A 230,686-nucleotide genomic window follows, 5' to 3' on the forward strand; every position below is an offset into this window, starting at 1 on the left:
ATGAATGATTTTTGGCTAACCTTCATTACTCATCTCGAAAAGGAGTTGCCTCCACAGCAAATTAGTGCTTGGATAAAACCTCTAGTGCCTATTTCACTTGATGAGGGAAATGGAGTATTGCATATTTTGGTTCCAAATAGATTTAAGTTAGATTTAGTAAGAAAGAAATTTACTGATAAAATAGAGATTTTAGCATCTGATTGGTTTAAAAAACCAATCAAGGTTTTGTTTGAGCTACCATCTAATGCAAACAAGTTGAAATATTCACAAAGTATTTCTAATGATTGCGAAAATGCTGATTTTAAACCAACAAATAATTTTTCTTCTGATGATTTCGTAAATAATTCTAATCATTTAGTTAAAAGTGAGTATGTTGTTCCTGTTGAATCTATTAGTCTTTCTTATGAGAGATCAAAGTTAAATTCTGTACTTACATTCGATAATTTTGTTACAGGGAAAGCTAATCAATTGGCTAGAGCTGCTGCTTTGCAAGTTTCAGAAAATCCAGGAGTTTCTTATAATCCATTGTTTTTGTATGGTGGGGTTGGTTTAGGTAAGACTCATCTGATTCATGCTGTTGGAAATTCCATGATTATTTCTAATAGTAATGTAAAAGTTAGGTATGTTCATGCTGATCAATATGTTTCAGATGTTGTTAAAGCTTATCAAAGAAAAGCTTTTGATGAGTTTAAACGTTATTATCACTCTCTTGATTTGTTACTGATAGATGACATTCAATTTTTTTCAGGAAAAAATAGAACACAAGAAGAATTTTTTTATGCTTTTGAAGCTATGGTAGCTCAACATAAACAAATTATTATTACCAGTGATACTTATCCAAAAGAACTTTCTGGTATAGATAGTCGCTTAATATCCAGGTTTGATTCTGGATTAACTGTTGCTATAGAGCCACCAGAACTAGAAATGAGGGTTGCTATTTTATTGAGAAAAGCTGGGTTAGAAGGTTTGCCTATGCCTGAAGAAGTTGCTTTTTTTATAGCTAAGCATCTTCGTAGTAATGTACGTGAGTTGGAAGGAGCATTAAGAAAAGTATTGGCTTATGCCCGTTTCCATGGTCGAGATGTATTAACTGTTGATGTATGTAAGGAGGCTCTTAAAGATTTGTTATCTGTTTCTAATGGTCAAATAACAGTTGAAAATATTCAAAAAACGGTTGCTGATTTTTATAAAATTAAAGTTGCTGATATGTATTCTAAGAGAAGACCTGCAAATATTGCCGTACCTCGTCAGATTGCTATGTATCTTGCTAAAGAATTAACACAGAAAAGTTTGCCTGAGATTGGTGATTTATTTGGAGGTAGGGATCATACAACTGTACTTCATGCTGTTAGAAAAATTTCAGAAGCTCGTATAAAACAAACAGATCTTAATCATACTTTACATGTTCTGGAACAAACTTTGAAAGGTTAAAAATGAAATTTTTACAGGCAAGTAGAGAATCTTTGATAAAAACTTTATCTCGTGTAGTTGGTATAGTTGAAAAACGTAATACTATGCCTATATTGTCTAATATTCTCATAAAAAAAGAAGGTAGTAAGTTATTTTTTATTACTACTGATATAGATGTTCAAATGATGGTTCATGTTGATTTTGGATATTATGGAGATAGTGATATTATGTCAACTACAGTTGGGGCTCGTAAATTTTTAGAAATTTTAAAAGCTCTACCTGAGATGAGTGACGTGATTCTTGAATTGTCTTCAGGAAAAATTAATATACTTTCATTGAAAAGTAGGTTTTCTTTGCAAACATTAGATGCCAATGAATTTCCAATAGTTGCTTGTGATAATAATTGGGATATTAGTTTAGATTTACCTCAGAAGGATTTTAGAAATCTGTTAAATATGGTTTATTTTTCTATGGCTCAACAGGATATTAGATATTATTTAAATGGAATGTTATTAGTTTTTGATAATGGAAAAATTATTGCTGTTGCAACAGATGGACATAGATTATCGTATAGTTGTATTGAAACAGATAATTTCACAGGATATAAGAAAATTATTATTCCAAGAAAGACAGTATTGGAGTTGCAAAGATTATTACAAGATTCTGATGAAAAGATTTTCCTTGAAGTGTCTAATACTCAAATTAGATTTTGTTTTCCTGATACAGAATTTATTTCTAAATTAGTAGAAGGAAAATTTCCTGATTTTACAAAAGTAATACCAGTGGATTATCATAGAAAATTTTATATAGATAGAGATATCTTACAAGGCGCCTTGATGAGAGTTGCTATATTAACTAATGATAAATTTAAAGGAGTTAAATTTAATCTTTCTAAGAATTCTCTTAAGATATCTTCGTCTAATTCTGATCATGAAGAGGCTCATGAAGATTTAGAAATAGATTATGAATATGAGTCATTTGATGTTGGTTTTAATGTAAACTATCTACTTGATATAATTGCTAATGTTAAATCTGATAGTCTAATTTGGTTCGTTAATCCAGATAGCAATTCTTCTGCATTGATAACTGTACCTGATAATAATAATTTCAAATATGTTGTGATGCCAATGCGTATTTAATATGTATGTAATTGTTGTTTGTTAAATTATTTTAAAGATTGATTGTTAAAAGATATATAAATGTCAGAAATAAATAATACTAATTTGTTAGATGATGCCGCAGCATCTTATGGTGCCAGTTCTATTAAAATGTTAAAGGGTCTGGATGCTGTTAGAAAAAGACCAGGAATGTATATTGGTGATACATCTGATGGTAGTGGATTACATCATATGGTTTTTGAAGTTCTAGATAATTCAATAGATGAAGCTCTTGCTGGTTTTTGTAATGAAATAATTGTAACTATACATCCTGATAGTTCCGTTTCTATTTATGATAATGGTAGAGGTATACCAACTGATATACATAAGGATGATGAATATAAACGTAGTGCTGCTGAAATAGTAATGACAGAACTACATGCAGGTGGAAAATTTGATCAAAATTCTTACAAAGTTTCAGGTGGTTTGCATGGAGTTGGTGTTTCTTGTGTTAACGCTTTGTCTAAGTGGTTAAAATTAACCATTTTTAGAGATGGTTCTATATATCAAATAGGATTTGAGAAAGGTGTTTGTACTGAGCCACTTAAGATTGTTGGTTCTACTGATAAAACTGGAACAGAGGTTCATTTTTTAGCTGATTCTGATATTTTTTCTCATGTTGAATTTCATTACGAAACTCTTGTTAGAAGGTTGAGAGAGTTATCTTTTTTAAATAATGGCGTTAAAATCAAACTAGTAGATTTAATTAAAAATAAAAGTGATAATTTTTCTTTTTCTGGAGGAGTTCAAGGATTTGTTGAGTATATAAATAAAAATAAAAGTGTAATACATAGTAATATTTTTAATGCGTTAGGAGAGTCATCTGCTGGAGGTACTCTTGTTAATGTTGAAGTTGCAATGCAATGGAATGATTCTTATACAGAAAATGTTTTATGTTTTACTAATAATATTCCTCAAAGAGATGGTGGTTCTCATTTAACTGCTCTTAAAGCAGCTATGACTAGAGTATTAAATAAATATATCTCAGATAATGATTTTGCCAAAAAAGCTAAAGTTGAAACAGTTGGCGATGATATGAGAGAAGGTTTTGTTTGTGTTTTATCAGTTAAAATTCCAGAACCTAAATTCAGTAGCCAAACGAAAGATAAATTAGTTTCTAGTGAAGTTAGACCTGCAGTTGAGGATGTTATATCTAAGAAATTAGAAACATGGCTTTTAGAAAATCCAAGTGATGCAAAAGCTATTTGTGGGAAAATAATAGAAGCCTCTCGTGCTAGAGATGCAGCTCGTAGAGCTCGCGAGATGACTCGCAGGAAAAGTGTATTAGAAGGAAGTGGTTTACCAGGTAAATTAGCTGATTGTCAAGAAAAGAATCCTGCTTTATGTGAATTATATATTGTAGAAGGAGATTCTGCTGGAGGATCTGCTAAACAAGCTAGAGATAGAAAATTTCAAGCCATCTTACCTTTAAGAGGCAAGGTTTTAAATGTAGAAAAAGCTAGATTTGATAGATTATTAGGAAGTGAACAAATAACAACATTAATAACAGCTTTAGGTACAAGTATAGGTCCTGATTTTAATATAGATAAGCTTAGATATCATAGACTTATTATCATGACTGATGCTGATGTTGATGGGGCTCATATCAGAACATTATTATTGACATTTATTTATAGACAAATGCCTGAATTGCTGGATAGAGGATATATATATATTGCACAACCTCCATTGTATAAGGTTAAAGTAGGTAAAGAAGAACGTTACTTAAAAGATGATGAAGAAGAATCTGTTTTTAAATTAAATTTAGCACTTAAAGATGCTGAGATATTTCCTTATAAAGATTCTGAGCCTATTAATCATGATTCTTTATTAGAATTAGCTAATCGTTATATAAAATCTGAAAAGGTTATTACTCGTTTATCAAATTTCTTTGACGAGTCTGTGTTGATTGCTATTTTAGATGGAGTAGATATATCATTGGATAGCGAAGAAAGTGCAATTTATTCTCTAGAGGCTTTAATTAATAAATTAAATAGCTATCAATTATTAAAAGAAAAAATATCTGTTGATCTTGTTCAGGATGATTCTAGTTATAGTCTCAAAATAACAAGATTATCTTATGGTAATCAAAAAGTATGTATTATAGATAAAGAATTTATTAGAAGTAATGATTATATGATTCTAAAATCAGCTTCTAAACATCTTAATGGTCTTTTAAATGTGAATTCTATTGTTGCACGTGGTGTTGGAGAAAAAAGAAAGGAACAGAATGTTTCAGATTTTAGAGAAGCTATGAAATGGTTACAAAAAGAGGCAGAAGGAGTTATATCTAAACAACGATATAAAGGCTTAGGAGAAATGAATCCTGAACAATTATGGGATACAACTATGAATCCAAAAGTTCGTAGATTACTAAAAGTCCGTATAGAAGATGCTATTGTGGCTGATCAAGTTTTTAGCACTTTAATGGGGGATCAAGTTGCTCCTCGCAGAGAATTTATCGAAAATAATGCTCTATATGCCGGTAATGTAGATGTTTAATTAAAAAAATCTCTATTTACATAATATGTTTTTATTACTTTGAGATATTTGTATTCCTTCTTTTTCTATACATAGGAAGAAATTATTAGTATTATCAGCAAATCCATATACTGGACTCATGCAGTCAGATAAAACTATTATTTTTTTTAAATCATTTGGTTGAAGATATTTTATAAGGTCTTCTATTGTTTTCTTAACACAGTGACTACTAGCTTCTCCAGCAATAATTAGCTTGTCAGAGTTTTTTATAAAAGATAATATTTTATTGTTTTTAATAATTTGATTTTTATTATTTGTTAATTCTACAGCACTATATTGTTCTGTTAATGGATTTAAACCTTTTAGAAAGAATTCTACATTTTTAATATGAGTTTTTTCCCATTTGAGGCATGATTTACTTATATCTTTATGGATATTATGACCCCAACTGCCTATTTGGCAATGAATTGGCCAAACAATTAAACCTTGTTTGTATAGAACTTCTATGTTTTTAATATAATTAAAAGCATATTGTTTAAAATTATGATTTTTAGGAATAATTTTATTTTTTTTTATACTTTCTGAGTTTATTAAAGTAAAAGGTTTAAGTTCTTTCCCATCATATGTTTCCCAAAAGCTTATAAGAGATATATCTATTATATGATGAGTATCTAATGTTATGGCTATATTAGAGATATGTTTTATATTTTTATCTATAAATGCTGATAATCTTTGCATGTCATTATCAGCTCCTTTAATTGGTAGTGCAGGATATTCTTTGATACTATTATTATTTATAGTTGATAAATCACAGAAATCATTTTGAGGATCGATAATTAGTAGATTTATATTCATAATTACACACTAGTTCTTTTTTTCCTTGCGTTTTTCAAATTTAAACTCGATCTTAGAGTCTTTAATTACTAGAAATGCTTTAAATTTTCTATGTGTTCTTAATGATATAAAACCTTCAAGTAGATCTGTACTATGATTATTTAATAATTTTGAGGCTTGATCTTTAGATATTTCTTGTTGGAGAATATATTTATTAATTTTAAAATTGCATTTATTCTCACTGTCTAAAAATTTCTCACATATGTAACTAGTATCACTTTCAAATATAGAATGATTACATTTAGGGCATAATCCTATAGGTGTTTGTTCTGATTTGTCTATAGTAAAATTTTCTTTATTTTGTTGATTGTCAAATTCAAATTCTAATTTATAATCTTGGTTTATTTTTAGAATAGCGGTAAATGGTCTAAAGTTTTTGCTAATAAATCCATCTAATGGTCCAATTTTTTTTGTTTTTATTAGTTCTTCTACTTCTTCTATTTCAAAAGTCCTTCCACTAGGGTATTTGCTTATAGAAAAATCACATTCTGTGCATGTATATCTACGATAGTTTTCTTTAACAATACCTTTGCATTTAGGACAGTTGTTTTTTAAAGTTAAATAGTCCCCAGGAATATTATTGTTTTCGTATTCTTTTGCTTTTTTTACAATATTTTTTGTCATATTTACGATATCAGACATGAAACTAGATCTTTCTAGTTTTCCTTGTTCTATCTTCTTTAATTTATATTCCCATTCTCCAGTTAACTCTGGTGATGTAAGTTCTTTAATACCTAAACCAGATAATAAAGTTATAAGTTGAGAGGCTTTGGATGTAGGGACTAAATCTTTCCCTTCACGACGTATGTAATTTTCTGTTAATAATCCTTCAATTATAGAAGCTCTTGTTGCTGGTGTTCCTAACCCTCTTTCATTTATTGCTTCTTTTAGTTCTTCATCGTCTATAAATTTTCCAGCACTTTCCATAGCTGATAAAAGACTGGCTTCATTGTACCTAGCTGGTGGTTTTGTACTTAATTGATTATTATTAATAGATTCTGTGATAACTTCTTCATTTTGCTTTATAGAAATTAAATTTATATCATCAGATTCTCTTTCTTTCCCATATACAGATAGCCATCCTGGATTTATGAGAATTTTCCCTTCAGTTTTAAATGTATAATTTTTTACTTGTGTTGTTCTAATAGTATTGAGAAATTCAGCTGCAGGATAAAATATAGCTAAGAATCTTTTTAGTATTAAACTATATAATTTATATTCAATATCATTTAGTTTATTAGGAACTTGAGAGGTTACTATTATAGCAAAATGATCAGAAACTTTTTTATTGTCAAAAATTCTTTTATTGGCCTTAACCCAATTGTTATTAACAATGTTTTGAACACAATTAATCAAGTTATTTTCTATAAAATTAGATTTATTTTGTGATATCGATGACATAATGTCTTTTACAATTGATATGTAATCTTCTGGTAAATATTTAGAATCTGTTCTTGGATAAGTTATAGATTTATGTTTTTCATATAATGTTTGAGCTATACTCAGGGTTGTCTTTGCTGAAAAACCAAATTTATTATTAGCATCTCTTTGGAGAGATGTTAAATCATATAAACTTGGTGATAGTTGTGATGAAGGGTTAGATATTTCATTAGCTATGCCTATTTGATTTTTACATTCATTGCAAATAAAATCAGCTTCTATTTTTGACCAAATTCTTGATTCTTTTTTATCTAAGTTTGTTGTATCTTTCTTGAAATTGTTGTCTATCCACTTGGCATTATATACACCTCTATCCGCTTTAAAAGTAGCTAGTATTTCCCAATAGTCTTTTGGTATAAAGTCTTTTATTATTTTTTCACGATTGCTTACTATAGTAAGTGTGGGTGTTTGAACTCTACCAATAGTAGTTTTAAAAAATCCGCCTTCTTTGCTATTAAAAGCTGTCATAGCTCTCGTGCCGTTTATTCCTATTAACCAATCAGCTTCTGCTCTTGATCTTGCAGCATATTCAAGTGGTTTAAGAAGTTCATCTTTCTTTAAATTATTAAAAGCTTCACAAATGGCATTTTTAGTCATTGATTGTAGCCATATACGGTAGATAGGTTTCTTGCTTTTAGCAAATTGTATAATATATTTAAATATCAATTCTCCTTCTCTACCTGCATCACATGCATTTATTATGGAATCAATGTCTTTGCGTTTAATAACTTTGATAAGTTTTTTGAGACGTTCTGACGATTTTTTATCTATTGGAGCAAGGTCAAAAAAATCAGGAATAACTGGTAAATTTACAAAGTTCCATTTGCCTTTTATTGGATCATTGGAAGCTATAAGACTTAATAAATGTCCTGCACTAGATGTTAATATATAATTATCATTTTCGTATATATCATTTTCGCGTTTAAAATTTCCAAGTGCTTTTGAAATATCAAGGGCAACTGAAGGTTTTTCAGCAATAATTAACTGTTTTTTCATATAAATTAAAATTGTAATGTATTTTTTATATTTAGAATTTTTCTTAACTGTATTTAGAATATTATTGTTTTTTAGAAAAACTGTTAATTTTCTAGAAATTTCTGGAATAGAGTTCTATTATGTATATATCAATAATAAAGGTTTAGATCAATACTATTGAATTAACTATAGTCATTTTTTTTTTATCAAGAGTATTTTTGTTGTTTATTATGGTATTTTTACTATTATTAATACATTATAATTTTTAGTTACTTTTTTTAAAACTGTATTAGAAACTTAGATAATCATCAATTAATGTAGTATTAAGAATTTATTTTTATTCTGTATGTATTAATATTTTTTATTAATCTTTTATTTCTCCTGGTAACAATTTTATGAAATTTGATCAATTTGATTGTAGCTCTCTAATGGAAATTACTCATAGACCTGATTTAGTTTTTCTTCAAGGTTCTGGTTCATGGTTAGAGGATAGTAATAAAAAACGTTATTTGGATTTTGTGCAAGGATGGGCTGTGAATGCTTTAGGTCACTCTGCATCAGAAATGATAACAGCTATAGAGAGACAATCTAAATTATTAATTAATCCATCTCCAGCTTTTTATAATTTGCCATCTATAGAATTAGCATCACGTTTGACTAGTAATTCTTGTTTTGATAAAGTTTTTTTTGCTAATAGTGGAGCAGAAGCAAATGAAGGAGCTATAAAATTAGCAAGAAAATGGGGAAAAATTAAGAAGAATGGAGCTTATAAGATAATAACTATGAAAGATAGTTTTCATGGTCGTACTATAGCTACTATGTCTGCATCTGGAAAATTGGGATGGGATACAATTTTTGCTCCTCAGGTAGATGGGTTTTTAAAAGCAGAAATTAATAATATAGATTCTGTAGAGTCTTTGATAGATAATGAAGTTGTTGCTATTATGTTGGAGCCTATACAAGGAGAGGCTGGAGTAATACCAGCAAGTGATGATTTTTTAAAAAATTTAAGACTGCTTGCTAATAAGAATAATTTATTACTCATTGTCGATGAAGTACAAACAGGTATGGGTAGAACTGGAAAGCTTTTTGCTTATCAACATCATAATATTTCACCAGATATTATGACATTAGGAAAAGGAATAGGAGGTGGTCTTCCATTGTCAGCATTATTAGCACGTGAAGATGTATGTGTTTTTTCATATGGTGACCAAGGTGGTACTTATAATGGTAATCCATTATGTACAGCAGTTGGATTGGCTGTTTTTGATACTATAAATGAACCTAATTTTATGAAATCAATTGTCACTAAATCTGAAAGATTGTCAATTGCTTTAAATAAATTATCGAATAAATATAATTTATTAGGAGAAAGAGGTAAAGGTCTATTAAGAGCTTTGATACTTAATAGTGATGATGGTAATAATATTGTTGAAATTGCTAGAAATTTAGAGCCAAATGGTTTGCTTCTTAATTCACCTCGTCCTAACTTATTGAGATTCATGCCTGCATTGAATGTAAAAGAAGAGGAAATTGACTTGCTAATATATAATTTAGACAATATTTTTTCTAAAATATTGAAATAACATTTTTATAGCTCTCTATTAATTTATATTTGAGTTAATAGAGGGTATATTTTTTTCTATACAATATTTTGCAATTAGTTTATTTATTTCTTGTATTGTGGCATTGTATTTGTTACCAGCTAATATTGGTGATGTTAAGTACTTGCCACCAACTATAAAAACAGGAATTGTTGTTAAGTTACATAATTTTACTAGATTATTATATTTTTTAATTTTAGTTTCAATGCTAAAAGAATTATAAATTTTATTAAACTCTTCTATAGGTATCCTATTTCTTATTAACCAATTTTTTATTTCTTTGTTTTTTTTAAAGTAATTTTTATTTTTAGAAAGTTCTATGAATATTTCTATATTCAGATTTGTTTTTCCTAATTCTTCAATTGTAAAATAAATTCTTTGTAAAATTTGAGAGTGATGATTATTAGCAATAGGAATTCTTTTTAATATAATATTATCCTGAATATTCTTTTCCCATTCTTGTAAATAAAGTTCCATATTATTACAGTGAGGGCATATATAAGAAAAAAATTCAATTACTTCTATTATATTTTCTTTTTCTTGTGGAATTTCAAATGTTAATGTTTCATAACTTTTTGCATATACCATGTTTTGAATGAACATAGTAAATATTATATTTAATAGGATTATTTTAGTATGCATATAAAATAATATTTACTATATTCATTATAATTGCAAAACATATTATGTTTGTATGGTTCTTTTATAATTTACAATTATTTAAATTATGATTTTTTAAATAACAGTTGATAGTATATTTACTTTTTGTAAAATATAACATATCAAATATTATGCATGTTAATTTTACAAATGATCACAAAAATATTTTGATATATTTTAATATATGGGCTTTACATCTCTTTTAATGCTGATATTCCTAATAAACTTAAACCATTTTCTAAAACTTGTAATGTTGCGTTTAATAAACGTAACCTTGCTAATTTCAAATCAATTTGTTCAACTATTACATGTTCTGAGTTATACCAAGTATGGCAATCTGCTGCACATTCTCTGAGCCAGAACGCAATATAATGAGGAGCTAATTCTTCAGCAGCTTGTTGTATAATTCCAGGAAATTCTGCAAGTCTTCTCATTAAATTAATTTCAGAAATTTGATTCAAAAGCATAATATTTGAATTTATAATTAATTCTTTGCTAATATTTGCTTTTCTTTGTATAGAATATAGTCTTGCATATGCATATTGTATGTAATAAATAGGATTGTCTTCTCCTTGAGATACAGCCAAATCCAGATCAAAAATAAATTCTGTATCAGCACGTCTTTGTATAAGAAAATAACGGGCCGCATCACATCCAACCCAATTTATTAAGTCACGCATTGTGACATAGGTGCCGGATCTTTTAGAGATCTTTATCTCTTCTCCATTACGTATAATTTTAACCATTTTATGTAAAACATATTCAGGATAGTCTTGTGGTATATCCTTAGACAAAGCTTGTAGACCAGCTCTAACGCGTGCAACAGTTCCATGATGATCACTTCCTTGTATGTTTATAGCTTTATGAAAACCACGATCCCATTTAGTTTTATGATAAGCAACATCTGGTACGAAATATGTGTAACTACCATCTACACTTTTACGCATGACTCTATCTTTATCATCACCAGTATTTAGGGAGGTTGTTTTTAGCCATAAAGCACCATCATGTTCATATGTATATCCACTATTTATTAGATCTTCAACTATTTGATTTACTTTGCCTGATGTGTATAAAGAACTTTCTAAATAATAACTATCAAAAATAAGGTTAAATGATTTTAGGTCTAAATCTTGTTCTTTGCGTATATAAGCAACAGCAAAATTTTTAATATCATCCAAACAATTAATATTACCTGTAGCGTAAATTTTTAAGCCATCAACTGTAATAATAGATTCTTTATTTATAAAAGCTTTAGCAATATCTATTATATACTCACCACGATAAAGATCTGTATCGTTATATTCTGGATCATTTAAATCAATGTTATTAGCTCTTGCTTGTACACTAAGAGCCAAGTTATTAATTTGATTACCAGCATCATTGTAATAAAATTCACTTAGAACATCCCATCCCATTGCTTTATAAATCCTGCAAATAGTATCACCTATTGCTGCTTGTCTGGCATGTCCAACATGTAAAGGTCCTGTAGGATTTGCGGAGACAAATTCTACTAATATTTGCTTGTTCTTTAATTTATTTTGAGAATGACCATATTTATCTTTTGTTTCTTCTATTTCATTTATAACTTCTACAATAGATTTATCATTTAGATAAAAGTTAATAAAACCTGGATTTGCTATTTCTATATTCTTTATTATGTTTTTTATATCTGGATTATTGTTTAATTGATTTACAATATCTTTTGCTAAATCTATAGGTTTTTTGTTTAGAGTTTTTGCAAGACGCATGGCGATATTAGAGGATATATCACCGTACGATTTTATTTTTGGTTTTTCTAAAATTATATCTGTTTTTATATCGTAGTTTAAATTATTGATAGCTGATTTTATAATTTTAGCAAGTTGGTTTTTTTGCTTTGGAAGCATAGTCGTATATCTTAAAACGTTATGATTATTAAAGAATGTAATAATCTATCTGACATTTGATTTTTATATTTACATTAAATATGAGTCTAGATTTTTAATAATTCTAGACTCATATTTAATTATTTTAATTATTGTGCAAATAGTTTTTTAATCATTTTCGGAATGATAATGTCTATTGATTGCACTTAATACAGCTCTGAAGGAGGCGGTTACGATGTCTCGGTCTATTCCTACACCAAATCCAGTTCCTGATGCTCCTATTCTTAATTCAACATAGCAAGCAGCTTTAGTATTTGTATTTGCTCCTATGGAGTGTTCATGATAATTCATTACTCTAGCAGGTATTCCTAATGCTGCTATAAAGGCTGATATAGCACCATTACCTTCACCTTTAACTAGACGTTTTTCATTTTTAAATTCTAGTTCTGCTTCGATTTTAAAATGTTTTTCTTCTATTTCATTAGGATCTCCATCAATACGATGGCGTATTAATTTCCAAGGATCATTTTGATTCAAGAAGTCTTCTTGAAATACGTTATAAACTTCTTCTGCAGTAACCTCTCTACCAGTTCTATCTGTAATTCTTTGTATAGAGCGACTAAATTCAATTTGTAATCGTCTAGGTAACATGAGGCCATATTCTCTTTCAAGTAAATAAGAAACTCCGCCTTTTCCTGATTGACTATTTACTCTTATTACTGCATCATAACTACGTCCTAAATCAGCTGGATCTATAGGTAGATACGGAACTTCCCAAACTTCATCAGATTTTTGTTTAGCCATTCCTTTTTTGATGGCATCTTGGTGGGATCCAGAGAATGCAGTGAAAACTAAATCTCCTGCATATGGATGTCTTGGATGAGTGGACATTTGAGTGCAATGTTCTACACAACGTCTAACTTCATCTATATCAGAAAAATCCAATTGAGGATTCACTCCTTGTGTATATAAATTTAGGGCTAGAGTAAGAAGATCTACGTTCCCTGTACGTTCTCCTTGCCCGAATAAACATCCTTCTACACGATCAGCTCCTGCCATCATAGATAATTCTGCTGCAGCGATTGCAGTTCCTCTATCATTATGAGGGTGTACGCTTATTATAACACTTTCCCTATTGTTTAAGTTTGTGTGCATCCATTCTATCTGATCAGCATATACATTTGGGGTAGATGACTCAATAGTAGCTGGTAAGTTTAATATGAGTTTATCTTCTGGTGTTGGTTGATAAATATCAATGACAGTATTTGCTACATCTAAGGCAAAATCCAGTTCTGTGCTACTAAAAACTTCTATGCTATATTCATAACGCCATTTTGTTTGTGGATATTGAGCAAATAATTCTTTTACTAAAGTTGTACCATTAACAGCTATTTTCTTGACTTCATCCCTACTCATATTGAAAACAATTTTTCTAAAAGATGGAGCACAAGCATTATACAAGTGTACTATTCCAGTTTTAGCACCAGCAACTGCCTCTATGGTTCTACGAATCAAATCTTCACGTGATTGTGTTAATACAGATATAGTTACATCATCAGGAATATAGTCATCTTCTATTAATTTTCTTACGAAGTTGAAATCAGTTTGTGATGCTGATGGGAAACCTACTTCAATTTCTTTAAATCCAATTTTTATTAATTGTTCGAAAAGACTAATTTTTTTCTCAACTGACATTGGTTCAATTAAGGCCTGATTTCCATCTCTTAAATCAGTACTCAACCAAATAGGAGCATGTTTTATATATTTACTAGGCCATGTTCTTTTAGAGTAGTCCTTAGTAAACGGGTGAAATGGTACATATTTATTAGCTGGTTTAGCGAGCATAATATAGAATCCGTAAATTGTTAAATTATTTTTACAAAAAACTACAATAGCTTCACATTATTAATTTTTGAAGCTAGATTTTTATTTAATAAGGTAAAAATGTTTATATCAAAAAATTACTTTTTTATAGTTTCAATTATAAGCAATATTTAATTTTTTAAATACTATAGTTTTATTAAATATACTTATATTAACATGTATAATCCAATGAGAAGCAAATAGATTAGTATTAATTTTATTAATGTTATTTATTTTAGTAAATCTATAGTGGGTATTTTACTTGATATTTTGTTATTTAGAATTATTTTATTATTATCTGAGTTTTTAATATTTATTGTGTTATTTTCGTAGTCCTTCTTTTCTATTAGAGAAACAGTATCTATTTTTTTGATTGGGCTGGTTTTTAAATTAGGGTCACCTAATGTACCGTCTGTTAACGGTTGAGGTGGTTGAGCTATAAATTTTTTACCATTTGCGCTCAAAATAGTACTTTGCGTTTCATGAAAACTATTTTTATTAATATCAGTGGAAATATTATAAGCCATGATATTTCCTATAATTAATGCTGATATTATAGTTATAAGAAAATTAATTAGTAATTTTTTAACAATTAGCATACACATTACTTAGAATGATTTGTTCCTGATATTTTTTCATTATGTTCTCTTATCATATGAAATGATATATCTGGATTTAATTCTTGTGATATTTTTAATTGTGCATTAGATTTTGCTAAAAAAGTAATATTACCTATAGTGTCATAGGCTATATTTGTGTTGTTGGAATTTATAAACTTATTCAGTGTTCTTTCATTATTGGAAGAAATCCATCTGGCTGTTATGTAGTTAGTAGGTAATATATTTACGTCAGCATTATATTCATATTGTAATCTATGAGCTACAACCTCAAATTGAAGTTGTCCAACAGCTCCAAGTATTAAGTTGTTGCTTTTATATAATTGAAAAACTTGTATAGCACCTTCTTCACTCAATTGTTTTAAGCCGGTATTTAGTTGTTTGTTCTTAAGTGGATCTTTTGCTTCAATGGATTTAAATATTTCTGGAGCAAAGCAAGGAAGACCTGTAAATTCTAAGTACTCTCCTTCTGTTAATACATCTCCAATTTGTAACACTCCATGATTTGGAATGCCTATAATATCTCCAGCAAATGCTTCATCTACTAGATCTCTTTTTTGAGACAAAAAGGAAACTACATTATTGGTTTTTATTTCTTTTTGTGTTCTAGATATTTTTAGTTTCATTCCACGTTTAAAATGCCCAGAATGAATTCTAATGAATGCAATCCTATCTCTATGAGCAGGATCCATATTGGCCTGTATCTTAAATACTAGTCCTGTGAATTTTGTTTCATTTGGAAGTATTTGTCTTTGTATAGTCTTTGTAGGTGATGGTGGTGGAAAATAATTAGTTAAGGCATCTAAAATTTCTTGTACTCCAAAATTATTTATAGCTGAGCCAAAAAACACAGGAGTTTGTTCGCCCAATAAAAAACTTTCCTTATTAAAATTTGGGATTGCTTCTTTTATTAAAGTAATATCTTGTTCTATTATCTTAAATAGTTTTTCAAAGGTTTTTTTATTACTATAATCCGATGTGTTTCCTGATAGAACACGTGGTATATTATATCTATCTTCCCCAGATTTAAAAGATAATATTTTATTTGTTCCAAGATCAAAAACACCTTGAAAAGATTTTCCCATACCTATTGGCCATGTAAACGGTATTACATCTATTTCTAAATGTTTTTCTACTTCATGTAATAGGTCTAATGGTTCACGAACTTCTCTATCTAGTTTATTTATAAAAGTTATTATTGGTGTTTTTCTAGCTCTACATACTTCTAAGAGCTTTATAGTTTGAGCTTCTATACCATTAGCTGCATCTATAACCATTAAGGCCGCATCTACAGCTGTAAGAACTCTATAAGTATCTTCAGAAAAATCTTGATGACCTGGAGTATCTAATAAATTAATAATGCAATCATTATATTCTATTTGCATTACAGATGAAGCAACAGATATTCCTCTTTGTTTTTCTATTTCCATCCAATCAGATGAAGCATATTTAGATGCTTTTCTTGATTTTACACTACCTGCAATTTGTATTGCTCCAGCGAAAAGCAATATTTTTTCTGTAAGGGTAGTTTTGCCAGCGTCAGGATGAGATATTATTGCAAATGTTCTTCTTCTTTTAACTTCTTTGTAGATATCCATATGTAGAATTTTTATGTGTTATTAGATAATTTATGATTACATAAAAGGGAAAGTAATGTATGTTTTTGCACATATTTCATATGAAGAATAATATTCTTTAGTAGTCATAGCTAGTAAAGTTAATTATGTAATAAATCAGAATTTTAAAAAGATAATCTACAAGATTGGCTTTAAGGTAGAGCTAAATATTATTAGCAAATATGCACTTATAAGTGATTCATAATTGGCTCCCCGAGCTGGACTCGAACCAGCGACCTGCGGATTAACAGTCCGTCGCTCTACCGACTGAGCTATCAGGGAAAAGTAATCTAATACAACAATATCTAATGATATTTAGATTTATCTTAGATGTCAATATCTTATTTTATAAAAATTCAAGTTTTATGGTGCCGACTAGAGGAGTTGAACCCCCGACCTTCGCATTACAAGTGCGCTGCTCTACCAACTGAGCTAAGTCGGCAATTTTAACTATAAATATTTAAATAATGTTTATTATACATGTTTACTCAACAATAGAAAAAGATTTTTTTTCTTTTTTTATTGTTGAGACTTCTTCACTAATAGTAAATTGCATACCTTCACCTGTTTCTTGCGCGTATATAGAAATAATTCTATCGATAGGAATAAAAATATTTTCTAATACTCCATTAAATCTTGTTTGAAAACTTATTTTTATATTGTCTATTATTAGATTATTTGTAGCTTCATTGCTAATGTTTAATATGATTTTTCCATTTTGGATATGATTGATAGGTACAATAGTGTCTTTGTTCACATCTACAAATATGTATGGAGAATAGTTGTTGTCTACGCACCAATCAAATATTGCTCTAATAAAATATGGTTTGGTAGAAATTTTATTCATATAATATCCTTTATCTGCGCATCAATTTTTCAGCTGGAGACAGAGATTCAATGTAAGCTGATCTAGAAAAAATTCTTTCTGCGTATTTTTGTAAAGGAGCTGCATTTTTAGATAATGATATTCCATAGTATTCTAGACGCCATAGTAAAGGAGCTATAGCAATATCTAGCATGGAAAAATCATCTCCTAGTAAGAATTTGTTTTTTAGGAAAATAGGTGACATTTGTATTAAACGTTCTCTAATGTTTTCTTTTGCTTCGTTAACTTTTTTGTCATTTTCTCCAATAGATTGATTTTCAATAATTTTTACTTGAGAGAATAATTCTTTTTCAAAATTATATAGAAATAAACGAACCCTTGCCCTTGTTAGAGGATCAGCTGGCATAAGTTGAGGATGAGGAAATCTTTCATCTATATATTCATTAATTATATTGGACTCGTATAAAATAAGATTTCTTTCAGATAATATTGGAACTTGACCATGGGGATTCATTGTAAAAATTTCTTTAGTTTTGTTTTTTAAATCAACATTATGAATTTCAAAATCCATCCACTTTTCAAATAGCACAAAACGGCATCTATGCGAAAAAGGGCAGGTTTCTCCAGAGTAAAGTACCATCATATTTTAAATTACCTCATTGTAAGAGCTTTTAATTTGCTTTTAAATTGGATTGTTTATATCTATAAATTCTACATTAATATCAAATTTTTTTTGTATGGCAATACCTAAAGCTTGAATTCCATATTTTTCTGTAGCATGATGTCCAGCACATATAAAAGGAATATCTAATTCTTTAGATATATGGAATATAGGCTCGGAAATTTCTCCTGTTATGTAGATATTAGCACCAGATTCAATAGCTTCTGTAAATTTATTTTGAGCCCCACCAGTGCACCATGCTATTTTATTAATTAGTTTATTAGAGTTTCCTATTAAAAGAGTAGATCGATTTAATTTTTTGCTTATATGAAAGTTTAATTCTTTTGCTTCAATTTCTTTCTTATAAGATCCGAACATGAGTAATGAGTTTTTATCATAACTTTCTTCTATAATATCAAACTCAAGTATCTTGCCTAATTGAATATTATTACCTAATGTTGGATGTATATCTAAAGGCAAATGGTATGAAAATAAATTTAAATCGTTTTCTAAACATATTTTTATTCTATTTTTCATTATTCCTGATATAGATCTACTAGTGTTATTCCAGAATAACCCATGATGAACGATTAGTGCATCAGCTTTTTTTATAATTGCTGCTTTTATTAATTCTTGACAAGCAGTTACACCAACCACTATATTTTTAATTTTGTCCTTGCCTTCTATTTGCAAACCATTAGGGCAACAATCATTAAATTTATTAGACTGTAGTAATTCATCTAACCATTTGTTTAATACGGAAGTTTCTACATATTTCATTTTTTAATTGTATAAGTATATCGTTTTATCTTTTAGAAAATATATATGAAATATAAACTAACAAGTAGTTATCTAGTGTGCAGGTTATTTCTTTATAAAAGATCTGAAAATTATCTCAATTAATTGTTAAGTAAGCACGGCACATGCAAATTTTAATTCTGTAAATAACCTTCAAATATTTCTTTTTACTGTAAGATTATTTGAAAATTTACCTAATATATGAAAATGTAAATGAAAAACTTCTTGTCCACTAGAAATTCCTGCATTACTTACTACTCTAAATCCATCTTTACAATCATTTTGGGTTGCAATTTTTGGTGCTAATAATAACATTTTTCCTAGCCAATATTCATCATCCATTGTTACATCTTGGAGAGATGCAACATGTTTTTTGGGTATTAGCAATATATGCACAGGAGCTAATGGTTTAAGGTCATGAAAAGCAATAAATAATTCATTTTCAAAAACTATATCGGCAGGTAATAATTTATTTGCAATTTTGCAAAATATACATTCATTCATAATATGTTTAGCAATCTTTGTTCTTATATCTATTTTCTTTTTCTTCAATCCCCGATAAACCTTCTCTTCTTTCTAGTTCATGCATAATATCTTCTGGTCTGATGCCATAATATGTTAGAAGTACTAAACAATGGAACCAAAGATCAGCGGTTTCACTAATTATTCTTTCTGTGAGGCCATCTTTAGCAGCCATTACTAATTCAGTAGATTCTTCTCCTATTTTTTTTAATATAGAATCAGGACCTTTGACTAGAAGACTAGTAACATAAGATTTTTCACATTCACTATTTTTAGTAGGTTTGCGTTTTTCTAAAATATTGGATAGTCTAGATAATATGCTAAATTTTTGATTGTCATTATTCATCTGTATATGTCTTTAGGATTTTTTAGTATTGTATTAAGTTCTTCCCAATATATAATATTATCTTTATTATTTTTTTGGTTGTTATTAATATTGTTTAATTTTTTAAAAAAACAACTATTTCTCCCTGTATGGCAGGATATATTACCTAATTGTTCAACTTTTAATAAGATTACATCTTGATCGCAATCTAATCTTATTTCGTGAATTATTTGAATATGCCCTGATTCTTCACCTTTTTTCCAGAGTTTTTGACGAGACCTAGACCAGTAAATAGCATTACCTGATTCAACTGTTAGTTGTAAAGCTTCTTTATTCATCCAGGCAAACATTAAAACAGTATTTTTTTTATAATCTTGTGCTATTACTGGTACTAAACCATCTGAATTAAAATTAACTGTCTCTAGCCATGTTTTAGGTTGATTTACATCATATTCCATAACAATTACCTTACAGGTATACCATTTTTAGCTAAAAAATCTTTACATTCTTTAATAGTATGAGTACCAAAATGAAATATACTAGCTGCCAATACAGCGCTCGCATGTCCATGTATAATACCATCTGCGAGGTGTTGTAGATTTCCTACTCCACCTGAAGCAATCACAGGAATTGGTAGAGCATCAGAAATTGTTTTAGTCAATTCAAGATCAAAACCAGTCTTTGTTCCATCTTTATCCATACTTGTTAGTAAGATTTCTCCAGCTCCATAAGAACACATAAGTTTGGCCCATTTTACAGCATCTAAACCAGTAGAAACCCTTCCTCCTTTTGTAAATACTTCCCATTTATTAGGTTCGTTGTCTTTAGATATTTTGCGTACGTCTATAGCTACTACTATGCATTGAGATCCATAATAAGATGAGGCTTCTTGCACTAATTCTGGGTTGCTAACCGCTGTACTGTTAATGCTGATCTTATCAGCTCCAGCATTCAATAGTCTTTTTATATCAGATAGTTGACGTACACCTCCTCCTACTGTGAGAGGGATAAATACTTGTGATGCAACTTTTTCTATAACAGGCAATATAAGATCTCTATTATCGCTAGATGCTGTGATATCTAGAAAAGTTAGTTCATCAGCTCCTTGTTCATCATACTTTTTGGCTATTTCAATAGGATCACCAGCATCAGATAAATTAACAAAATTTACTCCTTTAACTACACGTCCACCAGCAACATCTAGACAAGGGATTATTCTTTTTGTTAGTGAATTTAGGATGTTCATATTATTTAGTTAAGTTATCAGCTAATTTCTGAGCTTCTTGAAAGTCAAGAGTTCCCTCATATATACTGCGACCAAGGATGGCTCCTTGTATACCTTCATCAAAAACTTTACATAAGTCTTCTATATCTTTTATGGAAGCAATCCCGCCAGAAGCATATACTGGTATTTTGACATTTTGAGCTAGTTGGACAGTTGATTCTATATTTACACCAGAAAGCATTCCATCCCTTCCTATATCTGTATATATAATGGCATTACATCCATAGTCTTCGAATTTTTTGGCTAGGTCAATAGTATTATGACGAGTTATTTTACTCCAGCCGTCTGTAGCTATCTTTCCATCTTTAGCATCTAAGCCAACTATTATATGACCAGGAAAAGCCACACAGGCTTCATTTAAAAAACCAGGGTTTTTGATAGCTGCTGTTCCTATTATCACATAGGAAATTCCAGAATCTAGATAGTATTCTATTGTATTTAAGTCTCTAATACCGCCACCTATTTGAACATCTATTTTTTGATTGCTAGCTTTCAATATAGCTTTAATAGGATCATCATTCTTAGGTTTTCCAGCTACAGCTCCATTAAGGTCTACTAAATGTAGACGTCTAGCTCCGGCATTTATCCATTTTTTTGCAATTATAGAAGGGTCTTCTGAAAAAACAGTAACGTCATCCAAGTTTCCCTGACGTAACCTAACACATTTTCCATCTTTGAGATCGATAGCAGGAATAAGCAACATGATATAATAATAAATTATTGATTAAAAAAATTAAATAACTATCTAATAAAATTAGATGGTTATGGTTTCCAGTTTACAAAATTGCGATATAAAATCAAACCATATTGAGAGCTTTTCTCTGGATGAAATTGTACCGCAAATATATTGTTAGATATTACTGCACTAGGGAATGATAACCCATAATTAGTTTCACCCATAATAATACTAGAATCAGAAGGTTTGATGTAATAACTGTGTACAAAATAAAAATGTGTTTTATCTGGAATATCTTTCCATAAAATATGATTTTTACATTGTTTTACGGTATTCCATCCGATATGTGGAACTTTTAGAAGATTTTTATTTGTATCATTTTCTATATTGGATTTTATTTCTTTTTTTGCAAATAAAGGACCTTTAAATAAATAAACTTTACCTTTAAGAAAATTTAAACATTTTGTGTTACTAGCTTCTTCACTAGATTCAAATAACATTTGTAGTCCGACACATATCCCCATCATTGGCTTACTATTTGCCGATTGTTTAACTGCTTCTATTAAACCAGACTTTTGTAGATTGATCATTGTGTCTGACATGGCACCCTGTCCTGGCAATATTACTCTGTCAGATTCCAAGATATCTTTAGGATTGTTACATATACGTATAGTAGCCTCAGGAGAGGCATATTGTAAAGCACGAGCAACTGAGTGAAGATTACTCATTCCATAATCAACAATAGCAATTTTTGTCACGATATAACTCTTTTAAGGTTGTATTTATAAAACACCTTTCGTTGAAGGTATGATTCCACTCATTCTTTTATCTAAAAAAGTAGCTTCTCTTAATGCTCTACCAAAACCTTTAAAAATTGATTCACATTGATGATGAGCATTAAAACCACGAATATTATCTATATGTAGTGTCATAGAAGCATGGTTTACCAATCCTTGGAAGAATTCTTTTATTAAATCAACATCAAATTTTCCAATATGAGATCTATTAAAATTTACATTGTAATGAAGATAAGGTCTACCAGAAAAATCTATTACTACTCTTGAAAGAGATTCATCTAAAGGAACATAAGAGTGGCCATAACGAGATATACTAACCTTATCACCTAATGCTTGTTTAATAGCCATTCCCAATGTAATACCAACATCTTCAGCTGAGTGATGGTCATCTATATGATGGTCTCCTTTAGCTTTTATATCAATATCTATTAATCCATGTCTAGATATTTGTTCAAGCATATGGTCTAAAAAAGGCATTCCAGTAGTTATAGATTGCTTACCTGTACCATCTATATTAATAGAAATATCTATTTCTGTTTCTTTTGTTTTGCGATTTATTGTAGCTATTCTCATAATATCTATCTTTAGATTGTTTTAAGTACATGAAGTAGTTTGTTATTTTCTTCGCTTGTTCCTATAGATATTCTAAGGCAATTTTCTAATAGTTCATGAGAACCTGATAGGTTTTTTATAAGTATTCCGTTTGCTTTTAATTTTTCATATATTTTTAATGATCCGATTTCTTGATCTACTCTAGTTAAAACAAAATTTCCATGAGAAGGATATACAATAATATTTTCTATTTTTTTTAATTCAGATATTAAAGATTCTTTATTCAGTAAAATTTGTTTAGTTTGTTGGTCTAGAATGTTTTTGTTGTTAATAATTTCTATTAAGAATAATTCTGTTAATACATTAATATTATAAGGCGGTCTAACTTTATCGATCTGATTTATCCATTTTTTATTCCCAGAAAGATAACCAAATCTTAATCCAGCCAAGCCAATCTTAGATACTGTACGTAGAACAAGTATGTTTGGAATTTTTGTTATCATTGGCATCCAGGTATAATTAGTGAAGGCTTGGTATGCTTCATCAATAATTACTAAACCAGGTGCCTTTTCTATAATAGATTGAACTTGTTTATGATCCCATATGTTGCCAGTAGGGTTGTTAGGCATAGCTAAAAAAATTACTTTGGGTTTATGCTTTTCAATTGCATCAAGCATGTCTTGTAAGTTTAGTTGGAAATCCTTAGTCAGAGGAACTCCAATAAATTTAGCATGGTTAAATTTAGCTGCCATCCCAAAATACACAAAAGAAGGAGAGGGTGATATAACAACATCTCCAGGGTCACAGCAACTTTGAATAATCAAATGTATTAATTCATCAGAACCATTTCCAAATAAAACACTAGCTTCATTTGGAATATCAAAATTTTCTTTTATAATTCTCGTTAGTTTTGTTTTATCTGCAGATGGATAGCGATTTAGAGATAGTAAGTTTATTTTATCGTTTATTTTTTTGTATAAATTTTCAGGCAAACTATAAGGAGATTCCATTGCATCTAACTTAATAAAGCCCGATGAATTATTAATCGGATAAGCTGAAATTGACTGTATATCTTTTCTTATTGTTTTATTTACAACATCTAATTGGTTTTTAGATATTACCATGATATTTTTCCATTAACTCTATATTGAGCACTAGCTGCATGCGCTTGCAACCCCTCTCCTAAGGCAAGCTCTGATGCTACTTTTCCTAAATTTATTGCTCCTTGTTGAGATATTTTTATTAAACTAGATCTTTTCTGGAAATCATATACACCAAGTGGAGAAGAGAATCGAGATGTTTGAGATGTTGGTAATACATGGTTAGGTCCAGCGCAATAATCTCCGAGTGATTCGGAAGTATATTTTCCCATGAATATAGCACCAGCATTATTAATAAACTTTAATAATTCATCAGGGTTTTCAGTAGAAATTTCTAAGTGTTCAGGGGCTATAGTATTAGCAATAATACAAGCTTCTTCTAGATCTTTTACTAATATTAAAGCTCCTCTATTATATAAACTTTTTGTAATAATATCTGATCTTGGCATTTTAGGTAGTAATTTCTTTATGGATTCTTCTACTTGCTTTATAAAATTAGCATCAGGTGATAGTAAAATGGATTGTGCTAACTCATCATGTTCTGCTTGAGAGAATAAATCCATTGCAATCCATTCTGCTGGCGTTTTACCATCGCAAATAATAAGAATTTCGCTTGGTCCTGCTACCATATCTATTCCAACAGTACCGAATACTTTTTTCTTTGCATAAGCTACATACGCATTACCAGGGCCAACTATTTTATCTACTTTTGGAATGGTATTTGTTCCATAAGCTAGAGCTCCTACAGCTTGTGCTCCTCCTATGGTGAATATACGATCAACTTTACTCATAAATGCAGCTGCAAGAACTAGTGGATTCATATATCCATCTGGAGTTGGTGAAACCATGATAAGTTCAGATACTCCAGCTACCTTTGCTGGTATTGCATTCATAAGTACTGATGATGGATATGCTGCCTTGCCTCCTGGAACATATAAACCAACTTTATCTATTGGAGTAATTTTTTGCCCTAATATAGTTCCGTCTTTTTCTGTATATTCCCAAGTTCTAGATATTTGATGGTTATGGTATTCTTGTATTCTTTCTGCTGCAATTTCTAAGGATTTTTTTTGCTCTCTTGATATAGAATCAAGAGCTTCTTTCCATTTTGATTTTGGTATTTCTAATTCACTGGCATTTTTAATAGAAATTCTATCAAATTTGTTGGTGTATTGTAATAAAGCTTTGTCACCTATAGTTTGTATATCCAATAAGATTGAAGTGACAATTTTTTCTATAGAATTATCATCTTGAGAGCTAATCTTTAGAAGCTGTGAGAGTTTAAGATTAAAATCTTTTTCACTGGAATTGAGAAAGTTAATTTTGGTCATAGTCATGATAATAAGTTATTATGAACAAGCAAGTCTAGATACTATATTTTAGTTACTAGCTCGGCGAAATGCTTCCATTAAAGGTTTTAATTTATCTCCTCTATTCTTTAACGAGGCTTTATTAACTATTAGTCTTGATGATATTTGCATTATATCTTCTACTGCTACTAATCCATTAGCACTGAGAGTGTCTCCTGTTGAAACAATATCTACAATTGCGTCAGCAAGGCCAATTAATGGAGCTAATTCCATGGAGCCATAAAGTTTAATAATATCTACGTAAACTCCCTTTGCCGCAAAATGATCTCTTGTCATTTTGATATATTTAGTAGCAACTCTTAATCTTGCTCCTTGTTTTACTGCATCTAGATAGTTGAAATCTTTCTTTACTGCTACTGAAAGTTTGCATTTGGCTATATTGAGATCAATTGGTTGATATAAACTACCTGGATGTTTTGCTGAGTGTTCTATTAAAATATCTTTACCTGCTATTCCTAAATCCGCAGATCCGTATTGAACATATGTTGGTACATCAGAGGCTCTTAATATTAGCAGTCTTATATTAGGATCACTAGTTTGTATTATTAATTTCCTTGATTTCTCAGGTTTTTCAGCAACTTGAATGCCAGCTTCTTCTAATAATGGCATTGTTTCTTCAAAAATTCTACCTTTTGATAGAGCAAGAGTAATTTTTATATTTGAAGACTCTTTCATTCTGCAATCCTTTTCGAAATTCTTTTAATATTAGCCCCTAGCATGCTAAGTTTCTTTTCCATTTTCTCATATCCACGATCTAAATGATATATGGATTCAATCCTTGTTTCTCCTTTGGCGGCCAAAGCAGCTATTACTAGACTAGCAGACGCACGCAAATCAGTAGCTTTAACAATTGTCCCTGAAAGGTAATTTACTCCTTTGATTATGGAATTATTCCCATCTATAATAATATTTGCTCCTAGCCTTTTTAGTTCTGGAACATGCATATATCTATTTTCAAATATATTCTCTTTAATAAAAGAAGTTCCATTTGCTATGGTATTTACTGCCATAAATTGAGCTTGCATGTCTGTTGCTAATCCAGGGTATTCAGATGTATTTATATTTACTGGATTTGGTCTTTTATACATGTTACATTTCAACCAATTATTACCAATCTCAATTTGTAAACCAGCTTCATGCAGTTTTTTTAAAGTTGCTGTCATTTCCAATGGATTGACATCTAATAATGTTATAGAACCACTTGTTGCAGCCAATGCACACATGAATGTTCCAGCTTCTATGCGATCTGGCGATATTTTATAATCAGCTCCACCTAGATAATCAACTCCGTCTATCTTTATTCTATTCGTCCCATGTCCATTAATTTTAGCTCCCATTTTTATTAGGAAGTTGGCTAAGTCAACAATTTCTGGTTCACATGCCGCATTATCTAATATGGTTTGTCCTTTTGCTAAGGTTGCCGCCATCATAAGATTTTCAGTGCCAGTTACAGTTATCATGTCTGGTTTTATATATGTTCCTTTTAATCTTTTTGATTTTGCAATGACAAAACCATGTTCTATTTGAATCTCTGCTCCCATAGCTTTTAAGCATTTTATATGTTGATCTATAGGTCTTTGGCCTATAGAACATCCTCCAGGAAGACTAACTTTTGCTTCTCCAAATCTAGTAATTAAAGGACCTAAAACAAGTATTGAAGCTCGCATTGTTTTTACAAGATCATAAGATGCTTCTGTATTATTGATATCGTTAGATTGGATTATTATTTCCTTGGGGTTTTTGGAAACTTTAACTCCGAATTGCTTTAAAAGTTCAATTACTGTTTTAACATCATTTAATTCTGGTACATTCTTTAAAACAATTGTTTCAGGTGTTAATAAACTAGCGCACAAAATAGGCAATGCAGCATTTTTAGCTCCAGAAACATATACTTCTCCGTGCAAGATTGATTGACCTATAACGTGTAATTCTTCATTAGAAACCATTTATGAATACAATAGCCTTTATTAGTTGATTTTATATTATTAGTTCAATTTAATTTTTAATTTTATAGCCAGTTTTTAACAAATGTAAAGTGAAAGTGGATAATATTATTAGAATTGAAGAAGTTACTATTAAACTTTGCCAAGGTGAAACATCAGATTGTGCAAAAAAACCAAAACGAAATCCATCTATTACATAAAATATTGGATTATAGAAAGAAATATTTTGCCAGAATTGAGGTAGTGTATGTATAGAATAAAAAACACCTGATAAGAAAGTAGAGGGCACAATTAAAAAGTTTTGAAATACAGATAATTGGTCAAATTTTTCAGAGCATAAGCCAGCTATAATACCTAATGACCCCATAATTCCACATGCAATTAATGAAAAAATTAATACCCATAATGGTTTAAGAGGGATTAAGGGAAACATAAAGAAAGAAATAAGCCAGACAAAAAAACTAACAGTTAATCCTCTAGTAATTGCTGCTGATATATATGCGAAAAATATTTCTTTATGTGAGATAGGGGCTACTAATATAAATATTATGTTACCTGTCATTCTACTTTGTACTATTGATGATGAAGGATTAGAAAAAGAATTTTGCAGCATGCTCATCATCATAAGACCAGGTATTAAAAAATGCATGTAAGGTATATCGTAATATGATTTTCTATCACTCATTACTTGTGCAAAAACCAGTAAATAGAGTATAGCTGTTATTACAGGCGCTGTAATTGTTTGAAAAAACACTTTGCAGAATCTAAGTTGTTCTTTAAACATTAAAGTTAAGAACCCAGATCTTTGTTGCTCTAAAATTTTTGTTACATTTATTACATAATCTTCTTTCACGCTTCTAACCTTTATTTCTTAGTTATTAAAAATCTTTTTTATTTGTTATTTTTACGAAGGCTTCTTCAAGATTTTGACATCCTATTTTTGATAGGAGATCTTTTGTGTAATCAAGAGCTACTAGCCTCCCTGATTTTAGTACAGCTATTCTTTCGCAAAGATTTTCAGCCTCTTCTAGATAGTGTGTGGTTAGTAATATTGTATGTCCTTTTTTGTTAAGTTTTGATATGAAATTCCACATGCTGTGCCTTAATTCTATATCAACCCCAGCAGTTGGTTCATCTAAAATTATTATTGGTGGTTTATGTACTAATGCCTGTGCAATTAATACTCTTCTTTTCATTCCGCCAGAAAGAGAGCGCATGTTATGTTCTGATTTTTCGGCTAATGATAAGTTGAATAAAATCTCATCTATCCAATCATCATTTTTTCTTAATCCAAAGTATCCTGATTGTAGTTTTAGAGTTTCTCTAACTGTAAAAAATGGATCATATATTAACTCTTGAGGAACAATACCAAGAAGTCTTCTTGTTTTTTTATACTCCTTTATAATATCAAAGCCATAAATCTTAGCATTGCCAGTGGTAGGATAAGTTAATCCTGATAATATTGATATTAGAGTTGTTTTTCCTGCGCCATTAGGTCCAATAAGCCCAAAAAATTCACCAGGTTTAACATGAAGATTTATATTGTTTAATGCCTGATTATCTTCTGTTTTAATAGTATTGTTTTTGTTATTAAAAAAATATCCCAATGCTTTTTTATTTTTACTATATCTCTTAGAGATTCCTTCTAGGATAATTGCACACATATATCAATTTCTTATTAAAAAGTCTATTTAACGAAGATGAGTATTAATAATTATTGTTGTTGAGGTTCTTAATTAATTTTTCTATACCATGTTTATTAATTTCTTGATTAAATTGTCCGCGATAGCTATCTATTAACCATATGCCTTCAATATTAATATCATAAATTTTCCATTTATTATCGTTTAAGTATAGTCTATATCCTATTTGAATTCTTTGTCCATTGGGTTGTTGTATAACAGCATTTACTAACGCATTGTTTAAATTTGTTTGGTTTTTATTTGGTTTAATTAACAGTGTGGAATCAGGAGATATTTTTAGTAAACCTAAGGTGTAAGTTTTAATTAATTTATTACGAAATGCTTTTATTAATTCTATTTTTTGTTCTTGTGTGACTTTTTTCCAGTGGTGACTTGTTGTTAATCTAGTTATTTTTTCAAAATCAACATGTGGGGTCATATATAATTCAATTATTTCATTTAATTTAACCATGTCAATGTTGTTAGGGTTTAAATTGCCCTTCATGGACCTGATGACGTTTTCAGAAACTTTAGATAGGAATTCATGTGGTGATTCTATATTTTGCGCATAGGCACTTGGAAAATAAATTATATTTATGTACAAAAGTGTTAGAAAAACTTTTTTGAGTTTATGAAATAATTGGTTCATATATTATTGTCCTTGATAAATTTAAGAATTTTTATTCATTGTAATCTTCTTCCGGGTATGGTTCATCATTTTGATAATTGCAAATAATTTCTTCCCTTTGTTTAGTGTAGCAGTCTCTAATTAGTATATATGGATCAATTGCAACTTCGTTTATTACGTCTGTTATGTTTAATATACTTGCTCTATAATCGACTATATACAGCGTATTTGTAAAATTATTTATATATAAAAGATTATTTTTAATATGTCCTGTGGGTTCTGGTAGATATTTTAATGACATGGCAGCTAAAGCATCACGAAAATTACTTGGGCCTGCAAAAGGTATAACTAAATAAGGTCCAGATGGCACTCCCCATTTGCCTAATGTAATACCAAAATCATTTGGTATTTTGTATGCGCCATTAATAGAGGCAACATCAAAGCATCCTCCTACTCCCATAGTTGTATTAAACAAGAACCTGCCAATAGTGTTAATCCCATTGATTCCTTGTCCTTGTAAAAAACTATTACAAGCTGATTTTAGATCTTCTACATTTGCAAATACATTATGTACACAGCTTTTAATTGGATTTGGAACTACATAATTATAAGATTTTGCAATTGGTAGTAATATAATCTTATCTACTATATTGTTAAATTTATGAGTTTTTCTGTTTATTGTTTCAAATGGATCTAACACTGTATTTTGTTTCATATTAAAGCTGTTGCATCCAGTAACTAACAAAGATAATATTATCAATGATATTTTGATGCTTGGAAGTTTTGATATAATATTTTTCATATTTTCAGTGCGCTATAAAGTATTCATTTTTTTTTATCATGTCTTTTGTTTCAAATGCTTCTTCTTTTTCTATAAAATAATAGAATAATTTTCCTACTAATGTTTCTAGAGATAATGCATTTTGTGTATATATAATTATTCCATTGTTGTCTAGCATTGTATTTTCTTCGCTTCCAGGTATTAGCGCAATGTATTGCTCTCCTAAGATGCCAGAGGTTAATATTGATGCTGAAGTATCTACAGGTAAAACTATCTTTTTATCAATGCTGATAATAACATCTGCTAGAAAGGTTTTATTATTGAATGAAATTTTTTTTACTCGACCAACAGTAATGCCAGCGCTTTTTACTGGGGAGTTTGTTTTTAATCCTCCAACGTCATCGAAGCTTGCGATTAGATTGTAAGTGGAGTTATAAGACATAAGGTTGAAATTGCTGGCTTGTAATGCAAGAAAAGCAAATGCTAATATTCCTAACATCACAAATGATCCTACTGATAATTCAAGTTTAGAGTTTGTCATAATCATGGAATTAACTAATTTTTGAACATTATAGCAGTTAGTAGGAAATTTATTCCTAATATCGATAAATAACCATTTACTACTGATCTAGTTATCGATTCTGATACGCCTTCTGGAGTTGGCTTTGATTGCCATCCTTCATATAAAGATATTGATATAGAAATTATTCCAAATATTAAACTCTTTAATAAGCTATTTAGTATATCTCCTTTTATATCAATTCCGTGTTGTATTTGAGACCAAAATACTCCTGAGTCTACTCCTGAAAATACTCCTATGTACCACCCACCCATGAGACCAGAAGTGCAAAATATGCTTGACAGCAAAGGCATTGATATTACGCCAGCAAAGAATCTTGGTGTTATTATTCTTCTTACTGGATCTACTGCCATAATTTTCATTGCAATTAGTTGTTCTTCAGCTTTCATGAGACCTATTTCTGCAGTTATCGAAGTACCAGCTCTACCAGCAAAGAGAATAGCAGTTACAACTGGTGATAATTCACGTATTAGAGATAGTGCTATAGTAAGTCCTAAGGCATCTTCTGATTTATATTTGCTCAATGTGTAATATCCTTGTAATCCTAGTATAAATCCTATAAAAACACCAGCAACAACAATTATTAATATAGATTTATTTCCAATAAAGTATATTTGTTGAAGTACTAATTTTGGTCGTTTTAGTATAATAATGATATTGGATATTATCCTATATAAGAAACATGTAAATTTTCCTATATTTAAAATATATTGATAAATCCAATGACCTATTATAAATATGTTGGTCATGTTTAGTTTCCTTGTTTTTTCAACCATTCCTTAAATTCAATTGTTTCTGGATAATGAAACGCTAATGGATTTTTAGAGTTTCCTTGTATGAATTGTTTTACATACAAATTATCTGATTTTGTTAAATCACTAGGTGTTCCAGATGATATTAGATTTTCTTGATCTATTATGTATACCATATCCGCTATTTCAAAAGTCTTTTTTACATCGTGCGTTATAATTATAGAAGCGCATTTAGTTTGAATGGAGAATGTTTTAATAAGTTTGGCTATTATATCTGTTGAAATTGGATCTAACCCAGAAAATGGTTCATCATACAGCATTATTTTAGGATTAAGCATCATTGCTCTTGCCAATGCAACACGTTTTGACATTCCTCCAGAAATTTTCGATATTGGTAAGTGTGCTGCAGCTCTGAGACCAACACTATTAAGTTTTTCTAAGACAATATCCACTAGTTTATTTTTTGGCAGTGTATTGTGTTCAACTACAGGGAATGCTACGTTCTCGAATACATTCAAATCTGAGAATAATGCCCCATGTTGAAATAAAACTCCTAGATTCTTTCTTATAAGTTTATTTTCTTTTTGAGATGTGGAATCCATTTTTTTATTTAGCATAGTAATAGAGCCTTGTTTTGCAGGTAATTGGCCAATTATTGTTTTTAGTAAAGTTGTTTTACCTGCTCCTGATCCTCCCATTATGGCTACTATTTTACCTTTTGATATTTTCATAGAAATATTTTTTAGGATTGTTCTTTCGTCATAACCTATAGCTAAGTTGTCTATAGATAAAATAGTGTCATCTTTATTCATAATCATGATTTTATATTGTTAATAAGAGTTCATTATAATTTATAGTTAATTTAATAACTAAACAAAATTTCTTTGATTATTTGTTATTATGAATATTTTTTAAAATTCAAAAGTAAAGTATAATCTTATTTATATAAACGATAGTATGAAGAAAAACATTGTTTGTTAATAGACAATTGAATATATCTGATAAAGCAACTCGAAGATTGGTAGCGTATATCTTGATTAAGTTAGTAAATATAAATTGCTCCAAGGAGGGGCGTTATGACCATAACTAATAAGTCTTTGGTTTTTACTGAAAAGAAATTACCGTCTTTTAATTTTGATACTTTTAATCTTGGTAACCTAGGTACCATAGAGGCATATATATCAGCAGTTAATAAATTACCTATTATTTCAGCAGAAGAAGAAATAGAGTTGGCTAGAAATTTGAGAGATTCAGGCGATTTATTCTCTGCTAGAAAACTTGTTTTATCGCATTTGCGTTTAGTTGTTTCGATTGCTAGACAGTATTTGGGTTATGGTTTGCCTCATGCAGATTTAATACAAGAGGGTAATATAGGTCTTATGAAGGCCATAAGGAGATTTGACCCAGAACGTGGTGTCAGATTGATGTCTTTTGCTGTTCATTGGATAAAAGCTGAAATACATGAGTTTGTTATAAAAAACTGGCGTTTAGTTAAGATTGCTACAACAAAAGCTCAAAGGAAAATATTTTTTAATTTGCGTAGCATGACTTCCAATAATAATGCGTCACTTAATTCTGATCAAGTAGGAAATATAGCTAAAAATTTGAATGTTCGCCTTGAGGATGTTAGAGAAATGGAAACCAGATTGTCTGGTTATGATATGTCTCTTGATGGGTATCAGGATGATGATGATAAACCTTATCCGATATCTTATTTGTCTGATGATAAACATGGTCCTGAGACCTTATTAGAGCAAAATGCAGATGATTTAATGAAGACAAAAGGTTTACAGGATGCTCTGAATATATTAGATAGTCGTTCTCGTAGAATAGTAGAGTCCAGGTGGTTAAAAGATGATTCAGGACCTACTTTACATGATTTAGCAAAAGAGTTTAATGTTTCTGCTGAAAGAATTAGACAGATAGAATCTGCTGCTATGAAAAAAATGCGAAGTTTTTTATTAAATAGAGTTTGATAATTGTTTTTTGAGTTTTTGCTAGTAGTTTTAATAATTAAAGGTTAGTTCTAATTCATTACTTTGGAATTTTTATGGATATTGGCTTTATTGTATTTGGATTGGCTGGGCTGTTAACCTTGGTTTGCTTTTTATCTCCACTTGCGGTACGTATAAAGATTCCATATTCTGTTTTATTGGCTATAGTAGGTTTCTTATTAGGTGTTGTGGTTCATACCCATAATTGGGCTCCGTTAATAGTTTCTGATTTTTTAGATTCATTGGGATCTTTGAAAATTTCCTCTAACGCTTTTTTAATAGTATTTTTACCTGTTTTGTTATTTGAAACCGCTTTGTCAATGAGTGTGCGTAGGATATTAGAAGATATTGGCCCCATTCTTATGATGGCTATTGTTGCTGTCGTTGTTTGTACAATAGTAGTTGGTTTTACATTAAATTCAATTTCTTCTTATGGGTTGGTGTCTTGTCTTTTACTAGGTTCTATAGTTGCTACAACTGATCCTGTGGCAGTTGTAGGCATATTTAGAGAAGTTGGTGCTCCTAAAAGACTTACTACTTTAGTAGAAGGAGAAAGTTTATTTAATGATGCTGCCTCTATAGCTTTATATTCTGTTTTATTGGTCGTTTTAGCTGATAATTCTGATTTGTCTGTTAATACAGTTGTTATAGATTTTATAGTGCTTTTCATAGGAGGTGGTTTGGCTGGCTACGTAATGGGACGTTTGGCATGTTTTCTTTTCTCATGGTTAAGAGATTTTCCTGCTGCTGAAATAACTCTTACTGTAACATTGGCATATTTATCTTTTTTTATATCAGAACACTATCTTCATGTGTCTGGTGTTGTTGCAACTGTTATTGCTGGTTTAGTTGTAGGTTCTACTGGTCGTACTAGAATGTCATCTAATACTTCTAAGTATTTGTCAAAATTTTGGGGGCAAATAGGTTTTTGGGCAAATTCATTGATTTTTCTTTTTTCTGCTATGTTAATTCCCCGTTTTATGGGTACTTTGAATTTGCAAATGTTGGTTCTTATATTGATTGTGTTTGTTGTTACTTTATTGTCAAGAGCAATAGTAGTTTTCGGCTTGTTACCAATCTTGGGTTTTACTAGATTTGGTACTACTGTCAGCTTACCATATAAAGCTGTTATGTTATGGGGAGGGTTAAGAGGTGCTGTGTCTTTAGCTTTAGCCCTAGCTGTTACAGAGCATACAATGGTACCTGAGGAACTAAGACATTTCATTGCATTAGTTACTACAGGTTTCGTTCTTATGACCTTATTCGTTAATGGAGTAACTCTTAGGCCTTTGATAAAGATTTTAAAACTCAATGAGCTTTCTCCTATAGAGTCAACTATAAGAAATCAGGTTTTAGGGGTTACTTTAGAAGAGTTACAAGAAAGGACAGTTGAGATTGCTGAGGTGGAAAATATTGGACCAGAATCTGTAGAGAGGGTTCAAGCTGTTTTTAGATCTAGTTTGTCTAGATTGCATGATGTTCAGTTAGCACAAATGAATAAAGATGAAAAAATATCAGCTGGACTTGCAATTTTAGCACAACGTGAAGAGGAGATGTTTTTAGACATATTAAAAGCTAAAATTATAGATGAAACAGTTGCTGAGTCTTTATTGTCTAGGGCAGAACATTTAGAAGATGTTATAAGAACAAGTGGTTTGGTAGGTTTTGAATCTAGCATAGAATATGATTTGAGATATTCTATGCTTTTTAGAGTTTCTTTGTGGGTACAGTATGTTTTTGGGTTTCAATATTTTCTTGCGAAGAATCTAGGTTATCGTTTCATAAGTCTTATGGGTAAAAGATCAGTATCTAAGCGTTTAATATCTTTTGCCAAAGAACAGGTTTCTCCAATATTAGGGAAAGAAGCTACTGAAATCATTATAAAAGCTCATGAGAAACGTTTGGCTTTTATAGAAAATTCTTTGCAGGCTATGAATTTGCAGTATCCTTGTTACGCTATGCGTTTGCAGGAAATTTATCTAGGTAGAGCTGCGTTTGAATTAGAACGTATTAGATATAGCGATATGTTAGAAAAATTTTTAATAAGTGGTGAAATTTATGATGATTTGATGGAGAAATCTAAGAATAGATGGCGCCATATTAGTATGAATCCTAGGTTGGATACTGAATTAAGTGCCTCTGAGTTAATAAAGAAAGTTCCTTTCTTTATTGGACTTAGCAATGAATCATTGAAATCGATAAGCAGATTATTAAAACCAATATTAGCTTTACCTGATCAAACTTTTATAACAAAAGAAAAGAATAATGGTGAAATGTATTTTGTGGCTTCTGGGGCTGTTGCTATGCATTTACCAGATAATACTGTTGTTGAGTTAGGAAGTGGAGAGTTTTTTGGTGAATTAAGTTTATTTGGACAAGCTCACTTAATATCTAAAGTAACTTCTCTTGGTTATAGTAAACTTTTACTGTTAAATTCCAAAGATTTGCGAACTTTCTTATCCAAAGATAATGACTTGAGAGAAAAGATAGAGCATGTAGCAAAACAGAGAATTTTAGCATTGCAATCTACTGTTATACCTGATGAAGATTTAGATCCTTCTTAATTATATTAAGTGTATCTGTTATGATTATAAAAGCGGCTTCTTCTGTAAATTCTCCTTTCTGAATTTTTGAGATTATTTTATTTATATTCATTTTATTTATAATTTCCACCTCACCATCATGGTTTATAGGGTGTTTTTGTTCTAATGAGCAACAAAGAGAGAATAGATCTTCAATTTGATAACCTTCCTTTGTTAATTTTTTAATATTTTTTATTTTTTTTATGTTGAATTGATCTATTATATTTAATAGGTCAATTCCGGCTTCTTCGAAACTTTCTCTTATTAATGCTTCCTCTATGCTTTCTTGATAGCTAACTAAACCTCCAACTAATGTATCCCATTTACCTGGATTGATGTATTTATTCATGGATCGTTTAGAAACCCAAATTGAATAATTTGACTCCCAGGCATTTAAATGTACTGACCGTGTTTTTAATCCTAAGAATCTAGCTGTGGAACGTTCTATAAATCCTATTGATTCTTCTTTGTGGAGAAGATCTATGAGTTCATCATGCCATTTTATTTGTACAGTATTTTTTATTAAAATGGCAATGTCATTCATAAGTAAATTTAATCTTTCTTTTGATAAAGAGTCGCCTATATATAGACAGTTGTTTATTATTTTACCTAGTTTATTATCTTGTATTTTATTAGATAAAGATTTTTCTATATAACCATCTGCTCTCATGGATATTTTTAAGGGCATATAATCTTTATGAATTGATTCTTCTAATATATTACTTAGTTCGTAGTGTTTATTTTCTAAATAATGAAGATCAAAAAAAAATTTTTCTTTTAACATAATGTTAATATTGATAAGTTGCTTATTTTTATATGCGTAGTTTATAAAAAATTAATTTTTATTGAAATTGTAATTATAGCTTTATAATTAGTTAAGTATTTTACTTTTATTTAATCAAAAGATTTATTTTATAGTCATATTATTATGCTTAATATTGTTATACTTGCTGCTGGGCTTGGTACAAGGATGAAATCGAATTTCCCTAAAGTTTTACATGCTTTGGCTGGTCGTCCTATGCTGGCTTATGTTATTGATAGTGCCTTAGCATTGAGACCATCATCTATAACTATAGTAGTGGGAAATGAATCAAATCAGATTCGAGATTTTGTAAAAAGATATTCATGTGATGTAAATTTTGTGGTGCAAGTTAATCAATTAGGTACTGGTCATGCAGTTAAACAAGCATTGCCAAATTTATTGGATAGTGGATCTGAGAAAGACTCAACTTTAATATTGTATGGGGATGTTCCTTTAGTCAAAACAATAACTATGGAGTCTCTTCTAGAAGCACGTAAGAATGGTTTAGGTATACTAACTAGTTTTTTAGATAATCCAAATGGTTATGGTCGTATTATAAGAGATCATAACGGTTTTATTAGAAAGATTGTAGAACATAGAGATGCAAATCAGATTGAGCTTAATATAAAAGAAATAAATACAGGTATTATTGCTGTTCCTACTGTTTTGTTAAAAAAATGGATAGTAAATCTTAATAATGATAATAAACAAAAAGAGTATTATCTTACTGATATAGTTGGTATGGCTGTATCTGAAGGTGTTTTTGTTGGTTCAAGCAGACCAAAAGAAAATTGGGAGATTCTAGGTGTTAATAATCATGTACAACAAGCAAATTTAGAAAGAATATGGCAAGAGGAACAAGCCAAATTAATTATGGAGTCAGGTGTTACTTTAGCAGATCCTAAGCGTATAGATATCAGAGGTACGTTAGAATGCGGTAAAGACGTTTTTATAGATGTAGGATGTATTTTTGAAGGAGTTGTTGTTTTAGGAGATAATGTGCGTATAGGTCCTTATTGTATTTTAAAAGATGTTTGTATTGCTCGAGATTCTATTGTAAATGCTTATAGTCATTTATGCGATGCAAATTTAGGTAATAATGTTCAAATAGGTCCATTTTCTAGATTGCGCGATTGTATTGATATTGATTCATATTCTAAGATAGGTAACTTTGTTGAAATAAAGAATAGTAATTTTGGAAAGTTAAGCAAGGCTAATCATCTTACTTATATAGGTGATGCAGATATTGGCTCAAATGTAAATATAGGAGCCGGTACTATTACATGTAATTATGATGGATTAAATAAATTTCGTACTATTATTGAAGATAATGCTTTTATAGGTTCAGATTCGCAATTGATAGCACCAGTTATGGTAGGTAAGGATGCTACAATAGCTGCTGGTACTACTTTAACTAATGATGCTCCAGAAGGGCAATTGACATTATCTAGAGTTCGTCAATATTCTATACCTGATTGGACTAGACCTGGGAGTGGGAATTCTAAAAAAGATTAATTGTTAATAGATTTTTATTTATAGTTTGCAATTTAAAAATTTTATTTTGGTTCTCGTGTATTCAATATGTTTATATTAATAAAGATAGTTCCTATGGAAATGATAGTTTTTTTAGCAAGTATACATAATTATCTATAGTTTAGAATTTTATAACTACAGAATATTTTTTTATTTTGATTGATAACTTATTTTGATAAATTAGATTTAGAACTAGAGGTTTTTATGTGCGGTATTGTATGTGCAGTTTCTAATCGTGATATATCTTCAATATTATTGGAAGGATTGTCACGTTTAGAGTATCGTGGGTATGATTCTTGTGGTATTGCTTTATTTGATAATAAGGAATTAAATAGAATCAGAAGTATGAAAAGAGTTCTTGATTTAAAAAAACAATTAATAGAATATCAATTTACAGGTTGTATAGGATTGGCTCATACTCGTTGGGCTACACACGGAATACCATCATATAATAATGCACACCCTCATTTTTCTAGTAATGAATCTGGGAAACCTCATATTGCGTTAGTTCATAACGGTATAATAGAGAATTATGAAGATTTTCGTGATAGCTTAGAAAATATTGGTTATAGATTTGAGAGCCAAACAGATACAGAAGTATTAGTACATTTGCTGAATCATTTATATACAGGAGATATATTTGATACAGTACAAAATGTTATGAAGTTATTGAAAGGATCTTATGCTATTGCTGTTTTTTGTTCTGATGAGCCTGATAGAATTGTAGGAGCTAGACAAGGAGCTCCATTAGTAGTTGGTGTCGGTGAAGGAGAAAATTATTTATCTTCAGATAGTCTAGCAATATCAGATAAAGTAAAAGAAATAATTTATTTAGAAGATGGTGAAATAGTAGATTTAAGAAGACATTGTATAAATGTTATTAATAAAGATGGTTTTCTGATAGAAAAGTTGAGACATTCAGCTGTTAATTTTGTTTTAACATCAGAACTAGGTAAGTACCGGCATTATATGCAAAAAGAGATTTTTGAACAACCTATGGCCGTTGCTGATACTCTACATGGTTTGGATAGTTTGTCTATGGAAATCTTTGGAAGGGGTTCTAGTAAATTATTTAAAACAATAGATTCTGTTTTAATTGTAGCTTGTGGTACAAGTTATTATGCTGGTATGACAGCAAAATATTGGATAGAATCTTTAGCTAAAATAAGAGTTGATGTTGAAATAGCTAGTGAATATATTTATCGTGATAGTGTGCCAAATGTCAATTCTCTTGTGTTAGCTATTTCACAATCTGGTGAAACAGCTGATACATTATCAGCATTGAAACATGCCAAATCTCTAGGTATGAAGAATACAATGTCTATATGTAATGTTTCTACAAGCTCTATAGTTAGAGAGAGTTTATTAAATTACATAACAAGAGCGGGTATTGAAATTGGAGTTGCTTCAACAAAAGCTTTTATTACCCAGTTAACTGCACTTTTCTTGTTGTCTATATCATTAGCAAATTCACGTGGATTATTAACTAATGATCAGGAAATTATTTTTTTAAAAGATTTACGACATTTACCTTCATCTATAGGTGCTGTGCTTTCTTTAGAGCCTTTTATTATGGAGTGGGCTGAGTATTTTTCTAGTAAGGAAAATGTGTTGTTCTTAGGTCGTGGAAGACATTATCCTATAGCCCTAGAGGGAGCTTTGAAAATGAAAGAAATTAGTTATATTCATGCAGAAGCTTATCCTGCTGGTGAACTTAAACATGGGCCATTAGCTTTAGTTACTGAACATATGCCAGTAGTAGTTGTTGCGCCAAATGATGCTCTTTTGGAAAAAATAAAATCAAACATGCAAGAAGTTAGAGCACGTGGTGGTAATTTATATGTTTTTGCTGATAAATATAGCAAGATTTTAAATGACTCTGGTATTAAAGTCATTCATATGCCTGAATGTTATGGTATTCTTTCTCCTATTTTATACGCTATTCCACTACAACTTCTGTCTTATCATACAGCTCTAATATTAGGTACAGACATAGATAAACCAAGGAATTTAGCTAAGAGTGTGACTGTTGAATAATATTACTCATCGTAATTTAATTGTTTGAATTGCGATGAGTAATATATAATTTTTTATTGCTTAGATAGTAATTCTTTTAATTTTTCTCCAGGATTATTAGATTTCATTAGAGTCTCTCCTATAAGGAAAGCATTTACATTATTTTGTTGCATAAGTTTTATGTCTGATGAGGAATTGATACCACTTTCTGTTACTATAATTTTATCTTTTGGAATATGATTTAGCATACTAATAGTAGTATTTAAACTTACCATAAAGTTTGTTAGATCTCTATTATTGATACCAATAAGCTGTGTTTTTAATTGAAGTGCTATCTCTAACTCTTTTAAATTATGTGATTCAATTAAAACATCCATTCCTAGTTCTATTGCAGTATTTTCTAATTCAAGTAATTGTTTTAGGTTTAGAGCACCTGCTATCAGTAATATACAGTCAGCTCCCATGGCTCTAGATTCAACAACTTGATAATTGTCAATTATAAAATCTTTACGTAATATAGGAATAGAACAGGCAGATTTAGCCTCTTTTAGGTAAACAGGTGATCCTTGGAAAAATTTATTGTCAGTTAATACTGATATGCAAGTAGCTCCATTTGATTCATATATGGAAGCTATTTTTGTTGGATTAAAATTTGTGCTGATAATTCCTTGAGAAGGAGATGCTTTTTTAATTTCTGCAATAATTGCAGGTATTCCTTCCTTTATTGTTTTTTTTATTGATTGAGAGAAGTTACGAATATCGTCGTTAGTAATATTTTTTAATAATTCATTTTCACTGTAATTTTTTTTTGATTCTATAATTTCTTCTTTCTTTGTTTCTATTATTGTTTTAAGAATATTGTTCATTTTATAAATTTCCTAGTATATTTACAAAATTCTTCTAGTTTATCTCTAGCTGAATGATTTTTAATTGTTTCAAATGCCATGGATATACCTTGATGTATGGTTCTAGCTTTATTGCCTGTATATATGGCTAATCCAGCATTTAAAGCAACAATATCTCTAGCAGCCCCTTCTACGTTATTTAATGCTTCTAATATTAAATCTTTTGATTCTGATCTATTAGCAACTTTAATATTTCTATTAGAAGTCATTGGTATACCAAAGTCTTCAGGATGAATTTCGTACTCACTAATTTTTCCATCCTTTAATTCACCAATCATGCTTGCGCTACCTAATGCTGCTTCATCCATTCCTTCTTTGCCGTATACTATTAAAACATGTTTTGCTTTTAGTTTTTTTAGTACTCGTACTTGTATTCCAACTAAGTCAGGATGGAATACTCCCATTAATTGATTAGGTGCTTCTGCTGGATTTGTTAAAGGTCCTAAAATATTAAAGATTGTTCTTACTCCTAGTTCTTTTCTTATTTTGGCTATGTTTTTCATAGCATTTTGATAAATTGGAGCAAACATAAATCCTATACCAGTATTTTCAAGACATTCTGCTACTTGTTCTGAGTTTAGTTCTATATTTACACCTAGTTCTTCTAACACATCAGCACTTCCAGATAGAGATGATGCTCCTCTATTTCCATGCTTAGCTATTTTAACTCCAGCAGCAGCAGCTACAAATATTGAGGCTGTGGAAATGTTAAAAGTGTTACTATTATCACCTCCGGTACCGCATATATCCAAAAGATCATCTTTATAGTTTAATGAAATAGGAATTGAAGATTCTCTTAGAGCTTGTGCAGCAGCAGTAATTTCTTCAATGGTTTCTTTTTTTACGCGGAGTCCTATAAGAATAGCGCTAGTGATTTGTGGTGATAGTTCACCTTTAATAATCATACGCATGATATGTAACATTTCATCGTAAAATATTTCACGGTGTTCTATGCAACGTGTAAGTGTTTCATTAATTGAGATAGTCATATTAGTTATGTTATTTTTTAATTGCAAGAAAGTTTTGTAGTAATTCATATCCATATTCACTTAAAATTGATTCTGGATGAAATTGAACTCCAAATACTTGCAAGTTTTTATGTTTTACTCCCATGATGTCTCCATCAAGAGTAGTTGCCGTTATTTCCAAACATTCTGGAAGTGTTGATGGGTCTATGGTTAAAGAGTTATATCTTATAGCTGTATATGGGGAAGGTATATTTTTAAATATGTTTTTTTGATTGTGTTGTATTTGAACTGTTTTCCCATGCATTATATTTGAGGATCTAATTATTTTACCACCATAAGCTTCTCCTATGGATTGATGTCCTAGGCACACACCAAGTATTGGTATTTTCCCTGCAAATTCTATTATAGTGGAAATTGATATACCAGCTTGAGATGGAGCACATGGACCTGGAGAAATACAAATATGATCTGGTTTTAGATTTGATATCTCTTTTAGAGTTATTTTATCATTTCTAAATACAAGAACCTCTTCTCCTAATTCTCCAAAATATTGGACTAGGTTGTAAGTAAAAGAATCATAATTATCGATTAGTATGAGCATAATTTTCCTATGATTAGAAAGGTTCATCTAGTCCATTTTGAACTTGTTCAGCAGCCCTTAGAACTGCACGAGATTTTGCTTCTGTCTCTGCTAGTTCTAAATTTGGGTCAGAGTCGGCTACTATACCAGCTGATGATTGTACATATAGCATACCATCTTTAATTACTCCAGTACGTATAGCTATTGCCAAGTCCATTTCTCCACTATAACTTAAATAACCAGCAGCTCCACCATAGATACCTCTACATACTGGTTCTAATTCATCAATAACTTCCATGGCTCTTATTCTAGGTGCTCCAGTTAATGTACCTGCTGGGAATGAAGCTTTAAGTACATCCATGTTGCTAATCTCTGATTTTAAATTTCCTTTAACATTAGATACAAGATGCATTACATGAGAATATCTTTCTACTGTCATAGCATCTGTTACTTTTACAGAACCTAATTCAGCTATTTTACCTATGTCACTTCTTGCCAAATCAATTAACATAACGTGTTCTGCAATTTCTTTAGTATCCTTTTTTAGATCTTCTTCTAGTTCTTTATCTTGTATTGGATTTGATCCTCGTTTTCTAGTGCCTGCTAGAGGTCTAATTGTGGCTTGTGATTTTTTAGTTCCGTTACTGTCTTCAATATTTTCTTGGCGTACTAATATTTCAGGTGAAGATCCTACAACTTGGAAATCATCAAAATTCCAGAAATACATGTAAGGTGATGGATTTAATGATCTTAGTGCTCTATACAAAGATAGAGGAGCATCTCGATAAGGTTTTGATATTACTTTCCCTATTACTACTTGCATTAGATCACCGGCGGCGATATATTCTTTTGCTTTTTTAACTGCTTTTAGATAATCTTCTGAAGTAAAATCTCTTTCTTCTGATGTTTGCATGCTGCTGTGACTATAAGGTATTTCTACATTCTTTTTTAGACATGTCTTTAGTTCTGATAGTCTTTTTTGAGCTTTTGAATAACTTTCTGATTTATTTGTATCTGCGTATACTATTAAGTATATACGACCAGCAATATTGTCTACTACAGCAAGCTCATCTACATGTAATAGCATTATATCTGGCGTTCCTTCTTTCATTCCAGATGGAAATGGCTTTGTCATTTTCCCTAAGATTGGTTCTATATGACGTACAGTATCGTATCCAAAATAACCAGCTAAACCTCCACAGAATCTGATCATATTTGTGCGTAAAGCTACTTTAAATCTAGATTGATATTGTTCTATAAAATCAAGAGGATTTCCTGTATAAGTTTCAACTACTTGTCCATTAGTTATTACTTCTGTTTTTGTTCCTTTTGAGCGTATTACTGTTTCTGCTGGTAGAGCAATGAATGAATATCTCCCAGATTGTTCTCCTCCTATAACTGATTCCATAAGACAACTCATTTTTCCTGCTTTAGGACCAGAATGAGCTAGCTTGAGATAAAGAGAGAGTGGTGTATCTAGATCTGCGTATATTTCTGAAATAAGTGGTATTCTATTATACCCCTGTCCAGCTAGTGACTTAAATTCTATTTCTGTCATAATTAATCTCTGAAAAAAAACAATAAAAAACCCGGATATTTTTGATTCCGGGTTTAATAAAACTATAAAAATATAATTCTTTTACGCGCAGTAATATCACCCAGAAAGGAAGAAGCAACGCCAAGAGGCTTCAATATTCTTATTGAGGTTGATGATATGGTGCATATTCTTTATAGTTTCTAATGGTTATATATTTGATACATCGTTTTTAATGAGTCTCATTGTGAGAGTAAATCCACTTAGATGCTTTTGTCAAGTCTTTTATTACTCCATCAGCATTTAATTCCATAATGTTATTTTTATTGTGATAACCATAAGGCATGACTAATACAGCTGCTGTTTTAGCTTTTTTAGCTGCTATTACGTCATTACTAGAATCTCCAATCATTATTGTTTTGTTTGTAGAAATTCCTAACTTGTCGCATGTGAATAATATTTGATCTGGGTATGGTTTATTTCTTTTACATGTATCTCCGCAGGTTATAACTGAGAATAATTTTTCAATGTTAAACTTTTTTAAAATTTGATAAGTTGGTATAAATGGTTTGTTAGTAACTATAGAGAGAGTAAAACCTTTATTTTTTAGATCTTCCAAGCCATCTATGACTTTATCATACAAGACAGTTTGTTTGCCATTAGAGTCAATATAATATTCAGAAAATAGTTTTTTGGCTTTGCTAAATAATATATTATTTTCCCCATTGTAATTGTCTTTATGATCTTCTAAAGATTTTTTTATTAAATTGTTTATTCCTTTACCTATAAAGGTTTTTATTTTTTGCTCTGTTAGTTTTTCTAACCCCAGTTCAATTCTCATATTGTTTACAGAGTCAGAAATATCTGATAGAGAGTTTATTAACGTACCATCTAAATCTAATAAAACAGCAATAATAGACATATAATTTTTTATTTAAGATTATCTGATTTTGTGATTTCAGTGCGCATTGTATCTATTGTTTCTTTGTAATTTATTGATTCGAAGATTGCAGATCCAGATACAAAAGCATTTGCTCCTGCTGATCTAATTTTTGATATATTGTTAACATTTACACCTCCATCTACCTGTAATATAATGGATTTTTTTGTTTTGGTATTGTTTTCCCATATATCAATCTTTCTACGTGCTTCAATTATTTTACTTATAGATATAGGTAAGAATGTTTGTCCACCAAAACCAGGATTTACAGACATTATTAATATAACATCAATTTTATCCATCACGTAATCCAGATAGTGTAATCCAGTTGTAGGATTAAGTGCTATTCCTGCCTTACATTTAGATTCTTTTATTAAGGATATAGTTCTATCTATATGTTTTGATGTTTCTGGATGAAATGTAATAATATCTGCTCCAGATTTGGCAAACTCAGGTATTAAAGAATCAACATTTTCAACCATTAAGTGTACATCAAGAGGAGTTGTAGTAATTGCACGAACAGTTTTACAAATCATTGGCCCTATTGTTAAGTTTGGTACATAATGATTATCCATAACATCAATATGAATCCAATCAGCACCAGCATTTGTTACTTGTTTTATTTCTTCTCCAAGTTTGGCAAAATTGGCTGATAGAATGCTGGGTGTTATTAAAGCTGGTTTATTTATAATCATTAGAATTATTTCCAAAAGTATTATCTACACTTTATGATTATACTAAAATTGCATTAGAATGTATTTAGTTTCATGTTGTTTGCGTGATAAATAGTTTTGTGTTTTATTTAGGTAGTAACATCAAGGCAATAGGAAGTTAATTAATGCATTTTAATTCTATATTTTTTAAGTATTGCTTATATTTTTTTATGAGCGCGTTGATTTTTAATATTTACTTTTTTTCTCAATGTGAAGCATTCAATGTTTTTGATAGTGAAGATAAAAAAAATACAACAATTAATTTTCTACCTGTTTCTTGGGAAAAAATACCCGGTTGGCATGAAGAGAATTTCATAGAGATTTGGAGTGTTTTTTTAAAAAACTGCAAGAATATTAAAAACTTTTCTGGTAACACTGTTAATAATTGTGTTTCTAAAGATAGCTGGAATTTGTTATGTAATGCTGCTTTTGATTTTGAGAATACTTCTGATTCTAACAATAAAGATAAAATAAGGAAATTCTTACACGATCATTTAACTCCATGGTCTGTTGTGGATAAAAATAAGAATATCATTATTGGTAAGATGACTGGATATTATGAACCTTTATTAAAAGGATCTCGCTGTAAACATGGTGATTATCAATGGCCTATATTTGGGATTCCAAATGATTTAATCACTTTGGATTTGGGTTTACTATATCCAGAGTGTAAGACTAAAATAGTTAGGGGTAAAATAATAGGAAATCGTTTTTTGCCATATGACTCTAGAAGTTTATTGGAGAAAAGAATAGATGATTTGCCTGTAATAGCTTGGGTTAATGATCCTATAGATAGGATGCTGTTAGAGATTCAGGGGTCAGGTAGGATTTGCATAGAAGAAGATTATAACAATATTATTCGTGTTAGTTACGCTCTTAGCAATGGTCATCCTTTTGTATCTATACGTAAGTGGTTATTAGATAATGAAGGAGTTCATCCAGAACCGGAGTCTTTACGTCAATGGGCTAAAGACAATCCATTGAAAATTAGAAATATTTTAAATAAAAACCCATCTGTAATTTTCTTTATCGAGGAAAAATCAGATAGAATGACAGGGCCTATTGGGTCTTATGGTGTTAATTTGACACCTCTACGTTCTATTGCTGTAGATAGTAACTATATTCCTTTAGGTACTCCTGTTTTTATTTCGACGAGACACCCTAAGTTTAATACTATGTTATCCAGAGTGTTGTTTGCTCATGATACTGGTTCTCTAGTAAAAGGTATAGATCATATAGATTTATTTTGGGGATTTGGCGATGATGCAGAAAAATATGCACATATCACCAACCACCCATATGAAATATGGATTTTATGGCCTAAAACTGAAGATCATATTTACAATATTATCCAATAGGATAATATCGATTATCTGTGTGTTTCCTCATAATTTCATATAACTTTCTTCAGAATTGCTCTTTTAGCATAAAAATCTCTACTATGAGCTACATAGTTATTTCTTTTGTTTTCATATATTTAATTGTTTTCCATTTTGTTGTTTAAATTTGAATATAGTTAAAATTTTACTTTTATTAGGGATAAAATACTTCCATTCCTATTAAGCAATCACTAAAAGCCATTGGCTTTTCTATTTTAATTTGTAGTGATAACACTTCAGGTAAATTTGTCGTTATCTTATTTATTATTCTATTAATGAGAGTTTCAATTAAATTAATATGCGTGTCTGTGGATTCTTCTATTATTATATTTCTTAATTTCCTATAATCTAATACGCATTCTATATCATCAATATTTGTTGTGTTTACATATTCTAAATTAAATTTAGCATTGATTATTATGATCTGTGATTTGTTGATTTCATAATCAAGTATCCCTATATTTGTATTTATTTTTAGATCTGATATATATATTGTTTTTGTAGCCATAGTTTGTGATTTACACCATTATTTTTTTTATCTTATATTTTGTTTCTAATTTTTTTAAACTTACTGGTAAACATTTTAATTCATTGTGTCGGAAAAAAGTAATGTGTATTACTTCTCCTAGTTTGCATCTTTTAAGTGCTGATTCGATGCATTGATTTGAGTTTATTTTAATATTGTTAATAGCTATTAGCACATCACCAGAATATATGCCAGCTTCATAAGCTGAACCAGCTTCTATAATATTTGTGACTATTATGGTGTTGTTTTCATCGTTTGTTTTAATTCCAAGAGATGGATGAATACTATTTATACATTCCATTTGGAAACCGTGGTAATTTAACCAGTTATTTATAGGCATATCTGTTGTGCCATAGACATAATCAACTATAAATTTATCTATATTTACACCAGTTAATCGCTTAACTATATCAACAATATCATTTTCAAACATGCCTTTAGGTTTGTGTTTATAGAAGTTTTCACCATACTCCTTCCAGAGTAATCTCATTATGTCGTCTAGAGAATACTGTTCTTTGGTTTCTATTCTAATGTATGTGTCCAATCCAAATGCTACAATTGATCCTTTGGTGTAGTAGCTCACAATAGAATTTATTGAATTTTCATTTTGTTTATAATATTTTATCCATGTGTCAAACGAACTATCTGCCAAACTTTGCTTATATCTACCTGGGTATTGCATTAAATTATTAATCTTATTTTCTAATGTCTTAATATAAGTTTTTTCATCTATTAAGTTTGTTCTTAATAGGAATAGATGATCGTAATAAGAAGTAAATCCTTCAAATAACCATAATAACGTGGTTAGTGTTGGTTTCTTTAGGTCGTATTGTATAAATGAAGCTGGTTTTATTCTTTTAACAAGCCATGAATGAAAATATTCATGGCTTATTAAACTTAAGAAATCACAATATTCTGTTGGGGCTTCATCTATTCCTGTAATTGGCAAATAGTCCCATTTTATACTTATAACAGCTGAGGATCTATGTTCTATTCCTCCATAGCTTATCGAACCTATATTTATAAAAAAAGTAAATAAATTATTACTGTCGTTAAATGGACTTTTGTTGGATATTGGATCAAAAAAATTAATTTGAGCCTCACATATTTTTTTTATATCTCTACATATGCGTTTTATATCAATTTTTACTGTTAGTCCTGAGAAAATTAATTTGTGTATTGTCCCGTAGGATGTAAATTCACAGTGATCTAGATTTCCTATTTCTACTGGATGATCTATCAGACTATCATATGACTCAGCTATGTATAAATGTTCATCTGAATTACCATTTTTTTTTATTAAACTAGTATGTACCTCCCAATTTTTTTCTTTACATAATTGAGGTAAATCTACTTTTAAAAGGCACGGTAATTTTTCTAAGTTCTCTACATATAAAAAAACGCTGGATCCATTAAAGAAAGCTCTATTTGAGTCTAGATAAGAGCCTCGCACTGAATCGTCATAGGCATACACAATATACTCTATTGAAATCTCACTGTTCTTATTATCTAAGATCCAAGTATGGTTGTCTTTTTTCTCAAGATTTATTTTTTCTCCTTCAGAGTAGGCAAATATATTTTCTATGTTTCTAGAAAAATCTCTTATTAGGTAACTTCCTGGTATCCAGGTTGGCATTGATATTATAATTGACCCAGAATTATTTTGATTTTGTATCGTTATTGTGATCTTATATTTATGTCCGTTTAAATTAAATGGTGCAATTTTATATAATATAAACTCGTGATGAGGTATTTCTTCTTTATCTGTTAGTATTTGATTCATATAATTGTAAGTGTTGTTTATTAAGTTATTTCATTAAATAAAATATATATTCCAAGAAGAGTTTAATAGTGTATTCTATAGAAGAAGTTTTTCTCTCCCAGTGTATAGTATCTTTAACAACATTTGTTTTGTTTGTTTGTGTTGATAGTAATACAGGATTTTCATCTTTGTTGGGATCTTGTTGTTGTTTGTTACCATTATTATGGTTCTTATTTTATAATAAATTTGTTTGTGTTTTCTTTGGAGGAAAATATTCTAGCTATTGTTTTATAATGGCTCTGTTCCTTAAAAGTGTTTTCTCTGTTTTTTTAGTATGCCTATTTTCTTATCTATTCCATAGATGGTTAGTATGGTATTCTTACCTATTAAGTTTGTTATGTGTTTTGAAATGTTATTTATTACAACCACTATTTAAATATTTATATAAATCTATTAAATAGTTTTTGTTCTTTTATATGATTAAACTTTTTAAAAATAGTAGGATGATAATATGTTATCTGCCGGTGATATATCTCCACAGTCTTCATATATACAACATCATTTAGTTCATATGAACAATATTGGAGAGCCACAAGGTTCTATAGCACAGTTTAATGTTGTAAATTTTGACTCATTATTTTGGTCCATTTTTATGGGATTTATAGCTATTTTTTTTCTTTGGTTAGCGGCAAGGAAAGCAACTTCTGGTGTTCCAGGTAGATTCCAGACTTTTGTAGAAATGGTTTTAGATATAGTTGATCAGCAAGCAAGATCTATATTAGTAGACCCTAAAAGTAGAGAGTTCGTATCTCCATTAGCCTTGACTATTTTTGTTTGGGTAATTTTTATGAATTCTTTAGATTTCTTGCCTGTTGATATGATGTCAAAAATTTTTAGTCTTTTGGGTTTAGGAACTCATGAAGGTGATTGGTTTTATTACCATAGAGTTCTTCCTACGGCAGATTTAAATATTCCTTTAGGAATGTCGTTGGGTGTTCTTATTCTAACTATTTATTATTCTATAAAAGTAAAGAAATTTAGCGGTTTCTTAAAAGATATTTTAATGGCGCCATTTCATGCTCATGGAGTATGGGTTATATTATTAGCGCCAGCAAATTTTGCATTAAATATAGTAGAATATGCAGCTAAAACAATTTCTCTTGGCATGAGATTGTTCGGTAATATGTTTGCTGGTGAGTTGATTTTTATGCTGATAGCTTTGTTAGGTGGTTCATGGACGGGATTTAATGCAATGAGTTATTCTCTTGGTTTTGCTCATGTGTTAGCTGGTTCTTTATGGGCTATTTTTCATATATTAATAGTAGTTTTGCAAGCTTTTATTTTTATGATGTTGACTCTTGTTTATATAGGTCAGGCTCATGAAAGTCACTAGATATTTTTATTAATATTTTTATTGTTTCTAATTATTATATTCAAAGGAGTTATCATGACAAACGCAGCCTTCGTTGCTATTTCTTGTGCTTTTATTATTGGTTTGGGCGCTATTGGTGCTTGTCTTGGTATTGCTATAATGGGTGGTAAATATCTTGAGGCTTCTGCCAGGCAACCAGAATTAATGAATGCATTACAAACAAAAATGTTTTTACTAGCAGGGTTAATAGATGCTGCTTTTCTAATAGGTGTTGGAATTGCTATGTTATTTGCTTTTGCAAATCCTTTTGTTTAGAAAAGTTGTTATAGATAATAATATTTCTATATTTTTGGGGAGATGAAATAACGTGAATTTAAATGCAACGATTTTTTTCCAAATGATTGTCTTTTTTGTTTTGGGATGGGTCACTATGCATTTTGTTTGGCCTAATTTGATTAGTGCTATTGATGAGCGCCGCCAAAAGATAGCAGAAGGATTATCAGCAGCAGAAAAGAGTGTATCGAGTCTTTCTGAAACTAATGAGAAAGTTAAACATATGCTTGATGAAGCTAAAAAAGAATCACAAGTTCGGATTGTAACTGCAGAAAAACAGGTAACTAAATTATTAGAAAAGGCTCGTAGTGATGCTGAGTTAGAAAAATCTAGGATATTATTACAAGCACAATGCGATGTGGACGCTATTTTACGTCATGCTAAAGATGAATTAAGAAATGAAGTTTCTGTTTTATCAATTAAAGGGGCAGAACAGATTCTTATGCGTGAAATTAACATGGCCGAGCATAGAGAAATATTGGATAAACTTGAGGCTCAGCTTTAAACTTTGGATTTTTTTATGGTAGATTGTTCAACGGTAGCAAAGTCTTATGCTGAAGCATTGTTTTTGGTTTCTAAAGATGACTCTTCTTTAGATTTAAATAGTTGGATTGACTTTTTAGAAGAGATTGTGTCTTTGATGTCTGAAGATTGTTTTATTCAACTTATGATGAATCCTGGTTTAGAAATAGTTGTAAAAGTTAATCTGCTTTTTGAGTTTTTGTCTTTGGATATAAATAGCAAGAAATATAATTTCATGTTACTTCTTTTAGAAAAAAACAGATTCTCATTGCTTCCTCTTATATTAGATTCTTTAAAAGAAATTAAGAATAAGAAAGATGGATTTTCAATTGCTAAAGTTTTTACAGCTTTCCCAATTCCTGATGACTTAGCTAATAGAATGCTTATAATTATTGAAAATAAATTTAAGTTGAAATTAAAGATGCAAATTCTAATAGATAAGTCTCTAATTGGAGGGGTTGTGATAATTGTTGGAGATAAAGTGCTTGATATGTCTATGAAGAACAGATTAAAGAAAATGCAAGAAGCGCTTTTAACCATATAAAAAATTAAAATTTAATAAATTCCAGGAGTTGTTATGCAGCTTAATCTCTCAGAAATTAGTGAGTTTCTTAAGAGTCGCATAGAAGGTATGGACACTTCTCATAGTGTTCGCACGTTTGGTACAGTAGTTTCTGTTACAGATGGTATTGCTCGTATTTATGGTTTATCAGATGTAATGCAAGGTGAAATGTTAGAGTTTCCTAATAATATAGTTGGATTAGCTCTTAATCTTGAGCGTGATTCAGTGGGTGCTGTAATATTAGGAGATTATACTAGTATTTCTGAAGGAGATCAGGTTAAAACTACAGGCCGTATTTTAGAAGTTCCAGTTGGTCCTAGTTTAAAGGGAAGGGTAGTTAATGCTTTGGGATACCCTATAGATGGTAATGGCCCTATAAACAATGAAGAAACTGATGTAATAGAGAAGGTTGCTCCAGGAGTTATAGATAGATATACAGTTTCTCAACCTATGCAAACAGGTATTAAATCTATAGATTCTATGGTTCCAGTTGGAAGGGGTCAAAGGGAATTAATTATTGGAGATCGGCAAACTGGTAAAACAAGTGTTGCAATTGATGCCATAATTAATCAGAAGGGTAAGAATGTTACTTGTATTTATGTTGCTATAGGTCAAAAGGCTTCTTCAGTTAACAATGCAGTTCGTAAACTTCAAGAGCATGGTGCTTTGGATTATACAATAGTGGTTGTTGCAACAGCTTCTGATTCAGCTGCTATGCAGTATATAGCGCCTTATTCTGGTTGTACTATGGGAGAGTATTTCCGTGATAGAGGAGAAGATGCTCTTATAGTTTATGATGACCTAACTAAACAAGCATGGGCATATAGGCAAATTTCTTTGCTTTTGAAGCGTCCTCCTGGTAGAGAGGCCTATCCTGGTGATGTGTTTTATTTACATTCCCGTTTACTTGAGAGAGCAGCTAGAGTCAGTGAAGATTATGTAAATAAATTTACTAATGGAGCAATCAAGGGAAGAACTGGATCTTTGACAGCTTTACCTATTATTGAAACTCAAGCTGGAGATGTGTCTGCTTTTGTACCTACAAATGTTATTTCTATAACAGATGGCCAAATATTCTTAGAGACTGATTTATTTAATGCTGGTGTAAGACCTGCAATTAATGCTGGTATTTCTGTTTCTAGGGTTGGTGGGGCAGCTCAGACAAAAATTATAAAAAAGCTATCTGGTGGAATTAGAACTGATTTAGCACAATATCGTGAACTTGCGGCTTTCTCACAGTTTTCATCGGATCTGGATGAAACTACTAGGCGTCAATTAGAAAGAGGTAAGAGGGTTGTTGAATTATTAAAACAACCACAATATCAACCTTTATCTGTTTGTGAACAAGCAATTTCTCTTTTTTGTGTTAACAAGGGTTTTCTAGATGATGTTGATGTTAGTAGGATTATGTCTTTTGAGAATACATTTAGAGAGTTCTTAAAAAATAATTTTTCTTCTTTGATTGTTAATATTGAGAACACTCAAGATTTATCTAAAGAAGATGAAGATGCCTTGGTTTTAGCTATTGATGAATTTAAAAAGAATGTTATTTTTTAGTAATCAGTAGTTTTTTCTGGTTTAGTTGATATCATTTAGATTGGAAGATTTGATGCCTGGAATTAAGGAAATTCGCACTAAAATTAAAAGTGTACAAAATACTCGTAAGATTACTAAGGCCATGGAGATGGTGGCAGCCTCTAAAATGAGAAAAGCCCAAGAGAGAATGCTCATTTTTAGGCCTTATGCTAGTAAATTGTGTATAATTGCTGGTCATTTGATGCAGGCTAACCCTGATTACTCTCATCCATTCTTGCTAGAAAGAAAAGTTAAATCTGTAGGTTTAATTCTAGTTTCTACTGATAAAGGTTTATGTGGTGGTTTAAATACCAATCTGGGTCGTTTGGTTTTATCAAATATTAAGAATTTTAATCAGCAAAATATTAAAATTTATAGTACAGCTTTTGGCCAGAAGGGATTGAATTTGTTAAATCGTATTGGAGTTGAACTTTTATCAGAAGAGGTTCAACTTGGCGATAAACCTGATTTAAACAGATTATTAGGTTCTATTGCTGTACAGATCAATGCTTATATTGAAGGTAAAATTGATGCTTTATATATAGCAACAACTAAATTTGTAAATACAATGAAACAGGTTCCTGTTTTTTTAAAACTGTTACCTTTGCCTACAAATTTAAAGGATCCGTACGAATTAGAATCTGATTTATCATCTGAAAAGTTATTTGATAATAGTAATCTCTATAATTGGGATTATATATACGAACCAGATCCTAAAACTGTAATAGATGAACTTTTAAATCGTTATGTAGAAGGTTTGGTTTATCAAGCAGTTGTAGAGAATATGGCGTCTGAACAATCTGCTAGAATGGTAGCCATGAAGGCGGCTTCTGATAACGCCAAAAGAGTAATAGATGATTTGCAAACTATTTATAATAAAACTCGCCAGGCTGCTATTACTAAGGAGATTTCTGAGATTGTTGGAGGCGCTGCTGCTGTTTGATTGACGAATTTTAAAATGTAAGGAATTGTAATGAACAATGGAGTTGTCGTTCAGTGTGTTGGTGCTGTGGTAGATGTTAAGTTTTCTAAGGAACAGATACCTGGGATATATGAAGCACTGATTTTAGCAGATAAAAGTAATAATTTTGTAGAAGAAAATTTAATTCTAGAAGTACAACAACAGTTGGGAGATGGTGTTGTGCGTACTATTGCTTTAGGATCAAGCGATGGATTAAGTCGTGGTATGAGATTCAATAGAACACATAAACCAATTTCTGTGCCTGTTGGAGATGGTACTTTAGGTCGTATTATGAATGTGCTTGGTAATCCTATTGATCAGGCTGGTCCTATCTTACATGAAGAAAAACGTCCTATTCATAGAGATGCTCCGCTTTTTGAAGATTTATCTTCATCTATTGAGTTGTTGGAAACAGGGATTAAAGTTATTGATTTAGTTTGTCCATTTGCCAAAGGCGGGAAGGTTGGTCTTTTTGGTGGAGCTGGTGTTGGTAAGACAGTTAATATGATGGAGCTTATAAATAATATAGCTAAACAACATAGTGGTTTATCTGTTTTTGCTGGAGTTGGTGAGCGTACTAGAGAGGGTAATGATTTTTATCATGAAATGGATGAATCTAAAGTTTTAGATAAAGTTTCTATGGTATTTGGTCAAATGAATGAACCTCCAGGAAATAGATTAAGGGTTGCGCTAACTGGACTTACTATTGCTGAGAAATTTCGTGATGAAGGCCGTGATATTTTATTTTTTATAGATAATATATATCGTTACACTCTTGCTGGGACAGAAGTATCAGCATTGTTGGGTAGAATGCCTTCAGCAGTTGGTTATCAACCAACACTTGCTGAAGAAATGGGTAAATTACAGGAACGTATTACTTCTACAAAAACAGGATCTATTACGTCTATACAAGCAGTTTATGTTCCAGCTGATGATTTAACTGATCCTTCTCCAGCTACTACATTTCAGCATCTAGATTCTACAGTAGTTCTTTCTAGAGATATTGCCGCATTAGGAATTTATCCAGCTGTTGATCCTCTAGATTCTACTAGTAGACAACTTGATCCTCAGATTGTTGGAGATGAGCATTATTCTGTTGCTAGGAAAGTTCAACAAACGCTTCAAAGATATAAAGAATTAAGAGATATTATAGCTATTCTTGGTATGGATGAGTTGTCTGTTGAGGATAAGATTATTGTTTCTAGAGCTAGAAAGGTGCAACGCTTTTTATCACAACCATTTCATGTTGCTGAAGTATTTACAGGATCTCCTGGTAAGTATGTGTCTTTGTCAGATACTATCAAAGGTTTTAAAATGATAGTAGATGGGGAATGTGATAGTTTACCAGAGCAAGCTTTTTATATGATTGGTTCTATAGAAGAGGCTATCAATAAAGCTGATAAGTTAACTAATAAATAGTTGTGAGTTTCTATGACTAGAGTTATGCAAGTAGATATAGTTAGTGCAGTTGAATCTATCTATTCAGGTAAAGCTAAATTTGTACAGTTGCCTGCTGATTCTGGGGAGATAGGTATTTTACCTGGTCATACTCCGTTGATTTCTAGAGTGTGTCCTGGTGCTCTTAGAATTGTAGATTTAGAAGGTCAGGAACATAATATTTTTGTTGCAGGTGGTATATTAGAAGTTCAGCCTAATGCAGTGACTGTTCTAACTGATACTGCTATTAGAGCATCTAATCTTGATGAGATGAGAGCAGTGGAAGCAAAAAGGAAAGTAGAAGAAACATTGAGAGATAATAAACATACAGTTGATATATTAACTGTAGAGGCTGAATTAAATATGTTGGCTGTTCAAGCTCGTGTTGCTAGAAGATTTGAGAAGAACAAATCATATAAATAATTTCTAATAAGGTTATTTTATATAATGTTAAGGAATGAAGTTTTTATAAATGCATTGCTTAGAAAACCAGTTTCTTATACGCCAGTTTGGTTTATGAGGCAAGCAGGTAGGTATCTTCCAGAGTATAGGAAAATTCGTGCAAAGGCAGGTTCATTCATGAATTTAGTAACAAATCCATATTATGCCTGTGAGATAACGTTACAGCCATTAGAAAGATATCCTCTAGATGCTGCAATATTATTTTCAGATATTCTAACTGTGCCTCATGCTATGGGTTTAGGATTGAATTTTATTGAAGGCAAAGGCCCAGAATTTTCTTTTCCTTTAAATACAGAAATATCTATATCTAAATTGCAAGTTCCTAATATAGAAGAATTAAACTATGTATTTGATGCTGTAAAACTAGTAATAAAAGAACTAGATGGGAAGGTTCCTTTGATAGGATTTTCTGGAAGCCCTTGGACTCTTGCTTGTTATATGGTAGAGGGTAAAAGTAATACTGATTATAAAACTATAAAAACTATGTTGTATTCTAGACCAGATCTACTTAATAGAATTCTAGAGATAAATACTGAGTCTGTTATTAATTATTTGAATGCTCAAATAGATGCTGGTGTGCAGGCTATAATGTTATTTGATAGTTGGGGAGGTATATTGTCTGACGATGCTTTTAAAAGATTTTCGTTGATTTATAATCAGAAAATTTTTAATTCTATAAAGCAAAGACATGATGGAAAAAAAATACCAATTATTCATTTTACAAAAGGTGGTTCGATATGGATAAAAGATATTGCTGATTCTGGTTGTGATGCTATTAGTGTTGACTGGACATTAAATCTGAACAGTGCACGAAAGATAGTTAATGATTCTGTTGCGTTACAGGGTAATATGGATCCAATGGTATTGTTTGGTGATTATGATTCAATATTTAAGGAAGCAAGAAGAATTATTGATTCTTTTGGTATGGTTGGTGATTCTTCTGCTCATATATTTAATCTTGGGCATGGTATAAATAAAGACACACCATTTGAATTAGTTTTAGATCTTGTTAATGAAATACATGATTATAGTCGCAAATATCATGTTTAATTAATGAAACAATTATCATCTATAGCAAAATTTATACTTATACACAGGCATATTTATAATTTATATATTTTCTTTTGAACTAGGTAGAGTTTTTTTTTACCTAGTTCATTGTTTTTCCAGCAAAAAAAAATCATTAACAAAGAAAAATAATTAAATGTTTTTTTATATAGATATTTTTCCTAGAGATATTATTATTTTTTCCACAAAGTTATCCACAGGTTAAATTAGTGTGTTTGGAAGAAATAATCGTTTGATTTCTTTACTTCATTAATGTCACATTTTATCAAACTTAATTTATGCAAAATGACCAAACAGAGTTATTAAAGTCTTATTATTGGTTAAATGTAGCATTTCGTGTTCCTATGGGTGGTTTGTTCGAATATAAGAGTGAATCATTTATAAAATTAGGTTCCAGAGTTATAGTCCCATTTGGGAAAAGAACTATGATAGGTATTGTAGTTGATCATTTAATTTCGCCAACTATTGATCCTAAATATATTAAGAATATATTAGATGTTATAGATGATTTACCTTCATTAAATGAAGATTGGATAAGATTAATAAAATTTACTGCTGATTATTATCAAAGATCTATTGGAGATGTAGTTTATTCTGTTATACCATCACCATTGAGAACTATTTCTTCTTATAATGGTAAAAGATCCAAAGGAGGACCGGTTGTTCGAGCTTATGAAAGTAAATCAGGATTTAGCCCAAAAGAATATATTTACAGTAATCATAATTATGAGCTAGAAGAACAACAAAAAAGAGCTATAGAAATAATTGTTTCTTCATTGGGTGAATTTAAAACAATTTTAGTACATGGAGTTACAGGATCAGGAAAAACAGAGGTTTATTTAAGAAGTGCCTGTCATGTATTATCAATGGGTAAACAGGTCTTGTTTCTTGTCCCTGAAATAAATCTTACTCCTCAATTAGAAAATGCAGTGAGGTCACATTTTGCAAATATAATAAGCCCTGAAGAAATATTAGTAGTTCACAGTGGTATTTCAATGCAAAAGAGAGTACTTTCATGGGCAATGATGCAGCGTTCTCAGGTGAAGGTTGTACTAGGTACTCGAATGTCTATATTTTCTCCATTAAGTAATTTGGGTCTTATTGTTATAGATGAGGAACATGATATATCATATAAGCAACAAAGTAGATTAAGATATTCTGCAAGAGATGTGGCGATATGGAGAGCTAAAGATTTAGGGATTCCTATACTTTTAGGTTCAGCAACTCCTTCGTTAGAAACTTGGAATCATGTAAATAATAAGAAATATTTATTGGTATCTTTAGATAAAAGAATAAAAAACATATGTATGCCATCTATAAAACTAATCAATACAGCAAAGTTACCATATTCTACAGTTTTAACAAAAGAGTTGCAGGAGGCTATAGATCTTAGACTACAAAGAAAAGAACAATCTCTAATATTTATTAATAGAAGAGGTTATGCTCCTGTTTTTCATTGTTATGCATGTGGTTGGGTGAGTAGTTGTTCTAGATGTAGTGTATTTACTGTTTTACATGTTTTAAAGGATAGATCATATAGATTACAGTGTCATCATTGTGGGCTTCATAGTGCAATTCCAAGAACATGCCCTATTTGTGGTAATCAAGATTTAAAAGCAATGGGTTTAGGTACTCAGAGTGTAGAAGAAGAACTGTCTTTAGTTTTTCCACAAGCGAAAATATTAAGAATAGATTCTGATACAGCGAGAGGTTCTAGTGTTAAAGATTTATTATCTGATGTTAATAATGGAGAAATAGATATTTTAATTGGTACACAAATGCTCTCCAAGGGACATAACTTTACTAAAGTTAGTCTTGTGGGAGTAATAAATTCAGATTCTATGATTTTTTCACAAGATTTTCGAGCTTCAGAGCGTTTATTTGCTCAATTAATGCAAGTATCAGGTAGATCTGGCCGTTATAGCAATGGAGAAGTTATAATACAAACATCATTTCCAGATCATTCAGTATATCAGTCATTAGTAAGTAATGATTATATTGGATTTGCTAATAATCTTTTAAAAGAAAGAAAAAAGACTCTTTTGCCACCTTTTTCATTCCAGGCATTATTAACAGCTGAATCTAAGAATATTGAAACTTCAATAAAGTTTTTAGAGGAATCAAAATTTATTATAGAAGGCATTACATCAAAGAATCTTTCTTACAACAACAAAATTATTTGTTATGATCCATTGCCAGCAAGGGTTTTTAGGGTTGCTAATATTGAAAAGGCTCAACTATTAATAGAAGGTCATAGTAGACATATTTTATTATCTCTTTTGCGAAATTGGTTGTCCTTGTCGTCTATTTCTTTTAGAAAAAATAATAAAGTTAACTGGTCTATTGAGATTGATCCATTAGAAATTTAATTATAACAAAGTTGATTTCTTATTTTACGAGCTGCTTCAGGGAGTTCACTGGCTGTCATACCTATTGGACCATTATTATTGTTGGCTAAATATTCTGCTGCTGCTCCATGTAACCAAACTGCTCCTGGTAACGCTTGTTCTATACTTATAGATTGTGTTAGTAAACTACCTATCATACCTGCTAATACATCACCAGTTCCTGCTGATGCAAGTCCTGGATTGCCATTCTTACTTACTAAAATTTTATTCTCTGGACTACAGACTATTGTTCTATATCCTTTTAATATAGTCCATGAATTATATTTTTTGGTTAATTCTATAGCTGCTTGTATTCTATTTGATTGAATTTCTAATGTTGTGCATTTAAGAAGTCTAGCTGCTTCTTTTGGATGAGGAGTTATAATTAAAGTATTAGTAGATTCTTGTAGATTTAAATTATTTTGAGCTATTATATTCAATGCATCTGCATCTAAAACTATAAATTGGTTATTAATTTTATTTATAGCTTTATTTAATATATTTATTGATTGGTGATTTTTTCCCATACCACATCCTATAACCCAAGTGTGTATTCTTGTAATATCATCTACTTTCAATAGGTTATAAGCAGTTCTTAGCATTAATTCTGGTTGCATGAAGTCAATATTAAATGGGGTGGTGTTTTGTGTAAAACCTACTAAAACTTTACCAGCTCCAATTTTAATAGCAGCTCTAGCAGCCAATAATAATGATCCTTCCATGCCATTACTACCTCCAATGATACCTATTGTTCCATAATCTCCTTTGTGAGTATTCAAATTTCTTTTTTTTAATAATTCTGTAAGGTTTCTTATTTCTATATCATTTGTAATCATTTTTTATGGTTTAACTAGAGTAATAATATATAATAAATAAACATCTCTCGCAGCGCATCCGTAGTTTAATGGATAGAATAATAGCCTCCGAAGCTTTTGATACAGGTTCGACTCCTGTCGGATGCGCCACAATATTATTGGTTGATATTATTGATTACTAAATTTGTGTTTCTTTAAGAAACTCTTCGAAACTGCATGTTGAATTCTCTTCTAGAATTCTTTGTAATTCAAGAGATTTTATAGAGTTTAATTTATAGGATTCTAACAAATCATTATCAAGTGTATTGTTTATATTTTCTATATTGTGTTTCTTGCTTATATCAAGAGTATATTCATTGAGGCTCATTGAGTTTGTTTTTAGAGAGTTTATTATAGAATATGAAGGGGTTAGCTCAACATTATTCATTTTTCTGATTTGTTCATTTAAAGATTTATAATGTGGTTTATCATTATCATTTTTATCTAGTAAATTTGCAAAAGGTGTGATTTGTTCAATTATATTAATTCCCCATTCTTTTAATGAAATGGAGCTATTATTGTTTTTTAGAGTAAGACCAGGTTGTCTACCATAAACAGCTACTTTGGAAAAATTTTCATAATAATCATTACAGTCATCATTTGATGTGAAATAAGGACTGTCACTTAAAGCGCAGAATAATAAGAAAGCATCCATAAATAAACAGGTGTTTTTTGTTATTCCTAAGCTAGATGTTTGATCTATATCTAAACACCTAACTTCTATATATTCTATACCTCTTTTCTTGATGGCTTCTATTTGTTTTTCTGAGTTTATAACATTACATTTAGGTCTAATACTGGAGTAATACTCATTTTCTATTTGTAATATGTTAGCATTTAATTGTAGCCATTCTTTGTTTTTAATAATACCTATTTTTTCATATTCTGGCCATGGTGTATTTAAACCCCAATTGATTTTGTCAACAAATGAATCTAGAGTATTATAAGTAATTTTTAGATTTTCCTGAACAGAACTTTGATATCCTAATGAACTCATTCTTAAACTTGTAGCGTAAGGCATATATAGGGTGTCATGGTCCAATGTTTCTAATTTAACATCATGTTTTGATTTGAAAAAGGTTTTTGATATTGCTGGAGATGAGCCAAATAAATATAGAATTATCCAAGAATACCTTATAAAATTCCTAATTAGCCCTAAATATCTTTTTGATTTTATTGACTCTAGTTCTTCTGAGGATTTCCCATATATAAAAGACCAGAGTTCATGTTTTATTGAGAAATTGTAATGTAAGCCAGATATACATTGCATGGTTTTACCATAACGATTAGCTAGACCTTTGCGATATATGTGTTTAAATAGTCCTAAGTTTGAATTTCCATAGTCGGCTATAGGAATATTCTCTTCAGAGGGCATAAAAAGTGGAGGCATTGATTGATGCCATAATATTTCTTTTTCTAGTGAGTCGCATACGAAATAATGTGTATTTCTTAGTTCCTTTAATAAGGATTCTATAGAGTCATGTGTGTCTGTAATTAATTCTAAAAGAGCCTCGGAGTAATCGGTAGTGATTTTTTTATTTGTAAGAGCAGAACCTAGTTTATCAGGATGTTTTTTATTAGATAGTCTGCCATTAAAATCTACTCGTAAAGCTTCTCTTTCTATACCTCTTAGAATTCCTGTTGGTATATCTTTATACTCTTGAATTTTTTCTATATTATTTTTTAACACTTGTGGATTATATATTTTTTTTGAACTATACATTGTTTAGCTTATTTTTTATAGAGATTCTAAATTTATTTTTTATAAAATAATATAAAATAACCTATTGGTTAGGTGAAAATATTTCTCAATAATAGTATTACGTAAATACATGAAAAAAATTTTTATAAAGTTTTTCACCTGTAAATGATACTATATTTTTATCAATTAGAATAATTGTGTGTTTTTTAATTATTGAAAATTTTATTAAATATTAATTAGGTGAATTGCAATTAATATTCTTATATATAAATTCGATAATTATTTAGGAAAAATTATTTGTGTTGGACAATATTATTGTCTTATTAAGATTATCATGTTTATTTGAATAATTTAATTTATAATATGACTATGAATCATGTCAGATATAGTCTTACATATCGGCATATCTTGTTTATTAGAAAGGTTGTTTTTAAAGAGTAAGATATATATTTATTATGGTTTGGTTGTTTTTTTATTTAGTGTTTTTAGGATATTTTTATGTATTTAACAAGTCACAAATCTATTTTGTCGACGTTTGTCATATTTTTAAGTTTGTTAATTCTATTATTTTCTTTTGATGTAAATGCAAGGCGTTTAGGGAATGGTGGTTCTTATGGGAAACAATTCTCGAATATTGGTAAGATGCATAATAATTCTTTAATATCTCCGAGCATGAATAAACAAGATTCTTATAAAAGAACATATTCTAATAAATCTTCTAAAAATAATATTAATAAAAAGAAGAGTAATCAAAGTTTTTTGGGAATGATTTTAACTAGTCTTGGTCTTGCTTATTTGTTGTCACATTTTGGTTTTGTTGGAGTTTTTAATATATTGTTTTTTATGTTTCTTTTGTTAAGTTTATATATTTTTGCTTTTAAAATTGCTAGAAAGTATAGTTATCATGTGTCTAAAAATGATTATAAAGAAACTAATAATTATACTAGAAATAATATTAACAATAAATTTTCTAATATTACAGATGCTGAAATTTTATCTGAGTTTGATAATTCTAAATATAGAAATACTGATATTAATATAAGTAATTTTGATAAAGAAATTTTTTTAGAGAATGCTAAGAAAATATTTATTTATATACAAGAAAATTCAAATCAAAATAATTTTTCTCAATTAAAGGAATATTTAACAGAAGATTTATTGAAAGAACTTTATTCAGAGTTAATTAATACTGATGATGAAATTATAGTTGTAAATCTTTACGCTGATTTGTTGCAGTTATTTGAATCAGATGGTTTGTATATTGCTAGTGTATGTTTTTATGGATTAATAAAGACTAATAATAACTTCTCAGAGTTTGAGGAAGTATGGCATTTCCAAAAATATAATGAGGCAGGTTGGTTGTTATCAGGAATTCAACAGAAAACTTAGGAAGTTTTATACAATAACTTGATGAATTTGTAATATGTGCTTGCAAATTACGTAGCTGTAGAGATGCTTTATTAGTAATAATTTAATTAAAAATATATCAATAATATTTATAGAAGTGATGTAATGGTCCGTAACCATTACCAATGTTTAATCTGTTTGATTCTTCAATAGATTTAGTAAGAAATTCTTTTGCATGTATCGATGCGTTTAATACACTTTCTCCTTTTGCTAATAAGGCTGTTAATGCTGCAGATAATGTACAGCCAGTACCATGAGTGTTATTAGTTATTATTTTATTGCCAAATATTTCTGTCATGTTTATACCATCAAAGATGATATCAACCATTTCATTGCCTGGTAAATGTCCTCCTTTAAGGATTACCCATTTATTTGTATCAGAAGACTTTATTGTCATTTTATTATGTAATTTTTTTACAGTTTGTCTCATCTCCGTTATATTTTCAGCTGGTCTTTCTTTTATAATGGATGCAGCCTCCGGTAAGTTTGGTGTGATTATTGTAGCCATAGGAATTAGGTATTCTATTAGTGTTTCTGTTGATTCATGTTCTAATAAATAATTTCCATGTTTTGAAATCATAACTGTGTCTAGTATTATATGAGAAGGTTTCCATTTTAAGAGACTTTCTCCTACTTCTATAACAATATCCGACTTTCCTAACATTCCTATTTTTACAGCTTTAATTTTAATATCGTTAAATATAGTGTCTATTTGTTTAGCTATGAATCCTTTAGGCATATATTCTATACCGTAGACACCATTAGTATTCTGGGCAGTGACTGCAGTTAATACAGCACAGGCATAAACACCTAAGGAGCTCATGGTTTTCACATCTGCGAGAGTGCCGGCTCCGGCAGATGTATCAAATCCAGCAATACTTAATGCATTAACTATACTAGATATATTATTATTCATGACATTAATTAATTTTTGGATTGTATTAGTCCTTCTTCAGGAGAGCTAGGAGAGCTTGTGTATATTTTTTTAGGCATACGTCTTGCTAAAAATGCTTCTCGTCCAGATTCTACTGCTTTACACATTGCACTTGCCATTAAAATTGGATTGCCTGCACAAGCTATAGCTGTATTCATTAATATTCCATCACATCCTAGTTCCATAGCTATAGAAGCATCTGAAGCTGTGCCTACTCCAGCATCTACTAGTACTGGTATTTTTACGCTGTCTATAATTAGTTGTATATTCCATGGATTTAATATTCCCATGCCAGAACCAATAAGAGAGGCTAGTGGCATTACTGCAACCACTCCTATATCTTCTAAAATACGACATTGTATTGGATCATCAGTACAATAAGCCATTACATCAAAACCATCTTTAACTAAAATTTCTGCGGCTTTAATAGTTTCTGGCATATTAGGGAATAAAGTATTCTTATCTCCTAAAACTTCGAGTTTTATTAAATTATGACCGTTAAGTAATTCTCTTGCTAACCTTAAAGTTCTAATAGCATCTTCTGCATTATAGCAACCAGCTGTATTTGGTAATATTGTGAATTGAGATGGTGAAAGAAAATCTAATAAGTTTGGGGCATTCTTATCCTGACCTATATTAGTTCTTCTTATTGCAACTGTGACAATTTCAGCTTTGCTTGTAACTATTGCTTGTTTGGTTTGCTCAAAATCTTTATATTTCCCTGTTCCCACAAGTAACCTTGAAGAAAAACTTCTTCCTGCTATGTAAAAAGTATCTTTATGAGTCATAATAATTTTCAATTAAATTTGAAGTTTAATAATTAATACATTAATTATACCAATGCTAGTATATATGATATATCATAATCTATATGGTTATGTGGTTTTATTTAATATAATAATCTTTGTGTTATATATTTTCTTAGAATATTATATCATTTGGGGATTTTTATAGTGCTTAAATTGGGTATTACCGGAGGTATAGGGTCAGGGAAGAGTATAGTTTCTAATTATTTAGAAACTCTAGGTGTTTCTGTAATAGACACTGATAAAATCTCTAAAGAATTAACGTCTTCTGATGGTGATGCTATAGAACAAATAAAAATGTCTTTTGGTCTAGACTCTATAAACAAAGATGGATCTTTGAATAGATTATGGATGAGAAATAGAATATTTTTATCGTATACAGAGAGATTAAAACTTGAGGCTATTTTACATCCACTTATTATTGAAAGAGCAACTATAAGAGCTAAGAATTCTTTAGGTCCTTATATCGTCTTTGTGGTTCCTTTACTTGTTGAATCTAAGATGTGGATTGAGAAAGTTGATCGCATATGCATAGTTGATTGTGAGATTAATGATCAAATTTCTAGAGTTAGAGAACGTGATAATATTAGCATCGACTTTATTAAAATTATAATAGATGCTCAGATTTCTAGAGATATAAGATTAAGTTATGCTGATGATATTATATATAATGGCAGAGAAATAACCAGAGATGAGTTATATAAGCAAGTGTTAGTTAAACATGAGAATTGGTGTTTATTGTCTAAGAGATTCGAATAATATTCTATTTCTAACTTAGATTATTTATTTTTTATTTATTGACAAATAGGTTTTTATATATTGTGATTTTTTTCGAATATCCATTTAATGAACATATAAGGGCATATTTGCGCTTGGAGTATTTGCTTGATAGATTCATTTTTTCTATGAATAGCAATGATGTTAGATTACATCAGGTAGCTGTTTCTACATTTTTTGATATTATTGATCTTGTAGAAAGATCTGATGTAAAAGGAGCTATTTTACAAGATTTAGAGAAACAACGTTTATTCCTTCTAAATTTTCGTGAGCGTAGTGGTGTTGATCAGAAATCTCTTGAATTGGCATTGGTGGAAATAAAGAAAATTAGTTCTAATTTAGCAACATCTCCTAAGCCTGGTAATATTTTAAGAGAAAATGAATGGCTTAATAGTGTTAAGAGTAAATTATTGGTTTATGGTTGTGCGGCTCAATCTGATATGCCATCTTATCATTTCTGGCAATATAAGACTGAGAAAGAGAGAAGAGAAGACTTATTTAGATGGTTCTCTTATATTCAACCACTATCAGAATCTTTAAAGATTGCCCTAATCTTATTGAGAGATTCTGGAAGTTTTTTTGATTGTTTGGCTGTAGATGGAGCTTATAAAGAAATGCTGGGTGGCAAGATTTACCAGTTGCTAAGAATAGGTGTGGATTACAAAATAGGTGTGTTTCCTGAGATGAGTGCTAATAAACATATGGTATGGGTAAGATTCTTTTTCCAGGATGAGAATTTTAAAGCAAAATCAGTTATTGATAATGTAAACTTTAGTATGTCTTTATGTAAGTAGGTTATATAAAAAATCTAATTCCGGCTATTCCATGTGCTCCGTTCTGGTAAGCTGTTTCTCTATTTTGTTCTGATTGTCCTCCTAGGGAAAAAACCGGTATTCTGGAATTCATAATTTCATTTTTGAAATTATCCCATCCTATACCTGGATCATTCGGGTGCGATAAGGTTGGCAAGACAGGACCTAAGACAGCAAAATCAGCATTTATATGGGAGTATGCATATTCTAAATCATTAGAATTATGAGCTGATACTCCTATTAGACTGTTTTGTTTAATAAACTTAGGTTTGTGAGAATACTTTTTCATATCTATTGAGCGTAGATGTACACCATTTGCTTCCGCCCACCAAGATTCAGGGTGAACACTATTTATAAGTAATTTTACTTTATGTTGTTTACAAATAGATAATATTTTTCTCATTATTGCTAATAAAGAATCAGAGAATGGTCCTTCATTCCAATTTGGTTCTCTGAATTGTATTAGACTTATTCCATTATTAATGGCTATATTAAGTCTATTTAAAAAATCTTTTACGTGTTCTTTTGAATTTATCGAAGTTATTGCATATGTGTTTGGTATCTTAAAACAGCGTAAGACATGGAAAGTTGTTGGTAATAAGTTATATTTATGTGTGATAGAGTCTATATTTGCCCATGTGATTAGTTGTTTTTCACGTCCATAAGCAGTTCCATCCCACTCTACTACTCTATAGAAAAATAGATCATATTTGATTTTTTGTTTTTGATATGTTTGTTTTATCCAAGGATAGAATTTAGTGACTTTTATTCCTAATTCTTCTTCAAGCTCACGATGCAATGCATCAGAGGTAGTTTCTTGTCCTTCAACTTTTCCTCCTGGCAATCCCCAAAGCACAGGCATTAATTCATTTTTAGGGCGTTGAGCTATTAGCAATTCATTATGATTATTGAGTATAACTCCGATAGATACTTTTATTATTTTATCTGTCATGTTGTGCTATCCAATGTCTTGCAAATTGATGAGCTATCCTGCCAGAACGAGATCCTCTTTCTAAGGCCCATTGTATGGCCTCATTTCGGAATTCATTTCTATTATCGATATTTGTTCCTCTTATTTTATTAATCCAAAAACTTACTATACTTAAATAAGTTTCTTGATTGAAAGGATAAAAAGATATCCAAATTCCAAATCTTTCAGATAAAGAAATTTTTTCTTCTACTCTTTCTCCTGGATGAATATCTCCATTCTCTTCAATGGTTTTTTGCAAATTATCATTAAAATTTTCTGGTATTAAATGTCTTCTATTTGAAGTTGCATATATAAGAATGTTAGTACCTGTTGATGATATTGATCCATCCAGTATGGATTTTAATTCTTTATACCCAGATTCTCCTTCTTCAAAAGACAGATCGTCACAAAAAATAATAAATTTTTCTGGTCTATCTGCGATAATTTCTACTATGCTAAACAAGTCATTTAGATCTGATTTTTCGATTTCTATTAATCTAAGACCATCACTATGATATTTATCTAGCATTGCTTTTACTAAGGAACTTTTTCCTGTTCCTCTAGCCCCAGTCATTAAAACATTGTTAGCTGGTTTTCCTTTGATAAACTGAAAAGTATTATTGTCAATAATATTTTTTTGCCTAGATATATTGTGTAAATCATTTATGTCAATTTTTGAGATATTGTAAATTGGATGTAAATACCCTTGTGTTCCTTGTTTTCTCCACTTGTATGCATGTGCTTTCCAATCATTATCTATTGGTACAGGTGGAAGCCAAGCACTTAATTGATTAAGAACTTTTTCTGTAAGAGAGTATAACTTTATAATATCAAAGGATTCCATTATCATTCTCCTGATTATGATCTATATTCTGCATTAATGGTGACGTATTCATGTGATAAATCACAAGTGTATATGGTTTCATTAATATTACCAGTTCCGATAAAGACTTTGATTCTTATTTCTGTTTGTTGTAAAACATTTTTGCCATCTTCTTCTTTGTAATCAGGATTTATGGCTCCATTTTTAACAATTAGTACTTCATTAAGCCAAATATATAGATCCTCGATTTTTATTTTTGCTTTTGAGTAGCCAATAGCTGCTAATATACGTCCTATGTTAGGATCAGAAGCATAGAATGCTGTTTTTACTAGAGGAGAATGAGCAATTGAGTATGCTACTTTAAGAGCTTCTTCTGTGTTATTAGCCTGTACAATATCTATTGTAATAAATTTTGTTGCTCCTTCTGCGTCTCTAATAATTTTCTGAGATAAATCTAAAGATGCTTTTTTTAGTGCTAACAAGACTTCTTGGTAATGTTTGTCATTTTCACTTGTAATTGCTAAATCTGACGTTCCTGTAGCCATTATTACAAAAGAATCATTTGTAGATGTATCTCCATCTACAGTAATTCTATTGAATGAAGAGTCAGTTATTTCTTTAATCATTCTATTTAATAATGATTGTTCTATTTTAATATCTGTTCCTATAAAAGCTAGCATTGTAGCCATGTTTGGACAGATCATTCCTGCTCCTTTGCTGATTCCAGTAACTGTAACGTTTTTATTTCCTATTATAAATTTTTCAGAAAATATTTTTGGTGTAGTATCTGTTGTCATAATACTATATGCAGCATCCTGCCAGCTGCTATTTCCTAGATTTCTTATGGCGTTAGGTAGAGCTTTTATTAGTTTTTCTATTGGGAGAGGCTCCATTATCACTCCTGTAGAAAAAGGAAGTATTTGCTCAGGATTAATATTTAATAATTTTCCAAGAGCCTCACATGTGTTTCTGGCAGCTTCTATCCCAGTTTTTCCTGTTCCTGCATTTGCATTACCTGTGTTAATTACTAAAGCTCTTATGCGAGGCAAAGATAAATTTAAATTTTCTTCTGATACTTGAACAGGCGCTGCTTTAAATAAATTTCTGGTAAAAGATCCAGAAACCGTTGTGTTTTCAGATATTTTAAATATTGTTAAGTCTTTTTTATTTATTTTTTTTATACCAGCTTCTGCGATTCCTATCTCTATGCCATTTATTGGAAAAATTTCATTTTCACCTGGAACTTTTAAATTAATAGCCATATTACGACACTCCAATATTTAAGATAGAAGAATACAAAATTTATTAATCGTTTTCGTATTCAAATTTATTATGAGAAGACTTCTGCAAAGGTTGTAATTCAATTGACAATATATTTTTTAGTTTTTGTTTATTGCTTTTAAAAAATATTTTTTAACTGTGATAAACGAGATATTAAAAAGATTAATCTTTTTAAAAAAATGGTGGCCTGGGGCGGAATCGAACCACCGACACAAGGATTTTCAGTCCTCTGCTCTACCGACTGAGCTACCGGGCCATATGTTATTATTAATATATTAATAATATATAAAAAAAGAAATATAACAATACCAGTTGTTAATAATTAGTTGATAGTTATTTGCTAATCTTGCAAAATATAAACTTATGAGATTAATTATATATATAAATGTTGTTTTTTAAATACTAAATGTTTCTTAAATGTTACCTGTTCCTATTGTTATCGGCTTAAATTATTTGTCAGCTCCGTTAGAAGTTCGTGAAAGAATGAGTTTGTCTGATGATTTGGTAATCAAAACTTTATCTAATTTATATTCACAGTACGGCAATAAAATCGAGGTTGTTATCTTATCTACATGTAATCGTTCTGACTTATATTGCTACGCTCATCTTAGCATGATGGAAAATTTATTTTTATCGTTTGCTAAATTAAGCAATATTGATCCAGAAACATTTCGTAAGTATTTTTATTTTTATTCTGGTGTTGATTCGATAAGACATATATTTAACGTGTCTAGTGGATTGGATTCCATGGTGTTAGGTGAGTCACAAATTTTAGGGCAAATGAAAAATGCTTTTTGTTTATCTAAGAAAACTGGATGTATTGGTATTTTTTTTCATCGTTTGTTTCAGGATGCTTTTTCTATAGCTAAAGTTATTCGTACTAAAACTGATATAGGGCGAAATTCTGTATCTATTGCATCAACTTGTTTGCGTTTAGTTAAGAATCGTATAGGTAATTTAGAGAATTCTAAAATTTTATTTATAGGCGCTGGTGAGATGATAGATCTTTGTGTAAATCATTTTCTTACAGCAAAACCTAAAAGCGTAACTATAGTAAATAGGACTTTAGAAAGATCTAAAAAATTAGCTGATAAATTCTCTGTAAATGTTATTCCTTTTGAGGATCTACTTGGTGTTTTTACTGATTTTGATGTTGTTATTTCATGTACAGCAAGTCTAGATTATATAATAAGTATTAGTGATCTAAATACAGATCATATAGAAGATATGATTATAATAGATTTGGCTGTTCCTAGAGATATAGATCCCGCAATAGGGAATTTATCAGGAGTTCATTTATATGCTATTGATGATTTATCTGGAATGATAAATGAAGCTGTTAAATCTCGTCTTGATTCAGTTCCGAGGGCTGGGATTATGATAGAAGATAGAATTAAAATTTTTATGACTTGGGCTTATCAAAGAAGATATGCTTCTATGATAACTGCTTTTTTTATGAGAGTAGAAAGTATAAAATTAGACGAAATAGAAAAAGCAAAGAAGATGATAATGCAAAAAGGTATTTGTTCAGAAGATGTTCTGAATATTACAGTTGATAGATTATTAAAAAAACTGAGTCATTCTATTATAGTTGCTTTGAAAAGCACTAGCAAAGAAAATTCTAAACATGTAGATGATTATTTTTATAGAGTTCTAGAAGATCTCAAAAGATAATGGTTGTTTTTATTTTATTAAAGTTGAAGCTATTTTATGAAATTATCAATGCGAAAGCGTTTGGAAGATTTATCTGATCGCTTAAAAGAGATTGATTTGATGCTTGCTGATTCAGCGGTATTTAGTAATATTGAAGAATTCCGTAAATTATCGTGTGAAAGATCTGAAATAGAACCTGTTGTAAAGAAATTTTCTGAGTTCTTATCGGTAGAGTTTGCTATTCTTAATGCACAAGATATTCTTGCTGATCCTGATTTGAAAGATTTGGCTGAGGAGGAAATTAAATTTAACAAAAAGAATTTAGTGGAATTAGAAAATTCATTACAATTGTTGTTGATTCCTAAAGATCCTAATGATGATCGTAGTTTTTTTCTTGAAATCAGAGCTGGTACAGGTGGTGATGAGAGTGCACTATTTTCTTCTGATTTATTGAGAATGTATATTCGTTATGCTGAACAGAAAGGATGGAGAGTTGAATTAATTTCAGAGAGTGTTTCGGATTTTGGCGGATATAAAGAGGTTATTATTAGAATAGACGGACATGGTGCTTATTCTCATTTGAAATTTGAATCTGGTGGTCACAGGGTACAAAGGGTTCCAGATACAGAAACTCAGGGAAGAATTCATACTTCTGCTTGTACAGTAGCTGTAATGTTGGAGGCAGATGCTGTTAATGATGTGTCAATAAATAGTAGTGATATTAGAATTGATACTTTTAGAGCAAGTGGAGCAGGAGGTCAGCATATCAACAAAACAGATTCTGCTGTTAGAATTACACATTTGCCTACTGGGCTTGTAGTAGAGTGTCAGGATGATCGTTCACAGCATAGGAATAAAGATAAAGCAATGAAAGTTTTAGCTGCTAGATTAAAGGATAAAGAGATACGTGAACTGCAAAATAAAGAAGCTGCTGAACGAAAAGGTCTAATTGGCTCTGGAGATAGATCAGAACGTATTAGAACTTATAATTTTCCTCAAAATAGAATAACTGATCATAGAATTAATTTAACTTTATATAAATTATCTCAAATTATGGAAGGTGATATGAGTGAATTAATAGGCTCATTATTATCAGAATACCAAGCTGAACAGTTAGCAAATCTTAATTTATAGATTATGAGTTATGGTCTCTATTGAAGAATTGATTGAGAGTAGTGCTATCCCTAGGATGGAAGTAATGATTTTGCTTGAGCATCTTTTGAAGAAAAGTAGAACGTGGATGATAGCTCATGATTCTTATTTAATATCTAGTAGTGTATTAAATCATTATATGAGATTAGTAAAAAGAAGGTTAGATGGAGAGCCTATAGCCTATTTAACAGGTCAAAAAGAATTTATGGGTTATAACTTCTTTGTAAATAAAGATGTTCTTGTTCCAAGACCAGAAACAGAACTATTAGTAGAACATTCTTTAAATATTATAAAAAAATATAAGAAAATTCCTAGAATAATAGATCTAGGTGTAGGTTGTGGAGCTATAGCAATATCTATTTATTTATATCGACAAGATTCTTATGTTGTTGGTTGTGATATAAGTAATAATGCCTTACTTGTAGCGGAGAAAAATATGAAAGCCTTAAAGGCTTCAATTAATTTGCTACAAAGCAATTGGTTTGATTCCATAAGTAAACAAGAAAAGTTTGATGTGATAGTTGCTAATCCTCCGTATATTGCTAAGTATGATGATCATCTTAAAAAAGGAGGGTTGATTTTTGAGCCTGAGCATGCTCTGACAGATGGTTCAATAGATGGATTAGGAAGTATTCGTATTATAGTAAGAGATTCTATTAACCATATGAGAGAAGGTTCGTCTTTGTGGATTGAACATGGATGGAATCAAGCTCAACAAGTAAGATATATAATGAATAATTATGGTTTTAGAGATATAGTGAGTCTATGTGATTTATCTTCTATTGAAAGAGTTACAGGTGGTTTTATTTAGTTTTTATTAAATTTAAATTGAATGGTACTATATGAAAAATATAAAAGAAGTACTTGATGAGATAATTACTCATAATTCTGTAGTTTTATTTATGAAGGGTTCTATTAATTTCCCTCTTTGTGGTTTCTCTGGTAAGGCTGTAAAGTTATTGCGTAACTGTGGGGTTTCTAATATTTATTGTGTGAATGTTTTAGAGGATGATAGAATTCGTCAAGGGATAAAAGATTACTCTAATTGGCCTACTATTCCACAGTTGTATATTAATAGTGAATTTATAGGTGGAGTGGATATTATGTCAGAATTATACGATAATGGTGAGCTGAAAAACATTCTTAATAGTGTCAAGAATGAAAATCAAGAATAGATATTTATTAGTTAGATAACATAGTTAATAGCATTTAAAGTAGAGATTTTTTATTTTTAAATGTTTTAGTGATTACAATTGTAATCACTAAAACTTAATATTAAGAGGTAAAAACTACTATTTATTAGAAATAAAATTATTGGTATTATTATTTTTTATAAAAAGTTCTCCTGTGGAAATTAAAAAATATGCTCCATGCACTTGGATATCTTTATTTTTTATTCTTTCTTTTATTGATGGGAATGTTAGTAGATTGCTAATACTATGTTCTACTACTGCTAGTTCTAGTTTTTTTGCAGTCTCGTAATTATATACATTCCCTATATTTAGTTTTTCTGAAACAGATGTGATTTGAGACATCCATTTCCCTATAAAATCTACTTGGCTCAAAGGTTTATTGTTTTCGACAAATGATTTTATGCCGCCACATGATTCATGTCCAAGAACTACTATATGTTTTATTCCTAGTGCATTAACCGCAAATTCTATTGCTGCACTAGTACCATGATATGATGAGTTAGTATCGTCCTCATAAGGAGGAACTAAGTTTGCTACATTACGAACAACAAACATTTCTCCAGGTTTTGAGTCAAATATTAACTCAGGTGATACTCTAGAATCACAGCATCCTATTATCATTATTTCTGGATTCTGTCCAGATTCTGCTAGTTCTTTATACCTGCTTTTCTCACTATTGAGTCTACCATTTTTGAAAGATAGATAACCTTGTGATAATCTTTTAGGAAACATATTTATTTTAATATAATTGTTTAATGAAATTAATTCTCTATTTTGCGAATAATCTTGGTTTGTTTTTTTTTGCTTAAAGCATACAATTAAATCTACTAAGTATATTACTACTTAACTAGATTTAATTGTAATTTATTAATAAATTATCAACCAGAATTTCTTAAACCTGCAGATATCCCATTTATTGTTAGGTGTATTGCTCGTTGAATTTGTTCTTTTTCAGCACTTGGCAAATCATTCTGTTTGTCTCTATAACGACGAATTAATTCTATTTGTAAGAAATTCAAAGGATCTATAAAAACAAAACGTTCATGTAAAGCAGCTAACAAATTTGGATTGTCCTCTAATAATTCTCTTTGGGTTATTAGTCTGAGCATATTTATAGTTTTATGATGTTCATTGGTTATTTTGTTAAATATACTTGTTCTTAATTTCTGATTTTTCACAAGTTCTGAGTAAGAAGATGCTATTTTCAGATTTGATTTGGCTAGTACCATTTCAATATTAGACAATAATGTTTTAAAAGCAGGCCACTCTTCTGTCATGGATTTTAATTCATGTAGACGTTCTAATTTAGATTTTTTTGTTATTTTACTACCGTATTCTAGATACTCTTCAATAGCTGAGCCAACCCCATACCAACTTGTAAGCATAAGTCTACATTGTGCCCATGAAAAACTCCATGGAATAGCTCTTAGATCTTCTATATTTTGATTCTTACTGCGAGATGCTGGTCTTGATCCAATATTTAATTCAGCTATTTCATTGATGGGAGTTGATGAGAAAAAATACTCTGCAAAACCAGTATTATCATAGACTAGATCTCGATAAGTTTTTTGTGCGTATTCAGACATGAAAGACATAATATGTCCATATTTCTTTACATATAGGTCTTCTTGAGTGCTTATTTTCCTATCAATACATAAACTAGATTCTAGTGTGGCTGATAATAATAATTCTAAATGCCATTTTCCTATGTCTTCATTATTATATTTGCCTTGAATTACTTCTCCTTGTTCCGTTAATCTAATTTGTCCAGCTACTGTTCCTGGAGGTTGAGATAATATTGCATCAAAGCTAGAACCTCCTCCTCGGCCAACTGAGCCTCCTCTACCATGAAATAGTCTAAGTTTTATATTTCTGGAATTAAATACATTAACTAGATCTCTTTCTGTTTGATATAGAGCCCAATTAGATGTTAGGAATCCACCATCTTTATTGCTGTCAGAATATCCTAACATTACTTCTTGCGTGTTGTGTTGAGTTTCTTTAATTATTGTTCTGACTTCTGGTATATCTAACCAGTCACCCATTATTTTAGAACTGTTTTGTAGATCATTAATAGTTTCGAATAATGGTACTACCATTAATCCATTATCTTGTTTAAGATTATTAGAGAGTGATGGAATTAATCCAGTTTCTTTTTGTAGCAAAAGAATTTCCAGCAAGTCACTTAGACTTTCCGTATGTGAAACTATTGTGTTTTGTATCGTTTTTTCACCAAAATTGGATCTTATTTCTGCTGCTGTTTTTAAAATATTTAATTCTTTGTTTGTTTCTTCACTGTATTGTGTCCAGGGAGATATTAGTGGTCTATTGTTATTTATCTCTTTCTTGAGAATTACTATTTTTATATTTTCGTCTAATTCTGAATATTTATTTTTTCCTTCTAAATATACACCAGCTTTCTGAAAAAGTTCTTCGATAACTCTCTCATGTACATCTGAATTTTGTCTTAGATCTAATGTGGTTAAATGAAACCCAAAAATTTTAATAGATTGTAATAAATTCTTTAGTCTAAGAATGGTTATAGTATTACCATTATTATTATTTAATGATTTGTATATAATAGTTAAATCTTTATATAACTCTTCTGAATTCAAGTATGCATGAGCTGGGAGAGAGTTTCTTCTTGCTAGATTGCGTCCAATGAGTTTTTCTGATGTTGATGCTAATCTTGCATAAATACCTATTAAAGCACGTCTATAAGGTTCGTCTACTAAGTGTGGAGAGGAATCATTGCTTCTGTTAGCAAGAAATAATAATTCGTCATCTACTCTTGTGAGTAATGTGCTAATAGATAGTTCTTTTTTTAAGGAATAAATTTCTTTTAGGTAATGTTCTATTATTATTGTGGATTGTCTTATAACAGCTTGTTTAAGAGTTTTTTCATCTACATATGGATTACCATCCCTATCTCCACCTATCCAACTTCCCATTCTTAGAAAAGGATAGATTGGGTCAGAATAAATAATTTTATTGTATTTAGAATTAATTATATTTGAGAGGTCATTATATAGTTTTGGAATTGCATGTAGGAATGTGCTTTTATAGTATGATAGCGCGTTTTCTATTTCATCTTCTACTGTCAATCTTGAATATCTAAGAATTCTAGTTTGCCATAAAGTTGTTATATATCCAGTTAATTCTGAGTTTTCGTCACTTTGTTGATTATTTATTTGGGGAAAAGATCTATTGGAAAGTTTATGAGCTATTTTCCAATGAGTATCTAAAATACTTCTGCGTTGTATTTCTGTTGGATGGGCAGTTAGAACTGGCATTATACAAGAATCTTCTATTAATGCTACAATTTCAGATGCGCTAACATTATGACTATCTAGTTTTTTTACAGCGTGTTCTAGACTTCCTCTTTTTGGATTGTCAATATCAGATCTATATTTTGTTCTTCTATTTTGATCTAAGTCTTCGGCTATGTTTAATAATTGTAGAAAATATCCAAATGCTCTAGCAACTATATTGGGATCATTACCTTCTAGTTCGTTAATTAATTTTTCTAAAGGTTCATTATCATTTGGTTTGTTTTTTTTTACTTCTGCAGTTACTTTACGTATGTTTTCTACTATATTAGAAATTCTTTTACCTTCACAGTTTTGTATAACTGATTTTAGTATGTTTTCTAGTAGATTTATTTCGAATTGCAATTGTGTTTTTTGCTTCATGTCAGAGTTCATTTTTAACCATTAAATAAATTTAATTAAAATTATGGATTTCTTATTACTGTTATCTTGACATAATAATATTCTATATGAGAATAAATATTTTCAAATATTGGTAAATATTATTTAAACGTATATTTTGTAATAAAAGGTAAATATGATAAATCATAACAATAAGGCACTAGTTCTTTTCTCAGGAGGTCAAGATTCTACAACTTGTTTGGCTTGGGCTTTAGAAACATATGAAAAAGTTGAAACAATTTCTTTTTATTATGGTCAGAGACATGATATAGAACTAACTTCTAGATTAAGTGTTCTTAATTCTATTAGATCTAGTTTCCCTAAATGGGATAAGAAATTAGGTGCAGATCATTTGATAGAAGTTGATTTTATTAAAAATTTTTTTAATACAGCATTAACAAATGATTTAGTTATTGAAAATACCAATGACATGCCTAATACTTTTGTTCCAGGAAGAAATTTATTGTTTTTTACTATTGCTGCTGCTTTTGGATACAAGTCTGATTTTAATGTTATAGTTGGAGGAATGAGTGAAACAGATTTTTCTGGATATCCAGATTGCCGTGATAGTACCATTAAATCACAGCAAGTTACATTAACTTTAGGACTAGAAAAAAATATTATTTTAGAAACACCATTAATGTGGAAAAATAAGTCTCAAGTTTGGGATTTTGCCAAAAATATTGGAGGAGATGCTCTAATAGAAATTATTGTTAAATATACTCATACTTGTTACATTGGTAATCATTATGATTTTCATTCTTGGGGATATGGTTGCGGAGATTGTCCTGCTTGTGTTTTACGTAAAAATGGTTGGGAAAATTGGATTAATGTAGAATAATATACATTGGTTTAGGTTTTCTTATTTATTTTTAATTATTTATATACAATTTATTTTAGAGTTTAAATATATTATGCCACATTATCGTTCTAGAACTTCTACTTATGGTCGAAACATGGCTGGTGCACGTGCTTTGTGGCGCGCTACCGGAATGAAAGATGGTGATTTTGGGAAACCAATTATTGCTGTTGTTAATTCTTTTTCCCAATTTGTTCCTGGTCATGTTCATTTGCGAAATTTAGGTATGCTAGTAGCAAAAGAAATTGAAGCTAATGGCGGTGTTGCTAAAGAATTCAACACTATAGCTATAGATGATGGAATTGCTATGGGTCATGGTGGTATGTTGTATTCTTTACCGTCTAGAGAACTAATAGCTGATTCAGTAGAGTATGTTGTAAATGCTCATTGTGCTGATGCAATGGTCTGTATTTCAAATTGCGATAAAATTACTCCAGGTATGTTAATGGCGTCTATGCGCTTAAACATTCCAACAATTTTTGTTTCTGGTGGTCCTATGGAGGCCGGCAAAATTACTTCTGTTGTCAATAATGTCATAAAGAAAATAGACCTTGTAGATGCTATGATTGTAGCTGGTGATCCTAGCGTTAGCGACGAAATAGTTGCAGAAACAGAAAGAATGGCATGTCAAACATGTGGATCTTGTTCTGGTATGTTTACTGCAAACTCTATGAATTGTCTGACAGAGGTAATTGGGTTGGCTATTCCTGGGAATGGTACTTTATTAGCAACACATTCAAAACGCAAAACTCTTTTTGAATCAGCTGGTCGTCTGATAGTTGAATTATGTAAGCGTTATTATGATCAAGATGATAGTTCTATTTTGCCAAGGAGTATAGCTAACAAGAAGTCTTTTGAGAATGCTATGGCTTTAGATGTTGCTATGGGTGGATCTACGAATACAGTATTACACTTATTAGCAGCTGCCAAAGAAGCTGAGGTGGATTTTACTATGAGTGATATAGATAGAATCTCTCGTCATGTTCCTTGTTTGTGTAAATCTGCTCCAGCTACAGATAAATATCATATAGAAGATGTACACAGAGCTGGTGGTGTTATGGGTATACTTGGTGAATTGGCTCGTGCTAATTTATTAGATTTATCTGTTAAGAATATAAATGGAGCTTCTTTAGGAGATATTATAAAAAAATGGGATTTAGCAGATTCTCCTACGGAAGAGGTTAAAAAATTTTATAAGGCAGCTCCGGGAGGTATTCGTACTACAGAGGCATTTAGTCAAAATAATTATTTTAATGATTTAGATGTTGATCGCATATCGGGATGTATTCGTAATATAGAAAATGCTTATTCTAAAGACGGTGGATTGGCAGTTTTATATGGGAATATAGCTGAAAATGGTTGTATTGTTAAAACAGCTGGAGTTGATGAGTCACAGTTGGTTTTTAGAGGTAAAGCTCGTGTTTTTGAAAGTCAGGAATCTGCTGTTGATGCTATTTTGGGTGATGATATAAGACCTGGAGATTTAGTTGTAATTAGATATGAAGGTCCTAAAGGAGGTCCAGGTATGCAGGAAATGCTATACCCAACTTCATATTTGAAATCAAAGGGTCTTGGGAAAACATGTGCTTTATTTACTGATGGTAGATTTTCTGGTGGATCATCTGGATTGGTTATAGGTCATGCTTCTCCAGAAGCTGCTGAGGGTGGTAATATTGCTTTAATAGAAAACGGAGATAGTATTTCTATAGATATTCCTAACAGAAAGATAGATTTGTTAGTTGATAGCGTAGAGTTGTCTCGTAGGCGTAATTCAATGTTATTGAAGGGTGAAAAAGCATGGAAGCCTTTAAATAGAGAACGTTTTGTTTCTAATGCATTAAAGGCTTATGCCGCTTTAGCAACTTCTGCTGATTGTGGTGCAGTTCGTGATATATCTAAATTAGATAAATCGTAGTTGATAAATAATATTAGTATCGTATATTAAATACGATACTAATATTTTATAAAAATTTTCTTAATTGTTTCTTTATGTCTCCAGTCTTACCTCCTTTTTTGATAGTTCGTTGGCTCTTATTGTTAATAATATTAACAGCTCTTTATTTTATAAAAATTTTTTTAATGCCATCGTTAGCAGCTTTGATTGTGGGTATAGCTAGTTGGCCTATCTACCAACGTGTTTTATATGTATTTTCTGGAAAGAATGCTTTGGCAGCCTCTGTATCATTGTTATTTTTTTTATTGGTTTTGGTGATTCCGATAACATTTGCTTTTGCATATGCAGTTCAAGAAGCGAGTGTTTTTATAAAATGGGCTATTACTGTAAATAGAAATGGTATATCTATTCCATTTTGGATTTCTTCCATGCCAATTTTGGGTGATAAGTTATCAGATTATTGGTGTTTATATTTTGGAGAACCTTATGCTCTAGGTAGAACTGTACAGGTTATTAGTGGAGAGCATTTGGGAAATATATATCGTATGTTAATATCGGCAACTAGTAATTTTTTTCATTCTCTTCTGTCTGTGTTTTTTATGTTAATTACTCTATTTTTTGTTTATAAAGATGGGGTAAATATGCTTGCACAATTAGATATTTTTGGTAATCGTATACTGCCTGATAGTTGGATAAGATTGTCTCGTGTAGTTCCTGCAATGATTAACTCTACTGTAACTGGTATGACTCTTATTGCTATGGGGGAGGGTGTTATATTAGGTTTTGCTTATTGGATTGCTGGGGTTCCTTCTCCAGTTTTGCTTGGCTGTATAACTTGTTTTTTAGCTCTTATCCCAGGTGGGGCTCCTTTTGTTTTTACAATGGTGTCATTGTATTTGTTGTCTTCAGGTAAGGCCTTTGCTGCTTTATGTTTGTTTATATGGGGTACTTTTGAGCTTTTTGTTGTTGATAAGACTATTAGGCCAAGATTAGTAGGTGGTCCAGTTAAATTACCATTTTTACCAACTTTTTTTGGTTTGATAGGAGGATTAAAAACTATGGGTATAATAGGTTTGTTTATAGGGCCTGTTTTAATGGCTATAGTTGTTGCTATGTGGAGAGAATGGATTTTTAGTGCTCAGAACAATGTTGATTCATTTGATATTTAAAAAGTAAAGAGATTATTTAGATAATTTGGTGCCCGGGGCCGGAATCGAACCGGCACGCCTTTCGGCGGGGGATTTTGAGTCCCCTGCGTCTACCAATTTCACCACCTGGGCCTATCTGCAATAATAATTGATATTATACACGCACTTGAAAAATTATGCACTACCTCCATACTAATAATTAAAGGTTATCGATGCAAGTTTTTCATTAACAAAATTAAATTAATTTTGTATTTTCAGCAATTTCTCATAGAGTATTTTATATTTATGAATAAAAGTGATAAATTTTTAGAACCTGAGAAAATGAATTTTCAGGCTGAGGTGAAACAGTTACTTAATTTAATGATTCACTCTCTTTACAGTAATAAAGAAATATTTTTGCGGGAGTTGGTATCTAATGCTTCCGATGCTTGTGATAAATTGAGATTTGAATCTTTAGATGTTCCGGAGTTGTTGTCTAAGGATGAGGATTTTAAAATTACTGTTCTTTATGATAAGGTAGATCATACTATTACCATTTCAGATAATGGAATTGGTATGTCGAGAGATGATGTTATTGATAATTTGGGTACTATAGCTAAATCTGGGACTAAGGATTTCTTTAAAAATTTAAGTGGTGATAAAAAAAAGGATGCTCAATTAATTGGTCAATTTGGGGTTGGGTTTTATTCTGCATTTATTGTTGCTGATTTAGTTAAGGTTATAAGCTTAAAAGCTGGCTTAAAGGAAGATCATGCTATTTGTTGGGAATCAGATGGATTAGGCGAATTTACAATAAGTAGAGGATCTCGTAAGACTCATGGTACTGATATTATTTTATATTTAAAAGAAGATTCATATGAGTTGTTAAATGGTTGGAAATTACGTGAGATTTTGCGTAAATATTCTGATCATGTATCAATCCCTATTTGCATGTATAAAGAAGAGTGGAGCGAAGAAAAGAAAGAGCAGGTTAAAACAACTGAGTTGGAAGTTGTTAATCAATCTAATGCATTATGGACAAGGCCAAAATCCGAAATAACAGATGAACAATATAAAGACTTTTATAAATTATTATTTCATGATTTTAATGATCCTTTAACTTGGACCCATAATAAGATAGAAGGCCGTAATGAGTACACTCAGCTATTTTATATCCCTAAACAAGCCTCATTTGAAATGTGGGATCGGGATAATACTCATGGTATTAAATTATACGTTCGTCGTATATTTATTATGGATGGTTCAGAGCAGTTGTTGCCTAGGTATTTGCGCTTTGTGAGAGGTATCATAGATTCTTCTGATCTGGATTTGAATGTTTCTAGAGAAATCTTACAGGAGAGTAGGGATATACGTGCTATTAAAGATGCATCTGTTAAAAAAATATTAAATTTAATTGAAAGTATATCTAACAATAATAATGAGGACTATAAAACATTCTGGACTGAGTTTGGAGAAATTCTTAAGGAAGGTATTGGAGAGGATTTTAATAATCAAGAAAAAATTGCTAGATTGTTAAGATTTTCTTCTACGCATAATGGAAGTGCTAATCAGGATGTTTCTTTATCTGAATATATATCAAGAATGGCTGAGGGCCAAGAAATTATATATTATATAACTGCTGATTCTTTTAATTCAGCTATAAATAGTCCTCATTTAGAAGTTTTTCGTAAAAAGAAAATAGAAGTTCTATTGCTCTCTGATAGAATAGATGAATGGATGCTATCTCACTTAAAAGAGTTTGAAGGAAAACGTTTAGTTTCTATTGCAAAAGATGACTTTGATATAAGCAAGATTTCTGAAGGGGAAGATATTAAAAATCTAGAACCATCTGAATTTCAAAAAGAAGTAATAAAGAATATTGAAAAAACTTTATCAGATCGTGTTAAAGAGGTAAGAGTTTCCTCTAGATTGGTAGATTCTCCAGCATGTGTGGTAGTTGAGAAAAATGATCTTAGTCCTCATTTAATTCGTATGTTAAAGGCATCAGGTCAAAATCCACCTTCTTCTAAACCTATATTGGAAGTCAATTCTGAACATGAGTTTTTAAAGAAGATTGCTACTATAGATAGTGATAAAAAATTTGAAGAGTGGGCTAATTTATTGTTAGATCAGGCTATTCTTGCTAGTGGTGGAAGTTTGAATGATCCTAGTTCTTTTGTAAAACGTTTAAATAATATTATTCTAGATAAATAAAGTTGATTTAATATAGAGACTGAGTGTCATCTCATTCTCTATATTAATGTATTTTTGTAAACATATGAATAGATTGTATTTGGTATAATAACATGTTAGATAATTTGACTCAGCGTTTATCAAAAATTGTTAGAAAAATTAAAGGAGAAGTTCGTTTAACAGAGGCTAATACTAGTGAAATGTTAAGGGAAATAAGAATAGCTTTATTGGAAGCTGATGTTTCATTTTCTTTAATAAAAGATTTTATTGGTAATATTAAGAAGAAATCTCTTGGATTGGAAGTTGTTGATAGTTTAAATCCAGGTCAGATGTTAGTTAGTGTGGTTCATAAAGAACTGACTAATCTCATAGGTGGTGATTTAGGACAGTATTCTACAGAAATCTCATTGTCTACTACACCTCCAGCATGCATACTTATGGTTGGCTTACAGGGTGTTGGAAAGACAAGCACGGCTGGTAAATTAGCTTATTGGTTGTCGAATGGTAATCATACTAAAGAAGGTAAAAACACAGGTAAGAAAAAGGTTTTATTGGTAAGTACGGATGTATATCGTCCAGCAGCTATAGAACAACTAAATATTATTGCAAATCAAATAAATGTATCTTTTTTTAATTGTGATTTTTCTAAAAAACCATTAGAAATAGCATTGGAATCACTTGAATATGCCCGCAATCATTATTATGATATTGTTATTTTTGATACGGCAGGTCGTTTGGCGGTGGATAATCTTATGATGGATGAGATAGAATCATTACATAAGATTATAAACCCTATAGAAACATTGTTTGTTGTGGATTCTATGCAAGGACAAGATGCTGTGGCTACGGCTAAGATTTTTTCGGAAACAGTTTCTTTAACAGGCATAATTGCAACTAAATTAGATGGTGATGCTAGAGGTGGGGCTGCTTTATCTGTTAGGTATATTACAGGTAAGCCATTAAAGTTTATTACTACGTCTGAGAAAATAAATGGTTTAGAGTCTTTTTATCCTGAACGTATGGCTAAACGTATTCTAGGTATGGGAGATATACTTTCTTTAGTAGAGCATGCACAAAAAAATATTGATATTAATGAAGCTAAAATTGCTTTAAAAAATATAAATTCTAAGAATAAATTTGATTTCAATGATTTTAAGGCACAAATAGTTCAAATGAAAAAAATGGGCGGTATTAGTTCATTAATGGAAAAATTACCAGATAATTTACATTTTTCTAGTAAATCTTTAGGTGTTAATAGTCAAGAAGAATTAATAAAGAAATCGGAATCTATTATTAATTCTATGACTTTGTTAGAAAGAATGAAACCAGAGATAATTAAATCTTCTAGAAAACGTAGAATAGCTAAAGGTTCTGGTGTTACTGTTCAAGAAGTAAATCGATTGCTTGCAAATTTTAATCAAATCCAAAGCTTTATGAAAAAAATTAAAAAGAATGGATTTTCAAAAATGTTTAATTCTTTAAGCGGTTTATTTAAATAGTTCTAGTTTTTATTAACCACCACCAATTGCAGATACTATTTCCATAATATCACCATTCTTTAGAATGGTCTCATGATATTTATTTTTGCTAATTATATTTCCATTTAATTCTATTGCTATTTTTTTATTTTCCATTTTAAGAATTATAATAGCATCATGTATAGTAATATTTTCTTGAATTTCTGTTTCTTTACCATTTATTCTAATATTCATTCTTATATTCCTTATTAAAATAATCTATATTATATTTTGGTTTTTATTAAAGACCAAAAATTTTCTAAGTCTACATTTCCTCCAGTAATTATTACACCAATTCTTTTGTTCTGTAATTGTTCTATAATTTTGAGGCTGGCAGCAAAACCAAGACAACCAGTTGGTTCTGATATAATTTTTAATTCATTAGCTAGGATATACATACAATTTATTAATTCTGAGTCACTAACAGTTAATATGTTTTCTACATATTTTTTAATTATTGCAAAATTACTTTTTCCTAAACATTGAGTTTGAGCGCCATCAGCTATGGTGTTTGGAGTGTCTATTTTAGTCAGAATTCCAGTTTGGAATGATATTTGTCCATCATTGCCAGTTTCTGGTTCTGCTCCATATATCTTGCATTTAGGTAAAATAGAATTCATAACTATAGATGAACCTGCTAATAATCCTCCCCCACCTAGTCCTATAAATATAGCATCCAAATTACTAATTTCTTCAAATAATTCTTTTAATACTGTTCCAGAGCCTGCTATTACATCATTATTATCATATGATGAAATAGGAATCAATTTATTTTGCTTTACAAATTTATTGAGTATTTCTTCTCTATTATCATTATACCTGTTATACAAAATAAAATTACAGTTCTTATGTTGTTTTGCTGTGTTTATTTTAGTTTTTGGTGCATCATTAGGTACAATTATAGTAGCATTAACTCCTAGTATGTCAGATGCTAAAGCTATAGCTTTAGCATGGTTGCCAGAAGAGAAAGTTACAACTCCTATTTTCTTTTGTTTATCATTTAATTTAGCTAATGCATTCAAAGCTCCTCTGAATTTAAATGCATTAGTTCTTTGCATATTCTCACATTTAAAAAAAAAATTAGCGCCAAATTTATTATTAATTTCTTCTGATGTTAGAACTGGTGTTTTGTACACATAGTTAGCAATACGTTTCGATGCTTGTAGAATCTCTTGGAAAGATGGTATTAAAATTTCTTTATCCATATTTGTTCAAACTATTATGTTGAAATATACTACTTATTGTCTTAAAAAGTATTAAAACTTATTAAGTAACACGCATACCTGGAACGGCACCATAATGAGGTTCTAGTAGATAAATTCCTTTTGTTTCAGAATTATCCTTATTACTTGCTGCTAATACCATTCCTTCAGATATTCCGAATCTCATTTTTCTTGGTTTAAGGTTTGCTATGAATATTGTTAATTTTCCTATTAAATCTTTTGGATTGTAAAATTCTTTTATTCCAGAGAAAACTTTCCTTATTTTATCTTCTCCTATATCTAGAGTTAGAAGTAATAATTTCTCAGAATTCTCTACTTCTTCACAATTTACTATTTTTGCTATTCTTAAGTCTATTTTCATAAACTCTTCAATGTCAATTAAATTTGGTTTATCTTGATTAGATTCTTTTTTATCAACTTTAGTAAATAATTTTGAAAGTGTTTCTTCTTCTATTCTTTTCATAAGATGTTTAAATTTGTTAATATTCTGTGGTAGTATTTGAGCATCTTCCCACTCAAAATCTTTATTCATGTTTAGAAAATCATTATTTATGTTTTTTGTAGTAAAAGGTAATATTGGACTTAACATTATAGATAATGCTTTAAATCTAGCTATTGTACTAGAACAAATATTTTGAAGTTTTTTCTTAGATAAATGATCAACGTCTATTGTTTTAGGAAGCTCCCATGGTTTTTCACTATCGAAACATTGGTTTGCATAGTCAGCGTACAACATGATTTTTTTGATTGCTCTGCTATACTCAAGACTTTCTAGAAGTTTTTTAACGATTTCTGTTTGTTCTGTTAATTCTTTTATGAGTTCTTCTTTTTTATCATCGTATTCTAATTTTCCATCAAAGTATTTGGTTAGAAAATTACTGCTGCGGCTAGCTATATTTATATATTTACCTATTAAGTCACTATTTATGCGTCTTGTAAAATCATCTGAGTTGAAGTCTATATCTTCTACCTTAGAGTTCAATTTAGATGCTATATAATATCTTAACCATTCTGGATTTAAACCTAATTCTAAGTATAACATAGGAGATATTCCAGTGCCTCTACTTTTAGACATCTTTTCTCCATTTACAGTAATAAATCCATGAACATTTATTGTATCTGGTGTTTTTCTTCCAGAGAAATGTAGCATTGCTGGCCAAAACAGAGTATGAAAATATACTATATCTTTACCAATAAAATGAATTTGTTCTATATTACTTTCGGGAGATAAGAGTTTTTCGAAATCTATGTTATTGAGATTGCAATAAGCCATCATGGCTGACAAGTAACCTATTGGAGCATCTAACCAGACATAAAAATACTTACCAGGAAAGTCCGGTATTTCAATGCCGAAATAAGGAGTGTCTCTTGAGATATCCCAATCATTTAATTTTGAACTATGTATGTCTGATCCTAACCATTCTTTAATTTTTGCCACGACTTCGTTTTGTAATTTCTTTTTTCCTATTTTATTATTGCTTTTAGTCCAATCTAATAAAAAATTTATACATCTCTTGTCTGATAATTTAAAAAATAGATGTTCTGTCTCTTTTAGAATTGGAGTGGCTTTAGTTATAGAAGAATAAGGATTTATGAGTTCAGTAGGTCTATAGGTTGCGCCACAATGTTCACAAGAATCTCCGTATTGATCCTTAGAGTTACATTTAGGGCATTCTCCTTTGATATAGCGATCTGCTAAGAACATTTGTTTTTTTGGGTCGTAAAATTGATTGATTTTGCGATGTTCTATAAGATCATTTTGTTTGAGTTTTTTATATATTTCAGTAGCTAGTAATGTGTTTTCTTTAGATGCAGTTGAGTGCCAGAAATCGAAAGCAATATGGAATCCTTTGAGATAATGAGGTCTTTCCAATGCAAAACGATTTACTAATTCTTGTGGAGATATTCCTTCTGCTTCTGCTTTTAACATGATTGGAGCACCATGAGCGTCATCGGCACAAATGAAATATACTTTATGTCCAGACATTCTCATTGATCTAACCCATATATCGGCTTGTATATATTCCATGATATGCCCAATATGTAAAGAGCCGTTAGCATATGGAAGTGCAGTTGTAACGAAGAGCGTGCGTTGCATAATTATTGAGACTTTGATAATTTTTAATGTTGTCAATGATTTACTTATTCTATATTAGAATAAGTATATAAATAATATATTATGTTTTCATTTTATATTAGATTATTTTTCTTGTTAAATATTTGTTTATTTGAGTTTGTATTGTTATTGAGTAAGAAGGATATAATAGTTTTTAAGTTAAGATTCATAGGTGTATTATAGATGCATATAACGATAGAGAAAATTAGAGAGATATTATATTCTCTATGTGATAGTAGAAATAGTTTAAAACTACTAAATGAGAACACAGATCTTTTTGTTGAAATTCAAGATAGTGAGTCAATAAAGATTGATATAGAGTTCAATTATTTGATTGATGATGAATTTCAATTGTTTTTTAAAAAAACAGTTTCTAATATTCTAAATAACTATGGGGTTTTTAATATTATTTTTAATATTAAATGTAAGATCATATCTCATTTAGTCACTAATGCTAAATTAGTAAATAATGTTAAGAATATTATTGCTGTTGTTTCTGGCAAGGGTGGAGTTGGTAAAAGCACTGTTTCTGTTAATATTGCACATGCTTTAACTTTATTAGGAGCTAGAGTTGGTATAGTAGATGCAGATATTTATGGGCCTAGTATTCCTATGATGTTAGGTATAAAAGATCATCCAAATAGTCTCAGTGATAATAAAATGGTTCCTTTTGTTAAGGGTAACTTGCAATCTAATTCATTGGGGTTTTTAATTGATTATGATTCTCCTGCTATTTTGAGAGGCCCAATGGTCAGTAAGGTTTTTGAGCAACTAATATATCAAACAAATTGGAGTGATTTGGATTATTTAATTGTGGATATGCCTCCTGGTACTGGTGATATTGCATTAACATTAGCAAAAAATATTCCTGTTGTTGGTGTTCTTATCGTAAGCACTCCTCAAGATATTTCATTGATGGATGTAAGACGTTGTATAAAAATGTATAAGAAAACTGATACCAATATTATTGGTATTGTGGAAAATATGTCTTTTTACAAATGTCCCAATTGTGCCAATATTGACCACATATTTGGGAATAATGGAGGAAAACGTTTATCAGGTCAGTATGATATACCGATATTAGGAGAAATTCCTTTCAGTGATGTTCTTAGAAAACAATCAGATATGGGAGAATTTTTGATATTTCAGGATTCGATAGAAGAGTCAGCTAAAATATTTCTTCAAATTGCTCGTAATATCTCGATGAGAATAGCTAACCTTCCTAAAAGTAGGAAAACTATTTTTCCACCAATTGTTAGAGAGTAATTACACAGTATCAATGAGTCGTTTTTTTATATTCCTAATTTTGCAATTATTAATAACAACTTCAGTTTCTGCTTCTTTTTATCCTGATATTATGGTTGAATCGAAGAATTTATCTAAAGAGACTATAGATTATGTTTCTAATTCTTTAACGTCTATAGCAAAACTAGTTGAATGCCAGGATGGAGGAGAGATTGAAAGATTACGTCGTAGATCTTATGATGCTGTAATTAGCGCATTAGCAGCGAAAGGTTATTTTTCTCCTAAGGTAAATTTAGATATTGGTCATAATAATCAAGGTGTAGAAAAATGGAATATTACGATTGATTCTGGTAAACAAGCAACCGTGTCGAATTTGGAACTAAATTTTTTGGGTCGTATTAGTCATCATGATTATGTTGATCGTGTTAAAAGTGTACGAGATGGTTGGGTTATTCCTTTAGGTCATGTTTTTACCAATAGTGAGTGGAGTGAGGCAAAAAAGAAATTGTTAAACTCTATAGTTTCTAAGGATTTTTTATTTGCGCGAATAATGCATTCGGAAGCTAGAATAGACTTAGAAAAGTCAGAAGTGTTCTTATCTATAACGATCGATAGTGGTCCGCTTGTTCTAATGGGTGATATCCAGACATATGGATTTCATAATATTCCATCAGAATTAGTAAATAACTACATAAAGTATAAGAAGTTTGAGCCATTTGACCAAGATTTATTAAATGACTGGCAACAACATTTACAATCAACTAATCTTTTCAAAGTAGCGTTAGTAACTATTGACACAATAGCGCCTGATTATTTTTTAAAAAAAATAATCAGTGATAGTGATTATTTAGATAAACAAAGTGTATTTAATTCAGATGGTAATTCTAATGTAAATTCAGGATTGGTTGATCTTGTTTTTCAGAATAAATTTGAAGTGATTCTACCTGTTCATGTTTTGGTAGTTGAGTTGCCATTAAAAAAGGTTGTTTCCTCTATTGGTGTGGATGATGGATCTGGAGTAAAACTTGAAAGTGTTTATAAACAAAATGTTATAAGAGGTATGCCGATTATTTTGTCTGCTGGTGTTGGTGTAGATAGAGGGCATCAGAGATTATTTATGGATCTGAACTTACTTCCGAAGATTAATGGGAAAAGAAATTCTTTTGGGGTGATTTGTGACAATTTTGATAATCAAGGCTTAAAAGTTACTCGTTTTGCTCTTGGTTTTACTAGATCAAATTATGGCTATAGTAGTGTTTATAAAAATAATAATAATGTTTATTATGAAACTAATTTTGGGTCTTTATTGGCTTATGATCAGATTCATATTAAGAATGATTCTAAATTTTCTTTACCAACTATTACTAATTCCTTTGAGTTGTCTAGAAATCGCATTGATAATAAATATAATCCTAGGAGTGGAAATATAATAGTGATTGGTCTTGGTGCTGGTTTAGTTTTAGATACTGTTAATCCATATGCGCGTGTTAAGTTTAGATCTCAATATTGGTGGCCATTATCTAATATAGGTGTTATAACCATTAGATCAGAGTTTGGTAAAATTTGGCCTTCTGATAAGAAGATATTAATTCCAGATGACTTTGGATTTCGTGTTGGTGGGGCTAGATCTATAAGGGGTTATTCTTATCAGAGTATTGGTTGTCAACGTGGTTTTGCGACTGTTGGTGCTAGTATGATGACGGTTGCTAGTGTTGAGTATAGTTGTTACTTTACTGAAAGATGGGGTGCTGGTTTTTTTGTTGATGTGGGAGATGCTTTTAATTCTTTAGACCAAATGGATTTAGCCTTGGGTTATGGTATTGGAGCTCGTGTTCGTACTCCAGCTGGTCCGTTATCTTTAGACGTGGCCTATGGTCACAAACATAATGATTTGCGATTGCATTTTTCTTTGGGAATAGCATTTTGACTGAATATCATAAGAGATCTCAAATTTTATTTAGTTGGTTTTTGCCATTATGCTCTATTTCTATAGCTATATTCTGTGGTATGTTATTCTGGGTAGTCTGTTCTAATAATGGTAGTAGATTATTTGTAGATGTTGCTGCTAATAACTTAGGTTATAAGGTTTCGAATATAGAGGGAAATTTTCTTCGTGGTTTGAAGTTAGGTAGATTGGAGTTAAATAATACAGAATCAAAGACACATATTGAAGATATAAAATTTAAATTTGAATTTTCTTCTTTGTTTAGTGGAGTTTTGAATATTTCTGAGTTTTCAATTGGATTAATAGATATATCTTTTTTAAAAAATAATAGGAAATCAACTAATAATTATCTTATTTCAAAATTTAGATTCCCATTTTCTATAAATATAGAACAATTAGAACTAAAAGAAATAGTTGTTAGTGATGTTAGTTCTTTTGTGTCTGATACTGCACACTTCAAAGACATATCTGCTGCTATATCCTATAGTGGGCAAACAATAAGTGCTTTTATTAGAAATTTAGACGTTGTTGCAGATAAAGCTACTATAAGGTTGAATGGTTTTTTAAATATAAGAGATTTATCAAAAGATGTTTTGTTTGATGCAAATTTCACTTTAATTAATAAATATAATTATTCTGTTGCCAAAAATAATAACATATCCGATTTTATAAATCATAATATATTTAATTCTACAATTAATATCAACGCTTCTGGATCATATGATTTAATCTCTATTTATGTAGATGCTCATAATAAAGACTTATCTATTGATGGAAATGTTATTTTTATACCTAAGTCTGCTTTCAAAATTTATAGTGCTGAAATCAATTTAAAACAGTCAGATGATTGCGGGTCAGCTTATTTAAAAATAAGTTCTGATAAGGAGGAAAATAATGAAGATCGCCAAACAATAAAGAGTGTTTTTTTATTAGATAAATTAACTAGTAGTACTTTCTTTAACCAGAATTTCCCAAGTTTTATAATTAGTTTGAAGTCTGATTATCAAGTGGATCTAAAAAAAGATGAAATAATTAATAGTGTTTTTAATCTTAATATTATTGATGATAGTAAGTGGAATAATAATCCTTTGTATGGGTCAATTAATCTTGCATTGAAGCCTTACCCTAAGAAAGAAATTTATTGTGATATTGAACGTATATTAGGTTGTATAAAAAATCTTGATGTTGTCCTAAGTCTTGGTTCTAATAAAGTATCTATTCTAGGCAGCTCTGAAAATAAACTTAATAGCTTAATTATTAAAGCCTTAATGCCAAATATAAATAATTTCTATGATAATTTTAAGGGTGATATTAATTTAGAAATTGATTTAAATGGTAGTTTGTTAGATCATCATGGAGATATATCAGCTTCTTTAAATAGGGTTAAAGTTAATAACTTATATAAATGGGAAAATATAAATTTACAAACATCATTTCATGGAACATATAATAAAAATAAATTTAAAAAAAATTTATGGAATGCTGATATAAAATCTTTAAATATTATTTTGGATAATATTAGTTTTTCTGCTTTATCTTCTTTGAATTTTAATTTCTTGATAAATGATTCTTGTTGGTTTTTCTCCCCATTTAGTTTGGCTATTAAATCAAATAAAAAAGGTGAAATTCTTCTAAATAGTGAGACTTTGTCTGGAAATCATAGAACACTTGAAACGTCAGGTAATTTTAACAGTTTTATGTCAGATGGTTTGATATTTACAGAACTGTTAAAAACTATTGGTTGGGATTGTAGTATTCCTGGAATAGATCGAGATTCTTTTGGAAAGACTGAATTCTTACCTGTTTGTGGGTTTTGGGATGTTGAATATAAAGATATTCTTCAGGGTAATTTAGAGGTCAAGGTTTATGAAAACGATAAACAGAAAGATGTTTTTCCTGTGATTGACTTATGCTTAAATGCAAAGAAAATATCTAGTAATATGATGGATATTAATGGATATTTAAAGATTGAAGACCAGCAAGTTGGTTCTTTTGATGGCGTTTTTTCATTGGGTCTGTTTATTGATAAAAATGGAGTTTTCGTAGAAAGAGAAAAAGTTTTTATAAATATCATGGGTGATATAAAAGACATATCAATTTTAAATTATTTTTTCAAAGATAATATAGAAGTTGGAGGTATGATTAATTGCAAATTAGAAATAAATGGTATTGTCGATACAGATATTAAGGCTAAAGGCTATATTAATGCCACACAATTAAAATTAATTAGAGTTGATGATGGAATTAGATTGGTTAATGGTAGTTTGGAATCACGTATTTTAAATGGTGATTTTATAGTTGATAATTTATTTTTTCCTGCCAACCATAGAATTATGGCATATGATGCTCATGTTAGTGAGAAGATTATTTCGTTGAAAAAACATATCAAAGATGGTTATATTAAGACTGTTGGTAGTTTGAATATTTTTGATAGATCTGGAAAATTTAATGTAGATGTAAAACAATTTCCAATTTTTCAGAGATCAGATCGTTATGCTGTCGTTTCTGGTAAAATAAAATCAGATATTGCTTCTGGGTTCGGTAAGTTTTATATTGATGGGAATTTGGTAGTTGACGCTGGGTGGATAAATTTAGAATCTCTTAATATGGGTTCTAGTTTAGATGATGATGTTTTATTGTGTTCTTTTGGCAAAAGTTCAAATAAAAAGGACAGTTCTAAAACCTTGCAAACTAAGGTTAATTTATTGTGTGATCTTGGTAATAAGTTTTATTTAACTGGCTTAGGTATAGAAACTAGTTTGTTAGGGTCATTAAAATTGTCTATTAATGATGACGCAAGACCTTTTTGCTTAGGTACTCTTAGAGCCAAAGATGGCATCATGGAAATTTATGGCCAGAGATTATGTTTTAATAGAGGTAATATAACTTTCCAGGGAAGTTTAGATAATCCATTAATTGATATTGAAGCAATGAGGTTAGGGAAACAAGTAGAATCAGGTATTAGAGTTTCAGGAACATTGCAACAGCCAATGATAGATTTAGTATCTTATCCTGATGTTAGTGAGGTGGAGAAATTATCGTGGTTGTTATTAGGAAGAGCACCTGATGATGCTATGGATTTAACATTTTTATTATCAATAGGAGGAGCCTTTCTTAGTGGGGGGCAACCTTTTTATCGTTTATTTGGATTAAGTGATTTTAGCATTCGAAGAGGGGTTATAGGAAGATCTGGTAGTATTCTGCCAGATCATACTGTAGCAGGTGGGATTGGTAAAGATGCATATAATGATTTATCAACTCAGTTTTTAGTTGCAAGCAAAGAATTTTCTAATGGGGTTAATCTTAGTTTAGAGCAGTCTTTAGTGGGTAGTGAGACTGTGGCTAGAATTAGCTATGGGTTGTCACGTTGTTGGTCATTTGATATTAAATGTGGATCTGTAAATGGGATAGCTTTTATTTATAGAGAGTTTTTTGAAAATTAATAATAAGTCTGTAGTAAAATAAATATTTTTCATATGTTTTTTTGTATAAAAGTGTTTTGTCTGTTAGTCTTGTTATTGTTAACTAATTTATAACATATAGATGTGTCTTATAGTATGAGTATTAAGAGTGATAAGTGGATTCGTACTGTTTCCAAAGAAGGTATGATTGAACCTTTTGAGCCATATCAAGTTAGTCAGATGGCAGGTCGTCGTATAGTTAGTTATGGAACTAGTAGTTATGGTTATGATGTTCGCTGTGCTAAAGAATTTAAAATATTTACGAATATCAACCATGCTATAGTTGATCCACATAATTTTGATGAAAGATCATTTGTGGATTTTTATGGTGATGTTTGTATTATTCCTCCAAATTCATTCGCGTTAGCTAGAACTGTAGAGTATTTCCGTATTCCTAGAAATATACTAACTATTTGTCTGGGTAAAAGTACCTATGCTAGGTGTGGTATTATCGTTAATGTTACTCCATTGGAACCTGAATGGGAAGGTTATGTCACTTTAGAGTTTTCTAATACAACACCACTTCCTGCTAAAATATACGCTGGAGAAGGTTGTGCCCAAATGATATTTTTAGAAAGCGCGGAGATATGTGAAGTATCATATGCTGACCGTGATGGAAAATATCAAAGACAACAAGGTGTTACTTTACCTAAATCTTAGTTTTATTTTTTAGTTTTAATGTTTTTGTATTTTAATCAATTTATTTTGGGTGTTTGCTAATGAAATTCTTATTTCCAATTTTTATCATAGATGAGGACTATAGGTCTGATAATGTTTCTGGTCTTGGAATTAGAGCATTGGCTGATGCTTTTGAAAAACAAGGAATGCCTGTTATAGGAGTTACTGGTTATAGTGATATAAGCTCTTTTGCACAACAACAAAGTCGTGCAAGCGCTTTCATTTTATCTATAGATGATGAAGAGTTTGATGTAGATTCTCCAGAAGATGTAGCTATAGCGATAAAGAAATTAAGAATTTTTATAGCTGAGGTAAGATTTCGTAATGCTGAAATACCAATTTATTTATATGGAGAAACTAGAACATCAGAACATATTCCAAATGATATTTTACGAGAATTGCATGGTTTTATCCATATGTTTGAGGACACTCCAGAGTTTGTTGCTAGGCATATTATTAGAGAAGCTAATAATTATATAGCTAGTTTAGCTCCTCCATTTTTTAGAGAATTAGTAAAATACGCACAAGATGGATCTTATTCTTGGCATTGTCCAGGTCATTCTGGAGGAGTTGCGTTTTTAAAAAGTCCTGTAGGTCAAATGTTTCACCAATTCTTTGGTGAGAATATGTTACGAGCTGATGTTTGTAATGCTGTTGATGAACTTGGTCAGTTACTCGACCATACTGGGCCGATATCAGAATCAGAAGTTAATGCGGCTCGTATTTTTCATGCTGATCATTGTTATTTTGTTACAAATGGGACATCTACATCTAATAAAATAGTTTGGCATGCTAATGTTGCTGCAGATGATATAGTTTTGGTTGATCGTAATTGTCATAAGTCAATATTACATGCAATCACTATGACAGGAGCTATACCAGTATTTCTTAGACCTACTAGGAATAATTTTGGTATTATTGGTCCAATTCCTTTGAGTGAATTTGATCCTGAGAATATAAATAAGAAAATAGCATTACACCCTCTTACAAAAAATCTTAAAAATAAAAAACCAAGAATTCTTACTTTAACTCAAAGTACTTATGATGGGGTAATATATAACGTTGAAATGATTAAAGAATACTTGGATGGTTATGTTGATACTCTTCATTTTGATGAGGCATGGCTTCCACACGCTTCCTTCCATGATTTTTATAGAAATATGCATGCTATAGGGCAAGAAAGACCTCGTAGTATTGAATCGATAGTTTTTGCTACACATTCTACTCACAAACTTTTAGCAGGTATATCTCAGGCATCTCAAATAATCGTACAGGAATCTCAGAATTGTAAATTTGACAGAAATGCATTTAATGAAGCATATTTAATGCATACTTCTACTTCTCCTCAGTATGCAATAATAGCTTCCTGTGATGTCGCTGCTGCCATGATGGAACCTCCTGGAGGGACTGCTTTGGTGGAAGAGAGCATTAAAGAAGCAATTGATTTTAGAAGAGCAATGCGTAAAGTTGAGTCAGAATATGGTAAAGACGATTGGTGGTTTAAGGTTTGGGGTCCTAATAAGTTAGGTCATGATAAAATAGGTAATAGAGACGATTGGATGTTGGACTCTGATAATCAGTGGCATGGTTTTGGTAATTTAGCAGAAGAATTTAATATGCTTGATCCAATTAAAGTTACTATTATTACTCCTGGGTTAAATATGTCAGGTAGTTTTGATTTGACAGGAATACCTGCTTCTTTGGTTTCAAAATATCTTGCTGAACATGGTGTGGTTGTAGAGAAGACTGGTCTTTATTCTTTTTTTGTTTTGTTTACTATAGGTATTACGAAAGGTCGTTGGAATACATTGTTAACTGCCTTACAGCAATTTAAAGATGATTATGATAGAAATCATCCAATGTGGAGAATTTTGCCTGATTTTTGTAAGACTTATAATAAGTATGAGAAATTGGGTCTTAAAGACTTGTGCAATATGATACATGATTGTTATCGTGATTATGATATTGCTAGATTAACAACAGAAATGTATTTAAGTGAAATGATACCAGTTCTTAAGCCTTCAGATGCTTTTGCAAAAATGGCTCATCGTGAAGTTGAGAAAGTTGAGGTATCTGATTTAGATGGTAGAATTACTGGAGTTCTGCTTACTCCGTATCCTCCTGGTATTCCTTTACTTATTCCTGGAGAGAAATTTAATAAAACAATTGTTAAATACTTAGAGTTTGCGAGAGACTTTAATAAAAATTTTCCAGGTTTCGAGAATTATATCCATGGACTTGGAGTTGAGAATCATAATGGCTGTAAAAGATATTATATAGATTGTTTGAAATAGTTATTTTTTAAAAGCAAAGGCTTGGGGTTTTTTATATAAGTAACAAAATCATAGTCGAGACCATTTTCTTTGGGTTGTTTTTCTCTAGCTTCTTCATGCCAAATACTTGATTTTAGAGCAGGGAAAAACACATCGCCTTTCATTTCTGCATGTATTTCAGTAGCTAAAATTTTGGATGCTATTGGAATAAATTGCAAGTATATTTTTTCTCCACCAATAATAAAAACTTTTTCTGTTTTATTGCATTTATGAATTGAGTCTTTTAATGAATTTGCAATTATGACTCCCTCAGGATATGTATTTTTGCTGTTTGTAAGGATTATATTACTTCTGTTAGGGAGTGGTTTTACAGGTAAAGACTCCCAGGTATTTCTCCCCATTATTATTGGATAATTAGAAGTTTTATGTTTAAAATGCAGTAAATCACTAGGTAATTTCCATGGGATTGAGTTTTTTGCTCCTATTACTCTATTTCTGGAATAAGCAACAATTATAATAATTTCCATATTTTTAGTTAAATAGCTACTGGAGCTTTTATATGTGGATGATATTGATAGTTTTCTATTTCGAAATCTTCATATTTATATTCAAAAATAGAATTAGGTTTTCTTTTTATTTTAAGTGTTGGGAGTTGGAAAGGAGTCCTAGTAAGTTGTAAATTAACTTGATCCAAATGATTGCTATAGATATGACAATCTCCACCTGTCCATATTAGTTCCCCTATTTTAAGATTACATTGCTGTGCTATCATATGTGTTAACAGAGAATAGCTAGCAATATTAAATGGAAGTCCTAGGAATATATCAGCACTACGCTGATATATTTGGCATGATAATGTATTATTAACGACATATAATTGAAACATTATATGGCATGGAGCTAAAGCCATATTATCTATTTCTGGAACATTCCAGGCTGATACAATTAATCTTCTTGAATTGGGGTTTTTGTCAATGTTTTTGATGAGATTATCTATTTGGTCTATAGTTTTTCCATCATGTGTAGGCCAAGATCTCCATTGAACTCCATATATAGGACCTAAATCACCATCTTGATTTGCCCACTCATTCCAGATATTAACGCCATGTTGATTTAACCATTTAATATTATTATTGCCACTTAAAAACCACAGCAGTTCGATAATAATGCTTTTTATGTGGAGTTTTTTTGTTGTTAATAAAGGGAACCCATTAGAGAGATTAAATCTCATTTGATAACCGAAAATAGATCTTGTCCCAGTATTAGTTCTATCTATTTTTATAGATCCTTTTTCTAAAGTATGTCTTAATAGTTCTTTGTATTGATACATATTTTTTTACAATTAGTTAGTATATATATTCTTTATTATAATTATATTTAAATTTAAGATCTTTTATTTAAATAAAGTAATTAATTATATTTAATAGTTAGAAGAATTAATTTTTAGTGAGCAAATCAAAGGATTTTAGCTAAAATCATTACAAATTAGTATTTAACAATATTTTTGAATATTATATATTAAATTAATACAATGTTCATATTTTTGGATAATTAGATTGCTTGACCTTAGTTATCTTTTTGGGTTTGTAAAATTTGAGGAATATCAATCCAAGGCGCTATTTCTAGTAGTTTATTTAGAAATATTTTTTTTATTTTTCAAGATCACATTGGTTGTAGGCTTCAAAACGCATCATTATGCTTGGTGTTGTATTTGAAGATCGTATAAGACCAAATCCATTATTGTAATCCACGCGTAACCCATCTATTTGGGTTATTTGTGTATGTTTTTCATGCGTAAAGTTATTTTTAAATTTTTTGACAATTTTCTTTGCTTCTGATGTGCTAGGTGTATTTATTATAATTTCAGGGGTGGTTATAGAGTTTGGTAAAGATTCTAGTATTTCAGAAGGATTATCAAACTTAGATAAAATTTCTAGCAATTTACATCCTGCATATAATCCGTCATCAAAACCATACCAGGAAGAATCATTGAAAAAAAAATGACCACTAGTTTCGCCAGCTAGAATAGCATTTGTTTGTTTTATTTTGGCTTTTATTAATGAATGTCCGCTTTTCCAAATTATAGGTATTCCACCAGATTCTAAAATAATATTTTTTAGATTTTTAGTTGATTTTATGTCATAAATTATTTTTGATTTGGGGTTATTTTTTAATAAATTTCTAACAAATAGAATCATTAAGCGATCTGGCCATATAATTTCTCCTGATTTCGTTATAACAAACAATCTGTCACCATCACCATCAAATGCCAGGCCTATTTCACAATCGGATTTTTTTAAATAAGATATTATTGTTTTTAAATTATTAGGATCGGATGGATTAGGATAGTGATTAGGGAAAGAGCCATCTATTCTGGGAAATAATGTTTTTAAATTGCAGCCTATTTTTTTTAATAGTTTTACGGCAGTAGGGCCGACAACCCCATTGCCAGTATCTATGACTACTGACATAGATTTAGAGAGTTTTACTGTAGAGTGAATTTTATTAATGTATTTTTTTGTAAAGTCTAAAGTTTGTAATAAACCTCTTTCTTTGAAAATTCTTGTGTTGTTATTTAAAACACCATTTTTGAGATTGCGTATTTCTTTACCGTATAACGGTTTATTATCTATAATAATTTTAAATCCATTGTAATTTGGAGGATTATGACTGCCGGTTACTGCTATGCCTGAGTTGCTAATGTGGTGGTGGGTTGCAAAATATACAATCGGTGTTGGTACTTGCCCAATGTTAATAACGTTAATATTGTTATCCAACAATCCTTTTTGTAGGGCTAACAATAATACTTTACTGCTTATTCTACCATCTCTTCCTAGTATGATAGATTTGATGTTCTTAGAATGTAGAATTATTGCTATTGTAAGTCCTAACCTATAAGAAAAATCTTCGTTTATTATATTTGGGACTATTCCGCGAATGTCGTATTCTTTAAATGCTGATGTAAAAAGTTCTGATTTCTTCACTTAATTATTTTAATATATAATTATTTTTAGGTCTTGTTTGGTAATTTTTAAATATTTTCAAGATAAATTTAATGAGTTTTAAAAAACTTATATTTGTTTTTGGGTTAATAAAGAGAATAATATAATTATGGATTTCCTAAATCATCTAAGAGCTTTGATAGGGTATAATTATGTCTTGACAGATACATCAGCGCAACCTTTTTTGTTAGATTGGCGTGGGAGATATAAAGGATGTGCATTAGCGGTTGTATTTCCTAAAAATGTTCAAGAAATATCAAAAATAGTGTGTTTGTGTATACAATACAATGTATCTGTTGTTCCTCAAGGTGGTAATACAGGATTGTGTGGTGGAAGTATTCCTAATGATGGGTTGGTAAATTCAATTGTATTGTCAACAACCAGACTTAATGCTATTAAAAGCATAGATACAGTTAATGATTCTATAGTGGTAGAGGCTGGATGTACATTAAAAAAATTACAAGATATTGCGCTTCAGAACAATAGATTTTTTCCATTAAGTTTAGCATCAGAAGGTAGTTGTACCATTGGTGGGAATTTGGCGACTAATGCCGGAGGTACTCAGGTTATCAGATACGGTAATATGAGAGATCTTACTCTTGGTATAGAGTTTGTAAATCCACATGGTTTAATAATAAATTCTTTAAAGTCATTAAGAAAAGATAATTCTGGTTATAGTTTACGTGATCTTTATATTGGAAGTGAGGGTACTTTAGGTATTATTACGGCCGCATCATTAAAATTATTCCCTATTGAGAATAGAAAAATAACAGCATTAGTTTCTTTAGATTCTATTGAAGATGCAGTTTGTTTGTTAGAGAGAAGCCGATGTGTATTTGGTTGCGCGTTAGTGGCTTTTGAGTTGATTAGTAATTTTTGTTTAAATTTATCAATAAATTTCATAGGTGTTCATGGTCATACTATAGATAAGGAATTTTCTAAATCACCGTGGTTTATTCTTTTAGAATTATCTGATATTAATGTAAATGATGACGAAGATTTTATCATGAGTAGATTTGAATCTTTTCTAGGAAAATGTATAGATTCTTTTTTAATAAAAGATGCTGTTATTGGGGTAGATAGATCACATAGCAATTCCTTATGGCATATAAGAGAAAGTATACCATTAGCAGAAAAGTCATTAGGTAAGGCTATTAAGCATGATATATCTCTCCCAATATCGTGTATTCCTAAATTTCTTAATGATATTAAAGTCTCATTACATGAGAAATTCTATGGGTTACAAATAGTTGTGTTTGGACATTTGGGAGATGGAAATTTACATTTTAACCTTTTTAAATCTTGTGATCAGACAGAAGAAGAACTTTTGTCTTTGCAAGATATTATTTATGATTTAGTGCATAGTAGAGTAAATGATCTTGGTGGTTCTATAAGTGCTGAGCATGGTATAGGCCAACTGAAAGTTCTTGAAATAATTAAATATAAGAATGAGGGAGAGTTGGATATGATGAAATCAATTAAAAATGCTCTTGATCCTTATAAAATTATGAATCCTGGGAAAATTATTCAATATTAATCTTGGCATAAAGGGCAATAGTAAGTAGATCTATTATTCTGATAGATTTTTATAATGTCATTCTTTTTGCATATTTTGCATTGTTTACCTTCTCGATTATATACATAAGCATATTTTTCTATGTATGATCCTTGTTTGCCGTTGGAGTCAACGAAGTTTTTTATTGAGCTTCCTCCAGATGCAATCGCTTCATTTAGAGTTTCTATAATTATTTGTGCTAATTCTTCGCATTGATTGATTGACAAATATTTGGTTTTTAAGAATGGGTTAATTCTGGATTTAAATAAAATCTCCGATGCGTATATATTTCCTATACCTACTACTATTTTTCCATTTAGTAATGCTTGTTTTATATTAGTATTATTGATTTTAAATTTATTATAAAGATATTCTCCAGTAAAATCATTGGAAAATGGTTCTATTCCTAATTTATTAATTAACGGATGTAATTCTATTGGGCCATTTTCATATGGGTGCCATATAACTGCACCGAAACGTCTAGGATCATTTAATCTTAGAGCAAATTCTTCAAAAATCCACTCTACATGATCATGTTTTTCTAGTGGTTTGTCTAAGTAGCTAAATTGTAATGATCCTGACATTCCAAGATGGATAAATTGAATTCCATGTTCAAAATGAATTAATATATATTTACTTCTTCTGGTGCAGTCTAAAACTATTCTTTCTTTTAGTATTTCGTCTGTATTATTATCTATAGGCCAACGTAGACGATTATTTCTAATGACAATTTTGTTTAGTTTTTTCTGGAATATTCTATTTCTTATTCCTTGTTTAGTAATTTCTACTTCAGGTAGTTCAGGCATTATGATTATTGATCATTCTAAAAACAATTGTTAAATAAATAATAATGTTATCATGTTTGTTCAATTCTAATAATCTTAAATTATTAATTAATGATAGCAATATTTCGTTTTATTTATATATTATTAGTATTCCTGACTACATCTTGTTCATATAATAGTTATTTGGATAGGGATAGAGAAGATTACTTTCTCCGTGAAGGAGTTTTTTCGTGTGTGCAAAGTAATTATAAGGATGATACAACTACTTTAGTAAAAGGAAAGTTTTTATGGTACGAGTGCGCCGATTATTATTCTTTTAGTTTATTTAGTTTTTGGGGAAAGAAAGAATTGCAGTTTTCTGATTTTTTTAAATATAAAGAAATAATTTTATCTGATGGTATTAAGAAAAGTTTTGTAAATATAAGCACAAAAGCTTTATTAGAAAGAGAAATTGGAATTTATATTCCGATTGATCAAATTAGGTTCTGGATTAGAAGATCTTTTAAGGAGCATGATAGCATTGTTTCTAATAGCAAGATAAATGATTTTATTTATTTCGAGTTTGATGGTTGGGTTGTAAAGTTGTCAAATTATGATTGTGTTGGTCCTAAGGTTATATTCTTGGAGAAAACACTAGAAAATTTTAACATAAGAGTTAAGTTAATTGTTAAGAATAATGAATAAAAGAACTATGATGAATCATATGAATGATTTATTTTTAAGAGAGTGTTGTTTTTGTATTGTCTTTTAGTATGTAATCTTGATGTAAGGATAAATCTTTATTCTTTAATATAATGTTATTAATTACTTGCAATGTATTTTTGAGAGTATTGTTAAATTTAACAATACAGAATATTATTGGATGTTTACAATATTTTTTAAACAATGTTAAATTGTTTGTTAATTTTCTTTGAGAATAAATTAAAATATGCTAAAATTAAAAAGCAATTGTGGGTTGCTAAAAATATTTTCAACATGTCAGTAATGATTAATATGTTTGATAAATATAAATTCTAGTTAAGATATCTAACCATGTGTTTTGTTTTTTTGTAGAATATGCTAAATTTGATTATGTTGTTTTGGCAGAAGAGAAAATAGTATTATAATAAAAACAGTGGTAGAAGTTTAAAGTTTTTGGGTTTGCTTTCTATAGAGTAAAAGTCTACCTAAGATTGGATAATCGTCTACTTCAAAAATTGGTTGCTACGTAAATTGATGGGGAGTCGCCAAGTTGGTTAAGGCACCGGATTTTGATTCCGGCATTCGAAGGTTCGAATCCTTCTTCCCCAGCCAAGTAAAATTTATTGGCTGTTAGCTTCTTTCTAAAAACATAAATTTCTACAATTTTATCATGACAAAATACAGTTTCATGGTTTTTACAGGTACTGCTAATAATAAATTAGCTCTGGATGTTGTTAACCATTTAGGATCATCTTTAGGAAATATGACTATAGGCCGTTTTTCAGACGGTGAAGTTATGGTTGAAATAGAAGAGAATGTCAGAGGTAAAGATGTATTTGTTCTTCAACCGACTTGTGCTCCTACTAATGATAATTTAATGGAAATTATGGTTATAGTTGATGCCTTACACAGGGCTTCAGCTGGCCGTATTACTGCTGCTATACCTTATTTTGGGTATGCAAGGCAGGATAGAATATCTAGGTTTGCAAGGGTTGCTATTACAGCTAAAGTAGTAGCTAATATGTTGCAAAGTGTAGGTGTGGATCGAGTTTTAACTATGGATTTACATTCAGAGCAGATACAAGGTTTTTTCGATATACCTGTTGATAATATATATGCAGCTCCTATCTTAATAGAAGATATTAAAAAGAAAGAATTAACAGATATTGTAGTTGTTTCTCCTGATATAGGAGGTGTTGTTCGTGCTAGAGATCTTGCTAAGCATTTAAATGCTGATTTGGCTATTATTGATAAAAGAAGACCTAGTCCAAATGTATCTGAAGTTATGAATATTATTGGAGAGGTTGACTCTAGGCATTGTATACTTGTAGATGATATGGTTGATACTGCAGGCACCTTGTGCAAGGCAGCGTTTGCTCTTAAAGAGCAAGGTGCTAAGTCTGTTTATGCATATTGTACTCATCCAGTTTTGTCTGGTAATGCAGTTGACTCTATAGAATCATCTGTAATTGATGAGTTAGTTGTTACTGATACCATTCCCTTGATTAATGGAATGAAGGATTCTAACAAAATAAGACAATTGTCTTGTGCTTCTCTTTTGGGCAAGACAATGTTGAGAATTTGTAATGCAGAGTCAGTTGGATCGTTATTTTCTTAGTGTATGTTTTATGTAATTTTTTAGTGTTGGTCGCGACATTTAGAATTTTCTAAAATCATATCTTTTTATTTGTATTTATTGGGGGTTTTTTGTGAAATTTAATGCCACATTACGTAGCGTTCATGGCACGAGTGCGAGCCGCCGCCTGCGCCACAATGGATGTATACCAGCTGTTGTTTACGGTGGAAATATAGCACCATTGAATATAGAGCTTGATCACAATGAGATATATCATGCTTTGAGAAAAGAAGAGTTCCATTCTTCTGTATTAGAAATGTATATGTCTGGAACGAATAAAACTGAGCAGGTTATTTTACGTTCTGTGCAGTGGCACCCATATAAACAACAAGTATTACATGTTGATTTTCAACGTGTAAGTGCTAATCAAAATATAAACACTAAGATTCCTTTACACTTCTTAAATGAGGATATATCTCCAGCTGTTAAATTAGAGGGAGCAATAGTAAGTCATATTATTACAGAATTGGAAATTTCTTGTTTGCCTTCTATGTTGCCTCAATTTATAGATATTGATTTATCAAAAATTGAGCTTGGAAAATCTATACATCTTTCGGATATTACTTTGCCTCAGGGTGTTGTCTACAATGGTAGTGATATTGATCCATTGTTAGCCTCAGCTTTAGCAAACAATGATATTTCTGATGGAGAGAATGGATCTAATGTAGAAGAAAAAGCTGAATAAATTAATATATATTTTTATTTTTGTCTTATATAAATGACTTGCTCTTTGGATTTGATAGTTGGTTTAGGTAACCCAGGTTTGGAATATTCTCTTACTCGACATAATGCTGGATTTTGGCTATTAGATAATATGGCTGAAGATTTACAAGTTGAGTTCGTATATGAAAAATATTTTCCAGGCTGGGTTGTAAAATATACTAGAAATAGTAAGAATTTGCTATTTTTCAAACCTGCAACATATATGAATAATTCTGGTGTAGCACTATCTAAATTCATGCATTATTATAAAATATTTCCAGAAAAAACACTCGTTGTTCATGATGAAATGGATATTTTTCCTGGAGATATTAGAATAAAATATAGTGGAGGAACTGCTGGTCATAATGGATTAAAATCTATTCAAAATTCACTTAATAGCAATTCTTTTTGGCGTATTCGCATTGGAGTTGGACATCCTCGTCATATTAATAATAGGCAATCTGTTTCGGATTTTGTGCTAGATAAACCTAGCAAGAGTGATAAGAGTAATATAGATATAGCCATGAAACATTGTTTGAATTTAATGCCCTATATAATGGATGGCAATTTTGCTGTTGCCCAGCAAGTATTAAAGCAAAGTATAAGTAATTCTAGTTCATAGTAAAATATAATATTATATGAATAGTGGAGTTAAATGTTTTTATAAAGAAATAAGAAATTTTATTTGTTTTATTAAAAAACCTTCTTATCCTTTAAAGTTACAAACTAAACTGTATTCTAATCATATAGAAATAGATTGCTGTTTGCAGAATGATTTTAGATTGTTACTTAGTTGGCTTTCTGTTTTATGGCTATTAAATATATTTATTTTAGGACCATGTTCTTATGTAGTAGCAAGTTATATTGAAGCTTATCATAGAATGCAAATTCATTCTATTTCTATTCTTACTGTTGTCATTTGGGCTCCATTAGTAGAAGAAATATTGTTTAGATATTCTCTATTATGTAGTTTTTCTGAGATTATTATAATAATACCGTTTTTCATTTTATTAATATTTAGTGGTCCTAGTTTTTTTAATGTATTTATATTATTTTTACTAATTATTGTTATTATTTATTTAAATGAAAAAAATTCTTTTTCCTATAAATCTGATTTTTTGAATAAATATATATACTTTCCATTCTTATTTTATTTTTCAAGTTTTTTATTTGCTTTTATTCATCTTTTAAATTTTTGTTTCGAGAATACTTCAAATTTTCTTATGGTTCCTTTTTTAGTTTTGCCGCAATTTGTAACAGGTCTTGTATTAGGGTGGATTCGTGTTAGTAGAGGAATTGTTTTCTCGATTATTCTACATTCTTTATTTAATGCTGGTCTTGCTTTATTAATTTGTATGCAAAGCGAAAAAATTTATGTTTAATATATATTATTGGAAATAATTATGGCGTTACGTTGTGGCATAGTAGGTTTACCAAATGTTGGTAAATCAACACTGTTTAATGCTTTAACAAAAGCTGGAATAGCAGCAGAGAACTATCCTTTTTGTACTATAGAGCCCAATATTGGAATAGTAGAAGTTCCAGATGATCGATTGGATATATTAGCAGGAATAGTAAAACCAGAAAGAGTTGTTCACGCAACAGCTGAATTTGTCGATATAGCAGGATTAGTTGCTGGTGCTAGTAGTGGAGAAGGTTTAGGTAATAAATTTTTATCTCATATTAGAGAAACAGATGCTATTATAAATGTTGTTCGTTGTTTTGCAGATTCTAATGTAATTCATTATGAAGGGAAAATAGATCCTATCAATGACATAGAAGTCATTGAAACTGAGTTAATTTTAGCAGATTTAAATACTGCAGAAAAAGCTTTAGCTAAATATACAAAACTTATTTCAAGTGATAAAAGCAATCAAATTGTAGTGAACTTATTACAATCAATATTAAGTCATTTAGATGGGAATAAACCACTAAGATCTCTAGAATTCTCTTTAGAAGAAAAGGATTTGATTAAAAGATTTTCGTTCTTAACATATAAACCAATTATGTACGTGGCTAATGTTGATGATAATGGTTTTGTGAATAATAGTCTTCTAAATAAAGTTGAAGATTATGCAAAAAGAAATAATATTCCTATGGTTGCTATTTGTGCTTCATTAGAGCAGGAAATAGCTGATTTATCAATTGAAGATAAAAAGATTTTTTTACAAGATCTAGGTTTTGAAGAAATAGGTTTAAATAGATTAATTCGTTCAGCATTCTCACTTCTTGGATTGCAGACATATTTTACCGTGGGTGTTAAAGAAGTTCGTGCTTGGACTATCCCTATTGGAGTTACAGCTCCTAAAGCAGCAGCTGTTATACACACAGATTTCGAAAGAGGATTTATAAGGTCTCAAACAATTGCATATAAAGATTTTGTTGATCTTGGTAGTGAATCAAAGGCTAAAGAAGCTGGCAAAATGAGATCAGAAGGGAAAGATTATATTGTGCAAGATGGAGATATTATGAATTTTTTATTTAATGTATAATATGTTTAATTTTTAAATTTTTTTTGAATCCTTCTACTATTGAAGGAGAAACAAATTTACTTATATCGCCACCAAATTGAGCTATTTCTCTGACTATTGTACTAGAAATATACTGAAAATTGTCAGAAGGTGTCATGAAGATTGTTTCTATATTACTCATCAGTTGTTTATTCATTCCTGCCATTTGAAATTCATATTCAAAATCTGAGGCAGCTCTTAGTCCTCTTATTATTATTTGAGCATTTTCTTGTTCTATAAAATCTTTTAATAGTCCATCAAAGCTAGATACATATACATTAGAGTATTTGGATAATACCTCTTTGGCCATATGTGAGCGTTCTTGTAGAGTAAAGAACGGTTGTTTTTTTTTACTTGATGCAATAGCAACTAAAATTTTATCAAATAATTTAGAAGTTCTTTTAATAAGATCCTCATGTCCTTTGGTTATAGGATCAAAGGTTCCTGGATATACAGCAATTATCATATTATATTAATTCATTTTAATCTCAGCACTGGAAAATAAGACAGAACCTATTAGAATTTAAAAGGTTCTGTCTTACTTAATAAGGCATTGTATAAATATGGATTACTTATTTAAGTCTAGAAATCCATACCACCCATACCGCCCATACCACCCATACCGCCCATACCTCCCATACCACTAGGCATAGATGGAGTTGTAGGTTTGTCTTCTACTAATTCAGCTATAGCTGCTTCTGCGGTTAATAAAAGACTTGCTACAGATGCAGCATTTTGTAAGGCTGTTCTTGTAACTTTTGTTGGATCTAATACACCTTGAGCAATAAGGTCAGTATATTCGCCTGTAGCTGCATTATATCCATAGCTGCCTTTGCCATTTAGAACGTTATTAACTACTATGCTTGCTTCTTCTCCAGCATTAGAGACAATAGTACGCAAAGGTTCTTCTACAGCTCTTAGAATTAAGCGAATTCCTGCATTTTGATCTGGTGTATCACCCTTCAAATTAGAAATAGCTTGTTTGGCACGCAATAAAGCAACTCCACCACCAGCAACAACACCTTCTTCAACGGCAGCGCGAGTAGCATGAAGAGCATCTTCAACACGAGCTTTCTTCTCTTTCATTTCTACTTCTGTTGCAGCTCCAACACGAATAACAGCAACCCCTCCAGCTAGTTTGGCTACGCGTTCTTGTAGTTTTTCACGGTCATAATCTGATGTTGATTCTTCTATTTGAACTCTAATTTGTTTTACTCTAGCTTCTATAGATTTGGAATCACCAGCACCATCAATTATTGTAGTGTTTTCTTTTCCTACTTCAATACGTTTAGCTTGTCCTAAATCACTTAGTGTTGCTTTTTCAAGTGTCATGCCTGTTTCTTCAGAAATGACCACACCACCTGTAAGGATAGCTATGTCTTCTAGCATTGCTTTGCGTCGATCACCAAAACCAGGAGCTTTAACAGCAGTAGTTTTGAGTATTCCTCTAATATTATTTACTACCAAGGTAGCTAAAGCTTCACCTTCAACATCTTCAGCTAAAATTAATAAAGGTTTGCTGGACTTAGCAACTTGTTCTAATAGAGGTAATAAATCACGTATGTTACTGATCTTTTTGTCATATATAAGAATATATGGATCATCTAGAGCTGATACTTGTTTCTCAGGATTGTTGATGAAATAAGGTGATAAATAACCTCTGTCAAATTGCATACCTTCTACAACATCTAGCTCATTGGCTAATGATTTTCCATCTTCTACTGTAATAACCCCTTCTTTACCAACTTTATCCATTGCTTTTGCAATGATATCACCTATAGAAGTATCGCTATTAGCAGAAATAGATCCAACTTGAGCAATTTCTTTATTTGTAGTGATTGGTTTTGATTGTTTTTTTAGTTCTTCTACTGCAGCAGCTACCGCTTTATCTATTCCTCTTTTTAAATCAATAGGATTAAATCCAGATGCCACATATTTTAATCCTTCTTGAACTATAGATTGAGCAAGTACAGTAGCTGTAGTTGTTCCATCTCCAGCACTATCAGATGTTTTAGATGCAACATCTTTTACTAATTGTGCACCTATATTTTCTATTTTGTCTTTTAGTTCTATTTCTTTGGCTACTGATACACCATCTTTTGTTACTGTAGGTGCTCCAAATGAACGTTCAATTACTACATTTCTTCCCTTAGGTCCTAATGTTGTTTTTACAGCATTAGCGAGAGTATTTACACCGCGTACAATACGTACGCGAGCGTCATCACCGAATAAAACTTGTTTGGCCGCCATGTTTACGCTTCCTTGGATATAAATTTACAATATATAATCAGTCTTTTAATCAATTAATTTATTTAACTGACTACAGCTAGTATTTCATCTTCACGTATTACCAGTAATTCTTCTCCATCTACTTTGACAGCTTGTCCAGCGTACTTACCAAATAAAACTCTATCTCCAACTTTCAAATCTACTGGTAGAATTTTTCCATCTTCAGTTTTTTTTCCTGGACCTACAGAAAGAACTTCACCTTGATCAGGTTTTTCTGCTGCGCTTTCTGGAATTACTATACCAGAAGCAGTTTTTCTTTCATTGTCCAAGCGTTTGACGATCACACGATCATGCAGAGGACGCAAAGCCATAAGACACTCCTGTTTTTTATTTAGTTAATGATAATGGTATTTCAATTTATAAATACCACCCTTTGTTAAAGATATATATGGACTATATTTTTTTGTTCAAGAGGGTAAGAAAAATATATTTTTTGATAAATATGTTTTTTTATTTAAATAGTTTAAGCAATTATATGATACAATACGAAATCTTGATTTTTTATAGTTAGGGTTGTTAGCTCAGTTGGTAGAGCAGCGGACTCTTAATCCGTAGGTCGAGTGTTCGAGTCACTCACAGCCCACCATCTTTTAAAGGTAATTTTTTGTTTTTGCAAGTATTTTAGATACGCAAAGAATTAATTGCTAATTTTAAACATTGTTTGTTATTTTTATTCTTAAGATTACACTAAAATTAGTGTTCTGGTTTTTTTAGTTTCTTAAAAGATATAAATATTAGGAATATATACCAGAGAATTGTGTTTAATTTTCAAAATTTAATTAAATTAATATTAATTTTGTTTTTATTCCTGGCTAAAGAAAGCTTAGCAATATTACAAAACGATATCTCGTTTCACAATCATTCTTTGAATCACCAACATATTGATTTATCAAATATAATTTATTTAAATAAATTTAATCCCCAACAAAAAGAAGCGACAAGTATTTTTGAGGCTGATTATATAAATATTGATAAAGAAAATATATTGCTTAACTCTAATGCAAAAATCTCTAATTCTGATGCTCTTTTAAAGGGTAATTTGATTAAATATAATAGAAAGAAAGGAGATATTTTTATAGATGGGCAGTCTGTATTTAAGAGTAGAGACAATATAATTTATGGCAAGAATTTACAATATAATATTTATAATTATATTGGTAACGTAAAAGAGGCCAAATGTTTTATTGGAAATAATTTATCTTATGCTGAAGCTGATAATATTGATATATTAAGCAATTCAAAGATAAGATTAAGTAAATTTACTTATACAGGTTGTTTGTGTAGTAATAAATCATGGTATATAAAAGCTAATTCTTTATTGTTGGATTTTGATAAAAATGAAGGGAAAGCCAAAAACAGTTACCTATATTTTTATGGTATTCCTATCATGATATTTCCTTATTTAACATTTCCTGTGAAAAACAAATCAAAGTCAGGTTTTCTTATTCCTACTTGTGGGATAAGTAGCACTAATGGTTTGGATATTGGTTTGCCATACTATATAAATATTGCAAACAATTATGATATGACTATTACTCCTAGAATTTTAAGTAGTGTTGGTGTGTTATTTGAAAATGAGTTTAGGTATCTTCAAAGAGACATGTCTGGATATTTGATAAGTAGTTACTTATATAATAATTCAGATCATAACAGATGGTTTTACAAATGGGAAAATCAGTTATTTATAACAAAGAATATTAGTTTAGATATAAATATCTCAAGAGTTTCTGATAATAGTTATTTTAGAGATTTTACTTCTATATTGTCTCAGAATGAGGCTATATATTTACCAGAGATGTGTAAATTAATGTGGTTTAATAGCGAATTGCGAGGTTTTATACAATATTATAAATACAGAGTTTTGTCTAATAAAGATAGTAATATATCTTTATTTTTTGATAGATCTCCTGAGTTTGTTTTTGAGGGGTCATTGTATAAGAGTAATTATTTTAATGTTGGTGTTTATTCGAATTTTGTAAATCTAATTAGCAAGAAAAAAGATTTTAATAGTTTAAATAGTGCTAAGAGATTACAGCTGTATCCTTTTATATCTTGTCAAATAAATCATCCTGCTTATTATATAAAATCAAAATTAGGTTTACATACATCTAGATATATAGTGAATTATCATGGTTCTAGTAGACATAATATATTGTCTCGTACAATTCCATTATATTCATTAGATAGTAAAGTTTGTTTTAATAAAGATATAACCTTATTTGGTAACAAAGATATCAGGCAATTAATTGAACCAAGATTGTTTTACTTATATGTACCTTATAAATATCAAGATGACATACCATGTTTAGATACTAGTTTATCGTCTTTGTGTATTAATCAGTTGTTTGATGAAAATCTTTATAATGGAGGTTGGGATAGAATAGCAAATGCTAATCATATAGCTTTTTCTTTGTCTACTAGTTTTATAGATAAATTTGTTGGTGTTGAGAAATTTTCCATTTCAGCAGCAAAAAAATTTATTTTTAATACAAGGAAAGTCTATTTATTTAATGAGAAAGTTGATTTAAAAAGAGATTCTGATTTTTTATTATCGATTAAATCCTCATTAAACAACTATATTTTTTTCGAGGGAACAACTAATTATAATTATTGTGATAATAAATGCTCAAACTTATTGATGAGCTTGCGTTATTCTCCAGAAGAATTTAATAATTTATATATATCATATAAACATCAAATTGAATACTCAAATGAATCTGTGAGAAATAGTGAACTAAATAACGATAATATTACCATTGCATTACAATTGCCTTTATATAATTCATTTTATGGCATTGGAAGATTAGATTGTTCTGTCTTATATAAGAAGGATATTAATTCTAATTTGTCTGCTTGCCATCCTAAAATAGTACAATCTATATTAGGTTTTGAGTATAAAAAGGATAATTGTTGGATTGGTAGAATTATTTTCAGAAGACATTCTATTTCTTCTACGAGGGAAAATAATGCTTTGTTTTTTCAAATAGAGTTTAATGGACTAGGATCTTTAGGTATTGATCCTATTGGATTTTTAACAAAAAGCATTCCAGGTTATAATCCTGTAATGATGAGACCTTTAGAAAATCATGAGATGTGTTTATGATGTATAGAGTAAAAGTATTAGATTCTATAAAACAAAATATATTGTTATTTATATTTATGTTAATAACTTTTGATATATTTGCTATTCATAAAGAAAGTAATTTAAATGTATCTTTTTGCAATGGAATAGCTGCTGTTGTTAATGGTGAGATAATTACTATTACAGAATTGGATGCTGAGGAGAATATTTTTAGAAGCGGTTCAAATAAACAGTTAAAAAAAATATCTGAATATGATTTAAGGAGATTGGCGTTACAAAAACTTATTGATAAGATACTAATTAGACAAGAATCCAATAAAAGAAATATATTTGTAAGTGATAATGATATTTATAATGTTGTTCATTCAATAGCTTCTCATAATAATATGACGATAGATAAATTTCGCGTTTTTGTAGAAAAAAATGGCTTATTATGGACATCATACTTAGATAGTTTACGTGATGAGATGTATGATAGCTTTCTTAGAAAGCAAATTTTTGAAGAAAGTAGTCTCGTGAATTATGAAAATAATTGTGTGAAGCAGATATCAAATAATAATATAGAATCAAATAGAAATAAATTAGTTTCTCTTGCTCAAATTTTCATAAGAATTCCAGAAAATGCAACTTCTAGTGAGATTGATGAATTATATAAAAAAGCAAGTATTTTGCACGATGATGCTTCTAAAAATCACAATTTTTCTGAGTTGGCAATTAATTTTTCAGATGGTATAGAAGCATCAAGTGGTGGTTTTCTAGGCAAGAGACTATTAGACAAATGGCCAGATGTATTTGTTGAGAATATTGTTTCTTTGTCTAATGGAGAAATAAGTAAAATCATAAAAAGTAGTAGCGGTTTTCATATTTTAAAGATGTTAGATAGAGAAGTTGATAGTATGTCTTATGTTAGTAATGATAAAAATTTAGTAGATCAATTTCATATAAAACATATTTTAGTAAAAAAATCTTTTGCAATTACCGATGAGGAGGCATTTTTATATTTATCGGCTATTAGGAAGGAAATTATATCGAATTGTATTTGTTTTGAAGATATGGCTCAAAAGTATTCACATGATATTACAGCACCACAAGGTGGTGATATGGGATGGTTGACTTTAAGTGAGATGTTGCCAGAAATTGCAAAGAGTGTTGTTTGTTTAACTGATAATAAAGTCAGTGAAATTATAACTTCCCCTATTGGTTACCATATTATAAAATTATATAGTCGTAGATTATTAGATATCAAAGAAGATCGTCAAGAAATTACAAACAATCAATATTTGTTTGATTTACATGGCAAATATATTTTTGATGTTTGGTTAGAAAGAATAAGATCACAATCATATATACATTCTAATTCTGTATAGGATATTATTTTGGATTTAAAGTGGTAAATATTATGTTATTACATAAAGCAAGAAAACGTTTTGGTCAGAATTTTTTAATAGATAATGTGATAATTGATAAGATATTAGCTTCTTTTAGTCCTCAAGCAGAAGACTTTGTTATAGAAATAGGTCCAGGTTTATCTGCCATAACAAAACCTTTGTCATGTTTGGTTAATAAATTAACTTGCATAGAAATTGATCGTGATTTAGTAAGGGTTTTAAAGAAGAAGTTTGATAATTGTAACGTATGTATAATTGAGGCAGATGCATTAAAATTCGATTTTAATCAATTTAATTGTAAAGCAAGGGTTATAGGCAATCTTCCATATAATATTTCAACACAGTTATTATTTAGGCTTATGGAGTTTGATGAGAAAATAATAGATGGATATTTTATGCTACAAAGGGAAGTGGTAGAAAGAATGATATCGCGACCATCTAGTTCAAATTACGGACGTTTGAGTGTTATGCTACAAGAACGATACAAAATAGAAAAGCTATTTGATATTAGTCCATCTTCTTTCAACCCTGAACCAAAGGTCTTCTCATCTTTTGTTCGTTTGATTCCTTTATCAGTGGATAGAATAAAACCTATTAATTATGATTTATTTAGCAAGGTAGTAAGTCAATCTTTTTCTCAGAAAAGAAAAATTTTAAGTAATTCTTTAGGTGAGTGGTCTAATTATATTCCTTGGGACAAACTAAATATTAGTCCTAAATCTAGAGCTGAGAATATATCAGTACATGAATTTATAGAAATATCTGATATATTATACGAATATGGTTTTTGTTAGAATTTTATTTAATTCTATTTTTTTAAATTAGAAAGATAGTTGCAAGACCTAAAAATATTAGAAACCCTAGTGAGTCAGTAGCAAAGGTTAGAAGAACGGAAGATCCTATTGCAGGATCCTTTTTAAAACGAGCTCTTAAGATAGGTACTAGGACTCCTATTATTGTTCCAATAATGACATTACATATTATTGCTCCCATCATAACTAAAGCAATCATAATAGATTTAGACATTGCCCAGGCAAAAATAGCAGCTACTATACTTCCACAACTTCCTACCAAAGAAGCTACAAGAATCTCTCGTTTTACTAATTGCCATAAATCTCTTTCTGTAATATGTCCTGTTGCTAAGGCTCTTATTACCATAGTCATAGTCTGATTTCCAGAATTACCTCCAATTCCTGCTACTATGGACATTAGAAATGCCAGTATTACCAGTTTGCTTACGGTATCTTCAAATCTTGAAGCTATAAATGAAGATATGGATGCGGTAAATAAATTAACTAATAGCCAAGGAGCACGATTCATTATTGCTGTACTTAAAGGAGAGAACATATCTTCCTCTTGCAGACCAGCTCTAGACAATTCTTGTACTTGTGAGTTTTCTTGTATAACATCTACTACGTCTGCAATTGTTACTCTACCTACTAATCGTCCGCTATCATCTATGACTGGTGCTGAAACAAGATCATAACGTTCAAATGCGCCAGCTGCATCTATATCAGAATCCAATGGATTTAAAGTTAAGAAGTCACTGCTCATAACAGACTTAACTTCTGTTTCAGGTTCTCGTACTAATATTGTTGTTAAAGGGAGGACTCCTTGCATTTTATCTTGTCTATCAACGACAAAGATTTGATCTGTGTGATCTGGCAGTTCTTGTAGTCGGCGCAAATATCTTAAAACAACTTCCAGAGTAATATCTTCTCTTACTTTTACCATTTCAAAATCCATAATAGCTCCTACGCTTTCTTCTGGATAGCCTAGTGCTTCTATGAATTTTAAACGTTCTTCTTCATTTAGTCCTTTTTGTACTTCTGATATAGCATCTGCTGGTAGATCTTGAGCTATATATGCTAATTCATCAGCATCTAGTTTGCTAATAATAGATACAAGATTATCATGTTCCATTATTTCGACAAGAGATTTTCTTACCCAGTTTTCTACTTCTATAATGATATCAGCTTTATAGTCTTCGTTAACAATTGACCATATTTTTTGCCTTTTATCCTTAGGTAGTGATTCTAAAATAAAAGCTATATCTGCTGGATGTAAATCATTTATAAAATTATTTAGATTGTTCTCTATAGTTAGATCATTTATTACATTTTGTTTATTTATTTCATTGTTGGGTGTTTGATTTCGTAAATATTCTTGAATTTTTAGCAAGGCTTTTTGTGCGTCTTCTGGATCAAGTTTATGTATTTCATTATTATTATTTTTCATTTTTTATTCTAAATTAGAAGGAAGGATACGGCTTTTGCCATTAATATCAGTAGCTACAAATGTTAATACAGCTTCAGCTGCTTTAATTAAATCACCATTAAATGGTCTTGTTTCTTTATAAACATCAATAGAAATTGTTATAGATGTTTTACCTGTTTTCATGGTATTAGCAAATATACTAACTAAATCTCCTATTTTTATAGGACTCGTAAATTGTAAAGAATTAATTGCTACTGTTGCTACACGTCCTATTGATATTTTTGTCGCTACTACAGATCCAGCCAGATCTATTTGAGACATAATCCATCCTCCAAATACATCACCATTAACATTAGCATCTGATGGCATTGGCATTAATTTCAAAATTAAGTTATTGCAGTTTATGTTTTCATTATGAATTTTTATCATTTTAATATTTTATCTAATAGTTTTTAGAAAGTTTGAATATTGTATCAATTCATTTTAATTAGGTGTGTTTTTAATGCGTATAGAATATAGACTTACAATATAAATTTTGCAATGATTGTTTGTAGATTTTCAAATATCATATTATTTCCAGATAAAATCCATCCATTAATAGGCCACGGATTCTGTTGTAGAATATCTTCACATTTGCCATTTGATTCTCTTATCAAAATGGTTCCAGCGGCAGTATCCCAAGGTGACAAGTCTAGATCAACGTAACCATCGTACCTTCCACATGCAACCCATGATAAATCTAAAGAAGCAGCTCCCATTTTTCTGATGCTTTTTACTTTTCTTGCAATACCATTTGATATTTTTGTTCGTAACTTTTTATTGATATAATCTTTAGATGGTATTCCTGTAGATATTATAGAGTCGCTTAATTTGTTGTTTTTTGAGCATAGTATTTTAGTGCCGTTTAGGTATGACCCTGAACCTAATAATGATGTAAATAATTCATCACGATTTGGATCGTATACTACTCCTATAACAGGAGTGTCTTTTTCTAGAACAATATTGCTAATAGTTATCCCTTTTCTGACAACTAATGCAATTGAAATGGCATAGTGTGGTATTCCATGTAAAAAATTAGTAGTTCCATCTAATGGGTCTATATACCATGTTGCTATATCATTTACACAGTTTTCTGATTCTTCTGCCACAAAACCAAAAGAATATTTTTTATTGGACTTTAATATTTCTATTATTGTTTTTTCTGATTCAAAATCTGCTTTAGTAACAAAATGATTGTGTGATTTTTTGTTTATTACTAATTTAGATCTATCTAGGTAGTATTTTTTTAAAATAGTTGCTGCGTTTAGCGCAGCTTTAATTGATAGGTTTAATAATTCATGTAGATATGATTCTTGTAGTTTGAATTCTATTTCATTGTTATGTTGAACGGTATACATGATTAATTATGATGTTATTTATGAGGATGTTTAACATTATTAACAATGTTTATTATATATGAAACAGATCTTTATAAGAAAAGTAAAATTTTTAATACTATATGTTATATTTATAGTTCTTATCTTAAATATAAATATGTATTTAACCATGATAAGAAGTAATTAATTGTATTTTTAATTTGTTTGTTATAAATATTATGTTATTTAATCTAAATTAAATTATTATTGATATTAATTAATACATTATGCTAGAATTACATTTCTGATGTTACAAAAGGGGTGTTAGCTCAGCCGGTAGAGCAGTTGACTTTTAATCAATTGGTCGTGGGTTCGATTCCCGCACACCCCACCAATATATAGATATCTTAGTTTGTAATAGATATAATTATTAAAGTTGTAATTGCGATACCAATATAGTTTTTCATTGTAACTCTTTCTCCAAATAATTTAATACCTAATATTAAGCCAAGCAATATAACTCCAAAGTTCATTAATATGAATATTACGGAAGGGTCATTTGGCATTTCTTTATGAGCTTTTATATAATTATATATATTGCAGAAATTTAATGAGCCTATTAATAATCCTGATTTAAGGCTTGATAATGTGATCGTTTTTATATTTTTTGTTAGAGCTAAATAAAATAACAAAGAAATAGCGGATATTAAAAAAGAAACACTTAAAATATTAATAACTAATTCTTTCTTGCTTAATTCTTTTAATAAAATATCCACTGTTCCATATGATAACAATAATATTAAAATCCATATTTTTTCATATTTTAGTGAAAAGAGATTTTTATGTTCATGATTTTTTATATTATGACTCTGTTTGTTGGTTATCATTAAAAGAATAGCAAATGGAGCTAGAAAGATAGCAAACATTTTTGATTTTGTTAATACTTCGTTGTAAACAACAAACGAAATCATTAATGATATAAATATCGAAGAGCGTTGAATAACTTCTGATTTGGCTATTCCTATGATGTAAATAGATTTACTCATGGATATAAAACCGACTGGAAAAAGTATTCCCAACGAAATTAAAATAGCGCTAGATTCTAATAATTTAGTAGAAATATTTTGAGGAAAAAAAAATATACAAGCAAGTAAAGTAGTTATATAACTAAAGAAAAGAGATGGCAGTAGATTCGTATTTTTTTTCGAGATTGTTTTTAGTATTAAGGATACTGATACGCTACATATGATACTAATAATTACATAAACAAAAGCCATGAATAATTCTTATTATGGCGGAGCGGACGGGACTCGAACCCGCGACCCCCGGCGTGACAGGCCGGTATTCTAACCAACTGAACTACCGCTCCTTCCTATTTTAGGAATGGCGTCCCCTAGGGGATTCGAACCCCTGTACCCACCGTGAAAGGGTGGTGTCCTGGGCCTCTAGACGAAGGGGACAAATTTAATTTGGTGGAGATAAGCGGGATCGAACCGCTGACCTCTTGCATGCCATGCAAGCGCTCTCCCAGCTGAGCTATACCCCCTCCATAAATTATGTAATACTAAAACATGCTAAAAACACCATATAATTATGCAATATATTATTCTGATATGCAAGTAAATTAACAATGTTTTTAGTAGTTTTTTAATTTAATTATAGCGATTCACTCTTATCCATAGAGCTCGCCTAGAATCAGCTCTAATTACTTCTAGTGTTAAGTTGTCATAAGTTGCTTTATCACCACATTGTGGAATTTTATTTAACTGACCACCTAACCATCCTCCAACACTATCATATTCGTTATTGGGAAGATTAGTTTTAATGTACTCATTGAAGTGATCGATATCTGTAGCAGCCATTACCATCCATTGGTTATTACTTTCTGGGAATATTGAATTATTATCGATGTTATCAAATTCATCTTCTATATTTCCAACTATTTGTTCTAGAACATCTTCCATTGTAATAAGACCAGAAACACCACCATGCTCATCCAAAACAATTGCTAAATGATTACGTCTTACTCGGAATTCTCTTAGTAAAATATTTAATTTTTTAGATTCTGGTATGAAAATTGCAGACCTAATTAATGAGCGTGTTTCTATTTTTGAATTGGAAACATGCCGTAATAAATCTTTTGCTAATATTATGCCTATAATATTATCTTTTTCTCCTTCAAAAACTGGAAAGCGAGAGTTTGCGCTTTCTAGAATTGTTTCTATCATTTCAGGTATGGGCATTGATATTTCTAACATGTTCATTTTAGAGCGAGTGATCATAACATCACCTGCTGTTTTGTTTGATAAACTTAAGACTCCTTTAAATATTGAGAAAGCATCATGGTCTATAATTCCTTTCTCATGAGCTAATTCTATGGTTTTATTAAGATTATCTAGACTGTCTCTAGTTTTTTTAAATTTAGAGATAATCTTACCTAATATAGATTTTATAGTAGGTTTTAAATCTTGTGAGTTTGGTTTTTTGCTGTAATCGGTATCAGACATTATCCTATAGGACAAGAGTGAGAGGGTTGATCAAAATAAATATTATTTTATAAAAAACTTAATTTGTTAAATGATTATAATATTTAATAAATTTCTTTATAAGGGTTTTCTATTTTCATATTTTTTAATATGGCTATTTCTAGTTGTTCCATTTCTATGGTTTCTGTTTCTGTTTCGTGATCAAAGCCTAATGCATGTAACACTCCATGTATTATTATGTGTGCTGCATGGTTAGAAAATATTTTATTCTGTTCTTGAGCTTCTTTGTGAATAATTGGTAAACAAACAACTAAATCAGCACTGAGATGTTCATTTTCTATTCCATATGGAAAAGTTAGTATGTTAGTTGCATAATTTTTCCCTCTAAATAATTTATTCAGCTCTTTACCTTCTGTTTCATCAACGAATCTAATGGTTAATATAACTTTCTTAAGCTCTTTTGAAATGAAATTTCTAGCAAGTTTAATAGAATGACTAACCCACCTTCTTATTAGCCACCTTGGCAAGTTGTTTTCTAATAGAATATATTGTATGGACAAGGATAGTTTTGGCTCTAAAATTATTTTAGGTATTTGTTTCATAGGCCTCGACAATTTGTGTTATTAAATTATGGCGCATGATATCTTTCTTTCCGAAAGTGGTTATCGAAATACCATCTATTTTATTTAAAATTGATATTGCATGGGTTAACCCACTTTTTTGTTCTTTATGTAAATCTATTTGAGATGGATCTCCTGTAATAACTGCTTTGCTTCCCAATCCAATTCTTGTAAGAAACATTTTCATTTGTTCTTGTGTTGTGTTTTGTGATTCATCTAAGATAACAAATGAGTTATTTAAAGTTCTTCCTCTCATATATGCTAGTGGAGCTATCTCTATAATTCTTTTATCAAATAATTTTTGAACTTTTTCTATTCCCATAAATTCATATAAAGAATCATATAGAGGTCTTAGATAAGGATCAACTTTTTGAGTTAAGTCTCCAGGAAGAAAACCTAATTTCTCACCAGCTTCTACAGCAGGGCGTGTTAAAATTAATCTTTTAACCATATTTTCATTCAGAAGTTTTACAGCACAAGCTACGGCGAGCATTGTTTTCCCAGTGCCAGCTGGTCCAATTCCGAAGTTAATATCATTTTTTAGAATATTATCTAGGTATTTATATTGTTGTTCTGTTCTTGGTCGAACTTTATCTATTAATAAAAAAGAGTTGTTTAGAAACTGGTTGTCATTTATGTTTTCTTTATAATTAGCACTAGAGTTAATTTCTTTTAGTCCTAAATGAATTTCTTCTTCTGTAAGTTCTTGTTTTTTAGCTTGTTTGTAAAATAAACAGAGTGCTTTTTTTGCAATTAGAAAATTTTCTCCCTTTATTTTGAAAGTATTGCCAACTCGTATTATTACAGTGCTCGTATTGTGTGATATTGTTTTAATATTAATATCTAGTGGACCACATAATCTAGATAAAGAATCATTATCAATATTATTAAAAACTATTTGATCAATATTTGTTGAATCGTTTGATGTTTTATTTTGCATATTATAATTAATTAATTATTTTACCTCTTAAAGTATTGCTATTCACTTTAGTGATCTCTATGTTTACAATATCACCTATTTTATTGTTAAAGGAAACAAAATTAACTACTCTGTTATTCTCAGTGCGACCCATTAACTCATTATTATTTAATTTTGATTTTCCTTCTATTAATACTTTTTGAACCGTTCCTAACATAGAATTTGCAATATTTTTTGCTTGTGTATTTATTAAATTTTGTAGTCTTTGTAATCTATTTAGCTTTTCATCATATTGTATTGTATCTTTAATGTTTGCTGCTGGAGTTCCAGGTCTAGGAGAATATATAAAGGAGAAAGAGGTATCAAATTCTATTTCTTCTATTAGTGATAGTGTTTTTTGGAAATCTATTTCAGTTTCTCCTGGGAAACCAACAATAAAATCAGAAGATATTTTCAAACCACTTCTGGCTATTCTTAAATTTCTAATAATTGATTTATATTCGATTGCAGAATATCCTCTTTTCATTGATGATAAAATACGATCACTTCCTGATTGTACTGGCAAATGAAGAAAAGATACTAACTTGGGTAGATTTGTATATGCTTCGTAAATTCTTTTTGTCATTTCTCTTGGATGAGATGTGGTATATCTAATTCTTTCAATTCCTGGTATTTCGTGTATATACTCAATTAACATTGCAAGATCTGCGGTATTAGTAGTATTATTTAGTTGTCCTCTGTATGCATTTACATTTTGTCCTAGTAGAGTTACTTCTTTTACTCCATTGTCAGCAAGATCTGCAACCTCTATTAAAACATCTTCGAATGGTCTAGATATTTCTGTTCCTCTTGTATAAGGAACAACGCAAAAACTACAATATTTACTACATCCTTCCATTATAGATACAAATGCTGTTGGTCCTTCAACAGTGGAAGGAGGCATAGCATCAAATTTTTCTATTTCAGGGAAGCTGATATCAATTTGTGGTTTATTATATTTTATTCTAGAATCAAGCATCTCTGATACCTTGTGTAAGGTTTGTGGTCCAAACACAATATCTACAAATGGTGCTCTTCTTAATATTTCACTACCTTCTTGGCTAGCAACACATCCACCAACACCTATAATAAGCTCTGGTTTATTTTTCTTAAATTCTTTAATTCGTCCTAGATCAGAAAAAACTTTTTCTTGTGCTTTTTCTCTTATTGAACAAGTATTTAATATTATAATATCAGCCTCTTCAACCTTGCTTGTTAGTTCTGCATTTTTGTGTGTTCTTAATATGTCAATAATTTTCTTGGAGTCATATTCATTCATTTGACAACCAAAAGTTTTAATATGAACTTTAGAAATATTAGTAGTTTCTTTTTTGCTATTTGTCATAAAACTATTTGTATTAATGTTTATTAATAGTGAGATTTTTTTTAGATATATTTTTATTGCCTTTAAAATTTAACCACATAGCTAAGGATGCTGATATAAATATCGACGAATAAATACCAAACCATATTCCTATTGTTAAGGCAATGGAAAAATAATGTAAGGAATGTCCACCAAAGAAAAATAATGATAACACCATAAATTGAGTTGATGTATGAGTTATTATTGTTCTAGAAATTGTTTGAGTAATAGATTTATTTATAATATCTTCGACATTATAGTCTGAATCTTTGGAGCAATTTTCTCTAATTCTGTCCATAATAATTACAGATTCGTTAACAGAATATCCAAGAACAGCCAAAATTCCAGCTAAAACAGCAAGAGAAAACTCCCAATGAAAAAAAGCAAAAAAACCTAATATTATTGTCACATCATGTAAATTTGCGATTACTCCGGATACAGCAAGCCGCCATTCAAACCTAAAGCTTAGATAAGTTATTATACCAATGATAACCATTGTTAGGGCAAGCAAACCATCCCTTGCTAGTTTTTCTCCAACTTGTGGTCCTATTATTTCAATTTTATTGATTTGGAAAGATTTTTCATGTTTTTGTAGCCTTGATAGTATCTCATTAATTTGATGTTTTTCAGAATTGTTTTCTAATGTAGGTATTTTAATCATTATTTCTTTCGAAGACCCAAAATATTGAATTTGTAATTTATCGTAATTATCAATATCCGCAAAAGATTCTCTGATTTTATCTAGAGATATTATTTTATTTCCAGTATAGCTTGCTTCTATTACTGATCCGCCTGTAAATTCAGTGGAAAGATTTAGTCCGTTTTTTTGTATAAAGAACAATGCTGTTATAAATGTGATTAAACTTACTAAATTTAACAAAACCGCATGCCTCATAAAAGGTATAGTTTTACTAATGCGAAACAATTCCATTTTAAATTTACCTTAACTGTATATAGTTTTAATATCAAAAAGTTATTTATTTAAGTTTTTTGATTTCTATGTCTATCCTATAGATATTGTTTTTAAGTTTTTTTGTTTCCATAGAAAAATTTTACTAGAAACTTGAAAAACACTACAGATGTAAATATAGAAGAAATTATTCCTATGCAGTGCACTACAGCAAATCCTTTTATAGGTCCTGATCCTAAAGTTAGTAAAGACATACCAACTATTAGGGCTGTTAAATTTGAATCTAATATTGTATTCCAAGCTTTCTTAAATCCATCATTTATTGCTTTTTGAGGTATTGATCCAGATCTTAACTCTTCTCGTATTCGTTCGTTGATTAGCACATTTGCATCTATTGATATTCCAACAGTTAATGCAATAGCTGCTATTCCAGGTAAAGTAATAGTTGCTTGTAATATTGATAGGCAAGCAACTATTAATAGTATATTTAAAGCTAGTCCTATAGCTGAAAACAAACCTAATAGATGGTAGTATATTACCATAAAGATTACTATAGCTATAAAACCACCAGCAATAGATTTTAAGCCTTTGTTAATATTAGTCAAACCTAAACTTGGCCCTATGATCTTTTCTTCTATTACGCTCATTTCTGCTGCTAACATGCCTGATCGTAGTAGTAAAGATATATCAGTAGCTTGTTGGTAATTCATGGATCCAGTAATTTGTATATTACCATTAGGTATTTGACTCCTTATTACTGGAGCTGTAACAATTTCTCCTTTTCCATTCTCAAATAATATTATAGCCAGTCTTTTATTGATATTATCCCTAGTTACGTCTTTGAATATTTTAGATCCCTTATTGTCTAAAATTAAATTTACTGATGCTTGTCCAGTATTATGATCTCTTCCAGGTTGTGCATTTTGTATATTTGAACTATTGAGTATTGGCTGAGAGTAAACAAGAATCTTTTGTTTATTAGAGTCATAGAAATATTCTGTACCTATAGGTATTATTCCTTTTGATATTAGTGATTGACTTATTTTAGAATCATCTACTAGTCGAAATTCTAGCGTTGCTGTTCTGCCTAATATTTCTTTGGCTTTAGTAATATCTTGTAATCCTGGTAGTTGAACCACAATACTATCAGTTCCTTGTTGCTGTATTATAGGTTCAGAAACACCTAGTCCATTAATACGGTTGTGTAATGTAAGTAAGTTTTGTTTTAAAGCATTTGCTTTAATCTCAGAAATTGTTTGGCTATCAAATTTACATTCAAGTTTATTATTTGGTTTTATTTCATTATTGATAATAATTCCATTAACAGATTGGGAAATTGTTTTTATTATTATGTTTATGTCTTTAGTTTGTGATGTTTCTATATATACAGATTTTGCATTACGATAGACATTAACATCTTTGATTCCATTGTGTTTTAGTAAGGTCTTTATGTCCATAACTAAGCCATCATATCTGGAGAGTATCGCTTCGTCCATATGTACTTTAATTAGTAGATGTACTCCTCCTCTTAAGTCTAAACCAAGCACCATTGGTTTGGGAGAGAACATTCCCATATTTCTCATCCATTTAGGTGAGTTTGATGTTATATTAGGCGTTACAATATAGGATTTATGTTGAGAATTTCTATTGAGCGTTTTTTCAATTATATTATTAGCAAGTATTTGATCGTCTGTATTATTCAATCTAATTGTAATAATATTAGCCGGTATTTTTTTTTCTACTGATGCTTTTTTGTAGGGAATATTATGTTTCTTTAGTGTATTCTTAACTCGTTCTAGAATGTTCTCATTTACTAGAACATGTTTTTGGGCAGAGATAATCTGTATGGAAGGAGATACACCATACAGATTCTGGACAGAGTATAAAATACTTATAAGAACTACAACAATAATAAATATATTTTCCCGAGTGGGGTAAAGGTTCATAGAAGAGAGTAGTGTTTTTACTAATTGGTTCATTATAGGGATTTTATAGTACCTTTAGGCATAACTCCAATAACAGAATTTTTTTGAACTATTATTTCAACTGCCTGATTATTTAGAATAGAGACTTCAAGAAATATATAATTGTCTTGTACGTTGTTTATTGTTCCCATTATTCCACCAGATGTGCTTACTTCATCTCCTTTGGCAAGAGAGTTCAATAGCTCTTTATGTTCTTTTTGGCGTTTTACTTGAGGTCTAATCATTAAAAAATATAAAACGACAAACATTATTATTATAGGTAACATACTTATTATTGCATTACCTTCTGATGCATTTGCTTGAGCTAATACAAATGTTGGAAAATTAGTTGTGTACATTTAAAGACTCCTAAGATTTATTAGGTATTTATTCTATCATTTGTTTCTTGTTTTATGTTTTTATAAAGTTTATTTTTTATTTAGTTGTTGTCTATCAATTATAAATTTTGTCTTCCAGGCATTAAACTCATTGTTATTGATAGCATCTCTCATTTCATTCATTATAGTTAGATAAAAGTGTAAGTTGTGTATGGTATTTAATCTTGCTCCATTTATTTCTTTGATTATTTGTAAATGATGCAAGTAAGAACGAGAGAAATTATTGCATGTGTAACATGTACATTCTTCATCTAATGGTAATAAGTCTTTTTTATAAGCAGAGTTTCTAATTTTAATATTGCCGTATCTTGTGAATATCCATCCGTTACGAGCATTGCGAGTTGGCATGACACAATCGAACATGTCTATCCCATTTTCAACACCATTTACTATGTCTTCAGGAGTGCCAACTCCCATTAAATATCTAGGTGAATATTTTGGTAAATTTCGTGCAGTATGTTTTAGGATTCTTATCATATCTTCCTTTGGCTCGCCAACAGAAAGTCCTCCTATAGCATAACCGTTGAATCCTATATTCAATAGTTTATCTATTGATTCATCTCTTAGATCTTCATGCATTCCTCCTTGGACTATTCCAAAGAGCATATTCATGTTTTTTTGATATTGAAATTCATCAAAAGAACGTTTAGCCCATCTTGATGACAACGTCATAGAATTATAAACTTCTTTTTTAGTTATGATAGTATCTGCTATTTTAAATGGAGTGCATTCGTCAAAAGCCATGACTATATCAGAGTTCAATATATTTTGTATTTGCATTGATTTTTCTGGAGTAAGAAACATTTTAGCTCCGTTGATTGGAGATGAGAATGCTACGCCTTCTTCTGTTATTTTACGTTTCTTGCTTAGGCTAAATACTTGGAATCCTCCTGAGTCTGTAAGTATAGGTTTATCCCAATGCATAAAATTATGTAGTCCATTATGGAGTTTTATTATATCTGTCCCAGGTCTTAGCCATAGGTGAAAAGTATTACCTAGGACTATTTGAGCTCCTATATCTTTCAACTCATTTGGCATTATTGATTTAACACTGCCATATGTTCCTACAGGCATAAATACTGGTGTTTTTATTTCTCCATGAAGTAGAGAGATAATAGCAGTTCTGGCATTATTATCAGTGTTTAATATCTTAAAATTCAATTTCCTTTTCCTATTCTATTAAATTTATTTTTCTTGTTCTTTTATTTAGAAGGCTCTATAAACATCGCATCTCCATAACTAAAAAAACGATATTTTTCTTTTATTGCATGTGTATAAGCCTCTTGAATCATTTTTCTTTCTGCCAGAGCTGATACCAAAAGAAGCAGAGTAGATTTTGGCAGATGAAAATTTGTAATTAATGCATCTATTATTCGGAATTTATATCCTGGTTTGATGTATAAATTAGTTTCTTCTTGAGTGGCGTTATGTATAATTCTATTTCGATTATCATAATTATCTTTTATTAAAGATGCAGATTCTAAAGCTCTTGCGCTAGTAGTTCCAACTGCAATGATTCTTTTACCGTCGGCTCTGGTGTTTTTAATTGCATCTATAGTGATTTGTGGAATCATATATCTTTCTGCATGCATTACATGGTCTTCAAAGTTATTTGTTCTTATTGGTTGAAAAGTTCCAGCACCCACATGCAATGTTAGAAATGCTGTTTTCACTCCTTGATTTTTTAAGTCATCTATTATTTCTTGGTCAAAGTGAAGACCTGCTGTAGGAGCAGCAACTGCTCCTAATTCTTTTGCATATATTGTTTGATATCTAAATTCATCATTAGGATTTATGTTTTTTTTTATATATGGAGGTAGAGGGATTGTTCCATATTTATCTAGAACGTTATATATGTCTTCAGAAAAACTCACTTTAAAAAAATTATTTTGACGTTCTTTCACTAATACATATATGTCTTTTGAAACAAATAATTTACTTCCATTTTTTATAGGTTTATTTGATTTAATTTGCACAATTGCTTGATGGCTTTCTAGAATTCTTTCTAACATTATTTCAGATTTTCCACCACTTTCTTTAAAGGATTGCAGCCTTGCCTTTATAACCTTAGTATCATTGAAAATTAGCAAATCTCCAGGTTTTATTAGTTTTTTTATGTCATAAAAAAACAGATCATGTATATTTTTATTTTTATCTATATGTAATAGTCTACTCGAACTTCTTTTATCAGAAGGGTTTTGAGCTATGAGATCATTGGGGATGATATAATCGAAAAATTTAGTTTCTAATTTTTGTGAATACATTTTTATTAAGGAGTATAAAACGGTAACAATAATACATATTTATATGGTTGGCAAATATATACTAGGAATTATTTTTTTGAGTTAGGATGCTTTTTTAAAAATGCATATGATATATCATATCTCTGTGAGATATCTATTATTAAATTAATTATAGATAATATGGAATTGAATTATATTCAGTTTTTCTAATTATATATTTAATATAATCTGAATATTAAAATGTCTCTTTAGGCCAACATTATATATTTCTTAGTTAGGCATCTTATTGTTTCTATTTTGAGATTCTACTTTGATTAAAGTTTATATAAGTATTAATTATTCCATAATAGAGTACTGCTTGCAATTGATGTTATGACAATACCGGCTGTTTCAGTTCTTAGTATTCTAGATCCAGAATTTACTGGATATATGTTAATAGTAGATTCTGCTATTAAACACTCTTCTTGTGACCATCCTCCTTCTGGGCCTATCATTATAGATAGAGAATTTATATTATTTCTAGAAAGTAAAAGTTTTTCTATTTTGATGTTGCTTTTAGTATTACAAAATAAGTGTATGTTATTCAGTGGTGATGCCATATAGGAGTTAAATTCTATTGGTTTTGCTATTTTTGTTATTCTATTGCGTCCACATTGTTCGCTTGCTGATTCGGCGATTTTACTCCAATGGCTCATACGTTTTTCTAATTTTTCATTTGCTATATGTATTATGCTTCTTTTTGTATATAGTGGTATTATCGTTTTTACTCCCAATTCGGATGCTTTTTCAATTATAAAGTCCATTTTGTTGTTCGTCGTCATAGATTGTATAAGTGTGATATCTCCATCTAGTTCTGCTTCTCTAGGATCAAAGGAAGATATTAGAGCAAATGTTTTGTCTTTCTGGAATTCTATTGTTGCTTTGAACTCTCCTGATTCTCCATTGAATAATATTATATTAGAATAATTTCTAAGTCTAAGAACTTGTTTGGCGTGATGTGATATTGCTTTTGGTAGTAATATATGAGTATTAGTCTGTATCTTTTCATTTAAGAAGAAACGTGGTAAATGCATAATTTCGGATTGATTTAGTAATATTATTAAGATCCAACATTATAATCTAATATTGAAATTGTATATCTAAATGGTACAGAATTAATTAAGATTTGTTGATAATAAATATTTGTTGTTAGAGTTATATTCTTATATTAGTGCTAAGTGTTAGAATGATACTTGTTATTATAAATATTTTTAATTAATGGAGTTGAAGAGCTTTCAAATGGGTAATATAACTACATCTAAATTTGTTTTGTCTGATGCCATACGTATTCTTGCTATGGATGCAGTGCAACAGGCTAATTCTGGTCATCCTGGTGCCCCTATGGGCATGGCTGAAATGGCGCAAGCGTTATGGAAGAATAATTTAAAACATAACCCTAATGATCCTAATTGGATTGATAGGGATCGCTTTGTTTTGTCTAATGGACATGGTTCTATGTTAGTATATGCTTTATTGCATTTAACAGGATATGATGTATCCATAGACGATTTAAGAAATTTTCGTCAGCTTCACTCAAAGACTCCTGGTCATCCAGAGGTTGGGATTACTCCAGGAATAGAAACAACAACAGGACCACTTGGTCAAGGATTAGCTAATGCAGTTGGTATGGCTTTGGCAGAATCATTATTAGCAGAAGAGTTTAATAAACCTGATTTTAATATTATAGATCATCATACATATGCAATAGTAGGTGATGGTTGTTTAATGGAAGGTATTTCTCATGAGGTTTGTTCTTTAGCAGGAACATTGAAACTTTCTAAGTTAATAGTTCTATATGATGATAATGGTATTTCTATTGATGGTGATGTAAAGAACTGGTTTAATGATAATACAGCAGAACGTTTTCGTGGATATGGTTGGAATGTTATTGAAGGCGTTAATGGTCATGACGTCTCTGCTGTTGACTCTGCTATAAAATTAGCTCGTTGTCAGTCGCAAAAACCTACAATAATTATTTGTAAAACAGTTATTGGCAAAGGCTCTCCAAATATGGCTGGTACCCATAAGGTGCATGGTTCTCCTTTAGGAAGTGATGAAATTATTGCCTCTAGAGAATTTCTTAATTGGAATTATGAGCCATTTGTTATACCTGAATTTATATATAACGAATGGAGCGCTAGAGAAAATGGTCAGGAGGTGCAAAATATTTGGCAATCTAAATTTGATGCTTATTTAAATAAATATCCAAGCGCAGCATCTGAATTAAAACGTAGAATGCAAGGTAATTTACCAGATGGGTTCGAGAACTTTGCTAAAGATTTAATACAAAAAACAATTAAAAATTCAGAAACAATTGCTACTAGGAAAGCTTCACAAAATACTATTACAGAAATTGCTAAATATTTGCCAGAATTTTTAGGTGGATCGGCTGATTTAACTGGTTCAAATTTTACGGACTGGAAAGGAGTTGTGCCTGTTAGAGCTGGTGTCAATAAGGCTATTAACTTTGGACGTCATATTAATTATGGTGTTAGAGAGTTTGGAATGGCAGCTATTATGAATGGAATTGCTCTACATGGAGGTTATTTGCCTTTTGGTGGTACATTCTTAACATTCTCGGATTATTCTCGTAATGCAATTCGCATGTCTGCTTTAATGAAGCAGAAAGTTGTTCATGTGTTTACTCATGATTCTATAGGACTAGGAGAAGATGGTCCTACTCATCAATCGATAGAACATGCGGCTAGTTTGCGCCTTATACCTAACTTATCTGTCTGGAGGCCTTGTGATACAGTAGAAACTACGGTGGCTTGGTTGTATGCTATTCAAAGACCGGCAAGTGTTGGTATGAAGGTGCAGGATGGTGGTCCTTCAGCTTTATTGCTATCTAGACAGAACTTGCCTTTTGTAGAGCGTGATTCAAGAACAGTTGATTCAATATATAAAGGTGGTTATGTATTGAAAGACTCAAGTAGCTTCTCAGCTATCATTATAGCAACAGGTTCGGAAGTGGCTATTGCTTTAGATGCTCAGCAAATATTACTGGAACAAGGTATTAGAGTAAGAGTGGTTTCTATGCCTAGTGTTGATGTATTTGATAAACAAGATCTTAATTGGAAAGAAAGTGTTTTGCCAAGAAAAATACCAAAAATTGCTATAGAAGCAGGTGTTACAACATGTTGGTATAAATATGTTGGTTTAGATGGTTTGGTACTGGGTATAGATCGTTATGGGGAATCAGCTCCAGCCGGAAAACTATTTAAATTTTTTGGCTTAACAGTAGAAAATGTAATTTCCGCTGTAAAAAAAGTTTTATTATAAAGGAGTCCAATTATGGTGATTAGAGTAGCTATCAATGGTTACGGTAGAATAGGACGTAATATTTTAAGAGCTCATTATGAAGGTGGTAAGAAACATAATATAGAAATTGTAGCTATAAATGACATGGGAGGCATTGAGTCAAGTGCTCATTTAACAAGATTTGATACAGCTCATGGAAAGTTTAATGGTTCTGTTTCTTTGGAAGCAAATAATTTGATAGTTAATGGTGATAGAATAAGGATGTTATCTAGTAGAGATCCGTATGAATTGCCTTGGCGAGATCTTAATGTTGACGTTGTTTTAGAGTGCACTGGGGCTTTTGTTTCAAAAGAGAAATCTATTGCTCATATAAAAAGCGGGGCGAAAAAGGTTATTATATCAGCCCCTGGCGGCAATGATGTTGATGCTACTATTGTTTTTGGTGTTAATCACAATATTTTAAAATCTAGTTATACTGTTATTTCTAATGCATCGTGCACAACAAATTGTTTGGTGCCTTTAGTTAAGCCACTTAACGATTCTATTGGTATCGAGAATGGTTTGATGACAACAGTTCATTCTTATACTAATGATCAAGTTCTTACAGATGTGTCTCATAAGGATTTACGTAGGGCAAGATCCGCAACCATGAGTATGATTCCAACAAAGACAGGAGCTGCAGCGGCAGTTGGGCTAGTTCTTCCGGAATTAAAAGGTAAATTAGATGGTTGTTCTATAAGAGTTCCAACTATTAATGTATCATTAGTTGATCTTTCTTTTATTGCGAGAAGGGAAACTTCTGTAGAAGATGTTAATGAAATTGTTAGAATGGCTTCAGAGACTTACTTAAAAGGGATTCTTGAATTTAGTACTGATTTGTTGGTTTCTAGCGATTATAACCATAATCCAGCATCTAGTATTTTTGATTCTACTTTGACTAAAGTTTCAGGGAAACTTGTTAAAGTGTTTTCCTGGTATGATAACGAGTGGGGATTTTCTAATAGAATGTTAGATACTACGGTTGCGTTAATGCAGGCTAAATAAGTTTTTAAGTTTTAGTGGGTGTATTTGGTTTGTTATAGAACTAGATATGCCCATTTTATATTGTATTCAAGGTTATCAGGAGGATTTTTAGGATGACCACAGTTAAAACTCTGAGAGAGTTATCTAAATCTGGTGCTTTATTAAATAAAAGAGTTTTTATTAGAGCAGATTTAAATGTTCCTTTTGATCAAAATGGAAGAATTTCAGAAGATACTAGAATAAGATCTTCTGTCCCAGGCATAAGAATGGCTTTGGACGGTGGTGCTGCTGTTATGGTTACATCGCATTTAGGTCGTCCTATGGAAGGTCTTTTAACAGAGAAAGATTCATTGGTAAGGGTTTCACAACGTTTGTCAGAAATTCTAGGGATGCAAGTAGAACTTGTTAAAGACTGGGTAAATGGAGTTAAAGTTGCCCCTGGTCAAGTTGTTCTATTGGAAAACTGTCGTGTAAATATTGGAGAAAAAAATAATGATGATAATTTATCACGTAAAATTGCATCCTTGTGTGATATTTATGTAAACGATGCTTTTGGAACTGCACATAGAGCAGAAGCAACTACTTATGGTGTTGCTAAGTTTGCTCCAATAGCTTGTGCTGGTCCATTATTAGAGGCAGAGTTAATAGCTTTAGGGAAAGTTCTTAATAACCCTAAGAAACCGTTGGTGGCTATTGTTGGTGGATCGAAAGTTTCTACAAAGTTATCAATTCTAAAGTTCTTGTCTGAAAAAGTGGATTATTTAATTGTTGGTGGAGGGATAGCTAATACTTTTATGATGGCATCTGGTTTGCCTGTAGGAAAATCTCTTGTGGAGCCTGAACAATTAGAGTGCGCTAAAAATGTTATTGAATCCATGAGATTAAGAGGAGCAGATGTTCCGATCCCAGTGGATGTTATATGTGCTAAATATTTTGGTCAAGATGCTGTGGCTGAATTAAAATCCGCTGATAAAGTTCAGGATGATGATATGATATTCGATGTAGGGCCTGAAACATCTAAGTTGTTTGAAAAAATCTTGCAGCAAGCTGGCACTATTGTTTGGAATGGTCCGGTTGGTGTTTTTGAATTTGATCAGTTTTCTAAAGGTACTGAGTTCTTGTCTAAGATAATATCTGATTCTGGGGCATTTTCTGTGGCTGGGGGAGGTGATACCTTGGCTGCAATATCTAAATTTGGGGTAACTAATAATATAGGATATATTTCAACAGGTGGTGGCGCATTCTTAGAATTTTTAGAAGGAAAAAGATTACCGGCTCTAGCTATATTGGAAGAACGTTATTCTAGTTAGTTTAATTTTTCTATTATTGACATCCCACTTAGAAATAGGACTGCAGAAAGAGAAAGTGCTGCTGGCAGAGTCAAAATCCATGCTAGCAGTATCTGTCTTACTGTATTTTTTTGTAATTCAACTTTATTGGCTACTATAGTTCCTGCTATGCCAGATGATAAAACATGAGTAGTTGAAACTGGTAAATTTAATAGGTTAGCCATTCCTATAGCAAACACGGCAGTTACTTGTGCTGCTGTTCCTTGGGCATATGTCATTCCTTGTGTGCCAATTTTTTCCCCTACTGTCATTACAACTCTTTTCCAGCCTATCATTGTTCCGCATCCAAGAGACATGGCTACTGCTATTACTACCCATAATGGAGCATATTCGATTGTTGCTGTTAAGTCTGCTCTTAGTCTTTCTAGATCTTCTATTTCTGAAGTTGGAAGATTTTGTGTTTTTACAACATTTTTTGCTATATCATCTAGGCACAGTAGATTTCTTCTGGTTTCTGTTCTTTGTTTTGTTGATAGATTCTCGTATTTAGAAAGATTTTTTAGAGTTTTTTCAATTTCATCTATAGTTATTTTCGTCATTCTAGGATCGCAAGTTAACTCAGCGGTGAGGTCTTCTTTCTTAATTTGATTTTCCATGTCTAAATAGTTACTTATATATGTATGATTTCTATGATAATAGTCATTTAAATGTATTGCAGCATTACGCGTTCTATCTATTTGATATGAAGTACTATTTAAATTTAAAACATAATTTGTTGGAACAATGCCTATTAATATTAACATTACGAGACCTATTCCTTTTTGTCCATCGTTAGATCCATGAGCGAAGCTAACACCCATGGCTGAGATTACAAGAGCTAAACGATTCCAGAAAGGAGGGTGTTTTTTTGCTTCTAATGCTCGTCTTTGTTTTGGTGTGTAATGCATGTTGGAGTTAGGTCTTAAACTTTTTAGCATAAAAAACAACCATCCTGCTAATATAAAACCTACTATTGGTGATATCACCATAGACAACCCAACATCTATAGCCTTACTCCAATTAACTCCTTCTTGAATAGATATATTTGTTTCCCATGCATTAGCTAATCCAACTCCTAATATAGATCCAATTAATGTATGAGAACTTGATGCAGGAATTCCAAAGAACCATGTTCCTAAATTCCATATTATGGCAGCTGACACCATGGAAAATATCATTACCAATCCTCTAGAACTATTAACATTAAGTAATAGTTCTACAGGTAGCAAATGCACTATTGAATAAGCAATACCAACCCCCCCAGTCAGAACTCCTAAGAAATTGAATACTCCTGATAGGATAACTGCTAATTTAGGAGGCATTGCTTTTGTGTATATAACTGTGGCTACAGCGTTAGCCGTATCATGAAATCCATTTATAAATTCATAAACAAGCACAAAAGCTAAAGCCATAACTAGGCCAAAGCCTACCCAAATACTTAAACCGGAGAATATACCTAGCATAGAATTAATATTGCAAGATTAATTTTTTAAAGCCTGTTTTAAAGTAAATATACAGGGTTTCATCTTATGAAATAACTCATATTTAAGATGACATGTCAAAGTTTGATAATTTATTAAATTAAGGTCTTATACTGTAAATTCTAATAGAACCATAAGTATGAAACAAATTTAGTTTTTTTAAAAGAATTAAATTAAATATTTGTTTAAATTTAATTTTTATTTATTCTAAATAGTTTTATCATAAAAATGATAGTATTGGTATTATTGTTAGTGTATTTGATAGTATTGATTTTTTTATGTGATGCTATATTTTAATCATGATTTATTGCTAATGTTACATTTAGCTATATAAAAAAAGAAATACTATATATTATTCCTATCTTTTGTGGAGATCTTTATGTCTTTAGTATCTATGCGTCAGTTGCTTGATCATGCAGCTGAGAATAGTTATGCCATTCCAGCTTTTAATGTTAATAACTTAGAGCAAGTACAAGCTATTATGGAAGCTGCTAATGAGACTAATAGTCCAGTTATAATGCAAGCATCAGCTGGAGCAAGAAAATACGCTGGGGAAGTTTTTTTAAAATATCTTATAAAGGCTGCAGTTGAGTCATATCCTCATATTCCTGTTGTTATGCATCAGGATCATGGACAATCTCCTTCTGTTTGTGAAGGAGCTATAAATATGGGTTTTTCTAGTGTAATGATGGATGGATCTCTTAGAGAAGATGGGAAAACTGTTGCTGATTATAATTATAATGTAGATGTTACTAGTAGAGTTGTAAAAATTTCTCATGAACGAGGAGTTAGTGTGGAAGGAGAACTTGGTTGTTTGGGTTCTTTAGAAACATTAGAAGGAGATAAAGAAGATGGCCATGGAGCTGATGGTAAATTAACTGTTGAGCAATTGCTTACTGATCCAGATCAGGCTGTAGATTTTGTAAAAAAAACACATATAGATGCTTTGGCTATTGCAATTGGAACAAGTCATGGTGCATATAAGTTTACAAAACAACCTACTGGAGAGGTATTGTCAATTAATCGTATAAAAGAAATACATGCAAAATTACCTAATACTCACTTGGTTATGCATGGTAGTTCTAGTGTGCCTCAAGAACTTTTGTCTGAAATAAGAGAGTTTGGTGGCAATCTGAAAGAAACTTATGGGGTTCCTGTCAAAGAGATTCAAGAAGCCATAAAGTATGGAGTTCGTAAAGTCAATATTGATACTGATATTAGACTGGCCATGACTGCAGCTATACGGAGATTTTTTGTGGAAAATTCTGATAGATTTGATCCTCGTGAATATTTAAAACAAGCTCGCGCAGCAGCTAAAAGTGTATGTATTAGTAGATACAATCAATTTGGTTCTTCAGGTAATGCAAGTAAAATAAAACCTAATAGTTTAGAAGAAATGGCGGGACTTTATCGACTAGGCAAATTGGTTTAAAGGGTAAAGTTACATTATTCATTAATGGAGTGTTAATATGAGTACATTATTCCAGTCAAACATAAAATCTTTGCCTCTATTATCTAGAGGCAAAGTTAGAGATATTTATGCTGTCGGAGAAGATAAATTATTAATAGTAGTATCTGATAGAATTTCTGCTTTTGATGTTATTTTAGATGATCCAATTCCAGGGAAAGGTCTTGTTCTAAATAAAATGACAGAATTCTGGCTTAATAAATTACATAGCATTGTTTCAAACCATTCTTTGAATATCAAACCTGAAGATGTTGTAAAACCTGAAGAATTTGATCAGATAAAAGATAGAGCCGTTGTTGTAAAACGTTTAAAACCAATAATGATAGAGGCTGTTGCTAGAGGGTATTTAATAGGGTCTGGATGGAATGAATATACAAAGACTGGATCTGTCTGTGGTATAAAATTACCTGGTGGGTTGGAGAAGGCAAGTAAGTTAGAAGAAATAATTTTTACTCCTGCAGCTAAAGCAGAGCAAGGATCTCATGATGAAAATGTAAACTTTGCGTATGTTAAAAGTTTAGTTGGAAATGATCTTGCTGAAAAGATTAGGGATTTAACTATAAAGCTTTATCAAGAAGCATCTAATTTTGCAATTTCTAGAGGTATTATAATTGCTGATACTAAGTTTGAGTTTGGTTTAGATTCAAATGGTATCTTGCACTTAATGGATGAGGTTCTTACTCCTGATTCTTCACGTTTTTGGTCTCTTGATCAGTATGAAGAAGGTAGTAATCCAGCTTCTTTTGATAAGCAATTTGTTAGAGATTGGTTGGAGTTACAAAACTGGAATAAAATTTATCCAGCACCTAAGTTACCTAAGGATGTTATAGAAAAAACATCAGAGAAATATTATGAGGCTTTGGATCGTTTGACTATATAGAATTTATTTTATATTTTACAGGAATATAATTTATGCAAAAATCAGATTCTCCTTTAATTGGTCTTGTTATGGGCTCTTCTAGCGACTGGGAGGTAATGAGACATGCTGCTTCTGTTATAGAAGATTTTAATATTTCTTACGAAAAAAGAGTTATTTCAGCTCATCGCATGCCAAAAGAGATGTTTGAGTATGCAACCTTGGCTTCGGAGCGAGGGTTGAAGGGCATCATAGCTGGAGCTGGTGGTGCAGCCCATTTGCCAGGAATGTTAGCATCGTTAACTGAATTGCCAGTTTTTGGGGTTCCAGTTCCATCAAAGTATTTATCTGGTGAAGATTCTTTATTGTCGATTGTTCAAATGCCAAAAGGAATTCCAGTAGCTACATTTGCAATTGGAGAGGCTGGAGCAACAAATGCTGCTTTGCACTTGATAGCTAATCTTGCTATTTATGATTCTCAGTTATGTAATAAATTAAGGCAGTTTCGCAAGAATCAGAATCATTTGGCTTGTAGTATGACATTACCTCCTATCTAGATTATAGGAATTTAATAAAATATTATTTTAATATGGGATTATGGTATGGTGTTTTTAAATTCCAATTTTTTTGTTAAACCAGGTTCTTGGCTTGGTTTAGTTGGAGGTGGTCAATTAGGTAGAATGTTTTGTCATTCTGCTCAAAATCTAGGTTATAAAGTTGTTGTTCTTGATCCTAGTGATATTAGTCCAGCTGTGTCTGTTGCAGATTTGCATATAAAATCATCCTATGATGATAAAAATGGATTAGAACGTTTGTCTTCTATATGCAAATCAGTAACTATAGAATTTGAGAATATTCCTTTTAGCAGTTTGGAGTTTTTATCAAAAAGGAATGTTCTCACACCAACTGCTAGTTCTGTTGCGATAGCTCAAAATCGTATTTTTGAAAAAAATTTTATAAGTTCTTTGAATGTTGATGTGGCTCCTTATAAAGTTATAGTTAATAAAACAGATTGTGATTTAATAGACCATGATTTTTTCCCTGGTATTTTGAAAGTTGCTAAATTAGGTTACGATGGGAAAGGACAAGTTACAGTACGTGAAAAAAAAGAACTAAAAGATAAGTTTGTTTTTTTGGGAGAGGTTCCGTGTGTTTTAGAAAAATTTCTGTCTTTGGATAGAGAAATTTCAGTTGTTGTTGCAAGAAACCTTGATGGAGATTGTGTCGTTTTCCCTCCAGCTATTAATTTTCACGAATGTGGTATCCTCTCTAGTTCTGTAGTTACTAGATCTAATCATGAAATATATGATAATACTTGTTTTTCAGAGGTCTGCTCAATAGCCAAGAAGATTGCAGAGTCTTTAAATTATTATGGGGTTTTGTGTGTTGAATTTTTTGTTGTTGACAATAATATCATTGTTAATGAAATAGCACCTAGACCACATAATAGTGGACATTATTCTATGGATGCTTGTTTTACTAGCCAATTTGAACAACAAGTTAGAATAATGTCTGGATTGCCATTAGGTAATACTGAATTATTATCTTCATCCATTATGATAAATCTACTGGGAGATGTATGGTTTGGTAGTGATGGTAATTTAATAGAACCAGATTGGAGAAAGTTGTTGTCTATTTCTGGATTAAAACTACATCTTTATGGGAAAGAAGAAGCTAGGAGATCACGTAAGATGGGTCATGTGACGTTATTAGGTAATGATATTTATGACTTAGATGAAAAAGCATATGATTTGAGTTTAATACTTGGGATTAATTATACAAAAATATCAAAAGTTTAATAATTTTTATTTTAGGAATTTTATAATTGAACCTTATAGAGAAGGCGCTATTAAATCTTATAGAAGGCAAGTTGGTTATTTTCCCTACAGAGACTGTTTATGGTCTTGGGGCTGATGCAGAAAACACAGAAGCTGTTAGAAAGGTTTATTTAGTTAAAAATCGCCCTTTAAATCATCCGGTTATAGTTCATATAGCTCATAAAGAAGACCTTTGTCATTGGGCTATAGATATTCCAGATGAGGCGTTTAAATTAGTTGATAAGTTTTGGCCTGGGCCTTTAACTATAATTTTAAGAAAATCACCCAGTGTTTCTGATCTAATAAGTGGATCACAATCTACAGTTGGAATTAGATGTCCATCTCACCCTATTGCTCAAAATTTGTTGAAATCTTTTTCCAAAGTTAAAGGTAATAGAAAAGGAGCTTTGATAGCTCCTTCTGCTAATAAATTTGGAAAGGTTTCTCCAACAGAAGTTGGTCATATTTATAATGAATTTTCTTCTAATATTCTCAAAGATATTGTTGTTCTAGATGGAGGAAGTTCAGAGATAGGTATTGAATCTACAATAATAGACATGTCAGGATTGTCAGAAGGGAAAAGTCCAGTTATTTTAAGGCCTGGACACGTGACATGGCAGGATATATCAAGTGTTATAAAATTAGATTTAGATTCTCAAGGTAATAGTTCTATCATTGTTCCAGGATCATTAAAATCTCATTATGCTACTAATACTCCTTTAGTAATTGTTGATAGTCACTTGATTGAAAATAGAATTTGTAGTTTATTAGGTAACTTAGATAAATTAGCTGTTTTATCGTTTTCAGATAGAAGTTCTATTCTAGAAAAAAATGTTGATTGGTATATTATGCCTAAGGACCCAATAGAATATGCAAGTAAACTTTATGCTACCATGAGGTCTGTTGATATTGGAAATTACTCAAAGATTATTGTTGAGAGATTACCGGTTTCTTATGAATGGATGGCAGTTTCAGATCGTTTGTACAAATCAGCTGCAGCTTTTGGTTTAACTTAACATAAAGTAAATCCCTTATGTGTTCACGTGATGATAGAGATATAAGAAAATTTTCTTCTGAAATTACAAATAGATTTTTGAATTCTATTTGGTTGGAAGAAGGTTTATCTAACAATACTATATCTGCATATAAAAATGATCTTAAATCATTTTCAACTTGGGTTTTAAATAATAAAAATAAAAGTATTATTGATAATATTAATGAAGATGATATTCAGAAATGGTTTATTGAACAACATTCGTCTATTAAAGCATCAACTTCTAATCGTCGGTTGGCAGTTTTAAAACGCTTTTATGTTTGGGCAGCTCGCGAAAAACTTGTATTGTATAATCCTTGTATTTCTATAAGAACAGCTAAGTATTTTAGGCAAATTCCTATTACTCTATCAGAAGATCAAGTAGAAAGACTTATTATGGCTCCAGATGTCAACGATATTAGGGGATTGAGGGATCGTGCAATGTTAGAAGTTCTATATTCTACTGGGTTACGTGTTTCAGAGTTGGTTGGGTTAAAAATAAGAGATCTTAATCTAAATGATGGAGTAGTGCATGTTGTTCTTGGAAAGGGAGCTAAGGATAGATTAGTGCCTTTAGGGGAAGAATGTATGTTTTGGGTTAATAGATACTTGCATGATTCACGTAGTTATATTTTGAAAAATAAAAAAAGTGATTTTTTATTTATTACAAATAGATCTAATTCTATGACTCGTCAAGCTTTTTGGCTTTTGATTAAAAAATATGCTTTTATAGCTAATATTTGTACCCCATTATCTCCTCATGCTATGCGTCACGCTTTTGCTACTCATTTATTAAATAATGGAGCTGATCTTAGAGTAGTGCAATTATTGCTTGGTCATTCTGATATTTCTACTACGCAAATTTATACTCATGTAGCAAATGAAAGGTTGAAAAAATTACATTTAAAACATCACCCTCGTGGTTGATACATGTTTATATTAATTAAAATTATTTAATAGCGAAGAATTGATAGATAAATGGCCTCGCCGAGTGGAATTGAACCACTAACTGACCCTTAGGAGGGGTCTATTATATCCGTTTAACTACGGCGAGAAAGAATCAATCTAACAGCTGAGATTATAATATACCAGGATGTAATAATCTACATATATTATGACAGCATTGTTAGTGATTAATAATCATTGTTTATTGGTTTAAGTATGTATGCAAATTCTCTAAATTTCAAAAATATAAGTATATTAGATGTATGTAATATACCAGTTGGTGATGTTTTAATAATTACCTCTACTAGTCGTCAGACGAATCGAGTAAGAAATTATATTATAGAACAAATTAAGCAAGTTAAGAAAACAAAAGAGTTATATAAAATTCTTCCATTAAATTCTTGGATTACAGAAACTTTTGATAAGTTATTTTTTTATTCTTCTAATTCAGTTCATGAGTGTGTTTTTAATCATGTTTGTGAGCAAATTATTTGGGACAAGGTAATAAAAAGAGAGGAATCTGAGAATTATTTAGTGAATTATGATCAGGCCGCAAGTTTAGCAATGAAGGCCAAGAAGTTGATTATAGATATGAAGTTGAGAATTCCTAATGAATTTACAAATGATGAATATGAGCGATTTTCGTTATGGAAGAAACGTTATTACAAAGAACTTAGAAAATTAAAAGCAATAGATTTTGATGGTGTTTATGATCATGTTTTAGAGGCTTTTAAAAACAACAAAATAGTTTCTCCTAAATACTTAATAGTATTTGGTTTTATCGAATTTTCACCTAGATTAATAGCTCTTCTGAATTCATTCCTAAAAAATAAAACAAGTGTGAGATTATTATCATTGTCATCTAGGACTGTAGATAATAATTATATTAATACTGTTTGTGAATGTAGTAGTTTTCAGCAAGAATGGGAACAGGCCTCTTTATGGATAATAGAACAAATAAGCTATAAACCCAAAGGTGTTTATGCAATTATAGTTCCACAGCTTGAATTAAAGATGCCTCTGGTTCAACGTATGGCAGAGCGTTATTTAAATAAATATTTACTTCCATTTGGTTTTAATATTTCTTCATCTAGATCTTGTCTAGATTGGCCTATTATTGATGCTGCGATATCTTGGTTAAAAGTAGTATCCAGTTTGTCTTTTTATGGTTATTGTGATGTTGTTGTTTTAGGGAAAGCTTTACTTAGTGGTTATGTTGTTGACGATATTCGCTTGTTTGCAAGATATTCTTCTGTTGATTTGGTGTTGAGATCTAAGTATAAGAAACAAATTAAGTTAAAAGAAATATTAGAAGAATTAGGACAATGTAATTTAAGTCAAGATTTATTGGTTTCTGTTTCTAGATTTGGTAGAGAATTGTTGTCTATAGATTGTTGGGTTTCAAGAATTCGTCTTGTTTTAAATGATCTTGCTTTCCCTGGCGAAAGAATGCTTGATAGTTCAGCATATCAATCACTAGAAGCTTTTGAAGAACTATTTGGTGATTTTTTGTTGCTTACTACTGTATTTGGGAAAGTCACATCTGTAGAGGTAGTAAAATTATTCTCAGATTTTGTAAAAAAGATTTTCTTCCAACCTAAAGATAATGTGTTAAGTAGGTTGGAGATATTGGATATAGAAGATTCGTATGGTGGTTCATGGGATGCAGTATGGGTTTTAGGTATGAATGAAGATGTGTTCCCATTTCCTCCTAATCAGAATCCATTCGTACCTTCTTCGATATTAAGATCTAGTAATATTTCTAGATTTACTCCAGAAGGTCAGTTGTTTTTTTCACAGAAGATATATAAATCTATTATAGAAGGTTCAGCTAAAATTATATTTAGCTATTCAGTAATTTTGGATTCTCAAAAATCATCTCTTTCATCCTTAATATCTCAAAATTATTATTTGATGGATGTTGTAAATTATAAAAAAAGAATCAATAAGGTTGATATTGAGTTTATTAATGATGAAAAAGGTCCTGTTTTAGATACTGAAAATATTAATAAAAATACTAGTGTTAATATTTTAGAGCTTCAGTCTCGTAACCCTTTATGGTCTTTTGTTAGATATAGATTAGGAGCTTGTCGATTAAAATCTTATAACGACTCTGATGATTATAACAGTAAGAGGGGAATTTTAATTCATTACACATTAGAAAAATTTTGGAGTTTAGCAAAAGATAAATCTTTTTTAGAAAAAACTTCTTCTGTGGACTTAGATATCTTATTGAATCAATGTATTTCTGAAATATATCAGAATGAATTAATTTTTTATGGTGAGGCATTATGTAAATTAGAGATGGAGAGAACATTTTATTTGTTAAAAAAAATGTTATCTATAGATATTCTCAGAAAAGATTTTGAGGTTATTTCTACAGAGAGTGAGTTTGTTTGGGAATATAAAAAATTATTTTTAAAAATTAGAGTAGATAGAATCGACCTTTTGTCAAATAAGAAAATAGCTGTTATAGACTATAAGACTGGTAAAACAATTTTTAGTCCTGAGAAAGATTGGAATAGAGAGCGACCTGTAAATTTACAGGTTCCTTTTTATTCTTTAGTTTGCAAGTCTTATTTTGATTTAGATATTAGTTCATTAATAATGATTTTTTTAAATTCTAAAGAGATTACAATTAAAGGAATATCTGATGTAGATGTAGGATTAAGCAATATTTATGTAATGCATAAGTTTGATGATAATCAATTATGGAAAAGTTTTATTTTAAACTTGCATAAAAAGATTCTTTTGATTGCTGAAGAGTATGTTAATGGTGAAGCATATAATAAATTTTCCTCTCCAGAAGATTCGATGTTTTGTGATGTTATGCCTTTTTTACGTTTAGGTTTAGATGAATTATAAAAATGTAAATTTATGTATACTAAAAAAAATATATTAATACAAGATGAAGATATTAGAATTGAGGCATTGAATCCTTGTGAGTCTTTTATTGTGCAAGCTCCTGCAGGTTCTGGTAAAACTGAATTATTGATAAATAGATTTTTATCCCTGTTATCAAAATCATCTAAACCAGAGGATGTAGTAGCTATTACATTTACTCGTAAGGCTGCATTTGAAATGAGAGCTCGTGTTTTACAAAAATTACAATTGGTGAAGAATTGTGATGAAATAAAACAAGATGATTTAAGTTGGAACCTATCTGTTGAGGTATTAAAAAGGGATCAAAAATTTGAGTGGAATATTCTAGAATATCCTTCTAGGTTAATAATAAAAACTTTTGATGCATTTTGCTCAAATTTGGTATCAAGTTTGCCTTGGTTATCCAGAATGGGAGGTATGCCAAATATTTCAGATGATATAAATTCTCATTATACTCATGCTGCTAAGTCCACATTGAGTTTAATAGAAAAGTATGATTTCATAAAAAGAACGTTGGTGAATCTAGATCTAGATATGAAGGGATCAATAGATTTAATAGCTGATTTGCTTAGTAAGAGGGATCAATGGCTACCGATCATGCGTCATGGTTTTAATAGGGACAAGTTAGAGGAGACTTTACGATTAACGGTAGAGCAAGACTTATTAAATCTTTTAAATGAAATGCCTTATGATTGGCAAAGTTTTATTAAAGAACCTATAAAAATTGCAGCAAATAATTTGGCTAAAATTAATTCTATTAATGTATTGTCTCCATTGTTAGATTGGGATCATTCTCTTACTAGCAAAGTTGAAGATTTACCTAAATGGAAAGCGATAGCTTCTTTGTTGCTTACATCAAAAAATACTTTACGTAATTCTAAATCTTTTAATAAAAAACTTGGTTTTTACTCTGGAAGTCTACATAAAGAAAAATTAATAAGATGGGTAGAATCGATAAATATTTCTAGTTCTTATTGGGTATCATTGTTAGCTGATATTAAACACGCTCCCAATATTTTTTTTACAGACTCTCAGTGGGATAGGCTTTCTGATCAATTAAATACTTTATGTTTATCAGCAGCAAATTTAATTTTGCGATTTAACGATTATTCCGAAGTGGATTTCATCGAAATAAATCAAAGAGCATTATGTGCGTTGGATAATAATAATGATATTAATGATATTTTGTTTAGGTTAGATTATCAAATTAGTCATATATTAATAGATGAATTCCAGGATACTAGTTTAATACATTTCAACATATTAGAGAAATTAACTTCTTCTTGGATTCCAGGTGATGGAAAGACTATATTCATGGTTGGTGATCCTATGCAATCAATATATAGTTTTAGAAAAGCAGATGTTGGTTTATTTTTGAGTGTTGTTAAAAATGGAATTGGTAATATTAAACCTAAATATCTAAAATTAAAAAATAACTTTCGTTCTCAATCAGGTATAGTTGATTGGGTAAACAATACTTTTGTGAATTTATTTCCTTTAAAAGATAGTTTAGATCTAGGAGGAATATCTTATAGCAAATCTATATCTTGTGTTCCAGGTATTCCTGGTGATGCTGTTGAATTTCATCCTGTATTAAGTGATGGTGGTGATGATGCACTAGCATATACAACTTTAAATATTATTGAAAAAACTTTAGCGTTACATGCAGGTAATAAACATCATATAGCTGTTTTAGTTAGGTCACGTAATCATCTTGGGTCATTAACAGAGTTAATGAAGAAGAAGTCTATTGCTTTTAATGCTGTTGATATAGTCCATTTATGCGATAAACCTGTAGTATCTGATTTAGTCCAGTTAATAAGAGCATTAAGTCATCCAGGAGATAGATTAGCTTGGCTATCAGTCTTAAGATCTCCATTCTGTGGCTTAACTCTAGATAGTATGTATAAGCTTTTTGGTGATGATCATAATACACCTATTCCTTCTTTGCTGTTTGATGTTTTAAATATTTTAGAAGAAAAGAATAATTCAATATATGATAAAACACCATCTTATGCCGAATTAAATCTTAGTCATTCAGAGTTTTTAAGGATATCTCAGGTTGCATTAGTATTATTATCTAATTATGGCCAGTCTAATAATTTTCCTATGGCTACTTTTGTGGAAGATGTATGGCAGAAATTAGGAGGGGCAAATGTTTATCAAGATAAAGATGCTAATAAAGATGCTAATAGCATTTTTGATTTAATTGATGAGCATTTTCCGTATGGTATATTAGATATAGATCAGTTTGAAGATAGAGTTAACAATTTATTCGCTTCATCTAATTCTAATAATATAGATCATTGTGTCGATATTATGACCATGCATAAATCAAAAGGCTTGCAGTTTGACACTGTAATACTTCATGGTTTACATCATTCTTCTAAAAATGATAGAGATCCTTTAATTAGGTTTGAGTCAAATTCAAATGGTGTTTTGTTTGCTCCAATAAATCCCAAATATAGTAACGACTCTGATTTAATTTCAGATTATTTAAAAAATAGAGCCAGAATTCGTAATTCTTATGAAATAGATCGCTTGATGTATGTGGCTTGTACAAGAGCCAAGAAGAAAATACACTTGGTGGCTAGTGTTAAATTGGATGAAAATGGTTTGTGTTCTAATCCTAACTCTGATAGTTTATTGGGTAGATTATGGAGTAATATTAGTACTGATGATTGTAAAAATTTAAATAAAGAGTTAGGTTTTACTAAAAAAAACAGTAATTCTAAACCTTTAAGTAGAATTTCATTGGATGGCTTATCTTTGATTCGTGAATCTACATGTCAAGATAATAGGAATATTATTGAGAATTTTTACGAAAAAAACAAAAGAGAGAAATATAGTTTATTGCATAATTGCGATGCGATTATGGGTACAGTAATGCATTTTTGGTTGCGGCGTATTGCAGAGGAAGGCTTGGATTTATGGAATATAGATTATTTACTAAAATATAATTATATAATAAGAAAACATTTAATAAGATCTGGAATACCAGTTTTTGATGTTGATAAGTATACTAATATTGTTGTGACAGCATTAAGTAATATGCTAATGGATGATAAGGGATTATGGCTTTTATCTAATTACAATAATTCTCGTAGAGAATGGTCGTTAGTAGATGATCATGGCCAAATATTTGTTTTAGATGTCGCTTTAGATCTTGGAGATAGTTGGTTAATTGTAGATTATAAATTATCGAAAATTCATGAGAATGAGGATATCAATAATTTTATTGTTAGAATAAAGGATACATATTCTAGTCAATTAAGAAAATATTGTGATGTTTTATATCATCTTGATAAGAAAAAAACCTATGCTGCAATATACTTGCCTTTGTATAAGATATGGATTGAGTTAGATTAAGTATTTATTTAATGCTTATTTTGTGTATTAAGAACTATATTTTTATAATATAGTTTTAGTTATTTGTTTACTCTGTTAGAATGGAAACTGGGCGGTATTTTTTTTGCATGATGATGTAATGAACCTGGTCAGATTGGGAACAAAGCAGCCATAATTGCAGATATTTCAGTGACAATAATCTTACCGCCTTATATATCAAAGAAATTTATTTAATTTTATAATTGTTCTCTCTTATGAGTTATTTGGCTTTAGCTAGAAAATGGCGTCCTAGGTTTTTTGAAGATGTTATGGGGCAAGATCATGTTGTAAAAGCCTTGGTAAATGCTTTAAATTCTAAGAGATTGCATCATGCTTGGTTGTTTTCTGGACCTAGGGGAGTAGGTAAAACTTCTATAGCTAGAATATTAGCTAAATCATTAAACTGCATAAATGGTATTACATCAAATCCTTGTGGCAAGTGTGATTCTTGTATTGGTATTGATGTTGGTGGAACATTAGATTATCTTGAGTTGGACGCAGCCTCAAATAGAGGTGTTGATGAGATGTCAATCCTTTTGGAACAGGCAAATTATACACCTGTCTCTGGTAGGTTTAAAGTATTTTTAATAGATGAAGTGCATATGTTAACTAACCATGCATTTAATTCTATGTTGAAAACATTAGAAGAGCCTCCAGAGCATGTAAAATTCATATTTGCCACTACTGATCTTCATAAGATTCCTATAACAGTACTCTCACGATGTTTATGTTTTAATTTGAGGAATATTTCAACTAGTTCGATTATTAGTCAATTAGTTAAAATTTTAGAATCAGAAAAAGTTATTTTTGAAACTTCAGCTTTGGATATTATATCAAGATTAGCTAATGGATCTATTAGGGATGCGTTGTCTTTATCTGATCAGGCTATATCTTATGGAAATAATTCAATTACAGAGGTTTCTTTAAGATTAATGCTTGGAATGGTTGATGTTATAAAGGTTGAGAATCTTCTAAGAAGTATTATGAATGACGACGCCAATTCTATAATAAAAATTGCTGATGATATTATTAACTCAGGGTTTTCTTATGAAGAATTTTTGTCTGATTTGGCTGTTTTATTATCTGAAGTAGCTATTTCTCAACAAATAACAGGTTATGAAAATAATGCTTCTCATAATAGTAGAAACATTTCTTTTTTTAAACATGAAATTTCTCAAGATTTATTGAATTTGTTGTATGCTGTCGTTGTAAATAGTTCTCAAGAGCTAGACAGAGCTCCTGATCACTACATTGGTTTTATTATGATTTGTTTGAGATTAGTGTCCTTATTCAAACAAGGAAATATTAGGTCAGATAATATTGTAAATCCTTCTGATAAACAATTAATAGATAATAACAAATCACATTATGACTTCGTAGATTTGAACGATATTAACGAGAGTAATAATTATCTTTGTATAGATCAAAGCTCTGATATAGATTGCAATTCATCAGTTAGTAATGATTTTGTGTTTGGATTTCAAGAATTATCCGTTGATAGATGGGTAACTCTTGTTAATAGGTTAACAGTTTATGGTTTTGCTCTGGAATTAGCGAAGCAAAGTGAATTCATAAAGGTTTTTGAAAACACCATTGTAATTAAAGTGGCTATTTCTACTTTAGCTAGTCAAGATAATATAGAACGTTTGCAAAATGCTTTGTGTGATTATTTTGGAGTTAATGTAAAATTAAATGTATTGGTCGGAGCTGATGTTAATAAGACAGCTTATGAGATATCAAAATCTTCTCTGGCCTATGAAAAAGATAAGTTAATAGAATTGGTAAAGAATGATGTTTTTGTGCAGGATTTAGTTGACGATTTAGATGGTGAAATCATTTCTAGTACAATCTCAAAGTTGGAATGATGTTTTTCAATGGGATTTTGAAGGTTTAATTAAAGGATAGTTTATAGTTATGAAGGGTCAAATTGCAGGTTTAATGCGGCAAGCTCAGCAAGTACAAGAAAATATGAAAAAAGTCCAGGATTCTTTGTCAGAAATAGAGGTTCAAGGATCTTCTGGTGGAGGTTTGGTGGAGGTTTGTATGAGTTGCAAACATGATGTAAAGAAAATAAAAATAGATCCAAGTTTGTTATCTGATGACAAAGATATGTTAGAAGATTTATTGATTGCAGCATTTAATGATGCTTTACGTAAGGCAGATAATTTATCTCAAGAAAAAGTTGCTTCTGTTACATCTGGTTTTCCTATGCCTCCGGGAATGAAATTTCCATTCTAGATTGCTTATTGTTCTTATTGTTTTTGATAGGATATTAATGGACGAATACCATTTTAATGAGCCAGAGCCATTGATTAATTTGATAAAGGCTTTGAAAAGATTACCTGGTATAGGTATTAGATCAGCCAGAAGAATAGCTTATCATTTAATGCAGTATGACTTGGATGGTGCTGGTTTTTTAAGCAAATCATTGTCCGATGCTGTTGCTAGTTTGAGACATTGTGTAAGTTGTAATGGTTTTTCTGAAACTGAGTTGTGTTTTACTTGTGCTAGTGATTTTAGAGACAAGCGTTTATTATGTATCGTGGAGAATCCATCTGATCAGAATAGTGTAGAATCAAGTCATGGTTATAAAGGTCTCTATTATGTACTTATGGGTAGAGTATCTCCACTAGATGGAGTTGGTCCTAAGGAATTAAATTTTCAGAAAATTTTTGATAGAGTGCATGCTGGTAATGTAGAAGAAGTTATTATAGCCACTGGTTTTACAGCAGAGGGGGAGACTACAGCACAGTTTTTGATTGATATGTTTTCTTCCGCTAATATAAAAACCAGTAGGTTGGCTAGAGGTGTTCCTGCTGGTAGTGAGCTAGAGTATATAGATGCAGGTACTATAGCTTGGGCTTTGATAGATCGTAAGATAATTAATTAGATGTTAATGTATGAACAAGTAGTTGCAAATTTCTACTTGTTCATATTTATTTATATATGCTCTTTTATTATGTTTTCTAGTGTGTTCGTATCTTTAATAAATGCTCTAATTCCTTCTGCTAGTTTTTCGCTGGCCATTACATCACTATTTAACATAAATCTAAATTCACTTTCTGTAATGTAATGTTTTTTTAATTCTTTTTTTTCATTATATTTTTTATTTAGTTTTGCTGGTGTATGACCAGGTGTTTTTTCTAATTCTTTTAATAATTCTGGGCTTATTGTTAGTAAATCACATCCTGACAAGGAAATTATTTGATTAATATTCCTAAAACTAGCACCCATGATTTCTGTTTCTATTCCTAATGATTTGTAGTAATTGTAAATTGCAACAACTGATTTAACTCCAGGATCATTCTCTCCTTTTTTGTTTTCTTCATTCCATTCTGCCCCTTCATTTTTTTTATGCCAGTCATATATTCTTCCAACAAATGGTGATATTAGTTTTACATTAGCTTGAGCACATGCCATAGCTTGTGTCAAAGAAAACAATAAAGTTAAATTACAATGGATTCCTTCCATTTCCAGTGTTTTTGCTGCTTGTATTCCTTCCCATGTTGCTGCAATCTTTATTAGCACTCTTTTTCTATCTATCCCACTTGATTCGTATTGGTTTATTAAGAATCTGGCTTTTTCTATTGTTGCTTTTGTGTCGAAAGATAGTCTTGCGTCTACTTCTGTCGAAACTCTTCCAGGTATTATTTTTAAGATTTCTTTACCAAATTCTACGGTTATTTTGTCGGTTATGTCCGATAGTGAGATGTTTTTATTGTTTTTTATTATATTGGTTAATAGATGGTTGTATTCTTTTTGTTGTGCTGCCTTTAATATAAGAGAAGGGTTTGTAGTTGCATCAGTTGGTTTTAAGTTTTTAATGCTTTCAAAACTTCCAGTGTCTGCTACTACTGTTGTATATTTTCTTAGTGATTCAAGTTGGTTCATAACAATAAATTTTTAAAAGTGGTTTTTAGATTGAAATTAGAATAATATATAATAATATTAGATTAGAGTTGTTATTTTTATAAACATAAAGTGAATGTACAATAGTAATAGCTGATTGTCGATACTAAAATACTAAGGTTTATCGTGTTCTCTCAACTTTTTAAAGATAGAAATGAATTATCCCCTGCAATATTAGCTTTGTCTGGTGGGGAGATATTTAAAGGTTTGTCTATAGGTGCTCCTGGATATACTGTAGCAGAAGTCGTATTTAATACTTCAATGACTGGATATCAAGAAATTCTCACTGATCCAAGTTATACTGGTCAGATAGTTACTTTAACCTATCCTCATATAGGTAATACAGGAGTAAACAATGAAGACATAGAGTCAAATAAGATACATGTTTCTGGATTAATTATCCGTAATTGTACAAGTGTATTTTCCAATTTTAGAGCCAAATGTTCTCTACCTACATACTTAAAGGATAATGGTATTGTTGCTATTTCTGATATTGATACTAGGAAACTAACCCGTATTTTGAGAGAATCAGGTTCTCAGGGAGCTTGTATCCTTGTAGGAGATGATTCTAAAAAGGCTATTGAATTAGCTAGAGGTTTTTCTGGAATGTCTGGTCAAGATTTAGCGCAAGTTGTTTCTAGACCTAATGTAGAAACTTGGTCAGAGGGAATTTGGAATTTAGGAGAAGGATTTTCTAAACCTAAGACTTCGAAGTTTCATGTTGTGGCATATGATTTTGGTGTTAAAAGCAACATTTTACGTCTTTTAGTAGATCGTGGTTGTGATGTAACCATAGTTCCAGCAAAAACATCGGCAAACGATGTTATGAAATTAAATCCTGATGGAGTTTTTTTATCAAATGGTCCGGGAGATCCTGAACCATGTGATTATGCAATAACAGCTGTTAAATTCTTTTTGGAAAACAAGATACCACTGTTTGGTATTTGTTTGGGTCATCAGTTGATGGGATTAGCAGTAGGGGCTAGAACAGTTAAGATGAAAACTGGTCATCATGGAGCGAATCATCCTGTTCAAGATTTACAATCTAGAAAGGTATTTATTACTAGTCAAAATCATGGATTTGCTGTGGATGCTGCCTCTCTTCCAGAGAATGCTAGAGTGACTCATGTGTCTTTGTTTGATGGTTCTTTACAAGGTTTTGAGTTAATAGATCGTCCAGCTTTCTGTTTCCAGGGTCATCCTGAAGCTAGTCCAGGGCCAGTAGATATTACTGTTTTATTCGATAAGTTTATTAGCCTAATGTGCTTAAAAAAATAAAGGTTGCAAAATGCCGAAGCGTACAGACCTAAAAAGTATTCTTATTATTGGAGCTGGTCCTATAGTTATAGGCCAAGCTTGTGAGTTTGACTATTCTGGAGCTCAAGCTTGTAAAGCTCTTAAGTCAGAAGGTTTTAGAACTATTTTAGTTAATAGTAATCCAGCCACTATAATGACTGATCCAGAGACTGCAGATGTTACATATATAGAGCCTATAAATTGGCAAGCTGTAGAAAAAATTATAGAAAAAGAAAGACCTGATGCTTTGTTGCCTACAATGGGTGGACAAACCGCATTAAATTGTGCATTGGATTTATCTAGCCATGGTGTTTTGGATAAATATAATGTCGAGTTGATTGGAGCTAATGCAAAAGCCATTGAAAAGGCTGAGGATAGGAATAAGTTTAAGAAGGCTATGACAGATATAGGTTTAGAATCAGCTAAGTCTGGTTTAGCTCATAGCATGAAAGAAGCATGGGAAGTTCAACAAAGTATAGCTGCTAATTCAGAAGTATCTGGTTTTCCTGTAGTTATCCGCCCAAGTTTTACTATGGGTGGTTCTGGTGGTGGTATTGCTTATAATGCGGATGAATTTGAAGAAATTTGTACTAGAGGGTTAGAGGCATCTCCAACAAAAGAGCTTTTGATTGAGGAATCTCTATTGGGTTGGAAAGAGTTTGAAATGGAGGTTATAAGGGACAAAGCAGATAATTGCATTATAATTTGTTCTATAGAAAATTTAGATCCTATGGGAGTCCATACTGGAGACTCTATTACAGTTGCTCCGGCTCAAACATTGACTGATAGAGAATATCAGATTATGCGTAGTGCTTCTATCGCTGTTCTGCGTGAGATAGGAGTTGATACTGGTGGTTCTAATGTGCAGTTTGCTGTAAATCCTGATACAGGACGTATGGTTGTCATAGAGATGAACCCAAGAGTTTCAAGGTCATCTGCATTAGCATCCAAAGCTACTGGGTTTCCTATTGCAAAAGTTGCTGCTTTGTTAGCAGTTGGTTTTACTTTAGACGAATTAAAGAATGATATTACCGGTGGCCTAACTCCTGCTTCATTTGAACCTTCTATTGATTATGTTGTTACAAAGGTACCACGTTTTGCTTTTGAAAAATTTCCTACTGCTGACTCTCGTTTAACAACACAAATGAAATCTGTTGGTGAGGTTATGGCTATAGGTAGAACTTTTCAAGAGTCTTTTCAAAAGGCTCTTAGGGGGTTGGAGGTTGGAGTTGACGGATTAAATCAAAAGACCGTTGACCGTGAAACCTTACAGGTTGAGTTGGGAGAACCTGGGCCTGAAAGAATATGGTATGTGGCAGATGCTTTTGCGCAAGGTTGGTCAGTTGAAGAGGTTCATTCTATTACTAAAATAGATTCTTGGTTCTTGGATCAGATAAAGAATATTGTTGATATTGAATTGTCTCTAGAAACTTATAATTTATCTAATTTGGATCATAGCACATTGCTTGAATTAAAGCGTCGTGGTTTCTCGGATACAAGAATAGGCTTTTTATTGGATGCATCAGAGTCTGAGATAAGAAAGTTGCGCCACCAGTTTGGAATAAGACCTGTGTATAAAAGAGTAGATACTTGTGCGGCAGAGTTTTCAACTCGCACTGCATATATGTATTCTACATATGAAGATGAGTGTGAGTCACATCCATCTGATGATAAGAAGAAAGTTGTTATTTTGGGTGGTGGTCCAAATAGAATTGGCCAGGGAATTGAGTTTGATTATTGTTGTGTTCATGCCTCTTTGGCTTTAAAAGAGGATGGTTATGAAACAATAATGATTAATTGTAATCCAGAGACTGTTTCCACAGATTATGATACATCTGATAGACTGTATTTTGAGCCATTGACATTAGAGAATGTTTTAGAAATAGTTTATAAAGAAAATCCAATTGGTGTAATAGTTCATTACGGAGGTCAAACTCCTTTAAAATTAGCAAAGTCTTTGGAAGCTAATGGTGTTCCTATAATAGGCACAAGTCCAGAATCTATAGACATAGCAGAAGATAGAGAAAGATTTCAGAAGCTTTTAAATAAAATAAATTTACGTCAACCTCCTAATCGTACAGCTAGAACTGAGTCTGAGGCATTAGCTCTTGCTATCGAAATAGGATATCCTTTGGTCGTTCGTCCTAGTTATGTATTAGGCGGTAGAGCTATGGAAATAGTTCATGAGCAGAATGATCTTGAACGATATATGAGAGAAGCTGTTAAGGTAAGTAATGATTCTCCTGTATTGTTGGATAGATTTTTAAATAATGCTACTGAAGTGGATGTTGATTGTATATCAGATGGTATTGATTCATTTATAGGTGGGGTAATGGAGCATATAGAGCAAGCTGGCGTCCATTCTGGTGATTCTGCTTGTAGTTTGCCTCATTATTCTCTATCAGATGAGATAGTTTCTGATATAAAGAATCAAACTAATTTGATAGCAAAATCTTTAAATGTTAAAGGGTTGATGAACATTCAGTTTGCTGTGCAGGATGGAGATGTGTACGTATTAGAGGTAAATCCTAGAGCTTCTCGTACTGTTCCCTATGTTTCAAAATCTACTGGTTTGCAGTTAGCCAAAATTGCAGCAAGAGTTATGGTTGGTCAAAGCTTATCTTCACAAGGGATAAAGAAAGAGATTATTCCTAGTTATTTTTCTGTTAAGGAATCTGTATTTCCTTTTGTTAAATTTCCTGGAGTGGATACAATTCTTGGTCCTGAAATGAAATCAACAGGTGAAGTAATGGGTGTTGGTAGAAGTTTTGGTGAGGCTTTTGTGAAGGCTCAAATGGGAGCTGGAGTTAAATTACCTGAATCTGGATTGGTTTTTATTAGTGTTAAAGAACAAGATAAGAACCTTGCTGTGGAGATTGCTAAGGGATTACATGATTTAGGATTCAAGATTATAGCAACTAGAGGAACAGCAAAGAAAATAAGTGAAGTTGGCCTCCCTGTTCAAATTGTTAATAAGGTTAATGAAGGTCGCCCTCATATAGTTGATATGATTAAGAACGGTGATATTTCTTTGGTTATTAATACAGTTGAAGAGAGAAGAAATGCTATTATTGATTCTCGTACAATAAGAGTTCAGTCACTAGCAAATCGTGTTACTTGTTTTACAACAATTGCTGGAGCTCGTGCTGCTGTAGAAGGAATGCAGTATTTGAGAAAAGGACTTGGATTGCAAGTTTATTCTTTACAGGAGTTACATGCTTCTTTAAAACACTAGTTTTTTATACTTTAGTGTTTGCTGATAGTTTAAATTGCATTTTGAGTTATTTTTTTATTTAGTAAAATTATTAAAAACCCCGATTCTGTTATGAGTCGGGGTTTTGTATTTATAATTGAATCGTGTTTGTAAGTATTTTTATAGGAGGCAAATTATGGCTGTTATTCCACTTACTATTAAGGGAGCAGAATCTTTACGTAAAGAACTACATCAATTAAAGACTGAAGAAAGGCCTTCGGTGATTAATGCTATAGCAGAAGCTCGTTCTCATGGAGACCTTTCTGAAAATGCTGAATATGATGCTGCTAGAGAACGTCAAGGATTTATTGAAAGTAGAATTGCTAATTTGGAAAGTATTCTGTCTAATGCTCAATTGATAGATCCTAAAAGCATACTTTCTGAAGGAAAGGTTGTGTTTGGTGCTACTGTTAATATAGAAGATTTAAATTCTAAAGAAAAATATTCATACCAAATAGTTGGAGATGCTGAGGCTGATATTAAACTAAATCTAATATCTATTTCTAGTCCTATGGCCAGAGCTATGATTGGCAAGGAAGAAGGTGATATTATTGAGGTTAGAGCTCCATCAGGGAATTATGAGTACGAAATTATAGAAATAAGTTATATATAATTTAATACTTTTTTATGAGTTTATTATACGTCTATAGTTACTTAGAAGAATATTTCTGTTGTAGAAAAATTCTTCTAAGTAATATTGTTTGTTTTTTGGTTCTAAATTTCACTATTGTGTTTATATATAACTACGATTTTGCCAATTTGTTGTATTAATTGACAGTTCGTTTTTTCACATATGTTTTTTATGATATCTTGACGTTCTTGCTTTTCTTTAGTATTTATTTTTATTTTTATAAGTTTATGTGCTTTTAGTGCTGTAATAATTTCTTTTAGAACTTGTTCTGTAAAACCTTTGTTTCCTATCATAACTACAGGTTCAAGTTTATGAGCTATGGATTTGCAAATATTTAATTTAGTATAATCAGGATTTGTATGCATATGTTTGGAATTTTATAATAATGGCAAAAGATAAATCAACTAAAATATGGATTAAACATCATATTGAAGATCCTTATGTAAAACTAGCGCATCAAAAAGGATATCGCGCTAGAGCTGCTTTTAAGTTAATAGAACTATTAGACTCCGAAAAAATTAATTTTAAGAATAAGAAAATTGTTATCGATCTTGGTTCATCTCCTGGTAGTTGGTCTCAAGTTATGAGAGAAAGAATGATTTTACCAGATGGAAGCATGAATGGAAAAATTATTGCTTTGGATATGTTACCTATGGAGCCAATTTCAGGGGTAGATTTTATACAAGGAGACTTTAGAGATTATGATACTATAGAAAAATTAAAGAAATATATATCTAATCAGTCGGTAGATATTGTAATTTCTGATATGGCCCCCAACTTAACAGGTATAGCTAGTGCAGATAGCGCTAGAGTACAGCATGTTTGTGAATTAGCAATGGAATTTTCTGTTTCTCATCTGAAAAACAATGGAGTGATGATAGTGAAGGCTTTCCATGGAGCTGGTTTTTCACAAATTGTGTTTTTATATAAGAAATTTTTTAAAAGTGTTGTAGAAATTAAACCTCGAGCTTCTCGAGCTAATTCATCAGAAACTTTTTTAATAGCTAGAGAGCTTAAGCAAAGATTATTAGATTTTTAGTTTTTTAATAACTGAAAATAATGTTAATGTTTGTTCTGAATATTATTATTATTTTGAATGTTGTTATGTTTGATAATATAATGTGGTCTGATTTTACTATCTCTAGTAAAATCAGTTTTTAACTTTTTGTTGTTTTATATTAACCCCTTAAATGGGTTAAATGTATCCAATTTTCATAATTGTAAGCAGGAGCTCGACTTTGAATAGTTCTTTTTCAAAAGTTGCAGTTTGGATAGGGATTGCCCTAGCACTTTTTACTGTGTTTAGACATTTTGATGGACGTAGTAGATTCCAAGATAATTATACCTATACGCATTTTATGGATGATGTTAGATCAGGCCATATAAAGAAAGTAGAGGTTCAGGGAGATGTTTTGCGTGTTTTATCCGATAACGGATATGTTCATTCTTTAGTCTCTCCAGGTGATTTATGGATGGTTTCTGATTTGTTAAAAAACAATGTTCAGGTTGTTGCTAAACCTAGAGAAGAGCCATCTTTTTTAGCTAGTGTTTTTGTTTCATGGTTTCCTATGTTACTTCTAATAGGAGTATGGGTGTTTTTTATGAGACAAATGCAAGGTGGAGGTCGAGGTGGAGCTTTTAGTTTTGGGAAATCAAGAGCTAAGATGTTGGATGATGCCACCAACAAAACTACTTTTGCTGATGTTGCAGGATGTGATGAAGCAAAGGAGGAAGTGCAGGAGTTAGTTGATTTCTTAAAAGATCCTACTAAATTCCAAAAACTTGGAGGAAGAATTCCGAGAGGTATATTGATGGTTGGCTCTCCAGGTACTGGAAAAACTTTATTGGCTAGAGCAATAGCAGGAGAAGCAAAAGTTCCTTTTTTTAGTATTTCTGGTTCTGATTTTGTTGAGATGTTTGTTGGTGTTGGTGCTTCAAGAGTAAGAGACATGTTTGAAAATGCCAAGAAATATTCTCCTTGTATAATTTTTATTGATGAGATTGATGCGGTAGGAAGACAAAGAGGTGCTGGTGTAGGAGGAGGAAATGATGAGCGAGAACAAACTCTTAATCAGATGCTAGTAGAAATGGATGGTTTTGAAGCAGGTCAGGGAGTTGTTGTCATTGCTGCAACTAATAGACCTGATGTTTTGGATCCTGCATTACTTAGACCTGGTCGTTTTGATAGACAGGTTGTTGTTCCTTTGCCTGATATCAAAGGTAGAGAGCAAATATTAAAGGTACATATGGGTAAAGTTCCATTATCTGACGATGTTGATCCTTCTATATTAGCACGTGGCACTCCTGGATTCTCAGGGGCAGATTTATCTAATCTTGTTAATGAATCAGCATTATTTGCCGCAAGAAGAAATGCAAAGAAAGTAGAGATGTTTGATTTTGAGAAAGCAAAAGATAAGATAATGATGGGTGCTGAAAGGCTTTCTATGGTTATGCCAGAAGAAGAGCGACGTAATACAGCCTATCATGAATCTGGTCATGTTGTTGTAGCAAAGATGTTACCTAAAACTGATCCTGTTCATAAAGTTACGATAATACCTAGAGGTTTAGCTTTGGGTGTTACTATGCAACTACCTGATAGAGATCGTTATAGTATGGATAAAGAACGTTTGCTAAATACTATTTCTGTTTTGTTTGGTGGTCGTATTGCTGAAGAAATTTTTATGAATCAAATGACAACTGGGGCTTCTAATGATTTTGAAAAAGCAACTTCTATTGCAAGAGATATAGTTACACGATATGGAATGACTAAAGAATTGGGTCCGATGATATACGCTGATAATGAAAGTGAAGTATTTCTTGGTCGTAGTGTTACTAAAACAATACACGTTTCAGAGGCTACTATGCAGAAGGTTGATAATGAAATAAGAACAATTATTGATGATCAATATAACGTGGCAAGAAATATTATTGAATCTAATCGCGATATTATAGAGAATATGGCTGAGTCTTTATTGAAGCTAGAAACTTTAAACTCTGATCAGATTGATGACATTATTTCTAGAAAGCATTTATCTATTAATGATTAAAAAAGAATTATTTTATTAAAACATCTTTAAATATGATTCATAAAACTCTTCAATGTGGTCGTTTTAATCTTGATTGGTCATCTCCAGTAATTATGGGCATATTAAATCTTACTCCTGATTCATTTTCAGATGGTGGTAGTTATACTTCTATTAGTACAGCATTACATCAGGCAGAGAGAATGATTAATGAAGGTGTTGATGTAATAGATATAGGGGCAGAGTCTACTAGACCATCATCTATATTTGTTCCTGCAGATGAGGAATTAAAAAGATTGTTACCTGTTGTTGAAGTTTTAATGGATTATAATATTCCTATATCTATAGATACATATAAGCCAGAAGTTATGCAAGTTATGTTAGATATGGGGGTTGATTTAATAAATGATGTTCATGGTTTTATGAATCCATGTTCAATGGAGATTGTTTCTTCCTATAATTGTGCTCTTTGTGTTATGCATATGAAAGAACATATAGGCAATACTACACACCCTGATCTTATAGATTCAAAGAGCATTGTTGTTGATGTATGCGATTTTTTTGATAACCAGGTTAATAGGTTAGTAAATAACAATATAAATTCAGATAGATTGATTTTAGATCCTGGGTTCGGTTTTGGTAAAAGTGTAAAACAAAATTATTTTTTAATAAACAAATTGGCAGATATACGGTATAAAAATCTTCCTATTTTAGTAGGACTTTCTAGAAAATCAATGATTGGTAATATTACAGGTAATAATACGTCTAATCGCTTAATTGGGAGTATTGCTGCTATGTTATCTGCTGTGACAAATGGTGCTAATTTTGTAAGGGTTCATGATGTTGCTTCAACTGTTGAGGCCCTTAAGATATGGGCTGCTGTAAATCAGGATTTTTAATTTTATGCGAAGTAAAAATTATTTTGGTACTGATGGTATCAGAGGATTGGTAGGTACATTACCAATTAATATTGATTTTGCATTTAAATTGGGTTTTGCAACTGGAACTGTTTTTATTGAAAGATATGGATATTCAAAAAATAAAACTATCGTTATAGGTAGAGACACTAGAATATCAGGTTGCATGTTGCAGTCTGCAGTTGTTTCAGGTTTGTTGGCTTCAGGTGTAAATGTTTTAAATGCCAGCATAGATCCTATGCCAACTTCTTCTATTGCTTTTTTAGTTAAGGATTTAGATGCTTTAGGGGGAGTTGTTGTGAGTGCTTCTCATAACCCTTATTATTATAATGGTTTCAAATTTTTCGATTCAAGTGGCTTTAAATTATCTGAAGATATTGAGTTAGAGATAGAAGAAAGAATAAATCATAATATTTGTTATGATGGAAGCAATTTTGGTCAGTTTATTTTTGCAAATGATTCTGAAGACAGTTATATAAATTTTTGTAAAAAAACATTTCCTGGGGAATTAACGCTTAGTGGGTTGAAAATTGCATTGGATACAGCGAATGGTGCGGCTTATAAAATAGCTCCTCGCGTTTTTCAGGAATTAGGAGCTGAGATTTATTCTATAGGGATTACACCTAATGGACTCAATATTAATGATGGAGTTGGTTCGTTATCTACTGAATTGTTATTAAAAAGTATAAAAGAGAATAAATGTCATTTAGGTATTGCTCTTGATGGAGATGCAGATCGTATAATTATTATAGATTCTCTTGGTAATCAATTTAATGGTGATGAATTACTTTACATTATCATAAAAGATCATATGTTATTTAATAAAATTGATGGTGTTGTTGGTACTCATATGACTAATTATGGTTTTGAGTTTCAAATGGGAAAATTAGGAATTCCTTTTTGTAGATCTGATGTGGGTGATCGTTTTGTTTCGGAAGAATTACGAAAAAGAGGATGGTTATATGGCGGTGAGAACTCTGGTCATTTGCTTTGTTTAGGTTTTCACTCTACAGGAGATGGAATAGTTGCTGCGTTGCAGGTGTTAGCTGCTATAGTACGTAGCGGGCATGATATATCATATTTATTGAAAGATTTAAATATGTACGTTCAAAAAATTGTGAATATACCTTGGGATAGTTCTTGCAATTGGGATGATAATTCATCTATGAAAGAAGCCTTTTCTTTTGTAAAACAGAAATTATTAGGTAGGGGTCGTGTATTAATAAGAAAATCTGGTACAGAACCAGTAATGCGTTTGATGGTAGAGGCTGAGGATTCTTGTGTTGTGGATCATTATATTAATACTATTATTTCTTCTATATAGTAAATATCTGTCAATCTTATTTTCTTTGATGTCTGTCAATTTAGAGATTACTGTCTGCTGATTAAATTTTTTATAGTGTGTTTATGGTAAAACATTTTTCTAAAGATTCTTTGTTTTTAAATAGAGATCTTTCATTTTTAAGTTTTAATGAGCGTGTTCTTGATATTGCAGAAAAATCCAATATTCCCTTGCTAGAAAGACTAAGATATATTTGTATAGTAAGTTTGAATTTAGATGAGTTTTTTGAAATAAGAGTTGCTAGTTTAAAAGAGCAACGTCGTTTACAGCCAGATTTAGAAAGTAAGGATGGTTTAATATTATTTGAGGATTTTTATAAAATACAAGCATTTACTCATTCTATAGTAAATAGACAGTATGATCTTTTGAACAATTCTATTATTCCAGAATTATTATCTAATCACATTTTTATATCTAATGAGAGCGAATGGGATGAATCTCAATTTGAATGGGCAAGAAGTTTTTTTACTAAAGATGTGATGCCATTGTTAACACCTATTGGTTTGGATCCAGCTCATCCTTTCCCAATGGTTTATAACAAGAGTTTAAATTTTATAGTTTCACTATCAGGGGTTGATGCTTTTGGTAGACAAGCATCTATAGCTGTTGTTCAAACACCAAGAACATTACCTAAATTAATAAGAATGCCATTGGAATTGTCTAAAAATAGATATAGTTATGTTCTCTTAACAACTTTACTTAAAGCTTTTGTCGGTGATTTGTTTCCAGGTTTGGTAATAAAAGGTTGCTATCAATGGCGCGTTACTAGAAATAGTAATTTGTTCGTTGATGAAGAGGAGGTTAGTAATTTAAGATTGGCTTTACAAGGAGAGTTATCTCAGCGTCATTTTGGTGCTGCTGTTAGATTAGAAATAGATGAGTTTATTCCAAATTCTTTAGAGTGTTTTTTACAGAAAGAATTTTCTTTGTCAGACTACGATATCTATAAAGTTAATGGCCCTATTAATTTGTCTAGATTTATGCAAATTTGTGATTCTAAAGAGCTGCATCATTTATCTTTCAAACCATATTATCCCTCGATTCCTACTCCTTTTAGATCATCTAAAGATAAACCATCTATTTTATTTGATTTTTTAAAGAAACAAGATATTTTATTACATCATCCTTATCAGTCATTTCAACCGGTCATTGATTTTTTAACTGCCGCTTCTTTAGATCCGGATGTTGTTGCTATTAAGCAAACTATTTATCGCACTGGAGAAGATTCAGAGCTGATGAAAATTCTTTTATTGGCCGCTAAAAATGGGAAAGAAGTTACGGTTGTTGTGGAGTTAATGGCTCGTTTTGATGAACAGACAAATATTAATTGGGCTTCTAAATTAGAAGAAGTTGGAGCTCATGTCGTATACGGAGTAGTTTCTTATAAAACACACGCTAAGATGGCCTTGGTTTTACGTAGAGAGAAAGGGGTTCTAAAGAGATATGTTCATTTAAGTACAGGCAATTATCATACTCGCACATCAAATTTATATACAGATTTTGGTGTTCTTACTTCAGACTTTTCTTTAAGTGAAGATATTGATAAGATTTTCTCCCAGTTAACTGGGTTGGGCGCTCGTCTTTCTATGAAATCTATGTTGTATTCTCCTTTTACATTACATGAAGCGATGATTTCTATGATTAGAAAAGAGACTGATATATCTTTAAAAGGAAAAAAATCTAGAATAATAGCTAAAATGAATTCCTTATTAGAGCCAGAAATTATTAAAGAGTTATATATTGCTAGTGAATCTGGTGTCCAAATAGATTTAATTGTTAGAGGTGTATGTGCTTTAAGGGCTGGAGTTCCTGGTTTATCTGAAAATATAAGGGTTCGTTCAATTTTAGGAAGGTTTTTAGAGCATTCAAGAGTCTTTTATTTTTATTCAGATGGAGAGGAAAAATTGTTTTTATCATCTGCAGATTGGATGGGTAGGAATTTTTTTAGAAGAGTAGAAATAGCTTTTCCTATAGTAAATGAAAGTATAAAAAAAAGAATTTTTGAAGAAGCATTTACTTATGCTTTAAGAGATAATCAATTTGCCTGGGATCAGTATGATGGGAAATATATAAAACACATTAACGATAATACCGAATTAGATTTCAGTTCTCAGAATTATCTTATGGATATTTTTAAATCATAATTTTTTATAAATTTGACTTTTTATTTTAATATGGTTAATATACTCAAATAGTTAATATATTTTTCGGGGCGTAGCGCAGCCTGGTAGCGCATCTGCTTTGGGAGCAGAGGGTCGTGAGTTCGAATCCCACCGCCCCGACCATTTATTAAAATAAAGATTCAAAATTTTCCCCGTTTTGATCTTTAGTTGATATTATAAGATTTTTTGTTTTTGGCCATTTTATGTTAACTTTTTTATCGTTCCACAAAAGACATTTTTCTAGTTTAGGGTAATAAAACTGAGTTGTTTTATAAAAAATTCTAGCATAGTTAGAAAGAACTAAGAATCCATGAGCAAATCCCTCTGGAACCCATAATTGATAATTGTTCTGAGAGTCTAATATTACACTTGTCCATTTGCCAAAAGTGCTAGATTTTCTTCTTATGTCAATAATAACGTCAAAAATTTTACCATCAATTACTTGAATTAATTTAGATTGAGGTTTGTCTTCTTGGAAATGCATTCCTCTTAATACGTTCTTTCTTGAAAAAGAAATATTATCTTGTACAAAATAGTGCTCTGCTTCTAAAGCAGAATTGAATCTTTGTAAATTAAAACTCTCAAAAAAATAACCTCTATTGTCTATAAACATTTTAGGTTTGATAATTAGAGCATCTGAGATAGGTAATTTCTTAATAATCATTTTTGTCTTGTTGTTTTATTTTTATTTCTTCAATTGTTTCATAAATACATTTATTAATATTTGGAAGAAAACAATGTTTTTGTATTATTTCATTGGCTTTTAAAGCAGAATTTCTAGGTCTTTGTGTTTTGTCATCGTAATTTAAATATTTTATCGGTATTATTTTATTGCATTTTATTTTAATTGTTTTTGATTCATTCTTTATTTTAGTTAAGAAAGATTTAGCTAAGCTATATCTGCTCATTATATTATTTATGCTTATATGATATAAGTGGGCGCCATTTTTTTTATGTTTATATAATTCTAATATTAATTTTGTGCTGATTGAAGCAACTTCATTTGCTGATAATGGTGATCCATATTGATCACTTGTTATTCTTAAAGTTTGTTTGTATTGAGCTTGATCTAAAATTTTAAGTAAAAAATTATTACCTTGTGAGGAAAATAGCCAACTTATTCTGAAAATTAATGAGTTGCAATTTTTTTGAAGAATATATAAATCTGATGCTAATTTTGAATGACCATAAATGTTTAAAGGGTTTGTTGGGTCTGTTTCAGTGTATGGTTGGTTTTTTTTTCCATCAAAAACATAGTCTGTTGAAAATTGAACCAATAATGATTTTGTTAACAAGCTATATTTAACTAAAGTTTTAATTAGAATGTAATTTATTCTAAATGTTAATTCTATATTTTTCTCTGCCTGGTCTACATTGGTGTATGCAGCAGAATTTATTATTATATCTGGCTTTATGGTTAACAGTTTATAGAATACAGATTCTGTATACAAAAGATCTATAGTTTGTCTATCCCAACATATTAAAGATATGTATTTTATTTCTGTTAGTTGTTTATATATTTTTTGTCCGAGTTGACCTTTTTGACCAATAAGTAAAATTTTCATTATTTTAAAACTTTTTTTCTTGTTTTTTATTTAGATACCAATATATAGTTTTTCGCATTCCTGATTCTAAACTTTCTATAGGTATCCATTTAGTATGTTTTATTATTTTATTTGCGTTTATAGAGTATCTTACATCATGCCCAGGTCTATCATGTATAAATTTAATTTGATTTTTGTAATTATCTCCGCATTGTTTGGGTGATAATTCATCAAGAATATCACATATAAATATAGCAAGTTTTATGTTTGTGACCTCATTATTATTTCCAATATTATAGCTTTCCCCAGGAGTTCCGTATTTAATAAGTTCAATGAGAGCATTACAGTGGTCCTTAACATATATCCAATCTCTAATTTGTTCACCATTTCCATATATTGGAATGTATTGATTGTTAATTGCGGAGTTAATAACATTGGGAATGAATTTTTCTACAAATTGATAAGGACCATAGTTATTTGTGCAAATAGTTAATATTGTTGGAAATCCATATGTGGTAAAGAATGCTTGTGCAATATGATTTGCTGATGCTTTGCTTGCAGAATACGGATTGTTTGTTTTATATGGGCTATTTTCTGTAAAGGGAGCGTCTGTTTTTTTTAGAGAGCCATAAATTTCATCTGTTGATATTTGTATAAATTTAAATGATGAACGGCATTGCATGTTCAAGCTGTTCCAATACTCCTTAGAGATATTTATTAAATTAAAAAAAGAAACTACATTATTTTTTATAAATATATTAGGATTTTTTATTGAAGTGTCGACATGTGTTTCAGCTGCAAAGTTAATAATAGTAGTAGGTTTATATATCTTCAATAAATTCTTTACTAGATGCTCATTACCTATGTCTCCTTTTATAAACTCATAATTGTATTTGTTAGTAAATTGAGAGATTTTTTCTATGTTTGCAGCATAATTAAGACTATCTAAGTTTATTACTTTTTCTGTAGATAAGGAAAACCAAGATTCTATAAAATTTGAGCCTATGAAACCAGCTCCTCCAGTTACAAGTATAGTCATTTTATTGATAAATTTGTTTGATATAAAAATTAATTATATAAGAAAATAAATAAATTTTTATTTATTAAAACCTAAAATTAATTTTTAGCACTATCTTTTGAATTTTTATTTTGGTAAAATCTAAGTTGATCTTTTAATAATACTTTAGTAAGTTTAACTTTTATTAAAAACCATAGCGGTAGTAGCTCAGTTGGATAGAGCACGAGCCTTCTAAGCTCGGGGTCGGGGGTTCGAATCCCTCCTACCGCGCCAAGTTTTTTTGAGTTGGTTGTAGTAAATTTGTACTTATATGGTTAATTATCATACATAATGTTTTTGTTATCTCTAGATTAGATGATGTGTGATATACTAACAACTAAAGCATTATGCAAAGGTGGCTGTAGCTCAGTTGGTAGAGTCCCGGATTGTGATTCCGGTTGTCGTGGGTTCGAGCCCCATCAGCCACCCCATTAATTTAGTCTGTAATTTAAAAATTATCTTAAAATTTTTAGTTCATTAAATTATAGTAATCATAATATTTTCAATATATGGATTAAATAAACCGTTATTTTTTTATTTGGTTTTGTCTTTTAACCCATTTGTCTAATTAGAAACATTTTGGAGCCCTTGATTATGGCGTCCCACGTAAATGCTACTTTTGGGGGAAGTATAGTAGCTTTAATTACCCCTATGTCTTCTGATGGTGATTTTGATTATCAAGCTTATCGTGCTTTAATTGATTGGCATATATCAGAAGGAACTGATGCCTTAGTTGTTGTTGGAACAACTGGAGAATCACCTTCTGTATCTCTTGAAGAGCACGCTGAATTAATCAAAGTAGCAGTAGAGCATTCTAATAATCGTATACCTGTAATTGCTGGTGTTGGTGCTAACTCTACTAGTGAAGCTATTTATTTAACAAAACATGCTAAGATGGTTGGTGCTCATGCTGGTTTATCAGTAGTTCCTTACTATAATAAACCTTCTCAAGAAGGTATATATAGGCATTTTAAAAAAATTGTTGAATCAGTTGATTTGCCTATAATACTTTATAATGTTCCAGGAAGAACTGTAGCTGATATTACGAATGAAACAGCTCTTAGGCTTGCAGAAATACCTGGTATAATAGGTATTAAAGATGCTACTGGTGATATTGCAAGAGGTGTTTTACTAATTAGAGAGGCTCCAAAGGGGTTTCAAGTTTTTAGTGGTGATGATCCCACTGCTGCAGCTCTTATAATGTTAGGAGCTCATGGTAATATTTCTGTTACGGCTAATGTTGCTCCTCGTCTTGTTCATGAATTATGTGTTGCTGCTAAGAACGGTAATGTAGATAAAGTTAGAGAATTAAATATGAGATTAGCTTTGCTTAATAAGGCTTTATTTGTTGAAGCTAATCCTATACCAGTAAAATGGGCTTTAAGTGAAATGGGATTAACTTCATTAGGTTATCGCTTGCCTTTAGTCTCTCTTGGTAATCAATACCATGATGTTGTAAGACAGGCAATGAAAGTAGCTGGTGTAATTTAGTTATTTTATTTTTATTGAATAGTTAGTTGCTTATGTGATTAACTATTCTGATTAATTTCTTTTCTTATAAAAGATTTAATTTCTTCTATTTTATTAAGAGCTTCTAATGGCGTCGTGTTGGACGTGTCTATTTTTTGGATCATTTCATAAGTGTTTTTATGAAGATTACTTTCAATAGATTTGATTAATATTAAATCCTCTTCTTTTTTATTTTTTGAGTTTGTGTTTTTTTTACTTAAACTATATAGTTTATCTATAGATTTCTTTATTACTTCTGTTGGGATACCAGCTTTTCTTGCAACTTGTATTCCGTAGCTTTGTTCTGCTGGTCCTTCTCTTAGTTCATGAAGGAATGTTAGTTCGTTGTCTACTTCTAGTGCGCTCATGTGTACATTAATGGAATTTTTATATATATTAGGTATTTGAGTAAGTTCAAAGTAGTGAGTGGCAAATAGTGTTAAAGACTTATTGGTGTTTAATAAATAATCTGCTATCCCCCATGCTAAAGATGTTCCTTCCATTGTAGAAGTTCCTCTTCCTATTTCATCTATTAGAACCAAACTATTTTGATTACCAGCTGAAAGAATGACAGAGGTTTCTGTCATTTCTACCATAAAGGTAGATTTACCACCTGCTATATCATCTGATGCTCCTATGCGAGTAAATATTCTATCTATTTTACCTATAGATGCTCTATTTGCTGGAACAAAACTACCTACTCTAGCTAATAGTGATATTAAGGCTACTTGCCTCATATATGTTGATTTGCCACCCATATTAGGGCCAGTTATAATGAGCATTCTTTGTGTATTTGTTAGAATGCAATCATTAGGTACAAATGATTCTATATTAGCTTCAACTATAGGATGTCTTCCTCCTTTAATTATTATTTCATTTGAATTGCTTATGTATGGTGGATTCCACTTGTATATAAATGCATGTTCTGCCAATGAAGATATTACATCTAATTCAGCCAGGGCTTTAGCACAGGTCATCAATTCTTTTAAATGATCTTGTATTTTAGATAAAATTTGTTCGTATATATATTTTTCTCTTGTTATAGATTTTTCTTTAGATGAAAAAAATTTATTTTCCCATTCTTTTAATTCATTAATAATAAATCGTTCTGTGCTCTTTAATGTTTGAAGACGTTTATAATTATCTGGTACTTTATCACTTTGGCTTTTAGAAATCTCTATATAGAAACCATTTAAGCGACTAAACGAAACTTTTAAATTATTTATTCCAGTTATTTTTCTTTCTCTTGCTTCTAGTTCTTCTAAGTAGGAGTTGTTTTTACTATAAATAGATCTTAATTCATCTAGATCTTGATCAAAACCAACTTCTATTACTCCACCATCTTTTATTGTTAAAGGAGGTTCTGTTACAATTGATTTGTTCAAAAGAGAATATAGTGAAATGTCTAAGTATAAATCTTTTATTATATTTGTGATTTTAGTCGATTCTTGTATGCAAGATAATTGGGATGTTATGTTTGGTAATGTTTCCATAGCATTTTTAATGCATATTAAATCTCTTGGTCTTGCTGATTTCAATGCTATTCTAGATGATATTCTTTCAATATCAGATATTTCTTTCAATAGTTTCCTGATTTCTTTTAAAGAAAGTGTATTTGAGGAAGTATTTTTTTGATCATTATTTTTAGGTAATAAGCTATTTATGGCTTGTTGTCTTAGTATGATTTCTTTATCGTTAATTAGAGGGTTATGCAACCATCTTCTTAGAAGTCTACTTCCCATGGTAGTAGAACATTTATCCAATAAAGAAAAGAGTGTTGGTTCTTTTTCTCCGTAAACGGTTTGTGTTATTTCTAGATTTCTTCTTGTGGATGGGTCTAAAAGAACATATTGTTTGGAATTGTCAACTTGAATTTTTTGAACATGAGTCAAAGCAAAAGACTGTGCTTTATAAGCATATCGTAATAAGGCTCCTGCTGCGCCTATACACACAGATTCTTTTTCTAATCCAAAACTATCTAATGAAAATATACCAAAATGCTCTAATAATTTACTAGTTGCATTCTCATGTTGAAAGTGCCACTTTGGCACCCTAGTGAATACCGCTTTAAAATGCAAATTATTATTATTATAATCATCCGCTATAATGATTTCAGTTGGTGATATTCTATGTAATTCTGATTTTAATTCTTCTGTTCCTTTACATTCTATAACCCTAAAATCTCCACTAGCAAGATTTAGAAAAGAAATTCCTATCTTGTCTTTTTCATGATTTATAGCAATCATTGCACTATCTGATTTTAATGGTAATAAAGAATCTTCTACTACAGTGCCAGGAGTTACTATTCTAACAATTTTTCGTTCTACTAAATTGTTTTTGGAGTTATTGCAATTATCTATTTGTTCACATATTGCAATTGACTCTCCTTGATCTATGAGTTTTCCTAGATATTGTTCTAAAGAATTTACTGGTATACCAGCCATTGGTATTGGTATGCCATTAACAAAACCTCTTTTTGTTAAACTTATATTAAGTAAATGTGATGCTTTTTTAGCATCCTCGTAAAACATTTCATAAAAATCTCCCATTCTAAAAAATAGTAATATATCTCCAGCTTCTTTTTTAAGAGAAACATATTGCTGCATTAGTGGTGTTAAGCCTTCTATTGATTCTGGCATTTTAATGCAAGAGTCTATTTCCATATTATTATTTTTAAAAGTAAAGAGTTTTTAGGTGTAAGAAGAGATAATTATATAATCTTTTGATATTCTATAATTTTTTTAATTTTTATTAATCCATTTAAGATATTCTTTAGACCATGTTTTTATAAAGTTCAATGTATTTTCTTCATTAATAAGTAAAGATGTAGAGTCGAAAATATTATCATGGCATTGTAATAACATTTCAGGTTTTGGCATAACAGTCATTCCTAATGCTGACAGTATGTTTCTAAGATGATATTGCGCTAAAGATGCTCCTAGAGGGCTAGGTGATGCTCCTATTATTGCGGCTGTCTTGTTTTCCCAAGAGTTTGCCCCCCAAGGTCTAGAAGCCCAATCGATTGCATTTTTTAATGCTGAAGGAATTGATCTATTATGTTCGGGAGTTACAAATAGTATGCTATTTGCATTTATAATTTTATTTTTTAATTCTATCACTTCTGTTAGAGGTTCATATTCTAAGTCTTGATTATATATAGGAAGGTTTAATATTGGTATATATTCGAATATTACTTCAGAAAGTATTGATTGTTCTATAGTTTTGGCAAGTTTTAAATTTATTGATTGTTTCCTTATGCTGCCTACAAACACAGCTATTTTTCTTGTCTTGGCTGTCATTCTTCTTCCACCTTTTTAGAATATATGACTAAATTATCATTTGTATAACTAATAATTCTATCATGTCTATTTGCATATATATATTGATTTGCTTTTATGTGTAGAATTTGTTATTTATATAGTTTTAATTCTTGCAGGTTTCATATGTTTGTTATTAAAGATATTTTATTTAATTTATTGTTCTCTGTTCTTATTTTTATTTCTGGTTGGTGGTTATCATCTGTAGTTGGTCGTTGGTTTAGAAGAGCTGTTAGTTTTTCTTCTCATATAGATGTTACAGTAGTTCCTATGTTAAGCTCCTTAATAGTTTGGAGCATTAGAATACTTACATCAATTACAGTTCTTGCTAGATTTGGAGTGCAGACAGCAAGTATAGTGGCAGTACTTGGTGCAGCAGGACTGGCGATTGGACTTGCATTACAGGGAACATTACAAAATATAGCTGCTGGTATCATGTTGTTGTTATTAAGACCAATACGCGTCAGTGAATATATATCTCTAAATTCTGGTGAGGAGGGCACTGTTCAAGAGGTAGGCCTTTTCCTAACTAAGATTATTCAGCCAGATGGAATTCATTTAACTTTACCTAATAGTATGGTATGGAATTCTACTATAAACAACTTTAGTCGTAATAGCGTAAGAAGAGTTGATATACCTGTTTATTTACGTTATGAAGAAGATATTGATTTTGCTATTAGAGTGATTATGGATGTGGTTTTGGCAAATTCTTATTTGTTGCATGATCCTGAGCCATTAGTTAAAGTAGTAGAATATAGGAATTCATCTATTGTTATAAATGTAAGAGTTTGGTCTGATTCATCGAAATATTGGGACTTGAGATGGAGTTTATATAATGAAATATGGAAAGCTTTAAATAAAAATGGATTTAAAGTTCCTTTCCCTATTAAAGAAATAAATTAGTTTTTATTATGTTGTTTTTTTAATGAGATGATTCTCTTGCATATTCCCTGTAAAATATTGACCTCATTTTTTTGCAGGGATGATCGCATAAATATGTTTTTCATTTTTAGCATTAATCTTCTTGGGTTTAGTGGGTTTAGAAAATTTATGTGTATTAAAGATTTCTCAAGATTTTTTAATAAATTAAAAATGTCTTCCGATGTAGCTATCTTTTCGTTTTTTATACTTTTGTAAGATAATGTTTGATGATAATCAGTTTTTTTATAATTTATTATTAAATAACGTAATTCCCATGCTGCTATTTGTATGGCATGAGATAGGTTAATGGACTGGTATTCAATGTTAGTAGGTATGTGGCAAATACAATTACACATTGAAATTTGTTGGTTATTTAATCCATTATTTTCAGATCCTAGGACGAAGGCTATTTTTTGATTTAATTCTGATATTTTTAAATATGATTCTTTTGCTACTTCTCTTATATCATAAGACTTTAATGACAGATTACGGTTATTTCTGGCAGTTAATGCTATTGAGAAAGTAGTATTTTCTAGAGCTTGCTCTAAGCTGGTAAATATTTTTGATTTTATTAAAATATCTTGTGCATTGCTAGCGAGTTTTATTGCTTCAATATTTTCAGTGATTTTATTATTCTTAGGATTTACAATAATTAGATTTGAAAAACCCATATTTTTTAGAGCCCTGGCTGATGAGCCAACATTTCCTGGGTGAGTCGGTTCAACTAGTATAAAATTTACTTTTGAGAATATATCTTCCATTTAGTCTTTTGTTTATGTTTTATTTAGATGAGATTGATGCATTATTACATATATTATATTTTTTTATTGTAATCTCTTTTATCAAATTAAATAATTTTAGAATTAGGATTTATTAACTTAATTATGCAACCAACGTTAAATATTGCAGTTAAAGCTGCTAGAAAAGCTGGAGCAATCATAAATCGTTCCAGCTTGGATTTAGAAAGAAGTAATATTTCTTTTAATCACTTAGGTGAATATGCTTTAGAAACAAGTCGTTTGTCTGAAGAAGCCATATCAGAAATTTTATTAAATGCTTATCCTGATCACTATATTATTGTAAATAAGAATGAAATTTTAATGTCCGATAAAGAATTTAAATGGGTTATTTGTTCTTTAGATGGGTTATCTAATTTTAGTAATGGATTTCCATTTTATTCTATATCAATAAGCCTTATGCAATATAACAATATTATACAATCTGTTGTGTATGATCCTATACGTAATGAGTTGTTTACTGCTAGTAGGGGGGGAGGGACTTTTTTAAACGATAGGCGTATAAGGGTATCTGGCAAACATAAATTAGATAATTCTTTGTTGGCTATAGATAAAATCGAACAAGAATATTTTGATGTGAATTTAAATATAAATAAAATATTAAAGAATTGCATGGATATTCGTAAAATAGGATCAAGTTCTTTAGCTCTTGCATATGTTGCTTGTGGTAGGTTAGATGGGTTCTTAGGTTCTGGTTTAAATATTTCTGAAATATCTTCGGGTAGTTTGTTAATATCTGAATCTGGTGGTTTGGTTGCTGATTATGCTGGAGAGCAGAATTTGTTTGAAACTGGGCAAATGTTAGCAGCAACACCAAAAATATTTGCAGCAATAGTTAGTATATTAAATAAGTAAATTTTTTATTATTAACTAACAAGAAGTTAGAATTAATAATATTTGTAAATGTATATATAAATGTTTCTTTTTCAGGAGATTTAATTGATGGATTGGCTGCTTGATCCAACAGTATGGGTCGGTTTGCTTACTCTTATAGTCCTTGAGATAGTTCTGGGGATAGATAATTTAGTTTTTATCGCAATATTAGTAGAAAAATTGCCGCCTATACAGAGAGATAAGGCACGTGTCATAGGTCTTGGCATGGCCTTATTAATTAGAATTATTTTTCTTTCTTGTATGTCTTGGTTATTAACATTAACAAATCCTTTGTTGCCAAATTATTCATTTTCTGGTCGTGATTTGATTATGTTAATAGGAGGTATAGTCTTGTTGTTTAAGAGCACTATTGAATTACATGAGAGAGTAAATGGTAGTTTGAATCATTTTTCTAGTGAACCAAGAGTTTATGCAAGTTTTTGGGTTATAGTAGCACAGATAGTAGTTTTGGATGCAGTTTTCTCCTTGGATTCTGTCATAACAGCTATTAGCATGGTTGATCATTTGGTTATTATGATGTTGGCAGCTGGTATAGCTACTTGTGTCATGATTATGGCATCAAAGCCATTAACTATTTTTGTTAATAACCATCCTAGTACTGTAGTTTTGTGTTTAGGTTTTTTGTTAATAATAGGTTTTTCCTTATTGGCAGAAAGTTTTGGTTATAAAATCCCTAAAGGATATCTTTATGTTGCAATAGGGTTTTCTATATCTATTGAATCTTTGAATTATTTTTCTAGAAGAAACTTATTGAAATTAGATTCTCACCGACCTATGAGAGAAAGAACAGCTGAAGCTGTATTAAGAATGTTAGGTAAAAGGCTTCATTCTAATGAAGATTTCCAATCTTTAAGTGTTCAAAATGTTAGTACTAAGACATTTGGAATTGAAGAAAGAAATATGGTTAGTGGAGTTCTAACTTTATCAGATAGATCTATTTTATCAATAATGACACCTAGAACAGATATTTCTTGGATTAATATTACTGATTCATCGGAAGAAATTCATAGGCAATTAATAGATGTTCCACATAGTTTCTTTCCTGTTTGTAGAGGTTCTTTAGATGAGGTCATAGGTATTGGGAGAGCTAAAGATCTCATAGCTGATTTAGCTGTAAAAAAAGATTTATCTATGTCTAATTTGAGGGATGCTATTATTGTACATGAATCTACTAGTATTTTAAAAGCAATGGAAACATTGAAGATTTCTAGGGGGCAATTAGTTTTAGTTGCAGATGAGTTTGGAGAAATAGCAGGTTTGGTGACTCCTATAGATGTTTTAGAGGCGATTGCTGGAGAGTTTCCAGATGAAGATGAGTTGCCAGCAATAACACAAGAAAATGATAATATATGGAAAATTGATGGTTCTGCTGATCTTCATCATGTTGAACAAATTCTGGGAATTGAAGGTCTTGTAGATGAGGAGAAAGATTATTCTACTATGGCTGGTTATTTGCTAGATCATTTTGGTGAATTGCCAAACCCAGGTGATATTTGGGAACATGTTTCTTACGGAAATTTTTTCAAGTTTGAAGTTCTAGAGTGTGATGGTCGTAGAATATCTTTGGTGAGAGTTTCAAGAATACCTTCAGATAAAAAAATTGCCAATGTTTGATTATTTATAGGATGTTATGGTGTTGGATTCTTCTTTATATTTTATACAGACGGCTATATTAGGAATTATAGAGGGTATTAGTGAGTTTATGCCAATTTCCAGTACAGCTCATTTGATATTCTTTGGTAATCTTATGGGTTTCACTTCAGAGAAGTCTAGAATATTTGAGGTTTTTATACAATCAGGTGCTGTTTTAGCTTTAGTAATATTTTTCCGCAGAAAATTAAGTAATTTATTTTTTGGTGTTGTTAATTTTGATAAAACGCAGTTGTTGTTATTTCGTAATTTGATTGTTTCTATTTTGCCTTCAATAATTGTAGGATTTTTCTTTGTAAAAACCATTAAACAAATATTTGATTATTATATTATTATTTCTATGTCTTTGATCTTAGGTGGATTTATATTGTTAATTGTTGAGTATAAGTATAATAATTTCAAGGAAAGAAGAAATCTTAATGAGATATCTTTTACACAAGCTTTATTCATAGGTTTATTGCAATGTTTAGCAATGATTCCAGGCGTTTCTAGATCAGGAGCAACAATAGTTGCAGGTATAGTAGTAGGTTTAGATCGTAGAAGTGCAACAGAATTTTCATTTATGATGGCTATTCCTACTATGTTAGGAGCTGCCATATATGATTTGTATTCTAATTTTAAAGTGTTATCTAATAATGATATTTTAGGGATATCGATAGGTTTTTTATGTGCTTTTTTTAGTGCCATTCTAGTTATAGAATGTGTGATGAATTTTATTTCAAATAACACATATAAAATTTTCGCTTTATATCGAATTTTTTTTGGTGGGGTGATGTTTCTTTTGTATTTTAATTGGCACTAATGGCATGTCTTAAATTAAGCATAACTTATGCCATTTTTATCTACAATAATTTTCCCATTTTTTGTATTATTTTTCTCTAAATTCCACTCAGGAAGAACCCATCTTTCGTATATAATTTTATTTATCAAATAATATTCTTTTTTGGGTTTATGGGTATGTCCATGGATGAGAATAGGGGTGTTATTTCTTTTAAAAATATTTGATACCTCTATTGCATCTACATCCATAATATCATTTGTTTTTTCTTTATTGCTGGTTTTGCTATGTTCTCTTAAGTTAGAAGCTAAGATCATACGTTCTTCAATATTCTTTTTTAGAAAACTATTTTGCCATTCTGTGTTGTTTACCATAGATCTCAATTTTTGATATTCTATATCATTTGTGCATAATTCATCTCCATGGGTAATAGTGATTGATTTGAAGTCGTTATGTATGATAGTTTGTGATTTTATTATTTCAATTCCTGTTTCTTCAGAGAAGACATCACCTATTAGGAAATCTCTATTACCTCTAACAAAGAAAACAGGAATTTTTTTTGTTAGGTTTTTGAGAGATGATAGAATATCATTCATCCATTTCGATTCATATTTCAGTATGTCATCTCCAATCCATATTTCAAAAATATCTCCCAATAAAAACAAGGCTTTTGCTGAATTGTAAGCCTCATTAGTAAGATTTATGAATCCTAGCGATGTTAATGGGCTATCGCTATTTAGATGAAAGTCAGAAGCAAACCATAATTGCCCATGTATATTTAAGCTATTCAATTATATCGACGCTTTGTATTACAATGTCTTCTACTGGTACATTTTGATGGAATCCTATGGTGTTTGTTCTAGCGCTTTTAATTTTATTGATTGTATCTTTCCCTGATATAACTTCTCCAAAAACAGCATAACCCCAGCCATTTAATGTAGGGGCAGAGTAGTTTAGGAATTCATTATCAGCAACATTTATAAAAAATTGACTAGTGGCTGAATGAGGATCATTAGTTCTTGCCATTGCTATTGTATAAATATTATTTTTTAAACCGTTATTTGCCTCGTTTTCTATTGGGGCAATAGTAGATGTTTTATTTTTTAATCCTGTTGTTAATCCACCTCCTTGAATCATGAAGCCGTCAATTACTCTATGAAACAAGGTATCTGTATAAAAATCTTCTTTGATGTATGTTAAAAAATTTTTTACAGATATAGGTGCTTTTTCATCGTTTAATGAGATGGTGATATCACCAAGGGTGGTTTTTATGTTTGCTTTGTACATTTTTATTCTTTATAAAAAACTAAATTACTAAAATTAGAAACTTATTCTAACAAATTATAAGTACATTATTTATTTCTTCGCCATTTATTATAACCTATTGCTAATTTCAATTTAATGGTTTTTGCGAAATTTTATTTTAAATATCAATCAAGTTTGGGACGTATGTTCAAATCATATATTCATTGGTGCTTTTTTATAAGTATGATTTTAAATGATGAAAGTAGATATCATAATGCTATCATGTTATTTATTAAGGGTTGATCAATATATGTTTTGCATCAATAATATAATATTAGTTTTTTAGTTTTGATTTTAATTAATGATTTGAAATTACAAAACAATATATGATTAATAAAATTTCATATACATAATACTCGATTATGAGGCTATAATCGTAGAACAGATTTTGGTAATTTTTCTTGATATATATTTCGTAGTACGAATAATTATAATAATTTTCGTTTATCGCTGTTATTATCTCTAAGTTATTTTTGATATAAGATTGTTTTTGTTTTGGAATTGTAAATTATTATGTTGCATATATATAATACGTTGACTCATACAAAAGATAAATTTAAGCCTTTTCATAATGGTTTGGTAAGAATGTATGTTTGTGGAATGACTGTTTATGATTATTGTCATCTTGGTCATGCACGAGTAATGGTGGTTTTTGATGTTATTCAACGTTGGCTACATAATATTGGTTTTAGAGTTGAGTATGTTAGAAATATAACAGACATAGATGATAAAATTATAAATCGTGCATTAGAGATTGGTAAGCCCATAAAAGAAGTTACTAGTTTTTATATAAATGCTATGCATGCCGATGAGAGAGCATTGTGGGTAGTCAGCCCTAACAAAGAACCTAAAGCGACTGATTATGTTTCTCATATGCTTAAATTCATTAATTTATTAGAGAAAAATGGATTGGCTTATAGGTCAGTTGATGGTGATGTTAATTTCTCAGTAAGATCTTTTCCTTCATATGGAAAACTCTCTAGAAGAACTCTAGATGATTTACGTTCAGGAGAGAGAATTACTATATTAAAATCTAAACGTGATCCTCTTGATTTTGTATTATGGAAAAAAGCTAAGGAAAATGAGCCTGAAGATAGCAAATGGGAATCGTCTTATGGTTTGGGTCGACCTGGTTGGCATATAGAGTGTTCAGCAATGAGCCATGCTTTATTAGATCTTCCTGTGGATATACATGGAGGTGGTCCCGATTTGGTATTTCCTCATCATGAGAATGAAATAGCTCAAACTGAAGGTGCATATGGAGAAAGGTTTGCTAATTATTGGATGCATTGTGGTCCTTTAATGGTAAATGACTCTAAAATGTCTAAATCACTTAAAAATTACAGTACTATTAGACAAATCATAGGTAGTGGTGATTTATCAAAGCCTGAATATGAAGTTAATCATAGAGAAGCTGAAATGTTGAGGTTTTTTATTGTTAGAAGTCATTATCGTAGCAAGCAGAATTATATATATGAAAATCTTGTTGATGCTCAAAGTTCTCTGGACAAGTTATATACAGCTATTTCAAATTTTGATTTGAGTGATATGAATGGTGTGAATTGCTTGGATGATGTTGATATTATTGCTTTTTCCAATGCTATGAATGATGATTTTAATACTCCTAAAGCGATATCTATTTTATTTGAGTTGGCATCCAGGACTAATAAAAATCATTGTATAGAAAGTGCAAAAAAAACTAAATATTTATCAAATATTTTAGGTCTTTTATATCAAAATCCATCTAGTTACTTTAAAAATTCAACTAGATATACTAGAGATGTGTTAGATAAGTCGCTTTATTTATCAGATCATGATATTGAAGAATTAGTTAAGCAAAGAATCACAGCTAAAACTAACTGTGATTATAATAAATCAGACCATATTAGAAGTGAATTAAAAAAATCTGGAGTGGAGTTGGAGGATTTAACCGATTCATCTACTAGATGGCGTCGTGTTTGATTATAAAGGAAGAATGGAAGAAGTTTTAAATGACTATTATTAAAAATATTGTTTATCCTGATTATTGGGAAAAAGCAATTTTAGAATTAAAAAAGAAAGATAGAATCTTAAAGAAAATAATTCCTCTTTATAAGGGGAAATATAAACCTTCTGCAAATTCTCCTTTTTTAACTCTTATTCGTTTTGTTTTAGGGCAGCAAGTTTCTGTAAAGTCTGCTGATACTATATGGGGTAGATTGATCCGTCTTCTTGGTGATAATCCAAGTCCTAAGTTGATATTAGATATAGATTCTGAATCTTTGAGAGTGATTGGAATTTCTAAAAGAAAGATTGAGTATTTGAAAGATATAGCAGATCATTTTGTAGCTAAACATATCCAACCTGAAAAATGGGCTGATATGGATGATGAGTCGATTATTTCTGATTTGTCTAGTATTAGAGGTGTTGGTCGTTGGACAGCTGAGATGTTTTTAATATTTAATTTACAAAGACCTGATGTGATGCCGTTAGATGATCTTGGTTTACTAAAGGCTATATCGATACACTATTTTAGTGGAGAGCCTGTTTCTCGTTTTGAGGCGCGAGAAGTTTCTGTAGCATGGCGTCCTTGGAGGACAGTTGCTACATGGTACCTATGGCGTAGTATAGAGTAATATCAACATAACATCACACAAGCAATTATGAGAAATATTTTTTTGGAATTTGAACAGCCAATTGCTGAGCTTGAGAAAAGAATAGAACAGCTTAGGTATGTTCAATCAGACTCTGCGTTAGATATATCAGATGAAATTGATAGATTACAAAAAAAAAGTCAACAACTAACAAAAAAAATTTATTCTAAGTTGACTCCGTGGCAAGTAGCTTTGGTGGCTCGACATCCTCAGAGGCCATATACATTGGATTATATCAGTGAGATTTTCACTGATTTCCATGAACTTCATGGAGATAGGATATATGCTGATGATCAATCTATTATTGGAGGTCTAGCAAGATTTAACGGTATTTCTTGTGTGGTAATTGGACATCAAAAAGGTCGAGATACTAAAGAAAGAACTAAACGTAATTTTGGTATGTCTAAACCAGAAGGTTATAGGAAGGCTTTGCGTATAATGTCTCTAGCTGAGAAATTTAATATTCCAATATTTACGTTTATAGATACTCCAGGAGCTTATCCAGGAGTTGGGGCAGAAGAAAGAGGTCAATCAGAAGCTATTGGGCGTAACTTGTATGTAATGTCTGCATTAAAAGTACCAGTTATTTCTACTATAATAGGTGAGGGTGGCTCTGGAGGAGCACTTGCTATAGCCGTTGGAAATATCGTTTCAATGCTACAGTATGCTACTTATTCTGTTATTTCTCCAGAAGGTTGTGCTTCTATATTATGGCGTAGTCCAGATAAATCACAAGAAGCAGCTGAGGCGTTGGCAATAATTGCTACTCGTTTGAAAGAGTTTGGTTTAATTAATAAAATTGTCGATGAGCCTATAGGTGGAGCTCATCGAGATCCTATTGCCATGGCAAAGATTCTAAAACAATCATTGGCTGAATCTTTTCAAGAATTGAAGAATTTAACTCCTGAGCAATTGGTAAAGCAAAGAATGTCTAATATATTATCATTTGGTTCTTTTCAGTTAATAAAATAATTTCTTATGTATTTTTATGTATGCCACATCTGATTTTTTGTCTACGTTTTTATTAGAATCTTTGTCTAAATTACCGCAATTGCCTAAAATAATAGCTGTTGCAGTTAGCGGTGGTATAGACTCTTCTACATTGGCTATTGTCTCAAAACATGTGGCAGATAAGTTAAATATCGATATGGTTATATTTCATGTTAATCATGGGTTGCAAGAAAAATCAGATTATTGGGCCAATAATGTACATCTTCTGGCAAAAATATTAAATGTAGAGATTTATGAGAAGAAAGTATTTGTAAATTTAAATCAAAGCAAGGGAATGGAAGGTTCAGCTAGAATAGCTAGGTATAGAGCTTTTAAAGAGCTTTCGGAAAGCATGGGCATTAAATATATTTTGTTAGCTCATCATTTGAATGATCAAGCAGAAACTGTACTGTTGCGTTTGTTAAGAGGCTCAGGAGTAAAAGGCATGGTTGGCATGAGGCCTTTATCTAGAGTTGATAGTGTTTTTTATATTCGTCCTTGGTTGAAGGTTGATAAGAAGCTTATAGAGTTAGAGAATAAAAAGTTTTCGTTAGAGAAGTCTTGGTTTCCAGTAGATGACCCTACTAACAAAGATCCTTTGTTTTCAAGAGGTGTGGTTAGATTGTTTTTAGAACCGGTGTTAGATAAATATTGGCCTCAATGGAAAAAAACTTTCTCTAGGCATGCAATGCATATGTTTGACGCAGATCTTCTTCTTGATAATATTGCTCATAATGATTTAAATGAAATGGATTTTAATAGTATTGATTTTAGTTTTTCATTGATGAGATGGAGAGAATTAGAGCCAAAATCTAGACAAGTGCATGTTTTAAGATATTGGTTTTTTATGAATGGTCTTAAAATGCCTAGTCAAGCTCGTTTAGATGAGATATATAAGCAGCTCAAACATCTACATGCGTTAGGTTATGATAGACGTATGAAGGTTCAACATGATGGACATTTTGTGCTTTGTGATAAGGGAAGAGTTTATATTAAAGCTAATTAGTTGTTTTTTTATTTAAACTTAGTAAGTTACAATGATTCTGTAAAATAATAGAAGACAAAATATTTCTGTTATTTTACAATATACTAGTTTCTGTTATTTTTTTCGACTTTTTTATTTAGAGTGTAAAATGGCTTTAGTCGTTCATAAATATGGTGGTACTTCTATGGGCTCTGTTGAGCGCATAAAGAATGTGGCGCGTCGTGTAGCAAAATGGCATAGAGCTGGCTATCAGGTTGTTGTAGTTCCTTCTGCTATGTCTGGTGAGACAAATCGTTTGTTATCTCTTGCAAAAGAATTAACTGTTTCTCCAGATCGTAGAGAATTGGATATGATAGCGGCTACTGGTGAGCAAGTCAGTAGTGCTTTATTGGCTATTGCTTTGCAATCAGAAGGAATAGCAGCTAGAAGTTATGCTGGATGGCAAGTTCCTGTTATTACAGATAATTCTCATACTAAAGCTAGAATTCTATCTATAAATTGTGATAAAGTTATTTCTGACTTGGACCAAGGTCGAGTTGTTGTTATAACTGGATTTCAAGGTGTTAATTCAGACGGTAATGTTACTACTTTGGGTAGAGGTGGGTCTGATACTTCTGCAGTGGCAGTCGCTGCTTCGTTGAAAGCGAAAGAATGTTTAATATATACAGATGTCGATGGTGTTTATACTACTGATCCAAGGGTTGTTCCTGAGGCCAGAAGAATGTCTAAAGTTTCTTTTGAAGAGATGTTGGAGATGGCATCTTTAGGATCAAAGGTTTTGCAAATAAGGTCTGTTGAGTTTGCTGGTAAATATTGTGTTCCGACTAGAGTATTATCTTCTTTAACTGATCCTCTAATTCCTCTGGATCAAGAAATAAATTCAGGAACGCTTATTAATTTTGAGGATGATGATAAAATGGAAGCTGCTGTAGTATCTGGTATTGCATTTAGTCGAGATGAGGCTAAAATAACTGTAATGGCTGTTCCTGATAAACCTGGGATAGCTCATTCTATACTTGGTCCTATTTCTGCTGCAAATATAGAAGTTGATATGATATTGCAAAATCAATCAGTAGCAGAGTGTACTGATTTCTCTTTTACAGTGAATCGTGTTGATTTGCAAAGAGCGGTTGAGGTATTGAAGAATGAAGTTATGGATGTAGTGCAAGCTCGAGAAATTAGTACTGATGAAAAAGTTGCTAAGGTATCTATAGTCGGTGTTGGTATGCGATCTCATGTGGGTGTAGCTAGTTTGATGTTTAAAACTCTTTCACAGGAAGGTATAAATATTAAGATGATAAGTACCAGTGAGATAAAAACTTCTGTTATAATAGATGATAAGTATATGGAGTTAGCGGTTCGTTCGTTACATAAAGCTTTTGATTTAGATAAAGCTCCTGAATCTGTAACTTCTAAATTGTAAAGATGTTTGGAGGCGTGCCCGAGTGGCTGAAGGGGCTCCCCTGCTAAGGGAGTGTGTGGCTAAAACTGCACCGTGAGTTCGAATCTCACCGCCTCCGCCAATTAAGTTTTAAATTATTTTATTGAGTTTTATAGTGAAATAAAGTAGAATTACGTTGTTTGGTAATTTTAAGTTAATAGTTTTCTGCTATTTACGTTATTTGTTATTTGGTAGTTGTATATTGTGTTTTTCTTTGCGCCCGTAGCTCAGTTGGATTAGAGTACTTGGCTACGAACCAAGGGGTCGTGGGTTCAAATCCTGCCGGGCGCACCATAATTCTCATTGATCATAAAATATAACCGTTTGATATTTCTGATGAAATTCTAGATATTGATCAAATTATACATACTGTTATCAACAGATTATGTGGATAACATGGGTAATAGTTATTATTGTAACGAGTCTTTTTTTAAAAAATTAGGTATTGGAATAATTTCTATTCCATCTTCTTCTAGTTTTTGCATTTCGTCCTGTGAAATAGTTCCTTTTATTGATCTTTTTTCAGACTCTCCTGTTTGAATTAACCTCGCTTCTTTTGCAAAGTCATTTCCAACATCTTCTGCCTTTTTTATTATATCACGTAAGTTTTTTATTATTTGAGCTTGGGTGAGTTCTATTATGTCTTTTTGAGATTCTGTCGATTTTGTTCGTTCTGTGTTATTAGATTTATTGTTTATGTAAGGGCTGGATAAACGTTTTGTAATAATAGATGAGGAGCAAATAGGACACTCTATCATTCTATGTGAATTTTGTTCTTCGTAATCATTATGAGAATTAAACCATCCTTCAAAGACATGTTTATTGTTACATTGTAAGTCAAAAACTTTTATGGCCATATTTTTAAATTTATTTATGTTGATCATAGATACATACTATAGTGCATCTATAGTATATCTATGATAAATGTCTAATTAGTTACTTTTTTATATTCATCTGTGCGTGTGTCTATTTCTATTCTATCTCCTATTTTACAAAATAGTGGAACACTTATTTCAAATCCAGTGTTAATCTTTGCTGGCTTCATAACTTTTCCTGAAGTATCACCTCTTACAGCTGGTTCGGTATAAACTATTTCTCTTATTAGTATTGTTGGAAGATCAACAGATATAGCTTTACCATCGTAAAAAACAACCTCTACTTGCAAATCATCTTGAAGATATTTTAGTGCATGCTCCATGTATTCTTTTTCTATTTCATGTTGATTAAAATCATTATCCATAAAAACATACATAGGATCATTGTAGTAGGAGAATGTGCATTCTTTTTTCTCGAGTTGAACAATTTCGAATTTTTCATCTGCCTTATATACTGATTCACTGATAGATCCAACAAGTAGATTTTTAAATTTCATTTTAACAACAGCAGAGTTACGGCCAGATTTGTTGTATTCTGTACGCTGTACAACAAGAGGTTCTCCTCCAACCATTACAACATTTCCAATTCTTAGTTCTTGAGCGGTTTTCATAAATTGTCTATTTAAAATTAGTTAGTGATATTTTTATTAATTTAATAATTGCATTTTAACTTACGTCATCTTAGATAATATTTGGTAAGATTATACAATTTTATCTTTTTTGTCTTCTGTTGTGCAGAATTTTAATAGTTTATAACTCAATGATGCTTGTGTTATTTGTAAATCACCCCAGTTTTGCGCGTGTTTTTTCCATAGGGATATATTTTTAGGTAAAATAGCTTCTGTTATGTTTTTATCAAATATTTCCATCTCATCTTGATTCCAAGATAGTATTATATTTTCCACAAATTTTGGGGCGTTGTAAATTTTTAACCATGCTTTTAGTTTTTTTATATGAACATCTTCTTCTTGCTTGTATATATGCCATATCATTGGTTTATTCGCTAATATTGATCTGACAAAAGAATCTTCTCCTCTAATAAAGTTAATGTCCATGCTCCATAATATTTTATCAAAATCAGGTTGGTTCACGAATGGGATTTTAATTATATGAACTGTGCTGGGGATATATTCTTTTTTTATTTTAATTAATTTATTATCTTTGTTAGTTAATATAATAATTTGTTTGTTTATTTTTTGTAGAGATTGAATAAGTTTATAAATGTTTGCTGTTTCATAGCAAAATAAATAACAAAAGATAGATTCATTTCTTCTATTTAGAAAAAATGAATCTATCCCTATGCTTTTTAAAAAAATATTTTGTAAATATAAAGATTTTTGAAAATCATCTCGTTGATTTTTTAAATTTTTTTCTATAATTAGTCCGCCGGTTTTGTAATTAAATCCAGGAAAAAAAAAGAATTTATTATAATTGTTTGTGATTTTTGAAGGTTTTAAATGATATTCATTTACCCATGTTTCAGCGCTTAGGTATTCTATATTAATCCAAACAGAATTTTTTTCTATAATTTTGGATATATAGTAACTAGGCAAATTGCAGCCAAATGATTCTATAACTAAGTTGCCAGGAGTTTTATCAAGAAAATTATTTTCATTCCATAAGAAGATTTCAATATTATCAACTTTTTGGTATTTTGAATTAATGTCAATTTTAGAATTTAATTTTGAGAATTTCTCAGTTTCATTAACAATTAATGCAACTTCGCAATTATAGTTATGAGCTAAGTCTCTAGCTAATCTCCAACAAAAGCCAATGTCTCCGTAGTTATCTATTACTTTACAAAAAATATCAATTTTCATATAATAAGTCTTAGTTATTTTTATTATCAAATTTAACATTATACTTTGTAATGAAATTATTGAAATATTTCAATAATTTCAAAATATTTCTTGACAGTGATCAATTTATAGAAGATAATCACTTCTTCCTTCGCAAATAATTGTTTGTGATTGAGCTCTTTAACAACTGAACAACCGATAATTGTGAGTACTTGATGCTAGTTTTGAGACATATTTTATATGTCAGGCTAAAAAACACAAGTACTCATTAAAAAAATAATTTTTTAGATTATGTCTAAAAACTCGTTTATTTTTTTGAGTAGCGACGTATTTTTCAATTTATTGAATTTACGTAATAACTAGAGATTAAACTGAAGAGTTTGATCCTGGCTCAGATTGAACGCTAGCGGAATGCTTTACACATGCAAGTCGAACGGCAGCACGAACTTCGGTTTGGTGGCGAGTGGCGGACGGGTGAGTAATGTATCGGAACGTGCCCAGTAGCGGGGGATAACTACGCGAAAGCGTAGCTAATACCGCATACGCCCTAAGGGGGAAAGCGGGGGATCTTAGGACCTCGCACTATTGGATCGGCCGATATCGGATTAGCTAGTTGGTGAGGTAATGGCTCACCAAGGCGACGATCCGTAGCTGGTCTGAGAGGACGACCAGCCACACTGGGACTGAGACACGGCCCAGACTCCTACGGGAGGCAGCAGTGGGGAATTTTGGACAATGGGGGAAACCCTGATCCAGCCATTCCGCGTGTGCGATGAAGGCCTTAGGGTTGTAAAGCACTTTTGGCAGGGAAGAAACAGCATTAGTTAATACCTAATGTGAATGACGGTACCTGCAGAATAAGCACCGGCTAACTACGTGCCAGCAGCCGCGGTAATACGTAGGGTGCAAGCGTTAATCGGAATTACTGGGCGTAAAGAGTGCGCAGGCGGTTCGGAAAGAAAGATGTGAAATCCCAGGGCTTAACCTTGGAACTGCATTTTTGACTACCGAACTAGAGTGTACCAGAGGGAGGTAGAATTCCGCATGTAGCAGTGAAATGCGTAGATATGCGGAGGAACACCAATGGCGAAGGCAGCCTCCTGGGGTAACACTGACGCTCATGCACGAAAGCGTGGGGAGCAAACAGGATTAGATACCCTGGTAGTCCACGCCCTAAACGATGTCAACTAGCTGTTGGGGTCTTCGGATCTTAGTAGCGCAGCTAACGCGTGAAGTTGACCGCCTGGGGAGTACGGTCGCAAGATTAAAACTCAAAGGAATTGACGGGGACCCGCACAAGCGGTGGATGATGTGGATTAATTCGATGCAACGCGAAAAACCTTACCTACCCTTGACATGTCTAGAATCCCGAAGAGATTTGGGAGTGCTTGCAAAAGAACTAGAACACAGGTGCTGCATGGCTGTCGTCAGCTCGTGTCGTGAGATGTTGGGTTAAGTCCCGCAACGAGCGCAACCCTTGTCATTAGTTGCTACGAAAGGGCACTCTAATGAGACTGCCGGTGACAAACCGGAGGAAGGTGGGGATGACGTCAAGTCCTCATGGCCCTTATGGGTAGGGCTTCACACGTCATACAATGGTCGGGACAGAGGGTTGCCAACCCGCGAGGGGGAGCTAATCCCACAAACCCGATCGTAGTCCGGATCGTAGTCTGCAACTCGACTACGTGAAGTCGGAATCGCTAGTAATCGCGGATCAGAATGTCGCGGTGAATACGTTCTCGGGTCTTGTACACACCGCCCGTCACACCATGGGAGTGGGTTTTACCAGAAGTAGTTAGCCTAACCGTAAGGAGGGCGATTACCACGGTAGGATTCATGACTGGGGTGAAGTCGTAACAAGGTAGCCGTATCGGAAGGTGCGGCTGGATCACCTCCTTTAAGAGCTAAAGCTATGTATTAAGTGCTCACAATTATCGGTTGTTATTTAGCTGAGATTGGTAGTAAACAGGATTTGCAACAGATTCTCCATTGTAATTTGTGCTTTAAGGTGCTAATTTAATATATGTATGGGTCTGTAGCTCAGCTGGTTAGAGCACCGTCTTGATAAGGCGGGGGTCGTTGGTTCAAGTCCAACCAGACCCACCATTTCTTTGAGCAAGACCTTTAATAAATTGGGGGTGTAGCTCAGTTGGGAGAGCGCCTGCTTTGCAAGCAGGAGGTCATCGGTTCGATCCCGTTCACCTCCACCAAAATCAAGTTAGAGTTTAATTTTTAGGCTTATTTTAAGCTTAAAAATTAAGCTTTATAAGCTAATTGTTCTTTAAAAATCTAGAAGAGACGCAACGAAATATTAACTATAGTTGTTTTTTGTAACTATAGTATTAGGGTTTTGATTGCATTATATTTTAAAGAGTAAAATCTTTGGAATACTTATGAACAGCACAAACATATGTCAATATTTTTATAGCCTTTAGTGTTATAGGATCAAGTGACTAAGTGCATATGGTGGATGCCTTGGCGATCACAGGCGATGAAGGACGTAGTATCCTGCGAAAAGCTGCGGGGAGCTGGAAAACAAGCTTCGATCCGCAGATGTCCGAATGGGGAAACCCACTCCTTATTGGAGTATCTCTGATTGAATACATAGATCAGTAGAAGCGAACCGGGTGAACTGAAACATCTAAGTAACTCGAGGAAAAGAAATCAACCGAGATTCCGAAAGTAGTGGCGAGCGAAATCGGATCAGCCTTTACGTTTTAGCGTTATTGATAGTCGAAAGAGATGGAAATCTCTGCCATAGTAGGTGATAGCCCTGTAGACGAAATCTTTGATGTGGAACTAAGCGTAAGAAAAGTAGGGCGGGACACGTGAAATCCTGTTTGAATATGGGGGGACCATCCTCCAAGGCTAAATACTCGTGATCGACCGATAGTGAACCAGTACCGTGAGGGAAAGGCGAAAAGAACCCCGGGAGGGGAGTGAAATAGATCCTGAAACCGTATGCATACAAACAGTAGGAGCGGATTTATTCCGTGACTGCGTACCTTTTGTATAATGGGTCAGCGACTTACATTCAGTGGCAAGCTTAACCAAATAGGGGAGGCGTAGCGAAAGCGAGTCCGAATAGGGCGACATAGTCGCTGGGTGTAGACCCGAAACCAGATGATCTATCCATGGCCAGGTTGAAGGCACGGTAACACGTGCTGGAGGACCGAACCCACTAATGTTGAAAAATTAGGGGATGAGCTGTGGATAGGGGTGAAAGGCCAAACAAATCTGGAAATAGCTGGTTCTCTCCGAAAACTATTTAGGTAGTGCCTCACGTATTACTGTATGGGGTAGAGCACTGTTATAGCTAGGGGGTCATGGCGACTTACCAAACTATGGCAAACTCCGAATACGTACAAGTACAGCGTGGGAGACAGAGCACCGGGTGCTAACGTCCGGACTCGAAAGGGAAACAACCCAGACCGCCAGCTAAGGTCCCAAATTATCGCTAAGTGGTAAACGAAGTGGGAAGGCATAGACAGTCAGGAGGTTGGCTTAGAAGCAGCCATCCTTTAAAGAAAGCGTAATAGCTCACTGATCGAGTCGTCCTGCGCGGAAGATGTAACGGGGCTAAGCGATAAACCGAAGCTGCGGGCGTGTTTTATACACGCGGTAGGAGAGCGTTCTGTAAGCCTGCGAAGGTGGCCTGTAAGGGCTGCTGGAGGTATCAGAAGTGCGAATGCTGACATGAGTAGCGATAAAGGAGGTGAAAAGCCTCCTCGCCGTAAGTCCAAGGTTTCCTGCGCAACGTTCATCGGCGCAGGGTGAGTCGGCCCCTAAGGCGAGGCAGAGATGCGTAGCTGATGGGAAGCTGGTTAATATTCCAGCACCATTGTACAGTGCGATGGGGGGACGAATTGTGGAAAATCATCAGGGTGTTGGAAATCCCTGTTGCTGCATTATAGAAGGTGATTAGGAAAATCCGGTCACATTATTCGAGGGTGCGGCACGAGCGAATATATTTCGTGAAGTGATTGGAAGTGGTTCCAAGAAAAGCCTCTAAGCTTCAGCTGTACAAGACCGTACCGCAAACCGACACAGGTGGACGGGATGAATATTCTAAGGCGCTTGAGAGAACTCAGGAGAAGGAACTCGGCAAATTGATACCGTAACTTCGGGAGAAGGTATGCCTCATTAGTGTGATGAGCTCGCGCTTATAGCATGAAGAGGCCGCAGATAATCGGTGGCTGCGACTGTTTATTAAAAACATAGCACTCTGCAAAGACGAAAGTCGACGTATAGGGTGTGACGCCTGCCCGGTGCCGGAAGGTTAAGTGATGGGGTGCAAGCTCTTGATCGAAGCCCCGGTAAACGGCGGCCGTAACTATAACGGTCCTAAGGTAGCGAAATTCCTTGTCGGGTAAGTTCCGACCTGCACGAATGGCGTAACGATGGCCACACTGTCTCCTCCTGAGACTCAGCGAAGTTGAAATGTTTGTGATGATGCAATCTACCCGCGGCTAGACGGAAAGACCCCATGAACCTTTACTGTAGCTTTGCATTGGATTGTGAATAATCTTGTGTAGGATAGGTGGGAGGCTTTGAAGCATGACTGCTAGGTTATGTGGAGCCATCCTTGAAATACCACCCTGGATTCTTTACGATTCTAACCTTGATCCGTTATCCGGATTTGGGACAGTGCATGGTGGGCAGTTTGACTGGGGCGGTCTCCTCCTAAAGAGTAACGGAGGAGTTCTAAGGTACGCTAGGTACGGTCGGAAATCGTGCTTTTAGTGCAATGGCATAAGCGTGCTTAACTGTGAGACTGACACGTCGAACAGATGCGAAAGCAGGACATAGTGATCCGGTGGTTCTGAATGGAAGGGCCATCGCTCAACGGATAAAAGGTACTCTGGGGATAACAGGCTGATACCGCCCAAGAGTTCATATCGACGGCGGTGTTTGGCACCTCGATGTCGGCTCATCTCATCCTGGGGCTGTAGTCGGTCCCAAGGGTATGGCTGTTCGCCATTTAAAGAGGTACGTGAGCTGGGTTTAAAACGTCGTGAGACAGTTTGGTCCCTATCTGCCGTGGGCGTTGGATACTTGACAGAGCCTGCTCCTAGTACGAGAGGACCGGAGTGGACGTACCTCTGGTGTACCGGTTGTCATGCCAATGGCATAGCCGGGTAGCTACGTACGGAAGAGATAACCGCTGAAGGCATCTAAGCGGGAAACTCGTCTGAAGATAAGGTATCCCGGGGACTAGATCCCCCTAAAGGGTCGTTCAAGACCAGGACGTTGATAGGTCGGATGTGTAAGTACAGTAATGTATTAAGCTAACCGATACTAATTGCCCGTGAGGCTTGATCCTATAACTCTACAGGTTATTAATCTGAGTGTATGTTATTAAGCTGTTCATGTTTTTAAGATTCTGAAAAGTATTTTTGAGTGTTTCTTCTATGATTATTTTATATTTGTTTATTTTATGATGATCAAATATAATACAGGTTATGCCTGATGACTATAGCAAGGTGGACCCACTCCTTCCCATCCCGAACAGGACAGTTAAACGCCTTTGCGCCGATGATATTAGACATCTCGTCTGTGAAAGTAGGTTATCGTCAGGCTCTTATATAATCCCCTACAGATTATTATTTGTAGGGGATTCTCTCTATATAAATCTATAAAAAATCAATATTATATTCTATTAAACCTGCTATCTTTATACTTAAATTATTGATCATGCTCCATACCTTTGAGGTTTTATATGTGGATTCTGCTCCTTTGATAATAAGATCAATTTCATGTATTCTATTTACATAGCTGTTTAATAATGACTTGTTTGTTTTATAACTATAATTTATAATAGATTTTCTATGTGTGCCAAATATTCTATGTTTATCTAATACTGAATAATAATTCATCTCTTTTGTTTCTTTTATAATCCCTATTATTCTTATATCTTCATATATTGACCATAGTATTAAAGGTAGTTGGGTGTTTTCTTTTTCTAGATAGTCTAATATAGTAGATATTTTTAATATATTAGAGTTTAGTATTGATTCCCTTAGATCAAAAATACTGTATATAGAATTGCTTAATAATATGGAATTTTTAAGACTATTTTCGGTTATATATCCTTCTGGAAAAATTAATCCAAGTTTGATAATTTCTTGGTTTGCAAATATTAAATTATTTGATACTTTATCTGCTATCCATTCTAATAATTCATTATCAACATATTGTTTTTGTTGAGATAGTCTTTGTTTGATCCAATTAGGTAATTCATGGTTTTGTATAGTAGGAATATCTATTGTTACTCCTATTTCTAATAAAGATCTTAACCATGCTGTATTTTTAGTGGCTGTATCTTTTTTGGGTATTTTGAGTATTATTATAGTATGGTTTTGATTTTTTAGAAATTCTGAAATTAAAACTAGTGTTTTTGAACCTATAATACCAGGTTTTGTATTTATTATATTTATATCGAATATTCTATTTTGTTCAAATAGAGATATTGTTTTTATTTCTTCTAATAATTTAAGCCAATCATTTTGTGTTTCTATGAATATTGGCATGTAAATAAAATTATCCATTTTGAATGAAGATACAATGTTTCTTTTTACTTCATCTATTAATAGTAATTCACTACCTATTATTAAATATACAGGTGAAAAAGATTTTTTTTGTTTTAGATAGCTATCTAAATTTTTGTATTCAATATTCTTGCTCATTATATATTACAGATAAAATTATTAGTTTTGTTTAATTATTAAAAGACAGTGAAGTTCTTTGAGATGATATTTGTAATATAAGACTTTTTATTATCTCATTTTGTAAAAAATTATATATAGAGGAAAGTTGGTCGATATTCATTTGAGATATCAAATTTTCATATGATATTTTTTGGCTAGAAGAAATAATTGGTTTCAGCAAAATATTTTTGCCAGTTTTGTTATCAATTAATTGGAAAACATAATAAAGAGATATTTCGTACATAGTTGGATTACCATTGATATTAAAAAATATTTCTTTTGATGTTTTCCAATTTTTAATTATTTTTAAAGTTACAACAGCTTTTTTAGGGTCCTTTTCAATAAGAATATTAGGCTCTTTTTCTCTAAGTTTGATTTCTATAAGCTTATATAATTCATTATCTCTTTGAAAATCAAGATGTATGGAATTAAAAAAAAATGCATCTTTTTTGTTTTGTAAATAGAAACTACTGCAAGAATTAATAAAAAATAAACATGTAATAATTATTAGAAATTTTATTATTAATATTCTTGCATAACATATTTCTATCTTAATCATTTAAAACTATATTTATTAATTTATTAGGCACTACAATTATACGTTTAATGTTTTTATTAAGAATATATTTAGATACAGACTCTGTTTTTATAGCAATGTTTTTTAGCTTTTCTTCATTTTCATTTGTGGAAGCGAAAAAAGATCCTCTTAGTTTGCCGTTAATTTGTATTATTATTTTTATTTTTTCAGAAATAAGAGCTTCTTCTTCATGAGTTGGCCATGTAGAATCTATGATATTACCATGTACTAGATTATAATTTAGATTTTCCCAGATAACATATGTGATATGAGGAACTATAGGATATAAAATTCTAAGTAATATTCCAATTGCTTCTGTTAGTACAGAAATAGAGTTATTATCTAGTATTGTTGATTCTTGTTTACAAAAATACTCGATGGATTTTAGCATCTTCATTGAAGCAGAAACTATAGTGTTATACTGTAATCTTTCATAGTCATGATTACATTGTTTTAATAATGAATGTATATCACGTCTCAAATCCATCAAGGATTTTTTGTTGTTAAGAGAAATAATATCTCTTTTATTATTAGAATTTGATGAGATAATATATTCTTTATGAGTATAACAAATCCTCCATAATTTACGTAAAAAACGGTTAGCTCCTTCAATGCCTGAATTTGACCATTCTAATGTTTGTTCTGGTGGACTTGCAAATATTATAAATAATCTAGCAGTATCTGCTCCCCAATTATTTATAATAGATTGAGGGTCAACTCCATTGTTTTTTGATTTTGACATTGTTCCAATGCCATTATATTCTACAAATTTTTCAGAGTTTATTAATTTGTAAGATACAATCACATTGTTTGAATCTCTAACTGCCTCTACATCATCAGGATTGAAATATTCTATTCCTCCATTTTTTGTTCTGACTGAAAATGAGTGATTTAAAACCATACCTTGACATAACAATCTAGTGATTGGTTCATCAAAACTAAGCATTTTCATGTCACGCATGACTTTTGTCCAGAATCTTGCATATAAGAGATGTAATACTGCATGTTCTATACCTCCAATATATTGGTCAATGGGCATCCAATAATTGTTTCTTTCATCGATTGCTTCATTCTTATTATTAGCAGAGGTATAACGCATAAAATACCATGAAGAATCAATAAATGTATCCATTGTATCTGTTTCACGTTTTGCATTAGAAGAACATTTATGACATATACAATGTACAAAGTTATTATCTTTATTTAAAGGATTACCATTGCCGTCAGGAGTAAGATTTTCTGGTAGCTTAACAGGTAATTGATCATAAGGTACTGGCAATGATCCACAATTTGGGCAATGGATAATTGGTATTGGTGTTCCCCAATATCTTTGCCTAGATATACTCCAGTCTCTAAGTCTCCATGTTGTTTTATAATCACCTATTTTCTTTTTGATGATTTCTTTACTTATAGCAATTGCTGCTGACTTACAATCTAAATTATTATATATTCCCGAATTTATTAGGTAACAGTCTTTTGTTTCTCTATATGGTTCTTTCCATTCGCTAGTATTAGATGCTTCAAAATTTTTATTAGATATAACTTGTTTTATAGGAATTCCATATTTTTTTGCGAATTCAAAATCACGTTCATCATGAGCTGGTACTCCCATGATAGCACCATCTCCGTAACTCATAAGAACATAATTACATATCCATATAGGTATTTCTTCATTTGTTATTGGGTTATTTACTGAAAGTCCAGTAAAAATTCCTTTTTTTTCTTTTGTTGAGATTTCTGCTTCAGTATTAGTTCCTATTTTTGTTTGATCTATAAAATTTTGTATAGTTTTATTGTTTTGAGATAGGTGTATAGAAATAGGGTGTTCAGGAGCAATTCCACAAAATGTTATTCCATTTATTGTATCTGGCCTTGTGGTAAATACATATAGATTTCCATTTTGTATTAAATTATTATTTTTATCACGTATGTTATGTTTAAATGCAAATCTTAACCCTTCAGACTTACCAATCCAATTGGACTGCATAATTTTTACTTTTTCTGGCCACTCTTGGAGTTTATTATCTAAGTCTGATAATAATTCATCAGCATAGTCGGTTATACGTAAATAGTACCCAGGAATTTCCCTTTTTTCTATTAGAGCCCCTGAACGCCAACCATGACCATCGATGACTTGCTCATTTGCTAGAACAGTTTGGTCTACAGGATCCCAATTAACTATTTGAGTGTTTTGGTAGACTATATTATTCTCTAACATTTTTAGGAACAGCCACTGTGTCCATTTGTAGTATTCAGGATCACAAGCACAAATTTCTCTAGACCAATCAATAGATAGTCCGATAGATTGCATTTGAGATTTCATGTATTTGATGTTTTTATAAGTCCATTCTGCTGGTGATATTTTGGATTTTATAGCTGCATTTTCGGCTGGCATTCCAAAAGCATCCCATCCCATTGGCATAAGAACATTAAAACCATTCATACGTTTATAACGAGCCATTACATCATTTATCGTGTAATTACGAACATGTCCCATATGTAGTTTACCACTAGGGTATGGAAGCATAGAACAGGCATAAAATTTTGGTTTTATAGAACCATATATATTTTTAGAATATTCAATGGCTTTGTATATTTCTTTAGAAGACCATATTTCTTGGGTTTTTGATTCTATGGTTTTATGATCGTAATGTTCTTGCATATAGTTTGGAACTATTTTGATTGAAATGGTTAGTATGGACGAAAAGATTCAAGAGTAGCGAATTATTGATTCTGTTTTGTAAAAAATTAAATGTAATTTGATGAGTTATATTGTTCAATAATCTTTGGTTCAGAAAAACAATTTTTTAAATAATTTATTATTGTTCTATTTGAAATATTTAACAACGATCATTATCAAATATTTTGAACCAAAGTATTTTTGATTTTTAATTACTTTAATTTGATTTCTTTATATTCAACATGTTTGCGAACTACTGGATCAAATTTTTTCAACAATATTTTATCAGGGTTGTTTCGTTTGTTTTTAGTTGTTGTATAAAAATGACCAGTACCAGCAGTTGATTCTAGTTTGATTTTATCCCTTGCGCCTTTTGCCATTTTGGTATTCCTATTTATCGTTTAACTAAGCTTGTTTGTTGTTTTTTTGTAGAGAATGTAGAACTGATTCTATTCCATTCTTGTCTATTGTTCTTAGGGCTTTTGCTGAAACTTTTAGACGTACCCATCTATTTTCTTTTTCAAGCCAGAATTTATGTAATTGTAGATTTGGCAAAAATCTACGTTTTGTTTTGTTATTGGCGTGAGAAACATTATTTCCCACCATAGGCCCTTTGCCAGTTATCTGACATATTCTTGTCATGGGATCACCTTGTTTAGGTAAAATTTACTTATGTTAAGAATTTAATGGTTTAAATATATGATGTTTTATCTATAAGGAGAACAAAATCCCATATATGTGTTCTTAACAAGCAATAAGTGTTAAAGAAGAAAGATTATATATTATACACAAGCAATCATACAATATATACAATAAAAAATATAGACTTTTTGAGTTTTAATTTATTGTTTTTGTTAGTATTTCATTTGTAATCATTTTTGTTTGTGTTTGAATATTTGATAGCATTTCAATTGTTTTTTTATTGTTGATTTCTTGCTATTCTAACAGATATGTTTTTACCGTGCTTCTTAAATAATTGTATTGTATTAACTAATTTTATAGGTTTGTTTTTTTTGTTTGAGAGATACTATGTGTATATGTAAAAGATATGTTTTTATAGGTGTTCTTGCTACGTTCTTAATGTTAGTCATTTTTAATTTATTTTACAAGAATTCTTTTTATGGAAGTTTTAATAAAAATACTAAATCTTTAGTATATCAAGGTTTGGTTAGTCCAGCTTCTAGTGTTGATGTTGTATCGAGAGTTTCTGGGGTTGTTAATAAGGTTAATTTTCAAGCAGGAGATAAAGTTGTCAAAGGACAAATGTTATTTAAAATAGATGATGATTATTATAAGACTGTGTACCAACAAAAGAATACTAATCTTAAAAAAGCAGAAAATGATTTAATAAGTGCAAGAAAATTATTAGATAAATATAAGTTGCTTGTTAGATCAAGTGCTATAAGTCAGCATAGTTATGAAGAAGCAATTTCTTCTGTTCATAAGGCTGAATACTCTTTGGAAGAAGCTAAAATAGATTGTAAATTAGCTCTTCTTAATTTAAATAGAACAGAAATAAAGTCACCAGTAGATGGTTTTATAGGTCAAGCTTTAGTTTCAGAAGGATCTTATATTAATATTGATGGTTTTAAAATGGCTAAAGTGCAACAACTAGACCCTGTTTATATAGATATTTCTACTTCAATCAAGGAATTATCTGATTTTTATAAAAGTTCTTTTTATTCTGATGATCAATATAAAAAAGATATAGAAGCAGTAGTTATTCTAAAGAATCATGGTGAGTATGAACACATAGGGGAGGTTGTTTTTGTTGATCGTTTGGTGGATGTTAGATCTAAATTAATCAATCTAAGAATAAGAGTTGCAAATCCCAAAGGTGTGTTATTACCTGGAGAGTTAGTTGAAGTAAGACTTAATAAAGTAACATCAGATAACAAGTTATAATTTTTCTGTGTTTATGTTGAATTTCAAATTAGATTTATTTGGTAAATTACGTAGTTTGTAGCAATCTGCTTGTTATGATTGTTTGACTTCTAATGAGGTTAGATAATTAACTTACATAAACATTGATTTCTTCTATTATTAATGTTTATGTTGGTTATAAATCAGTTAATATTCAATGTAATAAACTTAAAGCAATCTATAATTTGCAACATAAATATTGTGATTTTATTGAGGAATTATTAGAAGATGGTAATTATAATTTAGAGCATATTGTTAGTGATATGTATATTACTCTATACCATCTGAATTAATTGAAAAAGGTTAGATGTTCTATTTGCAGAGATGAAGATAAAATCAGCAACTGTGAATATTAATTCAATAAAAGCATTACTATTACCAGATATCTCTTTAACAAACATTGCTGATCTTACTAGTCAATTATTCAGCAATTTGTTTGTTAATGAAGTAATGTTTGGTATTCCATTTTCAATTCAATATCCTATTATTAAGAACTCATATATTCTTAAACATAAAATCTTGCAACAATATAAAAGGATATTGCTATTATTGATTATGAGAAAACTATTACAATAGCTTTTAAAGAAATATTTAGATTTTTGATCAGAGGGAAATATTTAAAAGAATCATTAAGAACAAAGAAAGAATTTATTTTAGAGAATAAAAGAAATTCTAATTGATATTATTTGAAACAAAGTATTGGTTTGTGTTGTGAAATTGATTTGTTATTGCATAATAGATACTTATTGAACTTAGAGGTTCTGATAGTTAGGGCATACGAAAACTATTTGCATAATAGGGTAAAATTGTATGAGGCTCCGGACTGTGGTTAGTAGAAAATTATTAAGGAGATGGAAATGTTAGAGCTTGGTGTTAATATTGATCACGTAGCCACTTTAAGACAACAAAGATATACACCTTATCCAGATCCTTTATTAGCTGCGTTAATAGCAGAGGAAGCTGGTGCTGATTTAATTACTGTTCATCTTAGAGAAGATAGAAGACATATACAGTATAAGGATGTTGTAAATATAAGAAAGAAAATAAAAACTAAATTAAATTTAGAATGTGCCATAACAAAAGAAATGTTGGATATTGCTGTAAACATAATGCCTGATATAGTATGCCTTGTTCCAGAGAAAAGAGAGGAGCTTACGACAGAGGGTGGTCTTAATATATTAGAGTCTTTTGATCGCATATCAAGTTCTGTAAATTTTTTAAAGAATAGTGGCATAAGAGTTTCTCTATTCATTGATCCTGATATCAGATGTATATCTGAGGCAGCAAAAACAGGAGCACATGCTATAGAATTACATACTGGGAAATATGCAGAAGTTTATGATGATGCTATGGAAAGAGCTTTGGAAATTAGTAGAATTAAAGAATCATCATTACTTGCTATGGAATTAGGATTGCAAGTAAATGCTGGTCATGGTTTGCATTATGAAAACATTCAAGAGCTTTTAATGATTAATGGGATTAAAGAATTCAATATAGGTCATGCAATAATAAGCAAGGCTATTTTTAGTGGTATGTATTCTGCTGTTAAATTAATGAAAGATATTATTTCTAGTTATTCAAAATAATAATGTATAAAAAAAGTAATCTTATTGCAGGAATTGGTATTGATTTTTTATCTGTTTCTAGAGTTGATGATTTGTTTATAAAATACGGATGTAAGTTTTCCAAAAGAGTTCTTGGGCCAGAAGAGCTTACATCTTTTAGTATTCGTTTAAACTCCAATTACAAAAGAGGGATTCGTTTTTTAACTACAAGAATATCTGTTAAAGAGTCATTTTCAAAAGCTATTGGAATAGGAATGCGTTCTCCTATGTCTTGGTCAAACATACAGATTATTAACGATGATAATGGTAAGCCTTATTGTTTATTATCTTCATTTTTAGAAAAATGGTTTGTTAAGAATTACGGTGGGTCTATACATATTTCAATAAGCGATGAATCTGATTTTGTAGTATCTAATGTTATTGTAGAAAGAAAAAGATCTTGGTTTATGTTTTTTTTATAATATTGCATTAAATGTCTGATAATTTTGATATTACTTCATTCTTAAAAACGGCCCCTCATTTACCTGGGGTATATAAGTATTTTGATGAAAATGATCAGGTCATTTATATTGGTAAAGCTCGTGATATAAAAAAGAGAATTAGTTCTTATTTTCGTAATAATTTGCCTAGCTTAAGAATAACGAAAATGGTATCTAAGATATCTAAGATAGAGATTGTTATTACAAATTCTGAGCTTGAGGCTTTGATATTAGAGCATAATCTTATTAAATCTCTAAAACCTAAGTATAATATAGTATTTCGTGATGATAAATCTTATCCATATCTTAAGTTTTCTTCTCATTCATATCCTAGGTTAATGATTGCTAGGCTTTTATCAAGCAAACAAAATATAGAACAAGGTAAGTATTTTGGGCCTTTCCCTGATTCTTGGGCTGCTAGAGAAACCATAAATATTTTACAAAAAATATTTAAGTTACGAACTTGTGAAGATTCAGTTCTTTTAAATAGATCTAGACCTTGTTTGTTAGGGCAGATTGGTCGATGTTCTTCTCCTTGTGTAAAAAAAATAACTCTAAGTGATTATAATAAAACGATCGAAGGAGCTTCTTTGTTTTTACAGGGTAAATCCAGAGATCTTTTGTTGGATATTAAACAGAAAATGAAGCAAGCCTCAGATGTTATGAATTTTGAGCTAGCAGCAACTTTTAGAGATCAAATAAAGGCATTAACAGGGGTTTTGCAAAAACAATCCATGGAGCATATTGGAATTGAAGATACTGATATAATAGCTGTTGTAAATGATAATGATCAAACTTGTATAAATGTTGCTATGGTGAGAGGTGGTAGGTATATAGGTGATAATCCATTATTGTTTTATAATGAACACAAAGACAGTCCTGAAAGCATATTGGAAATTTTTATTACGCAGCATTATTCTAATAAACCTCTACCTAAAGTTTTAGTTTGTTCGCATAATTTTTCTGCAGGGAAAACTTTGGATTTAATTTCTTACAGTCAGTCTAGGAAGGTGCGTCTTTCTTTTAATCCTAGAGGTTTAAGGCTTACTTGGTTAGATCAGGTTAAAAAAAATTCTAAGTTGTTCTTGGCTAGATCTACAGGTAATAGAGATATCATGTATTTGCGTATTAAAGATTTAATAAAAACTTTAGATATAAAGATTTCATGTTTTGATAATCTATATATAGAATGTTTTGATATTAGTCACTATTCTGGGGAATCAACACAGGCTTCTTGTGTGGTCTTTAGTAAATCTAATATGCAACCATCATTATATAGAATATATAAAATAAATGATATTGTGCCAGGCGATGATTATGCTGCGATGTATCAGGTTTTATCTCGTCATTTTAGCCTATCAAAAAATAAAACAACTCCTAGTCTAGTTATAATTGATGGTGGGCAGAGTCAAGTAGACGTAGCAAAAAATGTTTTCAATAAATTTGGTTTAGATACAAATATAATAATAGGAATTTCTAAAGGTGAGGGTCGAAAAGTAGGATTAGAAACCATACATTTTTCTTATGAAAGAGCTCCGTTAGTGCTGGGTTCAAATTCACCAGCTTTGATGTTGTTGGCATTAATAAGAGATGAGGCACATCGGTTTGCCATTAAAAATATGAGAAATAGTTTTTTGCAGAGCAGGAAAAGATCTATGCTTACGGAAATTAGTGGGGTTGGTAAGAAAAGATCACAGCTTTTATTAAAACATTTTGGTAGTTTTCAGGCTATGACTTTAGCAACTATAGAGGACATTATGAAAGTAAAAGGAATTTCTAAATCATTAGCAGAAAAAATATATGAATCTATTAGTTCATGATGTAGTATATTAATTTCAATAATAAATTTCTAACCTATTAAATTAAAATATGCTAATAAATGTGCCAATTGCTCTTACATGGATGCGTGTTTTATTGATTCCTATGATGGTTTGTCTTTTTTATTGTTCTAATGGCATTACTGAGCCGATGCGAGATCTTTTTGCTTCGATGTTATTTTTATTTGCAGCTTTGACTGATTGGCTAGATGGATGGTTAGCACGTAGATTAAATCAAACAACTTCTTTTGGTGCTTTTTTGGATCCGGTAGCAGATAAATTAATGGTTTGTTCATCTTTAATTATTCTGTTAGAACTAGGAAGAATAGATTTATTAGTTACTTTAATTATTATTGGAAGAGAAATAACAGTCTCTGCTTTGAGAGAATGGATGGCAATTATGGGAGCAAGAGCTAGTGTTGCTGTGCATAGAATAGGCAAAATAAAAACCATGTTTCAAATGATTGCTATTCCTTGTTTGTTATATGGAAGAAGTATTTTGGGAATTGATTTGTTATTTTTTGGTAATATACTAATAATAATGGCGTCAATTCTTACTGTTTGGTCTATGCTTTATTATATAAGGCGTGCCTGGTGTATTTTAAATATAAAAAATAAAAATATTTAATTGGTTGTTCAATCAAATGTTTGGATTATTCTAATTTTTTGTGTTTGTTTTTTTAAAGTATATTCTTAATTAATTTTGTTTAATGTGGTGTTAGAAGCATGATTTATTCTTCACAAAATGATCTATCAGAAGATAGAATGACAATTAAAAATGATTGGATGATTATTTTTTTAATAGCATTTATTCATGCTTTGTCTCATTTCTTTCAATTATTATTACCGTCTTTATACGTAGCTCTTGGTTTGGAGTTTAATTTAGATTTTGCTCAGCTTGGTTTGTTGGTTTCAATATTTTATGTTGTGTCTGGTATAGGTCAAGTTATATCTGGTGTTGCAGTTGACCGGTTTGGTCCTTTTAAAATTTTGTTTGTTGGGTTATGTTCTTTTCTATTATCTAGTTTAATGATAGCTTTTTCTCAAGGATATGTTTTTCTGATGTTGTCGGCTTTTGTAGGTGGCGTAGGAAATTCTGTTTTTCATCCTGCTGGTTATTCTATTATAAATAAAATGGTGAGCGCCAAAAGACTAGGCTATGCTTATAGTATTCATGGTTTGTCTGGAAGTTTTGGGTGGGCTTTAGCACCACTTTTTATAACTACAGTAACATTTTTAACCAATTGGAGAGTATCAGCTTTTAGTGTGGCTTTGTTATTCTCATTAACTTTGTTTTTAACAAAAGTTTTAAGATCTAAAATAATTTTCTTTGAAAAGAACCAAGTTGAAGAAATTAAAGAATCTAATAATCATGTTGTTGTTTTAGAAAAAAAGTATTTTAATTCTATACTAATTCTTCTTACTAATAGTTTAGTATGGAGTGCGTTTCTATTTTTTGCTATTACTTCTCTTGCTACATCTTCAATGCAAAATTATACAATTCCTTTATTAGGAAAGTTATATAATTTAAATGAGATTATTGCTAGCTCCAAACTATCAATTTACATGATTGCTTCAGCTTTTGGTATGTTTATTGGAGGATGGTTGCTTTCTGCTGCAAAGTTCAAAGATGATAATATTTTAATATCATTAGTTTTTTCAGGAATAATTTTAATATCAATATCTTTAGGTATTGTTCCTAAGAATTTTATAACTATTTTCATGATGTTGGCGGGATTCTGTTTTGGTCTGGCTGTTCCATCTAGAGATATGCTTGTTAGAAGAATAGCAAATCAACATTCTACGAGTATAGTATATGGAGTGGTTTATTCCGGAATGGATGTTGGTTCTGCTTGCGGTCCAGTTATATTTGGTGTAATGATAGATAATGGTTTATATAGGTTGCCTTGGTTTATAGCTGGCTCTATGTTTGTTTGTTCTGCTTTTTTAGCTAGATGGGTGTCAAATAAACAAACTAATTGTTAATAGTATACTTAGATATATCTTGTTTTGTCATTATTGACGTGTTGTTTTAGTATTATTAATAATAGGGTTGTATTCTTGTAGATTTGTGGTTCTCCATGGATTTATATCGATACCACCCCTTCGTGTATATTTAGCATATACACTTAGAAATTCTGGGTTGCAGTTTTGCATTATATCTACAAATATTTTTTCTATACAGTTTTCATGGTAAGCATCATGGTTTCTATAGGAAATTATGTATTTTAGAAGGGATTCATGATTTATCTTAAATCCTCTATATTTTATTTGAATGCATGCCCAGTCAGGTTGTTTAGTTATTGGGCAATTAGATCTTAGCAGTCTAGACATTATCGTTTCATTTACATAAGCAATATTTTTTTGATTGTCGTTCTTTAAAAGTTCTGGAGATGGTAGATATGTATTGGTTTCTATGTTTATGTTATCTATACATAAACCATCTAGATCTTCCATGTGCATGTCTTTAAAATTTGATGGCATTATAATATCCACTAAAACATTGCTTTCAGTGGCTATAGATAAGTCTTTATATATTGTTTTTTGAAGATCGTTGTGATCAATGAACCGTGTTTGATTGAGAGAGTTTAAATATATTTTTAATGATTTAGATTCTATAATGTTTTTACTATTGCATGGAAATTGGAATTTTCCTATTGCTATTTCTGGTTTTCCATTTTTATTTAGCCAAGATAGTTCATATGCATTCCATAAATCAAAACCTTCATATGAAATATGGGGGATTTCTATATGATTTTTTCGACATATAGGAAATAGTATATTTGGATTGTATTTTGATGGATATTCTATATTTTTACCCAGAGGGTTTTCTATTTTGCTCATTTTAGTATCTTTAAAATAAAAAACTTTTATAACTCATTGAATATTAGTAAATTAAATAATTGAACTTATATTACTATATATTTTTTTTAAACATATATTTAATTAATAATAGTTTTATATAAATATATTGATATTTTATGAATATGAATTCTGCTAAATTATGTATCATTTTTGAGGGATAATTATGACTGTGTTTGAAAGTGTTGGAGCATTACTTTCTCTTATTGCTATTTTTGGTTATATTAACCATATGTTTATAAAATTGCCTGATACTTTAGGAACAACTGCTGTTGGGCTATTAGCATGTGTGTTTTTATCTTTATTAAGTTTGTCTCATCCTGAAATGGTAACTAGAGCTCAACATTTGGTTGAGATGATTGATTTCTCAGAAATTGTATTTCATGGTCTATTGGGGTTATTATTGTTCGCAGGTGCTATGCATGTTGACATTTCTAAAATGCGACGTTTGAAATTACCTGTGTTCTTATTGGCAACAATTGGTGTTTTAATATCAACAATTGTTGTTGGTATTGGTTTTTATTTTGTTGTTCGTCTTTTTAATGTTTCTATAAGCTTTTTGTGGTGTTTGGTGTTCGGTGCTCTTATATCTCCAACAGACCCAATGGCTGTTCTTGCTGTTTTAAAAAATGCTAATGTTTCTTCTGATCTTGAAACTCAAATTACTGGAGAGTCTTTGTTTAATGATGGTACAGCTGTTGTTGCATTTATAACTTTATTAGGTTTGGCTACAGGAACGCTAGAATTCTCTTTTGGTAATATGTTGCTAACGTTAGCTCAAGAAATTTTTGGAGCTGTTTTTTTTGGTTTGGTAACTGGTTATTGTGCTTCTTTAATGTTAAGAGATTTAGATAGTTATCCTATAGAAATATTGACAACCCTTGCTTTATCTACTGCTGGATATAGTATTGCTGAACATTTGCATGTATCAGCTCCTTTGTCTGTTGTAGTAATAGGTTTAGTAGTAGGTTATAGAAGTAATTTATCTAAGAAGAAAGAAAATAGAGAGTATTTATTTAGTTTTTGGGGTTTGTTAGATGAATTATTTAATCTTATTCTATTTGGATTAATAGGATTAGAGGTTATTGCTTTATCTTTTAATTTACAAGATTTATGGTTAGGAGTTATAACTGTATTTGTTGTTTTATTTGCTAGGTATATTAGTGTGGTTACTCCTATAAGCATCTTGAATTATATTAATGAAGACAATACAAACACAGTAAAAATTATGACTTGGGGCGGACTAAGAGGTGGTATCTCAATTGCTTTAGCATTGTCATTGCCTCATTTTGAAGGACGAGAAATGTTTATAGTGGTTACATATGTTGTTGTGATATTTAGTTTGCTGATACAAGCAACTACATTAGGTCCGCTTGTTCGGTTTTTAGATAAAAATAAATAGTTTCTGTTTGAATATATAAAATTTTCCAATTTCATTAAACTTAAATATATGCTCTATCGTTTTATATTTCTTGTTTTTATACAATCTTTTATGTTTGTTTGTGTGCAAGCATACGGATCTACATCATATGATTCTCTTGCGTATGATTGTTTGAATAATTTAAGATCTAATTCTATAGAAAATGGTGTTTCTTATGATGATTTTGATAGATTCACCAAAGATGTTAAGTTATTAAATTATACAATTACCTCATCTAATTCCCAGAAATCCCTACAGGAAAACTGGGGGGTATATATTTCTAAAATGATTAATAAGAGAAGGTTAAATAAAGGAATTGAAATATTAAAAGATTTTAGAGTTCAGTTAGATGAAATAGGAAATAAATATAAAGTTGATCCTGAGTTGTTAGTTGCTATTTTAGGTATAGAAACTAATTACGGTGAAAATATGGGTAGTACTGATGTTTTGAATGCTTGGTTTACAAGGGCTTGTACCGAATCTAATGTTTTATGGAAAAAAAACTTCTATGCTTCTATTAAGATCTTGAGAGATGGTATAGTTGAAAAGAATAACTTTATTGGTTCTTGGAGTGGGGCTTTTGGAATGACTCAATTTATTCCAACATCTTTTTACGAATTGGCTGTTGATGGAGATGGGGATGGTGTTATAGATTTATATAATTCTTTCCTTGACGCAACAGCTTCTACAGCTAATCATTTAAAAAAACGTAATTTTAGTTGGCAATATAATATACCGGCAGTTATTGAGGTTTTATTACCAGAAGAGTTATTAGTGAATGTACCAAGTGATATTTATGCTGATTTTCTAGATTCTTCAAATAAACATACTTTAAAATATTGGTATGAAAATGGAGTTACAAGAGCGAACAATAAAAATTTCTTTTTGAATTTAACTAATGATTTAGAAACTTCTATATTTGCTCCTTCAGGATGTACAGGGCCTATATTTTTAGTTAGTGATAATTTTTATTCTATAGTTAATTATAATAGATCAAGGAGGTATGCGTTAGCAGTTTCGTTATTGTGTAATTTTTTTAAAGGTGAAGAGGCTATTCTTTATAAATCTTGGCCAAATTAATAATAGTCAATATTCTGTTAAGTTATATAATTACTCATTTTTTAAGTATTTATACAGTAATTCTTTGTCTTTTAGTATAATATTCCTATTTCTTACTATTATTAAATTTTCTTTCATTAGTTGTTTTAAAAGTCTACTGACAGTTTCTAGAGTTAACCCTAAAAAATTACCGATTTCTTCTCTACTCATTCTGAGTATAAAATTTGTTGATGAATATCCTAGTTGTTCATATTTTCTAGATAGATCAAGAAGAAAAGCGATAATTCTTTTCTTAGAGTTTATTATGTTTACTATTGATAGTAATGAGTGAAATTTTATTATTTCTTTGCTCATTATTCCACGAAATTGTAATTGTAATAAAGGCATTTGTTTAGATAATCTATCTAAATTCTTAATTTCTATAATACATAATTCTGAGTTTTCTAAAGCTATTGCTGAGGAGTTAGATTTTTCACTTATAAGATCATCTAAACCTATAATTTCTCCTGGTAAACAAAACTCTACTATTTTTTTTGTTGGTTGTTTATTATCTATTTGTATTTTAAAAGAACCATATCTGATGCCATATACAACTTGTTGTTGTTTTTTTATTAGTTCTTCTTTTTTTTTGACTTGTATTCTTTTATTTATCAATTTATCCAATTCTTCTATGTTATCTAATCCTGATGCTGCACATATATGACCTATTACGCATGAAGAACAGTTAGATGATATTGTGTTTTTATTAAATAAAGTTAAGTTTTTCATATCAATATATCTTTTTCTTGCATTCTTGAATTATTAGTTATGATACATATATGTAAAACATATAACAGATTTTTATTTTGATTGGTTGTAATATTAATTGGTTATAGTATTTTTAGGGGAAATAGCAAAATTTATTAGATGTTGTTAATAATTTATAACTTTGTTGTTCTTTAAATATTATTTTTGCTGGAGGTGTGATTGATTTTCATACTATATAGTTATTTAGTAAGTATTTTTTAAGTATTTAACATTGTAATTTTAATATGCCTTATTCCCAACTTTAATGTTATTAATATGAGATTTGATAAATTAACCACAAAATTCCAGCAGGTTTTTGCTGATGCCCAAAGTTTGGCCGTAGTAAATGACAATCAATATATAGAACCAATACATGTATTAAAAATATTGTTAAATGATTCTGAAGGATCAGCTGTTAGTTTGTTGGCTAGATCTGGGGCCTCTATTGAAAAAATAAACTCTTTTTTAGATAAATCTTTAAAGTCATTACCAAAAGTGCAAAATATAGATAATGTCCAAATTAGTAGAGATCTGCAATCTCTAATGATAGTTATGGAAAAAGAAGCACATCAGAGGAATGATAGTTATATATCTAGTGAATTATTTTTATTGGCAATCGCTTTAGACAAGGGAGATTTAGGAAAATCCCTGAAAGAATCAGGACTAAAAGTTGAATTATTAAAAGTAGCAATTCAAGAAATGAGAGGGTCTAGTAGTATTAATAGCTCTGATGATGAGCTAAATAGAAATTCATTAGCAAAATATACTACTGATCTTACTGCTAAAGCTAGTAGTGGTAAATTAGATCCAGTAATAGGTAGGGATGATGAAATAAGAAGAACTATTCAAATTTTGCAAAGAAGAACAAAAAATAATCCTGTGTTAATAGGGGAGCCAGGTGTTGGTAAAACTGCCATTGTAGAAGGACTTGCTCAAAGAATAGTAAATTCCGAAGTTCCTGATAACTTAAAAGGGAAAAAAGTTCTTTCTTTAGATATGGCTTCGTTAGTAGCAGGAGCGAAGTTTCGTGGTGAGTTTGAAGAGCGTTTGAAATCTGTTTTAAAAGAACTTTCTCTTGATAGTGGTAATAACATAATATTTATTGACGAACTTCATACTATTATGGGAGCAGGTAAAGCTGAAGGATCTATGGATGCTGGTAATATGCTAAAACCAGCCCTGGCTAGAGGTGATCTTCATTGTATAGGAGCAACTACTCTTGATGAGTATAGAAAATATATAGAAAAAGATGCTGCTCTAGAAAGAAGATTCCAGAAGGTTCTAGTTGATGAGCCGGATGTTGAATCTACTATTGCTATTTTACGAGGTTTAAGAGAGAGGTATGAAATACATCATGGTATACAAATTACTGATCCAGCTATAGTTGCGGCTGCTGAATTATCTAATCGTTATATCACTGATCGTTTCTTGCCTGATAAAGCTATTGATTTAATTGATGAGGCTGGTTCAAGAATTAGAATGGAGATAGACTCTAAGCCTGAAGTTATGGATAAACTAGATAGGAGAATCATTCAATTAAAAATAGAAAGAGAAGCGGTTAAAAGAGAAACAGATGAGTCATCTAAAAAAAGATTGTCTTTTATAGAAGAAGAGTTGGCTAAATTGCAGAGAGAGTATGGTGATTATGAAGACATATGGAAGTCAGAGAAAGCTGCTGTACAGGGAACCCAAGCAATTAAAGAAGAAATAGACAATTTGAAAGCTAAAATGGCTGAATTACAAAGAACAGGTCAATATGATAAATTAGCAGAGATACAGTATGCGGTATTACCTTCTTTGGAGTTAAGACTTAAGGCATCTGAAGCAGGGTTAGAAAATAATCATAATTCCGAAGAACGTAAATTTAAATTATTACGTATTCAAGTTGGAGCTGAGGAGATTGCTGAGGTTGTTTCTAGAGCAACAGGCATTCCTGTTTCTAAAATGATGAAGGGTGAGAGAGAGAAACTTTTACACCTTAATGATTTCTTGTCGTCTCGTGTTGTAGGTCAGAATGAAGCCGTGCAGGCTGTTTCAGATGCCATTCTTAGATCTCGAGCAGGGTTATCAGATTCAGCAAGACCATCTGGATCTTTCTTATTTTTAGGACCAACCGGAGTTGGGAAAACTGAGTTGGCTAGAGCATTAACTGAGTTTATGTTTGATTCTAGCGATCATATTATTCGTGTTGATATGAGTGAGTTTATGGAGAAACATTCTGTTGCTAGATTAATTGGAGCTCCTCCTGGTTATGTTGGTTACGAAGAAGGTGGTTATTTAACAGAGGCTGTTCGTAGAAAACCTTATTGTGTTATTTTGCTTGACGAAATAGAAAAGGCTCATCCAGATGTATTTAATATATTACTGCAAGTTTTAGATGATGGGCGTTTAACAGATGGGCAAGGTAGAACCGTTGATTTTAGAAACTCTGTTATTATTATGACTTCTAATCTTGGATCAAGTGAGATTCAAAATATGCATGAGAAAACATATGAGGATGTTAGAGAGGTAGTGTTAGAAAAATTGAAACAGGTTTTAAGGCCAGAATTTCTAAATCGTATTGATGATATAGTTGTTTTTCATAATTTAGAAAGAAAACATATGAATTCTATAGTTAGAATTCAACTTGAGAGACTTAAATATCGTATAGAGAATAAAGGTATGTATATAAATCTTTCAGATGAGGCTATTTCTGAGTTATCTAATGTTGGGTTTGATCATCAGTTTGGAGCTAGACCTCTTAAACGAGCTATTCAAAATAAGATTGAGAATCCATTGGCTAGATTAATAATAGAAGGCAATTATGTTGTTGGTGATACTATATTTATTGATTTCCAAGACAATGATTTTGTGTTTAGTAAGTTAGATCATTAAGAGGTATAGGGGGCTCTCTAAAATTTGTTTTTTAGAGAGCCCTGTTTGTGTATTATGACTTAATTTTATTTATTAGATTTTGGCCGTTTCTAATGTTAGATATCCATGAAATCCAGAATTTTCTAAAAGGATTTAATGATATAAAATTTTCTAGAATTACTCTTTTGTTTGCTTTTAACTCTTGAAGTAGTTCGTAATACATAGCAGTTATTGAAATATGAAATGTGTTTATTTTCAAGTCTTCTGAAGAATATTTATTTATGGTTTCTTCATATATATGAAGAGTTTTTTGTATTTGATAATCAATTAGATTTATAAATTTCTCTGAATATTTTGTATTTAAAAATTCATCTAGGTCTATATTAAAATTATCTAATTCTTCGATAGGAATGTACACATTGCCATTTAACTTATCTCTCCCTATGTTTCTTATAATTTTCGTCATGGTTATTGCTTTATTTAATTCTAATTCAAATGTTTTATTGTTGTTAGAATTATTAATTTCTTCAAAAATTTTATAGATAAGTATATTTGAATTCCAATAGTTATTATTTAAGTCTTCTATATTATGGTAGTATTTTTTTTCTATTAAATTTTCCATTTTATCTATATATTGAATAAGTATTTCTTTTATTCTAGGATATTGTTGTACATGTTTCTCCAGTGATTGAATAATATAATTATTATTTTGAATGGTGTTTATATTAAGAATTTGTTGTCTCCACCATGATAGTTGTGTATAAGAGGCTATAGTTATGTTTTTTCTTAATATAATTTCCTCTATTTTTTTGCTTAAGGCATAGGATGCAGATAGTATTTTCTTTTGATTATTTTTTAAAAGATTAATTGCATAATATAAACTAGATTGTTTTTGTGCTATTTGTAGATAACAGTATTTATCTGGATCCATATAATTTGATGTGTAAATTATTTAATATTTTTTATTAAAAAACATGAAGATTTATCGTTAATTTAATTCTAACATTTCTATATAAAAATATGGCTAAATCTAAGTCTATATATGTATGTTCTCAATGTGGAACTACAAGTTTAAAATGGCAGGGTAAATGTTCGTCATGCAATTCTTGGAATTCATTCGATGAAAAGCCAGTAGAGATTTTCGATAATTCTTCATCTAAGTATTCATGGTCATTAACTTCTTCTGTTAAAACTCTTTCAGAGGTAGAGGCCAAAGATGTAATAAGAATCTCTACTGGCTTAAGTGAATTTGATAGAGCTTTAGGTGGGGGGTTAATAATAGGGTCAGTTATCTTGATTGGAGGTGATCCAGGTATAGGTAAGTCAACTTTATTATTACAGTCTTTATCTTTTTTATCAAGTCAATATAATGTTTTGTATGTAACTGGTGAAGAGTCTGTAGAACAGATTGCTTTAAGAGCCCGTCGTCTTAATTTATCTTCAGATAATAACTTAAAATTATTAGCTGAAATTAATTTAACACAAATCATAAATATAATAAATCTACATAATCCTTTAATTGTTGTTATAGATTCAATACAAACTATATACAGTGATGAATTGCATTCATCACCAGGATCATTATCTCAGGTAAAAGATTGTGCTTCAAAGTTAACTAGGGTAGCAAAAGAGGCTGGTATTATAGTATTCATGGTAGGTCATCTTACAAAAGATGGAACTATAGCTGGTCCTAGGGTATTAGAACATATGGTAGATACAGTTCTATATTTTGAAGGAGATCAAAATTCTTCTTTTAGGTTAATAAGATCTTTTAAAAATAGATTTGGTGCTGTAAATGAATTAGGAGCATTTGCCATGACTGACAAGGGGTTACGCTGTGTTTCTAATCCTTCTGCTTTGTTCTTGTCTAATCATATTAACCAAGTTCCAGGATCTTGTATTATGGCCACACAAGAAGGATCTAGAACGTTATTAGTCGAAATTCAAGCATTAGTTAATAAATCATATTCTTTATCGACACGTAAAATATTAAGTGTTGGTTTAGATTCTAATAGATTATCTATGGTTTTAGCTATTCTTTATAAACACGGTGGATTTCCAACATTTGATAAAGATATATTCGTAAATGTTGTTGGGGGAGTTAAGATATCAGAACCTGCTTCTGATCTAGCTGTTTTATTAGCTATAGTATCTTCTTTGTTGAATCTACCGATACCTTTAAAATTGTTTGCTTTTGGGGAAATAGGACTATCTGGTGAAATCAGACCTGCTATTAAGGGGCAGGAAAGATTAAAGGAAGCTTCCAAACTTGGTTTTAGAACGGCGTTAATACCAACTCAAAATGCACCAAAAGAAATTATATCTGATCTTAAAATTATAAAAGTGAGTAGTGTTAGTGAAGTTATTGGTGTTATAAATACTTTTAATAAATAGCTAGAGATATATAAATAATATTGTCTAGCTATTTATTATATATCATTTATTCAAAATTTCGTTGAAATGGTATTGCATCAACTATTTTCTTGTCAAATTTTTTGTAATATTCTGAGTAGACTGGAGCCATTGCTGTTGCAAAGTCAGCTCTATCAACTTCAGTTACTTGTATGCCGCACTCCATTAATTTTTCCACACCACTTTTTTCAACATCATCAACAAAATCTCTCATTCTAGTACTAGCAGCTTTTCCTGCTTTATTAAAATATGATTTATCTATATTAGGTAATTTCTTGTATAGTTTCTCAGATGCTAATATCAGGGCTGGTGCGTACACATGACCAGATAGAGATAAATATTTCTGTGTATGTGATAATTGAGTGAAAAGTATAACAGCCAAAGAATTTTCTTGCCCGTCAATTTTTCCGCTTTTTATTTCATCAAAAGCTTCAGTTAGAGTCATAGGAACTGGGTCGATACCTATATATCTGAAACCTTCTATATGGATAGAATTTTTTGGTGTTCTTATTCTTAGTCCCTTGGCATCTTCTGGAGTTAGTACAGGTCTTACATTATTTGTTAAATGACGGAAACCTTGTTCACCCCATGCTAAAGCTATTAAACCTTTGGAAGGAAATTTTGCGAGAATATTTCTTCCTACAGGGCCATCTAGAACATTTCTAGCATGAGTTAAATCATGCATTAAAAAAGGTATATCAAACATTCCTATTTCTGGAATCATATCCATGATAGTACTGGTAGATACAATAGCTAGGTCAATCTTACCATTTTGTAGACCTTCTATTACATCTCGCTCAGATCCTAGTTGATTGTTAGGAAATGTTACAACTTTATATTTACCTTTACTGCTAGATTCTAGAGTCTCAGCGAACGCATTCGCTGCCGTACCATAGTGTGAATTGCCGTGAAGAGAGTGAGCCATTCTCAATCTAACCTCAGTCAATGTTTTATCTTTTTCAGCTGATGCTGGGGCATATGCTATTATTGCTGATAAGGCTAACGCAACACTGGCAAGCCAAACATTACGCATTCGTCTACTCCTGAAAAATCCAAAGAAGTGTTCTAAAAAATAAGCAATCATGATTTAGAAAATATTCTAATTAAAATATTTTCTAAAATTTTGCTATAAGATTTCGAACCTTATAAGTTTCTAAACTAAAATTAGTTTTCAACTAAATATTTTTTAATCAATTATGACATTTGCTGAGTATAAAGCATTAAATGCCAACGGTTTTAAATTATATATTTGTTAATTTATATACTTATTTTTAATATCTAATCAAATATTTTTTTGGAACTTTGATTGCATACAGTGTTCATATTATCCAAAAAAATATTTTCTAACAAGCTTTGATGTAATAATAATTAAAACTATTAAAATTATTTTTTACGTTTTATCAAAGATCACTTGTGCTAAGCTAGATATTTTTATTGTTTTTTGTAAAAAAGTAAGTTTTTGTTGTACGATAACAATTATTCTAATATTAGAATATCAAATAATTTATAGATTATCTTAATTTTTTCTTTTTTTGTAATTACTCGAATTTTTTCTATATTTTTTGATTGTTTCTGAAAAGATGTATTTAATTTTTTAATCATATGATGATTAATAATGATTTAGTTATATTTTATCAACTTTTATATTCTTAAAAAATTTTCATGAAAGTGTACTCAAATAATTAATGTCCTTTGTTTTATGATATTAAATTAAGATTGTTACATTAAGTTAATTAGGCATAACAACAATTATAATATATTGTTTATTTTTTATATATTTAAGAGTTATTTACATATGTTATTAGCAATTTGTCTATTATTAATATTAGTAATATTAAATATTAAGATCTTGGTTGATTTTAAGAGTTTTAATTATAAAAACGATTTTTCTATTTATTTAGATAGTGTTACGAATTTAGAGTCTAGTATTCATAGTGATATTATTGAAACTCAAAAGATACTTCGTAGTGATTTTTTGGATTCTATTCGTTCTTTGCAAGTAGAGTTAAATGCTTCTCATAATAAGTTAAGAGATACTATAAATAGAGATGCTTATAATAATCGAACTGAGCTTACTTCTTCATTTATTCAGTTTTCTGCTAGTTTTACAGATAGATTGCATGGTTTAATAGAAATAAATGATAGACGTATGCAAGAAATAAGAACTACTTTGGAAAATAGGTTAGATATTTTACAAAAAAATAATACATCTAAATTAGATGAAATTAGATGTATGGTAGATGAAAAACTGCATTCAGCTTTGGAAAAACGTTTAGGAGAGTCTTTTAGAATTGTTTCAGAGCGTTTAGAGGCTGTTCATAAAGGACTTGGTGAAATGCAAAGTTTGGCAGTTGGAGTTGGTGACTTGAAAAAAGTTTTGAGTAATGTTAAAACTAGAGGCACATGGGGTGAAGTTCAACTTTCTAGATTGATTGATGATATTATGACACCCAGTCAATATGGGAGAAATGTTAAACTTATACCTAATAGTGATTTAATAGTTGACTTTGCAATTAAATTGCCTGGAAATCAAAATGATGGTAATCCAGTATGGTTACCAATAGATTCTAAATTTCCTAAGGAAGAATATGATAGGTTAATTGATGCAAATGAAAAAGGAAATTCTGATTTAGCTAAAGTAGCTTCTGTATCTTTAGCTAGGGCTGTAGAAGTACAAGCTCGTATAATATCATCAAAGTACATAGCACCTCCTTATACAACTGAGTTTGCTATCATGTTTCTTCCTACAGAGGGTTTATATGCAGAAGTTATGAGATATCCTGGTTTATTTGATAAGTTACATAATTTACATATTACTGTGGTTGGTCCTAGTAATTTAGCTGCTCTTTTGAATAGTTTGCAAATAGGATTCCGAACCATAGCAATAGAAAAAAGGTCCTCAGAAGTATGGAATATACTGAGAGCGGTTAAAACTGAGTTTTCTAAGTTTGGTGAGTCTCTAGCAAGTGTAAAGAAAACACTAGAGAATGCTAGTAACAAATTAGGACAAACAGAAGTTAGATCTAGAGTTATGTTGCGAAATTTAAAATCACTTGAATTTCTCCCAGAAGAAAAATTATCTGATGTTTTATCTGATATGGATTCAAGTGATGATTTATCTATGTAGTAGTTAATTTAAATAGTTTTAATATTACTTTTCTTATTATGAAAAAACAAAATGATTTAAAACGATTTGCAGCTAAAGCAGCTCTAAATTATATAAAACCTATTGTGTCAAAAGATTTAATATTAGGGGTAGGTACTGGATCTACTACTAATTATTTTATAGAAGAATTATCTTCTTTGAAAGAAGAGATATATGGTGCAGTTGCAAGTTCTAAAGCAACAGAGGACTTGTTGCTTAAGAATAATATTAAGGTGTTTGATTTAAATGATTTATCAGAATTAGATATTTATATTGATGGGGCTGATGAAATAGATGAGTCTCTAATGATGATTAAAGGAGGTGGAGGTGCTTTAACTAGAGAAAAGATAGTAGCTTCTTCATCAAAAGAATTTATATGTATTGCAGATGAGTCAAAGTTCGTTCTTTCTTTAGGTAAGTTTCCTTTGCCAATTGAAATAATACCAATGTCTAAATCATTATTATGTAAGTATATAACTTCAATAGGAGGTCATCCTGTTTTGAGGGATGGTTTTTTAACTGATAATGGAAATTTAATTATTGATGTGTATAACATTAGTATAGATGATCCTTTAGAAATGGAAAAAACATTAAATAATATCCCAGGTGTTATTACTTGTGGTCTATTTGCAACTAGGAAAGCTGACAGATTAATTTTGTCAGGTTTAAAAGGTGTTACTATGCGTATATAGTAATATATACGGAATATAACCTTACTAAATGGTAGGGTTATATCCATCAGCTTCTATTTTTTCATCTTCGAATAAGAATGATTCCATTTTTTTTCTTAGAAAATTTCTAGATTTAACATCAGCAAGATTTAGACGATTTTCGTTGATTAATCTTGTTTGGATTGATTGCCATTCTTCCCATGCAGTCTTTGAAATATTATCCCATATGCGTTTTCCAAGCATACCAGGGAAAGGTGGTTTTTCTAAACCTTCTGTTTCGCATTTTAATTTGATGCAGTTAACAATATGTTTTGACATTTTTATACCCCTATTGTTTTAATAAAACTAAATTTTTTTATAAAAATTAAACTATTTCTGGATCTGTTATAATTATTTTGTTTTTCTTTTGGCAAATCTTTTATATTTCCTTTAATAAATCCTCTTTTTAGAAACCAGTGTGATGTCCTAGTTGTTAAAGCAAATAAGTAATCTAAACCAAGTTTTTTTGCTTTAGACTCCACATGTCTTAAAAGTAGTTCACCTTCTCCAGAGCTTTGCCATTCTGGATGAACTATTAAACAGGCTAATTCAGCCATTTTTTCTTCTTCGAAAATATATAGTGCAGCACACCCGTATATAATTCCATCATGTTCTAGAACAGTAAAATTTTCCAGGTCTCTCTCTATCAAACTTTTTGGTCTAGGTATTAAAGTACCATCAGATTCTAAAGGTTCTATAAGACTTACTATAGCTCCGACATCATCAATAGTAGCAGCTCTTAGATCGTCTAGATTATCTTCTACAATCATATTACCAACTCCATCGTGTGTAAATATTTCTAATAACACACTGCCATCCATAGAGTATGGGAGTATATGTGCCCTTGCAACTCCTTTTTTTACAGCTAAGGCGGCATTTTCTAAGAATTTTTTTGTTTCATTGTCAATGTCATTATTTTTTATCAAAAGTTCTGCTTTAGCTCTAGCTATTTCTGCATCTATAGATCCATTCTTATTTATAAGACCAGAAGAGGAAGATAAAAATATTAGTTTTTCTGCTCTTAGTGCAATTGCTGTATTAGCTGCTAGTTCTTCCATGCTTAAATGGAAAGCATCTCCAGTTGGAGAAAATCCTAGTGGAGATAGTAGAACTACAGAGGATCCTTTTTCTATAGCAGATCTAATGGACTCAGTGTCTACTTTTCTAACTTTACCTGTATGTTGAAAATCAATGCCATTTACGATGCCTACAGGGCTTGCGGTGATAAAGTTTCCAGATATTACTCTTATTTGTGAATGAGACATTGGAGTATTTGGCAACCCTTGACTAAAAGAAGCTTCTATATCCAATCTTATTTCTCCGGCTGCTTCTTTCGCACATTCAAGAGAAGCAGAATCAGTAGGTTTTAATAAACATCCATTAAAATTCTGAGGCAGCCCTTTAAGACGAAGTTGCTCATTGATTTGTGGTCCTGATCCATATATAAGTACTAATCTAATTCCAAGTGCAGATAATAAAGATAGATCCTGTACTAAGGTGTTTAGTATGCCATCTTGTATTAATTCTCCATTGAATGCGATGATAAAAGTTTTTCCGCGGAATGCATGTACATAAGGAGCAACTTCTCTAAACCATCTAACAAATTGAGATTTAGAGTTATCTTGAGCCTCATGAGAATAAGGTTTTTCTATTTCCATAGTGTCTATATAATTGTGTATGTTTATGTAATAATTAATTTAAATCAATATATGTTTTTATTAAATCATTTGTTTGCTAGATTATAAAAATTTTAACAAAACAATAAAACTAATTTATATAATACTTACTTTATACTCATAAAATAATTTATTTTGTTATTAAAAATTAGTCAATTGTTAGAATTATCCATTTATTATATAAATTCATTATAATTTTTTATTTATGTTAGAAAACTCTAAAAAATCAGTTTCTTTTGTTCATCTTCGTGTTCATTCGGAATATTCTATTGTAGATGGTTTAATAAAAATTAATGATCTAGTAGATGGAGTTATTAAATTAAAGCAACCTGCTGTGGCTTTAACGGATCTGTCAAATCTTTTTGGTGCCTTAAAATTTTATAAGTATTCTCGATCGAGAGGTATAAAGCCAGTTATCGGATGTGATGTATGGTTATCTAACGATGAAGATAAAAGTAAACCGCATAGGATTCTGATTCTTGTTCGTAATAATGCTGGATATTTAAATTTATGCAATCTTATTACAAAATCTTATTTAACAAATCAGACAGATGGTAGAGTAGAAATTCGTAAAGAATGGCTGGTATCTCAAGAAGGTTTGATAATTTTATCAGGTGGTATTCATGGAGATGTTGGTCATGCTTTGAGGAGCGGAAGAAAAGATTTAGCTTTATCTTTGATAAAACAGTGGAAATTTATGTTTCCTGACTCATATTATATTGAGATTCAAAGATCTGGATTAAGTGAAGAGGAAGAGTATATACAATTAGTTGTACCAATTTCTTCGGATGAAAATATACCGATAGTAGCCACTCATCCTGTCGAGTTCTTAGAAAAGAGTCATTTTAAATCTCATGAAGTAAGAGTTTGCATTGCTGATGGCAAACATCTAACAGATGTTAATAAGAATCATTTTTTTACAGAAAAGCAATATTTATTAAGTTCTGAAGAAATGATTGATTTGTTTGCTGATATTCCATCAGCATTATCTAATTCTATTGAAATAGCTAAACGTTGTAATATCAATCTTCAGATAGGTAAGCCAATGCTTCCAAATTTTGAAGTTAGAGATGATATTTCTTTAGAGTTTTATTTAAAACAATTATCTAGTAGCGGTCTAACAAAGAAACTAAATAGTATTTATCCAGAGTCTAACGATGAGTTTAAGAGTATATATTACGAGCGTTTGGACAAAGAATGTAAAACTATTATACAAATGGGATTTGCTGGATATTTCTTAATCGTTCAGGATTTTATTAATTGGGCTAAAAATAATGGTGTTCCAGTAGGTCCCGGTCGTGGATCTGGAGCTGGTTCTCTAGTTGCTTACTCACTTGGAATTACAGATTTAGATCCTATAAAATATGATTTATTGTTTGAGAGATTCTTAAATCCTGAACGTGTTTCTATGCCAGATTTTGATATTGATTTTTGTCCTGATAATAGAGATAGAGTTATAGATTATGTTAAGAATAAATATGGTAGTGATTCTGTTAGTCAGATAGTAACTTTTGGAACTTTTGGGGCAAAGGCTGTTATTCGTGATGTGGGAAGAGTATTAGGTTTGCCTTATTCTTTATGTGATAGTTTATCTAAATTGATCCCTTTTAATCCAGTAGATCAGTGGTCATTAGAAAGAGTTATAAATTCAGAGCCATCATTTAAAAGTCGTTATAATCAAGAAGAGGAAGTTAAAAATTTAGTGGATTTAGCTATGCCTTTAGAAGGTTTAGTTAGAAATGTTGGTATGCATGCAGGTGGTGTTTTAATTGCGCCTGGTAAGCTAACAGATTTTTGTCCTTTATATTGTCAACCAGGGCAAGAAACTAGTATAGTCTCTCAATTTGATAAAGATGATGTTGAATTAGCTGGATTGGTAAAATTTGATTTTCTAGGTTTAAGAAATCTTACTGTCTTAGATTGGGCTGTTCGTTATGTTAGGAGTTTTAATAAAGATGAAAAAGATTTTGATTTAGCTAATTTAGAACTTGATGATAAACTTACTTATAACCTTCTTTGCAATGGCAATACCACGGCTGTTTTCCAATTAGAATCTAAAGGCATGAAGGATTTATTGAAGAGATTAAAACCAAATACTTTTGAAGATATAATAGCTGTTTTAGCTTTGTATAGACCAGGACCTTTAGAATCTGGAATGGTCAATGATTTTGTAAATAGAAAACATGGATTGTCGACGATAAATTATTTTCATCCTATATTGGAAAGTATTCTAAAAAGTACGTATGGAGTGATAGTTTATCAAGAACAGGTCATGTTAATTTCTCAAGTTGTTGGTGGATATTCTTTAGGAGGGGCTGATTTATTACGTAGAGCAATGGGTAAAAAGGACCCTGAGGAAATGTCTAGGCACCGTGTTTTGTTCGAAAAAGGAGCTGTTAATAAAGGTTATAGTCCACATCTTGCAATTAAATTATTTGATTTAATGGAAAAATTTGCAGGTTATGGTTTTAATAAATCTCATTCAGCTGCTTATGCCTTGATAGCATATCAGACAGCTTGGTTAAAGGCTCATTATCCTTCTGAATTTTTTGCGGCCTCTATGTCATCTGATATGGATGATACGGACAAGATAAAAGTTTTATTTAATGATGCTAAAAACAACTCTATTGATATTTTGCCTCCTGATATTAATTTGTCTAATTTTAGATTTGAGCCAATTAATAGTCATAGCATAAGATACGGTTTAGGAGCTATTAAGGGTGTTGGCAAGAGTGCTATTGAGGAAATAGTTAAGATAAGAGAATTAGCTGGAAACTTTAAAAGTTTATTTGATTTTTGTTATAGGGCGTCTAAAATTATTAATCGTCGGTCTATAGAATCACTGGTTAAATCTGGAGCTTTTGATTCTTTAGATCCCAATAGAGCATTTTTATTTTCTTCTTTAGATATAGCTATAAATGCAGCAGATCAAAAACAAAGAAATCGTAACCAATCTTCTTTGTTTGATTCTGCTGAAGAAGCTGTCGTGGATGTTTCTATAAAGGATAGTGTTATAAATTGGGATTTACATAAGAAGCTTATAGAAGAGAAATCTGCATTAGGTTATTATTTTAGTGATCACTTATTTAATTGTTGGGGCAAGGAAATAAGAAGAGCAATGCCTAAAAAACTAATTGATGTAGAACCTCATGCTAAGGCACAATTTATTTGTGGTGTTTTAGTTAGCATTCGAAGTGTTATAACGCGTAGAGGTAAAATAGTAATTGCTTTATTAGATGATGCTACTAAACAATTGGAGGTTGCTATTTATGCTGAAATTTATTCTGAATATCGTGATTTTTTAAAAGAAGATAATCTTATAGCTATTAAAGGAATAGTTAGTAAAGATGATTATTCTGGAAATATTAGAATAGTTGCAGAAAAGGTGCTTGATTTACAAGCGATTAGAATTCTTATGGCTAAATCTTTAGTTCTGCATATTAAAGATAATGTAATAGATACTGCTAGTATTAGATCTATTATAGAAAAGCACAATTCATATATTAATAATAAAGAATCTTTAGTATCTATATTCGTGTTCTATGAGAACAATGTAAAAAAATTCTCTTGTAAAGTTAAATTAGGGGATCGCTGGATGGTTGTTATTACAGATAATTTATTATCTGAACTGAAAAATCTTATAGGTTCTGATTTTATAGATATTGTTTATTAAATAAAGTTAATTAGTGTGCTTATATTGAGTGATTATTAAATTTATTAGTATGTTTGTTAATAAATTTTTCTTAGTAATAATTAATTTTAATTAAGTGTTTGTATTGTTTAAATAGTTTTTTATTAAAAACTTTTACATTATGAGTCTTTAATATAGTTTAATGTGTTTATAAACATATCATTTATATTTGTTTATAATTCAAAATTTTTCAATAAAAATAGAATGTTAACTTTTCTCTTTATTATGACATATCCAAGACGAAACAAGTTTTTCATTTTTTGTTAAAATGTGTTTGTATATTGATTCTTGACTAAAGTTATAATTTTATAATTAATTTTTTAAATTAGAGAGAGATATTTTTGCAATTTTACAATCAATCTAAATATAGCGATCAGAGAAGAGCTGGAAATTTATTTCTAAGAGTTTGTGGTGATGTGAAAAAATATTGGTTGATAATATCTGTGGCTATAGTTTTGATGGTTTTAGCTGCTGCTACTCAGCCAGCATTAGCGCTTATTATGAAACCTCTTTTAGATAAGGGATTCTCTGGAGATTATTCTAATTGGTTTTTTATTCCATTCTTATTATTTATTTTAGCTGTAATTAGGAGTGTTTGTAACTTTTGTAGTTCTTATTTGTTTGCTCTTATATCAAATAATATATTATTTGATATAAGAGCAAACATGTTTGAAAAATTGCTTGGTTTGCCTGATAAGCATTATGCAAATAGCAATCATAGCAGGTTATTAAATAAATTTACTATAGATGCAAATAATATTACAAATTCAGTTAATGAGGTAATAATTGTTTTAATTCGTGAGAGCACTATATTGTTGGCGTTATTAGTGGTTTTATTTTATCTATCATGGCTATTGACCTCAATTGTTATAATTATGTTACCTATCATGGTAATTGTAACAAGAGTTTTTATAAAACGCATAAAGAAAATAAGTCAAAACACTTTAGGAATGAATGCTGAATTGACTCGTGTCGTGAGTGGGGCTATAAAAGGTCAACGTGTTATTAAATTATTTAATGGTTATGATATAGAAAAAAATCGTTTTCATTTTATTAATAAAAATTTACGAAATTTTGCTATGCGAGCTGCTATTGCTGATTCTGCATTATCTCCTATAATGCATCTGTGTGTTGCTTTATCTGTTGCTATTGTTATTTTCGTGGCTTTAAGTCAGGCTAATTTTAGCATGCTTACTGTTGGAGAGTTTGGTGCTTTTATAGCAGCTTTAGCTCAAATACCTGATCCAATGAGAAAATTGACCAATATTACTGGCAAATTACAAAAGGCACTTGTTTCAGCTGAGAGTGTTTTTTCTCTGATTGATGCTAGGATTGAAAGCGACTTTGGGAATAATGTATCATCTTATGATATAAAAGGTGATATAGATTTTGTAAATGTTAATTTTAAATTTCCTGGCAATAAAGAATCTATAATAAAAAACGTTTCTTTCAGTATTAAGTCTGGGGATGTTGTAGCTTTAGTTGGGCGTTCTGGTAGTGGAAAGACCACTTTGGTAAATATGTTACCAAGATTTATTGATCCTGACGAAGGTAGTATTTTGCTAGATAAATGTGATATTAAGAATATGACCTTAAAATCATTAAGAGCTAATATTTCTTTTGTGGGTCAGGATGTAGTTTTATTTAATGATAGTATTTTTGCAAATATTTGTTATGGTTCTTCTATTAAGGTTACAGATAAAGATGTTGAGTCAGCTTTGGATGCTGTTAATTTACTAGATTTTGTCAAAAGTTTGCCTAAAGGGTTATATACCAATATTGGTGAAGATGCTTTGCGATTATCTGGAGGACAAAGGCAAAGATTGGCTATAGCAAGAGCATTTATTAAGAATTCTCCTATTATTATACTAGATGAAGCAACATCTGCATTAGATAACGAGTCAGAGAGATATATTCAAGATTCATTAGAAAAACTAATGTCTGGTAGGACTACACTTATTATTGCTCATAGATTATCAACAGTAAGGAAAGTCGATTGTATATTTGTTATGGATTCAGGAACAATTATAGAACATGGTTCGCATCTAGAGCTTTTGCATAAACATGGGGTTTATGCCTCATTATATAGAATGCAATTTGATGATTGATCATAATAAAACTATATCATATTCTTCTTGATTGTACCTATTCTCAACTATTAGAGATACAGGTTTTTTTATTTGGTCGCACAAGTTAGACAAATGGTGATTTTCTTCTAAAAACATATCTATTATTTTCTGAGATGCTATTATTTTAAATTCTTTTGGATTAAATTGTTTTGATTCTTGTAATATTTCCCTGAGAATTTCATAACAAATTGTTCGTGTGGTTTTAATCATGCCATTAGAATTACAAACATTACAAGGTTCGCATAGCTTGCTTATTAAAGAATCTCTAGTTCTTTTTCTTGTCATTTCTATTAATCCAAGTTTACTAAAATCACCTATGGTTGTTTTTGTTCTGTCTTTAGATATAGATTTCTTTAGTTCGTTAAGAACTGCATTTTTATGATATTGATCATCCATATCTATAAAATCTATTATTATTATTCCACCAAGGTTTCTTAAGCGTAATTGTCTAGCTATAGCATTAGTTGCTTCAAGATTGGTTTTGAAAATAGTTTCTTTGAAATTTTTCCCTCCTATAAATCCTCCGGTATTTACGTCTATTGTGGTTAGGGCTTCAGTTTGTTCTATTATGAGATAGCCTCCAGATTTTAATTTTACCTTTTTGGACAAAGCAGTATCAATTTCCTGGTCTATATTGGCTATTTCAAATATTGCTCTTTCTTCTCCATAATATTGGATTTTATGTTGTATGGAAGGGTTGAAAATTTTCGACCATTCTATAAGTTTTGTTGTTGTCTGTTTGGAGTCTATTTTTATTGTTTTAGTATTTGATGTTACTATGTCTCTCATAACTCTTTGAGCTAGATCTAAATCTTGATATATTATAGATGGCGCATTGTGGCATTTAGTAGATGCTATTATTCTATTCCAAAGAGTGTTTAAATATTTTAAATCTATTAATATATCCTCGTTTGTGGCGTTTTCTGCCTGGGTTCTTGCTATAAATCCTCCTTTCTGGCCTGTTGTTAGAGATTGTATTTTTATTTTTAATGCTTCTCTATCTTCTTCGTTTTGAATTTTTTGAGATATTCCTATATGGCAAATATCTAGAGGCATGTATACCAATATTCTTCCAGCTATACTTAATTGTGTTGATAAGCGAGCTCCTTTTGTTCCTATTTGATCTTTTATTACTTGAGTAAGAATATGTTGCCCAGCAAATATTAATTTTTCTATTGGAATAGTAGTATTTGTTTGAGATTTTTCATTGCGATTTTCTCGTAAATCAGAAACATGAATAAAGGCAGAACGGTCTAATCCAATATCAACAAAAGCACTTTGTAATCCAGGTAGTATTCTTAATACTTTTCCTAGGAATATATTTCCCACCATGCTTTGTTGTATGTTATGTTCGATGTGTAGTTCTTGAACTACTCCATTTTCAAGTAAAGCAACTCTTGTTTCAAAATTAGTTGCGTTGATAAGAATATCTTCATTTATAAGGCTAGGAGGCATGGTTTTTTTATCAGAATAGTGTATTATTATTTTATATAAATTAAATCAATCAAATTTAACATTATACTTTGTAATGAAATTATTGAAATATTTCAATAATTTCAAAATATTTCTTGACAGTGATCAATTTATAGAAGATAATCACTTCTTCCTTCGCAAATAATTGTTTGTGATTGAGCTCTTTAACAACTGAACAACCGATAATTGTGAGTACTTGATGCTAGTTTTGAGACATATTTTATATGTCAGGCTAAAAAACACAAGTACTCATTAAAAAAATAATTTTTTAGATTATGTCTAAAAACTCGTTTATTTTTTTGAGTAGCGACGTATTTTTCAATTTATTGAATTTACGTAATAACTAGAGATTAAACTGAAGAGTTTGATCCTGGCTCAGATTGAACGCTAGCGGAATGCTTTACACATGCAAGTCGAACGGCAGCACGAACTTCGGTTTGGTGGCGAGTGGCGGACGGGTGAGTAATGTATCGGAACGTGCCCAGTAGCGGGGGATAACTACGCGAAAGCGTAGCTAATACCGCATACGCCCTAAGGGGGAAAGCGGGGGATCTTAGGACCTCGCACTATTGGATCGGCCGATATCGGATTAGCTAGTTGGTGAGGTAATGGCTCACCAAGGCGACGATCCGTAGCTGGTCTGAGAGG

The 230,686-nt window shown here is 30.8% G+C and carries 189 protein-coding genes, 19 tRNA genes, 4 rRNA genes and 1 other RNA gene (1 of these 213 cut by a window edge); 109 read left to right on the plus strand and 104 right to left on the minus strand.

All coding sequences use genetic code 11. From position 1 onward, the window contains the following. Genes dnaA through gyrB form a run of 3 tightly spaced genes read left to right on the plus strand, consistent with a single transcriptional unit; the run spans position 1 to position 5,069 of the window. Positions 1-1,431, plus strand: coding sequence for a chromosomal replication initiator protein DnaA (gene dnaA / locus CDSE_RS00005; protein ID WP_015395974.1), 1,431 nt, complete (start codon positions 1-3; stop codon positions 1,429-1,431). Positions 1,432-1,433: 2 nt separating this feature from the next. Next, on the plus strand, positions 1,434-2,549 hold the full coding sequence (gene dnaN, locus CDSE_RS00010; RefSeq protein ID WP_015395975.1) for a DNA polymerase III subunit beta: 1,116 nt from the start codon (positions 1,434-1,436) through the stop codon (positions 2,547-2,549). Between the two features lie 60 nt (positions 2,550-2,609). Beyond that, the gene (gene gyrB / locus CDSE_RS00015; RefSeq protein ID WP_015395976.1) at positions 2,610-5,069 is read left to right on the plus strand and encodes a DNA topoisomerase (ATP-hydrolyzing) subunit B; all 2,460 of its coding nucleotides are present in this window, start codon (positions 2,610-2,612) and stop codon (positions 5,067-5,069) included. Between the two features lie 12 nt (positions 5,070-5,081). On the opposite strand, the gene CDSE_RS00020 is transcribed toward gyrB, so the two are convergent. Together CDSE_RS00020 and CDSE_RS00025 are read right to left on the minus strand one after the other, a co-directional pair. Next, positions 5,082-5,903: a cysteine hydrolase family protein gene (locus tag CDSE_RS00020; protein ID WP_015395977.1), complete on the minus strand. Its 822-nt coding sequence runs from the start codon at positions 5,901-5,903 to the stop codon at positions 5,082-5,084. Positions 5,904-5,912: 9 nt separating this feature from the next. Beyond that, the gene (locus CDSE_RS00025) at positions 5,913-8,378 is read right to left on the minus strand and encodes a DNA topoisomerase III (protein WP_015395978.1); all 2,466 of its coding nucleotides are present in this window, start codon (positions 8,376-8,378) and stop codon (positions 5,913-5,915) included. A 374-nt stretch (positions 8,379-8,752) separates the two neighbouring features. On the opposite strand from CDSE_RS00025, the gene CDSE_RS00030 reads away from it, so the two are divergent. Continuing rightward, positions 8,753-9,943: an acetylornithine transaminase gene (locus CDSE_RS00030; RefSeq protein ID WP_015395979.1), complete on the plus strand. Its 1,191-nt coding sequence runs from the start codon at positions 8,753-8,755 to the stop codon at positions 9,941-9,943. Between the two features lie 18 nt (positions 9,944-9,961). Here the strand turns inward: CDSE_RS00030 and CDSE_RS00035 are convergent, their stop codons facing one another. The 28 genes from CDSE_RS00035 to CDSE_RS00170 all read right to left on the minus strand — a co-directional run bounded on the left by CDSE_RS00035 (position 9,962) and on the right by CDSE_RS00170 (position 32,675). Continuing rightward, positions 9,962-10,564, minus strand: coding sequence for a thiol:disulfide interchange protein DsbA/DsbL (locus CDSE_RS00035; RefSeq protein WP_235043909.1), 603 nt, complete (start codon positions 10,562-10,564; stop codon positions 9,962-9,964). A gap of 248 nt (positions 10,565-10,812) precedes the next feature. Beyond that, positions 10,813-12,510 carry an arginine--tRNA ligase gene (gene argS / locus CDSE_RS00040; protein ID WP_015395981.1) on the minus strand — a complete coding sequence of 566 codons (1,698 nt, stop codon included), beginning with the start codon at positions 12,508-12,510 and terminating at the stop codon, positions 10,813-10,815. A 147-nt stretch (positions 12,511-12,657) separates the two neighbouring features. Beyond that, positions 12,658-14,334: a 2-isopropylmalate synthase gene (gene leuA / locus CDSE_RS00045; RefSeq protein WP_015395982.1), complete on the minus strand. Its 1,677-nt coding sequence runs from the start codon at positions 14,332-14,334 to the stop codon at positions 12,658-12,660. 248 nt (positions 14,335-14,582) lie between these two features. Further along, positions 14,583-14,951, minus strand: a complete 369-nt coding sequence (locus CDSE_RS00050) for a hypothetical protein (protein ID WP_015395983.1) — start codon at positions 14,949-14,951, stop codon at positions 14,583-14,585. 5 nt (positions 14,952-14,956) lie between these two features. Beyond that, complete coding sequence (locus CDSE_RS00055; protein ID WP_015395984.1) at positions 14,957-16,567, minus strand: peptide chain release factor 3; 1,611 nt, start codon at positions 16,565-16,567, stop codon at positions 14,957-14,959. Between the two features lie 224 nt (positions 16,568-16,791). Beyond that, positions 16,792-16,867: transfer RNA gene (locus CDSE_RS00060), tRNA-Asn, on the minus strand. A gap of 84 nt (positions 16,868-16,951) precedes the next feature. Then, positions 16,952-17,027 (minus strand) — tRNA-Thr (locus tag CDSE_RS00065). 42 nt (positions 17,028-17,069) lie between these two features. After that, the gene (locus tag CDSE_RS00070; RefSeq protein ID WP_015395985.1) at positions 17,070-17,432 is read right to left on the minus strand and encodes a ClpXP protease specificity-enhancing factor; all 363 of its coding nucleotides are present in this window, start codon (positions 17,430-17,432) and stop codon (positions 17,070-17,072) included. Positions 17,433-17,442: 10 nt separating this feature from the next. Further along, positions 17,443-18,054 (minus strand): glutathione S-transferase N-terminal domain-containing protein, encoded by a 612-nt coding sequence (locus CDSE_RS00075; protein WP_015395986.1) that lies wholly within the window; start codon positions 18,052-18,054, stop codon positions 17,443-17,445. 39 nt (positions 18,055-18,093) lie between these two features. Further along, positions 18,094-18,852, minus strand: a complete 759-nt coding sequence (locus CDSE_RS00080; protein ID WP_015395987.1) for a Nif3-like dinuclear metal center hexameric protein — start codon at positions 18,850-18,852, stop codon at positions 18,094-18,096. A 171-nt stretch (positions 18,853-19,023) separates the two neighbouring features. Beyond that, positions 19,024-19,374: a histidine triad nucleotide-binding protein gene (locus CDSE_RS00085; RefSeq protein ID WP_015395988.1), complete on the minus strand. Its 351-nt coding sequence runs from the start codon at positions 19,372-19,374 to the stop codon at positions 19,024-19,026. Between the two features lie 7 nt (positions 19,375-19,381). Beyond that, entirely contained in the window at positions 19,382-19,738 is a 357-nt protein-coding gene (locus CDSE_RS00090) for a phosphoribosyl-ATP diphosphatase (protein ID WP_015395989.1), read from the minus strand. Beyond that, positions 19,735-20,175, minus strand: coding sequence for a phosphoribosyl-AMP cyclohydrolase (gene hisI / locus CDSE_RS00095; protein ID WP_015395990.1), 441 nt, complete (start codon positions 20,173-20,175; stop codon positions 19,735-19,737). The genes CDSE_RS00090 and hisI overlap by 4 nt, the downstream gene beginning before the upstream one ends. A 5-nt stretch (positions 20,176-20,180) precedes the next feature. Then, the gene (hisF, locus tag CDSE_RS00100; protein WP_015395991.1) at positions 20,181-20,963 is read right to left on the minus strand and encodes an imidazole glycerol phosphate synthase subunit HisF; all 783 of its coding nucleotides are present in this window, start codon (positions 20,961-20,963) and stop codon (positions 20,181-20,183) included. Position 20,964: 1 nt separating this feature from the next. Continuing rightward, positions 20,965-21,705 (minus strand): 1-(5-phosphoribosyl)-5-[(5-phosphoribosylamino)methylideneamino]imidazole-4-carboxamide isomerase, encoded by a 741-nt coding sequence (gene hisA / locus CDSE_RS00105; RefSeq protein WP_015395992.1) that lies wholly within the window; start codon positions 21,703-21,705, stop codon positions 20,965-20,967. Positions 21,706-21,764: 59 nt separating this feature from the next. Next, the gene (hisH, locus tag CDSE_RS00110; protein ID WP_015395993.1) at positions 21,765-22,436 is read right to left on the minus strand and encodes an imidazole glycerol phosphate synthase subunit HisH; all 672 of its coding nucleotides are present in this window, start codon (positions 22,434-22,436) and stop codon (positions 21,765-21,767) included. 24 nt (positions 22,437-22,460) lie between these two features. Next, positions 22,461-23,048 (minus strand): imidazoleglycerol-phosphate dehydratase HisB, encoded by a 588-nt coding sequence (hisB, locus tag CDSE_RS00115; RefSeq protein WP_015395994.1) that lies wholly within the window; start codon positions 23,046-23,048, stop codon positions 22,461-22,463. An 11-nt stretch (positions 23,049-23,059) separates the two neighbouring features. Next, positions 23,060-24,151: a histidinol-phosphate transaminase gene (gene hisC / locus CDSE_RS00120; protein ID WP_015395995.1), complete on the minus strand. Its 1,092-nt coding sequence runs from the start codon at positions 24,149-24,151 to the stop codon at positions 23,060-23,062. Further along, a complete protein-coding gene (gene hisD / locus CDSE_RS00125) occupies positions 24,145-25,458 on the minus strand; it encodes a histidinol dehydrogenase (RefSeq protein ID WP_041186235.1) in 1,314 nt (437 codons plus the stop codon). The genes hisC and hisD overlap by 7 nt, the downstream gene beginning before the upstream one ends. A gap of 48 nt (positions 25,459-25,506) precedes the next feature. After that, a complete protein-coding gene (gene hisG, locus CDSE_RS00130; protein WP_015395997.1) occupies positions 25,507-26,172 on the minus strand; it encodes an ATP phosphoribosyltransferase in 666 nt (221 codons plus the stop codon). Then, positions 26,169-27,443 carry a UDP-N-acetylglucosamine 1-carboxyvinyltransferase gene (murA, locus tag CDSE_RS00135; RefSeq protein WP_015395998.1) on the minus strand — a complete coding sequence of 425 codons (1,275 nt, stop codon included), beginning with the start codon at positions 27,441-27,443 and terminating at the stop codon, positions 26,169-26,171. Before murA ends, hisG begins: the two co-directional genes overlap by 4 nt. 49 nt (positions 27,444-27,492) lie before the next feature. Then, positions 27,493-28,224 carry an ABC transporter permease gene (locus CDSE_RS00140; RefSeq protein WP_083873558.1) on the minus strand — a complete coding sequence of 244 codons (732 nt, stop codon included), beginning with the start codon at positions 28,222-28,224 and terminating at the stop codon, positions 27,493-27,495. Positions 28,225-28,318: 94 nt separating this feature from the next. Next, positions 28,319-29,104 carry an ABC transporter ATP-binding protein gene (locus tag CDSE_RS00145; protein WP_015396000.1) on the minus strand — a complete coding sequence of 262 codons (786 nt, stop codon included), beginning with the start codon at positions 29,102-29,104 and terminating at the stop codon, positions 28,319-28,321. 43 nt (positions 29,105-29,147) lie between these two features. After that, positions 29,148-29,771 (minus strand): MlaC/ttg2D family ABC transporter substrate-binding protein, encoded by a 624-nt coding sequence (locus CDSE_RS00150; RefSeq protein WP_015396001.1) that lies wholly within the window; start codon positions 29,769-29,771, stop codon positions 29,148-29,150. 31 nt (positions 29,772-29,802) lie between these two features. Continuing rightward, the gene (locus tag CDSE_RS00155; protein WP_015396002.1) at positions 29,803-30,552 is read right to left on the minus strand and encodes an MlaA family lipoprotein; all 750 of its coding nucleotides are present in this window, start codon (positions 30,550-30,552) and stop codon (positions 29,803-29,805) included. 4 nt (positions 30,553-30,556) lie between these two features. Then, positions 30,557-31,072: an outer membrane lipid asymmetry maintenance protein MlaD gene (mlaD, locus tag CDSE_RS00160; RefSeq protein ID WP_015396003.1), complete on the minus strand. Its 516-nt coding sequence runs from the start codon at positions 31,070-31,072 to the stop codon at positions 30,557-30,559. A gap of 14 nt (positions 31,073-31,086) precedes the next feature. Then, positions 31,087-31,860: a lipid asymmetry maintenance ABC transporter permease subunit MlaE gene (mlaE, locus tag CDSE_RS00165; RefSeq protein WP_015396004.1), complete on the minus strand. Its 774-nt coding sequence runs from the start codon at positions 31,858-31,860 to the stop codon at positions 31,087-31,089. A 2-nt stretch (positions 31,861-31,862) separates the two neighbouring features. Then, a complete protein-coding gene (locus CDSE_RS00170) occupies positions 31,863-32,675 on the minus strand; it encodes an ABC transporter ATP-binding protein (RefSeq protein WP_015396005.1) in 813 nt (270 codons plus the stop codon). A gap of 264 nt (positions 32,676-32,939) precedes the next feature. Here CDSE_RS00170 and rpoH point away from each other — a divergent pair, with 264 nt between their 5' ends. Both rpoH and CDSE_RS00180 read left to right on the plus strand, forming a co-directional pair. Next, entirely contained in the window at positions 32,940-33,839 is a 900-nt protein-coding gene (gene rpoH / locus CDSE_RS00175; protein ID WP_015396006.1) for an RNA polymerase sigma factor RpoH, read from the plus strand. Positions 33,840-33,913: 74 nt separating this feature from the next. Beyond that, positions 33,914-36,421, plus strand: coding sequence for a cation:proton antiporter (locus CDSE_RS00180; RefSeq protein ID WP_015396007.1), 2,508 nt, complete (start codon positions 33,914-33,916; stop codon positions 36,419-36,421). Here the strand turns inward: CDSE_RS00180 and CDSE_RS00185 are convergent. Continuing rightward, a complete protein-coding gene (locus CDSE_RS00185; protein ID WP_015396008.1) occupies positions 36,390-37,223 on the minus strand; it encodes an NUDIX domain-containing protein in 834 nt (277 codons plus the stop codon). The two genes, CDSE_RS00180 and CDSE_RS00185, sit on opposite strands and share 32 nt — an antisense overlap. A 144-nt stretch (positions 37,224-37,367) precedes the next feature. Here CDSE_RS00185 and glmU point away from each other — a divergent pair, with 144 nt between their 5' ends. Both glmU and glmS read left to right on the plus strand, forming a co-directional pair. Next, positions 37,368-38,756, plus strand: coding sequence for a bifunctional UDP-N-acetylglucosamine diphosphorylase/glucosamine-1-phosphate N-acetyltransferase GlmU (gene glmU / locus CDSE_RS00190; protein WP_015396009.1), 1,389 nt, complete (start codon positions 37,368-37,370; stop codon positions 38,754-38,756). A 222-nt stretch (positions 38,757-38,978) separates the two neighbouring features. Beyond that, on the plus strand, positions 38,979-40,811 hold the full coding sequence (glmS, locus tag CDSE_RS00195) for a glutamine--fructose-6-phosphate transaminase (isomerizing) (RefSeq protein WP_041186239.1): 1,833 nt from the start codon (positions 38,979-38,981) through the stop codon (positions 40,809-40,811). A gap of 53 nt (positions 40,812-40,864) precedes the next feature. Here the strand turns inward: glmS and trpC are convergent, their stop codons facing one another. From trpC to rpe, 6 genes are all read right to left on the minus strand, one after another. Next, positions 40,865-41,656, minus strand: a complete 792-nt coding sequence (trpC, locus tag CDSE_RS00200) for an indole-3-glycerol phosphate synthase TrpC (protein WP_015396011.1) — start codon at positions 41,654-41,656, stop codon at positions 40,865-40,867. Then, on the minus strand, positions 41,653-42,684 hold the full coding sequence (gene trpD / locus CDSE_RS00205) for an anthranilate phosphoribosyltransferase (RefSeq protein ID WP_015396012.1): 1,032 nt from the start codon (positions 42,682-42,684) through the stop codon (positions 41,653-41,655). The genes trpC and trpD overlap by 4 nt, the downstream gene beginning before the upstream one ends. 10 nt (positions 42,685-42,694) lie before the next feature. Next, a complete protein-coding gene (locus CDSE_RS00210) occupies positions 42,695-43,264 on the minus strand; it encodes an anthranilate synthase component II (protein WP_015396013.1) in 570 nt (189 codons plus the stop codon). 13 nt (positions 43,265-43,277) lie between these two features. After that, complete coding sequence (locus CDSE_RS00215) at positions 43,278-44,801, minus strand: anthranilate synthase component I family protein (RefSeq protein ID WP_015396014.1); 1,524 nt, start codon at positions 44,799-44,801, stop codon at positions 43,278-43,280. A gap of 208 nt (positions 44,802-45,009) precedes the next feature. After that, on the minus strand, positions 45,010-45,699 hold the full coding sequence (locus tag CDSE_RS00220) for an HAD-IA family hydrolase (protein ID WP_015396015.1): 690 nt from the start codon (positions 45,697-45,699) through the stop codon (positions 45,010-45,012). Between the two features lie 8 nt (positions 45,700-45,707). Continuing rightward, the gene (rpe, locus tag CDSE_RS00225) at positions 45,708-46,412 is read right to left on the minus strand and encodes a ribulose-phosphate 3-epimerase (RefSeq protein WP_015396016.1); all 705 of its coding nucleotides are present in this window, start codon (positions 46,410-46,412) and stop codon (positions 45,708-45,710) included. A 188-nt stretch (positions 46,413-46,600) separates the two neighbouring features. On the opposite strand from rpe, the gene mltA reads away from it, so the two are divergent. Then, a complete protein-coding gene (gene mltA / locus CDSE_RS00230; protein WP_015396017.1) occupies positions 46,601-47,788 on the plus strand; it encodes a murein transglycosylase A in 1,188 nt (395 codons plus the stop codon). A gap of 175 nt (positions 47,789-47,963) precedes the next feature. Here the strand turns inward: mltA and CDSE_RS00235 are convergent, their stop codons facing one another. Together CDSE_RS00235 and CDSE_RS00240 are read right to left on the minus strand one after the other, a co-directional pair. Beyond that, complete coding sequence (locus tag CDSE_RS00235) at positions 47,964-48,317, minus strand: dihydroneopterin aldolase (protein ID WP_015396018.1); 354 nt, start codon at positions 48,315-48,317, stop codon at positions 47,964-47,966. 10 nt (positions 48,318-48,327) lie between these two features. Next, on the minus strand, positions 48,328-50,118 hold the full coding sequence (locus CDSE_RS00240) for a M61 family metallopeptidase (RefSeq protein ID WP_015396019.1): 1,791 nt from the start codon (positions 50,116-50,118) through the stop codon (positions 48,328-48,330). A 490-nt stretch (positions 50,119-50,608) separates the two neighbouring features. Between CDSE_RS00240 and atpB the strand changes: the two genes are divergently transcribed. From atpB to priA, 10 genes are all read left to right on the plus strand, one after another. Then, positions 50,609-51,490: a F0F1 ATP synthase subunit A gene (gene atpB / locus CDSE_RS00250; protein WP_015396021.1), complete on the plus strand. Its 882-nt coding sequence runs from the start codon at positions 50,609-50,611 to the stop codon at positions 51,488-51,490. 54 nt (positions 51,491-51,544) lie between these two features. Continuing rightward, positions 51,545-51,784 (plus strand): F0F1 ATP synthase subunit C, encoded by a 240-nt coding sequence (atpE, locus tag CDSE_RS00255; protein WP_015396022.1) that lies wholly within the window; start codon positions 51,545-51,547, stop codon positions 51,782-51,784. A gap of 52 nt (positions 51,785-51,836) precedes the next feature. Beyond that, positions 51,837-52,307, plus strand: coding sequence for a F0F1 ATP synthase subunit B (locus tag CDSE_RS00260; RefSeq protein ID WP_041186191.1), 471 nt, complete (start codon positions 51,837-51,839; stop codon positions 52,305-52,307). 15 nt (positions 52,308-52,322) lie between these two features. Further along, entirely contained in the window at positions 52,323-52,868 is a 546-nt protein-coding gene (locus CDSE_RS00265) for a F0F1 ATP synthase subunit delta (RefSeq protein ID WP_015396024.1), read from the plus strand. Between the two features lie 33 nt (positions 52,869-52,901). Further along, positions 52,902-54,443 (plus strand): F0F1 ATP synthase subunit alpha, encoded by a 1,542-nt coding sequence (atpA, locus tag CDSE_RS00270; RefSeq protein WP_015396025.1) that lies wholly within the window; start codon positions 52,902-52,904, stop codon positions 54,441-54,443. Between the two features lie 52 nt (positions 54,444-54,495). Continuing rightward, positions 54,496-55,404 (plus strand): F0F1 ATP synthase subunit gamma, encoded by a 909-nt coding sequence (gene atpG / locus CDSE_RS00275; protein ID WP_041186192.1) that lies wholly within the window; start codon positions 54,496-54,498, stop codon positions 55,402-55,404. Positions 55,405-55,434: 30 nt separating this feature from the next. Next, a complete protein-coding gene (atpD, locus tag CDSE_RS00280) occupies positions 55,435-56,841 on the plus strand; it encodes a F0F1 ATP synthase subunit beta (protein ID WP_015396027.1) in 1,407 nt (468 codons plus the stop codon). 12 nt (positions 56,842-56,853) lie between these two features. After that, entirely contained in the window at positions 56,854-57,282 is a 429-nt protein-coding gene (locus tag CDSE_RS00285; protein WP_015396028.1) for a F0F1 ATP synthase subunit epsilon, read from the plus strand. Between the two features lie 24 nt (positions 57,283-57,306). After that, on the plus strand, positions 57,307-58,371 hold the full coding sequence (gene hemE, locus CDSE_RS00290) for a uroporphyrinogen decarboxylase (protein ID WP_015396029.1): 1,065 nt from the start codon (positions 57,307-57,309) through the stop codon (positions 58,369-58,371). A 296-nt stretch (positions 58,372-58,667) separates the two neighbouring features. Next, positions 58,668-60,758, plus strand: coding sequence for a replication restart helicase PriA (gene priA / locus CDSE_RS00295; protein ID WP_015396030.1), 2,091 nt, complete (start codon positions 58,668-58,670; stop codon positions 60,756-60,758). On the opposite strand, the gene CDSE_RS00300 is transcribed toward priA, so the two are convergent. Continuing rightward, the gene (locus CDSE_RS00300) at positions 60,755-61,612 is read right to left on the minus strand and encodes an NAD(P)H-hydrate dehydratase (protein ID WP_015396031.1); all 858 of its coding nucleotides are present in this window, start codon (positions 61,610-61,612) and stop codon (positions 60,755-60,757) included. The two genes, priA and CDSE_RS00300, sit on opposite strands and share 4 nt — an antisense overlap. 54 nt (positions 61,613-61,666) lie before the next feature. On the opposite strand from CDSE_RS00300, the gene CDSE_RS00305 reads away from it, so the two are divergent. Then, positions 61,667-61,741 (plus strand) — tRNA-Arg (locus CDSE_RS00305). A 28-nt stretch (positions 61,742-61,769) separates the two neighbouring features. Here CDSE_RS00305 and gshA read toward each other — a convergent pair. Next, on the minus strand, positions 61,770-63,353 hold the full coding sequence (gshA, locus tag CDSE_RS00310; protein ID WP_015396032.1) for a glutamate--cysteine ligase: 1,584 nt from the start codon (positions 63,351-63,353) through the stop codon (positions 61,770-61,772). Positions 63,354-63,830: 477 nt separating this feature from the next. On the opposite strand from gshA, the gene CDSE_RS00315 reads away from it, so the two are divergent. Next, positions 63,831-64,721: a Tim44 domain-containing protein gene (locus CDSE_RS00315; protein WP_015396033.1), complete on the plus strand. Its 891-nt coding sequence runs from the start codon at positions 63,831-63,833 to the stop codon at positions 64,719-64,721. A gap of 97 nt (positions 64,722-64,818) precedes the next feature. On the opposite strand, the gene thiD is transcribed toward CDSE_RS00315, so the two are convergent. Beyond that, positions 64,819-65,655 carry a bifunctional hydroxymethylpyrimidine kinase/phosphomethylpyrimidine kinase gene (gene thiD / locus CDSE_RS00320; RefSeq protein WP_015396034.1) on the minus strand — a complete coding sequence of 279 codons (837 nt, stop codon included), beginning with the start codon at positions 65,653-65,655 and terminating at the stop codon, positions 64,819-64,821. A gap of 8 nt (positions 65,656-65,663) precedes the next feature. Then, positions 65,664-66,461, minus strand: a complete 798-nt coding sequence (locus tag CDSE_RS00325) for a thiazole synthase (protein ID WP_015396035.1) — start codon at positions 66,459-66,461, stop codon at positions 65,664-65,666. 165 nt (positions 66,462-66,626) lie between these two features. On the opposite strand from CDSE_RS00325, the gene coaE reads away from it, so the two are divergent. Further along, positions 66,627-67,238 carry a dephospho-CoA kinase gene (gene coaE / locus CDSE_RS00330; protein ID WP_015396036.1) on the plus strand — a complete coding sequence of 204 codons (612 nt, stop codon included), beginning with the start codon at positions 66,627-66,629 and terminating at the stop codon, positions 67,236-67,238. A 62-nt stretch (positions 67,239-67,300) separates the two neighbouring features. Further along, a complete protein-coding gene (gene zapD / locus CDSE_RS00335; RefSeq protein WP_015396037.1) occupies positions 67,301-68,050 on the plus strand; it encodes a cell division protein ZapD in 750 nt (249 codons plus the stop codon). A gap of 1 nt (position 68,051) precedes the next feature. Here zapD and CDSE_RS00340 read toward each other — a convergent pair whose 3' ends face one another. The 4 genes from CDSE_RS00340 to CDSE_RS00355 form a co-directional block, all read right to left on the minus strand. Then, positions 68,052-69,020 (minus strand): Nudix family hydrolase, encoded by a 969-nt coding sequence (locus tag CDSE_RS00340; RefSeq protein ID WP_015396038.1) that lies wholly within the window; start codon positions 69,018-69,020, stop codon positions 68,052-68,054. Continuing rightward, complete coding sequence (locus CDSE_RS00345) at positions 69,010-69,882, minus strand: ATP-binding protein (RefSeq protein ID WP_015396039.1); 873 nt, start codon at positions 69,880-69,882, stop codon at positions 69,010-69,012. Before CDSE_RS00345 ends, CDSE_RS00340 begins: the two co-directional genes overlap by 11 nt. 14 nt (positions 69,883-69,896) lie before the next feature. After that, positions 69,897-71,123, minus strand: coding sequence for a bifunctional glutamate N-acetyltransferase/amino-acid acetyltransferase ArgJ (argJ, locus tag CDSE_RS00350; RefSeq protein ID WP_015396040.1), 1,227 nt, complete (start codon positions 71,121-71,123; stop codon positions 69,897-69,899). A 199-nt stretch (positions 71,124-71,322) separates the two neighbouring features. Then, a tRNA-Phe gene (locus tag CDSE_RS00355) sits at positions 71,323-71,398 on the minus strand. 161 nt (positions 71,399-71,559) lie between these two features. Here CDSE_RS00355 and hemA point away from each other — a divergent pair. Genes hemA through grxD form a run of 4 tightly spaced genes read left to right on the plus strand, consistent with a single transcriptional unit; the run spans position 71,560 to position 75,122 of the window. Then, positions 71,560-72,816, plus strand: coding sequence for a glutamyl-tRNA reductase (gene hemA, locus CDSE_RS00360; protein ID WP_015396041.1), 1,257 nt, complete (start codon positions 71,560-71,562; stop codon positions 72,814-72,816). A gap of 36 nt (positions 72,817-72,852) precedes the next feature. Then, positions 72,853-73,929 carry a peptide chain release factor 1 gene (gene prfA / locus CDSE_RS00365; protein ID WP_015396042.1) on the plus strand — a complete coding sequence of 359 codons (1,077 nt, stop codon included), beginning with the start codon at positions 72,853-72,855 and terminating at the stop codon, positions 73,927-73,929. A gap of 10 nt (positions 73,930-73,939) precedes the next feature. Beyond that, positions 73,940-74,758: a peptide chain release factor N(5)-glutamine methyltransferase gene (gene prmC, locus CDSE_RS00370; protein ID WP_015396043.1), complete on the plus strand. Its 819-nt coding sequence runs from the start codon at positions 73,940-73,942 to the stop codon at positions 74,756-74,758. A gap of 31 nt (positions 74,759-74,789) precedes the next feature. Further along, positions 74,790-75,122, plus strand: coding sequence for a Grx4 family monothiol glutaredoxin (grxD, locus tag CDSE_RS00375; RefSeq protein WP_015396044.1), 333 nt, complete (start codon positions 74,790-74,792; stop codon positions 75,120-75,122). 117 nt (positions 75,123-75,239) lie between these two features. Here the strand turns inward: grxD and CDSE_RS00380 are convergent, their stop codons facing one another. Continuing rightward, entirely contained in the window at positions 75,240-75,872 is a 633-nt protein-coding gene (locus tag CDSE_RS00380) for a carbonic anhydrase (RefSeq protein WP_015396045.1), read from the minus strand. Between the two features lie 146 nt (positions 75,873-76,018). Continuing rightward, positions 76,019-78,844, minus strand: coding sequence for a phosphoenolpyruvate carboxylase (gene ppc, locus CDSE_RS00385; protein WP_015396046.1), 2,826 nt, complete (start codon positions 78,842-78,844; stop codon positions 76,019-76,021). A gap of 142 nt (positions 78,845-78,986) precedes the next feature. Here ppc and queC point away from each other — a divergent pair, with 142 nt between their 5' ends. The 3 genes from queC to CDSE_RS00400 all read left to right on the plus strand — a co-directional run bounded on the left by queC (position 78,987) and on the right by CDSE_RS00400 (position 82,772). Further along, a complete protein-coding gene (queC, locus tag CDSE_RS00390) occupies positions 78,987-79,691 on the plus strand; it encodes a 7-cyano-7-deazaguanine synthase QueC (RefSeq protein WP_015396047.1) in 705 nt (234 codons plus the stop codon). Positions 79,692-79,764: 73 nt separating this feature from the next. After that, on the plus strand, positions 79,765-81,624 hold the full coding sequence (gene ilvD, locus CDSE_RS00395; protein WP_015396048.1) for a dihydroxy-acid dehydratase: 1,860 nt from the start codon (positions 79,765-79,767) through the stop codon (positions 81,622-81,624). Between the two features lie 74 nt (positions 81,625-81,698). After that, on the plus strand, positions 81,699-82,772 hold the full coding sequence (locus CDSE_RS00400; protein ID WP_015396049.1) for an AI-2E family transporter: 1,074 nt from the start codon (positions 81,699-81,701) through the stop codon (positions 82,770-82,772). Between the two features lie 26 nt (positions 82,773-82,798). On the opposite strand, the gene CDSE_RS00405 is transcribed toward CDSE_RS00400, so the two are convergent. Then, positions 82,799-82,883 (minus strand) — tRNA-Leu (locus tag CDSE_RS00405). A gap of 153 nt (positions 82,884-83,036) precedes the next feature. On the opposite strand from CDSE_RS00405, the gene htpG reads away from it, so the two are divergent. Both htpG and ffh read left to right on the plus strand, forming a co-directional pair. Beyond that, positions 83,037-84,944 (plus strand): molecular chaperone HtpG, encoded by a 1,908-nt coding sequence (gene htpG / locus CDSE_RS00410; protein ID WP_015396050.1) that lies wholly within the window; start codon positions 83,037-83,039, stop codon positions 84,942-84,944. A gap of 92 nt (positions 84,945-85,036) precedes the next feature. Continuing rightward, positions 85,037-86,422, plus strand: a complete 1,386-nt coding sequence (gene ffh, locus CDSE_RS00415; protein WP_015396051.1) for a signal recognition particle protein — start codon at positions 85,037-85,039, stop codon at positions 86,420-86,422. A gap of 12 nt (positions 86,423-86,434) precedes the next feature. On the opposite strand, the gene thiS is transcribed toward ffh, so the two are convergent. The 3 genes from thiS to metG form a co-directional block, all read right to left on the minus strand. Further along, on the minus strand, positions 86,435-86,635 hold the full coding sequence (thiS, locus tag CDSE_RS00420; protein ID WP_015396052.1) for a sulfur carrier protein ThiS: 201 nt from the start codon (positions 86,633-86,635) through the stop codon (positions 86,435-86,437). 29 nt (positions 86,636-86,664) lie between these two features. Beyond that, positions 86,665-87,645: a pyridoxal-phosphate dependent enzyme gene (locus CDSE_RS00425; protein WP_015396053.1), complete on the minus strand. Its 981-nt coding sequence runs from the start codon at positions 87,643-87,645 to the stop codon at positions 86,665-86,667. Positions 87,646-87,706: 61 nt separating this feature from the next. Then, positions 87,707-89,761: a methionine--tRNA ligase gene (gene metG, locus CDSE_RS00430; protein WP_015396054.1), complete on the minus strand. Its 2,055-nt coding sequence runs from the start codon at positions 89,759-89,761 to the stop codon at positions 87,707-87,709. Positions 89,762-89,962: 201 nt separating this feature from the next. Between metG and CDSE_RS00435 the strand changes: the two genes are divergently transcribed. The 5 genes from CDSE_RS00435 to CDSE_RS00455 all read left to right on the plus strand — a co-directional run bounded on the left by CDSE_RS00435 (position 89,963) and on the right by CDSE_RS00455 (position 99,402). Beyond that, positions 89,963-91,045 carry an Mrp/NBP35 family ATP-binding protein gene (locus CDSE_RS00435; protein WP_015396055.1) on the plus strand — a complete coding sequence of 361 codons (1,083 nt, stop codon included), beginning with the start codon at positions 89,963-89,965 and terminating at the stop codon, positions 91,043-91,045. 13 nt (positions 91,046-91,058) lie between these two features. Then, complete coding sequence (locus CDSE_RS00440) at positions 91,059-92,951, plus strand: autotransporter assembly complex protein TamA (RefSeq protein ID WP_015396056.1); 1,893 nt, start codon at positions 91,059-91,061, stop codon at positions 92,949-92,951. Continuing rightward, positions 92,948-96,412, plus strand: a complete 3,465-nt coding sequence (locus CDSE_RS00445; protein ID WP_015396057.1) for a translocation/assembly module TamB domain-containing protein — start codon at positions 92,948-92,950, stop codon at positions 96,410-96,412. The genes CDSE_RS00440 and CDSE_RS00445 overlap by 4 nt, the downstream gene beginning before the upstream one ends. A 114-nt stretch (positions 96,413-96,526) precedes the next feature. Beyond that, positions 96,527-97,090, plus strand: a complete 564-nt coding sequence (gene dcd, locus CDSE_RS00450) for a dCTP deaminase (RefSeq protein WP_015396058.1) — start codon at positions 96,527-96,529, stop codon at positions 97,088-97,090. Between the two features lie 59 nt (positions 97,091-97,149). Next, positions 97,150-99,402 carry an arginine/lysine/ornithine decarboxylase gene (locus CDSE_RS00455; RefSeq protein WP_015396059.1) on the plus strand — a complete coding sequence of 751 codons (2,253 nt, stop codon included), beginning with the start codon at positions 97,150-97,152 and terminating at the stop codon, positions 99,400-99,402. Here the strand turns inward: CDSE_RS00455 and CDSE_RS00460 are convergent. The 3 genes from CDSE_RS00460 to CDSE_RS00470 form a co-directional block, all read right to left on the minus strand. Further along, positions 99,381-99,908 (minus strand): dihydrofolate reductase, encoded by a 528-nt coding sequence (locus tag CDSE_RS00460; RefSeq protein WP_015396060.1) that lies wholly within the window; start codon positions 99,906-99,908, stop codon positions 99,381-99,383. The genes CDSE_RS00455 and CDSE_RS00460 overlap by 22 nt on opposite strands. Before the next feature lie 8 nt (positions 99,909-99,916). Then, entirely contained in the window at positions 99,917-100,711 is a 795-nt protein-coding gene (locus CDSE_RS00465) for a thymidylate synthase (protein ID WP_015396061.1), read from the minus strand. A 319-nt stretch (positions 100,712-101,030) separates the two neighbouring features. Beyond that, positions 101,031-102,365 carry a phosphomannomutase/phosphoglucomutase gene (locus tag CDSE_RS00470; RefSeq protein WP_015396062.1) on the minus strand — a complete coding sequence of 445 codons (1,335 nt, stop codon included), beginning with the start codon at positions 102,363-102,365 and terminating at the stop codon, positions 101,031-101,033. A gap of 127 nt (positions 102,366-102,492) precedes the next feature. Here CDSE_RS00470 and CDSE_RS00475 point away from each other — a divergent pair, with 127 nt between their 5' ends. Further along, positions 102,493-103,920, plus strand: coding sequence for an FAD-binding oxidoreductase (locus CDSE_RS00475; RefSeq protein ID WP_015396063.1), 1,428 nt, complete (start codon positions 102,493-102,495; stop codon positions 103,918-103,920). On the opposite strand, the gene mutM is transcribed toward CDSE_RS00475, so the two are convergent. Beyond that, positions 103,917-104,744: a bifunctional DNA-formamidopyrimidine glycosylase/DNA-(apurinic or apyrimidinic site) lyase gene (gene mutM, locus CDSE_RS00480; RefSeq protein WP_015396064.1), complete on the minus strand. Its 828-nt coding sequence runs from the start codon at positions 104,742-104,744 to the stop codon at positions 103,917-103,919. The genes CDSE_RS00475 and mutM overlap by 4 nt on opposite strands. A gap of 213 nt (positions 104,745-104,957) precedes the next feature. On the opposite strand from mutM, the gene CDSE_RS00485 reads away from it, so the two are divergent. From CDSE_RS00485 to ychF, 7 genes are all read left to right on the plus strand, one after another. After that, complete coding sequence (locus tag CDSE_RS00485; protein WP_041186193.1) at positions 104,958-105,407, plus strand: lipoprotein insertase outer membrane protein LolB; 450 nt, start codon at positions 104,958-104,960, stop codon at positions 105,405-105,407. Positions 105,408-105,939: 532 nt separating this feature from the next. Next, positions 105,940-106,016 (plus strand) — tRNA-Gln (locus CDSE_RS00490). Positions 106,017-106,074: 58 nt separating this feature from the next. After that, positions 106,075-107,022, plus strand: a complete 948-nt coding sequence (locus CDSE_RS00495) for a ribose-phosphate pyrophosphokinase (RefSeq protein WP_041186194.1) — start codon at positions 106,075-106,077, stop codon at positions 107,020-107,022. A 91-nt stretch (positions 107,023-107,113) separates the two neighbouring features. Then, positions 107,114-107,725, plus strand: coding sequence for a 50S ribosomal protein L25/general stress protein Ctc (locus tag CDSE_RS00500; RefSeq protein ID WP_015396068.1), 612 nt, complete (start codon positions 107,114-107,116; stop codon positions 107,723-107,725). A gap of 33 nt (positions 107,726-107,758) precedes the next feature. Then, on the plus strand, positions 107,759-108,364 hold the full coding sequence (pth, locus tag CDSE_RS00505; protein ID WP_015396069.1) for an aminoacyl-tRNA hydrolase: 606 nt from the start codon (positions 107,759-107,761) through the stop codon (positions 108,362-108,364). A gap of 16 nt (positions 108,365-108,380) precedes the next feature. Continuing rightward, positions 108,381-109,124 (plus strand): CPBP family glutamic-type intramembrane protease, encoded by a 744-nt coding sequence (locus CDSE_RS00510; protein WP_015396070.1) that lies wholly within the window; start codon positions 108,381-108,383, stop codon positions 109,122-109,124. Between the two features lie 21 nt (positions 109,125-109,145). After that, complete coding sequence (gene ychF / locus CDSE_RS00515; RefSeq protein ID WP_015396071.1) at positions 109,146-110,234, plus strand: redox-regulated ATPase YchF; 1,089 nt, start codon at positions 109,146-109,148, stop codon at positions 110,232-110,234. On the opposite strand, the gene coaD is transcribed toward ychF, so the two are convergent. The 3 genes from coaD to CDSE_RS00530 all read right to left on the minus strand — a co-directional run bounded on the left by coaD (position 110,224) and on the right by CDSE_RS00530 (position 112,852). Further along, complete coding sequence (coaD, locus tag CDSE_RS00520) at positions 110,224-110,718, minus strand: pantetheine-phosphate adenylyltransferase (protein WP_015396072.1); 495 nt, start codon at positions 110,716-110,718, stop codon at positions 110,224-110,226. The two genes, ychF and coaD, sit on opposite strands and share 11 nt — an antisense overlap. Positions 110,719-110,834: 116 nt before the next feature. Then, entirely contained in the window at positions 110,835-112,502 is a 1,668-nt protein-coding gene (gene groL, locus CDSE_RS00525; protein WP_015396073.1) for a chaperonin GroEL, read from the minus strand. A 62-nt stretch (positions 112,503-112,564) separates the two neighbouring features. Next, positions 112,565-112,852, minus strand: a complete 288-nt coding sequence (locus CDSE_RS00530) for a co-chaperone GroES (RefSeq protein ID WP_015396074.1) — start codon at positions 112,850-112,852, stop codon at positions 112,565-112,567. A gap of 199 nt (positions 112,853-113,051) precedes the next feature. On the opposite strand from CDSE_RS00530, the gene CDSE_RS00535 reads away from it, so the two are divergent. From CDSE_RS00535 to rsmA, 4 genes are all read left to right on the plus strand, one after another. Further along, positions 113,052-113,127: transfer RNA gene (locus tag CDSE_RS00535), tRNA-Lys, on the plus strand. A 171-nt stretch (positions 113,128-113,298) separates the two neighbouring features. Beyond that, a complete protein-coding gene (locus tag CDSE_RS00540; protein ID WP_015396075.1) occupies positions 113,299-115,644 on the plus strand; it encodes an LPS-assembly protein LptD in 2,346 nt (781 codons plus the stop codon). Further along, positions 115,641-116,990: a peptidylprolyl isomerase gene (locus CDSE_RS00545; RefSeq protein WP_051029227.1), complete on the plus strand. Its 1,350-nt coding sequence runs from the start codon at positions 115,641-115,643 to the stop codon at positions 116,988-116,990. Before CDSE_RS00540 ends, CDSE_RS00545 begins: the two co-directional genes overlap by 4 nt. Positions 116,991-117,022: 32 nt before the next feature. After that, positions 117,023-117,805: a 16S rRNA (adenine(1518)-N(6)/adenine(1519)-N(6))-dimethyltransferase RsmA gene (gene rsmA / locus CDSE_RS00550; RefSeq protein ID WP_015396077.1), complete on the plus strand. Its 783-nt coding sequence runs from the start codon at positions 117,023-117,025 to the stop codon at positions 117,803-117,805. 22 nt (positions 117,806-117,827) lie between these two features. Here rsmA and mgtE read toward each other — a convergent pair whose 3' ends face one another. The 3 genes from mgtE to CDSE_RS00565 form a co-directional block, all read right to left on the minus strand. Further along, entirely contained in the window at positions 117,828-119,249 is a 1,422-nt protein-coding gene (gene mgtE / locus CDSE_RS00555; RefSeq protein ID WP_015396078.1) for a magnesium transporter, read from the minus strand. 3 nt (positions 119,250-119,252) lie between these two features. Further along, positions 119,253-119,657 (minus strand): acyl-CoA thioesterase, encoded by a 405-nt coding sequence (locus CDSE_RS00560; RefSeq protein ID WP_015396079.1) that lies wholly within the window; start codon positions 119,655-119,657, stop codon positions 119,253-119,255. Positions 119,658-119,749: 92 nt separating this feature from the next. Then, positions 119,750-120,625, minus strand: a complete 876-nt coding sequence (locus CDSE_RS00565) for an inositol monophosphatase family protein (protein WP_015396080.1) — start codon at positions 120,623-120,625, stop codon at positions 119,750-119,752. Positions 120,626-120,901: 276 nt separating this feature from the next. Here CDSE_RS00565 and CDSE_RS00570 point away from each other — a divergent pair. Continuing rightward, positions 120,902-120,977 (plus strand) — tRNA-Lys (locus tag CDSE_RS00570). Positions 120,978-120,990: 13 nt separating this feature from the next. Here CDSE_RS00570 and CDSE_RS00575 read toward each other — a convergent pair. The 14 genes from CDSE_RS00575 to CDSE_RS00640 all read right to left on the minus strand — a co-directional run bounded on the left by CDSE_RS00575 (position 120,991) and on the right by CDSE_RS00640 (position 132,598). Next, a complete protein-coding gene (locus tag CDSE_RS00575; RefSeq protein ID WP_015396081.1) occupies positions 120,991-121,860 on the minus strand; it encodes an EamA family transporter in 870 nt (289 codons plus the stop codon). 15 nt (positions 121,861-121,875) lie between these two features. Further along, positions 121,876-121,952, minus strand: a tRNA-Asp gene (locus tag CDSE_RS00580). A 15-nt stretch (positions 121,953-121,967) separates the two neighbouring features. Then, a tRNA-Glu gene (locus CDSE_RS00585) sits at positions 121,968-122,043 on the minus strand. 10 nt (positions 122,044-122,053) lie between these two features. Continuing rightward, positions 122,054-122,129, minus strand: a tRNA-Ala gene (locus CDSE_RS00590). Positions 122,130-122,235: 106 nt separating this feature from the next. Then, positions 122,236-123,090 carry a CorC family transporter gene (locus CDSE_RS00595; RefSeq protein WP_015396082.1) on the minus strand — a complete coding sequence of 285 codons (855 nt, stop codon included), beginning with the start codon at positions 123,088-123,090 and terminating at the stop codon, positions 122,236-122,238. 83 nt (positions 123,091-123,173) lie between these two features. Beyond that, entirely contained in the window at positions 123,174-123,671 is a 498-nt protein-coding gene (gene ybeY / locus CDSE_RS00600) for an rRNA maturation RNase YbeY (RefSeq protein WP_015396083.1), read from the minus strand. Continuing rightward, positions 123,655-124,629 carry a PhoH family protein gene (locus CDSE_RS00605; RefSeq protein WP_015396084.1) on the minus strand — a complete coding sequence of 325 codons (975 nt, stop codon included), beginning with the start codon at positions 124,627-124,629 and terminating at the stop codon, positions 123,655-123,657. The genes ybeY and CDSE_RS00605 overlap by 17 nt, the downstream gene beginning before the upstream one ends. A 7-nt stretch (positions 124,630-124,636) precedes the next feature. After that, complete coding sequence (gene miaB, locus CDSE_RS00610; RefSeq protein WP_015396085.1) at positions 124,637-125,992, minus strand: tRNA (N6-isopentenyl adenosine(37)-C2)-methylthiotransferase MiaB; 1,356 nt, start codon at positions 125,990-125,992, stop codon at positions 124,637-124,639. Between the two features lie 13 nt (positions 125,993-126,005). Then, complete coding sequence (gene secF / locus CDSE_RS00615) at positions 126,006-126,941, minus strand: protein translocase subunit SecF (RefSeq protein WP_015396086.1); 936 nt, start codon at positions 126,939-126,941, stop codon at positions 126,006-126,008. A 92-nt stretch (positions 126,942-127,033) separates the two neighbouring features. Next, positions 127,034-128,866, minus strand: a complete 1,833-nt coding sequence (gene secD / locus CDSE_RS00620) for a protein translocase subunit SecD (protein WP_015396087.1) — start codon at positions 128,864-128,866, stop codon at positions 127,034-127,036. Positions 128,867-128,898: 32 nt separating this feature from the next. Beyond that, on the minus strand, positions 128,899-129,243 hold the full coding sequence (gene yajC, locus CDSE_RS00625) for a preprotein translocase subunit YajC (RefSeq protein ID WP_015396088.1): 345 nt from the start codon (positions 129,241-129,243) through the stop codon (positions 128,899-128,901). A gap of 69 nt (positions 129,244-129,312) precedes the next feature. Further along, the gene (gene tgt, locus CDSE_RS00630; protein WP_015396089.1) at positions 129,313-130,443 is read right to left on the minus strand and encodes a tRNA guanosine(34) transglycosylase Tgt; all 1,131 of its coding nucleotides are present in this window, start codon (positions 130,441-130,443) and stop codon (positions 129,313-129,315) included. Positions 130,444-130,484: 41 nt separating this feature from the next. Continuing rightward, a complete protein-coding gene (gene queA / locus CDSE_RS00635; protein WP_015396090.1) occupies positions 130,485-131,546 on the minus strand; it encodes a tRNA preQ1(34) S-adenosylmethionine ribosyltransferase-isomerase QueA in 1,062 nt (353 codons plus the stop codon). A 311-nt stretch (positions 131,547-131,857) separates the two neighbouring features. Beyond that, a complete protein-coding gene (locus CDSE_RS00640; RefSeq protein ID WP_015396091.1) occupies positions 131,858-132,598 on the minus strand; it encodes a 16S rRNA (uracil(1498)-N(3))-methyltransferase in 741 nt (246 codons plus the stop codon). 205 nt (positions 132,599-132,803) lie between these two features. On the opposite strand from CDSE_RS00640, the gene tkt reads away from it, so the two are divergent. The 3 genes from tkt (at position 132,804) to CDSE_RS00655 (ending at position 137,158) form a co-directional block, all read left to right on the plus strand. Next, positions 132,804-134,846, plus strand: coding sequence for a transketolase (gene tkt / locus CDSE_RS00645; RefSeq protein ID WP_015396092.1), 2,043 nt, complete (start codon positions 132,804-132,806; stop codon positions 134,844-134,846). Between the two features lie 12 nt (positions 134,847-134,858). Beyond that, positions 134,859-135,869, plus strand: coding sequence for a type I glyceraldehyde-3-phosphate dehydrogenase (gene gap / locus CDSE_RS00650; protein WP_015396093.1), 1,011 nt, complete (start codon positions 134,859-134,861; stop codon positions 135,867-135,869). Between the two features lie 92 nt (positions 135,870-135,961). Continuing rightward, positions 135,962-137,158, plus strand: coding sequence for a phosphoglycerate kinase (locus tag CDSE_RS00655; protein WP_015396094.1), 1,197 nt, complete (start codon positions 135,962-135,964; stop codon positions 137,156-137,158). Here the strand turns inward: CDSE_RS00655 and CDSE_RS00660 are convergent. Continuing rightward, entirely contained in the window at positions 137,155-138,639 is a 1,485-nt protein-coding gene (locus CDSE_RS00660; RefSeq protein WP_015396095.1) for an inorganic phosphate transporter, read from the minus strand. The genes CDSE_RS00655 and CDSE_RS00660 overlap by 4 nt on opposite strands. A 397-nt stretch (positions 138,640-139,036) precedes the next feature. On the opposite strand from CDSE_RS00660, the gene fba reads away from it, so the two are divergent. Genes fba through xerD form a run of 6 tightly spaced genes read left to right on the plus strand, consistent with a single transcriptional unit; the run spans position 139,037 to position 144,758 of the window. Next, positions 139,037-140,089: a class II fructose-bisphosphate aldolase gene (gene fba / locus CDSE_RS00665; protein ID WP_015396096.1), complete on the plus strand. Its 1,053-nt coding sequence runs from the start codon at positions 139,037-139,039 to the stop codon at positions 140,087-140,089. A 37-nt stretch (positions 140,090-140,126) separates the two neighbouring features. Continuing rightward, positions 140,127-141,005: a phosphoribosylaminoimidazolesuccinocarboxamide synthase gene (locus tag CDSE_RS00670; protein WP_015396097.1), complete on the plus strand. Its 879-nt coding sequence runs from the start codon at positions 140,127-140,129 to the stop codon at positions 141,003-141,005. 32 nt (positions 141,006-141,037) lie between these two features. After that, on the plus strand, positions 141,038-141,538 hold the full coding sequence (gene purE, locus CDSE_RS00675; protein WP_015396098.1) for a 5-(carboxyamino)imidazole ribonucleotide mutase: 501 nt from the start codon (positions 141,038-141,040) through the stop codon (positions 141,536-141,538). Between the two features lie 45 nt (positions 141,539-141,583). Next, a complete protein-coding gene (locus tag CDSE_RS00680) occupies positions 141,584-142,780 on the plus strand; it encodes a 5-(carboxyamino)imidazole ribonucleotide synthase (RefSeq protein ID WP_015396099.1) in 1,197 nt (398 codons plus the stop codon). A gap of 26 nt (positions 142,781-142,806) precedes the next feature. Beyond that, a complete protein-coding gene (locus CDSE_RS00685) occupies positions 142,807-143,814 on the plus strand; it encodes an L-threonylcarbamoyladenylate synthase (protein ID WP_015396100.1) in 1,008 nt (335 codons plus the stop codon). Positions 143,815-143,831: 17 nt separating this feature from the next. After that, entirely contained in the window at positions 143,832-144,758 is a 927-nt protein-coding gene (gene xerD, locus CDSE_RS00690) for a site-specific tyrosine recombinase XerD (RefSeq protein WP_015396101.1), read from the plus strand. 52 nt (positions 144,759-144,810) lie between these two features. Here xerD and CDSE_RS00695 read toward each other — a convergent pair. After that, positions 144,811-144,885: transfer RNA gene (locus CDSE_RS00695), tRNA-Arg, on the minus strand. Positions 144,886-144,992: 107 nt separating this feature from the next. Between CDSE_RS00695 and CDSE_RS00700 the strand changes: the two genes are divergently transcribed. The 6 genes from CDSE_RS00700 to recR all read left to right on the plus strand — a co-directional run bounded on the left by CDSE_RS00700 (position 144,993) and on the right by recR (position 153,936). After that, entirely contained in the window at positions 144,993-147,641 is a 2,649-nt protein-coding gene (locus CDSE_RS00700) for a PD-(D/E)XK nuclease family protein (protein WP_015396102.1), read from the plus strand. 12 nt (positions 147,642-147,653) lie between these two features. After that, positions 147,654-151,028 (plus strand): UvrD-helicase domain-containing protein, encoded by a 3,375-nt coding sequence (locus tag CDSE_RS00705; protein WP_015396103.1) that lies wholly within the window; start codon positions 147,654-147,656, stop codon positions 151,026-151,028. A gap of 97 nt (positions 151,029-151,125) precedes the next feature. After that, positions 151,126-151,212: signal recognition particle sRNA small type (ffs, locus tag CDSE_RS03960), an RNA gene on the plus strand. A gap of 49 nt (positions 151,213-151,261) precedes the next feature. Further along, on the plus strand, positions 151,262-152,911 hold the full coding sequence (gene dnaX, locus CDSE_RS00710; protein WP_015396104.1) for a DNA polymerase III subunit gamma/tau: 1,650 nt from the start codon (positions 151,262-151,264) through the stop codon (positions 152,909-152,911). A 49-nt stretch (positions 152,912-152,960) separates the two neighbouring features. Then, entirely contained in the window at positions 152,961-153,284 is a 324-nt protein-coding gene (locus tag CDSE_RS00715) for a YbaB/EbfC family nucleoid-associated protein (RefSeq protein WP_015396105.1), read from the plus strand. 37 nt (positions 153,285-153,321) lie between these two features. Continuing rightward, positions 153,322-153,936, plus strand: coding sequence for a recombination mediator RecR (gene recR, locus CDSE_RS00720; RefSeq protein ID WP_015396106.1), 615 nt, complete (start codon positions 153,322-153,324; stop codon positions 153,934-153,936). A 50-nt stretch (positions 153,937-153,986) separates the two neighbouring features. Here the strand turns inward: recR and tal are convergent, their stop codons facing one another. Beyond that, positions 153,987-154,937 (minus strand): transaldolase, encoded by a 951-nt coding sequence (gene tal / locus CDSE_RS00725; RefSeq protein ID WP_015396107.1) that lies wholly within the window; start codon positions 154,935-154,937, stop codon positions 153,987-153,989. A 144-nt stretch (positions 154,938-155,081) separates the two neighbouring features. On the opposite strand from tal, the gene carA reads away from it, so the two are divergent. From carA to greA, 3 genes are all read left to right on the plus strand, one after another. Then, the gene (gene carA / locus CDSE_RS00730) at positions 155,082-156,233 is read left to right on the plus strand and encodes a glutamine-hydrolyzing carbamoyl-phosphate synthase small subunit (RefSeq protein WP_015396108.1); all 1,152 of its coding nucleotides are present in this window, start codon (positions 155,082-155,084) and stop codon (positions 156,231-156,233) included. Between the two features lie 10 nt (positions 156,234-156,243). Continuing rightward, positions 156,244-159,486, plus strand: a complete 3,243-nt coding sequence (gene carB / locus CDSE_RS00735) for a carbamoyl-phosphate synthase large subunit (protein ID WP_015396109.1) — start codon at positions 156,244-156,246, stop codon at positions 159,484-159,486. A 154-nt stretch (positions 159,487-159,640) separates the two neighbouring features. Continuing rightward, a complete protein-coding gene (greA, locus tag CDSE_RS00740; RefSeq protein WP_015396110.1) occupies positions 159,641-160,117 on the plus strand; it encodes a transcription elongation factor GreA in 477 nt (158 codons plus the stop codon). A gap of 101 nt (positions 160,118-160,218) precedes the next feature. Here greA and CDSE_RS00745 read toward each other — a convergent pair whose 3' ends face one another. Next, positions 160,219-160,500: a YhbY family RNA-binding protein gene (locus CDSE_RS00745; RefSeq protein WP_015396111.1), complete on the minus strand. Its 282-nt coding sequence runs from the start codon at positions 160,498-160,500 to the stop codon at positions 160,219-160,221. 20 nt (positions 160,501-160,520) lie between these two features. Here CDSE_RS00745 and CDSE_RS00750 point away from each other — a divergent pair, with 20 nt between their 5' ends. The 6 genes from CDSE_RS00750 to CDSE_RS00775 all read left to right on the plus strand — a co-directional run bounded on the left by CDSE_RS00750 (position 160,521) and on the right by CDSE_RS00775 (position 167,702). Continuing rightward, entirely contained in the window at positions 160,521-161,174 is a 654-nt protein-coding gene (locus CDSE_RS00750) for an RlmE family RNA methyltransferase (RefSeq protein ID WP_015396112.1), read from the plus strand. Between the two features lie 199 nt (positions 161,175-161,373). After that, on the plus strand, positions 161,374-163,182 hold the full coding sequence (gene ftsH / locus CDSE_RS00755) for an ATP-dependent zinc metalloprotease FtsH (protein WP_041186195.1): 1,809 nt from the start codon (positions 161,374-161,376) through the stop codon (positions 163,180-163,182). Between the two features lie 32 nt (positions 163,183-163,214). After that, positions 163,215-164,057: a dihydropteroate synthase gene (gene folP / locus CDSE_RS00760; RefSeq protein WP_015396114.1), complete on the plus strand. Its 843-nt coding sequence runs from the start codon at positions 163,215-163,217 to the stop codon at positions 164,055-164,057. 4 nt (positions 164,058-164,061) lie between these two features. Further along, complete coding sequence (gene glmM, locus CDSE_RS00765) at positions 164,062-165,399, plus strand: phosphoglucosamine mutase (protein WP_015396115.1); 1,338 nt, start codon at positions 164,062-164,064, stop codon at positions 165,397-165,399. 83 nt (positions 165,400-165,482) lie between these two features. Continuing rightward, positions 165,483-167,561, plus strand: coding sequence for a polyphosphate kinase 1 (ppk1, locus tag CDSE_RS00770; RefSeq protein ID WP_015396116.1), 2,079 nt, complete (start codon positions 165,483-165,485; stop codon positions 167,559-167,561). 64 nt (positions 167,562-167,625) lie between these two features. Further along, positions 167,626-167,702: transfer RNA gene (locus CDSE_RS00775), tRNA-Pro, on the plus strand. Positions 167,703-167,706: 4 nt separating this feature from the next. Here the strand turns inward: CDSE_RS00775 and rfbC are convergent. Genes rfbC through rfbB form a run of 3 tightly spaced genes read right to left on the minus strand, consistent with a single transcriptional unit; the run spans position 167,707 to position 170,162 of the window. Then, the gene (rfbC, locus tag CDSE_RS00780) at positions 167,707-168,243 is read right to left on the minus strand and encodes a dTDP-4-dehydrorhamnose 3,5-epimerase (protein WP_015396117.1); all 537 of its coding nucleotides are present in this window, start codon (positions 168,241-168,243) and stop codon (positions 167,707-167,709) included. Next, entirely contained in the window at positions 168,233-169,144 is a 912-nt protein-coding gene (gene rfbD / locus CDSE_RS00785) for a dTDP-4-dehydrorhamnose reductase (RefSeq protein ID WP_015396118.1), read from the minus strand. Before rfbD ends, rfbC begins: the two co-directional genes overlap by 11 nt. Before the next feature lie 4 nt (positions 169,145-169,148). Then, a complete protein-coding gene (gene rfbB / locus CDSE_RS00790) occupies positions 169,149-170,162 on the minus strand; it encodes a dTDP-glucose 4,6-dehydratase (RefSeq protein ID WP_015396119.1) in 1,014 nt (337 codons plus the stop codon). 175 nt (positions 170,163-170,337) lie between these two features. On the opposite strand from rfbB, the gene CDSE_RS00795 reads away from it, so the two are divergent. The 3 genes from CDSE_RS00795 to dapA all read left to right on the plus strand — a co-directional run bounded on the left by CDSE_RS00795 (position 170,338) and on the right by dapA (position 171,671). After that, positions 170,338-170,414: transfer RNA gene (locus tag CDSE_RS00795), tRNA-Arg, on the plus strand. Positions 170,415-170,535: 121 nt separating this feature from the next. After that, positions 170,536-170,611: transfer RNA gene (locus tag CDSE_RS00800), tRNA-His, on the plus strand. Between the two features lie 163 nt (positions 170,612-170,774). Next, a complete protein-coding gene (gene dapA, locus CDSE_RS00805; protein WP_015396120.1) occupies positions 170,775-171,671 on the plus strand; it encodes a 4-hydroxy-tetrahydrodipicolinate synthase in 897 nt (298 codons plus the stop codon). 38 nt (positions 171,672-171,709) lie between these two features. On the opposite strand, the gene mutS is transcribed toward dapA, so the two are convergent. Continuing rightward, complete coding sequence (mutS, locus tag CDSE_RS00810) at positions 171,710-174,352, minus strand: DNA mismatch repair protein MutS (protein WP_015396121.1); 2,643 nt, start codon at positions 174,350-174,352, stop codon at positions 171,710-171,712. A gap of 78 nt (positions 174,353-174,430) precedes the next feature. Next, positions 174,431-174,988 carry an NADPH-dependent FMN reductase gene (locus CDSE_RS00815; RefSeq protein WP_015396122.1) on the minus strand — a complete coding sequence of 186 codons (558 nt, stop codon included), beginning with the start codon at positions 174,986-174,988 and terminating at the stop codon, positions 174,431-174,433. Between the two features lie 144 nt (positions 174,989-175,132). Here CDSE_RS00815 and CDSE_RS00820 point away from each other — a divergent pair, with 144 nt between their 5' ends. Then, positions 175,133-175,909, plus strand: coding sequence for a mechanosensitive ion channel family protein (locus CDSE_RS00820; protein WP_051029228.1), 777 nt, complete (start codon positions 175,133-175,135; stop codon positions 175,907-175,909). Here the strand turns inward: CDSE_RS00820 and CDSE_RS00825 are convergent. Then, a complete protein-coding gene (locus CDSE_RS00825; protein ID WP_015396124.1) occupies positions 175,906-176,688 on the minus strand; it encodes an RNA methyltransferase in 783 nt (260 codons plus the stop codon). The two genes, CDSE_RS00820 and CDSE_RS00825, sit on opposite strands and share 4 nt — an antisense overlap. Before the next feature lie 123 nt (positions 176,689-176,811). Between CDSE_RS00825 and CDSE_RS00830 the strand changes: the two genes are divergently transcribed. The 3 genes from CDSE_RS00830 to CDSE_RS00840 all read left to right on the plus strand — a co-directional run bounded on the left by CDSE_RS00830 (position 176,812) and on the right by CDSE_RS00840 (position 180,070). Further along, positions 176,812-177,579, plus strand: coding sequence for an inositol monophosphatase family protein (locus tag CDSE_RS00830; RefSeq protein ID WP_015396125.1), 768 nt, complete (start codon positions 176,812-176,814; stop codon positions 177,577-177,579). 87 nt (positions 177,580-177,666) lie between these two features. After that, positions 177,667-179,232, plus strand: coding sequence for a TerC family protein (locus tag CDSE_RS00835; RefSeq protein ID WP_015396126.1), 1,566 nt, complete (start codon positions 177,667-177,669; stop codon positions 179,230-179,232). A 16-nt stretch (positions 179,233-179,248) separates the two neighbouring features. Beyond that, on the plus strand, positions 179,249-180,070 hold the full coding sequence (locus CDSE_RS00840; RefSeq protein ID WP_015396127.1) for an undecaprenyl-diphosphate phosphatase: 822 nt from the start codon (positions 179,249-179,251) through the stop codon (positions 180,068-180,070). Positions 180,071-180,084: 14 nt separating this feature from the next. Here CDSE_RS00840 and CDSE_RS00845 read toward each other — a convergent pair whose 3' ends face one another. Both CDSE_RS00845 and CDSE_RS00850 read right to left on the minus strand, forming a co-directional pair. Then, positions 180,085-180,837, minus strand: coding sequence for a UDP-2,3-diacylglucosamine diphosphatase (locus CDSE_RS00845; protein ID WP_015396128.1), 753 nt, complete (start codon positions 180,835-180,837; stop codon positions 180,085-180,087). After that, entirely contained in the window at positions 180,830-181,333 is a 504-nt protein-coding gene (locus CDSE_RS00850; protein WP_015396129.1) for a peptidylprolyl isomerase, read from the minus strand. The genes CDSE_RS00845 and CDSE_RS00850 overlap by 8 nt, the downstream gene beginning before the upstream one ends. Before the next feature lie 531 nt (positions 181,334-181,864). Here CDSE_RS00850 and cysS point away from each other — a divergent pair. From cysS to CDSE_RS00885, 7 genes are all read left to right on the plus strand, one after another. Continuing rightward, complete coding sequence (gene cysS, locus CDSE_RS00855) at positions 181,865-183,313, plus strand: cysteine--tRNA ligase (protein WP_015396130.1); 1,449 nt, start codon at positions 181,865-181,867, stop codon at positions 183,311-183,313. Between the two features lie 29 nt (positions 183,314-183,342). Next, a complete protein-coding gene (locus CDSE_RS00860) occupies positions 183,343-183,966 on the plus strand; it encodes a DNA-3-methyladenine glycosylase family protein (RefSeq protein WP_015396131.1) in 624 nt (207 codons plus the stop codon). 27 nt (positions 183,967-183,993) lie between these two features. Next, positions 183,994-184,956, plus strand: coding sequence for an acetyl-CoA carboxylase carboxyltransferase subunit alpha (locus CDSE_RS00865; protein ID WP_015396132.1), 963 nt, complete (start codon positions 183,994-183,996; stop codon positions 184,954-184,956). Positions 184,957-184,972: 16 nt separating this feature from the next. Next, on the plus strand, positions 184,973-185,980 hold the full coding sequence (gene tilS / locus CDSE_RS00870) for a tRNA lysidine(34) synthetase TilS (protein ID WP_015396133.1): 1,008 nt from the start codon (positions 184,973-184,975) through the stop codon (positions 185,978-185,980). A 127-nt stretch (positions 185,981-186,107) separates the two neighbouring features. Beyond that, positions 186,108-187,382, plus strand: a complete 1,275-nt coding sequence (locus CDSE_RS00875; RefSeq protein WP_015396134.1) for an aspartate kinase — start codon at positions 186,108-186,110, stop codon at positions 187,380-187,382. 8 nt (positions 187,383-187,390) lie between these two features. Next, a tRNA-Ser gene (locus CDSE_RS00880) sits at positions 187,391-187,482 on the plus strand. Positions 187,483-187,616: 134 nt separating this feature from the next. Further along, positions 187,617-187,694: transfer RNA gene (locus CDSE_RS00885), tRNA-Arg, on the plus strand. Positions 187,695-187,810: 116 nt separating this feature from the next. Here the strand turns inward: CDSE_RS00885 and CDSE_RS00890 are convergent. The 3 genes from CDSE_RS00890 to earP all read right to left on the minus strand — a co-directional run bounded on the left by CDSE_RS00890 (position 187,811) and on the right by earP (position 190,095). After that, positions 187,811-188,284, minus strand: a complete 474-nt coding sequence (locus CDSE_RS00890) for a DUF1178 family protein (RefSeq protein WP_015396135.1) — start codon at positions 188,282-188,284, stop codon at positions 187,811-187,813. Positions 188,285-188,328: 44 nt separating this feature from the next. Further along, positions 188,329-188,886, minus strand: coding sequence for an elongation factor P (efp, locus tag CDSE_RS00895; RefSeq protein ID WP_015396136.1), 558 nt, complete (start codon positions 188,884-188,886; stop codon positions 188,329-188,331). A gap of 90 nt (positions 188,887-188,976) precedes the next feature. After that, on the minus strand, positions 188,977-190,095 hold the full coding sequence (gene earP, locus CDSE_RS00900; RefSeq protein WP_015396137.1) for an elongation factor P maturation arginine rhamnosyltransferase EarP: 1,119 nt from the start codon (positions 190,093-190,095) through the stop codon (positions 188,977-188,979). 347 nt (positions 190,096-190,442) lie between these two features. Between earP and CDSE_RS00905 the strand changes: the two genes are divergently transcribed. The 5 genes from CDSE_RS00905 (at position 190,443) to rrf (ending at position 195,653) form a co-directional block, all read left to right on the plus strand. Next, positions 190,443-191,973 (plus strand): 16S ribosomal RNA (locus tag CDSE_RS00905). Between the two features lie 130 nt (positions 191,974-192,103). Beyond that, positions 192,104-192,180 (plus strand) — tRNA-Ile (locus CDSE_RS00910). A gap of 28 nt (positions 192,181-192,208) precedes the next feature. After that, positions 192,209-192,284 (plus strand) — tRNA-Ala (locus CDSE_RS00915). 233 nt (positions 192,285-192,517) lie between these two features. Further along, positions 192,518-195,397: ribosomal RNA gene (locus CDSE_RS00920) — 23S ribosomal RNA — on the plus strand. Between the two features lie 142 nt (positions 195,398-195,539). After that, positions 195,540-195,653, plus strand: a 5S ribosomal RNA gene (gene rrf / locus CDSE_RS00925). Together the 16S, 23S and 5S rRNA genes with 2 tRNA genes alongside form the textbook arrangement of a ribosomal RNA operon. 54 nt (positions 195,654-195,707) lie before the next feature. Here the strand turns inward: rrf and holA are convergent. The 5 genes from holA to rpmB all read right to left on the minus strand — a co-directional run bounded on the left by holA (position 195,708) and on the right by rpmB (position 200,680). Then, the gene (gene holA, locus CDSE_RS00930) at positions 195,708-196,760 is read right to left on the minus strand and encodes a DNA polymerase III subunit delta (RefSeq protein WP_015396138.1); all 1,053 of its coding nucleotides are present in this window, start codon (positions 196,758-196,760) and stop codon (positions 195,708-195,710) included. A gap of 31 nt (positions 196,761-196,791) precedes the next feature. After that, positions 196,792-197,340, minus strand: a complete 549-nt coding sequence (locus CDSE_RS00935) for an LPS-assembly lipoprotein LptE (RefSeq protein ID WP_015396139.1) — start codon at positions 197,338-197,340, stop codon at positions 196,792-196,794. Then, positions 197,333-200,020: a leucine--tRNA ligase gene (gene leuS / locus CDSE_RS00940; RefSeq protein ID WP_015396140.1), complete on the minus strand. Its 2,688-nt coding sequence runs from the start codon at positions 200,018-200,020 to the stop codon at positions 197,333-197,335. Before leuS ends, CDSE_RS00935 begins: the two co-directional genes overlap by 8 nt. A gap of 230 nt (positions 200,021-200,250) precedes the next feature. Next, a complete protein-coding gene (gene rpmG, locus CDSE_RS00945) occupies positions 200,251-200,418 on the minus strand; it encodes a 50S ribosomal protein L33 (protein WP_015396141.1) in 168 nt (55 codons plus the stop codon). Positions 200,419-200,443: 25 nt separating this feature from the next. Continuing rightward, positions 200,444-200,680, minus strand: a complete 237-nt coding sequence (gene rpmB / locus CDSE_RS00950; protein ID WP_015396142.1) for a 50S ribosomal protein L28 — start codon at positions 200,678-200,680, stop codon at positions 200,444-200,446. Between the two features lie 387 nt (positions 200,681-201,067). On the opposite strand from rpmB, the gene CDSE_RS00955 reads away from it, so the two are divergent. From CDSE_RS00955 to CDSE_RS00990, 7 genes are all read left to right on the plus strand, one after another. Then, positions 201,068-201,943 (plus strand): efflux RND transporter periplasmic adaptor subunit, encoded by an 876-nt coding sequence (locus CDSE_RS00955; RefSeq protein WP_015396143.1) that lies wholly within the window; start codon positions 201,068-201,070, stop codon positions 201,941-201,943. A 363-nt stretch (positions 201,944-202,306) separates the two neighbouring features. Further along, the gene (locus tag CDSE_RS00965) at positions 202,307-202,537 is read left to right on the plus strand and encodes a hypothetical protein (RefSeq protein WP_235043911.1); all 231 of its coding nucleotides are present in this window, start codon (positions 202,307-202,309) and stop codon (positions 202,535-202,537) included. 281 nt (positions 202,538-202,818) lie between these two features. Continuing rightward, positions 202,819-203,547, plus strand: a complete 729-nt coding sequence (locus CDSE_RS00970) for a pyridoxine 5'-phosphate synthase (protein ID WP_041186197.1) — start codon at positions 202,819-202,821, stop codon at positions 203,545-203,547. A gap of 2 nt (positions 203,548-203,549) precedes the next feature. Continuing rightward, the gene (gene acpS / locus CDSE_RS00975) at positions 203,550-203,987 is read left to right on the plus strand and encodes a holo-ACP synthase (protein WP_015396147.1); all 438 of its coding nucleotides are present in this window, start codon (positions 203,550-203,552) and stop codon (positions 203,985-203,987) included. Between the two features lie 11 nt (positions 203,988-203,998). Then, positions 203,999-205,825 (plus strand): excinuclease ABC subunit UvrC, encoded by a 1,827-nt coding sequence (uvrC, locus tag CDSE_RS00980; RefSeq protein ID WP_015396148.1) that lies wholly within the window; start codon positions 203,999-204,001, stop codon positions 205,823-205,825. Positions 205,826-205,874: 49 nt separating this feature from the next. Next, positions 205,875-206,450, plus strand: coding sequence for a CDP-diacylglycerol--glycerol-3-phosphate 3-phosphatidyltransferase (pgsA, locus tag CDSE_RS00985; protein ID WP_015396149.1), 576 nt, complete (start codon positions 205,875-205,877; stop codon positions 206,448-206,450). Between the two features lie 98 nt (positions 206,451-206,548). Next, entirely contained in the window at positions 206,549-207,808 is a 1,260-nt protein-coding gene (locus CDSE_RS00990; RefSeq protein WP_015396150.1) for an MFS transporter, read from the plus strand. Positions 207,809-207,838: 30 nt separating this feature from the next. Here CDSE_RS00990 and queF read toward each other — a convergent pair whose 3' ends face one another. Next, on the minus strand, positions 207,839-208,666 hold the full coding sequence (gene queF / locus CDSE_RS00995) for an NADPH-dependent 7-cyano-7-deazaguanine reductase QueF (RefSeq protein ID WP_015396151.1): 828 nt from the start codon (positions 208,664-208,666) through the stop codon (positions 207,839-207,841). Between the two features lie 184 nt (positions 208,667-208,850). Here queF and CDSE_RS01000 point away from each other — a divergent pair, with 184 nt between their 5' ends. Beyond that, the gene (locus tag CDSE_RS01000; protein ID WP_015396152.1) at positions 208,851-210,086 is read left to right on the plus strand and encodes a cation:proton antiporter; all 1,236 of its coding nucleotides are present in this window, start codon (positions 208,851-208,853) and stop codon (positions 210,084-210,086) included. A 48-nt stretch (positions 210,087-210,134) separates the two neighbouring features. Continuing rightward, the gene (locus CDSE_RS01005; RefSeq protein WP_015396153.1) at positions 210,135-211,184 is read left to right on the plus strand and encodes a lytic murein transglycosylase; all 1,050 of its coding nucleotides are present in this window, start codon (positions 210,135-210,137) and stop codon (positions 211,182-211,184) included. 30 nt (positions 211,185-211,214) lie between these two features. Here the strand turns inward: CDSE_RS01005 and CDSE_RS01010 are convergent, their stop codons facing one another. Continuing rightward, positions 211,215-211,931: a helix-turn-helix domain-containing protein gene (locus CDSE_RS01010; protein WP_015396154.1), complete on the minus strand. Its 717-nt coding sequence runs from the start codon at positions 211,929-211,931 to the stop codon at positions 211,215-211,217. Between the two features lie 294 nt (positions 211,932-212,225). On the opposite strand from CDSE_RS01010, the gene clpB reads away from it, so the two are divergent. Continuing rightward, positions 212,226-214,823, plus strand: a complete 2,598-nt coding sequence (gene clpB / locus CDSE_RS01015) for an ATP-dependent chaperone ClpB (protein ID WP_015396155.1) — start codon at positions 212,226-212,228, stop codon at positions 214,821-214,823. A 52-nt stretch (positions 214,824-214,875) separates the two neighbouring features. Here clpB and CDSE_RS01020 read toward each other — a convergent pair whose 3' ends face one another. Further along, on the minus strand, positions 214,876-215,733 hold the full coding sequence (locus CDSE_RS01020) for a phytoene/squalene synthase family protein (RefSeq protein ID WP_015396156.1): 858 nt from the start codon (positions 215,731-215,733) through the stop codon (positions 214,876-214,878). Positions 215,734-215,822: 89 nt separating this feature from the next. Here CDSE_RS01020 and radA point away from each other — a divergent pair, with 89 nt between their 5' ends. Next, positions 215,823-217,196 (plus strand): DNA repair protein RadA, encoded by a 1,374-nt coding sequence (gene radA / locus CDSE_RS01025; RefSeq protein ID WP_015396157.1) that lies wholly within the window; start codon positions 215,823-215,825, stop codon positions 217,194-217,196. 46 nt (positions 217,197-217,242) lie between these two features. On the opposite strand, the gene dctP is transcribed toward radA, so the two are convergent. After that, positions 217,243-218,247 carry a TRAP transporter substrate-binding protein DctP gene (dctP, locus tag CDSE_RS01030; RefSeq protein WP_015396158.1) on the minus strand — a complete coding sequence of 335 codons (1,005 nt, stop codon included), beginning with the start codon at positions 218,245-218,247 and terminating at the stop codon, positions 217,243-217,245. Positions 218,248-219,009: 762 nt separating this feature from the next. On the opposite strand from dctP, the gene CDSE_RS01035 reads away from it, so the two are divergent. Further along, a complete protein-coding gene (locus tag CDSE_RS01035; protein ID WP_015396159.1) occupies positions 219,010-220,341 on the plus strand; it encodes a DNA recombination protein RmuC in 1,332 nt (443 codons plus the stop codon). Between the two features lie 38 nt (positions 220,342-220,379). Beyond that, positions 220,380-221,051, plus strand: a complete 672-nt coding sequence (gene rpiA, locus CDSE_RS01040) for a ribose-5-phosphate isomerase RpiA (RefSeq protein ID WP_015396160.1) — start codon at positions 220,380-220,382, stop codon at positions 221,049-221,051. Between the two features lie 24 nt (positions 221,052-221,075). On the opposite strand, the gene CDSE_RS01045 is transcribed toward rpiA, so the two are convergent. After that, on the minus strand, positions 221,076-221,348 hold the full coding sequence (locus tag CDSE_RS01045; protein ID WP_015396161.1) for an oxidative damage protection protein: 273 nt from the start codon (positions 221,346-221,348) through the stop codon (positions 221,076-221,078). A 2-nt stretch (positions 221,349-221,350) separates the two neighbouring features. Next, the gene (argA, locus tag CDSE_RS01050) at positions 221,351-222,727 is read right to left on the minus strand and encodes an amino-acid N-acetyltransferase (protein ID WP_015396162.1); all 1,377 of its coding nucleotides are present in this window, start codon (positions 222,725-222,727) and stop codon (positions 221,351-221,353) included. Positions 222,728-222,950: 223 nt separating this feature from the next. Between argA and dnaE the strand changes: the two genes are divergently transcribed. Next, the gene (gene dnaE, locus CDSE_RS01055; RefSeq protein ID WP_015396163.1) at positions 222,951-226,418 is read left to right on the plus strand and encodes a DNA polymerase III subunit alpha; all 3,468 of its coding nucleotides are present in this window, start codon (positions 222,951-222,953) and stop codon (positions 226,416-226,418) included. A 359-nt stretch (positions 226,419-226,777) separates the two neighbouring features. Then, on the plus strand, positions 226,778-228,544 hold the full coding sequence (gene msbA, locus CDSE_RS01060; RefSeq protein WP_015396164.1) for a lipid A export permease/ATP-binding protein MsbA: 1,767 nt from the start codon (positions 226,778-226,780) through the stop codon (positions 228,542-228,544). On the opposite strand, the gene CDSE_RS01065 is transcribed toward msbA, so the two are convergent. Beyond that, entirely contained in the window at positions 228,545-230,020 is a 1,476-nt protein-coding gene (locus tag CDSE_RS01065) for an Rne/Rng family ribonuclease (protein ID WP_015396165.1), read from the minus strand. Positions 230,021-230,390: 370 nt separating this feature from the next. Between CDSE_RS01065 and CDSE_RS01070 the strand changes: the two genes are divergently transcribed. After that, a 16S ribosomal RNA gene (locus CDSE_RS01070) occupies positions 230,391-230,686 on the plus strand; it runs 1,235 nt beyond the window's last position.

It is taken from the genome of Candidatus Kinetoplastibacterium desouzaii TCC079E (genome assembly GCF_000340795.1).
Classification (GTDB): domain Bacteria; phylum Pseudomonadota; class Gammaproteobacteria; order Burkholderiales; family Burkholderiaceae_B; genus Kinetoplastidibacterium; species Kinetoplastidibacterium desouzai.

Excerpts from the sequence above, each read along its gene's own strand:
- CDSE_RS00435 (WP_015396055.1), top strand. The coding sequence starts at position 89,963 with ATGCATATAACGATAGAGAAAATTAGAGAGATATTATATTCTCTATGT.
- CDSE_RS00935 (WP_015396139.1), bottom strand. The coding sequence starts at position 197,340 with ATGATTAAGATAGAAATATGTTATGCAAGAATATTAATAATAAAATTT.
- CDSE_RS00170 (WP_015396005.1), bottom strand. The coding sequence starts at position 32,675 with ATGAATAAAGATGACACTATTTTATCTATAGACAACTTAGCTATAGGT.
- CDSE_RS00990 (WP_015396150.1), top strand. The coding sequence starts at position 206,549 with ATGATTTATTCTTCACAAAATGATCTATCAGAAGATAGAATGACAATT.
- atpB (WP_015396021.1), top strand. The coding sequence starts at position 50,609 with ATGTTATCTGCCGGTGATATATCTCCACAGTCTTCATATATACAACAT.
- acpS (WP_015396147.1), top strand. The coding sequence starts at position 203,550 with ATGTATAAAAAAAGTAATCTTATTGCAGGAATTGGTATTGATTTTTTA.
- ppk1 (WP_015396116.1), top strand. The coding sequence starts at position 165,483 with ATGGTAAAACATTTTTCTAAAGATTCTTTGTTTTTAAATAGAGATCTT.
- dnaN (WP_015395975.1), top strand. The coding sequence starts at position 1,434 with ATGAAATTTTTACAGGCAAGTAGAGAATCTTTGATAAAAACTTTATCT.
- CDSE_RS00840 (WP_015396127.1), top strand. The coding sequence starts at position 179,249 with ATGGTGTTGGATTCTTCTTTATATTTTATACAGACGGCTATATTAGGA.
- CDSE_RS00700 (WP_015396102.1), top strand. The coding sequence starts at position 144,993 with ATGTATGCAAATTCTCTAAATTTCAAAAATATAAGTATATTAGATGTA.
- coaD (WP_015396072.1), bottom strand. The coding sequence starts at position 110,718 with ATGATAATTGCTGTATATCCAGGAACCTTTGATCCTATAACCAAAGGA.
- trpC (WP_015396011.1), bottom strand. The coding sequence starts at position 41,656 with ATGAACAATATTCTTAAAACAATAATAGAAACAAAGAAAGAAGAAATT.
- CDSE_RS00235 (WP_015396018.1), bottom strand. The coding sequence starts at position 48,317 with ATGGCTACAAAAACAATATATATATCAGATCTAAAAATAAATACAAAT.
- CDSE_RS00745 (WP_015396111.1), bottom strand. The coding sequence starts at position 160,500 with ATGCATACAAATCCTGATTATACTAAATTAAATATTTGCAAATCCATA.
- mutM (WP_015396064.1), bottom strand. The coding sequence starts at position 104,744 with ATGCCTGAACTACCTGAAGTAGAAATTACTAAACAAGGAATAAGAAAT.
- radA (WP_015396157.1), top strand. The coding sequence starts at position 215,823 with ATGGCTAAATCTAAGTCTATATATGTATGTTCTCAATGTGGAACTACA.
- CDSE_RS00090 (WP_015395989.1), bottom strand. The coding sequence starts at position 19,738 with ATGAATAATGACAATCAAAAATTTAGCATATTATCTAGACTATCCAAT.
- cysS (WP_015396130.1), top strand. The coding sequence starts at position 181,865 with ATGTTGCATATATATAATACGTTGACTCATACAAAAGATAAATTTAAG.
- CDSE_RS00055 (WP_015395984.1), bottom strand. The coding sequence starts at position 16,567 with ATGGATATCTACAAAGAAGTTAAAAGAAGAAGAACATTTGCAATAATA.
- gyrB (WP_015395976.1), top strand. The coding sequence starts at position 2,610 with ATGTCAGAAATAAATAATACTAATTTGTTAGATGATGCCGCAGCATCT.
- CDSE_RS00425 (WP_015396053.1), bottom strand. The coding sequence starts at position 87,645 with ATGGATAAAGAAATTTTAATACCATCTTTCCAAGAGATTCTACAAGCA.
- xerD (WP_015396101.1), top strand. The coding sequence starts at position 143,832 with ATGTGTTCACGTGATGATAGAGATATAAGAAAATTTTCTTCTGAAATT.
- ychF (WP_015396071.1), top strand. The coding sequence starts at position 109,146 with ATGGCGTTACGTTGTGGCATAGTAGGTTTACCAAATGTTGGTAAATCA.
- CDSE_RS00560 (WP_015396079.1), bottom strand. The coding sequence starts at position 119,657 with ATGATAAAAATTCATAATGAAAACATAAACTGCAATAACTTAATTTTG.
- CDSE_RS00655 (WP_015396094.1), top strand. The coding sequence starts at position 135,962 with ATGACCACAGTTAAAACTCTGAGAGAGTTATCTAAATCTGGTGCTTTA.
- queF (WP_015396151.1), bottom strand. The coding sequence starts at position 208,666 with ATGAGCAAAATAGAAAACCCTCTGGGTAAAAATATAGAATATCCATCA.
- ybeY (WP_015396083.1), bottom strand. The coding sequence starts at position 123,671 with ATGAAACAAATACCTAAAATAATTTTAGAGCCAAAACTATCCTTGTCC.
- hisF (WP_015395991.1), bottom strand. The coding sequence starts at position 20,963 with ATGAACATCCTAAATTCACTAACAAAAAGAATAATCCCTTGTCTAGAT.
- prfA (WP_015396042.1), top strand. The coding sequence starts at position 72,853 with ATGAAATTATCAATGCGAAAGCGTTTGGAAGATTTATCTGATCGCTTA.
- CDSE_RS00835 (WP_015396126.1), top strand. The coding sequence starts at position 177,667 with ATGGATTGGCTGCTTGATCCAACAGTATGGGTCGGTTTGCTTACTCTT.
- pgsA (WP_015396149.1), top strand. The coding sequence starts at position 205,875 with ATGCTAATAAATGTGCCAATTGCTCTTACATGGATGCGTGTTTTATTG.
- mgtE (WP_015396078.1), bottom strand. The coding sequence starts at position 119,249 with ATGAAAAATAATAATAATGAAATACATAAACTTGATCCAGAAGACGCA.
- ffh (WP_015396051.1), top strand. The coding sequence starts at position 85,037 with ATGTTAGATAATTTGACTCAGCGTTTATCAAAAATTGTTAGAAAAATT.
- mltA (WP_015396017.1), top strand. The coding sequence starts at position 46,601 with ATGAGCGCGTTGATTTTTAATATTTACTTTTTTTCTCAATGTGAAGCA.
- CDSE_RS01065 (WP_015396165.1), bottom strand. The coding sequence starts at position 230,020 with ATGCCTCCTAGCCTTATAAATGAAGATATTCTTATCAACGCAACTAAT.
- clpB (WP_015396155.1), top strand. The coding sequence starts at position 212,226 with ATGAGATTTGATAAATTAACCACAAAATTCCAGCAGGTTTTTGCTGAT.
- mlaE (WP_015396004.1), bottom strand. The coding sequence starts at position 31,860 with ATGACCAACATATTTATAATAGGTCATTGGATTTATCAATATATTTTA.
- hisG (WP_015395997.1), bottom strand. The coding sequence starts at position 26,172 with ATGAAAGAGTCTTCAAATATAAAAATTACTCTTGCTCTATCAAAAGGT.
- CDSE_RS00545 (WP_051029227.1), top strand. The coding sequence starts at position 115,641 with ATGATGTATAGAGTAAAAGTATTAGATTCTATAAAACAAAATATATTG.
- CDSE_RS00400 (WP_015396049.1), top strand. The coding sequence starts at position 81,699 with ATGTCTCCAGTCTTACCTCCTTTTTTGATAGTTCGTTGGCTCTTATTG.
- rpmB (WP_015396142.1), bottom strand. The coding sequence starts at position 200,680 with ATGACAAGAATATGTCAGATAACTGGCAAAGGGCCTATGGTGGGAAAT.
- argJ (WP_015396040.1), bottom strand. The coding sequence starts at position 71,123 with ATGGCTATTAATTTAAAAGTTCCAGGTGAAAATGAAATTTTTCCAATA.
- argS (WP_015395981.1), bottom strand. The coding sequence starts at position 12,510 with ATGCTTCCAAAGCAAAAAAACCAACTTGCTAAAATTATAAAATCAGCT.
- tal (WP_015396107.1), bottom strand. The coding sequence starts at position 154,937 with ATGAACCAACTTGAATCACTAAGAAAATATACAACAGTAGTAGCAGAC.
- CDSE_RS00820 (WP_051029228.1), top strand. The coding sequence starts at position 175,133 with ATGTTTGTTATTAAAGATATTTTATTTAATTTATTGTTCTCTGTTCTT.
- CDSE_RS00530 (WP_015396074.1), bottom strand. The coding sequence starts at position 112,852 with ATGGCTTTGCGTCCTCTGCATGATCGTGTGATCGTCAAACGCTTGGAC.
- CDSE_RS00220 (WP_015396015.1), bottom strand. The coding sequence starts at position 45,699 with ATGTCTATTATTGCTGTTTTATTAGATTTAGATGGTACGTTAATAAAC.
- earP (WP_015396137.1), bottom strand. The coding sequence starts at position 190,095 with ATGAAAATTGATATTTTTTGTAAAGTAATAGATAACTACGGAGACATT.
- CDSE_RS00140 (WP_083873558.1), bottom strand. The coding sequence starts at position 28,224 with ATGTTTAAAGAACAACTTAGATTCTGCAAAGTGTTTTTTCAAACAATT.
- miaB (WP_015396085.1), bottom strand. The coding sequence starts at position 125,992 with ATGACAAATAGCAAAAAAGAAACTACTAATATTTCTAAAGTTCATATT.
- rpoH (WP_015396006.1), top strand. The coding sequence starts at position 32,940 with ATGACCATAACTAATAAGTCTTTGGTTTTTACTGAAAAGAAATTACCG.
- CDSE_RS00680 (WP_015396099.1), top strand. The coding sequence starts at position 141,584 with ATGGTGTTTTTAAATTCCAATTTTTTTGTTAAACCAGGTTCTTGGCTT.
- CDSE_RS00495 (WP_041186194.1), top strand. The coding sequence starts at position 106,075 with ATGACAAAATACAGTTTCATGGTTTTTACAGGTACTGCTAATAATAAA.
- hisI (WP_015395990.1), bottom strand. The coding sequence starts at position 20,175 with ATGGAATATGATGTAAATCAACCTAAAACATGGCTAGAGACAGTTAAT.
- CDSE_RS00265 (WP_015396024.1), top strand. The coding sequence starts at position 52,323 with ATGGTAGATTGTTCAACGGTAGCAAAGTCTTATGCTGAAGCATTGTTT.
- leuS (WP_015396140.1), bottom strand. The coding sequence starts at position 200,020 with ATGCAAGAACATTACGATCATAAAACCATAGAATCAAAAACCCAAGAA.
- purE (WP_015396098.1), top strand. The coding sequence starts at position 141,038 with ATGCAAAAATCAGATTCTCCTTTAATTGGTCTTGTTATGGGCTCTTCT.
- mutS (WP_015396121.1), bottom strand. The coding sequence starts at position 174,352 with ATGGAAATAGACTCTTGCATTAAAATGCCAGAATCAATAGAAGGCTTA.
- dctP (WP_015396158.1), bottom strand. The coding sequence starts at position 218,247 with ATGCGTAATGTTTGGCTTGCCAGTGTTGCGTTAGCCTTATCAGCAATA.
- CDSE_RS01010 (WP_015396154.1), bottom strand. The coding sequence starts at position 211,931 with ATGAAAAACTTAACTTTATTTAATAAAAACACAATATCATCTAACTGT.
- rfbB (WP_015396119.1), bottom strand. The coding sequence starts at position 170,162 with ATGACTATACTTGTAACTGGAGGAGCTGGTTTCATAGGCTCAAATTTT.
- CDSE_RS00340 (WP_015396038.1), bottom strand. The coding sequence starts at position 69,020 with ATGACAGATAAAATAATAAAAGTATCTATCGGAGTTATACTCAATAAT.
- ilvD (WP_015396048.1), top strand. The coding sequence starts at position 79,765 with ATGCCACATTATCGTTCTAGAACTTCTACTTATGGTCGAAACATGGCT.
- rsmA (WP_015396077.1), top strand. The coding sequence starts at position 117,023 with ATGTTATTACATAAAGCAAGAAAACGTTTTGGTCAGAATTTTTTAATA.
- CDSE_RS00145 (WP_015396000.1), bottom strand. The coding sequence starts at position 29,104 with ATGTGTGCAATTATCCTAGAAGGAATCTCTAAGAGATATAGTAAAAAT.
- tkt (WP_015396092.1), top strand. The coding sequence starts at position 132,804 with ATGGGTAATATAACTACATCTAAATTTGTTTTGTCTGATGCCATACGT.
- CDSE_RS00565 (WP_015396080.1), bottom strand. The coding sequence starts at position 120,625 with ATGTATACCGTTCAACATAACAATGAAATAGAATTCAAACTACAAGAA.
- efp (WP_015396136.1), bottom strand. The coding sequence starts at position 188,886 with ATGAAAACCGCTCAAGAACTAAGAATTGGAAATGTTGTAATGGTTGGA.
- CDSE_RS01020 (WP_015396156.1), bottom strand. The coding sequence starts at position 215,733 with ATGGATCCAGATAAATACTGTTATCTACAAATAGCACAAAAACAATCT.
- leuA (WP_015395982.1), bottom strand. The coding sequence starts at position 14,334 with ATGCTCGCTAAACCAGCTAATAAATATGTACCATTTCACCCGTTTACT.
- hisD (WP_041186235.1), bottom strand. The coding sequence starts at position 25,458 with ATGACCAAAATTAACTTTCTCAATTCCAGTGAAAAAGATTTTAATCTT.
- CDSE_RS00300 (WP_015396031.1), bottom strand. The coding sequence starts at position 61,612 with ATGATTACAAATGATATAGAAATAAGAAACCTTACAGAATTATTAAAA.
- CDSE_RS00595 (WP_015396082.1), bottom strand. The coding sequence starts at position 123,090 with ATGTCTGATACCGATTACAGCAAAAAACCAAACTCACAAGATTTAAAA.
- CDSE_RS00085 (WP_015395988.1), bottom strand. The coding sequence starts at position 19,374 with ATGAATGAATGTATATTTTGCAAAATTGCAAATAAATTATTACCTGCC.
- thiD (WP_015396034.1), bottom strand. The coding sequence starts at position 65,655 with ATGAATAATAATATATCTAGTATAGTTAATGCATTAAGTATTGCTGGA.
- queA (WP_015396090.1), bottom strand. The coding sequence starts at position 131,546 with ATGTATTCACAAAAATTAGAAACTAAATTTTTCGATTATATCATCCCC.
- dnaA (WP_015395974.1), top strand. The coding sequence starts at position 1 with ATGAATGATTTTTGGCTAACCTTCATTACTCATCTCGAAAAGGAGTTG.
- argA (WP_015396162.1), bottom strand. The coding sequence starts at position 222,727 with ATGGAAATAGAAAAACCTTATTCTCATGAGGCTCAAGATAACTCTAAA.
- murA (WP_015395998.1), bottom strand. The coding sequence starts at position 27,443 with ATGGTTTCTAATGAAGAATTACACGTTATAGGTCAATCAATCTTGCAC.
- atpA (WP_015396025.1), top strand. The coding sequence starts at position 52,902 with ATGCAGCTTAATCTCTCAGAAATTAGTGAGTTTCTTAAGAGTCGCATA.
- fba (WP_015396096.1), top strand. The coding sequence starts at position 139,037 with ATGTCTTTAGTATCTATGCGTCAGTTGCTTGATCATGCAGCTGAGAAT.
- dnaX (WP_015396104.1), top strand. The coding sequence starts at position 151,262 with ATGAGTTATTTGGCTTTAGCTAGAAAATGGCGTCCTAGGTTTTTTGAA.
- CDSE_RS00815 (WP_015396122.1), bottom strand. The coding sequence starts at position 174,988 with ATGACAGCCAAGACAAGAAAAATAGCTGTGTTTGTAGGCAGCATAAGG.
- gshA (WP_015396032.1), bottom strand. The coding sequence starts at position 63,353 with ATGTATAGTTCAAAAAAAATATATAATCCACAAGTGTTAAAAAATAAT.
- recR (WP_015396106.1), top strand. The coding sequence starts at position 153,322 with ATGGACGAATACCATTTTAATGAGCCAGAGCCATTGATTAATTTGATA.
- CDSE_RS00285 (WP_015396028.1), top strand. The coding sequence starts at position 56,854 with ATGACTAGAGTTATGCAAGTAGATATAGTTAGTGCAGTTGAATCTATC.
- groL (WP_015396073.1), bottom strand. The coding sequence starts at position 112,502 with ATGGCGGCCAAACAAGTTTTATTCGGTGATGACGCTCGCGTACGTATT.
- CDSE_RS00325 (WP_015396035.1), bottom strand. The coding sequence starts at position 66,461 with ATGACTCATAAAGATACTTTTTACATAGCAGGAAGAAGTTTTTCTTCA.
- rpmG (WP_015396141.1), bottom strand. The coding sequence starts at position 200,418 with ATGGCAAAAGGCGCAAGGGATAAAATCAAACTAGAATCAACTGCTGGT.
- folP (WP_015396114.1), top strand. The coding sequence starts at position 163,215 with ATGATTCATAAAACTCTTCAATGTGGTCGTTTTAATCTTGATTGGTCA.
- hemE (WP_015396029.1), top strand. The coding sequence starts at position 57,307 with ATGTTAAGGAATGAAGTTTTTATAAATGCATTGCTTAGAAAACCAGTT.
- pth (WP_015396069.1), top strand. The coding sequence starts at position 107,759 with ATGACTTGCTCTTTGGATTTGATAGTTGGTTTAGGTAACCCAGGTTTG.
- CDSE_RS00830 (WP_015396125.1), top strand. The coding sequence starts at position 176,812 with ATGCAACCAACGTTAAATATTGCAGTTAAAGCTGCTAGAAAAGCTGGA.
- greA (WP_015396110.1), top strand. The coding sequence starts at position 159,641 with ATGGCTGTTATTCCACTTACTATTAAGGGAGCAGAATCTTTACGTAAA.
- CDSE_RS00640 (WP_015396091.1), bottom strand. The coding sequence starts at position 132,598 with ATGCATTTACCACGTTTCTTCTTAAATGAAAAGATACAGACTAATACT.
- CDSE_RS00460 (WP_015396060.1), bottom strand. The coding sequence starts at position 99,908 with ATGGAAATTATTATAATTGTTGCTTATTCCAGAAATAGAGTAATAGGA.
- atpG (WP_041186192.1), top strand. The coding sequence starts at position 54,496 with ATGCCTGGAATTAAGGAAATTCGCACTAAAATTAAAAGTGTACAAAAT.
- CDSE_RS00860 (WP_015396131.1), top strand. The coding sequence starts at position 183,343 with ATGACTATTATTAAAAATATTGTTTATCCTGATTATTGGGAAAAAGCA.
- CDSE_RS00315 (WP_015396033.1), top strand. The coding sequence starts at position 63,831 with ATGTATTTAACAAGTCACAAATCTATTTTGTCGACGTTTGTCATATTT.
- atpD (WP_015396027.1), top strand. The coding sequence starts at position 55,435 with ATGAACAATGGAGTTGTCGTTCAGTGTGTTGGTGCTGTGGTAGATGTT.
- secF (WP_015396086.1), bottom strand. The coding sequence starts at position 126,941 with ATGGAATTGTTTCGCATTAGTAAAACTATACCTTTTATGAGGCATGCG.
- CDSE_RS00035 (WP_235043909.1), bottom strand. The coding sequence starts at position 10,564 with ATGTTCATTCAAAACATGGTATATGCAAAAAGTTATGAAACATTAACA.
- secD (WP_015396087.1), bottom strand. The coding sequence starts at position 128,866 with ATGAACCTTTACCCCACTCGGGAAAATATATTTATTATTGTTGTAGTT.
- CDSE_RS00705 (WP_015396103.1), top strand. The coding sequence starts at position 147,654 with ATGTATACTAAAAAAAATATATTAATACAAGATGAAGATATTAGAATT.
- hisC (WP_015395995.1), bottom strand. The coding sequence starts at position 24,151 with ATGGTAATATCTAAAAACCAATTAGATGTTGTAAATAAAACAATAAGA.
- CDSE_RS00825 (WP_015396124.1), bottom strand. The coding sequence starts at position 176,688 with ATGGAAGATATATTCTCAAAAGTAAATTTTATACTAGTTGAACCGACT.
- CDSE_RS00075 (WP_015395986.1), bottom strand. The coding sequence starts at position 18,054 with ATGATGGTACTTTACTCTGGAGAAACCTGCCCTTTTTCGCATAGATGC.
- mlaD (WP_015396003.1), bottom strand. The coding sequence starts at position 31,072 with ATGACAAACTCTAAACTTGAATTATCAGTAGGATCATTTGTGATGTTA.
- holA (WP_015396138.1), bottom strand. The coding sequence starts at position 196,760 with ATGAGCAAGAATATTGAATACAAAAATTTAGATAGCTATCTAAAACAA.
- CDSE_RS00850 (WP_015396129.1), bottom strand. The coding sequence starts at position 181,333 with ATGTACAAAGCAAACATAAAAACCACCCTTGGTGATATCACCATCTCA.
- yajC (WP_015396088.1), bottom strand. The coding sequence starts at position 129,243 with ATGTACACAACTAATTTTCCAACATTTGTATTAGCTCAAGCAAATGCA.
- atpE (WP_015396022.1), top strand. The coding sequence starts at position 51,545 with ATGACAAACGCAGCCTTCGTTGCTATTTCTTGTGCTTTTATTATTGGT.
- CDSE_RS00605 (WP_015396084.1), bottom strand. The coding sequence starts at position 124,629 with ATGCAAAATAAAACATCAAACGATTCAACAAATATTGATCAAATAGTT.
- CDSE_RS00240 (WP_015396019.1), bottom strand. The coding sequence starts at position 50,118 with ATGAATCAAATACTAACAGATAAAGAAGAAATACCTCATCACGAGTTT.
- CDSE_RS00715 (WP_015396105.1), top strand. The coding sequence starts at position 152,961 with ATGAAGGGTCAAATTGCAGGTTTAATGCGGCAAGCTCAGCAAGTACAA.
- dapA (WP_015396120.1), top strand. The coding sequence starts at position 170,775 with ATGGCGTCCCACGTAAATGCTACTTTTGGGGGAAGTATAGTAGCTTTA.
- glmM (WP_015396115.1), top strand. The coding sequence starts at position 164,062 with ATGCGAAGTAAAAATTATTTTGGTACTGATGGTATCAGAGGATTGGTA.
- CDSE_RS00660 (WP_015396095.1), bottom strand. The coding sequence starts at position 138,639 with ATGCTAGGTATATTCTCCGGTTTAAGTATTTGGGTAGGCTTTGGCCTA.
- hisA (WP_015395992.1), bottom strand. The coding sequence starts at position 21,705 with ATGTTGCTTATTCCTGCTATCGATCTCAAAGATGGAAAATGTGTTAGG.
- CDSE_RS00865 (WP_015396132.1), top strand. The coding sequence starts at position 183,994 with ATGAGAAATATTTTTTTGGAATTTGAACAGCCAATTGCTGAGCTTGAG.
- carB (WP_015396109.1), top strand. The coding sequence starts at position 156,244 with ATGCCGAAGCGTACAGACCTAAAAAGTATTCTTATTATTGGAGCTGGT.
- prmC (WP_015396043.1), top strand. The coding sequence starts at position 73,940 with ATGGTCTCTATTGAAGAATTGATTGAGAGTAGTGCTATCCCTAGGATG.
- CDSE_RS00890 (WP_015396135.1), bottom strand. The coding sequence starts at position 188,284 with ATGATCAACATAAATAAATTTAAAAATATGGCCATAAAAGTTTTTGAC.
- CDSE_RS00955 (WP_015396143.1), top strand. The coding sequence starts at position 201,068 with ATGTGTATATGTAAAAGATATGTTTTTATAGGTGTTCTTGCTACGTTC.
- hisB (WP_015395994.1), bottom strand. The coding sequence starts at position 23,048 with ATGAGAATAGCTACAATAAATCGCAAAACAAAAGAAACAGAAATAGAT.
- CDSE_RS00575 (WP_015396081.1), bottom strand. The coding sequence starts at position 121,860 with ATGGCTTTTGTTTATGTAATTATTAGTATCATATGTAGCGTATCAGTA.
- htpG (WP_015396050.1), top strand. The coding sequence starts at position 83,037 with ATGAATAAAAGTGATAAATTTTTAGAACCTGAGAAAATGAATTTTCAG.
- trpD (WP_015396012.1), bottom strand. The coding sequence starts at position 42,684 with ATGACTATCTCAATTAATGAAACACTTACACGTTGCATAGAACACCGT.
- dnaE (WP_015396163.1), top strand. The coding sequence starts at position 222,951 with ATGTTAGAAAACTCTAAAAAATCAGTTTCTTTTGTTCATCTTCGTGTT.
- CDSE_RS00465 (WP_015396061.1), bottom strand. The coding sequence starts at position 100,711 with ATGTATCAATACAAAGAACTATTAAGACATACTTTAGAAAAAGGATCT.
- rfbC (WP_015396117.1), bottom strand. The coding sequence starts at position 168,243 with ATGATTATTAAGAAATTACCTATCTCAGATGCTCTAATTATCAAACCT.
- CDSE_RS00215 (WP_015396014.1), bottom strand. The coding sequence starts at position 44,801 with ATGACAGAAATAGAATTTAAGTCACTAGCTGGACAGGGGTATAATAGA.
- CDSE_RS00970 (WP_041186197.1), top strand. The coding sequence starts at position 202,819 with ATGTTAGAGCTTGGTGTTAATATTGATCACGTAGCCACTTTAAGACAA.
- CDSE_RS00210 (WP_015396013.1), bottom strand. The coding sequence starts at position 43,264 with ATGCTCATACTAATCGATAATTATGATTCTTTTACTTACAACCTAGTC.
- CDSE_RS00180 (WP_015396007.1), top strand. The coding sequence starts at position 33,914 with ATGGATATTGGCTTTATTGTATTTGGATTGGCTGGGCTGTTAACCTTG.
- CDSE_RS00070 (WP_015395985.1), bottom strand. The coding sequence starts at position 17,432 with ATGAATAAAATTTCTACCAAACCATATTTTATTAGAGCAATATTTGAT.
- hemA (WP_015396041.1), top strand. The coding sequence starts at position 71,560 with ATGTTACCTGTTCCTATTGTTATCGGCTTAAATTATTTGTCAGCTCCG.
- grxD (WP_015396044.1), top strand. The coding sequence starts at position 74,790 with ATGAAAAATATAAAAGAAGTACTTGATGAGATAATTACTCATAATTCT.
- metG (WP_015396054.1), bottom strand. The coding sequence starts at position 89,761 with ATGCAACGCACGCTCTTCGTTACAACTGCACTTCCATATGCTAACGGC.
- CDSE_RS00345 (WP_015396039.1), bottom strand. The coding sequence starts at position 69,882 with ATGGAATCCTTTGATATTATAAAGTTATACTCTCTTACAGAAAAAGTT.
- CDSE_RS01000 (WP_015396152.1), top strand. The coding sequence starts at position 208,851 with ATGACTGTGTTTGAAAGTGTTGGAGCATTACTTTCTCTTATTGCTATT.
- CDSE_RS01005 (WP_015396153.1), top strand. The coding sequence starts at position 210,135 with ATGCTCTATCGTTTTATATTTCTTGTTTTTATACAATCTTTTATGTTT.
- CDSE_RS00030 (WP_015395979.1), top strand. The coding sequence starts at position 8,753 with ATGAAATTTGATCAATTTGATTGTAGCTCTCTAATGGAAATTACTCAT.
- glmS (WP_041186239.1), top strand. The coding sequence starts at position 38,979 with ATGTGCGGTATTGTATGTGCAGTTTCTAATCGTGATATATCTTCAATA.
- CDSE_RS00155 (WP_015396002.1), bottom strand. The coding sequence starts at position 30,552 with ATGAAAAATATTATATCAAAACTTCCAAGCATCAAAATATCATTGATA.
- CDSE_RS00020 (WP_015395977.1), bottom strand. The coding sequence starts at position 5,903 with ATGAATATAAATCTACTAATTATCGATCCTCAAAATGATTTCTGTGAT.
- CDSE_RS00670 (WP_015396097.1), top strand. The coding sequence starts at position 140,127 with ATGAGTACATTATTCCAGTCAAACATAAAATCTTTGCCTCTATTATCT.
- queC (WP_015396047.1), top strand. The coding sequence starts at position 78,987 with ATGATAAATCATAACAATAAGGCACTAGTTCTTTTCTCAGGAGGTCAA.
- priA (WP_015396030.1), top strand. The coding sequence starts at position 58,668 with ATGCAAAATGACCAAACAGAGTTATTAAAGTCTTATTATTGGTTAAAT.
- CDSE_RS00380 (WP_015396045.1), bottom strand. The coding sequence starts at position 75,872 with ATGTTTCCTAAAAGATTATCACAAGGTTATCTATCTTTCAAAAATGGT.
- CDSE_RS01035 (WP_015396159.1), top strand. The coding sequence starts at position 219,010 with ATGTTATTAGCAATTTGTCTATTATTAATATTAGTAATATTAAATATT.
- gap (WP_015396093.1), top strand. The coding sequence starts at position 134,859 with ATGGTGATTAGAGTAGCTATCAATGGTTACGGTAGAATAGGACGTAAT.
- CDSE_RS00050 (WP_015395983.1), bottom strand. The coding sequence starts at position 14,951 with ATGCTAATTGTTAAAAAATTACTAATTAATTTTCTTATAACTATAATA.
- CDSE_RS00150 (WP_015396001.1), bottom strand. The coding sequence starts at position 29,771 with ATGAACCAATTATTTCATAAACTCAAAAAAGTTTTTCTAACACTTTTG.
- CDSE_RS00875 (WP_015396134.1), top strand. The coding sequence starts at position 186,108 with ATGGCTTTAGTCGTTCATAAATATGGTGGTACTTCTATGGGCTCTGTT.
- rpe (WP_015396016.1), bottom strand. The coding sequence starts at position 46,412 with ATGATTATAAATAAACCAGCTTTAATAACACCCAGCATTCTATCAGCC.
- tilS (WP_015396133.1), top strand. The coding sequence starts at position 184,973 with ATGTATGCCACATCTGATTTTTTGTCTACGTTTTTATTAGAATCTTTG.
- ppc (WP_015396046.1), bottom strand. The coding sequence starts at position 78,844 with ATGAACTCTGACATGAAGCAAAAAACACAATTGCAATTCGAAATAAAT.
- dcd (WP_015396058.1), top strand. The coding sequence starts at position 96,527 with ATGAGTATTAAGAGTGATAAGTGGATTCGTACTGTTTCCAAAGAAGGT.
- rpiA (WP_015396160.1), top strand. The coding sequence starts at position 220,380 with ATGAAAAAACAAAATGATTTAAAACGATTTGCAGCTAAAGCAGCTCTA.
- CDSE_RS00475 (WP_015396063.1), top strand. The coding sequence starts at position 102,493 with ATGGATTTCCTAAATCATCTAAGAGCTTTGATAGGGTATAATTATGTC.
- CDSE_RS00750 (WP_015396112.1), top strand. The coding sequence starts at position 160,521 with ATGGCAAAAGATAAATCAACTAAAATATGGATTAAACATCATATTGAA.
- CDSE_RS01045 (WP_015396161.1), bottom strand. The coding sequence starts at position 221,348 with ATGTCAAAACATATTGTTAACTGCATCAAATTAAAATGCGAAACAGAA.
- CDSE_RS00455 (WP_015396059.1), top strand. The coding sequence starts at position 97,150 with ATGAAATTCTTATTTCCAATTTTTATCATAGATGAGGACTATAGGTCT.
- CDSE_RS00185 (WP_015396008.1), bottom strand. The coding sequence starts at position 37,223 with ATGTTAAAAGAAAAATTTTTTTTTGATCTTCATTATTTAGAAAATAAA.
- rfbD (WP_015396118.1), bottom strand. The coding sequence starts at position 169,144 with ATGAAAATTTTACTTATTGGTCAAAAAGGTCAACTCGGACAAAAAATA.
- CDSE_RS00080 (WP_015395987.1), bottom strand. The coding sequence starts at position 18,852 with ATGAAATATGTAGAAACTTCCGTATTAAACAAATGGTTAGATGAATTA.
- CDSE_RS00025 (WP_015395978.1), bottom strand. The coding sequence starts at position 8,378 with ATGAAAAAACAGTTAATTATTGCTGAAAAACCTTCAGTTGCCCTTGAT.
- glmU (WP_015396009.1), top strand. The coding sequence starts at position 37,368 with ATGCTTAATATTGTTATACTTGCTGCTGGGCTTGGTACAAGGATGAAA.
- uvrC (WP_015396148.1), top strand. The coding sequence starts at position 203,999 with ATGTCTGATAATTTTGATATTACTTCATTCTTAAAAACGGCCCCTCAT.
- thiS (WP_015396052.1), bottom strand. The coding sequence starts at position 86,635 with ATGAATATTAGAATAAATGGTAAAGAAACAGAAATTCAAGAAAATATT.
- CDSE_RS00510 (WP_015396070.1), top strand. The coding sequence starts at position 108,381 with ATGAATAGTGGAGTTAAATGTTTTTATAAAGAAATAAGAAATTTTATT.
- CDSE_RS00440 (WP_015396056.1), top strand. The coding sequence starts at position 91,059 with ATGAGTCGTTTTTTTATATTCCTAATTTTGCAATTATTAATAACAACT.